Consider the following 230,686-nt stretch of genomic DNA (forward strand, 5'->3'; position numbering starts at 1 on the left):
CTACCAACCCAGCGGCTCGACGGTCGACCTGCCCAAGGACACCCGGGGATCGCTGAAGAAGCAGACGAGCGACGCCGACTACTGCGTCAAGGGTCGATTCAAGCCGAGCGGCACGAATGTCGTTCTCTGCAACAAGCCGCACGACTTCCGGTCGGTCGGCGTCGTGAAGTTCGGCGATCCCTCGGACTCCTACCCCGGGCGTAAGAAGGTCCAAGGCGGTATGCGCAAGCCGTGCCTGCGTCAGTCGCGCAAGTTCCTCGGCAAGAACCGCTACACCGGCTGGACGTTCCCGACAGCGCAGACCTGGAAGGGCGGCGACCGCTTCGGCGAGTGCTACGCGAAGACGAAGAAGTAGTCTTCGCGAACCTTTGCGACGCGTCTCGCATCGGATCGGTGGGAACACACCGACCACCGAACGAGGATCCCATGCGAGCATCTGCCTTCGCTGCCACCGCCGCACTCGCTCTGACCGCATTGACCGCCTGCACCAATGCTGTCGGCGGCGGGGCCGACGATTTCGACTGCGCGGAGTCGCCGACAGTCTCCGTCGACGACAACGGCTCGGGCCCCAAGTCCGAGCTTCGGTTCACGCCCAAGGAGGGCGACAAGCTCGCACTCGACATGGACATGGACATGAGCATGTCCGTACGAGCCGATGGTTCCAGCGTGCCGACCGGCGATATCCCGACAATCACAATGGGGATGACCACGAAGATCGAGCGAGTCACCGACGACGAGATCGAAACGTCGTTCGAGTACGACAAGGTGGACGCGGGCGGCGACCCGACCGTTGAGTCGACGTTACAGACACTGGTCGGAACCTCTGGCTCGATCACCACCGACCTCAACGGCGTCTACCGCGACGCGAGCATCGATCCCGCGCCGGGCCTGGATCCGACGATGGAGACGACCCTGGAGCAACTCGAACAGCAGCTGGCCAATATGACGGTGCCGCTGCCCGACGAGCCCGTCGGCGAAGGCGCCGACTGGGAGGTCGAGACACCGATCGAGCTCAACGGTCTCCGTACCTGCAACACGTACAAGTACACCCTCGACGAGCTCGACGGCTCGGAGTACACCCTCGACGTCGAGATCAACCAGCAGATGGCACCCGGCCCCATCGAGCAGAACGGCGTGGAGGCCGAGCTCGTCGACGGGTCGTCGGCCGGCGGAGGCACGATGAGCGGCAGCCTCGAACTTCCGCTCGCAGTCTCCGGATCGACGAACGTCGACTCGAGTACCAAGATGGAGGTCGAGCAGGGCGACGACTCGCAGGAGGTCGAGTCCGACGTCGGCGTCGACGTCACGATCAACGAGCGCGGCTAGCCCGCCTCCGAAGGTCAGAAGCCCAGACGCTTCAGCTGCTTGGGATCACGCTGCCAGTCCTTCGCGACCTTGACGTGCAGGTCGAGGTAGACCGGCGTACCCAGCAGTCGCTCGATCTGAACGCGTGCGGTCTTACCGATCTCACGGAGTCGGCCGCCCTTGGCGCCGATCACGATGCCCTTCTGGCTCTGGCGCTCGACGAAAACGTTCGCGTGGATGTCGATCAGCGGCCGGTCATCGGGTCGGTCGGGCCGCAGCCCCATCTCCTCGACGACGACCGCAAGGGAGTGCGGAAGCTCATCGCGTACGCCCTCCAGCGCCGACTCGCGTATCAGCTCCGCGACCAGCATCTCCTCGGGCTCATCGGTCAGATCGCCGGCCGGGTAGAGCTGCGGGCCTTCGGGCAGCGACTGCACCAACAGGTCGGCGAGGACATCGAGCTGTTCACCCGACTGGGCAGAGACGGGTACGATCTCGGCCCAGTCGATACCGGTTTCGGTGCCGAGCCGGGAGACCTCGGAGAGGTGCTCGATCAAGCGGTCACGCGAGACAAGATCGGTTTTCGTCGCCACCGCGATCACCGGCTTGCGACGCAGCTTGGCGACCTCGCGTACGAGGAACCTGTCGCCCGGCCCGATGCGCTCGTCGGCAGGCAGACAAACCGCCACGACGTCGACCTCGGCCCACGTCGTACGCACCAGGTCGTTGAGGCGCTCGCCGAGGAGCGTACGCGGCCGGTGGAGCCCGGGAGTGTCGACGAGCACGATCTGCGCGTCGTCTCGGTGCACGAGCCCGCGTACGACGTGGCGGGTCGTCTGCGGCCGTGACGACGTGATCGCGATCTTGTCGCCGACGAGTGCATTGGTCAGTGTCGACTTGCCGACGTTGGGTCGGCCGACGAAGCAGGCGAATCCGGAGCGGAAGGCGGCGCTCACGTATGCACCACCGCGGTCGCCGTACCGCGTGCATCGGCGACGATCACGGCGACGCCGGTGCCCGCCAGATCACGCACGGCCGCGAGGTCCGGATCGGCGACCTCGTCGTCGGTCGAGACGGCTGCCGCCTCGAGGCCCTTCGCACCCGACGACACGGCCATGGCTACGGCGAGCTGCACCGCCGACAGCCGCAGGCTCGCGAGCTCGACCGGTGCAGCGGCATACGTACGACCGTCGAGGTCGCGGACGGCGGCGCCCTGCGCGGCGCCGGTGCGCAGCCGGGTCGCCTTGGCCAAGGTCACGATCTTGGCGTCCTCGGGATCGGAGAGCTCGATCGACATGCGCACAGCGTATCGGCGCGGCATTGTCAGACACGACCTACGCCGTCTCTCGCTGACCGTGATCGACGTCGGAGCGTTCGGTGTCATCGATGCGGCTCACGACGATCGAGCCGATCCGGTTGCGCCGGCCCGACGGCGACTCGGCCTCGAAGCGCATGCCGTCGACCTCGATCTGGCTGCCGGGGATCGGGACCTTGCCGAGGTGTTTGGCCAGTAGACCACCGACGGAGTCGACGTCGTTGTCCTCGATCGGGATACCGAACAGCTCCACGACGTCGTCGACCTCGAACCGCGTGCTGATCCGTACGGACCCGTTGGACAGCCGCTCGACCAGGTCGGGCTCGCGGTCGTACTCGTCGGTGATCTCTCCGACGATCTCCTCGAGGATGTCTTCGATCGTCACCATGCCGGCAGTGCCGCCGAACTCGTCGATCACGATGGCGACGTGCGTGCGCTGCGCCTGCATCTCGCGCAGCAGATCATCGGCGGGTTTGGAGTCGGGTACGTACATGCAGCCGCGTGCGACCGACTCGACCCGCTCGGTCGTCTCGGCGTCGTGGTTGTCGAACACCCGTTTGGTGATGTCTTTGAGGTACGCCATGCCGACGATGTCGTCGAGACTCTCGCCGACGACGGGGATCCGCGAGTAGCCGCTGCGTAGCGCAAGTGACATCGCCTTGCGCAGCGTCTTGTGGCGCTCGATGAACACCACGTCGGTACGCGGCACCATCACCTCGCGTACGACGGTGTCGCCCAGCTCGAAGACCGAGTGGATCATGCGCCGCTCACCGGACTCGATCAGCCGGCTGGCCTCCGCGAGGTCGACGAACTCGCGCAGCTCGGCCTCGGACGAGAACGGACCCTCGCGGTAGCCCTTGCCCGGTGTGAGTGCGTTGCCGACCGCGATGAGAACCCGCGAGGCGGGCCCCAGCACGCGCGTCATCAGCATCACCGGTCCAGAGACCGCAAGCGCGACGCGTTCGGAGTGCTGTTGGCCGAGCGTACGCGGACCGACGCCGATGGCGACGTAGGAGACGACCACCATCAGGACGACGGCGATCAGCACTCGCTGCCAGGTCGAGTCGAACGCGTCGGCGATGACGAGCGCGACGAGGACGACCGAGGCCGTCTCCGCGGCGACCCGCAGCAACAGCGTGGTGTTGATGTAGCGCGACGGATCGGATGCAATGCGCAGCAGCCGCTGAGCGCCACCACGGCCCTCTTCTGCCAGCTCCTCGGCGCGTGCCTTCGACAGCGACGACAATGCGGCTTCGGCACTTGCAAGGAGCCCGGCCAGTACGACGAGGATCGCCGCGGCGACGATGAGCCAGACGTCGAGCGACATCAGCCCTCGCCGCCCGTCGGGAGCTTTCGCCAGCGTTGGAGGAGCTCGTCCTGCAACCCGAACATCACGCGGTGCTCATCGGGCTCGGCATGGTCGTATCCGAGCAGGTGCAAGATGCCGTGCACGGTGAGCAGCTCGACTTCTTGCAGCGTGGTGTTGCCGTTCTGCGGCGCCTGCGCGGCGGCATAGGACACGCACAACGCGATATCGCCGAGGTAGCCCTCGTCGGCCGGCTCGTCGTCGCTGCCGGGAGTGAGCTCGTCGAGCGGGAACGACAGTACGTCGGTCGGCCCCTCATGGCCCATCCACTGCTCGTTCATCGCCGCGATCGTGTCGCTGTCGACGAGCCGGATCGACATCTCGGTTGCCGGATGCAGTCGCATCTCGCTCATCACGAACCTCGACAGCCGTACCAGGTGCGCTACTTCGACACCTGTGCCGGCCTCATCGAGAACGTCGACGTTCACCGCTGGTGCCCCCTTGGCGCCCTTCCTCGAACCGGTCGTACGCGGCGACGATGCGCCCGACGAGCTTATGGCGTACGACGTCGTGGCTGGTCAGCTCGGTGAACGCCACGTCGTCGACCTCGTCGAGGATGTTGCGTACGACGCGCAGCCCGCTGTGCTGACCCGTAGGCAGGTCGACCTGGGTCACGTCGCCGGTGACGACCATCTTGGAGCCGAACCCGAGCCGGGTCAGGAACATCTTCATCTGCTCCTGCGAGGTGTTCTGTGCCTCGTCGAGGATGATGAAGGCGTCGTTGAGCGTACGACCTCGCATGTACGCGAGCGGCGCGACCTCGATCGTGCCCGCGGCGAGCAGCTTGGGGATCGTCTCCGGATCGAGCATGTCGTGCAGTGCGTCGTACAGCGGGCGGAGGTACGGGTCGATCTTCTCGCTGAGCGTGCCCGGCAGGAAGCCCAGCCGCTCACCCGCCTCGACCGCCGGCCGGGTCAAGATGATGCGGGTGATCTCCTTGGCCTGCAACGCGCGTACGGCCTTGGCCATCGCGAGATAGGTCTTGCCCGTGCCCGCCGGACCGATGCCGAACACCACCGTGTGGTTGTCGATCGCGTCGACGTAGCGCTTCTGGTTCAGCGTCTTCGGGCGGATGGTGCGGCCGCGGTTGGACAAGATGTTGAGGCTCAGCACCTCCGCCGGTCGCTCGCGGGTCTCGGTGCGCAGCATCGAGACCGACCGCTCGACGATCTCGGCGGTCAGGCCCTGACCGGTGCGGATCATCGTGACCAACTCGTCCAGCAGCCGCTCGATGAGGGCCGTCTCCGCGGCCGAGCCACGGACGGTCAGCGTGTCACCGCGTGCATGGATGTCGGCGTCGAACTCGCGCTCGATGATGCGCAGGAACTCATCGCCCGGGCCCAGCAGCGACACCATGTCGATGCTCGATGGGATCGTGATCGTGTACTGCGGTTGGTCTGACGTGGTCATCGGCGCCCCCTCGTGGGGGCTGCTCTCCTCGTGTTGGGTGACATGTGGTGTCGACCGTAGGCCGACACCCTGACATCGTACGGTCCGCACGGTTCGAGAGCGAGCGAGATTGCCGGTTCCGCGTCATAACGATGCGTCTCGCCCGTCTCACTGTCGAGACGGACCGGACGAAGGGGCACAGATGTCGGAGATCGTGGGCTATGAGAGGCCCGTGACCAGCGACGACGCAGCGTTGTGGAAGGCCGCGACGACGATCGCGCGCACCCGCGCAGGGTCGCGCCTGGACCACCAGCGCTCGGCGTACCACGACCTCGTGCACTCGATCGCCTCGCTGGAGGAGTATCTCGCCCGAACCTCCGTCTCGCGGCTCGACGAACCGGCCGTTGCCAACCTCGTGCTCGCGCTGTGCGGGGTCTCGGAGGCGCTCGGGGAGCTACACCTGTACGACCGTGCCGTCGCGTGGACGGACCGGATGGAGGCGGTCGTCGAGCAGCACCGCTGCATGCCGGCCACGATCGCACCGGCGACCCGGCGGGCCGACGCACTGTGGGAGCTCGCGTGCTCGGAGCGGGTACGCGGTGGTCGAGACGCCGCTCAGCCGTGGTTCGAACAGGCCCGTGCGGCGTACGTCGTGGCGGCCGCCAAGGCGAGCGAGACCCCGCCGAACGCCCACCTCACGCGCGAGCTCGCGGCGATCGCCTGCGCTTGCGAGGTCATGAACGGGCGCTGGCACCCCGATACGCGCAACGTGCTCGAGGATGCCCTGGAACTCCAGCGGCGCGCGCCGCGCGGGTACGGGCGGCACCTGCGACTCGCCGCATCGATGCTCGCGTACGAAGAAGGTCGCGAGGCGGACGCCGCGGCGACGATCGCGCGGGCGGCCGACCGGGTCGACTGGGACGGGCTCGGCTCCACCGACCTGGTGATCCTGATGGAGCACGCGGCGATGAGCGCGCCGACGATGCTCGAGAGCGAATCTCCGACGCGTACCCTCGTTCGCCGTCTGGTCGACGACTGGCACCGCCGGGCGAGCGCCGATCGCGATGCGTACGACGAGCAGCTCGCGGACGAACGCGCTCGGGTGCGTGCGCGCGTACCCGAGCCGGACATCGACCCGCTCACCGGCGTCGGCAACCGCCGAGCCGTCGACGCGGGATTCGCGCTGCTGCTCTCGCGGGCGCGTACGGGAGTCGGCGGGTTCAGCGTCGCGTACGTCGACATCGACGACTTCACGATCATCAACGGACAGCACGGTCATCGCGAGGGTGACGCGGTGTTGCGCCGGATCGCGGCCGCGCTGCGGTCGGCATTCGGTCGCGAGGCGGTCGTCGCGCGGTTCGGCGGCGACGAGTTCGTCGTACTCGTACCCGACCAGACGCCCGCGCAAGTCGAGAGCACGCTGGCGCCGCTGACCCGAACGAGGGCGGCTGGTACCGACTTCGAGATCACCCTCACGATCGGCGTCGCTCGCGCGAGCTCGACCTCGACGGTCACCGACGTACTCGCGGCCGCCGATCTCGCGATGATCGACGGCAAACGCGCCGGCAAGGCGCAGATCGTCGTCGTCGACGGCTGAGCCGCACCGGAGTTCGGCGCGTATTGCACCATCGCGCCGTGCGTCGATGGTGCAATTCGCGCCGAACTTCCCCTCGCGGGCAGCCGCTACTCGAACCGCGCCGGATCGCCGGCCCCGCGGCGTACGACCTCCGGGTAGCCCTGCGACAGATCGACCACCGTCGTCGGCTCGACACCGCAGTCGCCGGAGTCGAGCACTGCGTCGACCTCGTGGTCGAGGCGCTCCTTGATCTCCCACCCCTGCGTCATCGGCTCGTCCTCGTCGGGCAGCAGCAGCGTGCTGGACAACAACGGCTCCCCCAACGCCTCCAGCAGTGCGCGTACGACCGTGTGGTCGGGAATGCGTACGCCGACCGTCTTCTTCTTCGGATGCAGCAACCGGCGCGGCACCTCATGTGTGGCCGGGAGGATGAACGTGTACTGGCCGGGCGTCGCCGAGCGCACTGCCCGGAAGATCGAGTTGTCGACGTGTACGTACTGCCCGAGCTGCGAGAAGTCGCGGCACACCAACGTGAAATGGTGCTTGTCGTCGAGTCGGCGGATCCGCCGGATGCGGTCCAGGCCGTCCTTGTTGCCCGGCTGGCAGCCGAGCGCGAAGCACGAGTCGGTCGGGTACGCGATCAGGCCGCCGCTGCGCACCAGATCGGTCGCCTGCCCGATCGCGCGGGGCTGAGGATTCTCCGGGTGTACGTCGAAGTATCGCGCCATGGCCCGACCTTAGTCGTGATCCCGCGTTGCGGTACGACGAACTCGCCGCGTCCGGCGCCTACCGTGCGCCGAAGGCGTCGCGAAGCCGACCGAAAACACCTTTGTGTGGTGGAGTCACAGTGCCGCGCGGCTTCTCCTCGTCGCGTACCTGCGCGAGCTTCTCGAGCAGCTCGCGCTGCTCGGTGTCGAGTTTGGTCGGCGTCTCCACGACGACCTGGACGATCAGGTCACCGCGCCCGCTGCGCCGCAGCCGAGGCACGCCGCGACCACGTACGACGACCTGCTCGCCGGACTGCGTACCCGACTCGATGTCGAGCGGCACCGTCTTGTCGACGTCTGCCGCGCCCGTCTCCGCCTCGAGAGTCGGCAGGTCGACGTGGGTGCCCAGCGCGGCTGCGGTCATCGGAACCGTCACGTCACACAGCAGGTCGTCACCGTCGCGGGTGAACAACCCATGCTGCGCCACATCGATCTCGACATAGAGGTCGCCGGCGGGCCCACCGCCGGGTCCGACCTCACCCTCGCCGGAAAGCTGGACCCGCGTACCCGTGTCGACGCCGGCCGGGATCTTCACGTTGATCGTGCGGCGCGAGCGTACGCGCCCGTCACCCGCGCACTCGGGGCATGGATTCGGGATGACGCTGCCGTAGCCCTGGCAGGTCGGGCACGGTCGTGCGGTACGAATATCGCCCAGGAACGAGCGTTGTACGTGCTGCACCTCGCCGCGGCCGTGACAGGTCGTGCAGGTCACCGGCTCCGAACCTTCGGCGGCACCACTGCCCTCACAGGTCGTGCACACGACGGCCGTATCGACCTTGAGCTCCTTGCTGACGCCGAACGCCGCCTCCGCCAGCTCGACGTCCAGCCGCAGCAAGGCGTCCTGGCCACGGCGCATCCGCGCCCGCGGACCGCGCTGCGCGCCGCCCTGCTGCCCGAAGAAGGCGTCCATGATGTCGCTGAACGAGAAGCCCTGCCCGAAGCCGCCGCCGGCCCCCGAGAGCGGATCGCCGCCCCGGTCGTACATCGCCCGCTTCTCGGGGTCGGAGAGGATCTCGTTGGCCGCAGTGACGAGCTTGAACTGCTCCTGCGTCTCCGGATCGGGATTGACGTCGGGATGCAGCTCACGCGCCTTACGGCGGTAGGCGCGCTTGATCTCCTCGGGCGATGCGTCGCGTGATACGCCGAGGATCTCGTAGTAGTCGGGATTCATGCCTGCCTGTCAGAGGATCGTGGTGGGAGGTACATGTCAGGTCTCGTTCAGAGTTCGACCGACATAGCGGGCGACCGCGCGTACGGACGCGATCGTCGCGGGGTAGTCCATGCGGGTGGGCCCCATGATGCCGAGATTCGCCAGCGGCTCGTCGTCACTGCCGTAACCGGTGGCCACCACGGAGGTCGTGGTGAGCTCCTCGTACGGAACCTCCGAGCCGATCCGTACGGTCAGCATGCTCGGTGAGGTCGCCTCGCCCAGCAACTTCAACAGTACGACGTGCTCCTCGAGCGCCTCGAGCACCGGGCGGATCGACGAGTCGAAGTCGGCGCCGAACTGCGCGAGGTTGGAGGTGCCGCCGACCGCGACCCGCTCATCGGCGCGCTCGTCGGAGAACGCCTCGGTGAGCGCGGTGACGACGAGGGTCACCATGCCGCGCTGGTCGGGGGCGAACTGCTCGACGATCTCGAGCAGCCGCTTCGAGGCCTCCGGCAGCCGTTGGCCGATCGTGGCGGACGCGACCCTCGTACGCAAGGTGGCGAGCAGGTCGTCGTCGAGCTCGGTCTCGAGCTCGACGATCCGCTGGTCGACGCGCCCGCTGCTGGTGATCAACACCAACAGAAGCCGCTGGTGCTCTACCTCGACGATCTCGACGTGGCGGACCGACGAGCGGGTCAGCGAGGGGTACTGGACGATCGCGATCTGATGCGTCAGCTGGGCGAGGATGCGTACGCTGCGCTGCACGACGTCGTCGACGTCGACGGCGCCGTCGAGGAACGTCTCGATCGCGCGCCGCTCGGGCGTCGAGAGGCTCCGGACGGCCGCGAGCCGGTCGACGAACAGGCGGTAGCCCTTGTCGGTGGGGATCCGACCGGCGCTGGTATGCGGCTGCGCGATGAAGCCGTCCTCCTCCAGCGCGGCCATGTCGTTACGAACGGTCGCCGGGGACACACCGAGTCCGTGCCGTTCGACGAGGGATCGCGACCCGACCGGCTCCTGGGTGGAGACGTAGTCCTCGACGATGGCACGTAGCACCGAGAGCTTGCGCTCGTCGAGCATTCGTACTCCTCTCGTCGGGTTTCGGGTGCCGTGACCCGGGTTGGCACTCACTACCGCCGAGTGCCAGTCTACTGATTGTGCCTATCACTCTCACGTCGCACGGCTGGACCCAGCTCGGGCCGCATTCGTACGCCCGCCGTTACGAGCCCTACGACATCACGATCGGGCTCGTCATGGGCTCCGACAACCTGCTGGTCGTCGACACCCGCGCGAGCGTATCGGAGGGCGAACAGCTGCTGTCGGACATCCGTACGCTCACCGACAAGCCGATCGCCGGTGTCGTCAACACCCATTCGCATTTCGACCACGTACAGGGCAACGACGCCTTCGCGGACTCGCCGGTGATCGCGCACGAGTCGTTGGACGGGTCCGACATCACGCTGTCGTCGGCATGGTCGATCGATCTCGGTGACTGCCTCGTCGAGGTGGTGCACCCGGGTCCTGCGCACACCGGCGGCGACACCGTGGTCAAGATCGTGCCCGACCGCGTGGCGTACGTCGGCGACCTAGTCGAAGAGTCGGGTCCGCCGGTGTACGGCGACGACTCGTACCCGCTCGAATGGGGCAACGCGCTCGACTTCGTCGTCGGCCTCTGCGAGCCGGAGGCGACGATCGTGCCCGGACACGGCGATGCCGTCGACCGCGACTTCGTGCAGGAGCAGCGCCAGACCATCGTCGACGTCGCGAACCAGATCCGCGCCGCCGCAGCCGCCGGCCAGTCCGTCGACGACGCGCTGGCGCAGGAGTGGCCGCTCAGTGCGGAGTCGGTCACACAGGCACTACGGCGTGGCTTCGAGCAGTTGGGGGTCGCGACGCCCTAGGGTCGTTCGTCGTGACGTACGACAGGTATGGCTCCGATGTGTTGTCCGGTGACTGGCGTGCGCCGAAGGGCGGCCGCGCGCAGCCTGCGGAGGCCTCGCTCGACCTGGTCGTAGAGGAGGTCACCACCGACTTCTGCGGTGCGATCGTGCGTGTCGACCGCGACCTCGACACGGTCGAGCTCGAAGACCGCAAGGGCAAACGGCGGACGTTCCCGCTCGGGCCCGGGTTCCTACTCGAGGGCAGGCCGGTGATCCTGCACGCACCCGTACGCAAGGGGCCCGGGCGTGCCACCCACACTGCCTCCGGTTCGGTCGCCGTGCACGGGGCGAAGGCACGCGTCGCGCGCGCCAGTCGGATCTACGTCGAAGGCCGCCACGACGCCGAGCTGGTCGAGAAGGTCTGGGGCGACGACCTGCGTATCGAGGGCATCGCCGTCGAGTACCTAGAGGGCGTCGACGAGCTCGGCGAACATCTGCGCGCATTCGGGCCGGCACCCGGGCGTACGGTCGGCGTGCTCGTCGACCACCTCGTGCCCGGGTCGAAGGAGAGCCGCATCGCGGCCAATGTCGCCAAGAGTCCGCTCGGCAAGCATGTGCTGATCGTCGGGCACCCGTACGTCGACATCTGGCAGGCGGTCAAACCGCAACGCGTCGGCCTCGAGCGCTGGCCGACGGTGCCGCGCAACGTGCCGTGGAAGCACGGCATCTGCCAGGCGCTCGGCTGGCCGCACCGTACGCAGGCCGACGTCGCGCACGCGTGGAAACGCATCCTCGGCCGCGTCGAGTCGTACGCCGACCTCGAGCCGGCGCTGCTCGGCCGGGTCGAGGAGCTGATCGACTTCGTCACCGGCGACCGCTGACACGCGAGAAGTCTCACGCTGACAAGCGAGTTCTGCACCACCGAGCCGCGACTTCTGCACCACAAAAGTCGCGGCTCGGTGGTGCAGAACTCACGTGTCAGCGTCAGTCGGCGTTGGTGGGGTCGAGTACGCGGCGCAGGAACGCCCTCGTACGCTCCTGCTGCGGATCGCCGATCACCTGCGCTGGCGGGCCTTCCTCCACGATGACGCCGCCGTCCATGAACACGACGCGATCTGCCACCTCGCGGGCGAACGCCATCTCGTGGGTGACGACGATCATCGTCATGCCTTCCTCAGCGAGGCGGCGCATGACCGACAGCACCTCGCCGACCAGCTCCGGGTCGAGCGCGGACGTCGGCTCGTCGAACAGCATCAGCTGCGGCTCCATCGACAGAGCCCGCGCGATCGCCACCCGCTGCTGCTGACCACCCGACAGCTGCGACGGGTACTGATCGACCTTCTCGCTCAGACCGACCCGCTCCAGGTTCTCGCGCGCGATCCGCTCCGCTTCCTCGGACTTACGTCGCAGCACCGTCTCCTGGGCGATGGTGCAGTTCGCGAGCACTCGCTTGTGCGGAAACAGGTTGAACTGCTGGAACACCATGCCGATATGACGCCTCGCGCCGTCGATGTCGCAGTCGCGGTCGGTGATGTCAGTGCCCCGTACGAACACCGTGCCGGACTCGGGTTGCTCCAGCAGGTTGATGCAACGCAGGAAGGTCGACTTGCCCGATCCCGAAGCGCCGATCACGCAGACGACCTCGCCCCTTCGTACGGAGAAGTCGATGCCGCGCAGCACATGGTTGTCGCCGAACGACTTGTGCAGGTCAGTGACCTCGACGACGGCGTCAGTGGTCGAAACGGCGGACATTCGCACCTCCGGTACGTGCCTCGAGCCGGCGTACGAGGTACGACAGCGGGACGGTGATGATCAGGTACGCGAATCCGGCGACCACCAACGGCGTCAGGTTCAGGGTCGTGTTGGCGAGCTCGCGACCGAGCTTCGTCAGGTCGTAGTACGCGGCCGAGAACCCGACTACGTAGATCAGCGAGGAGTCCTTGACCAGCAGGATCAGCTCGTTGGTCAGCGGCGGCAGCATCGTCCGGAACGCCTGCGGCAGCACGATCTTGCGCGTCGCCTGCGCCGAGGTCATGCCGAGCGTTCGCGCGGCCTCGGTCTGCCCGCGAGGCACGGCCTCGATACCGCCGCGGATCGTCTCGGCCATGTACGCGCTGCCGACGATGCCGAGAGAGAGCCAGGCGACACCGTAGGGATCGAACGGAACGGTGAGCCCGTCGAACGCGATCGGCAGCAAGGCGAGGACCATGAAGACGACCAGGGTGGGAAGCCCGCGGAAGAACTCGACGTACGCCGCCGCGATCCAGCGGTAGGGCCCGACCGACGACAGCCGCATCAGGGCCAGCAATGTACCGCCCGCCAGCCCGAGTACGAACCCTCCGAGCGAGTACTCGATCGTCTTCAGGAGAGCGTCCCAGAGACCTTGCTGGAAGGTCGTCTTCATGTAGTCCGGGTTGAAGAAGACGTCGACGATCTTGCCCCAGTTCGCCGCGAAGGCGGCGACGAGGACGATCGCAACCAGCAGAGCGTACTGAGCGATGCGGATGCGCTGTGCCCGCTTGCGCGGGCTCAGTCTTGGTTTGGGCTCCGCGGTGGTCGTATCAGCCATCGGAGTTCGCGCCCGGCGTCGTACCGAACCACTCCTTGTAGATCTTGTCGTACTCGCCGTCCTTCTTCGCCTTGGCGAGCAGTTCGTTGAACCGATCGACCAGCTTCTCGGCGTTGGCATCGCCCTTCTCGGCCGGGAACCCGTACTGCTCGCCGGTGTCGAACTCCGCCGCCACCTTGACGTCGTCGTTCTGCTTGGCGAAATCGGTCAGCACTGTGTTGTCGTTGATCGAGGCGTCGACCTTGCCCGTCTTCACTCCGTTGAACTCCGAGATCGAGTCGTCGAAGACGATCATCTCGTAGCCGTTCGCGTCGGCCTCCCCCTCCGCGTACTCCTGACCTGTTGTGTCGGTCTGCACGCCGAGCTTCTTCCCGTCGAGATCGGCCAGGCTCTCGACCGACGAATCGGCCGGTACGAGCAGCGCTTGGGTGGCGTCGAAGTACGGATCGGAGATGAGCAGTGCATCAGCGCGCTCGTCGGTGATCGTCATGGCGCCCATGCCGATGTCGCACTTCTTCGACGCGAACACCGCGCCGGACATGATCTGCTCCCAGGCGATGTCGACGACCTCCATGTCGACGTCGAGGTCCTTCGCCAGCAGGTCGAGCATGTCGACGTCGAACCCGACCACCTCACCGCTGTCGTCGCGGAACTGGAACGGTTGGTACGGCAGGTGGGTGCAGACCGTCAGCTTGCCCTCGCTGACCAGTTCGATGCCCTTCGCGGTGCCGCCTTCGTCGTCACCACCGCAGGCGCTCAAGGTGAAAACGGCGCTCAGGGCGGCGGCCGCGGCCGCCAGTCTGCGGACTCGTCGCACGGGCGAACTCATGAGGGTCTCCTCGCAAGTAGGTTGATGCCGGGTGTCGATAGTGTCCCGCAGCGTACGCCCACAGCCACCCGACGGCATCTGCGTTTCACGGTGTGAGCCGGTGCACTACGGCATCGGCGAGCAACCGGCCGCGTCGGGTGAGGATCAAGAAGCCGTCGTCCTGTACGACGAGCCCGTCGGAGACAAGACCAGGAACCGCAGCCGCTCCCGAGCTGTCGAGTACGTCGACCGCCAGCCCGTCGCGCAGCCTCGACTCCAGCAGGACGCGTTCGATCCGTCGGGTGTCGTCGTCGAGGACCTCACGGGCATGCGCCGGCGTACGCCGACCCGCGAGGCGCTGTGCGTACGCCGCCGGATGCTTGACGTTCCACCAGCGCACTCCCCCGATGTGGCTGTGTGCTCCGGGCCCGAACCCCCACCAGTTCGCGCCGGTCCAGTACAGCTCGTTGTGGCGGCAGCGCGCGGCCGGCGTACGCGCCCAGTTCGAGAGCTCGTACCAGCTCATGCCCGCGTCCGACAGGATCTCGTCGGCGAGCACGTACTTGTCTGCCATCTCGTCATCGTCGGGAGCCGCCATCTCGCCGCGCGCGACCTGCCGTGCGAGCGCCGTGCCCTCCTCGACGATCAGGGCGTACGCACTCACGTGATCGGGCGCCAAGCCCACCGCATAGTCGAGGCTCGCCTGCCAGTCGGCGATCGACTCGCCAGGTGTGCCGTAGATCAGGTCGACGCTGAGTTGTTCGAAACCCGCATCTCGTGCTGCCGCTACGACTTCCGGTACGCGCGCGGCATCGTGCGTACGGTCGAGCGTCGCGAGTACGTGCGGCACCGCCGACTGCACCCCGAACGAGATGCGGTTGATTCCACCAGAACGCAGCCGGGCAAGGGACTTCGCGTCCACGCTGTCCGGGTTTGCCTCCGTCGTCACCTCGGCCCCGGCAGCGAGCCCGTACGTTGCGTCGATCCGTTCGAGGATGCTGGGCAGCGCGCCGTCGGGCAGCAACGTCGGTGTGCCGCCGCCGAAGAACACGGTCGACACCGGCGGCAGATCGGACCCGAGCACGCGCGCCGAGAGCGCGATCTCGCCCATCACCAGGTCGGCGTACGTCTCCCGCGACGCACCGCTGCCCAGCTCGGACGCCGTATAGGTGTTGAAGTCGCAGTAGCCACACCGGGTCGCGCAGAACGGCACGTGAACGTACACACCGAACGCCTCGTCGTGCAACGACGACAACGCTGCCTTGGGCAGAGCGCCGTCGTCGGGCACGGGGTCGCCGTCGGGAAGGGTGGATGGCACCCTTCGATTGTCTCAACCGGCTCCACTACTCGTAGAGGGCATCCAACTTGTCGCGGTGCTTGTCTTCGACGACCCGGCGCTTGAGCTTCAGGCTCGGCGTCAGCTCGTCGCGCTCGATGGACAGATCGTGATCGAGGATGACGAACTTCTTGATCGTCTCCCAGCGATTGAGCTTGGAGTTCAGCTCGTCCACGTAGCCCTGCATCATCTCGCGCATCACATCCGACTTCGCGACCTCAGCGTACGAAGCGCCCTCCATCCCGTGCTTCGCCGCCCACTCGGTGACCGCGTCGGCGTCGAGGGTGATGATCGCCGAGCAGAAGTTGCGATCGGCACCGTGCACGATCATCTGGCTCGCGAGGGGGCAGACGCCCTTGAACACACCCTCGATATGCGACGGCGCGACGTACTTGCCGCCGGAGGTCTTGAAGAGGTCCTTCTTGCGGTCGGTGATGCGCAGGTAGCCTTCGTCATCGAGCTCGCCGATGTCGCCGGTGGCGAACCAGCCGTCGTCGAGCATCGTCTGCGACGTCTCGGCCTCCAGGTTGTGGTAGCCGGCCATCACCCCCGGCCCGCGTACGAGGACCTCGCCGTCGTCGGCGATCTTGAACTCCGTGCCCGGGAAGGGTGGGCCGACCGTGCCGAACTTGTAGTTCCAGGGGCGGTTCAGGCTGCTGCCCGCCGCGGTCTCGGTCAGGCCGTAGCCCTCCAGGATGATGATGCCGACGGCGTCGAACCACTCCGCCACCTCGTACGACAGCGGCGCCGATCCGGAGATGAAGAACTTCAGTCGTCCGCCGAACCGCTCACGCACCTTCGACAGCACCAGCTTGTCGGCCACCGCATGCTGCACCTTCAGCAGCGGGGAGAGCTGCTCGCCGTTGCGACGTGCACGCGAGACCTTCAGGCCGACGCCGATCGCCCAGTGGAACAGCTTCGCCTTGATGCCGCCTTCCTCGTCGATCATGGTGACGATGCGGCCGTACGCCTTCTCGAAGATTCGCGGAGCCGCGCCCATGAACGTCGGCTTGATGATGCCGATGTTCTCGACGATCTTGTCGATGCGCCCGTCGACGACCGTTGCGAACCCGGCCTGCAACTGCGATGCGAGCAGCACCTTGCCGAAGGAGTGCGCCAGCGGCAGCCACAGGAACTGCAGATCGGTGTGGTCGAGCTGCTTCTGCGAGGTGGTGGCCGCACCTTCGTACGTCCAGGCTGAGTTGGTCAGGCGTACGCCCTTCGGCCGGCCGGTCGTGCCCGACGTGTAGATGAGGGTGGCGAGGCTGTCGGGCTCGATCGCCGCCACACGGTCGTCGACGACCGACGGATGCTCAGAGAGGTACTTCTCGCCGAGCTCTTCCAGTGCCTCGAGCGTGATCACCCAGGGGTCGTCGCCCTCATCGGGTGCGCCGTCGAACGTGACGACCTTGGCGACGTCGGGAAGGTCGGCTCGATGCTCGCGCAGCTTGGCGATCTGGCCGTCGTCCTCGGCGAACACCACGACGCTGTCGGAATCGGCGACGATGTACTGCACATCGCCCGCGATGGTAGACGGATAGACGGTGGTGGTCGCTGCGCCGGACGCGACGATCGCCAGATCGGCGACGATCCACTCGTACCTCGTCGACGATGCGATCGCGACCCGCTGCTCCGGCTCGACCCCCAAAGCGATCAGCCCTGCGGCGACCCGAGTGACCTCGGAACCGGTCTCGGCCCACGTACGGCTCTGCCAGCCATCGGCCGCATCGGGGAACCGGTACGCCTCGGCGTCGGGTGACCTGCGTACGCGGTCGAAGAAGACGGCGCCCATGCTGGGGAGTCGGTTGTCGATGCTGGCCTGGTCGACGGGGGGCTCGGCCTGACTGGTCATGGCGACGGGTCCTCACACTGTGACTGGAGTTGTGCAGGTCACCGTACTGGACGTATATAACTCGTCGGTAGGTTGTTGCTCAGCTGTTACCGACAGTCACGGGAGCTCGACGCCGAACGCCGGGCGGGTACGTACCGACCAGCTCACCGCCGGCAGCATCGCGAGTCCGAGCACGACGAAGACGCCACCGAGGATCCACCAGCCGGGTGCGCCGAGTCCGATCGGGAGCAGGGCGATCACCGAGGGACCGATCATCGCCGACAGCGAGAACCCGGTCGAGGCCATGCCCTGATACTGACCCTGCGCATGCTGCGGCGCGAGGTCCTGGCCGAGACAGAACTGCGCAGCGGTCTGCGTGATCTCGCCAAGAGCGTGCAGCGCTCCTGCAATCAGCAGCAGTGGTACGGCCTGCGCAGCAGACCCGCCCTCGGTGAGCGAGATCAGTACGCAGACGACCAAGAACACGAAGCCGGCCAACGACGCCGCCCGCGCGGCGGTACGTACGGACTCGATCCGGCGGCTCATCGCAACCTGTCCGAGCACGACGGTGACGGTGTTGACCACGAACAGCACTGAGACGATCCAGGTCGGCGCTTCGGTGAACTCGTTGACCCATACCGGCATGCCGACGTCGAGGATCGCGACCTGGACGCCGGTCGACGCGAGGATCAGTGTCACCACGACGTACGAGCGGTCTCTGAACACGTGCCCGAGGGATACGGCGGACTCCCGTGGCACCGGGGGTACGTGTGGATAGCGGCGCATCACCAGCGCGGCGATCCAACAGCTGACACCGTTGAGAGCGAGCACGATCTGGTAGGCCAGCGCCGAGTCCAGGACCAGCGCGACTCCGCCGATCGCCGCGCCGATGCTCAGGCCGATGAAGTTGATCGCGCGAAGGTACGCACGTACGCGCAGCCGTGCCGCACCGCGGACGCTCGTCGCGATCAGCGCGCTGCGTACCGCCGCCGAACCGCGATCGAACGCGGTCAGAGCCGACACCGAGACGACGAACGACCACCATTGGGTTCCGGCGAAGGGAACGCTGATCGCTGCACATCCGCCGCAGACGAGCAGAACGATCAGCAGTTCGCGGGCGCCGACCCGATCACTGAGATGACCGAGCGGGATACCCGCGATCAGACCGCACAACCCGGCGATGGTCAGGCCGAGTCCGACCTCGGTCGCGCCGAGGCCCTGGATCCGGGTGAAGTACAGCACCGCCGCGACGCCGAACATCCCGTGGCCGACGGTGTTCGCAAGGGTCGTCCACGCCATCACCGTGGCCTCGGGCAGCCGCGGATGCGACCAGCCCAGCACTCCCCCGAAAGACATCACGCAGTCTTCGTCACGTACCTCTCGGCCCGTTCTCGTGCCCGCTTGGCAACCCGAGGCTCTTCGAGCAACCGCGGAAGCAGCGATCGCTGCGTGGTCAGCGCTCGGAACATCAGCCCGATTGTAATGGGATTTGTGCGATGTTCAACTATCTCGATGGCGTCGCCCGCCTCGACAGCGCCTTCGCTGATCACCCGCAGGTACGCACCCGGGCGTCTCGATTCGGTGAAGCGGCGCACCCAACGGGGCTGGTCCACGAAGCCGGCGAAGACCGAGCACGGGATGCGTACGCCGGCCACCTCGAGGATCGTCGTACCGATCCGCCAGCGGTCGCCGATGCCTGCCTCGTTGAGGTCGATGCCGCGCGTCGTGAGGTTCTCGCCGAACCCTCCGGCAGCGATCGGACCGCCGAGCTCGCTCGCCCAGGAGTCGAGGTCCTCCCGGGCAAAGGCGTACACGGCCTGATCGGGTCCGCCGTGGTGCTCGAGATCGGCGATCTCGTCGGGTTCGAGGCCGAGCACTCCCACGCGCACTGGACCGTCGACGGGACGCTTGTCGATGGCGCTGCGTTTCAGATTGCCCCACGGGACCGGTCGCGTCGAACCGACGTTGACCGACTCGACGACCGCACTCACTTCTTACCCGACTTGTCCTTGCTCTCGCCGGTCGAGAGGGCGGCGACGAACGCCTCCTGCGGAACCTCGACGCGACCGACCATCTTCATCCGCTTCTTGCCCTCCTTCTGCTTCTCCAGCAGCTTGCGCTTACGGCTGATGTCGCCGCCATAGCACTTGGCGAGTACGTCCTTACGGATGGCGCGGATCGTCTCGCGGGCGATGACCCGCGACCCGATCGCGGCCTGGATCGGCACCTCGTACTGCTGACGCGGGATGAGGTCCTTCAGCTTGCTCGCGAGCGCGACACCGTATGCATAGGCGGCGTCTCGGTGCACGATCGCGCTGAACGCGTCGACCGGCTCTCCTTGCAGCAGAATGTCGACCTTGACCAGATCGGCCTGCTGCTCTCCGGTCGGTTCGTAGTCGAGCGAGGCGTACCCCTTCGTACGGCTCTTCAGCGCGTCGAAGAAGTCGAAGACGATCTCGGCGAGCGGGAGTACGTACCGGAGCTCGACGCGGTCCTCGGACAGGTAGTCCATGCCTTCGAGTGACCCGCGGCGGCTCTGGCACAGCTCCATGATCGGACCGATGAAGTCGCTGGGCGACAGGATCGTCGCTTTCACGATCGGTTCGTGCACTGTTTCGATCTTGCCGGTCGGGTACTCGGACGGGTTGGTGACGGTCTCCTCGGAGCCGTCTTCCATGTCAACGCGGTAGACGACGTTCGGCGTTGTCGAGATCAGGTCGAGGTCGAACTCGCGCTCCAGTCGCTCGCGCACGATCTCCATGTGCAGCAGACCGAGGAAGCCGCAGCGGAATCCGAAGCCGAGAGCTCCGGACGTCTCCGGCTCGTACTGCAGGGCCGCGTCGTTGAGCTGCAGCTTGTCGAGCGCATCGCGCAGCGTCGGGTAGTCGTCGCCGTCGATCGGGTACAACCCGGCGAAGACCATCGGCGTCGGGTGCCGGTAGCCGCCGAGGGGCGCGGTCGCGCCTTTGTTGGCAGACGTGACCGTATCGCCGACCCGAGACTGGCGTACCTCCTTGACGCCGGTGATCAGATAACCGACCTCGCCGACACCGATCTCCTTCGCCTTCGTCGGCTCGGGCGAGATCACGCCGACCTCGAGCATCTCGTGGACGGCCCCGGTCGACATCATCGCGATGCGGTCACGGTGGGTGAGCTTGCCGTCGACGACGCGCACGTACGTCACGACCCCGCGATAGGTGTCGTAGACCGAGTCGAAGATCAGCGCGCGCGGCGGTGCGTCGGCGTCGCCGGTCGGCGGCGGCGTCTGCTCGACGACCTCGTTGAGCAGCTCCTCGACACCCTCGCCGGTCTTCGCCGACACCCGGAGCACATCGGTGACGTCGCAGCCGATGATGTGCGCGAGCTCCGCAGCGTACTTCTCCGGTTGCGCGCCGGGCAGGTCGATCTTGTTCAGGACCGGGATGATGTGCAGATCGGCTTCGATCGCGAGGTAGAGGTTCGCGAGCGTCTGCGCCTCGATGCCCTGCGCCGCGTCGACCAGAAGTACTGCGCTCTCGCACGCCTCCATGCTGCGGCTCACCTCGTACGTGAAGTCGACGTGGCCGGGAGTGTCGATCAGGTTGAGCACGTACTGCTTCGCGGTGCCGTCGGCCTCGCGCTTCGCGAACGGGAGCCGCACGGCCTGGCTCTTGATGGTGATGCCACGCTCGCGCTCGATGTCCATCCGGTCGAGGTACTGCGCGCGCATCGACCGGTCGTCGACGACACCGGTGTGCTGGAGCATCCGGTCGGCGAGCGTCGACTTGCCGTGGTCGATGTGCGCGATGATGCAGAAGTTGCGGAGGATCGCGGGATCAGTCGCACCGGGTTGTGGTGCGTCGCTGGGTCTCGTGGCCATGATGAGCCATCTTCCCATGTACGCCGTGGGCTTCCGAATCCGTGGGACGACCCGAGACGACCGGCTCTGGGTGAGCGCGTACTAATCCGCTTGCCGGGCGTCGGCCCTCGGGCCAACAATCGGTGCCATGAGCACGGCGGCACACGGCGAGCAACCCGGCGGCAGACGCTTGCCGTACGCCGACGCGCCGATTCAGGTTCGCGCGTGGGTCGAACGCGAGCTGGGCTCCCCGGTCGCGATCAGCGTGGACTGCTCGGGCGGCTTCTCGCCCGGGCCCGCTGCACGGGTCATATCGCATGACGGCCGGCGGGCATTCGTCAAGGCCGTCGGGCCGGAGCTCAACGCCCTGACGCCCGGGCTGCTGCGTAGCGAGATCGCGGCACTTGCCGCGATACCGTCGCATCCGAGCGTTCCTCGAGTGCATGCGTCGTATGACGACGGCGACTGGGTGGCGCTGATGCTCGAGGACATCCCCGGGTCCCTACCGGGTCGCCCGTGGACGGTTGGTGCTCTCGAGCGAGTCGCCGACACGATCGCGGACCTGCAGGACGTACTCGATCCTTGTCCGTGGAGCGATGCGCCGACAGCGAGCCGCCGCGCGGCGCCGATGTTCGATCGGTGGCGCGACCTGGTGGACGATCCGCCGGCCGACCTCGACCCCTGGTGGAGCGCACATCTCGGCGAGCTCGCCGACCTGGCGTCGACGGCACTCGACGTCATCGACGGTGACCAGCTCGCGCATTGGGACTTGCGATCCGACAACCTTTTGCTCACCGACGACCACGTGGTGCTGGTCGACTGGGGACAGGCTCGACGTGGCGCGGCGTGGATGGACCCGTTGCTCCTGGTCGTCGACGCCGTGATCAGCGGCGCCGACGTAGATCCTGACCGGCTGCGCGTACGCCTGCCGCTGCTCCGAGATGCCGACTCCGGCGACGTCGCACGAGTCGTCTGCGCGATTGCGATGGCCTGGCGGCACACGAGCCGCTCGCCGACGGTCGGACTCGACTCGTTGCGTCCGTGGCAGCGCCGCTGGGCGGATGCGCTCACGCGTTGGCTGCGCGAGCTGCTCTGACGCTCGTACGCCGAAATTGCATTGCGGTCGGGACATCCCGGCGACAGTCTGTGCCCTATGACCCGCCCCGAGATCCGAGTTGATCGCGCCGCCGACGACGAGCGCTTCCTCGCAACGGACCAGACCGTCTGGTTCGGTGAGATCAGCCCTTCGCCGACGGATACCCAGCTCCTCGGAGTGCCCGAGAACCAGCGGTTCGCGGTGGAGGTCGATGACACCGATCCCGGCACGTATGCCGGCATCTACGGCGTGCGGCCGATGGAGCTCGCGGTACCCGCCTCGACCGGTCGGGCATCGCTCGTGCCATGCGCCGGGCTCACGTGGGTCGGCGTACATCCAGACCACCGACGCCGCGGCGTACTGACCGCGATGCTGCGCCATCACGTCGAGCAGACTCATCGCGAAGGCGTCGCCTTGTCGGCACTGCATGCGAGTGAGCCGGCGATCTACGGCCGACACGGGTACGGGCTCGCCACGCAGGAGTACGAGCTGTCGTTGGGACGCGGCACGGAGCTGCGGGCGCCGGGGCTCGAGGAGGCGGCGAAGACCATCCGTACGAGCTTCGCCACGGCATCGGACCAGGGAGTGGCCGAGCGGCTTCGCGAATGCGTGCTGCGTTCCGCGCCCTCTACGCCGGGCGTGATCATTGGCGCGCAGAGCTTCTACTCGGGGATCGTGGATAGCAGTCAGCGCCCGGAAGCGTTGCGGGACAACGAGCCGACGCGCTTCCTGTTCGCGGTTCGTGACGGTGCGGACGTCGGTGTCGCGGTGTTCCGCCGCCATCAGAAATGGGAGCAGGCACGTCCGAAGGGCAAGCTCGAGATCTTCGCTCTGGAGGGCGATCCGGCAACGCGGCTCGCGCTGCTGCGCCGCCTGCTCGACTTCGATCTGATCGCGACCGTCACCGTGCCAAGGGTGGGCGTGGACGACCCGCTGTGGTCATGGATCGGCCCGCGCGTCGCCGATGACCTCACGTTCAACGACAACCTGTGGATCCGGATCGTCGACCTCCCGGCAGCGCTCCCCCTACGCGCCTACGCCGCCGACTGCGATGTCGTGGTCGACGTCGACGACCCGGCTGCACCGTGGCAGGCGGGGCGATGGCGGATCCGCATCCGCGGCGGCGAGGCAGTCGCCGAACGCACCGATGACCCGGCAGACCTCGCTGTACCCATTGCCGTACTCGGGTCGGCGTACCTCGGCGGCGCGAACCTGATCGCCATGCGTCGAGCGGGCGTGCTCGACGAACTCCGGTCGGATGCGGTCGCGGAGCTCTCGCGCGCGTTCCGATCCGACGTCGCTCCATATCCTGCGACCGGCTTCTGACACGTACGCCCGGGATCACCCTGGTCACTCCCTGACTTCCTCGAGAAGTCCTCGCCCGAGCGAGGGCACGGGCTACCGTCGAGACATGCGGTTGATCCTGAACATCATCTGGCTCGTCTTCGGCGGGCTGTGGCTTGCGCTCGGCTACGCCGTCGCGGGAATCATCTGCTGCATTCTGATCGTGACGATCCCGTTCGGCATCGCATCGTTTCGAATCGCGAACTATGCACTCTGGCCGTTCGGGCGTACGACCGTCCCGAACCCAGGAGCCGGCGTCCCTTCGCTCATCGGCAACGTGATCTGGATCGTCTTCGCGGGCTGGTGGCTTGCCCTCGGTCACATCGTCACGGGCATCGCGCAATGCATCACCATCATCGGCATCCCGCTCGGGATCGCGAACTTCAAGTTGATCCCGGTCTCCTTGCTCCCCCTCGGATACCGCATCGTGCCGACCGATCGACCTTTCGCAGGCTCGGCTGCGTACGCGGCCTAGCCTGCCGCGCTCCCGGCTGGCCCCGCCCGCCCCGCTGGGCCGCACGTTTCGGCCCCCGTTACGCGGTATCTGGGGCCGAAACGTGCGGCCCAGCGGGCGGGTAGTTGGTCGTCGGGCGGACAGGAGACCGATTTGGGCCGCCCGACCACGCCCTGATAAAGTGAGCGGTCGCGTCTTCGAGACGCGATCCGACCCATACCTCCTACACACCGAGGCTTGCCCAGTGGCGAACATCAAGTCGCAGATCAAGCGCAACCGGCAGAACGACGCCGCGCGCGAGCGCAACAAGGCCGTTCGTTCGGCGCTGAAGACGTCGGTCCGTCGCTTCGACGAGGCCGTCGAAGCCGGCAACACCGATGACGCCAAGAAGTTCGCGCACGACGCGACCCGCCGCCTCGACAAGGCCGCGACCAAGGGCGTCATCCACAAGAACCAGGCTGCGAACCGCAAGTCGGCCATCGCCAAGAAGGCCGCGGCGCTCTAGCCGTCGGACGTACGAGTTGGGCTCCACCGAATCGGTGGGGCCCATTTCGTGTTTGTACAGGTCACCGTGTACGCGAGCGGTAGACCGAGAGCACCATGTGCTCGAGGGCGTACTCCGCATCTCCGGCGCCGCCCTTCACATCGAGGTCGGCGCGCGCAACGGCCGACAACGCGCCGGCCAGGCCGGATTGGTCCCAGGACCGTAGCTGAGCCCGTAGCGACCGCACCCGAAACGCCGGCGCTCCGATCTCGCGGGCGAGCTCGGCGTCTCGCAGGCCACGCGGGGCGGACTGGAGCTTTGCCAGTGAGCGCAACCCGGACGCGAAGGCGCTGATGATCAGGACCGGCGCGACATTGTTGCCGAGCGCCCACCGCAACTGCTCGAGTGCAACGCCGAGCTTGCCCTCGATGGCCGCATCTGCGATGTCGAAGCTCTTCACCTCGGCGCGGCCGTCGAAGTAGCGGCGCACGAGGTCGATCGTGACCCGCGATCTGCTGCCCGCGGCGGGGGCGACTGCCGAGACGAGCTGATCACAGGCGGCCGCGAGGGCTCGCAGATCGTTGCCCACAGCGGTGACCAGGAAGGACGCCGCGTCATCAGTGATCGTGCCGCCGTGCTCACGAACCTCGCCGGCGACCCAGCCACCGAGCTCCCATGGTTTGGGCGGCGCAGACGCGACCTCGTGTACGCCCCCGAGCTTACGCAGCTTGTCGAGAACGCCCTTGCCCTTGTTGCCACCGGGGTGCACGAGTACGCATGCGACATCGGGCGACGGAGCGACCGCGTACGCGAGCAGATCCTGCTGGGCGTCGTCACCGAGCTCGGGCAGCTCACGGATGACCAATGCACGGGCAGAGGAGAACAGTGACGGGCTCGTCAGCGAAGGCAACTCGCCGGCGGCAACGGATGAGGCAAGTACATCGGTCTCATCCGCATCGGGCGCCTCGGCGCGGATCGCGGCCATCAGCCGCGACACGGCACGCTCGGACAGGAACTCGGCCGATCCGGTCACCAGAGTCACGGTGCCGAACGGGGATTTCGACGCGGTCTTCGTTGCCATCGTCGTTCAGCATCGCATGCGCCACCGACACCTCACGATCGGCCTGCGCCCGTACTCATCGGGTGACGATCGTCGACCGGTGTCCGTCGACGACAACGGCTATGTCGCCGGCGACATCGGTGCGTACGACACGCATCTCGTTCTGCTCGGCGAGGTCCAGCATGGCGGGTGCCGGGTGACCGTAGTCGTTGTCGGCGCCGACGCTGATGAGCGCGAAGTCGGCGTCGACCCTCTCGAACAGCGCTGGATCCTGGCTCGCACTGCCGTGATGCGGGACCTTGAGGACGTCAACGGCCGGATCTGCCATCGCCTGCAGTACCGCCGCTTGCGCCTCGGGCTCGATGTCACCGGTGAGCAGCATGCGCACACCCTGAACCTCGGCGAGCAGCACGACACTCGTGTTGTTGACCGCGGCGCCGTCGCTTTCGGCAAGCTCGCCTTCGGCGACCTCCTTGGACGGCGCAAGAACCGTCCACGCCAGGTCGCCGACCTGCTGCTGTGTGCCGTAATCGAGCTGCACGAGTGGCACTCCCGAGGTGTCCAACAAAGCCTCGGCGCCGACACCCACAGCACCCACCCGGCGTCCATCGAGCACTCCGCCGAGTCCACCAGTGTGATCGGCGTGGGCATGGGTAAGCACGACGAGCGGGATGCGGTCGATACCGAGATCGTCGAGACACCGGTCGACGAGCCGCGGCTCGGGACCGGTGTCGACGACGACGGCCTGCCCGGACCCGACGTTCAGCACGAGCGCATCGCCCTGGCCCACATCACACATGACCATCGCCCACCCGTCCGGCGGCCACCCGACGCTGACCGGGCGCACGATCAGAACCGAGACCAGGACGACTGCGGGTACGCAGACGAGTGGTCGTGACAAGCCCCAGTAGCACCCCGCAGCGAGCAGGATCGTCACCACGGTGATCGCGATGATCGTCGGTGCGGACGAACCCCATTCGGCCGCCGCACCCGGAAATGCGGCGCTGCGGTGTCCGACCGCCACGATCCAACCGGCAAACAGACCCGTGAACCAGCCGACGAGGTGACTCGCCGGATCCGAAAAGAGCGCGACCAGCCCGCCGAGCAGCCCGAGCACCGTTGCCGGACCGACCGCCGGTGCTACCAGGAGGTTCGCGGCGACGGCGACGAACGACACCTGACCCGAGATCACCGCCACCGCGGGCGTACAGGCGAGCTGCGCGGCAAGAGGAACGGCGACGGCCTCGGCGCACCAGCGCGGCATCCAACGCGCGAGCCGGTCGCGCCATGGCGGCGCCAGTACGAGGATCCCGGCGGTCGCACAAACCGACAACACGAATCCTGCGGTACGCGCGAGCCACGGGTCGAGCAGCAGAAGGCCGACGATCGCCCAGGACAATGCTCTGATGCCTCGCCCGCTGCCCCCGGCCCCGAGTCCGGCGATGGCGACGAGACCCATCGCCGCGGCGCGTACGACGCTGGGCTCCGGACGCGCGAGGAGCACGAACCCAACGGTGCCGGCGACCGCGATCGCGATCTTCCATCTTCCGCGGACGCCGAACAGTCGCGCGATCAGCAGCAGGAAGCCGACGACGAGCGTGAGGTTCGTGCCCGAAACGGCGAGCAGATGGGTCAGCCCGCTCGCCCGGAAGTCGTCGGCGAGTTGTTCGGGCATCGCCTGGTCGTCGCCATGTACGAGCGCAGGAACGAGTGCGGCAACGTCATCGGAGCGGCGCGAGACCGACTCCGTGACGGCGGCGCGCAACTCGGCCGACGCGTCCCACCACCACGCGGGGTCGCCGACAACTGTGTAATCCGAGTTCCCATGCAACTCAGCCGCATGGTCGGACGAGTCGGACGGGCTGAGTACCCCCGACGCATCGACCGACTCCCCCAGCCGGACATCGGCCCACTCCTCGTCGGCGAAGACGACGATCGGCTCGCGAGTGTCGGCCGACACTCCCCTGCCCTCGACGTGGGTGGCGCGGGCTTCGACCACGACGAGTTCCGCGTATCCGATGTCGATCGTGCGCGGATCGCTGACGACATCGAGCCGGAGGCTGACCGCGGCGCCATCGGCAGCCAACGCGGCTACCGGGCCTGTCGACGCGGTCGTGAGTCGTAAACCGGCGACGAGACAGGTCGCCGAGAGGACGAGCAGGGTGATCGTGGCCAGTCGTAGCCCGCGCCGGGCGGTGATGACACCGGCGACACCCGCGACCACTGCGGCGAGCATCACCTCACCCGGCCGGCGACCGACCGCGACCGCCGCTCCCGCCCAGGCGATCAGTGCCGGAACCGCCATCCGATAGTCGACACCGGCCCGGTCGACGTCGCTCACACGGTCACCAGCTCACGTAGCTCCTCGAGCGTCACCTCCCCGATTCCGTCGACCTCGAGCAACTCATCGACCGAGCCGAACTGGCCGTGCTCGGTGCGCCAGTCGAGAATCGCCTGCCCGGTCACGGGCCCGACACCCGGAAGAGTGTCTAGCTGCTCGAGCGTCGCGGTGTTCAGGTTGACCGTCGTCGTGGGCGCTGTGTCCGGGGTCGTCGTACCGTCGACCGGCGGCGCGGCGCCCTCGACCGCCGGCATGCCGACGATGATCTGCTCCCCGTCGACGAGCACACGCGCCAGGTTGACTGTGCTCAGGTCGACTCGGTTGCCGACCGTGCCGCCGGCAGCCTTGATCGCATCCGCCACGCGAGAGCCCGTGCGTAACGAGACGATGCCCGGGTCGCGCACTTTGCCTGTCACGTCGACCACGACCTTGCCGCCAGCAGGCGACGCAGCGGCATCCGTTGGCGCCGCACTGGCGTCATCACCGCCGGTCGCCGGGCCGGTTGACGACTCGCCGGCCGGCGGACCGGACGTCTCGACCTGCGAAACCGGAGTGACCTCGCTGGGTCGGGACGAGACGAACCACCAGGCGCCGAGAGCGACGAACACCGCGATCACAGCCGTCACGACGACGACATGGTGGGCCGTCAGCCCCGCACCGCCGAGCCGGGACTGAACCGACGCCGGCAGCCGATCGTGCACATCGCCCAGTAGGGGGGACCGGGGAGGGGCTGACGACCCGAGATGGGGGCCGGCCTCCGGCAGGGGGCGGGGAACCCCTCCACCGTCGCCCATCTCAGGAGGCGCGTCGGGCCCGCCGTCGCCTCGGTCGTCGGCCAGCTGTGCACCGATGATCGCGAGCCGCCGCAACGCAGCTGCGTTGCGGTCGCTCGTCGTACGGTCAGGTCTTCTGCGCATCACACCCGGCAAAGTAGGCGGCCGACAGGTTGATCCGCGAGGTCACGACGGGCGATTGTGGACAACCAGGGTCATCGGCCGACCGCTGTGGATGAAATCTGGCTCGAAGCCGGTTGCAGTGCCTACTGGCAAGACCCGGGAGGATTGGAGCGCGCGATGAAGGTGGCAGTACTCGGTACCGGGATCATGGGCGCGGCCGCCGCCCGGAGTCTGCTCCGCGCCGATCTCACGGTGCATGTCTGGAACCGCTCGGTCGCGAAGGCCCAGCCGCTGGCTGTCGACGGTGCGACGGTCGCTGCAAGCGTGCGGGATGCCGTACGCGGCGCAGATGTCGTACTGGTCTGCGTCTTCGACACCGACGCTGTTCTCGACGTACTGACCGAGATGCGGGAGTCGGTCGGCGATGCCGTCGTGCTCCAGGCATCCACCATCGGCATCGAGGGCACCCGCCGTGCTGCCGAGACTGCGGCCGAACATGGGATAACGCTTGTCGACGCTCCCGTGCTCGGCACGAAGCAGCCGGCCGAACAGGGCATGCTCACGACCCTCGTATCGGGCGATCCGGCCGCGATCGAGCGCGCTACGCCGGTGCTCGATGCGATCGGAGCAAGGACGATCCGCGTGGGCGACCGGGTCGGTCGGGCCAGCGCCCTCAAACTCGTCGTCAACTCATGGGTCGGCACGCTCACTGCAGGACTGGGCCAGTCGATCGCATTCGCCGAACATCTCGATGTCGACCCGGCGTTGTTTCTCGAGGTTCTCGCCGGCGGCGCGACGGATACGCCGTACGCCCACCTCAAAGGCGCAGCGATGATCGAGCATTCATACCCGACGTCCTTCTCGGTCGACGGTGTCGTCAAGGACGTCGGCCTGATGCGCGCCGCGGCCGAAGAGGTCGGTGTCGCCGACACCATCCTCGCTGCAGTCGAGCAGGTGTTCATGACAACGGCGAGCAACGGACTCGGCAGTGACGACATGGCCGCAGTGCGCGAAGCGTTCTAGGTCTGCTGCGCCGTTGGCTTTCCCGTTTCTACCGGTACGACTACCCGGCTGCCCGATTCGGGTTCGTTGTCGGCTCGTCTGCTTCTACCGTGCTAAACCCGCCTGCCGGGCTCGGGTTCGCTGTCCGCTCTCCCACTTCCACCGGTACGACTACCCGGCTGCCCGATTCCGCTCGCTGTCGGCTCTCCCGCTTCCTTCGGCTGGGCATAGACGCGGCGATGCGGGGGCCGCAGCTACGACTTCGCGTCGCTTTCCGGCATTCCCGCTTCGGTCGGCCTTTGCGGGGTCGATTACCAAGTAGACATGGTGAAACGTCACTTTGCATGGCAGGGACACCGTGCAAAGTGACAGGTTGCCGTGCACGATGGTACGTACGTGGCCACGGTGACAGGAGTCGGCTCACTGGCGTCTCCCGTCACAACCTCGGGGCGACGACGACCGCGACCATCCCCGGGCCGACGTGTGCGCCTACGGCAGCGCCGACCTCGAGTACGCGTACCTGATCGAGGTCGAGTTCCTCCTGCAGAGCCTCGGCGACGTCGTTCGCGCGGTCTTCGGCGGCGAGATGCTGCACAGCGACATCGAAGGTGCCGCCGGTACGCCGGGCGTACGTGACGGCCAGCTCCTGCAGTCGGTTGAGGGCCCGAGCGGACGTACGGACCTTCTCCAGCGGGCCGATGCGTCCGTCATCGATGGACAACAGCGGCTTCATGGCCAGCGCAGAGCCGACGAGCGCGCCGAGGGTGCTCACCCGCCCGCCCCGGCGCAGGTACTCGAGGGTGTCGACGTAGAAGTACGACGCGGTCGCGTCGCCGCGGGTCTTGGCTGCGGCGATCGCCTTCTCGATCGGTGCATCGTCAGCGAGCAGCTCGGCGGCGGTCAGCGCGGCGAAGCCGATGCCCATGCCGACCTGACGACTGTCGACACAGTGCACGGGAACCCGCGCCGTACGTCCGGCGATCTGCGCCGACTCGAACGTACCCGAGACCTCCGAGCTGAGATGGATCGACAGAATCTGCGACACGCCGTCGTCGGCCAGCTCGGCGTACGTGCGGGAGAACACCTCGGGGGCGGGACGAGACGTGCTGACCGATCGGTGCGTCTCGAGGGCCGATGCGACGTCGCCCGGAGCGATGTCGACGCCCTCGGTCAGGCAGTCGTCGCCGACAACGACCTGAAGCGGTACGACCCGCACGTCGTAACGCTCCGCGAGGTCGGCAGGCAGTGACGACGCCGAGTCTGTGACGAGCGCGATCCGATCGGACATGACTCCTGACACTAGCGTGTGCCCACGCCTCCCAGCGACGCACGTTCGACGAGGTTCCGCGAACCTCTATGGTGGAGTCCACATGTCTGACCTCTTCACCCCGCCGGCAGCTGAGTGGAAACGCGTCTCGATCCGGCTGCGCGACGTGCACCGATTCGGCATCGTCGTGCCGTGCGTCGTCATCGCAGTCATTGCCACCGTCGTCGCACACGTACTCCTCGGCTGGTGGTGGCTGACGGCCTTGCTCGCCGTGGCCATCGTCGTCGGCGCCGTGTGGGGCTGGATCTGGGCCGCGCGCCATCAGGCCTCGTGGGGCTACGCCGAAAACGCCGAGGACCTCTACGTCACGAGCGGGATCATGTGGCGTCGGCTCGTCTCGGTTCCCTACGGTCGGATGCAGTACGTCGACGTGCAGGCGGGCCCCGTCGCCAGGCGTCTTGGCATCGCCCGGATCACCTTGCACACCGCGAGCCCGGAGACTGCGGCGACGATCCCCGGCCTACCGGCGGATGAAGCGCAGCGGCTGCGTGATCGGCTCACCGAGCTGGGCGAGGCGCATGGCGCAGGTCTCTGACTCTCAGCCGGACTCGAGTCAAAGCTCCGGAGCGCGCCGCAGCCATCCCGCCACTCCCCTGGTACGCGCCTGGCTCTGGCTGCTTGCGGCCGCGGCCTGGGGCGCGAGCTCGATGGTGCGCGGCGAGGAGTCGATAACGGTCGTCGGTGTCGTCCTCCTCGCAGCGGTCGTGCTCGGTCTGACCGCGGGGTATGTCACCTGGGCATTCACCTACTTCGTGATCGACGGCACCGAGCTGCGCATCGACAGCGGTGTCTTCGTGAAGCGGTCACGACGGATGCCGTACGAACGCATCCAGTCGATCGACATCGCGCAACCGTTCGGAGCACGAATCCTCGGGCTCGCCGAGCTACGCATCGAGATGGCCGGCGGCGAGGAGTCGCGTACGGAGCTGCGGTTCTTCCCGCTCGAAGAGGCGCGTACGCTGCGGGCGACTCTCCTCGGCCGCGCGTCCGGCGAGACCGACGAGGCGCCCGTCCCGACAGCACCCGCGCATCCCGCCGATCGGCTGATCGCCGACGTGCCCATCGGCAGGCTGATCGTCGCCGGCATCCTCACCAGCGACTTCGTCGCAGCGATCGCGATCAGCGGTGCGTTGCTCATCGCCGTGATCGCCAACGCGGCCGCGACTGCGGTGTTCGGCAGGGACGGGTTCGTCGCGACCTCCATCCCGGTCCTGCTCGCGCTCGGCGGCTGGCTGTACACACTCGTCCGCTCCCGGCTGTTCGAGCAGTGGGGCTTCCGGCTCTCGTACGCAGCGAACGGACTCCACGTCGAGCGCGGTCTGTTCAACCACATCTCGCAGACCGTTCCGCTCGACCGCGTCCAAGGTGTCGTCGTGGAGCAACCCCTGCTGTGGCGGCCGTTCGGCTGGTACCGCGTCCGCGTCGACACCGCCGGCTACACCCGGGGCGGCGACGTCGAGGGCGACGACGCCACCTCGACCCTGCTTCCGGTCGGCGATTTCGGCGTGGTCCGCACAGTGTTCGCGTCGGTGCTTCCGGGCGTCGATCCGTCTGCCGTGCCGTTGCGGGTCGCGCCCGCACGGTCCGCGTGGTTCGCCCCGATCGGCTGGAGGTTCCGGCGCATCGGGTACGACGAGCGCGCGATCGTCATGACGCGAGGCTGGATCACGCACCGCATCGATGTCGTACCCCACGCGAAGACGCAGTCGGTACGCGTGGTGCAGGGGCCCCTCCAGCGACGACTTCAACTCAGCGATCTCATCGTCGACACGACCAAGGGTCCCGTCGACGCCCACGCGCCCAGCCGCGACGCCGCGGAGGTACGCGCGATCGCGATGTCACAGCTCGACCGGGCACGGGTCGCGCGTCGCGCGTAGCGCAGACTCAGCCGCCCGACGTACCGTCCTCGGCCTCCGGGTCGATGCCGTCGACCTCGCGGGAGTCGAGCCAGCCGTCGGGCACTGTCACCTTGCGCGGGCTCCCCTGCCGCCCGCGCGGACGCCCGAGCTCGCCGACGGGGTAGGGCTCATCGGGATCGAGGTCGCCGAGGAGCTCATCGAGCGCGGCCAACGACGACACCTTGCCGAGGCTGTTGCGAAGCCGCCCGCCCGCGCCGAACCCCTTCAGATACCAAGAGACGTGCTTACGGAACTCGACACAGCCGCGCTCCTCGCCGAGGTAGCCGCTCAGCAGCTCGGCATGACGGCGCATCATCGCGCGTACCTCGCCGAGTTTCGGCAGCTCCTGAACGTGCTCTCCGGCGAAGCCGGCAGCGAGGTCGCGGAACAACCATGGCCGGCCGAGACACCCGCGGCCGACGACAACGCCCGCGCATCCCGTCTCGTCGACCATGCGCATCGCATCGGATGCCTCCCAGATGTCGCCGTTGCCGAGCACGGGGATCTCGACGTGTTCGACGAGCGACGCGATCGACTCCCAGTCGGCGGTGCCCGAGTAGTGCTGCGCCGCCGTACGCCCGTGCAGCGCGATCGCCGCGCAGCCTGACTCCTGCGCGATGCGACCGGCGTCGAGGTACGTCAGGTGGTCGTCGTCGATGCCCTTTCGGGTCTTCATCGTGACAGGCACGCCGTACGGCGCGGCCGCGCGTACGGCGGACTCGAGGATGTCGCCGAGCAGAGTCGACTTCCACGGAAGCGCGGCGCCACCGCCCTTACGGGTGACCTTGGGCACGGGGCATCCGAAGTTCAGGTCGACGTGGTCGACACCGTGGTCGCCGCACAGGATCTCGACGGCCTTGCCGATGTAGACGGGGTCGATGCCGTACAGCTGGACCGAACGCACCTTCTCGGCCTCGTCGAACACGAGCATCGACAAGCTGGTGCGGTCGCCTTCGACGATGCCGCGCGAGGTGATCATCTCGCATACGTACAGCCCCGCGCCGTGCTCGCTGCACAGCTTGCGGAACGCCGCGTTCGTGACGCCTGCCATCGGTGCGAGCACGACCGGTGTCGGGATCTCGAGGTCGCCGAGCCGTAGGCCCTTGGCGACGGTCTCCGTAGCGGTCATGGGGTCCATCGTCTCATCCGGGCCAATCGGCCTCGCGTCACCGCAGGAGCCAGCCGTTCTCGGCGGCGACACGTACGGCCTCGGCACGAGTACGTGCACCGGTCTTGCCGATGGCGCTCGACAGGTAGTTGCGTACGGTCCCCTCCGACAGATGCAGCGCACGCGCGATGTCGGCGACCGTGCCTCCGTCCTCTGCGGCGCGGAGCACGTCCGTCTCGCGCTCCGTCAGCGGCGTCGCGCCTTGGGCGAGCGAGTCGGCGGCCAGCTGCGGATCGACGACGCGGAGGCCCGAGTGCACCCGGCGTACGGCGTCGGCGAGCTGACGGGCCGGCGTGTCCTTGACCACGAACCCGCTCGCACCTGCGGCCATCGCCGCTTGCAGATACCCAGGTCGACCGAACGTCGTCACCATCAGCACTCGGCATCCCGGCACGGCTGCGAGTAGCTCTCGGGCCGCAGCGACGCCGTCGAGACCAGGCATCTCGACGTCCAGCAGCGCGACGTCCGGGTGCTCCTCACGGGCAGCCGGCACGACCTCGTCACCGCGGGATACCTCGACCACGACGCTCAGGTCGGGTTCGAGGTCAAGGAGAGCGGCCAGCGCGCCACGTACGAGCGCCTGATCGTCGGCCAGCAACAGCCGGATGGGGGTGTCGTTCATCCCGCCACCTCCACACGTACCGCGAAGCCGACACCCGACTCGGCCGGTCCCGTCGTCAGGGTCGCACCCGCAAGCCGGGTCCGCTCGCGAAGCCCGAGCAGGCCGCGGCCTTCGGATGGCATGGTGTCGACGCCGACACCGTCGTCCTCGATCGTCACCGACCGCGGTGTGAGCAGCACTCGGCAGCGGCGGGCACCACTGTGCCGGATGACGTTGGTGACCGACTCGCGAATCGTCCAAGCGAACAGCTCCCGCCAGCGGCTCGGCACCTCGTCTGCCACCGTTGGCAGATCGGCCTCGATACCGGCCGACTCCAACGCGTCCCGGGCGGCCGCGATCTCGCCGGGCAGCGAGACGCCACGGAGTCCGGCCGCGGTCGAACGTACGTCGGCCAGCGCGTCGCGAGCGAGGCGTTCGAGGTCGACCAACTCGGCTCTCGTACGCGCGGGGTCGGCGTCGAGCAGCCGCTCCGCGAGCTCGGTCTTGACCGAGATCACCGTGAGCGAATGGCCGAGGATGTCGTGTAGGTCTCGGGCGATCCGAGTGCGCTCCTCCTCCAGTGCGAGGGCGCTCAGCTCTCGCTCGGCCTCGACCAGTCGCCGCTGGCGCAGGAACGCCATCCGGAAACCCCACACGGCGCAGCCGGCGAGAACGATCGCCAGACCGGTGCCTTCCTCCGACCAACCGTCGACGAGCCGGCCGGACGCCTCGGTCACGACGAACAGCGTGAGCAGGACGGCCCAACCCTGGCGTACCGGCAGTGCGCCCATCGAAGCGGCGGTCACGAAGACCAGGCTCGTCAACGCCTCGTCGCCGCCGCCGGGGATCATCGCGACCGTGCAGACGAGCATTCCGGCGACGTACGCCCAACGGGTCACCAGCTCCGCCGCATCGGCCGGGTCGGTGCGAAAGTTCCGCCTCCCGCCGAGCGCGACGAGATAGACGACCACGAATGCGGCAAGAGCCAGCAACCCGAGCGCTTGGCGCCAGCCGTCGGCATCATTCAGCAGCCGATCAGCGAGCGGAGCCAGGTACACGAACCAGACCCCGATGGCAAGCCACCGGAATGCCGGTGGACGACGATCGAGGTCCGGCTTCAGTGCGGGTGTCACGTCAGCAGCGTATGCGCCGGTCAGACGCGGGCGGTGTCACGGCGGAACCGCCACGCGGCGCCGGCGATGAACAACGCGGTCCAGACGGCGACATTGAGCACTGCGACGACCAGCGAGCCGCCGGGGTCCAGCGGCCACCTGGCGAGCTCACCGACGCCGTAGACCGGGGTCAGCTTCGCGATCGTCGCGAACGTGTCGCCCATCTCGCTGACGGGTACGAATAGGCCACCGGCGAACGACATCAGCGCCAGCACCGGACCGAGGAGCTGCATGACGTTCTCGCTCGGCAGCAGGTAGCCCATGAACAAGCCGAACGCGGCGAACACCAGCGAGCACACCCAGGCCAGCAGCGCACACGTCAGCAGGTCGCCGAGCGGCAGGTCGGCTCCGGCGAACAGGCCGACTGCACAGACCACTGCGATCGAGACCAGTCCCATCGACATCGCGACGAGGACCTTGACGGCGATGTACGCCACCGGGTTCAGCGGAGTGAGCCGCAGTTGCCGGCTCCATCCGACGGCGCGTTCGACGGAGACCATCGCGCCGGCGCTCGTCGTGGCGATCATTGCTCCGTAGACGGCCATCGAGATCATCACCCACGCGGTGACGTTGCCCGATCCGGTCGTCTCCGTGCGGTACGAACTGTCCGTACCGAAGAGCAAGAAGAACGCGGCCGGCATGACGAGCGTGAAGATCATCGTGCGGCGGTTGCGCAACATCCGCCGCAGCTCGAGTCGAAGGAAGGTTGCCGAGAAGCCACCGAGCCGCGGTGTCCTACGTTCGATCATCGGTGTGGTCATGCGGGAACTCCAACGTGGGTTGCATCCTGAGCGTCATCGCCGGTAAGCGCGATGAACGCGTCTTCGAGGTTGCGCGAGGTGATTTCCAGATCGCGCGCTGAGGTCTGAGTGAGCAGATAACGCGCCGCGACATCTGCATCGGCCGCATGGAGCAGCACCGAGTCACCGCGTACGTCGACCGAGTCGACTCCGGGGATCGCCGCCAGCAGAGACTGGTCCGCGCCGGGCAGTGTCGCGCGCAGGGTACGTCCCGAGGCGAGGCTCTTGATCTGCGCAGGAGTGCCGTCTGCGGCGACTCGGCCATGCCGTACGAACACGATTCGATCGGCGTACGCATCCGCCTCCTCGAGGTAATGCGTTGCGAAGATCGTCGTACGTCCCCGCTGGGAGTCGGCGCGGATCGCTTCCCAGAAGTCGCGGCGACCCTCGACGTCCATGCCTGTGGTGGGCTCATCGAGGATCAGCAGGTCCGGATCGGGCAGCAGCGCGAGCGCGAACCGCAGTCGCTGCTGCTGCCCGCCGGAGCACTTGCCGACCAGACGGTCGCGGATATCGGCGATACCGGCCCGCTCGAGGACTTCACCTACCGGGCGCGCCGGCTCGAACAGCGATGCCGTCAGCTCGACGGTCTCGCCAACGGTGTACTCCTTGAGCAGCCCCCCGGTCTGCATCACCGCCGATACCGCACCCCGTGCGACCGCCTTGCGCGGCGCCATGCCGTAGACGCTGACGGCACCCACTGTCGGATCCTGGAGTCCGAGGATCAGGTCGATCGTTGTGGTCTTGCCGGCGCCGTTGGGGCCGAGCAGCGCAACGACCTCACCCGGACGAATCGTCAGGGAGAGTTGGTCGACAGCGGTCACAGACGCGTATCGCTTCGTCGCGTCATCGAGGGCGACGGCGAAGCTCGGCAAGGTACGTTCTCTGGTCATGGCTCCACCATTGCGCCGCGCGCGGTGCTGAGCCCATGCCGACGGTCATCGACCGGTCATGACATCTGTCAGATGGTCACGGAGCCCAGGTGACAGGGTTCTCCAGATCGCTGGTGCGTACCTGGACGCCGGTGAAGTTCCGCTTGGGCGGCACCGTGAAGACCAGGCAGCCCTTCACCGCGCCACCGCGGTCGAGTTTGCTGGGCAGCTCCAGCGGTTTGCACGAATCGATCGCGCCACGTACCGCCGTCGGCGGGAAGTACTCATCGCCGCTGTCTAGCCCGTACAACGGCAGTTCCGCCCGGGCAAGCACGGCTGGTCCGGCGTTGCGGATGGACGCGTCGACGTAGTACGGGACCGACCCATTGGCCACGCCGTCGAGATCGAACCCGGCAAGATCCTTCGGCTTGCCGCGTTCGATCTGGTCGACCTCGACCGTGATGACGGTCGCGGCGGCGTTGTCCGGCTCGTCGACAACTGACACGGGCGTACCGACCTCTACGGTCGATCCGCCCGAGGTCAGCGTCACGCCCTCCGGAACTTCGATGTCGGGAGTGTCCGGGCCCGGTTCGGGCTCGTCGTCGCCCCCGGAGCAGCCGGACACCGTGAGTACCGCTACCGCGGCGAGCGCCCCGATGCGCCGCCAGGGCCGGGTCAGCATCCGACGAGGCGAGTCGCGAGGTAGGAGCGGATCTGGTCGAGCGAGACCCGTTCCTGCTGCATGGTGTCGCGTTCGCGTACGGTCACCGCGTTGTCGTCGAGAGAGTCGAAGTCGACGGTGACGCAGTAGGGCGTGCCGATCTCGTCGTGGCGGCGGTAGCGTCGCCCGATCGCACCCGCGTCGTCGAAGTCGACGGCCCACAGCGTACGAAGGTCGGCCGACAGCGCCTTCGCCTTCGGCGTGAGCCGTTCGTTGCGAGACAGCGGCAGGACCGCCACCTTGACTGGCGCCAGGCGCGGATCGAGACGCAGCACGACGCGCTTGTCGACGCCGCCCTTGGCGTTCGGCGCTTCGTCCTCGGTGTACGCGTCGAGCAGGAACGCCATCATCGACCGGTTGAGTCCGGCGGCCGGCTCGATGACGTACGGCACCCAGCGCTCGCCCTTCTCCTGGTCGTAGTACGACAACTCCTGTCCGGAGAACTTCGCGTGGGTGGAGAGGTCGAAGTCGGTGCGGTTGGCGATGCCCTCGAGCTCGTCGAACTCCTTGGATCCGAAGTTGAACCGGTACTCGATGTCGACCGTGCGCTTCGCGTAGTGGGAGAGCTTCTCCTGCGGATGCTCGAAGTGCCGGATGTTGGCGGGGTCGATACCGAGGTCGGTGTACCAGTCGGTACGAAGGCGGATCCACTCCTCATGCCAGTCGGCGTCGGTGCCCGGCTCGACGAAGAACTCCATCTCCATCTGCTCGAACTCACGCGTGCGGAAGATGAAGTTGCCCGGTGTGATCTCGTTGCGGAAGCTCTTGCCGATCTGGGCGATGCCGAACGGCGGTCGTTTGCGCGCGGTCGTCATCACCTGGTTGAAGTTGATGAAGATGCCCTGCGCGGTCTCCGGCCGCAGATAGTGCAGCCCTTCCTCGGACTCGATCGGCCCGAGGTAGGTCTTGAGCATCATGTTGAACTCGCGCGGCTCGGTCCATTGGCCCTTCGTGCCGCAGTCGGGGCACGCGATCAACGTCATGTCGACGGTGTCCGGGTCGTCGATGCTCTTCTTGGCGGCGTACGCCTCCTGCAGGTGGTCCTGGCGGTGGCGCTTATGGCAGTTCATGCACTCGACCAGCGGGTCGTGGAACACATCGACGTGACCCGAGGCCTCCCACACACGCCGGGGCAGGATCACCGACGAGTCGAGCCCGACGACGTCGTCGCGGCCCTGCACCATCGCCCGCCACCACTGGCGCTTGATGTTCTCCTTCAGCTCGACACCGAGGGGCCCGTAGTCCCAGGCGGCTTTCGTGCCTCCGTAGATCTCGCCACAGGGAAAAACGAATCCGCGGCGTTTGCAGAGGCTGACAACGGTGTCGACGTTGGTGGCAGGCATGGTTGGCTCTCCATCCGGCTGGGTGTCGGCGGGCATCTGCGGATCGTCGTAACGATCCGCGCCCGATGGGCAGAGGTAAGCGTACCGCCTGGAATGCAGCGACCGGCCGCACCCGTCTGGGTCGCGGCCGGTCGCCCGGATGAGGTCAGCTGATTCGCTCGCCGGACTCCTTGGCAAACAGGTGCACGCGCTCCGGCGCGGCCTGCACGTGGAGCACCTCGCCCTTGGCGGGAGGCGTACGCGCTTCGACGCGTGCGATCAGCGTGTGCTCCTCGCCGTCGATCGTTGCGCGACCGTAGACGAACGCATCGGAGCCGAGCTCCTCGACGACATCGACCTCGAGAGGTACGCCGCTGTCGCCGACGACGAGGTCTTCCGGGCGTACGCCGAGGACCGCGCTCGAGTCGGAGACCTGCTGGAGCGTGTCACGGGCGACGTTGACGACGTGATCACCGAACCGCACGCCGTTGTCGGTCAGCGGCAGGGTGAGAAGGTTCATGCTCGGCGAGCCGATGAACCCGGCGACGAACACATTGGCGGGGTGGTCGTACATCTCTCGCGGGCTGGCGCACTGCTGGAGTACGCCGTCCTTGAGCACTGCGACCCGATCACCCATGGTCATCGCCTCGACCTGGTCGTGGGTGACGTACACGGTGGTCGTCGCGAGTCGCCGCTGCAGCTGCGCAATCTGGTTGCGGGTCTCCACCCGCAGCTTCGCGTCTAGGTTGGACAACGGCTCGTCCATCAAGAACACCTCGGGCGAGCGGACGATCGCCCGGCCCATCGCGACGCGCTGGCGCTGGCCGCCGGACAGCGCCTTCGGCTTGCGCTCGAGGTAGTCGCTGATGTCGAGGATCTTCGCCGCCTCCTCGACCCGCTGCTTGATCTCGGCCTTGTCGGTGCCGGCGATCTTGAGCGCGAAACCCATGTTCTGGGCGACGGTCATATGGGGATAGAGCGCGTAGTTCTGGAAGACCATCGCGATATCGCGGGACTTCGGCGGAAGGTTGGTGACGTCGCGGTCGCCGATGAGGACCCGACCGTCATCGACTTCCTCCAAGCCGGCCAGCATCCGCAGGGATGTGGACTTACCGCATCCGGAGGGACCGACGAGGACGAGGAACTCGCCGTCTTCGATCTCGAGGTCAAGGTGGTCGACGGCCGGGCGTTCCTGGCCGGGGAAGACGCGAGTCGCCTTCTCGAAGGTCACTGAGGACATGTTGATTTGTTTCCCTTCACCGGCAGGTACGTGCCGGACGATCCGTTGTGGAGGGTTTGCGCGACCCATTGTGCGCTACGCCACACGCACACGTAAACACGGGTCGGTTCAGAGCTGCTCGTAGGCCGTCGGCTCGGCGATCGCCTCGGACAGCAATGGGACCGCCGCGAGCTTGACGTCCGTCGCCGACAGGGCGCGACGGTACGACCCGGTGTCGTCCCACAGTGTCGTGAGCGTCCAGAGCTCCTCGTCGTCGACGTTTCGGCCGACGCCGCCCGTACGGAAGCCGCGTTGCTGCGACAGTGCATCGAGTGCGGCATGCGCGCGAGTGGCGAACGACGAGGTGTCGCTCGGCGACACGCGATACCTGGTGACGACGATCATGTGCACGAGGCTATTGCGCGCGGCCACTGGGGCCGATGACCACCTCGCACCGTGGCAGGATTGTCCGATGAGCACACCACCTTCGCGAAGCGCCGAGCTGCTCGCCCGAATGCAGGCAATGCCTCGCCTCACCATGCCGGCCGTGACGCTGGTGCTCTTCCTGGTCGGTGCGTTCGCCCCCCTCGGTTTCGCCGCACCGGCGCTCGTACTGCTGATCGCGTTCGTGGGCTGGCTCGCCTCGCTTTCGTGGCCCGTGCTCGACCGGCCGGCTCGGCTCATCCGAGTGCTCGCCATCGGCGCCCTCGTCGGACTGCTCGTCAGTCGGGTCGCACAGGCATTGACCTGACGTCGCACCTCAAGGAAATGAGTTTGACAATCATTCTCATCTAGGCAGAGAATCATCCCATGCGAATCCACTCCCCTGTGCTCATTGCCGCCGCCGGTTCCCTGCTGGCGCTCACCGCCTGCAGCAGCGAGGCCGACTCCGCGTCCGGTACGCGCATCGTCGCGGCGTCGTACCCGTTCGCGTACGTGGCCGAACAGGTGGGTGGCGATGCCGTCGACGTCGAGAACCTCACGTCCCCAGGCGTCGAGCCGCACGACCTCGAGCTCGCCCCGAAGCAGGTCGCGGCGGTCCAGGACGCCGACCTCGCGGTCTTCGAGACCGGGTTCCAGGCGGCCGTCGACGACGCGGTCGAAGAAGCCGACCTTTCCGACGACGCGAGCCTCGACGTGGCCGACGTCGTGACGTTGCGCGAGGCCGAGGAAGGCCATGACCACGAGCACGAGGAGGAGGGCCACGACCACGAACACGAAGATGAGAGCGAGCACGAAGGCGACGACCACGACCACGGCGGGCTCGATCCGCATGTGTGGCTCGATCCGACGAACATGATCGCTATCGCCGACGCGACCGCCGAGCGGCTCGTGGAGATCGATCCCGACAACGCCGACACGTTCAAGAAGAATGCGCGCGACTTCGGCAAGCGACTTCGCGCGCTGGACAAGCAGTACGAGACGGGCCTCGCGAACTGCAAGCGCAGTACGATCGTGACGAGCCACGAGGCGTTCGGCTACCTCGCCGCGCGTTACGACCTGGAGCAGGTCGGCATCGCCGGGCTCGACCCGGGCAGCGAACCATCGCCCGAGCAGCTCGCCGACATCACCGACCTCGTACGCAAGGATGGGATCACCACGATCTTCACCGAGGAGCTGGTCAGCCCTGCCGTCGCCGAGACCGTCGCCGACGAGACGGGTGCCGACGTCGCGACACTCGACCCGATCGAAGGTCTCAGCGACGACACTGCGAACGAGACGTACGTTTCCCTGATGGAGCAGAACCTCGACGCCCTGAAGGAGGCGAACGGCTGCAGATGAGCGGTGAAGCAGGCGACGCACCACTCGCATTGCACGACGTCGGCATCGTCCTCGGTGGTCGACCCATCGTCCGCCAGGTCGATCTGACAGTCGACGCCGGCGAGTTCGTGACTCTGCTCGGCAGCAACGGCTCGGGCAAGTCGACGCTCGTCCGCGCGTGTGTCGGCCTGCTACCGCTCACGACCGGCTCGATCGAGGTGTTCGGCGCCTCGATCGAGCGCTTCCGCGACTGGCGTCGCGTCGGGTACGTACCGCAGCGCTCGACCGCGACCTCCGGCGTCCCCTCGACGGTCGGCGAGGTCGTCTCGACCGGCCGGCTGTCGCGCCGCAGGTACGCGGGCTGGGCAACCGCTCGAGACCGCCGCGCCGTACGAACGGCTCTCGAGCTCGTCGACCTCGCGTCTCGGGAGAGCGACCCGGTCGCACAGCTCTCCGGCGGGCAGCAGCAGCGGGTGATGATCGCGCGGGCTCTGGCCGGGGAGCCAGAGCTGCTGGTGATGGACGAGCCGACGGCGGGTGTCGACCAGCACAGTCAGCAGATTCTCGCCGATGTGTTGTCGCGAATGCTCGCCGAGCAGACGACCGTCGTCATGGTGGCGCATGAGCTCGGGCCGTTCCGGGCGATGGTCGACCGGGCGATCGTGCTGCGTGACGGTCGCATCGCGTACGACGGCGACGTTCCGCCGGAGCACGACAGTCACGGCGAGCAACACCACATTCATTCCAGCGATCCGGTCGATCGCGGCGCCGTACCACCCGAAGGCGTGTGGCAGTGATGATCGACCTCCTCGACTACGACTTCATGCGCAGGGCGCTGACGGCTGCGCTGCTGACCGGGCTCGCGGCTCCGGCGATCGGCACCTACCTCGTTCAGCGGCGTCTCGCGCTACTCGGCGACGGTATCGGCCACATCGCGCTTACGGGTGTCGCCGTCGGACTGCTGACCAACCAGGCGCCCCTCGTCACCGCGGTCATCGTGTCGGCACTCGGTGCCCTCGCGATCGAACTGTTGCGCGCGTACGGGCGCACGAGCGGCGATGTTGCCCTTGCGTTGCTGTTCTACGGCGGCATCGCGGGCGGCGTTTTGCTGACCAACCTCGCCGGAGACTCGGCGGCGACACTGAACAGCTACTTGTTCGGTGCGATCACAACCGTCTCCGACTCCGACCTTCGGCTGGTCTGGATCCTCGCGGCGGTCGTGCTCATCGTTGCCGTCGGCCTTGCCCCGCAGCTGTTCGCGGTGTGCCAGGACGAGGAGTACGCCCGGGTCACCGGAGTGCCCGTACGTGCGTACGGCTTGCTCATCGCGATCCTCGCGGCGGTCACCGTCACGGTGTCGATGCGTACGGTCGGTCTGCTGCTCGTCTCCGCGCTGATGGTGGTCCCGGTGGCGACCGCACAACAGGTGACGCGCAGCTTCCGGGCGACGTTCGCTGTGGCGATGGTGCTCGGGGTGATCGCCTCGATCTCCGGGGTGGGCGCGAGCTTCGAGTACGACACGTCGCCAGGACCGACGATCGTCATCATCGCGCTTGCGTTCTTCATCGTGACGGCACCGATCGGCACCGCGATCCGCGCCGCCCGCCGAAGGCGTTCGCCGTTCGAGGCAGCGGCGCCACCTGGGCACCTGCCAGCGGGTGAGCATCCGCATGAGCACGGTGATGACTGCGGTCACACGGCCGTGCCTCACGGGGACCATGTCGACTACATTCATGGTGGTCACCGACATGCAGCCCATCAGGGCCACTATGACGAGCACTGAGTAGAGCAAGCAACGGAGCATCACCGCAATGTCCAAGCCGCAGATCCGCACCACCCGGCAGCGCCGGGCAGTCGCGGCCGTCCTCGATGAACTGGACGGATTCTCCAGCGCGCAACAGATCCACGATCTGCTGCGCGCTCAGGGCGAGTCGATCGGGTTGAGCACGGTCTACCGAAACCTGACCGCACTCGCCGAGGCGGAAGAGGTCGACGTACTCCGCAACGACGACGGCGAAGCGTTGTATCGCCAGTGCAGCGACGGGCACCACCACCATCTGGTCTGCCGCGAGTGCGGCCGCACCGTCGAGATCGAGGGCCCGGCCGTCGAGCGCTGGACCAACCAGAAGGCGGCCGAGAACGGGTTCGCCGACGTGCAGCACACGCTGGAGATCTTCGGCACGTGCAGCGACTGTCGGGCGAACGCCTAGCGCAGTGGCTGTCGCGGTTTGGGCTGCCGACGACTGGGCTCCGGTCGCGGCGCGGCATCGTGCTCGGGTGCGCGCCTGGACGAAGCCGCATCTCGCCCGCCGGACCAAGGGTCAGCGGCATCCGGTCGAGGACTTCCTGTTCGAGTACTACTCCCACTCCCCTACGAAGTTGGAGCGTTGGCATCCGGGTTTCGGCAACGTGCTCTGCGGTCCGGGCATCGATGAGTACGCGGACCTGGCCGACTACCGAACGTACGACTCGGGTGTCGGCCCGGATCCGGATCGGCTGCGCCGACGTCGCGAAGGGCTCGAGTGGACGCGCGACCTACTTGCGCTGACCCAAGGTCGCGACGCTCGTACGAACTGCTTCGGCCTTCATGAGTGGGCGATGGTGTACCGAACCCGCCAGGCCGAGGTACGCCACGAGTCGTACCCGCTGCGACTCGGACACCGCGGCACGGACGACGTGGTCGAGTCGCATCAGCTGCGGTGCACGCATTTCGATGCGTTCCGGTTCTTCACCGACGACGCCAGACCGCGCAACGCCGACCTCCTCACGCGGCGAGACCAGCAGGACTCCGAACAGCCGGGATGCCTGCACGCGAATATGGATCTCTACCGCGCCGCGTACAAGTTCTCGCCGTTCGTACGCTCCGAGCTGGTGGCCGACTGTTTCGAGCTGGCCCGCGATATCCGCGAGCTCGACATGCGCGCGTCGCCGTACGATCTGAGCTCGCTCGGCTACTCACCTGTCCGCATCGAAGAGGCCTCCGGCAAGGCAGAGTATGTCGCCGGCCAGCGCCGGTTCGCAGCTCGTGCAGGCGTCCTTCGCGGATACCTGCTCGATGAGCTCACCGGACTGCTCGAGGCCGTGGGTTAATCGGCTGGTACCGAACGTGCGACGCGAAACCCGAGATCGTCCGTGATGAAGGTCGGGTGGCTTCGCCGGCGGACCGATGCCCGGCAGCTCCAGTGCTCATCGAACCATCCGCCGCCGCGCAGCACGCGGTACGACCCGTAGACGTCGGGGTCGTAGAGGTCCCAGCACCATTCCCAGACGTTCCCGAGCAGGTCGTACAGGCCCCAGGCGTTGGGCTCCTTGCGTCCGACCTCGTGGACGCGCTCGTGGGAGTTCCGTCGGTACCAGGCGATGTCTTCGAGGTCGCCGTAACGGGGACCCGAGGAACCGGCCCGGCACGCGTACTCCCACTCCGCCTCGGTCGGCAACCGATACCCGTCCGCCGCGCGGTTCCAATTCGGCTCCGCTTCGCCCGGGCCGGTTTCGTACGCGGGTGTCAGCCCCTCGTGGTGCGACAGCGCATTGCAGAAGTCGATCGCATCGTGCCAAGAGATGTCGACAACGGGCAGCGGTCCGTGTACCTGAGGTCCCGTTGCCGAACCGGCAACCATCGAGTACTGACTTCTGGTGACCGGAACGGTCGCGAGCTCGAATCGCGGGAGCCGAACTGACCATCGGCGTTGAGTGCGCCGATCGGACAGAGTCACTGTTCCGGATGGGATCTCGGCCACTTCGATGACTCCGGACATGAGCCGAGCATTGCATGCGGGCATGCCGACGGGTTGTCGGTCGGGTTTGCCGTGGCGGTGGTGTTCATTTCTGTGTTCGCCACTATCAGGAGCCGTGGGCGGGCTCGGTCTGGTGCTCGGGAAGTGGCTGGTGGCCAGAGCTGCCACTACTGCGACGCAGCAGGAGGCCGGAGACGAGGGCGGCGAAGACCAGGATCGCCGCGCTGACGGCCAGCGCGGTGGTGTATCCGTGGACAACGGCCGCGTCGCCGGACGCCTGGTAGTCGGTGCTGGAGATGACCGCGACGGTGTTGAGCAGGGCGACGCCGATCGCGGCACCGAGCTGCTGGGAGGCGTTGTAGGCGGCCGAGGCGGCGCCGATCTCGTGGGTGGCGACGCCTTCGGTGGCTGTGCTCGCGGTGGCGGTGATCACCAGGCCCATCCCGAGGCCGGTCAGCACCATAGCGGGCACCAGGTAGAGCGGCAGCACGTTCGTCGAATGTGCGTCGAGGAGGGTGAGGACGCCCAGCCCCGCCGCGGCAGCGAGGAGCCCGGACACCACGAGGGTGGCTGCGGAGACGCGGCCGAGAAGCAACCCGGCGATGACCATGGATCCGACCAGCGCGGCGACGGCATGGATGAGCAGAACGAGCCCGGCATTCAGGGGCGAGTAGCCCAACTGGGCCTGCATGTAGTAGCTCATGAACAGGTAGAAGCCGAACATCGCCAGGAACATCAACGCGATCGAGACGAACGAGCCCGCGCGGGCGCGGTTCTTGAGGATCGTGAGGGGGAAGATCGGATCGGGCGCTGACCGCTCAACGAGCACGAAGGCGGTGAGCAGCAGGAGGGCGCCGCCGATCAAGGCGGACACGACGAGCACCGAGACCTCCTGGCCGTCAAGCTGGCTGATGCCGATGACGATGGCGGCAATGCCGCCCGCGCTGAGCAGCGCGCCGAAGACGTCGATTCGACCGGACTGCTTCGCGGCTGGCGTGCGTGGGATGAGGGCGGCACCGATGGCGACGAGCGCGGCGATCGGGACGTTGATGTACAGGCACCAGCGCCAGCTGGCGAAGTCGGTCAGCGCCCCACCCAACAGCAGGCCGATCGCCGACCCCGCGGCGCCGACGGCTGCGAAGACGCCGAAGGCCCGGCCCCGATCCCGGGCCTCGGTGAACGTCATCGCCAGCAGCGACAGCGCGGCAGGTGCCAGCAGCGCCGCGAACGCCCCTTGGAGGGCGCGGGCAGCAATCAGCACCCCGGCGCTCCAGGCCAGCCCTCCGATCAGCGACGGGATCGCGAAGCCGAGCAGGCCGATCACGAAGGCGCGTCGGTGCCCAATCGCGCTGCTGATGCGACCGCCGATCAGCAGCAGGCCCCCGAACGTCAGCAGATAGGCGGTGATCACCCAGTGCCTATTCGCCTCGCCGAGGCCCAGCTCGGCGTCGGCCGAGGGCAGCGCGATATTGACGATGGTGCCATCGAGGACCACCAGCAGCTGCGCCAGCGCCACCAGTGTCAGCGTCCACCAGCGCGCCGTCGATTCTTGGCGTCTATCCATGTCCAGCTCTCGTCTCCCTAACAGTGGTCATGTTTCCCTAACGACGTTAGGGTAGACTAGCAGGACACCGGGACCCGGTGACGAACCAAGGAGGGCGATCGGATGCCAGAATCCCGTGAAGGGCGCGCAGAGCCGTCGAACGTGTGGCTGCGCCCGCAGCGCGCTCGGCGCGGCGAGCCCCCGGTCACCAGCGAGCGAATCGTCGAGGTCGCGGTTGAGATCCTCGACGGCGGCGGCCTCGAGGCGCTGACGATGCGGCGCGTAGCCGAGCAGCTCGGCGTCGTCGCCCCGTCGCTGTACTGGCATGTGAAGACTAAGGACGACATCATCGACCTCGCCGTCGACCACGTCTTCGCCGAGACCGACGCACCTACAGAATCGCAGCAGGACGACTGGCGTGCATGCATCGAGAAGATCGCCCTCGCGTGGCGCGCGACCCTCGTCGAGCACCCGTGGGTCGCACCGGTGGCCGCTTCTCGCCCCAGCTTCGGACCGAGCTATCTCGACCAGTTAGAGCTTGTCATGTCGACCCTGCACCGCGCTGGCCTGGCCGGCGCTGAGCTGTCGGCCGCGATGTGGACGCTGCACAACCTGATCTTCGGTTCCGCCTCGACGGAGGCGACGTTGAGCATCAGCGACCACGATCGCAAGGCCGGGCAGGCCCTTCTGCAGGCGCACACGGACCGCTATCCGACTCTGGCCAGCCACCGCTACCTCGACGACGACGACTGGCTCGGCGACTTCACCCGGGGCCTCGCCTACTTCCTCGACGGTCTCGACCTTCGCATCCGCGCCCGGCCCGAACCCACCGCATAACCGCGGCTTTCATGTAACCCGAGTTCGGAACGCTCAACGGGCGAGCCACTGACGCTCGCGAATGATGCTCTCGGTTTCGGTCTCCGCTGGCGCTTCCTCTCGATCTGCGAGGGTCGGGAACACCGTTGAATCCACAGTCCCACCATTGCAGGCGGGCATGCCGATGGGCCCGCTGGTCACGGGCTTCGGCGCTGTCAGGTGCGTGGTGGGGTGAGGTCGCAGAGGTTGAGGCGGGTAACCGTGTAAGTGCGGCCGGGGAGGTCGTGGAGTCTGCCGTGCCGTCGGTGCTGTCGATCGGGCGGCCGCGCAGGTGGCGGTTTCGGGACAGCTGGTTCTGGTTCGGACCCCGTTTCGGCGGCCGCGTGGCGGATCCTTGCGATGAGGTCGCGGACGCGCTGTTTCGTGACCCGCGCATGGTCGTCGATGACGGCGCCGGTGGAGCGGTGGAACGTGAAGCCGCCGTGCCCGTCAGGCTTGATGATCAGCTTGTTCGGATGCACGAGGTGGTGGCAGCCGCCGCAGACCCCGATCAGATTGTCGAGATCGGTTTTGCCGCCGTCGCGGTTCCACCAGTTGACGTGGTGGAACTCGAGGAAGCTGGATCCGCAGCCGGGGTTGGCGCAGATGCCGTCTTGTCTGGCGGTGATCGCTTTACGTTGCGTGGCGGTGGCGAGGCGGCTGGTACGGCCGACGTTGAGGATGTTGGCCTGCGGGACGGGGCCACCAGTGACGCCGTGAGTGAGGACACCCGCTGTGTCGGCGCCGCAGGTGAGGTAGCCGAGGAGTTGGGAGCCGATGGGTCCGAACCCGACCAACGTGGCCGGGCGGGCACCAGGCAGACGCAGGAGGGTTTCGAGGTCGGCAAGGACGAGCAGCGAAACATCGGCACGACGACGCGGCTTCGGCGGCTCCTGCTCGGCCTGTTCCGACGCGTCCGGCTGCTCTGATGGCTGCGCCTGCTGACCCTCGTCGGGTCGTGGGGTGTTTTGGTCGTCGACCATGCGTCCGAGTCCGTCGACTCGTCGGTCCGACGGTGCACGGTCGTCACCGTCGTACTCAGGCATTGACACGGTTTTCAGCCATTGGGAGAACTTTGCTCCGGTGACGGGGTCGAGCATCCCGGACACATAAAACCCGTCACCACATTTGTCGACCCGGATGTCTCGCTTGTTCATCCCCCGCTGGTACGCCTTATCGCGTTCTTCACAGTTCACGATGTCGTTGAGCTCGTTGATCGCGACCCGCAGATCACGGGGCTCACACTTACGTGCGAGCGGGACGAGGATGTCTTGGAGGTCGGTCATGATGTCGGCGCCGACCTTGGTGACACCGACGGTGAACTCGTCGACATGCGCCGCACGAATCTGCCCGGCATCCAGAGCGGCCGCAACTTTCGGGAGGGTTTTCAACGTCTGGCCGGCTTTGGTGTGCCGCCGCGACTCACCCAACCCCATCCGCAACTCCTGACGAGCCCAACCGGCGACCGTGGACGCACCGTCGGACTTATGGGCCTCGGACTCTTTGAGCTGGGCGAACAGAGAGGCGCGTACCCCGTCGAGCAGATCCAACGCGGCTTGCAGGTCCCGCAACGACTGGCACAGCTGCTCATCAGTCGCGAGACCAATGAGTTCGGAAGCGTTCGCAGCCTGACCCGCGAGGTCGCGGAGGCGGGTGTAGGTCTGCGGTTCGAACATGAACCTATTGTATCGTAAGCGTGTTCGATAAACAAGTGAGGAGGAGCCGAATCGCCTTGTTTTAAAGAGGAATCGGCGAATCGGCAAGCGGTGAAGGTCCGAGCAAATGGGGCGGGAGGGTCGCGGGAAGGCGGCCACCGACGCGTACCCCGCGTCGTCGCCGCCAAAGAAGAGAACCGCAGCGAGCGGAAACTATGAAGGCCGGAACCGAAGTAGGCGGAACGATGAAGGAGCCAGCCGAGAAGCGCACCTACCGCGCCGGCTGACTCAACCCCAGCTGAACCGCGAACACACTGAGCAGCGACCCGACAACCCACCGCGAGACGCGCTCTGCGGTCTGACTGCGCTGCAGTAACCCAGAAACACCCGCGGCGGCCAGAACCCAGGCGGCGTTGACGGTTGCGGCGACGACGATCTGCACTGCGCCGAGCTGTGCAATCTGCAACGCAACACTGCCTCGGTCGGGGTCGACGAACTGCGGCAGCAACGCCGCGTACATCAACGCGATCTTCGGGTTCAGCAAGCAGGTCGTGAGGCCCATGAGGTAAAGGCGCCGCGAGGTATGAGCAGCGACCTCCCCGGCACGAAAGACGGTTCGCCCGCCGCGGACGATGCCGACCGCGAGATACAGCAGGTATAGCGCTCCGGCGATCTTGACGATGATGAACAGCGCGGGAACGGTCGTGAAGAGTACGGAGAGTCCGGCCGTCGTGGCGAGTACGTACATCGTGAATCCGGTGATCACGCCCGCGAGCGAGGTCATCCCGGCGGTGCGACCCTGACTGATGGACCGCGATACGAGGTACATCATGTTCGGTCCGGGCGTGATGACCATGCCGAATGCGATGATCGCGACACCCGCAACCGCGGCCCAGGTCACCATCGAACTTCCCCCTTCGTCGACCTCATGACCAGCGTACGCACGCCCGAAGGCAGATAACGAGACGTCCGAACGTTGAGATCGGTCAGTCGCTCAGCCGGTCCTCCAGCAGCCGTGCGATGTCCAGGGCACGACCGCCGTCGCTGTCGCCGCCTTCGGCGTCCCAGACCGCGGAGAGGATGCAGCCGGCGTACGCCCACGCGGTTGCGCGGTCGAGCGGAATGCCGAGGCCGTCGGCGATGCGCTCCAGCCTGCCGGGCACGAGAGCCAGCAGAGCGTCGTCGTGGCGCCACGGATCGGGGTTGTAGAGAAGTGGTGCGATCTCGTAGCCCGGGTCGCCGACCATGCCGTGCGGGTCGATCGCCAACCAGGCTTCGCGTTCTGCCCGCAGCACGTTGTCGTGGTGGAGGTCGCCGTGGAGCACCACCTGCTGGGTTGCCGACGCGCAAAGGTCGTCGAACAGCGACAGCGCACGTTCCACCATCGCGATCGGCGGCGCATCACACGGTACGTAGCGCAGATGGTCGCAGAATGACGCGCGGTGAACTGACACGTCGGGCAGCGCAACACCGACAGGTGGGGCGACATGCAGCCTCCGCAGCAGGTCGCTGATGACGTCGGTCGCTGCGTCGTCGCGTTCGGGAACCAGCTCGCGCAGCAGTACACCCGGCGAGGCTCGCTCGAGGAGCAACGCGCCGTACTCGAGGTCGCGGTCGAGCAGCCGGACGGCACCGTCGCCGGCGAAGCACCGCAACGCGGCCGCTTCCTCGTACAGGTGCTCCGAGGTGGGCACCCCCAGCTTCAGGACCGCCGCGGATCCATCGGCACGGCGTACTGGCGCGACCCAGTTGAAGCTCAGCGCGTACGGCTCGCCGACCTCCAGGCGCCACGTTCGGGCTACGGAGGCGATGACGTCCGGCAGTTCCTCCAGCCAACGTGCACCGGCAATACCCCACGCAGCTTCGACATTCGTACGTAGGCCGACCGGCACGTCGTACGCGCTCTCGGTCACGCCCTCGCCGCCGGCGCCGCGACCTGATGACGACGCAACCCGTACGTGACCGCGTCGAGCAGCGCCTCCCACGAGGCTTCGACGATGTTGTGCCCCACACCGACCGTCACCCAGGTGTCGGTGCCGTCCGCGGTCTCGATCAGCACTCGGATCACGGCATCGGTGCCGTGCCCCTGGTCGAGGATTCGTACCCGGTAGTCGGTGAGTCGGAACTGCCCGACCTGCGGGTACGCCTGCTCGATGGCCTGGCGCAGCGCGTGATCCAGCGCATTGACCGGGCCGTTGCCTTCACCAGTCACGACGATGCGTTGTCCGGCGGCACGCAGCTTCACGGTCGCCTCCGACAGGGCCTCGGCATCGGCCGGAGTGTTCGACTCGGTGATGACGCGCCACGACTCGACGGCGAAGTACGCCGGCCGGTTGCCTTCGACCTCTTCGGCGAGCAGTAGGTCGAACGACGCATCTGCCGCCTCGAAGGTGTAGCCGGTCTGCTCGAGCCTCTTGACCCGGTCGGTGATCCGGGCGAGCTGGTCGGCGTCGGACGTCAGATCGTAGCCGAGTTCCTTTCCCTTCAGCTCGATGCTCGCGCGTCCGGCCATCTCCGAGACGAGCAGCCGCATATCGTTGCCGACCAGCTCGGGATCGATGTGCTGATAGAGATCGGGGTCGACCCGGATCGCGCTCGCGTGCAGGCCGGCCTTGTGCGCGAACGACGAGACCCCGACGTACGGCTGGCGCGACGACGGCGGGATGTTCGTGACCTCGGCGATCGCATGCGCGATGCGGCTCGCCTCGCGCAGAGACGTTACGGGCAGCAAATCGTGACCGAGTTTCAGCTGCAGGTTGGCGACGACAGTGATGAGGTCAGCATTGCCCGTACGCTCGCCGTAGCCGTTGACGCACCCTTGCATATGGCTCGCGCCCGCATCGACCGCTGCCACCGAGTTGGCGACCGCGCAGCCGGTGTCGTTGTGGCAGTGGATGCCCAGGCGTGCACCGGTCTCATCGGCGACGGAGCCGACGATGTCACTCACCCACGTCGGAAGCATGCCGCCGTTCGTATCGCAGAGTACGACTACTTCGGCGCCCGCACCGGCGGCCGTACGTACGACCTCGAGCGCATAGTCGCGGTTCGACCGGTATCCGTCGAAGAAGTGCTCACAGTCGAGGAAGACGCGGCGCCCCTCGGCCCGCAGATGCTCGACCGTGTCGGCGACCATCGCGAGGTTCTCGTCGAGCGTCGTACGCAGCGCGAGCTCTACATGGCGGTCATGGCTCTTCGCCACCAAGGTCACCACCGATGCCTCGGAGTCGCGCAGGGCGGCGACCTGGGGGTCGTCGGCGGCGCGCGTACCCGGTCGACGGGTCGCGCCGAACGCCGCGAGCGTTGCGGTCTGCAGCGCCAGCTCAGTTCGTGCACGGGCGAAGAACTCGGTGTCCTTGGGGTTCGACCCCGGCCAACCGCCCTCGATGTAGCCGACCCCCAGCTCGTCGAGATGCCGCGCAATACCGAGTTTGTCGGCGACAGAGAGGTTGAGACCTTCCTGCTGTGCGCCGTCGCGCAGGGTCGTGTCGTAGACGTGGAAGCTGTCGGTGGCACTCACGGTGCGTCCTTTGCTGCTGAGGGGTTTGACCAAATAAAAAAGCCCCCCGTGGGTACGAGAGGCTGCGCGTCTGGCTCGGATTGCGAGCTAGACGCGCCTGGGAATGATCGTGGCGCTGGTGTGCACGGTCCCAGTGTGCCACGCACACAGCATCACGGGCGCACCCCGACCCGCGTTCTCAGTATCCGAAACGCCGTCGGTACGCTCGTGGCCGTGACCCACGAGCTTCCCCGCACCGCCGATGTGCGCGCGATCTACCTCGTGCTCACGCCCCGGGCCGTCGACCTGAACGAGAGCGGAGAGGTCGACGTACGCCCGTTCGCCGACGACTCCCGAGCCTTGCCTCCTCCCGATCTGCTGGTCGCGCGCGGCAGCACGCTCGACGACCTCGAGCTCCTCGCCGACCGCACCCATGTCCTCGCCGTCACCAAGGCGAGCGGCGTCGAGGACGCACACGGGATCGAATGCGCCGCACGCTCACGTGCTCTGCGGGTCGCCGCCGAGCACGACGGCCTCGTGATCGACACCGCCGTACCGCGGATCCTGCACGGCGACGCGTCGCACACTCCCGACGCACACGAATGGTTCGCGTTCTCCCATACGGATACCTCGATCCGTACGCACGGGCTGGCGCGGTTCGGCCTGCCCGAGCTCGGCAACGACCAGGCGAGCTCCGAGCTCCTGCCGATGTACGACGCAGTACTCGTTGGAGTCGCACAGCGGCTGATCGAGGAGTGGCCGGCCAACGACCCGATCGGACCCGCCACGATCACGTTGCGCGATATCGCACGTGGGTACGGCGACGCGTTCACCGAGGGAGACGATCCGACGCTGACCCGCAGCGTGAACGTCAGCCTGCGTTACGACAAGGGCCGCCAACTGCTGGAGGTCGTACTCCACGACGACCCGGCCACCGCGCTGTTCGGCTAGACGCGGCCTACGCCACGGTGTGCATCCAGCCGCGCCGATCGTCGGCGCGGCCGTACTGGATGTCCACCAGGGCCTCGCGGATCGCCATTGTCACCTTGCCCGCTTCGCCGTCTCCGCTGCGCGCCTCTGCGACGTCGTCGCCGTCGGCCCATTTGAGCGTGCCGACCGGGGTGACGACTGCTGCGGTGCCGCATGCGAACACCTCGGTGATCCGCCCGTCACGTACGCCGTCGCGCCACTCGTCGATGCCGACGCGCCGCTCGATGACCGTATGACCGAGGTCGGAGGCGAGGGTCATCACCGAGTCGCGGGTGATGCCCTCGAGAATCGATCCGGACAGCTCTGGAGTGACGATCGACCCGTCGTCGTAGACGAAGTAGAGGTTCATACCGCCGAGCTCTTCGACCCACTGGTGCTCGACGTCATCGAGGAACACCACCTGGTCGCACCCGTGCTCGGAGGCTTGGCTCTGCGGCAGCAGGCTCGCCGCATAGTTGCCTCCGCATTTGGCCGCACCGGTGCCGCCCGTGCCCGCGCGGGCGTAATCGGTCGACAGCCAGATCGACACCGGCTTGACACCCCCGGCGAAGTACGCGCCAGCCGGCGAGGCGATGACCGAGAAGGTCACATGCTTCGACGGCCGCACGCCGAGGAACACCTCGGACGCGAACATGAACGGGCGTACGTACAGGCTCGTCTCACCGCCCGACGGAACCCACGCCGCGTCGGCGCGGATCAGGGCGTCGATGGCAGAGACGAAAAGCTCTTCGGGCAGCTTCGGCAACGCCAGGCGCTCAGACGAGCGCTGCATCCGAGCGGCGTTCGAATGCGGCCGGAACGTGCGGATCGAACCGTCGGGATGCGCGTACGCCTTGAGTCCTTCGAAGATCTCCTGCGCGTAGTGCAGCACCGCCGTCGCCGGGTCGATCGACAGTGGACCGTACGCAACGACCCGTGGGTCCTGCCAGCCGCCCTCGGGAGTCCACTCCGCCAGGAACATGTGGTCGGTGAAGTACGAGCCGAAGCCTGGGTCGGCGAGGATCTCCGCGCGGCGCTCGGGTGACGTGGGCGCGGGGTTTGCATCGAGGCGGATGGACGGCGTTGTCATGTTCTGCACGTTACCAATCATTCACTGGCGAGCCGGTACGGATCGGTCGATCGGCATCGGAGGCGGGTCGCCGTCCGCCGACGACGTCGTGCATCCAGCCGTACAGGTCGGGGACACGGCCGTGCTGGATGCCGACCAGCGCGTCCCGCAATGCGCGCGTCACCTCTGCTCTCGCAGGGTCGGGCACGCTCGCGGTACACACGGAGTCTCCGTCGGCCCAGCAGAGCCGGCCGATCGGCGTCACCACCGTGGCCGTGCCGCAGCCGAAGACCTCGGTGATCGCCCCGTCACGTACGCCGTCGCGCCATTCGTCGATGCTGATCCGTCGCTCGACCACCCGGTGGCCGAGGTCGGCCGCGATGGTCTTGAGCGAGTCGCGGGTGATGCCGGCGAGGATCGACCCGGACAGCTCCGGGGTGACGATCGTGCCGTCGGCGAGCACGAAGCCGACGTTCATCGCGCCGATCTCCTCGACCCACCGTTGCTCGGCGTCGTCGACGAACACGACCTGGTCGCATCCGTGCGCCAGAGCCTGCGCCTGCGGCAACAGACTCGCGGCGTAGTTACTGCCGGACTTTGCCGCTCCGGTGCCACCCGAGCCCGCACGCGCGTGCTCCGCCGAGAGCCAGACGTCGACGGGCTTGAGTCCGCCGTCGAAGTACGGGCCAGCCGGCGAGGCGATCACCGCGAAGGTCGCGCTACGCGCCGCACGGACGCCGACGAACGCCTCCGTTGCGAACAGGAACGGCCGGATGTACAGGCTGGCCTCGTCGCCTTTCGGTACCCATTCGGAGTCCGCTCGGACCAGCCGGTCGATCGCGCCGACGAACAGCTCATCGGGTACGGCGGGCAATGCCAGCCGCGCGGCCGAGCGCCGCAGCCGGGCCGCGTTGGCGTACGGCCGGAACGTACGTATGCCGCCGTCGGGGTGTGCGTACGCCTTGAGTCCTTCGAAGATCTCCTGCGCGTAGTGCAGCACCGCGGAAGCAGGGTCGATCGACAGCGGACCGTACGGTACGACGCGCGGATCCTGCCAGCCGTCGCCGATGGTCCACTCGGCGACGAACATGTGGTCGGTGAAATGAGTACCGAAGCGCGGTTCTTCCAGAATCTCCGCGCGACGCTCCGGCGTCGCCGGAGCTGGGTTGGAGGTGGTGCTGATCGGGTGGGTGGCCGTCGCGGTCACGTGGACTCGCCTCCTGGCTGAGTGGTGAGGGGTTGAGGCCGTACGGCCTCTCGGGTCAGCCGACCCGTACGCCCTCGGCCACGCGCGCAGCGATGGCCTCGCCCACCTCCTCGGTGCGTCGCGGTGCGGATCCCCGCTCGGCGATATCGGCCTCGACCGCGCGCTCGACATCGTGCGCGGCGGCCGAATGGCCGAGGTGGTCGAGCAGCAGCGCCGTCGACAGGATCGCCGCGGTCGGGTCGGCCTTCGACTGGCCGGCGATGTCGGGAGCCGATCCGTGTACCGGCTCGAACATGCTCGGGGCCGTGCGGTCGGGGTTCACGTTTCCGCTTGCGGCCAGGCCGATGCCTCCGGTGATGGCGGCGGCGAGGTCGGTGATGATGTCGCCGAACAGGTTGTCGGTGACGATGACGTCGAAGCGGGCCGGATCGGTCGCGAGGAAGATCGTGGCGGCGTCGACATGCAGGTAGTCGACGGCGATGTCCGGGAACTCTGCCGCGACCCGGTCGACGGTGCGTTTCCAGAGGTGGCCGGCGTGCACCAGCACGTTGTTCTTGTGTACGAGCGTGAGCTTCTTGGCCGGCCGTGCGGCCGCCCGCGCGAACGCGTCGCGTACGACTCGCTCGACGCCGTGCGCGGTGTTGACACTGACCTCGGTCGCGATCTCGTGCGGCGTGCCGACGCGCAGTGCGCCGCCATTGCCGACGTACGGACCTTCGGTGCCCTCGCGGACGACGACGAAGTCGATCTCGCCCGGATCGCTCAACGGCGACGGAACTCCGGTGAACAGCTTCGACGGGCGGAGGTTGACGTAGTGGTCGAGCTCGAACCGCAGCCGCAGCAGCAACCCCCGCTCGAGTACGCCGGACGGGACGCCTGGGTCACCGACAGCGCCGAGCAGAATAGCGTCGTGGCCGCGGATCTCCTCGAGTACCGAGTCCGGAAGGGTTTCGCCGCTGGCGTGGTAACGCCGGGCGCCGAGGTCGTACTCGGTGGTCGTGAACGAAAGGTCGTACGCGGGTGCGATGGTGTCGAGCACCCGGAGCGCCTCGTGGGTCACTTCGGGGCCGATTCCGTCGCCCGGGACGACTGCGAGTGAGGTCATGTGAGGACTCTAGTCATGACTGGGGAAGCCGAACTTCGCGTCTCAGTTGTCGTCGGGGCGTTCGCCGCCGTTGTCGCGCAGATCCATCGCGTTCTGCACGGCACTCTGGCCGTCGTACTTGTCGCGCAGGTGGCTCGGGCCCCACTCGGGGTACATGTCATACATCGGTCTCTCCTGTGATCGTTGTGAATCGGGCGGAATAGGGAAAACGCTCGGCGGTTGGCTTGGAGTTCCAGCCAGGCCGTGCGACGTACCGTCCGATGGATCACATCGAAGAGGTCTGCTGCCGAGAAAGGTAACGCTGTTTGCGGGTTCATCCTCGCGGCGGGAGCTCCAGGCCAAACGCCGAACTCCGCGGCGAGGGTGGCCTATGTGGCCTCGCCGCGGCAGCTGAGAATTACTACGAACTTCCGCATGATGCGGATTACGTTAGGTCACCGTTCAGTCACGAGCCAGCGGATTCGGCCGACTTCTCAGATTCCGAGACGCAAAACTCAGTTGCTGGACTGTGCGAGACTGCCCGGGTGAGCGCGCCCCCCGACGTACCTCCATTGGTCACCCGCGCCTTGGAGCTGTCCAGGCAAGAGGGATTCATCACCGCGACCCGCCACGAGACCGGCAGACTGCTCGCCACGCTCTCCGCCTCGCGGGCAGGCACCCTCGCGGAACTGGGCACCGGTTGCGGTGTCGGGTCGGCATGGATCAGCAGCGGTACGCGTGGCGACGCTCACGTCGTGACGGCCGAGGTCGATCCGTCGCTGGCGGAGAAGGTGCAGGAGATCTTCGCCGAGGTCCCCGAGGTCGAGGTGATCGCCGGCGACTGGACGACGCTCGAGCAGTACGCGCCGTTCTCGCTGCTGTTCGTCGACGTACGCGACGTCAAGGGCAGTGTCGAGGCGGTGTGCGATCTGATGGAGCCCGGCGGTGTCGTCGTGCTCGATGACTTCACCCCGTGCGAGTCGTGGCCGCCGATCTTCGAAGGGCGGGTCGACGTGATGCGCGAGCAATGGCTCAGCGACGAGCGCTTCACGGCCGTCGAGGTGATGGTCTCCCCCGACTCATCGGTGTTGCTCGCGACCCGTCGCTGAGCCAAGACACCTCATCTCGGCAGACGCTCGACGTCAGCTCGCCTCGGGTCGCGGGGCCTCGCCGACCCGCGCGTGCCGCGAGATGAGGTCGGCGTACCACCGAGCGCTCGACTTCGGCAGCCGGCGTTGGTCGTCGTAGTCGACGTAGACGATCCCGAACCGCTTCGTGTAGCCGTACGCCCACTCGAAGTTGTCCAGCAGCGACCAGACGAAGTAGCCCCCGACGGGGGCACCCGCCTCGATGGCGTCGCCGACGGCGGCGATGTGGCGCGCGAGGTACTCCACTCGCATCGGATCATGGACCCGGCCGTCTCCGTCGACCCGGTCGTCGTACGCGGCGCCGTTCTCGGTCACCAAGAGCTCGACGGCCGGCGCCTGGCGGTGTACGCGCAGCAGCAGGTCGGTGAGCCCACGCGGGTCGATGCTCCACCCCATCACGGTGTACGGCCCGGGCTGGCGGGGGAACTCGATGTCATCGGAGGCCGGCCAGGCGGATGACTCGCCGTCACCGTGTCCGTCGGCCTCTTCGCGAGGTGCGGCACCGTCGTACGCGCGTACGACGGTCGGACTGTAGTAGTTCACGCCGACGACGTCGAGCGGTCGACAGATCATGTCGAGATCGCCGTCGCGGACGAACGACCAGTCGGTGACGCTTTGCGTCTCATCCACGACGTCGGCCGGATAACGACCGTCGAGCATCGGGTCGAGGAAGACGCGGTTCTGTAGACCGTCGACCCGTCTCGCCGCCGCCGTGTCGCTATCGGCCAGCGTCTCCGGACGAACGGACGCCAGGTTGAGGGTGACGCCGACCTTCGCGTTCGGTGCGTACGCCCGGATCGACTCGACGGCGAGGCCGTGCGCGAGGTTGAGGTGATGCACGGCTGCGAGTGCGTCCGCGGGGTCGGTGCGCCCGGGCGCATGTACTCCACTGGCATATCCGAGATACGCCGAACACCATGGCTCGTTGACGGTGATGAACGTGCCGACGCGGTCACCGAGCCGCTCCGCGACGACGGCCGCGTACTCGCCGAAACGCTCAGCCGTCTCGCGCCGGGGCCAACCGCCCGCGTCCTCGAGCCGCTGCGGCAGATCCCAGTGGTAGAGGGTCACCACGGGATCGATTCCCGCGTCGAGTAACGCGTCGGTGAGCCTCGCGTAGAAGTCGAGACCCTTCGGGTTCACCGGGCCGAGGCGGGTCTCGTCGACGTCCGGCGTGACCCGCGGCCAGGAGATGGAGAAGCGGTACGCGTCGAGGCCGAGCTCGCGCATCAGCCGTACGTCCTCGAGGTAGCGGTTGTAGTGGTCGCAGGCGATATCACCGTTGTGGTCGCGAAGCACTTGTCCGGGCGTGTGGCTGAACGTGTCCCAGATCGACGGGGAGCGACCGTCGGTGCGTACTGCACCCTCGATCTGATAGGACGCGGTCGCGGCACCCCACACAAAGCCCGTTGGGAATGCCGACTCGACTCCGGCGGTGGCGGCGGTCTCGGCTGTTTGTCGTGTCGTCATGAGCGTGCGGACGCCGCGGCGCCCCCTCCCTCGGTAGATCGGTGGATGGTCTTCTGCTGGAACGGGTACGCGGTCATCCCTTGACGGCTCCGGCCATGATGCCGCCGACGATCTGGCGGCCAAGGATCACGAACGCGATCAGCACCGGAGCGGTGCCGACGAGAGTTCCCGCCATGATCACCGCGGTGTCCGGCACGTAGCCGCTGCCCAGATTGTTGAGCGCGACCTGCACGGTGGGGTTCTCGGAGTTCAGCGTGATGATCGGCCAGAAGAAGTCGTTCCAGGCGGTCATGAACGTGAGCATCCCGAGCACCGCCATGCCCGGCCGGGCGGAGGGCAGTACGACACTCCAGAACATCCGCAACGCGGACGCCCCGTCGACACGCGCCGCCTCGATCAGCTCATCGGGCAGCGACTGCGCGATGTACTGCCGCATGAAGAAGACCCCGAACGCCGTGACCAGCGTCGGCAGGATCACCGAGGCCAGCGTGCCGATCAGGCCGTAGTCGGACATCACCATGAACAGCGGAACGACGCCGAGCGTCGGTGGGATCATCATCGTCGCGACGGTGAATGCGAACAACGCGTTGCGACCGCGGAACCGCAGCTTCGCGAACGCATAGCCGGCGGACGTACAGAACAACACGGTGCCGACGGTGATCGCGGTCGACACGACCACCGAGTTTGTGATCGCGAGTCCGATCTGCTGCTGCTCCAACGCAGTGGTGACGTTCGACCAGAGATCCGGGCCGGGCGTCAGCGGAGGCGGCGACTTCGCCATGTCCGACATCGGCCTGCTACCCGCGACGATCATGTAGTAGAAGGGGAACGCGAACGCGATCGCGGTCAGCGCGAGTAGTGCGTACCCGACGGGCCCGAGCCCGGTGCCCGATCTGTTGCGGCCGGCGATCATGCTTCCTCCCCGAGCAACGTCGTGCCACGCATGCGCCATCGGGCGATTGCGGTGTTCAGCAGTACGAGCAGCACGATCAGCAGGAACGAAACCCACGCGATCGCCGCGGCCCGGCCGAGTGCTCCGAACTGCCAGCCCTGTTGGTACATGAGCAATCCGAGCGTCTGATACTGGTGCTGGCTACCGCCCTGCGGTATGCCGCCGCCGAAGAGCAACGGCTCGCCGAAGAGCTGGGTCGCGCCGATCGTCGACACGACGATCGTGAACAGGATCGTCGGCCGTAGCCCGGGCAGCGTGATGTACCGGAACTGCTGCCACTTGCTTGCGCCGTCCAGCGCGGCGGACTCGTAGAGGTCGTACGAGATGGTCTGCATCCCGGCGAGATAGATCAACGCGTTGTAGCCGGTCCAACGCCAGATCACGATGACGGCGATCGCGATCTGGGCGGTCCAGTCGCCGTTGCGCCAGTCGATCGCGTCCATCCCGAACACCGACATCGCCCAGTTCGCGAAGCCTCCGTCAGTGGCGAAGATCTGCCCGAAGATCAAGGTCGCGGCGGCGACCGACGTGGCATACGGAAGGATCATCGAGATGCGGAAGAACATCCGCACCCGCATCCGGTAGTTGAGCAGATGCGCCAGGCCCAAGGCGAGCAACAACTGCGGGATCGTCGACAGCGCGCCGATCGTGACGGTCTTCCACGCTGCGTTGTAGAAGTCGGGGTTGGAGAAGAGCCAGCGGAAGTTCTCGAACCCGACCCACTGCATGTCAGACCCGAGGCGCGCGTCGTACAGGCTGATCCAAGCTGTGTAGATCAACGGGAAAAGCCCGAACGCCGCGAAGATCAAGAAGAACGGCGCGATGAAGGCGTACGGGGCGCCTCGCCGCTCACGCCGGGAGCGACGCTGTCGTCGCCGGTTCGGACGCGTACCTTCCGCCTGGACTCGCGTACGTCTCGGCGCTGGCGCAGTTGTCGGTGTCGTCATCGGCTCTCCGGTCGCAGTTGGTCGCCAAGAACGGATCGGTGCGGCCGGCTTGCGTCGAACCGGCCGCACCAACCCGCTCAGCCCACCTGGTTGTCGACGGTCGAGGAGGCCTGCTCCCAGGCGTCGTCCGCGCTCACGTCACCGGTCTCGACCGACAGCAGCGCTTGCACCATCGCGTTCTTGATCGCCCCGTCGAGGGGGCCGAGAATCTGCGTCGGAGCACTCTGCGCGGACTTCGAAAAGATCTTGCCGATCGGCGCATTGTTGAAGTACTCGTCCTTGACATCGACCACCTGCGCCATCGCGTCGGTGTTCGACGGAAAGTTGCCGACCTCGGAGAACACCTTCGCCTGCTGCTTGGCGTCGGTGAGCCAGGCGATCAGGTCAGCGGCTTCCTCCTTGTTGTCGGATGCTTCGGGGATCGCGAGGTACGAGCCGCCCCAGTTGCCTCCTGCACCGCCCGGAAGCGACATCACGTTCCACTTGCCCTTACCGTCGTCGCCCGCCTTGCCCTTGATGTAACCGACCATCCACGACGGGCAGGCAATGGTCGCGAACGAGCCGGTGGCGAAACCCTTGTCCCAGCTGGCATCGAGGAACTGCTCGAGCCCGGCCGTCAGACCGGACTCCCCTGCCGACGCGGCCAGGTCGAACGCGTTTCGCACGGCGTCGTTGGAGTCGTAGACGAGCTCGCCTTCATCGTCGTAGTAGATGGTGGACTCCGTCGAGATGATCGCGTTGTAAAGGCCGCCCGCGGAGTCGAGGAACGCCGAGTCAGACGGCGCGTTCTGCTGGTACTCCTCGCCGAGCGCGAGCAGGTCGTCCCACGACCCGACGCGCTTGGACAGCTCTGCGGGAGCGCTCGGCAGGCCCGCCTGCTCGTACAGGTCCGAGCGATAGCAGAGAGCCATCGGGCCGATGTCGGTACCCATGCCGATGACCTTCCCGTCATCGGTGGTCGCGGCATCGCTCTTCCATGCGGGATACAAGTCGAGGTTCTTCGCCGCGGCCGTGTCGCTCAGATCCGACCACTTGTCCGACTGGTTCTGCGTCGCCTCCGCGATACGGGCGACCTCGATGCCCTGCACGTCGGCGAGCCCGCTGCCGGAGTTGAGCTTTGTCTGCAACGCCGGCCAGTACTTGTCCTCACCTTGCGTCGACTGGTAGTCGATCTCGATATCGGGGTTCTGCTTCATGTACGCGTCGAAGAGTCCGACCTCGTCGTAGCCGAACGTGCCGAACAGGCTGATCGACACGGTCGTCTTACCGTTCTCGTCCGATTCACTGCTGCCGCCGCAGGCGGCGACGACCATGGTTCCCGCGAGTACGACGGCGATCGCGGCTGTCCGCTTCTTGCGTGCGCTGAGCATAGATCCTCCCGGCCGAGATCACGGCCTTGAATGAACGCTGTGAGAGCGCTCTCACGATGTACGGCATAGAGTGACCCAGGTCACCAGGGTCTGTCAAGAGGCGGCCGCCGGCTCACGCCGACTCACGCCCGACGACCTCGGTCTCCAGCACCAGGGACGTCACCTCGAGCCCCTCGGCGGCGTCGATCAGCAGCCGAGCCATCTGGCGCCCCATCGCATCGAGCGGCTGCCGGATGGTCGTCAGCTGCGGACTCGATGACGCCGCGACGGGCACATCGTCGAAGCCCACAACGGCAAGATCGTCGGGTACGACGCGGCCACGCTCGGCGGCGACCTGGATCGCAGCGACCGCCATCAGGTCGTTGGCGGCGAACAGTCCGTCGACATCGGGAACGTTGTCGAGGAGCTCGACCATCGCCGCACGCCCACCGGCCATGCTGAAGTCGCCGGCGACGATCCGCTCAGCGGACAGCTCGACGCCCGCGGACGCCAGACCTTGTCGAAACCCCTCCAACCGATCGGGTGTGACGGTCATGTCCTCCGGACCGGTGATCGTCGCGATGCGCGTACATCCGCGCTCGAGTAGCACTCGAGCGGCGGCCGCTCCGCCGCCCAGGTTGTCGGACGAGACGTACGGCAGCGCCGGCCGACCACGCGGTGGACGACCGGCAAGTACGACGGGTACCCCGAGCTGATGGACCCGACGGGGCAGGGTGTCGTGCGAATGCACGGAGACGAACATGACGCCGTCGACGTGTCCGCCCGCGGCGTACTGCTCGACCCGCGCCCGGTCGTCGTCGGTCGCCACGATCACGAACAACAAGGGTCGACCGCGCTCGGCCGCGGCGGCGTGGGCGCCCCGAAGCACCGGCGCGAAGAACGGGTCGGAGAAGAAGACGTCCTCGGATTCCGCTACGACGAACGCCAGGGCATCACTCTGCCTGGTGACCAGCGAGCGCGCGGCGCTGTTGGGCACGTACCCGAGGTCGTCGGCCGCCGCACGTACGGAGTCGCGAGCACGCGCGCTGACCCGGGTCGAACCGTTGAGCACGCGGCTCGCGGTCGCTCGCGATACGCCGGCTCGCGCGGCGACCGCTTCCAGGGTCACCGCGGATCGTCGGTTCTCGCTCACGCTGCCCCTTTCCAGGCGATCGAAGTGGGATCAGTATGCACGCGCCGAGTCGGCGGTTCGCCGGTCGGCGGTTCGCGTCGGATTCGCACCGCTACTTCTGACGTACTACATTCAAAAGTTGCATGACCATTGACGGAACTGCGCTCCCCTCATTACGCTCGGTGGCGACTTAGTCACGTGATCCGGGTCACATATCACGAGCAGGAGTTGCAAATGCCCCTCATGGATCCGCATCGCGGGGCGGGCATCCCCCGTCCCGCGAACCGACGTCCGTCCAGATCCGCCGTGCGAAGTGCCGCCGCCCTCACCTTCCTGATGGGACTGCTCGCCGCACTCCTCGCGCCGATCGCGGTCGCTTCGCCGCCCGCACCGACGCAGCAACCCGCCGAGCCCCCGGCGGCGCAACCTGCCAAACAGGGCAAGTTCGACGTACTCGTCTTCTCCAAGACCGCCGGCTTCAGACACGACTCGATACCGGCCGGGATCCGCCGCATCAAGCAGTTGGGCGCGGCGAACGGATTCCGGGTCGACGCGACCGAGGACGCGACGACGTTCCGGGCAAACCGGCTGCGTAAGTACGAGGCCGTGGTGTTCCTCAGCACGACCGGCGACGTACTGAACAACAAGCAGCAGCGCGCCTTCGAGCAATGGATCCGCCAAGGCGGCGGCTACGTCGGCGTCCATGCGGCCGCAGACACCGAGTACGACTGGCCGTTCTACGGCAACCTCGTCGGCACGTACTTCAAGAGCCACCCCGCCGTCCAGGAGGCCACCGTCAAGGTCGCCGACCGGGTGCACCCGTCGACGAAGCATCTGCCGGACCGATGGGTACGCACCGACGAGTGGTACGACTACAAGGCCAATCCGCGCGGTGACGTGCACGTGCTGGCCAGCCTGGACGAGTCCAGCTACGACGGCGGCACGATGGGCAGCGACCACCCGATCGCCTGGTGCCAGCGCTTCGACGGCGCCCGCTCCTGGTACACCGGCGGAGGCCACACCGCCAAGTCGTTCAACGAGCCGGCCTTCGCGAAGCACCTGCTCGGCGGCATCCGCTGGGCGGCCGGCGATGTCGCCGGCGACTGCGGCGGGACGACGGAGCAGGGATTCCAGAAGGTCACGCTGAATGACACCCCCGGCGAACCGATGGGCCTCGCAGTGCTGCCGGACGGTCGGGTGCTGCACACGGACCGCACCGGCGAGGTACGTCTGCACGACCCGGAAACCGGCCTGAACACGCTGGCCGCGAACCTCACGAAGGTCATCTACAGCCACGACGAGGAGGGCGTGCAGAGCGTCGCGATCGATCCGAACTTCAAGCGCAACCGTTGGGTGTACCTCTATCACTCGTTGCCCACCGGCGACACTCCGGTCGATGACCCGTCGACACCGGACGTCAACGAGGGCGATGCTCCGAACACCGGCACTCCCGAGGACTGGGCGAAGTTCAAGGGCGACATGCGACTGTCGCGGTACAAGTTCACCGCCAAGGGGACGCTCAACCTGGACTCCGCGCAGACGATCATCGACATTCCGGTGGACCGAGGTCAGTGCTGCCACGTAGGCGGGCACATCGACTTCGACGGGCAGGGCAACCTCTACCTGTCGACCGGTGATGACTCGAACCCGTTCGAGTCCGACGGCTACACCCCGATCGATGAACGGGAGAACCGCAACCCGGTCTTCGATGCGCAGCGATCGGCGGCGAACACGAACGACCTGCGCGGCAAGGTGCTCCGCATCCATCCGAAGCGCGGCGGCGGTTACACCGTCCCGGACGGGAACCTCTTCCCGAAGGGAGCACCACAGACGCGTCCGGAGATCTACCTGATGGGTCTGCGCAACCCGTTCCGCATCGCAGTCAACAGGGAGAACGGCGACCTGTACGTCGCCGACTACTCACCGGATGCGAACGACGCCGACCCGGATCGCGGACCCGCGGGCCACGGCAAGTGGTTCATCGCCCGTGACTCCGGCAACTACGGGTGGCCGTACTGCGCGACGGCGGAGCTCCCGTACGTCGACTACGACTTCGAGACCAAGGAGTCCGGCGAGTCGTTCGACTGCGCAAACCCGGTGAACGACTCACCGCACAACACTGGGCTGCGCGAGCTCCCGGCGGTGGAGCAACCGGACGTCTACTACACCTACGACGAGTCCGAGGAGTTCCCCGAGCTCGGCACCGGCGGCATCGGCCCCATGGCCGGTCCGGCGTACGACTTCGACAAGGGCTCGAACTCGCGGGTGAAGTGGCCGGAGTACTACGACGGCGCTCCGCTGGCATACGAGTGGACACGTGACTGGATCAGCGAGATGCGTCTTGACGATCGCGGTGATCTCTTCGACATCAACCAGATACTGAAGTCATTCACGTTCGACAACCCGATGGACATCGAGTTCGGCACTGACGGTGCGCTCTACGTTCTCGAGTACGGCGACGGCTACTTCGCGGAGAACCCCACTGCGCAGCTGTCTCGGATCGACTACGTACGCGGCGGTCGTACGCCGATCCCGAAGGTCGAGGCGACCCCGACGAACGGCGATGCACCACTGGAGGTGACCTTCTCCAGTGCGGGCACAAGTGACCCGGACGGCGATCGGTTGACCTACCAGTGGGACTTCGACGCCGACGGAACGTTCGACTCGCAGGAGAAGAACCCGACGCACACGTACCCGGACAACGGCGTCTACCAGGCAACGTTGAAGGTCACCGACCGGACCGGGCGCTCCGCGTCGAGTTCGGTGGAGATCGTGATCGGAAACGACCGGCCGGTACTGGAGTTCATCACCCCGAAGGACGGTGATCCCTTCGAGTTCGGCGACACGGTGCAGTACGAGGTGAAGGTCACCGACGACCAGGAGGTGGACTGCAGCCAGGTGAAGGTGGCCTACATCCTCGGCCACGACAACCACGGTCATCCGCAGACCGAGACCACCGGGTGTAAGGGGCAGCTGGAAGCCCCGCTCGCCGGCGGCCACGAGGGCGAGGACAACCTGCGCGGCGTGTTCCACGCGTCGTACAGCGACCAGGGTCCGGACGGTGACGGTGTCGGCTCGCTCACCGGTGACGCGGAGATCGCACTGGTGCCGACCGGAGGCAACTGACGGAGGAGTCGATCGGGTGGCGGGGCTGCGGCCTCGCCACCCGACGGCTGTTCACTCCTCGTGGAGCCGCACCGACACCAGCGGTAGGAAGAACTGCACGATCGGACCGATCGCGAGCGCGTACACGATGGTGCCGAGCCCGACCGTGCCGCCGAGCAGGAAGCCGAGCACCACGACCGTCACCTCGACCGAGGTACGAATCAGCCGGACGCTCAGTCCGGTCCTGCTCACCAGCGCGAGCCAGAGACCGTCGCGCGGCCCCGGTCCCAGATGCGTACCGATGTAGAGCGCGCCAGCGAGGCCGTTCAGCACGACACCGCCGATGAGCAAGGCGAAACGGGCCACCAACGAGTCGGGTTCGGACATCACGGCGAGCCCGAGATCGGCGGCCAGTCCGATCAGGATCACGTTCAGCACCGTGCCGAGCCCGGGCCACTGCCGCAGCGGGATCCACAACAGCAGCAGGACCGCACCGACGGCGATCACGACCTGCCCGAAGGTCATCGGGAGGTGTCGGGTCACTCCGTCGTGGAAGACGTCCCACGGGTCGAGTCCGAGCACGGACTCGACCATCATCGCCATCGACCAGCCGTAGAGCGCGAGCCCGAACACCAGCTGCGGAAGCCGGCGGGTCAGCTTGCCGGCGCGAAGCTGTTCGATCGGATTCATGACCGGCGGCCGATACGGCGCGCGGCGAGTGCGCAGGAGCGTGGGCATGATTCGATTCTGTACGTAGGTGGCCTGGAAATCGATAGCCAATTGCGAGAGAGTGGACTACATGCCAGCTGCCCAACTCTCTGCTCGTCGGCTCGTCGACCTGTTGTCGGACTATCCGTCGACCAGGCCGGCGTACCGCGCTCTCGCCAACGCGGTACGCGGCGTCCTCGTCGACGGCCGCGTCACCCATCAGACTCGGCTGCCGAGCGAGCGGGAGCTCAGTGTCGCGCTCGGCGTGAGCCGCACAACGGTCACTCGCGCGTACGGCGAGCTCGTCGATTCGGGTTGGGCGACTGCTCGCCGAGGCTCCGGTACGACGCTCGTCCTGCGCGGCCGAGACCACACCGGTGGTGAGTCGTTGATCCCTCCCGACGCCGAGGACGGCGTCATCAACCTGATGATCGCTGCGCCACCTGCACCGCCCGGCACGATGGATGCCGTCGAACGCGCGGTCGCGCTGCTGCCCGCGCGTCTGACCGGGCACGGGTATCGCATGTCCGGTGACCCGTTGTTGCGCGAGCAGATCGCAGCGCACTATGACGATCGCGGCCTCCCCACCGATCCCGAGCAGATCATCGTGACTCCTGGCGCGCTCGCCGCTACCGCGGTCGTGGTGCGGATGCTCATCGGCCGCGGCGACCGCGCGATCATGGAGACCCCGAGCTACCCGAACTCCGTAGAGACGCTTCGCGCCGGTGGTGCTCGTGTCGTCGGCCTCCCGGTCTCCGCAGCCGGGTGGGACGCCGAGGCCTTCGAAGCGACCATCCGGCAGACGGCACCGCGGTTCGCGTTGCTCATCCCCGACTTCCAGAACCCGACCGGCGCTCTCATGGACGCCGAGACCCGCGACCGGTTCGGGACCGTGTTGGCTCGCACACGCACCATCGGCGTCGCCGACGAGACGATGGCCGACCTTCCGATCGACCCGCTCACGATGCCACCTCCGTTCGCCGCTTCGAACCCCGACGTGATCACGATCGGCAGTATCAGCAAGGCGTTCTGGGGCGGCTTCCGGATCGGCTGGCTCCGCGTACCCACCTCGCTGCATGACCGCGTGGTGCAGGCTCGTACGTCGCTCGATCTCGGCTGCAGTCTCGCCGACCAGCTCATCGCGTACGAGATGTTCACCCATCGCGACACGTTGCTCGGTGAACGTCGAGAAGCGCTCCGTGAGTCCCGTGATGTGCTCGTGTCCGAGCTGCGCGATCGCCTGTCCGATTGGGAGTTCACCACACCTCGCGGTGGCATGACACTGTGGGCCCGGATGCCCGAGCCGGTGGCGAGCGCCGTCGTCCTCGCGGCCGAGAGGCACGGATTGCTGCTCGCGTCGGGCGGCCAGTTCGGCGTCGACCAGGACCTTCGGCACTACATACGGCTGCCGTTCGCCGCACCTGCCGACGTACTCCGTGAGGGAGTCGATCGCCTCGCGCGCGCCTACGCTGACGCGATCGCAGAGCCGACGCTCGTACGTGAGCGCGCCGGCTCGTTCATCGCGTAGAGGCCGCCGCAATCACGCCGGGGTCGGCCACGTCTCACCGCGCCAGGCAGCGTCCCAGAACATCCACTCGAACCTCGCGGCGCGTGCGTACGCACCGAGCATCTCATCGCGCCTGCGCTCGGTTGCCGCCGCCGCGACTTCATCGACATGCCGCTCGATGTCTCGAACGGCCTGCTCGAAAGCGGCATCGGCGTACGCGTCGATCCACGCCCGATAAGGGTGATCGGGTTCGGCCGTCTGCGCGACAACGGCCTGGCCCACCTCTTCATAGACCCGGAAGCAGGGCAGCACGCCGGCGAGACCGACTTCGATCGGCGCGTACGCCGCGAGAGTCTGCAACGTGCCGATATAGGCGGCGCAGGTCGGGCTCTGCTCCGGCGCATCGGCCGCCTGCGGGTCGATGCCGCGGGGAGTCAGGTACGCCGCGTGCAGCTCGCGCTCGGCGGTGATCCCCTGCGCAGCGGAGCCGGCGAGCATTGCCGAGGCAGCCGGGTCGGCTGTACGCGCGGCAAGGGTGGCGAGCGCGCGGGCGTACCCGGTCAGGTAATGCGAATCGTCGACGAGATAGCGCGCAAAAACCGCTTCGGGCAGTGAACCGTCGGCCAAGGCCACCAGGAACGGATGGGTCGTGATCGCGTCGTACCACGCCGAGACGGACCGCCACGCCTGTTCGGACCAGCCGACAGTCATCTGTGCTCCCTGGGCAGGAGGCCGCCTTCGAGTTCCCACAGATGGTTCACCGGACTCCGGCCCTCCCCGATCTGCCAGGATGCTGCACTCTCCAAGGCTCCGCTCACATAGCGTTTTGCTCCCTGGATCGCATCGCGCAGCGGCATCGGGTACATCAGGTAGCTGGCGATTGCACTCGAGAGCGTGCAGCCGGTGCCATGCGTGTTCGCAGTGTCTACCCAGTGCGCGGCGAACACCGCCGGGCCTTCTTCGTCGACCAGGATGTCGGTTGCGTAGTCGCCCTCGCGGTGCCCGCCCTTGACGAGGACGGCTCGGGAACCGAGGTCGCGCAGGGCCGATGCCGCCGCGATCATCGAGTCGCGGTCATCCGGCTCGGCAACGCCTGCGAGTACGCCCGCCTCCGGGAGGTTCGGTGTCACGACAGTCGCCAACGGCAACAGGTGCTCGCGAATAGCGTCGACGGTGTCCTCGGGCACGAGGCGGTCACCTGATGTCGCGACCATGACCGGATCCAGCACGACGTCGTACGGGCGGTGCCGCCTGATCGCGTCGGCCAGTCCGATGACGACGTCTGCGGTGCCGAGCATGCCGATCTTGACGGAGGCGACGTCGAGATCGGTCACCACCTGTTCGTACTGGGCGACCACGAAGTCCGCCGGGATCGTGTGAATGTCGCTCACCCCGAGCGTGTTCTGCACAGTCAGCGAGGTGATGACTGCGCCGCTATAGACCTTCAGGGCCGTTGCTGTCTTGAGGTCTGCTTGGATTCCAGCACCGCCCGACGGGTCAGAGCCGGCGACGCTCAGCATTGCGGGTCGCTTCGCCATCATCGTCCTCTCTGGTGATCGCGCGCGTCGTCGACGATCGCGCGTAGCTCGCTCGCGGCGAGCCCCGGGTCCGGCGCCGAGCAGATCGCAGACACCACGGCGATACCGTCGGCTCCGGCGGCGACCACGTCGGCGGCGTTACGTACATCGATGCCGCCGATCGCCACGAGCGGCAGGCCTGGCGGCATCGACTGCCGCAGCGCCGCAACGCCTGCGAGTCCGAGCGGAGTCGTCGTGTCTGTCTTCGTCGCGGTTGCCCAGACCGGGCTGGCGGCGAGGTAGTCGCTCGCTGAGACGTTCGCGGTGTCACCCAGTTGGTCGAAGTCGTGTATCGACCAGCCGATCACACGATCGGCGCCCAGGCGGGCGCGCACGGACACAGGTGGTTCGTCATCGGGTCCGACATGGACGCCGGCGGCGTCGGCTTCCAACGCGGCTTCGGCGTCGTCGTTGACGAGAACGGGTACACCCGTGCCCTTCAAGGCCGTACGAAGGTCGTCGTACTGCTCGGCGAGCGACTCGTGCGAAGCATGTTTGTCGCGCAACTGGACCAACGTGACGCCTCCGGCGACAGCGGCACGTACCACGTCAACCAGTGGACGGCCGGCGGTGTCGCCCGTGACGAGGTACAGGCGCGGGTCGATCTCAACCATCGACATGCTGCGCGAGACCGCCCGCGTCGAGCCGTGCTAGCTCGTCGAGAAGCCTCCACCGCAAGGATCCTGGGCCTTCCGCGGAAGCACCGGCGATCTCTCCCGCGGCCGACATCACTGCGAGTGCTCCGGTCGTCGCCTCGAACGTGTCGTCGTGCGCGGCAAGACATGCCCCGACGAGCGCACTCAATGAGCAGCCGAGTGCGGTGATCATCGGCATCCGCGGGTCGCCACCGCGGAGTACGAGCGGCTCACGTACGCCGTCGGTGACGTAGTCTTCCGGACCGGTCACCGCAACGACTGCGCCAGTACGCTTCGCGAGCGCGTCAGCGTGCCCGCGTACGTCGTCGAGCGAGGCGTCGCTGTCGACTCCCCTGCCGCCCGACGTACTCGTGGCGATGGTGAGGACCTCACTTGCATTGCCGCGGATGACGGTCGGCTCGAACTCGAGAAGGCGGTCGACCGTCTCGCGTCGGTAGGAGGTCGCACCGACCGCGACCGGATCCAGCACCCATGGCTTGCCGGTATCGCGGGCAGCCTCGGCCGCCTCGAGCATGCCGTCGACCCACCGTGGCGACGGCGTGCCGATGTTGGCGACGACGGCACCCGCGATACGCGCGAACTCCCCGGCCTCGCGTGGGTCGTGCACCATCGCCGGCGACGCACCGGCAGCGTTCAACACATTCGCGGCGAGGTCCATGGACACGTAGTTGGTGATGCACTGCACCAGCGGCGCCTGCTCGCGTACGGCCGCGTGCACGGCGATGACTGCGGGCGTGATGTGGCTCATCGTCAGCTCCCTTACGCCGGTATGACCCGGATCAGGTTCGGCGGGTGTGATCTCAGCCTTGCGGCACCCCGGAACGGCGACCCCGACTCTAACAGCCTGCTGAGCGCTGGAGCAGCAGCCGACGAAGTGAGAGCACTAGCCAAGGTCTGCGGCGAGCGCTGCTGCCGCCTTGGTGAGCACGGGCACCGCACGATCGACGAGCTCATCGGACATCCGCGGCCCCGGCCCGGACACCGATACTGCTAGCCGGGTCGACGTCGACGGAACGACGACGGCGACACAGCGGACACCTACTTCCTGCTCCCCTTCGTCGAGTGCGTACCCGCGCTCGCGACAGGTGTGTACCTGGGCGACGAACTCGGCGGGATCGGTGATCGTGTGCGGAGTGTGTTTCTCCATCCCGCTTCGATCCAGCAGCTCGCGGATCTCCTCATCGGAGGCGTCGCTCAACAGCGCCTTGCCGACGGCGGTGCAGTGCGGGGACACTCGTCGTCCGACCTCGGTGAACATCCGCATCGAATGGCTGCCAGGCGCCTGCGCGACGTACGCCACCTGGTCGCCGTCGAGCATCGCGAGGTTCGTCGTCTCGCCGACGGACTCGACGACGCGGCGCAGGTGCGGGACGGCTACGTGGTTGAGCATCGACTCGGAGCTGTCGGCGAGGAGCAGCAGCCGCGGGCCGAGGGCGTACCGCCGGGACGGCTCCTGCCGCAGGTAACCGAGATCGACCAGCGTGCGTACGAGGCGGTGGATCGTCGGAAGGGGGAACCCCGATGCCTGAGCGAGCTGAGACAGCCCCATGACGCCGCCGTTGGCGGCGACGAGCTCGAGCAACGTGAATGCCCGCGCGATCGACTGAACGCCTCCAGAGCGTCGCTGGTCGGCCATCTGCGTGGTTCCCTTCTCGGTCGTCCGTGCCATGAGGGTATGCCGTGCGGTGCGACGCCGGTGCCCTACGCCAGGACAGCGGCGCCGCAGCGCACGGCGGTCAAGGGGCGCCGGTTCAGCCCCAGCCGGGAACCACGAACACCGCCCACGTGACGATCGGCGCGATCAGGCACATCGAGAAGCCCCATGCCATCAGCTGTTTGTAGACCCGGTCGCGGTCCTCGTCACCGGCGTTCGCGACCACCAACGCTCCGCTCGTGGAGAACGGGCTCGAGTCGACGACCGAGGACGAGATCGCCAGCGCGCAGATCATCCCGATCGCGCCGACCTCACCGTCGAGCAGGAACGGAACCGCGAGCGGGATGAGCGCACCGAGAATGCCCGTGGTCGACGCGAACGCCGATACGAACGCTCCGATGAAGCAGATCAGAATCGCTGCGACCAGCGGCGTGCCGATATCGGCGACGTTGTCGCCGAGCCAGTCGATGGTGCCGATCAGCTCCATCAGCGACACGTACGTGACGATGCCGCAGATCAACAGCACGGTCGGCCATGCGATGGCGCTCACGGCGCCCTTGTTCGCCCCGGGCGAGAACACCGACAAGATCACCGCGAGCGTCACGGCCGAGAAGCCGACATCGAGCTCGAAGCCGAGCGCTCCGACGGCAAGGGCGAGCATGCCGATCACCGTCAGCGCGCGGTTGCGGTCGAGGGTGGTGACGGGTTCGGACAACCCGGCGCTCGGGATCGACGTCGTCTGGACCGAGGTGGTCGTGGCGCGACGCTGCGAGGAGGACGGGGTGCCCGAGTTCGCCGAGCCGCCGTCGTGGGTGTCGATCATGTCGCCGTCGCCCTTGTCGATCTTGCCGAGCAGCGCCCGGCCGCCGAAGAGGACGAAGGTCACGAGGCCGAGCACGATGTTGAACACCAGCGACGAGAGGAACAGAACCGTCGGGTTGCCCGGGAGGTCGGCCTTCTCGACGACACCGTTGGTGATGCTGCCGAAGATGCTCAGCGGCGAGAAGCCGCCCGCGCTCGCGCCGTTGATGACCATCAGGCCCATCAGCAGCGGGTTGATGTTGTAGCGCTTCGCGAAGCCCATCCCGATCGGCGCGATGATCGCGACAGCAGCGGGTACGACCGCGCCGAACGCCGTGATCACCGCGGTGACCGCGAACATCACCCACGGGATCAGCGCGACCCTGCCGCCGACCGCGCGTACGGACTTGTGCACGAGCCAGTCGACCGTGCCGTTCTCCTTCGCCAAGGCGAACAGGTACGTCACGCCGACGAGGATCACGAACAGGTCGCCGGGGAAACCGCCGAGGATCGTGTCGATCTTGTCATCCATCGGCCCGGAAAGTACGAAAGAGCCGACGATGAAGGCGGCGACGAGCGCAAGGGCGCCCATATGGACTGGCAGGACGGTCGCGATCAGGAAGACCGCGACGAGTACGAGAATCGATATCAGTTGGTCGGACACATTGGCCTCCACACAGACAGGTCTCAGCGGCCCCCGCGGCCTTCCACTAAGCGGAAGGAATATTCCACGCGATACAGTGCCGTGTGATCCAGATCTCGTCAAGAGGTGCTCGCTCGAGCTCGGCCGAACCTTGCTGCCAGCTCGCACCTAATCCATAATGCGATAGGTAGATTCCGCAAAGCGGATATCTGTCTACACAGCTCAACACGTAGGAGGACGCCAGATGGGTCGGCACTACCTGCAGATCCCGGGACCGAGCAACGTTCCCGAGGAGGTCCTACGGGCAACCGCCAGACCGACCATCGACCATCGCGGACCGGAGTTCCAGGCGATGGGCAAACGGATCCTGGCGAACGTCAAGGCGGTGTTCAAGACGACGAGGCCGGTGATCATCTACCCCGCCTCCGGTACGGGCGCGTGGGAGGCCGCACTGGTCAACACCCTCAGTCCCGGCGACCGAGTGCTCTACTTCGAGACCGGACACTTCGCAACGCTGTGGCAGCAGATGGCCGCCGAGCTCGGACTCGTCGTCGACCTCGTACCCGGCGACTGGCGCCACGGCGTCGACACCGAGGTGCTCGCCGAGCGCCTCGCCGCAGACACCAACCATGAGATCAAGGCCGTGTGCTGCGTGCACAACGAGACGTCGACCGGTGTCACCAGCCGCATCGGCGACGTACGTACCGCCATCGACGACACCGGCCATTCAGCGCTGTTGCTCGTCGACACGATCTCCGGCCTCGGCTCGATCGACTACCGACACGACGAGTGGGGCGTCGATGTGACGATCGCCGGCTCACAGAAGGGGCTGATGCTCCCGCCAGGGTTGGGCTTCAACGCCGTCAGTGACAAGGCGCTCGCCGCGTACGAAACGGCCGAGCTACGCAAGTCGTACTGGGACTGGAAGCCGATCCTCGACGCCAACGCCAACGGGTTCTGGCCGTCGACTCCGGCGACGAACCTGCTGTACGGCCTCGAGGTGGCGTTGCGGTTGTTCGACGAGGAGGGCATCGAGAACGTGTTCGCCCGCCATCAGCGATACTCGGCTGCCACCCGGGCAGCCGTAGCCGCATGGGGCGGCGGCCTCGAGGTGCAATGCCTCGACGACCGCGAGCACTCCGGCGCGCTCACTGCAATCCGCGTACCCGACGGGCACGACGCGGACGCGATACGCAAGCTCATCCTGGAGCGCTTCGACATGTCCCTCGGCGCCGGCCTCAGCAAGGTCGCCGGCAAGGTCTTCCGGATCGGCCACCTCGGGTGGTTCGAGGACCTCAGCCTGATCGGCACCCTCGGCGGCGTACAGATCGGTCTGTCACTTGCCGGTGTGCCCATCAAGAAGGACGGCGTCGACGCGGCCATGGAGGTCCTCGAGCAATGACGGCGCTCGAAACCCCCGTCGAGGCACCAACGGCGTTCACCGACGAGCTGCGCCGTGAGATCCGCGGCGACGTACTGCTCGACGACTACTCGCGTCATCTGTTCTCGCGCGACGCCAGCATGTACACGATGGTGCCGGTCGCCGTGGTGTGTCCGCGCGATCACGACGACGTCGCCGCGGCCGTCCGGACCGCCGCGGCGCACGGCATCGAGGTCACCCCACGCGGCGCGGGTACGAGCCTGGCCGGCCAGACCGTCGGCCGCGGTGTGGTCCTCGACTTCTCGAAGTACCTGAACGAGATCGTCAGCGTCGACCCCGACGCGCGTACGGCGCGCGTACAGGTCGGCGTCGTACAGGACGACCTGAACCGGGCCGCGGCCCCGTACGGTCTGATGTTCGGGCCCGACACCTCCACCAGCAACCGCGCCACCATCGGCGGAATGCTCGGCAACAACTCGGCCGGCAGCGGTTCGTTGCGCTACGGCATGACGATCGACCACATCCGCGCGCTCGACGCCGTGCTCGCCGACGGCAGCACGGCCGCCCTCGGCCCGGTCGACGCTGACGAAGTCGCCCGCCGCGCCAGTGTCTCGACCCTCGAAGGCAGCCTGTATCGAGAGCTGCCTCGCATCGTCGATGTCAATGCCGATGCGATCGCAGCAGGTTTTCCGCCGTTCTGGCGACGAGCGTGCGGCTACCGCCTCGATCGGCTCGCAGACGACACGACGCCGTTCGACCTCGCGAAGTTCATCGTCGGCTGCGAAGGCACGCTGGCGATCGCAACTGAGGTCGAGGTCGATCTCGTCCCCAAACCGAAACACACCATGTATGCCGTCGGGCACTTCGAGACCACCCAACAGGCGATCGAGGCGACCGCTGACGCGTTGTCGTGCGAGCCTGCCCAGGTCGAGCTGATGGACAAGACGATTCTCGATCTGTCCCGGCAGAAGATCGAGTACGCCGATCTGGGCGACCACCTGGTCGGAGACCCAGCCGCCCTGCTGTTCGTCTCGTTCAACGGTGACGACCCCGATGACGTACGCGCGCGTCTCGACCATCTGGTGCAGGTCTGGGCAGATGCGGGCCACGGCTACCACACACTCGCCCTGGTAACGCCCGCTGAGCAACAAGCCTTGCTCAAGGTACGAAAGTCCAGCCTCGGGCTGCTGATGGCCGCCAGCGAGGGCACCAACCGCCCGCTGGCGTTCGTCGAGGACACCGCGGTCCCGCCGGAGCGGCTGGCCGACTACACCGCACGCTTCGCCGCGATCCTCGATGAGCACCAGATGAAGGCAGGCTTCTACGGGCACTGCTCCGTTGGATGCCTGCACATCCGTCCGTTCGTCGACCTCGCGGACCCCGACGAGATCGTCCGGATGCGCGCCGTCGCCGCGAAGATCAAGGACCTCGTCCGTGAGTTCGGCGGAGTCAACTCCTCCGAGCACGGCGACGGCCTGGCCCGCTCGGAGTTCAACCGCGAGATCTTCGGCGAAGACCTGTACGAGGCGATGCGAGAGGTCAAGCGAGTCTTCGATCCGCAGAACATCCTCAATCCCGGCAAGATCGTCGATGCCCCCTCGATGACCGACAACCTCCGTGACGCGATGCTGCCTCCTGCGCCGTCGCTTCGTACCCGGCTCGACTTCGAGGTCGTCGGCGGCATGCGCGGCGCGGCCGACCGCTGCATGAACATCGGGGTTTGTCGCAAGAGCACGACAGGCGCCATGTGTCCTTCGTACATCGCGACTCGCGATGAGGAGCACGCGACCCGTGGGCGCGCGAATGCGTTGGTGAAGGCGTTGTCCGAGCCCGATCCGAAGGCTGCGCTCGGTGACGAGAGACTGCACGACATTCTCGACCTGTGCCTCATGTGTAAAGCGTGCAAGGCCGAATGCCCCTTGGGCGTCGACATGGCAAAGCTCAAGAGCGAGGCGCTCTCGCATCACCACGACGTTCACGGCGTGCCGCTCCGCTCTCGCGTGTTCGGTGCGATCCGGACACTGAACCGCATCGGCTCGACGCTGGCGCCCATCGCCAACGTGCCCGGCCGCATTCCCTTCGTACGAAGGCTGATGGAGCGCGTACTCGGAATCGCGAGGCAGCGACCGCTCCCACGCTTCCACTTCCGCAACCTGCGGCGTTGGTACGCGCGAGAGCCGAAGCCGCAGAGTGCGCCGCTCGGCACCGTCAACTTCCTCGCGGACTCGTTCACCACGTACACCGAGCCGCATATCGGCCAAGCGGCGATCGCTCTGCTCCGACAAGCGGGCTGGGCAGTCGACCTCCCGTCGGCGGGTTGCTGCGGGCGGTCGGCCCTGTCGAAGGGTCTTGTCGACCAGGCCGCGGCGAGCGCCCGCGATATGGCAAGACGACTCGACCAAGACACGGCGGCTGACTCTCCGATCGTGGGTTGCGAGCCGTCTTGCCTTTACACCTTGCGTGATGAGCACCTGGCGATGGCGCCGGGCGACCGTCATGTCGAGGCGGTCTCGGGTCGTGTACGCCAGCTCGAGGAGCTACTCGTCGAGGCGATCGACGCCGGTCATCTCGTGCTCGCAGACACCTCGTGGCTCTCCGGGCGGCGCATACTCTTCCACGGGCATTGCCATCAGAAGGCAGAGGTCGGCACGGCGGCGACCATGGCTCTGTTGCGTCGCATCCCCGGTGCCGAGGTCGTCGAACTCGACGCGGGCTGCTGTGGCATGGCCGGCTCGTTCGGCTACGAGTCCGAGCACTACGAGGTCTCGATGAAGGTCGGCGGCGACCGGCTCTTTCCTGCCGTTCGCGCCGAGGGACCCGACACCGTGATCGCCGCGACCGGCACGTCCTGTCGCGAGCAGATCTTCCACGGCACCGAACGCTCGGCGTGGCATCCGGTCGAGCTCGTCCACCATGCCGTCATCAACGCTGCATCCCCTCAACAGTGAGCATCCCGCACTAGAAAGGCAGGCGAGCCATGGCCAAGGTCAACGTGATCGCTGACGTTCCCGAGGACGCAAGGTCGATCCTCAGCGAGGAGGCCCTCGCGTTCCTCGCTGAGCTGCAGACGAGGTTCGGCGCGCGCCGCGATGAGCTTCTCGTCCGCCGTCGGCAGCGGCGCGACGAGGCCGCACGTACGGGCAAGCTCGACTTCCTTCCGGAGACCGAAGGCATCCGCTCCGGAGACTGGACGGTCGCCGCGCAACCGGGAGATCTGCAGGACCGCCGAGTCGAGATGACCGGGCCGACCGATCGCAAGATGTCGATCAATGCGCTCAACTCCGGCGCACAGGTATGGCTCGCCGATATGGAGGACGCGTCGACGCCGCATTGGAGCAACGTCGTCGAGAGCCAGCTCAGCCTGTACGACGGCATCCGCCGCACGCTTTCGTACACCTCACCGGAAGGCAAGGAGTACGCCCTCAAGGACCAGCACCTCGCTACGATAGTAATGCGTCCGCGCGGCTGGCACTTCGACGAGTCCAACATCACCGTCGACGACGCACCCGTGGTCGGCGCGCTCGTCGACTTCGGGCTCTACTTCTTCCACAACGCGGCCGAGCTGATCGCACGCGGCAGCGGGCCGTACTTCTACCTGCCCAAGATGGAGAGCCACCTCGAGGCGCGGCTGTGGAACGACGTGTTCACCTTCGCGGAGGAGTACTGCGGAATCCCGTACGGCACGGTGCGTGCGACGGTCCTGATCGAGACGTTCCCGGCAGCGTTCGAGATGGACGAGATCCTCTACGAACTACGCGACCATGCATCGGGGCTGAACGCCGGTCGCTGGGACTACCTGTTCTCGATCATCAAGACCTTCCGCGAGCGCCCCGAGTTCGTACTCCCCGACCGAAACGTCGTCGGCATGGCGTCGCCGTTCATGCGCGCGTACGCAGAGCTGCTCGTCAAGACGTGCCATCGGCGCGGTGCGATGGCGATCGGCGGCATGTCGGCGTTCATCCCGAGCAGACGCGACGAGGAGGTCAACAAGGTTGCGTTCGCGAAGGTACGCGAGGACAAGGAACGCGAAGCGGGCCAGGGATTCGACGGCTCGTGGGTCGCGCACCCCGACCTCGTCCCGCTGTGCCGCGAGGTGTTCGACGGCGTGCTCGGCGAGAACCCGAACCAAGTGAGCAGACAGCGAGACGACGTCTCACCCGATGCCGCCGCCCTGCTCGACGTCACGACAACCCCGGGCGATGTCACGCTGGCCGGCATCCACAACAACGTGCAGGTCTCGCTGCTCTATCTCGCGTCGTGGCTCGGCGGCGGTGGTGCGGTCGCGATCAACAACCTGATGGAGGACGCCGCGACGGCGGAGATCGCGCGTTCGCAGATCTGGCAATGGGTTCGCCACGGCACGAAGCTCGACGATGGCACGGTCGTGACCAAGGAACTCGTCGAGTCGATCGTCGACGACGAGTACGCGAAGATCCGCGATGCAGTCGGCGCCGAGGCGTTCGAGTCCGGCCACTACGCACTGGCCCGGCGGATCTTCACCGAGATCGCGCTTGCGGACGACTACGCCGACTTCCTCACGCTGCCGGCGTACCGCGCGGTCGTGGCGCACGAGGCATAAGGCAACAGTGCCCCTCTCCGATATCACCGTCGTCGAGGTCGGTTCGTTCATCGCGGCACCGTTCGCCGCGATGCAGCTGGCCGACCTCGGAGCGCGGGTGATCAAGGTCGAGCCGCCCGGCCGTGGCGACTTCGTCCGCGAGAACGCGCCGTTCGTCGCAGGTGAGAGCTCGTCGTTCCTTCGCCTCAACCGCAACAAGGAGTCGGTCGAACTCGATCTGAAGTCTCCCGAAGGGGCGGCGAGGTTCCGCCAGCTCGTCACCGGGGCAGACGTACTGATCGAGAACCTCCGTCCGGATGCGATGCGGCGCATGGGATTCGGGTACGAAGATCTCTGTGCCGACAACCCAGGCCTCATCTACGCATCGGCATCGGGGTGGGGCCAGGACGGTCCGCTCGCCGACCGACCAGGCCTCGACATCATGGCGCAAGCACGGTCGGGGCTGATGAGCGTGACGGGATTCCCGGATGCGGCCCCGGCGAAGGTCGGCGTACCGATCTGCGACCTCACCTGTGCTTTGTACGTCTCACTCGCGGTGACGGCAGCGATGCGCGAGCGCGATCGTTCCGGGCTCGGCCAACGAGTCGACGTGTCGCTGTACGAGTCGGGGGTCGCCCTTGCTGTGTGGGAAGCCGGGCGGTACTTCGGCGACGGCGGTGTGCCCGGGCCGCAGGGCTCCGCCCACCAGTCGCAGGCGCCGTATCAGGCGGTGGCCTCAGCCGACGGGTACGTCACGATCGGCGCGAACACCCCCGGGCTGTGGGCCGCGTTCTGCACCGCGTTGGCCCTCGACCACCTCGCGGACGACCCCAGATTCGCAGACAACTCGCAACGGATGGCGAACCGTGACGCACTGATCACGGAGATCGAGCGGGTGACCTCGACGATGCCGACCGACTCGATCATCGATGCGCTGGCGGCGGCCGGCGTACCTTGCGCTCCGATCCAGACGTACGACCAGGTGTTCACCGACCCCGCGCTCGAAGCGCGTGACTTCTACTGGGATGCTCCCCATCCGGTGGTCGGCGACGTACGTCAGGTCGGATCGCCGATGCGGTTTTCGCGTACACCCGTACGACGTGGCAATGCCGGGCCTCCGCTCGGTGCCGCGACCGACCGGTTGCTCGCCGAGCTCGATGAGGCTCAGAACAAGGAGTAGAGATGACCGACGAGCTCCTCGTCACCGCCGACGGACCGATTCTCCGCGTGACGTTCAACCGGCCACAGGCGCGCAACGCCATGACGCATGCGATGTACGAAGGTCTCGTCGCCGCGTGCGAGCAGGCGGACGCGGACGACTCGCTCCGGGTGATGGTGCTGCGTGGTGCGGGTGGCGAGGCGTTCGTCGCGGGCACGGACATCGCACAGTTCGCCGGCTTCGACGGCGCACAGGGAGTCGCGTACGAGAGGTCGATCGACGCGACCGTCGGTCGGCTGCTGCGGGTCGAGGTCCCGGTCGTCGCCGCGATCGACGGCCCTTGCGTCGGCGGTGGACTGGCACTGGCGGCGGCAGCCGACCTCCGTATCGCCGGGCCGGGTGCGAGGTTCGGCGTACCGATCGCTCGTACGCTCGGCAACACGCTGTCGCCCGCGACGTTGGCCTTGCTCGAACGTCAGCTCGGCCACGCACGTACGGTCGACCTGCTGATGAGCGCGCGCTTCGTCGACGCGGCGGAAGCCAAGGCCTGCGGGTTCGTACGCGAGGTCGCCGACGACGTCGGAGCCGCGACGGATGCCCTCATCGACCGGCTGGTCGCCAACGCGCCGCTCACGCTGTGGTCGGTCAAGGAAACCCTGCGCCGTCTGCACGCGGACGCCGTGGCGGTCGACGCCTCCGACGTCATCGCCACCGTGTACGGCTCCGCCGACTTCGCCGAAGGAGTCGCCGCTTTCACCGACAAGCGCAAGCCGAACTGGTCCGGCAGCTGATCCTAGGGTCAAACCCGCCGAAGTACGCCGTCCTGCCAATCCGGCACCCCTTTAATGGCACGACGACGTACCTCGGCGGGTGGGAGTACGCTGAAGACGGCCGAGCGGGTCTGGCTCGCGGCGACCGTCACATGTATCAAGCAGGGGGATCTGCCGTGGCCACACGCGAGGAGCTGAACACCGGAGACGCCGCCGTACGCCCATGGCCGGCATTGTGGGCGCTGGTGATCGGCTTCTTCATGATCCTGGTCGACCAGACCATCGTCTCGGTGGCGACGCCGGCGATCATGGACGGTCTCGACGCCGACGTGAACGAGGTCGTCTGGGTCACCAGCGCGTACCTCCTCGCATTCGCCGTGCCCGTACTCATCACCGGCCGCCTCGGCGACCGGATCGGCCCGAAGAAGGTCTACCTCACCGGTCTCACGGTGTTCACGCTCGCATCGCTGTGGTGCGGTCTGACCACCACGATCGATCAGCTCATCATCGCGCGTGTCGTGCAGGGCCTTGGCGCATCGATGATGACTCCGCAGACCATGGCCGTCATCACGCGGCTCTTCCCGGCGAACAAGCGGGGCCAAGCACTCAGCCTGTGGGGAGCGACCGCAGGAGTCGCGACCCTCGTCGGGCCGATCCTCGGCGGCGTGCTCGTCGACGGGCTCGGGTGGGAGTGGATCTTCCTGATCAACGTCCCGGTCGGCGTCGTCGCGTTCGTCCTGGCGATGCGCCTCGTACCCAACCTGCCGACGCATGTACACAGGTTCGACGTACTCGGCGTCGTGCTGAGCGCGATCGGCATGTTCCTGCTGGTGTTCGGCATCCAGGAAGGCGAGGACTACGACTGGGGCACGATCACCGGGCCCATCTCGGTGTGGTCGCTGATCATCGCCGGCCTCATCGTGATCGCGATCTTCATCGGTTGGCAGGCGGTCAACAAGCACGAGCCCCTCCTTCCGCTCAAGCTGTTCACCGATCGGAACTTCTCGCTAGCCAATGTCGCGATCACGACCGTCGGCTTCGCGATCACCTCGTTCGCGTTCCCGTTCATGCTCTACGCGCAGGCCGTACGCGGGCTCTCGCCGACCGAGTCGGCCCTCCTGCTCGTCCCGATGGCCGTCATCAGCGGCGTACTCGCGCCGTTCGTCGGCAAGCTCACCGACCGCGCGCACCCCCGGTACGTCGCGGGCATCGGTCTCGCCAGCTTCCCCGTTTCCCTTGTGTGGCTGAGCATTGAGATGAGTCCGGATGTCGCGGTCTGGCGGCTGCTGCTTCCGATCGCCCTACTCGGTGTTGCGAACGGGTTCATGTGGGCGCCCCTTGGATCGACCGCGACCCGCAACCTGCCCATGCACCAGGCGGGCGCCGGTGCGGGCGTCTACAACGCCACCCGCCAAATCGGCGCCGTACTCGGCAGCGCGAGCATCGCCGCACTGATGCAGGCCCGGCTGACCGCCCATCTGCCCGGCAGCGGTGGCGGCGGCGCAGGGGCGCCGGAGGCGGGCGTACGAGAGCTGCCGGCTTTCCTGCACGACGGGTTCAGCCAGGCGATGGCCGACTCACTCCTGCTACCTGCCGGCGTGATCGTCGTCGGCTTGATTGCGGCACTGTGCTTCGCCCGACCGAAGCAGCTGGGCTGATCGGCCACCCGGCGGACACAGCGCCGTCACCGCGCCCCTATCGAGGCATCGAGACCCTTCCATACGGATGCGAGGCGCTCGAGGTCGATGTCGACCGCGTCGGCGATTCGTACGACCGTGCCGAAGGCCGGCGACGGCAGCCGGCCGGTCTCGATCTTGCGTAGCGTTTCGGGCGAGATGCCGGCCGCAGCGGCGATGGCCGCGGGCTCACGCTCGCCGCGCGCCGCGCGCAGGAACCGGCCGAGCCTTCGACCCGCCTCGATCTGCTCGGGCGTCAGCGGATTGCGAACCATACCTCTCCTCGATCCTCGCTCGTGGTATTACTATACCGATATCGGAAAGAGGGGCACCGGATTGATCCAACTCAAGTCGCCGCGGCAGATCGAGCAGATGCGAGCGGCCGGCAGGTTCGTCGGCGAGACGCTCGCCGAGCTTCGTGACCTCGTCGAGCCCGGTGTGGACGTGATGGACCTCGAGCATCACACCCGCAAGCTCATCCGCGAGCGCGGAGCGACGTCGTGCTACTGGGACTACGCACCGCCGTTCGGCAACGGTCCGTTTCGCAATGTGATCTGCCTATCGGTCAACGACGCCGTCCTGCACGGGCTTCCCAAACCGTACCGGCTCCGCGACGGCGACCTGCTCAGCATGGACCTCGCAGTGTCGGTCGACGGATGGGTCGGTGACGCGGCCATCAGCGTGATCGCAGGTACGCCCCGCGATGAGGATCTCCGACTGATCCGGGCGAGCGAGGAGGGGCTCGACGCAGGTATCGCGAGATCGCGAGTCGGCAACCGGATCGGCGATGTATCGGCTGCCGTCGGCGAGGTCGCCGCATCGTACGGCTACACCGTCAACACCGAGTTCGGCGGCCACGGTGTCGGCCACACCATGCACGAGGCGCCCTCGGTGCCCAATGACGGACGGTCCGGGCGTGGACTGCGAATCAGACCCGGCCTGGTGTTCACGATCGAGCCGTGGTTCGCGGCCACCACCAACGAGATCACCTACGACGAGGACGGGTGGACGATCCGCTCGGCCGACGGCTCACGCACCGCGCACTCCGAGCACACGCTCGCGATCACCGAGGACGGCCCCGAGGTACTCACCCGACTGGGCTAGTGCCTCGCCGGCAGCAAGTCCGGGTCGAACAACGCGGCGACGATCGTCTGCACGTACGGCGCCTCCGAACCATCGTGGTTGCCGGTGGGATTGAGGTTGTAAACCATCACTCGTGCCAGATCACGGGTTGCGAACGCCGCGGTGGTGTATCCCTGCGTCGCTCCGCTCTTGCCCCAGAGCGTGACGCCGTTCGGCAACCGCGTACGAGTCAGGCCGACGCTGTAGCACGCCCGTCCGGCATCGGGTCCGATCCTGCAGTTGGAGTCCTCCCCCGCGTACGGCACGTCGGGCACGTCGAACAACTCCCGACGTTGGGCGGGCGACAACAGCTCGCCCTCGAACAGCGCGCGCAGCAACCGGGTCAGATCGCCGGTCGATGAGATCATCGCGCCCTCGGCCCAGGCGTACGGACTCTGCTCGGTCACGTCGACGAGACGATCGCCCACCTGTACGTACCCGTGCGCGTGCGGACCACGGATCAAGGGGTTGTTGTACGTCGGCAGGTACGTATCCCGAAGCCCGAGGGGCGAGATGATCCGAGTTCGCACCTCATGGGCGTACGAATGCCCGCTCGCTTTCTCGATGACGAGTCCGGCGATGAAGTAGTTGACCCCGTTGTAGCGCTGCGCGGCACCCGGTGCGTGCTGCATCGGTTCGTCCGTCGCGTTCGCGATCACTCGGCGCGGCGACATCCCCTCGAACCGATGCCGTACGAACCAGGCCGGGTCCTCGGCACGTTCGTCTTCATCGGAGTACGGCAACCCGCTGGTGTGGTTGAGCAGCTGGCGCACCGTGATCCTCGGGTACCGCCTCGGCAGTAGGGCGGGCAGATAGTGCTGGACCGACTGGCCGAGCTGCAGCTTGCCCTCGTCGGCGAGCTGCAACGCGACGACAGCGGTGAAGACCTTGGTGACGCTGCCGATCCGAAACCGCCCGTCGGCTCGTACGGGACGTTCGCTTCGAAGGTCGGAGACCCCCGCGGTGGTCGACCATCGGCCGGCGCTACCGGTGACCTTGACCATCGCGCCCGTCATGTCATCGGCCGGCAGCTTGGCGAGCTTGCGCACGATCGGGTCTGGATCGAGAGGCGGCGGGTCGGCAGGTTTGGCCGGTCCGTCGGACGCGAGCGCAGCCGGCGCTGCGAGCAGGCCGACCATGAGTCCGGCCGCAATCGCAGTGAGTCTGGTTGGTCGGCGCATCTGTGGTGCGCTCCCTTCGGTTCGGCGACACCATCGATCCTGATGTGCGTCGAGTTACCCCGCCATCAGGCAGATCCCGCGCAACACCCTGAGATCGCGGCACATCGGCCCCAGACGGGCGGGAACCCCTCCCACGTGCGGCCCGTCAACTACTCTGGATAGGTTGCCGGACCACTACCGGCGCAATAGACGATGACTACGACCGCACCGGACAGGGGGTAGCGCTTCACCCATGCAGACCTTCGTGTTCTGGATCTGGTCGGCGCTGACCTCGCTGTGTGAAGCGCTCGGCGCACCGCCGCGCGTCGCCGTCGGCGTGGGGTTGTTCCTGCTCGCGGGTGTCATCGCAGGTGTCGTGGCGCCGGCTACGGCCACGGTGATGACCCACACGCGAGACCGCATCATGGTGCGGCAACAGGCACGGCGCTGGACGGGCCGCAAGCCACATCGTGCCGAGTGGACACTGATCAACCGCACCCATGGAATCCACGGCTTGAGCCCACTGATGCGGGTCATCGCGTACGCCGTACCGGTCGTGGTCGGGTTCGCGTTCGCCTCGGGCAGCAACGACTCGTACGTCGATTCGTGGGCGGACGAGGGCACCGAGAAGGCGTTCTCCGACCTCGTACTCTTCGCCGACCGCTCCCACACCGATACCGGGTTCATCGTGGTCTTCGGCGGGCTCGGCATCGCCGCCGTACTCCTTGCATACCTCGCCGCTCGCATCACCACGTCCTGGCGGCTGGCCCGGCCGCGGCTTTCGTACGCTCCGACGGGCTACGCGATCGTCTGTGCGCTGGGGCTGCTCGCTTCGCTCACCGCGACGAGCCCGCTCCTCCTCGCGTATGCCGCCGCGTACCTCGGCTGGGTGGTCGTTGTCGCTCTTGTCGTCGCCGTCGGCAAGGCGCCCAAGGTGTTCGTCGCCGGACTGCTCGACACCTCGGAGCGGGAGGCGGCGCACTCCGGTGCACCCGAGGGTCCGCACACCGGCTACACCCAGCCGTCACCGAATCCGCCGTACTACCAACCGGCACCGCCGCCGGCCCCTACGGGCGGCCAACCCCCGCACGGGCCTCCCCCGGAGCCCGTCGCCGCACCCGTACCCGCCGGTGGTACGCGGGCGATGCCGACCGATCATGCGCTCGACAGCCCCGGCCGGGCAGTCGTCACCGCCTCGACGCCGATGCTGCGATGTGAACCACCCCACCCGGGCGATCCGGCGACCATCGGGGCGTACCGCGTGCATGGCCGACTCGGCTCGGGTGCGATGGGCACCGTGTTCCTCGCGACCTCCGAGCGGGCGGGGCAGGTCGCCCTGAAGGTGCTCGCGCCCGCACTCGCCGGCGACGACGACAGCAGGCGACGGTTCTTCCGAGAGATGCACGCGCTACGTCACATCGACAGTCCGCGCGTCGTCGGCGTCGTCGACAGCGGAGTCGCGGGCGACACACCGTACATCGCGATGACGGCCATCGAAGGCCCCGACCTCGGATCGCACGTGCGCGATACGAAGCCGCTCGAGACCGACGGGCTGTCCAGCCTCGCGCAGGGTCTGGCCGAGGGGCTCGCGGCCGTACACGTACATGGGTTGGTGCACAGAGACGTCAAGCCGTCCAACATCATCTGGTCGAACGACGGCCCGTGTCTCGTCGACTTCGGCCTCGCCCACCTGGGAGACCAGACCCGCGTCACGAGCACCGGGCTGGTGATCGGCAGCCCCAGCTACGTATCACCGGAGCGGCTGCGGGGTACGACCGCGACCGCGGCGTCGGACGTGTGGAACTGGGCGGCTTGCCTCGCCTTCGCGGCGTCCGGTGAGAACCTCTACCGCAGTGACGACCCGATCGCCCTCTGGCACCGGATCCTCAACCACGACTACGATCCGGCGGCGCTGGCGAGGCTCAACGAACTAGGGCCGGGAGTGTTCGCGCTGGCCGAGCAATGCCTCGCGACGGAACCGACCGACCGGCCTCGCGACGGAGCCGAGCTGCTGCGCCGCTACAACGCCGCGGCAGCCTGAACGTACAAAAAGAGTTCGCGGACTTTTCGGTGTCGCATGCGCTCGACAGCACCGAAAAGTCCGCGAACTCCGGACGACGGGTCAGCGTGCCGCGCTGCCCTGTACGTAGTCGTCGTCGGTCTTGATCCACGCCATCAGGCCGCGCAGGTCCTTGCCGACCGCCTCGATCGGGTGCTTGGCACCCTCCTCGCGGAACTTCTTGAACTCCGGCGCGCCGGCGTCCTGGTCGTCGATGAAGCGCTGCGCGAACGTACCGTCCTGGATCTCGTTGAGTACGTCCTTCATCCGCGCCTTCACCGACGCGTCGATGATGCGCGGACCCGATACGTAGTCGCCGTACTCGGCAGTGTCGGAGCACGACCAGCGCTGCTTGGCGATGCCACCCTCGTACATCAGATCGACGATCAGCTTCAGCTCATGGAGGCACTCGAAGTACGCGACCTCGGGCTGGTAACCCGCCTCGGTCAACGTCTCGAAGCCTGCCTGGATCAGCGACGAAACACCGCCGCACAGCACCGACTGCTCACCGAACAGATCCGTCTCGGTCTCCTCGGTGAACGTCGTCTTGATGGCGCCGGCGCGCGTACCGCCGATGCCCTTCGCGTACGCCATCGTCAGCGGCCACGCATTGCCGGTGGCGTCCTGCTCCACCGCGACGAGCACAGGCACGCCGCGTCCCTCGACGTACTCGCGGCGGACGAGGTGGCCTGGGCCCTTCGGGGCGACCATGCACACGTCGACGCCTGCCGGCGGCTTGATGTAGTCGTAGCGGATGTTGAAGCCGTGGCTGAAGAACAGCGCGTCTCCGTCGACCAGGTTGGGCTCGATGGCCTCCTTGTAGACGTGCCGCTGCACGTGGTCGGGCACGGCGACCACGATCAGGTCGGCCTCCTCGCACGCCTCGTACGGCGTGACGACCCGCAGGCCTTCGTCCTCGGCCTTCTGCCGGCTCTTCGAGCCCTCGGCCAGGCCGACGCGTACGTCGACACCGGAGTCGCGCAGCGACAGAGCGTGCGCGTGCCCCTGGCTGCCGTATCCCAGCACGGCGACATTGCGCTGCTGGATCACCGACAGGTCGGCGTCGTCGTCATAGAACATCTCGGGCACGTGTTTCTCCTTAGTTTGTGCGGGTTGTGTTGATACGTCAGCCGACCTGGCTGCTCGGCGGCGGACCGGGTACGGGGCGAAGTGCGCGGTCGCTGATCGAGCGGCTGCCGCGCCCGATGCCGACGAGACCGGACTGCACGAGCTCGCGGATTCCGAACGGCTCCAGGACGCGCATCATGGCGTCCAGCTTGCCGCGGTCACCGGTCGCCTCGATCGTCACGCTGTCCGGTGCGACGTCGACGACCTTCGCCCGGAACAGCTGCACCGTCTCGAGCACCTGGCTGCGCGTCGTCGGGTCTGCCTTGACCTTCACCAGGACCAGCTCGCGCTCGACCGACGATCCGGTGTCGAGCTCGACGATCTTGAGTACGTTGACCAGCTTGTTCAGCTGTTTGGTGACCTGCTCGAGGGGCAGCTGCTCGACGTTGACGACGATCGTCATCCGCGAGACACCCTTGATCTCGGTCGGTCCGACCGCGAGCGAGTCGATGTTGAAGCCGCGGCGCATGAACAGGCTCGAGACCCGCGCCAGCGCACCCGGCGTGTCCTCGACCAAAACCGAAAGCGTGTGCTTACTCACTGCTCGTCCTCCTCGCAGCGCTGAATGGTTCGAGTCGTCCTCACAGTCCTCACAGCTCGTCCTCCTCGAACGTCGGCGCCATATCGCGCGCGATCTGTATCTCGTCGTTGCTGGTGCCAGCGGGCACCATCGGCCAGACCATCGCATCGCGATGCACGACGAAGTCGATCACGACCGGGAGATCCTTGATCGACATCGCCTTCTCGATCGTGGCGTCGAGGTCCTCGGGGCGCTCGCAGCGCAGACCGACGCAGCCGTACGCCTCGGCGAGCGTCACGAAATCGGGGATCCGCCGCGGACCTGCGGACGTGTGCAGGTCGGTGTTGGAGTAGCGCTCGTCGTAGAACAGCGTCTGCCACTGTCGCACCATGCCGAGCGAGGAGTTGTTGATCACCGCGACCTTGACCGGGATGCCCTCGATCGCGCAGGTCGCGAGCTCCTGGTTGGTCATCTGGAAACAGCCGTCGCCGTCGATCGCCCAGACGACGTCGTCGGGCCGGGCGACCTGCGCGCCCATCGCCGCCGGCACGCAGAAGCCCATCGTGCCGAGTCCGCCGGAGTTGATCCACGCGGTCGGGCGTTCGTACGAGACGAACTGCGCCGCCCACATCTGGTGCTGGCCGACGCCCGCGACGTACGTCGCGTCGGGTCCGGCGATCTCGCCGATGCGCTTGATGACCTGTTGCGGAGCAAGAGAGTCGCCTTCGGGTTCGTCGTACCCGAGTGGGTACCGCTCGGCGATCCCGCGCATCATCGTCATCCAGGCTGTGTAGTCGCCCTGGTTGCCCGCGTCGTGCTCGGACTGCAGCGCGACGACGAGGTCGGCGATCGCCTCGCGGCAGTCGCCGACGATGGGTACGTCGGCAACGCGGTTCTTGGAGATCTCCGCCGGATCGATGTCGGCGTGGATCACCTTCGCGTCAGGGGCGAACGAGTCGAGCCGGCCGGTCACCCGGTCGTCGAACCGCGCGCCGAGCGAGACGATCAGGTCGCTACGCTGCAGGGCCGCGACCGCGGCGACCCCACCATGCATACCGGGCATGCCGAGGTGTAGTTCGTGTGAGTCCGGGAACGCGCCGCGAGCCATCAGCGTCGTGACGACGGGGATGCCGGTCATCTCCGCGAGTACGCGGAGCTCCTTACTCGCGCGCGCCCTGACAACACCGCCGCCGACGTAGAGCACCGGGCGCCTGGCCTCGTTGATCAGCCGCGCGGCCTCGCGGATCTGCTTGCCGTGCGGCCGTGGGTTCGGCCGGTATCCCGGCATGGAGATCTCGCCCGGCCACTCGAACGTCGTCTGTTGCTGCATCGCGTCTTTGGCGATGTCGACGAGCACCGGGCCGGGACGGCCGGTCGAGGCGATGTGGAACGCCTCGGCGATGACCTTCGGGATCTCCGCCGGATCGGTGACGAGGTAGCTGTGCTTGGTGATCGGCATCGAGATGCCGCGGATGTCGGCCTCCTGGAACGCATCCGTGCCGATCGCACCGCTGGCCACCTGACCAGTGACGGCGACCAGTGGAACGGAGTCCATGTTGGCGTCGGCAAGCGGCGTCACGAGGTTGGTGGCTCCCGGACCCGAGGTCGCCATGCAGACGCCAACCTTGCCGGTCGCCACCGCATAGCCCTGTGCCGCGTGACCGGCGCCCTGCTCGTGGCGTACGAGGATGTGGCGGATCTGCGACGAGTCGAGCATCGGGTCGTACGCGGGCAGGATCGCGCCGCCCGGGATACCGAATACGGTGTCGACGCCCGCATGCTCCAACGCACGGATGAGGCTCTGTGCCCCGGTCATCTGCTCGCCCATGGCGTCCTTCCTGGTGTGCTGGTCATCCCGGCGTCTGTTCGTCTCGGCGAGTGACTCGACTGCCGCCCCGCGGGTACGAGGCGCCTCTGCGAAGCAGATCCCGACCGCAGTGTCCCAATAAAAAATCCCCTCGGCCGGGAGGCATTCGAGGGGGACGCGGGACCTGCAGTCAGGTCATCGCGTCAATCGCGTACGAGAAGAATGAAACGCACGAGACAAGATTCCACCCAGCGCAAGGCTTCGGTCAAGCCGCGAGATGGTTCGTCTCATCTTTCGAGATGGCTGTCTCGGCATTCAGCCAGTGAGTCACTCGGCAGTCCAGGCGAGCAGGTCATCGACCGGACGCGTATTGATGATCCGGTCGATCGTCACGCCGGCGCGCTCGGCGCGCTCGCATCCGTACCCCTGCCAGTCGAGCTGACCCGGCGCATGGGAGTCGGTGTCGATGGAGAACTCGCAGCCCATCTCGACGGCGAGGCGAAGTAGCCGCATCGGCGGATCGCGCCGCTCGGGCCGGCTGTTGATCTCGACCGCTGTTCCGTTATCGCGGCAGGCGGCGAAAACCGCCTCCGCGTCGAACGTCGACTCCGGCCGGGTGCCGCGGGCGCCCTCGACCAGGCGACCGGTGCAATGCCCGAGGATGTCGACGTGCGGGTTGGCGACCGCAGTGGTCATGCGTTTGGTCATGACACCTGGGTCGGCGCGGAGCTTGGAATGCACACTCGCCACCACGACGTCGAGGCGACCCAGCAGATCGTCGCGCTGGTCGAGCGAACCGTCGTCGAGGATGTCGACCTCGATCCCGGTGAGGATCCGAAACGGCGCCAACCGCTCATTGAGCTCGGCGAGTACGTCGAGCTGGCGCTCGAGCCGCTCGGCAGAGAGCCCGTTCGCAACCGTGAGCCGCGGCGAGTGATCGGTGAGCGCCGCGTACTCGTGTCCGAGTGACGCCGCGCGGCGCATCATCTCCTCGATCGGGCTGCCGCCGTCGGACCAGTCCGAATGCAGGTGCAGGTCTCCGCGCAACGCCTGCCGGATCTCGGCGCCGCCGCCGATGGGTTTTGCCTCGGCCTTCAGGTCGACCAGCTTCGTCGGCTCCTCACCGGCGACCGCCTGCGAGATCGCCTTCGCCGTGGACGGGCCGATACCCGAGAGCCTGGTCCACGACCGCGCCTTCGCATGCTGTTCACGCTCGGCCGCGGTCAGCCCCTCGACGATGTCGGCCGCCTTCCGGTACGCCTGCACCCGCCTCGTCTCGGCGCGTGAGCGCTCCATCCAGAACGCGATCTCCCGCAGCGCATCGACCGGATCCATGCGGGTCAGCGTACGGGCTGGAGGTCGCCGGCCGGTTTTGTATCCCTGCGTGAGAGATACGAACCTATTGGAGCTGTGTCGCAGGGATACAAAACGCCGACGACCGAAATCAACCGCAGATCGCGCCGTGCGCAGCCGACTTGACCAGCTTCGCGTACTTCGCGAGTACGCCGCGGTCGTACTGGGCGGGTAGCGGCTGCCATCCCTCTCGCCTGGCATCCAGCTCGTCCTTGTCGACGACGACGTCGAGTGTCTTGTTCGCTACGTCGAGGCGGATCCGGTCGCCGTCACGGACGAACGCGATCGGGCCGCCGTCGACCGCCTCGGGCGCGACGTGGCCGACGCAGAGACCGGTGGTGCCTCCGGAGAAGCGTCCGTCGGTGAGCAGGAGTACGTCCTTGCCGAGCCCGGCGCCCTTGATCGCACCGGTGATCGCGAGCATCTCGCGCATGCCCGGCCCGCCCTTCGGACCTTCGTACCGGATGACGACGGCGTCTCCGGCCTGTACTGTTCCGTCCGCGAGCGCCTCCATCGCATGCTGCTCACGCTCGAACACCCTGGCCGTGCCCTCGAACACATCGTTGTCGAAGCCTGCGCTCTTCACGACCGCGCCCTCGGGTGCGAGCGACCCGTGCAGGATGGTGAGTCCGCCGGTCTTGTGGATCGGGTTGGAGAGCTCGCGGATGATGTCTCCGTCGACGTTGGACGGTACGTCCGCGAGGTTCTCGGCCATCGTCTTGCCGGTGACGGTCAGGCAGTCGCCGTGCATGAGTCCGGCGTCGAGAAGGGTCTTCATCACGACCGGGATGCCGCCGACCTTGTCGACATCGTTCATCACGTACTTGCCGAACGGTTTGAGGTCGCCGAGGTGCGGCACGGTGTCGCCGACGCGGCTGAAGTCGTCGAGAGTCAGGTCGACATCGGCCTCGCGCGCGATGGCCAGCAGATGGAGCACGGCGTTCGTGGAGCCGCCGAGTGCCATGACGACCGCGATCGCGTTCTCGAACGCCTCCTTCGTCATGATCTGACGGGCAGTGATGCCCTTCTCGAGCATCCCTACGACGGCTCGACCGGAGCTGTGCGCGAAGCCGTCGCGGCGCCGGTCGACCGCCGGCGGCGCGGCCGACCCGGGTAGCGACATGCCCAGGGCCTCGGCAACCGACGCCATCGTGTTGGCGGTGTACATGCCGCCGCACGCACCCTCGCCCGGGCAGATCGCACGCTCGATCTCGTCGACCTTCTCGCGGCTGATGAGTCCGCGCATACAAGCGCCGACGGCCTCGAACGCATCGATGATCGTGACGTCCTGGCCGTCCACCTGACCGGGCATGATCGAGCCGGCGTACAGGAAGACGCTCGCGAGGTCGAGACGCGCGGCAGCCATCAGCATGCCCGGCAGGCTTTTGTCGCATCCGGCGAGCAGCACCGACCCGTCGAGTCGCTCGGCCATCATCACGGTCTCGACCGAGTCCGCGATCACCTCACGCGACACCAGCGAGAAGTGCATCCCCTCGTGTCCCATGGAGATTCCGTCGGAGACGGAGATGGTGCCGAACTCGAGCGGGTAGCCGCGCGCCTCGTGTACGCCGGCCTTCACTGCGTCGGCCAACCGGTCGAGCGACAGGTTGCACGGCGTGATCTCGTTCCAGCTGGACGCTACGCCGATCTGCGGCTTGGCGAAGTCGTCGTCGTCCATGCCGACGGCACGGAGCATGCCGCGAGCGGCCGCCTTCTCGAGTCCATCGGTGACGTCACGGCTGCGGGGTTTGATGTCGGGGGCCATGGAGCAGAGCGTACGACCGGAGCGTACGTGCTGTGCAGTCGCGGTCGCACGATTCGAGACGCGCGGAGTCTCGCTCGCGCCTCAGCGACGCTTGACCAGACCCGCCACCGACACCGCGGCCATGGCGATACCGCCGGCCAATGTCAGCCAGAGTCCGATGCCGATCGAGGCTTCGACACCCGACGGAGCGCCCGCGACCGAGTCGGAGATATCGGCCATGTCGACGATCGCCACAATCACGACCAGCGCAGCGATGACGAGCCCGATGATGGCGGCCGTCAGCGCCAACCGACCGACCCCTCGTACAACACCGAAGGCGATCGCCGCAAGAGCGAGCACAACCGTGATGACGCCATCGCGAGTCTCGTCGTCGCCGGCCATGTCGGTGCCGGTCACACCATTGATGTCGATACTGCGACCGCCGAACTCCACCGTGCCCCAAGTCAGGAACGCCGCGATGCCGACAATGACACCGGTCGCCGCGATGAGCCAGCCGATGAGCCGAGCGTTGGAGTCGGGCGCCGGTGCCGGCGGCCGTTGCTGATAGCCGGGGTACGGCTGGGCCGGGCCGGGCTGCTGGCCGTAGGCGGACTGCCCGCCGTACGCGGGCTGCTGACCGTAACCGGGTGGCTGCTGGCCATACCCGGGCTGAGGGTGCGCATATCCCGGCGGCGGGTTGTGACCCTGCGGTGGCTGTCCCGGTGCACCGGGATAGGGAGGCTGACCTTGCTGAGGTGGTGGCCCCGGATACCGCGGGCCGCCTTGGCCGTCGGGCCACGGCGGTTGCTGTTCACTCACGTACGTTCCTCATCCTCACGGAGACTGCCTCCGCACGCTATCGCGACCTCGTGTCAGACCGCGTCGGAACGGGTCAATAGACCGCGGCGCGTACGGACAGAACGTCGGGCAGGTGCTCGGCCGCAGCGAACCAGGTGTCACCGTCGTCGTTGCTCGCGTACACCGAACCGTCGCGACTCCCGAAGTACACCCCCGCGGGACTTCCGGTGTCGACACACATCGCGTCGCGCATCACGGCCGAATAGAACTCATCGGGTAATCCGCGGCCGAGCTCCTCCCACGTGTCGCCCGCGTCGTGCGAGCGCCACACCCGGGCGTGCCCGTGCGGCGGGAACCGCTCTTCGGGGCTGACGACCGGGAAGACGTAGATCGTGTCGGGTTCGCGGGGATGCACCACGACCGGGAACCCGAAGTCGCTGGAGAGCCCGTCGGCGATCGAGTTCCATTGCTCGCCGCCGTCGTCGGATCGGTAGACGCCACCGTGGTTCTGGGCGTACAGACGATCCGGCACCGAAGAGTGCCGTGCCACCTTGTGCACGCACTGGCCATACTCGGGCTGCTGGTCCTCGGGATAGAAGTCCGCGACGATGCCCTTGTTGGCCGGCGCCCAGGATCCGCCGCCGTCGGCTGTGCGATAGACGCCGCCGGTCGACATCGCGACGGTCACCTGCGCAGGGTCGGTCGGATGCGGAAGCACCGTGTGGATCGCCTGGCCTCCACCGCCCGGATGCCACGTCGGCCGATGCGGGTGGTCCCACAGGCCGCGTACGAGCTCGAAGCTCTTGCCTCCGTCGACCGAGCGGAAGAGCGCCGAGGGCTCCGTGCCGGCGTACGTCGTGCCGGGCTGGTCGGCCGGCCCGGGCGTGAGCTGCCAGACACGCTCGAGCGCCGAGCCGGTGTCTTCGGGGAAGGCGACCGCGCTCGCCTCCTGACCCTGCCATGTCTTGCCGAGGTCGTCGGAGTAGAGCACTTGCGGCCCCCAGTGCCAGCTCATCGAGCCGACGAGCAGCCGCGGAGGATCCGTACGCGTGTCGATCGCACAGGACGCGACCTCGGACATCAGGAAGTGCGGGTCGTCCCACGTCCAGTTCGTACGCGCGGCGTCGGAACGTCCGAGCCACAGCCCCTTGCGGGTGCCGACGAGCATGATCGCGCCGTCGGCGGCCATCACTGTCCTACCAATGATCGTTGATTCATTCCGAACTCATTTCCCTCGGAGTCGGCGAACCGTGCCCACCAGCCGCCCCACGCCGCCTCGGCGGGCTCCTCGATGACAGTGCCGCCCGCAGCCTTGATGTCGCTGGCGGTTTGGACGATGTCGTCGGTGTTGAAGACACACGGGCCGAACGCGCCTGTGCCGTCGACGTTGTGAAACAGGACGACGCGGGTGAACGCCCCGGGCGGGCGTACCTCGATCCAGCGCGGGCCGTCCTCGTCGTCGGGACCACCCATCGGCTGGTCGCTGAGCAGCTCGAAGCCGAGCACCTCGGTGTAGAAGCGCTTTGCGCGCTCCTGATCGGCCACGTTGACCGTCACGAAGTCGACTGCGGTGATCACCTGCGTGCTCTCCTCGAGTTCTCGGCGCGCTTATTCCTAATAGGAATAGTACGCTACGGCCCGTGAGTCAAGACCTGTCGACGACCTCGTACGCGCTGCTCGGTCTACTCGCCTTCGACGCCCGGACCTCCGAGCACGGACTGACCGGCTACGAGCTGAAGCAGCGCGCCGACTTCACGCTGCGCTTCTACTGGACCTCGCCCGCGATGAGCCAGATCTACTCCGAGCTCTCCCGACTGGCCCGCTCCGGGCTCGTCGAGGCGATGTCCGCGCGACAAGGCAGGCGTACGACCCGCCGCTACCGCATCACCGACGCCGGCACCGAGGCGCTCACGGGATGGCTCGCCACCAGCGAACCGGAGTTCCCGGTCCTGAAACATCCGGTCGCACTGCGACTGCTGATGGGCCAGCTGATGGGTCGCGACGCCCTCGTACGAATGCTCGACGCGTACGAGAAGGCGCTCGCCGACCGTCAGGCGGAGCTCGAGGCGGTGCGCCGGATGCTGGCCGATCGCGATGACGTCCGCTACCCCGCACTCGTCGCCGACTGGGGCCTGGCGCACTACGAGTCCGAACGCGAGATCACCGAACGTACTCGTCGCGCGATCGCCGATGAGTAGCTCGTAGGTTCGCCCGCGGCGAGGAGTGGGCGGAGGTGGCGCCTCAGCGCGAGATCACGTACGGCTCGAACACGACGTACGAGACCAGCGCTGCCCACGCGAGGCTGACCAGGCTGCCGATGATGAACCGCTCGGCGGCGCCCGTGCCGGCGTGGCTGCGTAGCTCGGGATAGCGTCCGAGACCCTTGACCGCGAGCACGACCGCGATGCCTTCGGGCCAGCGTGCGGCGAGGGTGAGGAAGACCGAGAAGCGTTCGAGCGCGCCGATCCAGGCACCTCCGCGCAACAGCTCGCCGGCCGCCCGCATCGACGATGACTCCTCGCCTGGTTTCGAAGTCCCGTCGATCTGCGCGAACACGGCGGCCACGACCACGGCGCCTCCGGCAACGGCGAGAATCGCACCGAAGAGGACGAAGACCGGCCGCTGGTCGCCGGTGAGCGGATCCTCGAACAAGGTGGCAACCGCGGCGACACCTGCCAACGCGGCAACGGCGAGCGCCGCCAACGTACGCAGACCCGATGTGCGTACGAACGACCACGCAACGACGGCGCAGACACCCGCGGCGACAGTGAGTACGTAGGCCGTCATTCATCCACTCCGTGTTCGAGCACCCAGGCCGCGAGCCGTCGAGCCCTGGCCTCCTCGGACCACCCTGCCACTCGCAACCGACGACTCATCGCCTGCGGCGTTATGCCGATACGCTCGGCGGCGTCGAGCTGGCGTTCGGCAGCGGCCATCGCGTCGACCGCCTCCCAGCCCGCGTCGCTGCGACGCATGAGCAGCCCGGCGAGCAGCACCAGCGCGGTCTCGGCCCGCTCGGCGCCGGCCTCGTCGTTGCCGACGACGGCGACCCCCGCCGGCTCCTGTTTCGCTCGCTCGACGGCTGAGCGCGCATTGACGAACGCGACGCCGCGGCCCGCGCGTACGTTGTCCGGAAGCGGCGATTCAGCGCCGCCGACGCCGACCCCGATCCACCAGTCGCCGCGTCGTACGAGATCGACGGTGACCGAGACAACGGTGGTCGCATCGGATGCAAGACCCTGGACCTCGTCGCCTGCCGTGCGGTCGAAGGCGAGCGTGAGCGTGTCGCCGTACGCCGAGTTGAGGGCGTCGAGTACGTCGGGCACGGCATCCGCGCTGCTGCGGCTGCCGCGTTGATCCGCGGTGATCACGTACATGGAGTCAATCATCATTGATTGATCATTCGAAATCAATATTCAAACATTGATTGATTGTGATGCCGTTCGCCGCAACGCTCTCGCATTGACTGCCCACTATCAACCCACAGGCATTGATCGACGCAGTGGGACCATGGAGTCATGCTGCCGACGCCCACCGACTGCCGCCTACGACTCGGCAGGTCACTGCTCTCCCGCGTTGCCGGGCCCGACGCACTCGAGCGGCGTGCGCGCATCGGGAGCTCGGACGACGACCGCTGGTTCGCTCCCGGCAGCCCGATCACCGTCGTACATGCCGATTCGTCGATGTTCGTCGGCGGCCTGCGGGCGCTGCTTCTGCAGTCGCTGCATCCGCTCGCGATGGCCGGAGTCGCCGACCATTCGGGTTTCCGCGGCGACCCGTGGGGCCGGCTGCAACGAACCTCGGCGTTCCTCGGCATCACGACCTTCGGGAGCGCCGCCGAGGCGCGTCGAGCGGTCGCGAGAGTACGCGGCGTGCACCGCCGCATACGCGGAGAGACACCCGACGGCCGCCCGTACGAAGCAAGCGATCCGGAGCTACTGCGCTGGGTGCACATCGCGGAGGCCGACAGCTTCCTGACTGCGCATGACCGATACGGATTGCGCCGGTTGAGCGATGCGGAGCGCGACACCTACGTCGCGCAGACCGCCGTCGTCGCCCGCGCATTGGGAGCCGACGACGTGCCCGAGACCGTTGCCGAGCTACGCAGTGCGCTCGCCGACTTCCGTCCGGAGTTGGCGAGCACACCGGCCGCCAGACGCACCGCACGCTTCCTACTCGTCCACCCGCCCGTACCGATTGCCCTGCGCGCGCCGTACACGATGCTGTCGGCCGCGGCCGTCGGGCTGCTGCCGTGGTGGGCGCGGCTCCCACTGCGGCTGCCGTACCTGCCGCTGACCGAGGCGACCGTCGTACGGGCAGGTGGCGTCGCCGTCACCAAAGGTGTGCGCTGGGCGATGTCGCCGATCAACGCACGACATTGAGCAGCGACTCACCCGCGGCGAACCTCCGCAGCTGATCACGCAGCAAGGCATGCATCCGCGGGACCATCGCCGTCGTTCCGCCCGCGACATGAGGGGTGATGAGTACGCCGGGCGCATCCCAGAGCGGGTCTCCCGCGGGCAGCGGCTCCGGAGACGTCACGTCGAGCGCCGCGTACAACCTGCCCTTCGACGTCTCGGCCAGCAGCGCCTCGTTGTCGACCACACCACCGCGTGCGACGTTGACCAGCGTCGCGCCGTCCTTCATCGCGGCGAGGAAGTTCGCGTCGACCAGGTGGCGGGTCTCGTCGGTGAGCGGCACGAGGAGTACGACCACATCGGCCGTCGGCAGCAACTCCGGCAGCTCCTCGATGGTGCGTACGCCGTCGCGGGCGCGGCGGGCGACCTTCACCACCTCGCACTCGAACGGTTCGAGCCGGCGACCGAGCGCCTCGCCGATACTGCCGTAGCCGACGATCAGGACCCGGCTGTCCGCGAGCGCCGGTCCGCTCGTGTCGTGTCGCCAGTCATGCGCAGGCTGAGCGCGCACGTACTCCGGGATGCCCCGAATGGAAGCGAGCATCAACGCCATCGCCATCTCGGCGGTCGCCGCATCGTGCACTCCTCGCGCGTTGCAGAGAGTGACCTCGTCGACAACATGCCGAGCGACGTGCTCCGTGCCCGCGGTGAGCGTCTGCACCACCCGAAGGGACGTCATCTGACGCAGCACCGACGGGAGGTCGACGTTCGTGTCGTACGCCGGTACGTACAATTCGACCCGCTCGATGTCGGACGGCGGTTCACCCCCGACATAGACATCGTACGAAAGACCTTCGGGTGCCTCGCCCAGGTCGCCATGCGGGAACGGCAGCCAGACCAGCGACATCGCTCTCCTCATCGTCGAATCGGGACCTAGTGCCCGCCGTCGGCGCTCCCTGAGACAATTAGTTACATGACCGCACAAACCGTAGCCGCTTCGACGGCCGTTCCGCGCGTGCGCTTCTACGATGTGCACAGCGCCGACGGCACCCGGCTGCGGGCGTGGAGCAACGACGCCGAGGGGCCGACCGTACTGCTCTGCAACGGCCTCGGCACCAATCCGTACGTCTGGCCGGCGTTGCTCTCCCCCGACTGCGGCGTCAACGTCATCTCGTGGAACCACCGAGGAGTCGGCGGCTCCGATCGGCCGGACGACCCCGATCACGTCTCGATCGAGGACTTCGTCGAGGACGCCGTCGCCGTCCTCGACGACGCAGGCGTCGACTCCTGCGTCGTCGTGGGCTGGTCGTTCGGCGTCAACGTCGCCTTCGAGCTGGCCACCCTGCATCCCGAGCGAGTGACGGGCCTGCTCGCGGTCGCCGGCGTACCCGGCGACACGTTCAGCACCATGCTCGGGCCACTGCATCTGCCCGCTCCGGTGGCGCGTCGGCTAACGGTCGGGTCGGCATGGGCGATGCTCGCAACCGGCAAGGCGCTGTCGATGGTCACCAAGCGGGTGCCGTGGAACCCCGTCACCACGAAACTGTTGCGGCACAGCGGTTTCATGCTGCCGTCGGCGTCCGATGCCGTCGTACGCGAGGCGGTACGCGAGTTTCTGACCACCGACATCGACTGGTACATGCGACTGGCCGTGCACGCGGCACGTCACCCACGGGTGTCGCTGTCAGCCATCGACGTTCCGACGACGTTCGTCTCAGGGCACTGGGACGTACTCGCCGGGGCTCGGGCGATGGACACGGCGGCCGAGCGAATGGCCGATGCGCACCTCGTCGAGCTGCGCGGATCGCACTTCCTGCCGATGGAGTACCCGGACGAAATCCATACCGAGTTGCTGAACCTGCTGTCTCGGATCAACGCTCAGTCGACGTCGATCGAGTAGTACTTCGTGCGATGAGTCGGCCGGTAGCCGACCGACTCGTACAGCGCGACGGCACCACTCGGGTTCTCTGCATCGGCATCCAGCGTCGCGTACGAGTGACCGGCCTCGGCGAACGCCTCAGCCGAGAGCGCGAGCAGGTATCGAGCGAGACCGCATCCGCGCCAGGCGCGGCGGACGCCGATCACGTCTGTGTAGCCGTCGGTGAAACCCTGCGGCGCCCAGTCGTGCTCGTACTCGCAGTTGACGACGTACGCGACGATCGGCTCGTCCGGGTCATTCGCGTCGACGATCACGAAGCTCTGAGCCGGGCGGAACGCCTCCTCCTCGAGAAGTCCGGTGCGCCAGGCCTCCTCGTCGTACGTAGCGGATCCCCAGTGATCTCGGAATGCGTCGTTGTGCGCGAGCCGTAACCGTTCCGCGTACCTGTCGTCGAACCGTTCGACGCGTAGGCCGTCGATCGGCAGATCGCCGACGTGCGGTACGTCTGTGAGTCGACGGCGCAGTTGGAGGAACCACCGCGTGACCTCGAAACCAGCCGCCTCGAACAGCCGCGCTCGATTGGTGACCTGCTCCTCGACGAAACCTCCGATCCGCGCAGGCAGTCGCGCGGCGTGCGCATCGACCGCGCGCAGGTCGGCGATGTTCGCAACCGCGCGCTTACGCTGCCACGCCAGCAGCTCTCGACCGATTCCGCGCCCGCGCCAGTCCGGGTCGACGCCGCCCGTCAGCGCAACCGCGACGGTATCGATCGCGCCGAGCCGGAACATGTTCCGGCCGACCGCGCGAAACTCGCCGTCGACATCCACAGCCACCCTTGAGTCGGCCTCCAGGTCCACCCACGACTGGCGGGTCAGGACTTCCAGATCGGAGCGTCGCGTACGCTCCTCGGCGCGATCGTGGACCTCCATCTTCTCGACCAGCGCGATCCATCGGTCGAGGTCGGCCACAGACAAGGCGCGCCAGGTGAGGCCGTTACGGTCTGGGCTCGTGGTGACCGACTGGGTAGTGCTCATAGCGAGAAGGTAGATGACCGACCTCGACAGAGCGACCGGATTTCGCCGCTCAGACGATCGGTGTGGTCTGTGCCAGTGCGATCCTCCACTGCGCACCATCACGCTTGACGACGTACGTGAACGCGCCCCGCTCGGGAACCTCGGCGGCCTCGTCCTGCCGCCCGTCATGCACAGACTTGATGCTGCTGACGATGGCAACGTCGCCAGTGACCGGGCGTACGTCGATGACCTCGACGGTCGTGGTGACGTCGCGGAGCGGCGATGCGACCGCCTTCGCCATCGCGGACTCGAACTCGTCGCGGCCGAACAGCCTGCGTCCCGCGATGTTGACGATGACGGCGTCCTCGACGTGTAGCGCCGGCAACACGCCGGCATCGTTCTGTGCGTCGTGAGCCTGCTGGACGACGGCACGGATCGCCCGCTCGTCGTCCTCGGTGATCGGAGAGGTCTCTGTCGTAGTCATGCGACGAGCCTAGAACCTAAACATTGCTTCATATCAAGGCCGTCGGACCTGCGGTTCAAGTTCGCCTCACGAACTAGATGATCTTTCAAATGCTATTCTGGAGAGGTGGGAGAACCTGCAGAGAATCAGTTGAACATCGTGACCGGGTTGGTACGTGCCACCTTTCTGGTCGACGCCGTCTATTCGGAATCTGCCCGAGAGCACGGCCTCACCCAACAGCAGGGTCAGCTGCTCTGCGTGCTGATGCCACAGCCGTACGGCATGCGCGAGCTCGGCACCATGCTCGGCCTGGCCAAGTCCAGCCTGACCGGCCTGGTGGACCGCACCGTGCGCAACGGACTGGTCCGACGTGAGCCGGACCCACGTGACACCCGGGCAGTGCGCGTCGCCCTCACCCCACAGGGCCGCACACTTGCGGATCGGTTCTACCCCGAGACGTGTCGGCGGATCGAGACCCTCACGACGGGCCTGAACAACACCGAGTGCGACACCCTCGCCCGGCTGCTCGGCCGCGTGGTTGCCGCCAACGACGTACCCCCGGTGTTCGCCAACCTCGACGAGCCGGAGTCCTAGTTGCCCAAATATCCCTTGTAGTTCGTGCTACGAACTACTATCGTTCGTGCTGCGAACTAGCAGCACCTATGAAGGGCCCATCATGTCTGACCGTATTGCCGTCACCGGAGCCACCGGAGCGCTCGGTGGCCTCGTCATCGACCACCTACTCACGCGTGTACCGGCCGATCGAATCGTCGCCATCGCCCGCAACCCGGACAAGACGACCACCCTCCAGGAGAGGTCCGTCCCCGTACGCATCGCAGACCACGAGGACCATGCGGCCGTCGAAGCGGCGCTCGAGGGCGTAGACGTACTGCTGCTGGTCTCCGGCAACGAGTTCGTCAAGCGGATGACCCAGCACGAGAACGTCATCCGGGCTGCGCAACGAGCAGGTGTGTCTCGGCTCGTCTACACCAGCGCGCCGCACGCCGACACCAGCACCCAGTTCATCACCGCAGAGCACCGGGCAACCGAGAAGCTGATCCGTGAATCCGGGCTCACCTACACGATGCTGCGGATCAACTCCTGGCATGAGAACTACCAGGGTCTGCTGTCCAGCGCTCCCGACACGGGCGAGATCCTCGGCAGCGTGCATGAAGGGAGGGTGGCCAGCGCCGCCAAGACCGACTACGCCGAGGCGGCCGCTGTCGTACTGACGACCGACGGCCACGACAACGCGACGTACGAACTGACCGGCGACGTCGCCTGGTCGTACCCGGAGCTCGCGGCGGCCGTTTCCGATGCCGTCGGTGTGCCGGTGTCCTACCGCGACGTGTCGTCGCAGGAGCATGCCGCCGCGCTACAAGCCCAAGGCGTCGACGATGACTTTGCGTCGTTCCTCGTACAGCTGGATGCCGACACCGCGTCGGGAGTCTCGGCGGAGGCGACCGACCAGCTGCGCCGGCTCATCGGCCGACCGTCGACCCCGCTCGTCGCGGGCTTGCGCGCCCTGGTCTGAAAGGAGATCACCATGGTTTCCGACGGTGTCGTCTTCGGCTTCGGTGCGCCGAACGGTTTCGACGATCCGGCAGCGCTGCTGAACGCGACCGAACAAGCCGATCGTGACGGACTCGACCTGTTCTCGATTCCCGATCATCCCTACCTCGGCTCGCGCCTGGACGCGTACGCCGCGATCGGGTTCGTGCTCGGCCGCACGAGCCGGATCGCAGCGTACGCGAACGTCACGAACCTGCCGACCCGCCCGGCGCCGATCCTTGCGCGGACCGCGGCTTCCCTTTCCGCGTTGTCCGGCGGCCGTTTCGTGCTCGGTATGGGTGCGGGCGGCGATTGGGGCCGGATCTCGGACCTCGGGGTGCGCCGGCTGTCGCCGAGAGACGCCGTGACCGCCTTCGAGGAGGCGGTCGTGCTCATCCGACAACTGTCCGGCGGTGGCCCGCCGGTCGACTACGACGGCGACCACTACGGTGTGAGCCGGATCGATCCCTCGCCGACGCCCGCGCCAACGGTCTGGACAGGTTCGGTGGGCCCGAGGTCGCTGGCCGCAACGGGAAGGGTCGCGGACGGGTGGATCCCCGGCCACGCGGCGGACTGGCTCAGCGAGCGCTACCGGGAGTCGCGTCCGTACATCGACGACGCGGCGATGGCGGTCGGCCGTGACCCGCGCGAGATCCGGACGGTCTTCAACCTCCCGGGACAGATCACCGACCGCCCGCTGCCCTCTACGCGAGAACGCGACGGTCGCTGGATCGGCGGTTCGACACGCCAATGGGTCGAAGAGCTCACCGAGGCAGTGCTGCGCCATGGCGCATCGGGGTTCACGCTGTTCTCCGACCTCCGCGGTGGCACCGCGTCGGAGCTCACCTTGCGCCGTTGGGCGACCGAAGTCGCGCCGGCCGTACGCGAGGCAGTCGCGAAGAAGGCCGGCGCCGACCCCGTCAGGTGAGCTTCTCGAGGATCAGCTCGCGTACGCGACCGGCGTCGGCCTGCCCGCGCATCTCCTTCATCACCGCACCGATGAGCGCCCCCGCGGCCGCATGCTTACCGCCGCGGATCTTGTCGGCGACGTCGGCGTTGGCCTTGATCGCGCGGTCGACCGCCTCGCCGAGCGCACCCTCGTCGGAGACCACCTCGAGGCCGCGGGCACTGACCACCTGCTCGGGTGAGCCCTCCCCCGCGAGTACCCCGTCGAAGACCTGGCGCGCGAGCTTGTCGTTGATCCGCCCGGCGTCGACGAGCCCCTGGATCTCCGCGACCTGTGTAGGCGTGATCGCCAGCTCAGCAAGGTCGACCTCCTGCTCGTTCGCTCGGCGAGCGAGCTCCGAGAGCCACCACTTACGCGCTGCCTGCGGCGCGGCTCCGGCGGCGATCGTCTCGGCGACCGCGTCGAGCGCACCTGCGCCGACGACGTCACGCATCTCGAGATCGGAGAAGTCCCAGTCCTGCTGCAGACGCGCACGACGCTCCGCCGGCGGCTCGGGCAGCTCCGCTCGCAGCTCCTCGACCCATTCGCGCGACGGCGCGACGGGTACGAGGTCGGGCTCCGGGAAGTAGCGGTAGTCCTCCGCATCGGACTTCTCGCGGCCCGACGTGGTGATGCCCGTGTCTTCATGCCAGTGCCGCGTCTCTTGGAGCACCGAGTCACCCGCGTCGAGTTCGCCCGCCTGCCGGCCGACCTCGTAACGCACGGCGCGCTCGACCGAACGCAGCGAGTTGACGTTCTTCGTCTCGGTGCGCGTACCGAGCGGTGCATCGGCGCCAGATCGCAATGACAGGTTGACATCGCAGCGCAGCGAGCCCTGCTCCATCCGTACGTCGGAGACACCGAGCCCGAGCAGCAGCTCGCGCAGGTGCGCGACGTACGCGCGTGCGACCTCCGGTGCCTTGTCACCCGCACCTTCGATCGGCCTCGTCACGATCTCGATCAGCGGGATGCCGGCGCGGTTGTAGTCGACCAACGAGTGGTCGGCGCCGTGGATGCGGCCGGTGGCGCCGCCGACGTGCAGCGACTTACCGGTGTCTTCCTCCATGTGGGCGCGCTCAATGTCGATTCGGTACGTCTGGCCGTCGACAACGACCTCGGTCCAGCCGTCGAAGCAGATCGGCTCGTCGTACTGCGAGGTCTGGAAGTTCTTCGGCATATCCGGGTAGAAGTAGTTCTTGCGCGCGAAGCGGCACCACTCGGCGATCTCGCAGTTGAGCGCGAGACCGATCCGGATGGCCGACTCGACCGCCGTACCGTTGACCACCGGCAGCGCGCCGGGCAGTCCGAGGCACACCGGGCACACTTGGGTGTTGGGCTCGGCGCCGAACGTCGTCGCGCACCCGCAGAACATCTTGGTCATCGTGCCGAGCTCGACATGCACCTCGAGCCCGAGCACCGGGTCGAAGCGGGTCATGGCGTCGTCGAACGACACCATCGTCGCCGCGGTCATGCGCGTACCTCCAGCTTCGGAGCCCCTGCAAGCAGTTGGCTCCCCCATTTGTCTTCGAGCATCGACTCGATCGCGGCGCCGACGTTGTAGAGCCGGTCGTCGGCCGTCGCGGGTGCGAGGACCTGCACGCCGGCGGGCAGGCCGTCCTCGTCGGCGAGGCCGCTCGGCACGGAGATGCCCGGTACGCCGGCGAGGTTCGCAGGGATGGTCGCGACGTCGTTCAGGTACATCGCCATCGGGTCGTCGAGCTTCTCGCCGAGCTTGAACGCCGTCGTCGGCGCCGTCGGCGAGATGAGCGCGTGCACCTGCTCGAACGCCGCAGCGAAGTCGCGGCTGATCAGCGTGCGTACCTTCTGCGCCGAGCCGTAGTACGCGTCGTAGTAGCCGCTCGACAGCGCGTACGTGCCGATGATGATGCGGCGCTTGACCTCATCGCCGAACCCGGCATCGCGGCTCGCTGCCATGACCTGCTCGGCACTCGGCGAGTCGACCCCGTCGGGCGTGACCCGCAGGCCGTAGCGCATAGCGTCGAACTTCGCGAGGTTGCTGCTCGCCTCGCTCGGCTGGATCAGGTAGTACGCGGCAAGTGCGTACTCGAAATGCGGGCACGAGACCTCGACGATCTCCGCACCCGCCTTGGTCAGCAGCTCGACGACGTCGTCGAAGCGGGCGCGTACGCCGGACTGATAGCCCTCGCCGCCGAGCTCCTTGACCACGCCGATGCGTAACCCGGAGACGTCACCGCGACGTGCGGCCGCGACGAGATCGGGTACGGGCTGATCGATGCTGGTCGAGTCCATCGGGTCGTGGCCGCCGATCACCTCGTGCAGCAGGGCCGCGTCGAGTACCGATCGGGTGACCGGTCCGGCCTGGTCGAAGCTGCTCGCGAGCGCGACGAGCCCGTAACGAGAGACGCCGCCGTAGGTCGGCTTGACGCCGACGGTGCCCGTGACGGCTCCGGGTTGGCGGATCGAACCTCCCGTGTCGGTGCCCACCGCGAGCGGCACCTCGTACGCAGCGACGGCCGCCGCGGAACCCCCTCCCGAGCCGCCCGGAATGCGATCGGTGTCCCATGGGTTGCGGGTCGGCCCGTACGCGGAGTGCTCGGTGGACGAGCCCATCGCGAACTCGTCCATGTTCGTCTTACCGACGATCGGCATGCCCGCCGCGCGGATGCGCTCGACGACGGTCGCGTCGTACGGCGGCACCCACCCCTCGAGGATCCTCGACCCGCACGTGGTGGGCAGCCCTTTGGTGGCGAGAACGTCTTTGACGGCGATCGGTACGCCGGCGAGTGGTCCGAGCTTCTCACCGGAGGCGCGCCGAGCGTCGATATCGCGTGCCGTCGCGAGGGCACCCTCACGGTCGACATGCAGGAACGCGTTGATCTCGCCGTCGACGGCCGCAATGCGGTCGAGGCTCGCCGTGGTGGCGTCTTCGGAGGTGATGTCGCCCGCTGCGATCTTCTCGGCGAGTTCCGCTGCACCGAGGTCGAGTGCGCTCACTGCTCCTCCCCAAGGATCCGCGGCACGGAGAACCGCTGCTGCTCGACCTGCGGCGCCATCGCCAGCGCCTCCTCCGGGCTGAGGCCCGGGCGTACCTCGTCGGGGCGAAAGACGTTGGTCAGCGGAACCGCATGCGACATCGGCGGGATGTCGTCGGTGGCGACCTCGGACACTGCGGCAACCGAGTCGAGGATGACCGACAGCTCCGGTGCCATCTTGTCGAGCTCCTCGTCGGACAGGTCGATGCGCGCGAGGCTCGCCAGGTGTGCGACGTCGGCGCGGGTGATGCCCGCGGCGTCTGGCTCGCTCATAGGGGCAGGAGTTCCCTTCGTCGGTGCGTGGGGATTACCGGCCCATCCTAGTGCTCCGCTCGACTACGCTGACCGGCATGTCACGTCCGGCTCGCGTAGACGACATCGAGACCATCGCGCTCGCACTGCCGCGAACTGCGAAGGTCTCGGGTTGGGGCGGTCGACCCGCGTACCAGGTGAGCCGGAAGTGGTTTGTCGGGTTCCGCTCGCCACGCCCGGACGCGCTCGACGAGGACGGCGAACGACTGACCGATGTCATCCTGATCCGGGTTCCGGACGAGTCGGAGAAACTCGCTCTTGTGCAGGACGACGGGCCGTTCTTCACCACCTCGCACTTCGACGGCTACAACGCCGTTCTCGTACGTGAATCGCAGCTGGACGAGATCTCACGCGTCGAACTGGCTGAGATTCTCACCGACGCCTGGCGCACCTGTGCACCGAAGACAGTCGTACGCGCGTACGACGAAGCGCGATCGGCGGACGAGTGACGCACCCCGAACCGCACCCGCACACGGACGATTGAGGACGAACCCCATGCAGCGCGAGGCAGTGGAACGCTGGGTCGAGATGTACGAGCGGCTCTGGCGTACACCCGGCACCGATCTACTGACCGAGTTGTTCACAGCCGACGCCAGCTACCGTCCGTCACCGTGGGCGCGACCCGTCGCCAGCCTGAGCGAGATCGAACGGTTCTGGGAATCCGAGCGAGACAACGCCGATGAGCAATTCGCCATGTCGAGCGAGGTTGTGGCGGTCGACGATCGCACCGCAGTCGTACGCGTCGCGGTGGACTACGCCTCAGCAGAAGCCGGACAGTGGCGCGACCTATGGGTGATGGAGTTTGCTCCGGATGGCCGTTGTCACTCGTTCGAGGAATGGCCGTTCGCCCCGGATCAGCTCGACGGTCACTAACCGCTGCGGGACTCGAGGTCCCTGTCGGCTGCGGGGGGGGTCCGGGGTCATCGGGTTAGTTGTGGTTCGAGTCGTTCGAGGTAGTTCTTGATCAGTGTCTTCGCATCGTGCGCAGAGAGCTGTCCTGCCATCAGCAGCGTCCCAACTCCGTGCGCCAGTCCGATCACTTCCAGTCCCAGGTTGCGTGCGGCTGTTGCGCTGAGGTTGTCGGACTGCAGGACGCCGGCGAGATGGTCAGCGAGGCCGCTCAGGTGCTTTTGGTAGGCATTTCCTGCCGTGTCGGAGTGGGTGATCGCCAGCGCTTCCAGGGAGACCCCAACGCGGTGGAAACCTCGGCTCGCCTGATCGGTTGGTAGTGCCTCGTCGAAGAACGCCCTGATGACCTCGACCGGTGATTCGCGTTCCGGGTGCCCGATGCGGGCCTGCCATCTTTCGACGCTCTTGGCGGCGAGACGATCGAGTGTGGCGCCGAGCAGCTCGTCCTTGGTGCTGCCGTAGTACTGAACGAGCCGGAGGGACACGCCGGCTTCGGCGGCCACGGCTCTCATGGTGACGGCGTTGATCCCGCCGCGCGTGAGGAGGCGTTCGACCGCTTCCATGATCTCGGCCTTGCGCCCCGACGCCATCATCAAGACCTCCCTCAGCCCCACCGATGATACATTCGTATCAGTTGATACGAATGTATCAAGGAGGGGTATGTCATCGACACTGCAACGGCTCGGGCTGTGGACGTCGTGTCTCGCTCAACTGATCGTGGTGTTGGACGTCTCGGTGGTCAACGTCGCTCTGCCTTCTATCCAGGCCGACCTCGGGCTCGGAAGGGTTACGGCGTCGTGGGTGGCGATGGCCTACAGCCTCGGCTTCGCCGGATTACTCCTGGTCGGCGCAAGGCTGGCCGACGTCGTGGGCACTGCGAGACTGCTCGTCTGGAGCGTGGCGGCATTCACTGTGGCGAGCGTCATCGGGGGTCTCGCCACGGAAGGTTGGGTGCTGATCGCCGCTCGCGCCGCGCAGGGCATCTCTGCTGCTGCGGCGTCTCCGGCGACGTTCACATTGCTGACGACCACCCATGCTGAAGGTCCGGATCGAACCAGAGCCATCGCCGTCTGGACCGCGGTGAGCCTGGCCGGGGGTGGGCTGGGCAACATCGCCAGCGGGGTACTCACCGACTTGATCTCGTGGCGAGCCACCTTGTTGATCAATCTGCCCATCGGAGTCGGCGTCGCCATCGCAGCACTCGTTCTCTACCGACGGACCACCGATCAGCGTGACTCCGGACGCATCGACACCATCGGGGCGGTGCTGGCCACCGCCGCATTCACGTGCGCCGCCTACGGACTGTCTGCCGCAGGCGAACGAGCCGCGGGTGACCTGCCACTCGTGGCGGGTTCGGCGGCGGCCACGCTGTTGGTCCTGTTGATCCTGCAGCAGCGCCGCGCGCCCCACAAGCTCGTTCCCGGCGACCTCACACGAGATCGGCTGATCGTCCTCGGCAACATTGCGACGGCTTTGACAGGCGCATGTTTCCAAGTCGGCCTGTGGTACTTCCTGACCTTCCGGATGCAGACTGGGTTTGGATATTCGCCGATCCAGGCCGGGTTGGCCTTCCTCCCACTCACCGCCAGCATGTTGGTCGTGAACCTCTGGTTCACGCCGCGCCTCATGAAGAGATGCGCACCCCGTTTGCTCATCGTGGCGGGCGCGGTGATCGCCGTTTCTGGACTGATCTGGCTCGCCTCGGTCGACCGCGCCCCCTTCGCCGTCGCCGTCCTGGTGCCCACCGTCGGGATCGGAATTGGCGGTGGACTGATGAACACGCCGCTGGCCACGCTCGTCACCACAGGTGTCCGCCCCAAGCATGCCGGTGCAGCCTCTGGCCTGATGAACACCGCGAAGCAGTTCGGCGGTGCGGTCGGCCTGGCAGGCGCGACGACCGCCGCTTCCAGCGTCGGCAGCGACCGAGCAGCCTTCGTGCTCATGGCTGTTGCGCTTCTCGCTGTCATCGCCACAACGGCCGCGATCCCGGCCCACCGCAGTGGGTCACAGCGCGCCGTGACAACAGGGAGAGCCTCATGACCCACGCCACCGCGGCACCAGCCCAGGTGATCGACAAGGTCGAGTCCTGGCGGCGCGATCAGCTGTGACGAACGCGTGACCATCCGGTGCTGTGCAGCGGGCAACGTCGGTACTGATGGTCGGCGGCTGCCGCGCGGCCGCCGATCGCGACCCGGGAGGCCCAACGGAGCCGGCGACGGAAGAGCGCAACGAGGATGAGCCCGATCACCGTGGCGGACGCCCAGTTGGGTTGCGGGGCGATTCCGTCGACGTGGGGGTACCCGCCGTCTTCAAGACCTGCGGCGCGTTCGAAGTGGTTGAGGGAGTCCGGGAAGAACGCGTCGTCGACTGCGTAGAGCACCGGCATCGCCAACGGACCACCCGCGAGCGTGAGCGTCGCCCACTGGTCGACGTGGCGGGACTCATGGCGTGCCAGCGCTGCCCAAGGTCCCGGCTTATCGGGTGACTCTGCGATGAGGACGACGCCGCCGACCGCTACACCCGAGTCAGCAGCCGCCGACGGCAGGAATGCGATGGTCGTTGACTGGTTCGCACACAGGTCGCCCCCGCGGTCGTTCACGTACTGCCGAGCGAGACCGGAGACCGGCGCCGTGACGACCTGCCGGCTCTTGGACCAAACTGGCCCACCGGCTGTCTCGGTCGACGGGAGATCGTGGGACTCCCCGGTGACGACTGCGGACGGCCCCGGCTTACACGTCGGCAGGTCCGGGCCGTTCGCGTACTGGTTCACCGACAGTCCGGCCCCGGCCAGCACCAGCCCGGCGACCAGGAAGGTCGCCCCGTACGTGAGGTAGCGACGCCGTCGACAGCAGTCGCACGAGAACGCAGGACGTCGTCGGCCCCGGCGCTTCTTCCACGCCAGCACGACCAGTCCGAGCACTCCGAACGCAAGGAACGCCGCGACCGCGACGAGGACGCGCACCGCGCGGCGAGGACGGCTCGCGCCGCCGCTGCGCAGGTGGTGCGCATCGGACGGCTCGCGCGTCCGCTCTGGCTGCAGGGTGAGCACCGCGTGTTCCTCCTCCCTCGGACAGTCGCCTATTGGAGGAGGAACACGTCATGCACATCGAGCTCCGCCTTGAAACGACCTCTCAGCGGTTCTCTCGTTATTAAACCGTAATCTTCCCGGAACAAAAACGTGATCCCAATGACAGCGCCCCACAACACGAGATCGGGCCGCGAACACAATGAACGCAACGGTGACGCGCGTCACCCTGGGTCGCACGATCGGGCGTAGCAGTCGTCAACGTTCGAGCCCAGGAGGCACCTTCATGACGGTTTCACCGATACCCCGATCGCGTGTACGCGGACTCGTACGCCGGCGATCCTGGCGCGCTGCAGCCCTCGCCGCGGCCGCCGCCTGCGTAGTCGCCGGACCGGGCGCGATGGCCGACAACGGCGGAGACCACCCGGCGCCGAGAGCAGACCAGAGCGAGCTCCCGGTCGCGACGTGTCCGTCGTCGCTGCCTGCCGACGCGACGTGCTACGCGGGACGCCAGGAGTCCGGCGCCTACTACTGGATCGCCGTGCCTGCGGACTGGTCCGGAGACCTGGTCATGCACGCACACGGCGGCCCCGGACTCGGCGAGGCCGACCCCGAACGAAGTGTCGACGATCTCGACCGCTGGTCGGTCATGGTCGACGAGGGGTACGCCTGGGCAGGTTCGTCATATCGACGCGGCGGATACGGCGCGCAGATGGCCGCGGCCGATACCGAACAGCTGCGCCGGTTGTTCGTCAGCGCGTTCGGGGAGCCCGAGACGACCCTGCTCCACGGCCAGTCCTGGGGAGGCAATGTCGCGGCAAAGCTCGTGGAGATGTCCGAGCAGGAATCGTCGATGCCCTATGACGGTGCCTTGCTGACCAGCGGAGTGCTCGGCGGCGGGAGTCGCGGCTACGACTACCGGCTCGACCTTCGGGCCGTCTACCAGTACTACTGCGGCAACCATCCCCGGCCGAACGAGCCGCAGTACGCACTGTGGCGTGGGCTTCCCGCCGACTCGACGATGACGAGCGAGGACCTGGAGCAGCGAGTCCAGGAATGCACGGGTTACCAGTCACCTGCGAGCGAGCGCACTCCCGAACAGCGCAAGGCCATGTCGAACATCCTGTCGGTGATTCGCATCCCGGAGGAGACTCTGTACTCGCATTTGAAGTTCGCGACGTTCACGTTCCGCGACATCGTGCACGAACGGCTCGACGACGAGAACCCGTTCGGCAACCTCGGTGTCCGATACAGCGGATCCGATGACGACCGTGCCCTCAACCGCGGTGTCGCCCGATACCGGGCCGACAGGTCCGCTCGACGTGACCTGTCGTTCGACAGCGACCTGACCGGACAGGTGTCGATCCCGATCCTCACCCTGCATGCGATCGACGACCCGACCGCGTTCGTCGAGCACGAGTCGGCGTACCGCTCCACGCTCGAAGGCGCGGGTACGTCGAAGCACCTCGTGCAGACCTTCACCACCGAGGACCAGCACAGCACCTTGAGCGCGTCGGAGTACGCCGCTGCGATCGGATCGCTGCGCGATTGGGTCGATGAAGGCAAGCGGCCGTCGCCGTCATCGGTCGCCACGGCCTGTGCCGACGAGGACACCACGTACGGCGAAGGGTGCTTCATCGACCGGGACTACCGACCCGCCCCGTACTTCGACCGAGTGCGCCCCCGGCCGGGAAACACAAAATGGCCGGCGATGACCTGGCGGCAGTACCTGCGTTGGGACCGCGCGGGCGACATCGGAATCGACTACTGACGCAACGACCTCAGCCGGGCCGGAGGGCGTACTCGATGACCGGGCGTCCGGTGGCGGCGTAGCGCGGGCGGCGTACGACCATGCCGATGTCGTGGAGGTACTCGAGGTAGCGCCGGGCAGTCACCCTCGATGACGACATGCGGTCCGCGACCTCCGCCGCGCTGAGGGCGGTATCCGTCTGCAGCAGGCGGGTCACCGCATCCAGGGACTCGGCGCTCAGGCCCTTCGGCAGAGTTCCGGTCGTCGATCGTGGCCGCGCCAGCAGTCGGTCGACCGACTGCTGGCTGGTCACGACGTCGTCGCCCTCGATCGCCTGCCGGTGCGTCGCCCACGACTCGAGCCGCTCGCGCAACGCGGTGAAGAGGAACGGCTTCAACAGGTACTGAGAGATGCCCAGCGACGCCGCCTGGCGTACGACGGCCAGCTCCCGGGCCGAGGTGACCGCGATGACGTCGGTGGTGTCGCCGGCCGCACGCATCGCACGGACGATGTCGAGGCCGTGGCGGTCGGGCAGGTTCATGTCCAGCAGCACAACGTCGATACCGCCGCCGGACAGCACCCGCAGCGCCTCCTGCCCCGAGTACGCCGTGCCGGCGAGCTCGAAACCGTCGACTCGCCCGACGTACTCGCCGTGCGCCGCGGCCGTGGTGGGCTCGTCCTCAACGACCAGTACGCGTCGCATCGGTCGCCTCCTCCTGCGAGTTCGTACGCGGCGCTGCGAAGGGGAGGTCGACAGAGAACATCGCCCCTTCTTCGTCTCGCACCTCGATGGTTCCCTGTAGCCGCTGGACCGTCTGCTGGACCAGAGCGAGACCCAGCCCGCGAGCCATGCCAGCCGAGCTGGACTTGGTCGACCAGCCCCTGGTGAACATCACCGATGGGTCCGTCGGCGGACCGTCGCCGGAGTCGACCACGACGATGTGCAGCTGACCGTCCGCAACATGGAGACCGATCTCGACCCTCGCCGGCCGATCCGTCCCGGTGGTGCGGTTCAGCGTCGCGTCGAATGCGTTGTCGACCAGGTTGCCGACGATCGTGACGAGATCGCGCGGCTCGAACGCACCCTCGGGGAGCTCACCCTCGGTCTCGACAGCGAGGTCGACACCGAGCTCGGCCGCTTCGGATGCCTTGCCGAGCAATAGTGCCGCGAGGGCGGGTTCTCTGATCGAGGAGACGAGATCGTCGGTCAGCCGCTGCGTGACGTGCAGTCCGTCGACGGCGAAGGCCTTGGCCCGCTCCTCGTGCCCGAGCTCGATCAGCGAGACCACGGTGTGCATTCGGTTCTGGGCCTCATGCTGCTGACTGCGAAGCGCATCGGCGAGGCTGCGTGCGCGGTCGAGCTCGCCGGTCAGAGCTTCCAGTTCGGTGCGGTCACGCAACGTCGCGACCGTACCGAGACGCCGACCCTCCCATTCGGTCGTGGTCTGGTTGAGTACGAGGATCCGCGACTTGGAGACATGCAATTCGTCGGCTCGGTTCTCACCCGATGCAAGCGCAGTGGCCAAGTCGTCGGGAAGCCCGACTTCGTCGACCCGGCGACCGATGTCGTCGGATCCGAGGTCGAGCAGTCGGGCGGCCTCGTCGTTGATCAGATGGACCCGCCCGTCGACGTCGACCACGACCAGCCCCTCGCGTACCGAATGGAGCACGGCATCGTGATGGTCGTACATGGCCTGCAGCTCCGATGCGCCAAGACCGTGCGTCTGACGCCGCAACCGACCCGTGATCAGCCAGGTCGCGGCGGCACCGGCCAGCAGGACCAGCGCCGCGAAGCCCACCATCCACGGCACTCGCGTCGCCAGCACCTCACCAACTTGGTCCTTCGTGATGCCAACCGACACCAGGGCGACGACCTCGCCGTCGGAGCGTACGGGCACCACCGCGCGTACCGACGGACCGAGGGTGCCGGTGTAGGTCTCGACGACGGTGCCTCCGGCAGCGGCGGGCGCGATCGTGCCGATGAACGTCTCGCCGATCCGTTGCGGGTTCGGGTGGCTGTAGCGAGTGCCGGACGGGCTCATGACCACGATGAAGTCGGTGTCGGTGCGCACCCGGATCCGCTCCGCCAGCGGCTGAAGCGTCTTACTCGGATCCGGATCGTCAAGCGCCTCGACGACGGTCGGCATCTCCGCGATCGTCGACGCGACTCTGACGCTCACCTCCGCTGCTCGATCCTCACTCGTATCGACCACCTGGACGTACGCGCCCGCGAGCCCCGCGGCCAACAGCAGCACCACAACAGCCAGCTGCAACGCCATCAGCTGCGTGGCCAAGCTCCACTGACGGGGATGTCCTGGATGCTTCACGATCGGGGCCTCGACTTGCTGCGTACGTAATGAACACAAGGGTGACCCTGCACATCATGCCCGCCACAGTGGTGCCCGTCACACCGCAGCCCAGGAGCTACGGCCCCGTTGCAGAAGGCAGGTACACCTTGATCGCCCTCCATGCGACCATCGCAATCCTCGCGGTGGTCATCCTCATCATCGCTCTGCGCGTCGATCCAGTGATCTCGCTGGTGATCGGCTCGCTCTACCTCGGTCTGGCCTCTGGGCTGGGTTTCGAGACGACTCTGAGCACGATCGTGGACGGCTTCGGCAGCATCATGGCCGAGGTCGGACTGCTGATCGGTTTCGGAGTCCTGATCGGGTCGCTGTTGTTCTCGATGGAGGCGTTGCAACGGCTCGTCCGGGTGCTGCTGAACACGCTAGGTGCCAAACGGCTTCCGTACGCCCTCAGCGCGGCCCTGAGCACGATCTTCCCGTCGATCTACGTCGACGTGCAGTTGGTGCTCGCAGCACCGCTCGCCCGCTCGGCCGCACCGCAGCTCGGGCGCAACGGTCTCGGTCTGATGGGCGGCGCGCTGACCACCGGCATCCTGGTCGGCTACGTCTTCGTCGTGCCGGGGCTGGGCACCGTGTCGATCGCCGGCCTGCTGGACGTACCGCTCGGCACCATGCTGATCTACGGCCTGCTCGTCGGCCCGCTCACCGCCGTGCTCACGACCTTCCTCTACAGCAGGCTGCTCAAGCTCGGATCCTGGAACCCCGAGAAGGACGAGGATGCGTCCGAGTCGCTGCTCGAGGAGGAGGCCCTCGCCGCCGAGACGGCGGGCCGGACGACCGGCACTGCGAGCAGCGGTAGTGGCGGCGCAGGTGCCGACGATGCGGCCGACGACCGCAAGCTGCCCTCGTTGTTCGTGTCGTTGCTGCCGGTTCTGGTGCCGCTCCTGCTGATCGCGTTCGGCGCGATCGCCGACACGGCCGGTTTCTCCAACGAGCTGATCGCGTTCCTCGGCGATCCGGTGTTCGCTTTGTTCATCGGCCTCGTCGGTGCGGTGATCCTCGCTCGGCTCAGCATCGGCGTAGAGCGGGCCGAACAGGCGTTGAGCAAGGGCTTCGACACCACCGGTCAGATCCTGCTCGTCACCGGCGTCGGCGGCTCGCTCGGCGCCGTGATCGCCGCAACCGACCTCGACCAGATGCTCGGCGACCTGTTCTCGGCAGAGTCGGGCGCTCCCGTGATCGTCAGCATCCTGTTGGCGTGGCTCATCGCAGCCGTTCTCCACCTTGCCATCGGTTCGATCTCGGTCGCCGCGATCACCGCAGCCGGCATCATCGGCCCGATCGTCGGCCAGCTCGACGTACCGGCCGCGGTCATCGGACTGGCCATCGGCGCCGGAGCGCTGTTCGCACTGCACGTCAACAGCAACTTCTTCTGGATGTTCCAGACGTTGCTCGGCGTGTCCACCCGCGGCACGTTGAAGGCGCTCACCTTCGTGACGTCGATGGCCTCGGTGGTCTCGCTACCGATAATTCTGGTGATCGCCCTCGTCGTCTGACGAATAGTCAGGCCCGATAAGTCGTCAGTCGTCGGTGCTCGGCGGGCCGTTCTCGAGCAGGTCGGTGAATCCGGCCTCGTCGAGAATGGTCACGCCGAGCGCTTCGGCCTTATCGGCCTTCGAGCCCGGCGCCTCCCCCACGACGACGAAGTCGGTCTTCTTCGACACCGATCCGGAGGCCTTGCCGCCGCGGGCGAGGATCGCCTCCTTGGTCTGGTCGCGGGAGTAGTTCTCGAACGAACCGGTGACCACGATGGTCAGGCCCTCCAGCGTGCGCGGTGTCGACTCATCGCGCTCGTCGGCCATACGTACGCCCGCCTCGCGCCAGCGATCGACGATGCGGCGGTGCCAGTCGACCTGGAACCACTCCCGCACCGCGACCGCGATCGTGGGACCGACACCGTCGACGGCCGCGAGCGTCTCCTCGTCGGCATCCTCGATCGACTGCAGATCGCCGAAATGGCCGGCGAGCGCACGTGCAGCCGTCGGACCGACGTGGCGGATCGACAGCGCAACGATCACGCGCCACAGCGGTTGGCTCTTCACCGACGCGAGGTTGTCGAGCAACCGGCGACCGTTCTGGCTCAGGACCTTCTCGCCCGCACCGGCCTCGCGTTCGGCCTTCTTAGCCGCCCGAGTGAACATCGGAACCTTCAACAGGTCGCCCTCGCCGAGATCGAAGAGCCCGCTCTCGTCGTCGAGTACGCCCGCATCGAGCAATGCCGTGGCGGCCTCCCAGCCCATCACCTCGATGTCGAAGGCGCCGCGCCCGGCCGCGTGGAACAGCCGCTCCCGCAGCTGCGCCGGGCAGGTACGCGTGTTGGGACAGCGGATGTCGGCGTCGCCCTCCTTCGACGGGGCGAGGGTGGTGCCGCACGCGGGGCATTGTGTCGGCATCTCGAACGCGCGCTCCGAGCCGTCGCGCAGGTCGACCACCGGACCCACGATCTCGGGAATGACGTCGCCCGCCTTGCGGAGCACGACGGTGTCACCGATGAGCACACCCTTGCGCTCGACCTCGGACGCGTTGTGCAGCGTAGCGAACTCGACGGTGGAGCCCGCGACTCGAACCGGCTGCATCCGGCCGTACGGCGTCACCCGACCGGTACGCCCGACGTTGACCTCGATGTCGAGCAGCTTGGTGTTGACCTCCTCGGGCGGGTACTTGAACGCGATCGCCCACCGCGGTGCACGCGAGGTCGAGCCGAGCCTGCGCTGCAGCGACACCTGGTCGACCTTGGTCACGATGCCGTCGATCTCGTGGTCGACCTCGTGTCGATGCTCGCCGTAGTAGTCGATGAACTCCTGCACTGCGTCGAGGTCGGGCAGCACCTTGGCGTGCTCGCTGGTCGGCAAGCCCCACGCCTTCAACGCGTCGTACGACTCCGACTGGCGCTGCGGGGTGAAGCCCTCGCGTGCGCCGGTGCCGTGGCACACCATCCGTAGCGGGCGCTGTGCGGTGACCGACGGGTCCTTCTGCCGCAGCGAACCGGCGGCGGCGTTACGCGGGTTGGAGAACGGCGGCCTACCGGATGCGCTCCAGGCCTCGTTGAACTCCTCGAACTCTTTTGTCGGGAAGTAGATCTCGCCGCGTACCTCGACCAGGTCTGGCACGGGGTGATCCTTGCTTGCGCGCAGCCGATGCGGGATGACCTCGATCGTGGCGACATTCGCGGTGACATCCTCACCGACTCGGCCGTCGCCACGCGTCGCTGCGCGGACGAGACGCCCACGCTCGTAGGTGAGGTTGACCGCGAGCCCGTCGACCTTCAGCTCGCAGAGAAACTCCGAGCCCATGCCCACCTCGCGCTCGACCCGGGCCAGCCACGCTTCGAGCTCCTCATGGCTGAAGCAGTTGTCGAGACTCATCATCGGCTCGCGATGCTCGACGGCGGAGAACGCCTCGGATGCGAAGCCGCCGACGGTCTGCGTCGGCGAGTCGGGCGTACGCAGCTCCGGTAGCCGCTCCTCGAGCTCTTCCAGCTCTCGCATGCTCGTGTCGTACTCGGCATCCGACAGCGTGGGGCTGTCTTGCACGTAGTAGCGCTCGCGGGCGTCCTCGATCTGCTCGCGGAGCTCGCGATGGCGCCGCTTGAGATCGGCGGTCTCGTCGGTGGCGGGGGTCGGCGTCGTCTCGTCGGTCATCGTTCTCATACGGTATAGCGCCGCGCCGACATCGCGTGCGTATGCTCGTTCGGTGCGTATCTCCTCGCTCCAGGTCTTCCCGGTCAAGTCGATGGCAGGGCTGGCCGTGACCACCGCTGAGGTCCGGCCCGAAGGCCTGCGCGACGACCGGCGCTGGATGGTGGTCGACGCGTCCGGAGAGAACATCACCGCCCGGGAGCGGCACGCGATGCTGCACGTACACCCCGAGCCCGACGGCGCCGGCGGGCTCACCCTGACCTACCGCGACGGCTCGCTCGCTCCGATCCGCGTACGCCGCCCCGACCACGCTCCAGACGTACCCGTCGGGCTGTCTCGGCTGAGTACCGCGACCTCGACGAGCGCCGACGCCGATGCGTGGGTGTCGAAGGTCGTCGGCGAGCCCGCCCGGCTGGTCTGGCTCGACGACCCGACGCGTCGTTCGGTCGGCGAGAACCACGGCGGCAAAGCAGGCGATGTGCTGAGCTTGGCCGACGCGGGGCCGGTCCATCTGACGACCGAGTCGTCCCTCGAACGCCTCAACGACTGGATGGCCGAGTCCGGGGGCGAGCCGATCCCGATCGGCCGGTTCCGGTCCAACCTGGTCGTCGAGGGCGACGTCGAGCCGTTCGCCGAGGACAACTGGCAGCGCGTACGAGTCGGCGGCGTCAGCTTCCGCTTCGGCGAGTACTGCGACCGCTGCGTACTACCGACGATCGACACCGAAACGCTCGAGACCTCGAAGGAACCAACGCGTACGCTCGCGCGGCACCGTCGCTGGGACGGCAAGGTCTGGTTCGGCGTACGGCTGATCCCGGAGACCCTCGGCACGATCTCGGTCGGCGACGACGTGACTCCGATGTAGAAACCTCGGCACCGCCGTTCGATGTACCCATGACAGACGATCGACCAACCAGATCCGAGGAGAGCGCCTTGCGCACCCTGATCACCACCGCATTCATGTCCCTCGACGGCGTCGTCGAGGCTCCGGGCGGCGAGTCCGGCCACCGCAGCAGCGGATGGACCTTCAAAGACATCGAGTTCGTCCCCGAGGCGTACGCGATCAAAGGAACCGAACAGGACGAAGCCGGCGCCCTGATGTTGGGCCGCATCAGCTACCAGGCGTTCTCACCTGTGTGGCCCTCGATGGACGAGTTCGCCGGCTACAAGGTCATGCCGAAGTACGTCGTCTCGACGACGCTTGCCGACGACGACCTGGTCGCCGACTGGGGCGAGACCACGATCCTGCGCTCGCTCGACGACGTCGCCGCGCTGAAGCAGACCGACGGCGACCCGATCATCGTCCATGGCAGCGCGCACCTGAACCGAAGCCTGTCCGATGCCGGCCTGATCGACCGCTACCACCTGCTGGTCTTCCCGGTCCTGCTCGGTGCCGGCAAGCGGCTGTTCAGCGACGCTGACAAGGACAAGCAGCCGCTGCGCCTGGTCGAGAGCGAGTCGTACACGAATGGCATCCAGAAGTTCGTGTACGACGTCGCTCGCTGAGTCTCGTTCGCCCGCGTTGCTGCGAAGCCGACGCCGACGGCATAGGTTCGGGGGCATGAGGCGCTTACTGACCGTCATTCTCATGGGCGTGGTCGTCGCCGGGTGTGCGTCCGAGACGGAGCCGTCCGGTGGCGCCGAACCCGGCCCGCCGACAGCTCCGAACGCCTCCAAGGCGCCGACGGCCACGAACACCGCGGCCAACACACCCGCGCCGGCCCCGAAGCCGCGGTGCAAGGTCGGCCCGAAGCACACCGCCGACGGCACGAGGCGGTTCTGGACCAAGGACAAGCGGTGCTTCCGCAGTCCGTGGTTCGCCAAGGCGCATCGGGTGATGATCTACTTCGGCTGCACGAAGGCGCCGTACTACCCGCACGACCCGTCCTGTCCGGGACGCCAGGGAGTCCACCACGGTGTCGACGTGGACATGCCGGCCGGCACGGTGATCCGCTCCAACGTCCGCGGCCGCATCGTCAAGGGCACCGTCGGCAGTGCGTACGGCTCGGAGGCGTTCATCGTGCGCACCCGTAAGCGCGACTTCCTGATCGGTCACGTACGCCGCGCGCTGCTGCGTGACGGTGCGCGCGTACGAAAGGGTCAGCGCATCGCCCGCTCGGGGCAGCGCGGCGCACCCGACGGGCCGCACCTGCACTTCGAGGTACGCCCACGCGGCGGGGCATACACCGATGCGATCCCGCCGAAGCGCTACATCAAGCTCCGGGTGAAGCGCTGACGCCTTCGTTACAGGTGATCGCGAGGAAACTCCAGCTCCCACGTACGGGCGAACACTTCCTCGTCGCCTGCATACGTCGTGAGCCGTGATTTGACGTAGAACTTCTCGGCGTCACAAGTCAGTTCGGCGTGTGCGTCGACTCGGGTCTTCCACTCACCGCGGGTGATGTCGATCCGCCGCTCCGAAACCGTGCGTGCGGTCGTCGGATCCTCGTCGTGGATGCTGAACGTGTCGCGTTCCCAAGCCCAGTGCGAGAGGTCGCCGTACTCCGCGGGCAGTTGATGGCCGCCCGAGTGGTCGTAGACGACCTCGACCCGACCGGTCGCGAGATCGCGGGTCACGGTGCCGAGCTCGTCACCGTGCAGCGATCGGTGACCATACGCTGCCTGCTCGGGCGGCTGTGTCGGGAACTCCGTCTCACCGGTGTCTGCATGGATCGGCAGCACGACGACGGATGCCTCGGTGACCACGCCGAGCGTCACCGGCCGCGGAGACGGCCACACCATCGGCCACATCGTCGGCGCGACGGCGATCCGCAGCCGATGGCCCGGAGGAATGCGGTAGCCGATGGCATGCAACGGGAACCGAACCGTCAGCGGTCGACCGGTCTCGACCGGCTCCGGATGCTCATGTGAGTTGCGATGCGCGAGGTTCAGCACGCCCCGCGTCACCAGCGTCCCCGTGCCGTCCGGAGCGACATCCACGACCCGCACCGCGACCATGGCCTGCTCTTGGTCGGAGGTGAGAGTCAGCTGTGCTTCCGGCGTACCGACGATGTCGAGCGGTTCGGCGAGCGGCTCACCGTCGAAGCACAGCGCGTACCCGTCGTCGACACGTTGATCGACGGCTTGCTCGTAGCTGAGTGCATACGCGGCCGACCGGCCGCCGGCGATGCCGTGAGACTGGACGGACGAAATCGGCAGGGTCGCTCCCGAGGTCACCTCGTCTCCCCCGATCACCGCACTCCGGTCGCCACCGAGGACGACCTGAGTGGCCTTCACGTGCTCGGACGGCCAGGTCTGGTCGGCGAGCCACGTACCCGGGCGCTCGTCGTACGACCCGCGCGGTGGCACGGCGTCCTGCCGGTAGCTGAACAGCATCGGCTCGTCCTCGATGCCGTTGGGTTCGTCCTTGAGCCAGCGATCCCACCAGCGCAACGCTTCTTGTAAGAAGCCGATGCGCGGGCCCGGAGTGGCGAAATGCGGCCAGAGGTGCGCCCAAGGGCCGATGATTCCGCGACGCGGAACCTCCAGCGACTCGAGCATCCGCAAGATCGCGTCACGGTACGCGTCGGCCCACCCTCCGACGAGCATCACCGGGCACTCGATCGCGGACGGATCCTCGCAGACCGAGCCGTGCTGCCAGTACTCGTCACGTCGCTGATGTTGCATCCATGGTTCGATCAGCGGTGGGGTCGCGTCGAGTCGCTGCTTCCAGGCGTCCAGCCAGTCGCCGCCCCACACCTCGGGGTCCTGCGGGCGCGCGTCGTACGCGAGCATCGTCGTCGCCCAGGAGAGCTGCTGATCCGCGAGTAGCTGGCCGCCGAAGTAGTGCACGTCATCGGCATATCGGTCGTCGGTCGAGCAGATCGTCACCACCGCCGACAGCGCCGGTGGTTGTTCGGCCGCGATCTGCAGGCCGTTGAAGCCGCCCCAGGAGATGCCGATGATGCCGACCTTGCCGGTGCACCAGCTCTGTTGGGAGATCCAGTCGATGACGGCACATCCGTCGTCCAACTCCTGCTGGTTGTACTCGTCCTCCAGTACGCCCTCGGAGTCACCGCTGCCCCGCAGGTCGACGCGTACGACCGCGTATCCGTGGCCGGCGAAGTACGGCGCGTTGCGCGCGTCGCGGAGATTGGTCCCGTCGTTCTTGCGATACGGGATGAACTCGAGGATCCCCGGCACGGCGTTCTCGTCGGCATCGACGGGCAGCCAGATCCGCGCCGCCAGGCGTACGCCGTCGGGCATCGTGATCCAGGTGTGCCGGATCTCGCGGACCTCACGCGGGAAGCTGTCCCACGGCCGGTCGATGAGGTCGGCAACGGCGGGAACGCTCATATGGCTGACTCCTCCAGGACTTTCTCGGACAGATGGCACGCCGCGCGACGGTCGCCGCTCAGCTGGTCGAGGGTCGGTGCTTCCGTTCGGCAACGGTCGTACGCGAGCGGGCACCGCGGATGGAAGCGGCACCCCGACGGGGGCGTACGGGCGCTGGGTACTTCCCCGCTCAGCAGGTTCTCGTCGCGCCGGCTCCCGGGCACAGGCTCTGGCACCGCTTCGATCAGGGCGCGCGTATACGGATGGACGGGATTGCTGAGCACCTCGTACACCGGACCCTGCTCGACGATCGAGCCGAGGTACATGACCGCGATCGTGTCGGCCGCGAACGCGACGGTGTTGAGGTTGTGCGTCACGATGATCGAGCCGATCTCGAACTCGGCCGAGAGGTCCTTGACCAGGTTCAGGATGTCGCCCGCCGCAGAGACATCCAGTCCGGAGGTCGGTTCATCGGCGACGAGCAGCCGAGGCCGAAGAGCGAGCGCACGAGCGATACCGACGCGGCGCGCCTGGCCGCCGGACAGCTCATGCGGATACTTATCGGCCTGCTCGGGGTTGAGACCCACCATCCGGAGCAACTCGGAGACGCCCCACTGGTCGGACTCAGGCACGCGGTGGATGCGGTAGGGCTCGGTCAGCAGCGAGCGTACGCGTAGCCGAGGGCTCAGGCTGCCTTGCGGATCCTGGTGCACGAGCTGTGCTGAGCGACGAAGCTTCGCCCGCGACGAACGGTTGAGCCGCCGCACGTCGATGCCCGCCACCTCGATGTCGCCGCTCGTGGCAGGCGTGAGTCCGAGGAGGGTGCGGGCAAGGGTCGTCTTGCCCGAGCCGGATTCGCCCACCAGCGCCAGCCGTTCGCCGGGGCCGAGCGCGAGCGAGACGTCGTTGACGGCCTGCACGGCCGGACGCCGGTCGAACAGCGACCGACCGCCGAAGTGCGTCGTGACGCCGCGGGCAGAAACCAAGGCTGCCTCACTCATGTGCACTCCTCTGCGGCTGTTGGTGGTACGCCGACTCGGCGTCGGGTATCAGGCAACGGACCGTGTGCGATCCGACCGTGATGAGCGGCGGATCGCCCTGGCAACACGCATCTCGCGCCTGCGCACACCGAGGCGCGTACACACAGCCCGGGAGTGACTCGGTCAGGGAGGGCGGGCTACCCGGAATCGTCGCGAGACGCTCGCGCTGCCGACGCCACGACGGCACCGCGTCCAGCAACGCGCGCGTGTACGGATGGGCGGGCTCATTGAACAACGATGCAGCCGGGGCGTTCTCGACGATCCTCCCGCCGTACATGATCGAAACCCGGTCACACAGTTGCGCGACCGAGCCGAGATCGTGCGACACGTACAGGATCGACGTACCGTGCTCGTCGCGGAGCCATCGCAACAGACGCAGAATCTGCGCTTCGGTCGTGACGTCGAGTGCCGAGGTCGGTTCGTCGGCGATCAGCAGTTGCGGCTTGAGCAACAGGGCCAGAGCGATCATGGTCCGCTGCCGTTGCCCGCCGGACAGCTCGTGGGGATGCGCTCGCATCGCCGCCGCCGGGTCGGGGATACCGACCTCTCCGAGCATGTCCTCGGCCAACCTGCGGTGATCGCGCTTCGATCCCGCCTTGTCATGCGCGGCCTGCGCGATCACGAGTTGATGACCGATCGTGAACGCCGGGTTCAGGCTGGTGAACGGATCCTGGAAGATCATCGCGACGCCGGGGCCGCGAAGCCTGCGCAGCTCCTCGCCTTCGAGCGCCGACACGTCACTACCGCATACGGCGATGGTTCCGGAGCTCACCGATCCACCGGGAGGCAGCAGTCCGATGATCGAGGATGCGAGAGTCGACTTGCCCGACCCCGACTCCCCCACGACGCCGAGAATCTCTCCCGGCTCGACTTGCAGGCTCACGTCACGGACGGCGGTGTACGCCTTGCCCGATACGCGGTACGAGACATGGAGACCGTCGATCTCCAGCACTGGTTCGCTCATCGGCGCCCCTCCCCGTCGGAGTCGGTGCGTACGTCGAGGACATCGCGGATCCGCTCGCCGAGGAACGTGAAGCCGAGCGTGACGACCGCGAGCATCAGGCACGTCCAGACAACCGGCCATGCCGACAGGAACACCCGGTCGAAGCCCTCCTTCAGGATCACTCCCCAATCCGGCGTCGGCGGCTGCACGCCGAGGCCGAGAAAGGCGAGGCCGGACTCAGTCGCGATCGCGCTCGGCAGGCTCATCGCAGTGAGCACCAGTAAAGGCGCCACGACGTTGGGTAGTACGTGCACGAGCAGGATGCGTAGTCGCCCGGCCCCGAGCCCGCGCTCTGCGTCGATGTACGGGTTCTGTCTCGCGGTGAGTACGGACGACCGCGTGACTCGCGCGAACCCGGGCACCATTGCCGCACCGATGATCGCGATCATGCCGGGTGTCGACGAGCCGAGCAGGGCGAGAACGGTGAGCGCCAGGATGACGGCGGGCACTGACTGGATCGCGTCGACGACGATGACCACAACGGTGTCCACGACACCGCCGAGGTAGCCGGCAAGGAGGCCGAGCACAACGCCGACACCGAGACCGATCAGAACGGCGAGCATCGAGATCTTCAGCGCAATCCTCGTCCCGGCGATGATGCGGGAGAGCAGATCACGGCCGAGGTGGTCGGTGCCGAGCCAGTAGTCCGAGGACGGCCCTTCGAGTCTGCGGGGTACGTCGATCGCGGTCGGATCATGTGGCGTGATCCACGGCGACAGCATGGCGACTGCTACGACGGCGATGACTACGACGATGCCGAACGTACCGGCCCCGCTGCGAGAGACTCGCCGGACGAGATCACGGCTCGATCGCCACGCTCTCACGACGGGTCCGACCTCCGCGGTAGCGCTTCGTTCCGGTTGAGAAGTGTCGACGCTCATGCCGAGACCGCCTCCTTGGTCCTCGGATCGATGGCGCGGTTCGCCAAGTCAGCAAGGAGGTTCGCGACGACGAACAGCACGGCGATCACGACAACACCGCCGCGAACGACGGCGAAGTTCCGATCGGAGATGGCGTTGTAGAGCAACGTGCCCAAGCCGTTGCGGGTGAAGATCACCTCGATGAAGATCGCGCTGCCCATCAGCTCACCCAGGGCGACCCCGAGCATCGCGACGACCGGGACCACCGCGTTGCGAAGCGCCAACTGGTACAGCACTCTCCGCTTCGGAATGCCGTACGCATGGGCAGCACGTACGTAGTTGGTCGACAGCACCTCCAGCATCGACGTGCGGACGATCCTGGCGAGGTATCCCGCCCAGATCAGGGCGAGCGACGACGCCGGCAGGATGAGATGTGCCACGTAGTCCAGCGGATGGGCCAGGTCGCCGGTGCCGATGGCCGGGAACCACGCCAACCAGACGGCGAAGACCAAGAGCAGCAGTAGTCCGACGACGTACGACGGGATCGAGATGATGCCGACCGATGCTGTGCCGACCGTCCGGTCGAGCCAGCTGCCGGGACGGTTCGCTGCGATCGTGCCGACCACGATCGCAGCGACAACAGCCAACACGAGTGCCGTCGCCGCGAGGATCAACGTGTGCGGGAGCGCCTGCCCGATCAACGAGATCACGGGCTCGCGGGTCAAGAAGTCGCGGCCGAGGTCGCCCTGCACGATCCCGGAGATGAAGTGCCAGACCTGCGCTGGAATCGACGAGTCGAGGTCCATTTCTTGGCGCGCCTGCTCGGACATCTCCGGCGAGGCGTTCGGCCCGACCATCAACTGCACGGGGTCGCCGGGTAGGACGTGCACGAGTGCCGCGATCCCGATGAGCAACAGGAGGATCACGACGCACGCCGAGAGGATGCGCTTCAGCACGTACGCAAACATCAGCTCACCCTCCTGAAGTTCCACGGAAGCATCCGGCCGTCTGCGCGGATACTTGGTTCGATGTCCGCGTTGCCCGCGTACCAAACGGTCGGCCAGGTGACCCAGACCGTGTTGCAGGCGTCATCCCAGCGCTGCTGCATTCGTACGTAGAGCTCGTCGCGTGCGCGAGTCTCGACGGTCTCGGTTGCCTGTTGGTTGAGCGCGTCGAACTCCTTGTCGTCGTAGCCCTGGAAGTTCCACTTGCCGAGCTGGTCGCGGGTGAACCACACCATCGACCAGAAGGGGTCCGGCAACGACGAGAAGCCGGTGTAGAAGATCTCGCGCGCAGCCTGCGTCTTGCCGCCAAGCGTGAAGAAGGTGCCGGAGTCCTGAAGCTCTATCTGTGCGTCGATGCCTATGTCGCGCAGATTGGCCTGCACGACCTGCAGCACGACGTCGCCGGCTTGCTGGTCAGTAGCCGTCGTCAACGTGAACTCGGTGCCGGTTGCGCCCGCCTCCTCCAGCAAGGAACGCGCTCGTTCGGGATCCGGCTTGCGAACGGGTGCATCCTTCCAATGGCCGAATCCCATGTTCGGCGGGATGATCGCCGTCGCCCGTTCGTACGCGTCGTCGAAGGCGGCCGCAATGATCGAGTCGACGTCGATCGCAGCCCGGATCGCTTCGCGGACGCGTTTGTCCTTGAGCTTCTCGTGCGCCTGGTTCATCCCGATGAACGAGTAGTCGACCGACGGGTTGTGCTCGACGGCGAACCCTCCGTCGTCGCGCAGGCGCGGCGCGTCGATCGGTGCGACGAGACCGTAGTCGATCTCACCGGTGGTGAGGCCGATGGCAGCGGAGTTGTCGTTCTCGACCCCGCGGATCTCGATCTCATCCCAGATAACCGGATCGGCGTACGCCTCGTTCGACCCGGCGTAGTCCTTGAAGCGGCGGAGAAGCGCGTACTGCCGCGGCTTCCACTCGATGAACTCGTACGGTCCGGTGCCGATCGGATGGGTCGCGTACGTCTCGCCGCGTTCGGTTGTCGCCCGCTCGGAAAGGATGTAGCCACGATCGAGCGGGAGCGTCGTCTTGAACAAGGGAGCGAACGTCTGCTTCATCCGGATCTCGCCGGTGTGGCGTCCGGTGACGCGTACTTCGTCGAGCTCACCCCAGTCACCCTCGTACGGCGACTTCAGCTTGTGCCCGTTGACGCCCGCTGTGCGCTCGAACGAGAACTTCACATCGGCGGCGGTCAGCTCCCCGTAGCCGCCGTGGAACTGGACGCCCGCCCGGAGCCGGAACCGGATCAGCGTGCCGTCGTCGTTGACCTCGAACTCCTCCGCGAGGGTATCGACCTGCTTCGTCGTGCCGGGTTCGTAACCGACGAGCCCCTCGTAGACACACGCCATGACCTCGTAGTCGGAGCGTCCGGCAGCGAACGCCGGGTCGAGCACCTCCATCTCGAGCGTCTGCCTGATCACCAACCGGCGACCGAGGCCGTCGGAAGACGGTTCGACACTGCAACCGGCGGCGAGGGGGCTGAGGGCGAGACCGGCGGCGGCGCTGCCCTTGAGGAAGGTTCGCCGGTCGATACCGGCGGTGCGGGTCAAGAGGCGACTCACGCCATCTGCCTGCTTTCAGCTCGACGGCCCCCGAGGACGTGGCCGACCGTATCGCAAAACGTCTAGCATTTATGACCCGGTCCCGACCGCCGCCTTCGGCGCCCGGCGGGAGAGTCGAGCGCCATTCGAGTCACATCGTGAGTCCGGCGGCGATCTGTCGAGCGGTTCGCAGGGCTCGCGCCGACCACGCCGGGCTCGCTCCGGCAAGACCACAGACCGGCGTGACAGTCAGTCGATCGGCATGAGCCGCGGGATCGAAACCCATCGCCGCCATGAAATCCTCGGTCCGGCGTACGCCGTCGGAATCGATGTACGGCGTCGCGGGATCGGTCGCCGGAACGACGCCGGGCCACAACTCGACGCCGGAGTCGAATGCCTCCGCCCACGGATCGAGACTCGAAGCGTCGATCTGCGCCAGGTCGAAGCCGACGGCGTCGAATCCGGCACCCACGAGCAGACCGACCGGAACGTCCCTTGCGCACACGTGCACACCGGGGACCGCACCCGCAGCGCGCACGGCGTCGGTCACCCAGCGCAACGCCTGATCGGCCGCGGGGGCGTCAACCGTGCGATGGCGGTGGAATCCGCTCGCGGTCGCGACGGCACCGGCCAATACCGCAGGCAGTGACGGCTCGTCGACCTGCACCACGACATCGACGCCGGGCACCCGTCGGCGTACGTCGGCGACGTGTGCGGCGATGCCTTCGGCAAGAGACTGAGCGAGTTCACGGCGCGCGCCGTGGTCGCCGAGCACCTTGTCACCGCGTGGCCGCTCGATCGATGCCGCCAACGTCCACGGTCCGGTCACCTGCAGTTTGAGCCGACCCGCATAGCCCTGTGTGTGCTCCTCGAGCGCGTCGAGATCCTCACCGAGTAGCGAGATCGCGCGTCGGTGGTCGATCCCCGCGGAATCGGTCAGCCGCCAGCCGGCCGGTTGGAGGTCGACGCCGAGGCCGACCAACAACGCGGTCGTACGACCGACCATGCCCGCGACGGCGCCGCGTCCGGGGAGCTCTGGGAGGAATGCGAACTCCGGACACTCGCCCACCGCGACCCGAACCGACTCGTGAATGTCGTTGCCGGGCATCGAACCGACACCCGTCGACCGTGCGGCGTGCTCGCGATCCGTTGGCATACGCCGATTGTGTCGGACCACGAGCCGGCGGCTACACCGCGGTCATCTCCCACATGCGCTCGCTCGGCAACGGCTCGGCCGCGCGTTTGCCAACGGGCAGCGGGTCACTGGTGACCCGGAGTCCCATGAATCGTTGACGCATCGCATCTGCATACCGGCTCGCAACGGCCGGCTCTGCCGCGTAGTCGGCGAGCACATGATTGCCGAACCACACTCTGATCCACTGCTGCCCCGTATCGGTCGACTGACCGTTCATCGTTGATGCCTTCCTGCCTCGCCATCGAGGCGGTCCACTCCGACGTGTCTGACGTCACGTACAGAAGTAACAACTAGACAACAACGATTTGGTTACGCTCCGTGGTCAGATTATGTGATTGGGAACCTCATGGCTTGAGTGGATAGAACGCCGATCGCGTGCAGATGCCGGAGTCACCGACGTACGCCCGACCCTTCGTCGGGCCGGCCCACGATGCCGCGACACCTTGAGCGAAGCAGAGTCCCTTGAACGCCTCGACGATCTTCAGCTTCTTGTTCAAGAAGACGAGCCCGGTGTCCTCGTCTTGCGCGTTCGAGAGTGTCGTCACCACATGGCCCTTGGCGGTCACGGCGATGTCGCCTCCGTAGTCGGTCGACAGTCGACGGGTCTTCGTCACTCGCCGGCGCCGCAGGTCGACCTTCGCAACTTCGGCTGTCGTACCGCCGGACAGATATGCGTACCGGCTGTCACGCGCCACGGCGAGGTTGTTCGCATCGTCGATTCCCGTCGGGAATGCCTTGCCGAGCCGCTTCGGCTTCCCGGGCTTCTTCAGCGAGTACGTCACGACCCGATCGTGGATCTCGTCGATGCCGACCAACCGCTTACCGTTCGAGGTCACTTCGATCCGACCGAGTCCGAACCGCTTGATCGTACGAATCCGTTTGGGCACGCCGTTCTTGGCGACCTTGAAGACCCAGAGGCGATCGGGCGGCCAGGTGATGTTGAACCCCGTTGCGTACAAGTACTTGCCGTTCGGGGTGAGCGCGACATCCCAGAAGTCGTTGTTGCCGATAGTGACTCGTCGCTGGATCTTCGGCTTCGGCGATTTGAGTGAGACGACTTGCAGCACGTCGTCGTGCGTCACGTACGCGTGCCGACGGCGAACTTCGAGGTCGGAGTCGATGTCTCCCTTGACCGAGGCGTTCTTGCCGACGATGCGGGCAGGCGACTTGGCGATGTTGAGCTGGACCAGTCGGGAGACGCTGCTATAGGTCTGCAACGCGACTGCTCGTCGCCCGTCGGCGGTCAACGCGATTCGCTTGACCCCTGCGTCGCCGGGCGGCAACGCGGTCGCCTTCATCGGCGTCCAGCGCTGGGCTTCGGCAGTCGACCGAAGCTCTCCTGGCGGCTCACTGCTCGGCGCAGCGCCGGCCAGCGTTGTCGGGAATACGAGCGCGAGCACCGCGATACCCGCGGCCCCGAGGTGTCGTCCGTTCATGAGCGGAACCTACCGACAATCGAATGGATGCGTCGGCACTTCGCGAGAAATTCGTCTCGCCGCCGAGCAATCGGATGGCCGGGTACTACTAGGGTGTCGTCGAGGCGATGGTCGCACTGCCGACGACGCGCGTACCGGCATAGACGACGGCCGCCTGGCCGGGGGCGACTCCACTCGCCGGCTCATGCAGCTCGATGTCGACGCGGTCGCCGAGAACCGTCGCGGTGGCGGGGTACTCATCGCCGTGTGCACGCAGCTGCACTGTGCAGTCGAGCGGCTCGCGAGGCGTGTTGCCGCACCACAGCGGCCGAATGCCCTCGATGCGGGTGACGGCGAGGGCATCGCGTGGGCCGACGGTCACAGTGCCGGACACCGGCTCGATGTCGAGTACGAAGCGGGGCTTGCCGTCGGCAGCGGGCGTGCCCAGGCGCAGACCGCGGCGCTGCCCGATCGTGAAGGCGTACGCGCCGTCGTGCTCGCGCAGGACGGAACCCGACTCGTCGACGATCTGGCCAGGCTTGTCGCCGATCTTCTCGTGCAACCAGCCCGGAGTATCGCCGTCGGCGATGAAGCAGATGTCGTGGCTGTCCGGTTTGTTGGCGACGGACAGGCCACGCCGATCGGCTTCCTCGCGGACGACGTCCTTGGTTGTTCTGCCGAGTGGAAACAGCGAATGCGCCAACTGCTGCTGGGTGAGTACGCCCAGCACGTACGACTGGTCTTTCGCGTTGTCGCTCGCTCGGTGCATCTCGATCACGCCGTCGTCCCCGGTGACCAGATGCGCGTAGTGTCCCGTGGCAACGGCGTCGAACCCGAGCGCGAGCGCCCGGTCGAGGACGGCCGCGAACTTGATCTTCTCGTTGCAGCGCAGACAAGGGTTGGGCGTACGACCCGCGAGGTACTCGGCCTTGAAGTCCTCAACGACCTCCTCATGGAACTGATCGCTCATATCCCATACATAGAAGGGAATCCCGATGACGTCTGCGGCCCGGCGGGCGTCGTTGGAGTCTTCGATCGAGCAGCAACCCCGTGCGCCCGAGCGGTACGACTGCGGGTTGCGCGACAGCGCCAGATGTACGCCCGTCACGTCATGGCCGGCTTCGACGGCCCTGGCCGCCGCTACGGCCGAGTCGACGCCACCGGACATTGCGGCGAGTACTCGCATCGTCAGGCGCTCCTCTTCACAGTGTCGGACGCCGCGGTCGCCCGCTCGTACACGCCCGGGAGAGCCGCGAGCAGAGCGTCGACGTCGGCCTCGGTCGAGTCGTGTCCGAGGCTGAATCGCAGCGAGCCTCGCGCTTCGCCGTCGTCGTGGCCCATCGCGAGGAGCACGTGACTCGCTTGCGGTACGCCCGCCGAGCATGCCGAGCCGGTCGAGCATTCGATGCCCTGCGCGTCGAGCAACATCAGCAACGAGTCGCCCTCGCACCCCGGGAAGGTCAGATGTGCGATGTTGGCGAGTCGATGTGTCGACCCGGCCTGTTCATCGCCGTTCACCCGGACATCCGGAACGATCCGGCGTACGCCGGTGATGAGGCGTTCCCGCAGTGACTCCAGGTGCGCGGCATGGTTGGCACGCCGCTCCACGGCTGCCTGGACAGCGGCAGCGAACCCCGCGATGCCCGCGACGTCGAACGTGCCGGAGCGAACGTCTCGCTCCTGGCCGCCACCATGCAGCAGCGGCACCGGATTGATCTCTCGGCGTACGACCAGAGCGCCGACTCCGACCGGACCGCCGATCTTGTGACCGGTGATCGTCATCGCGTCGAGGCCGGCGTCTGCGAACGACACCGGCACCACCGACAACGCCTGCACGGAGTCGCTGTGCAAAGGGATGCCGTACTCGCCGAGCACGGCGGCGATGTCGGCGATCGGCTGGATCGTGCCGATCTCGTTGTTTGCCCACATACAGCTGACCAGGGCGACCCGATCTGGGTCGCGTTCGACACTCGCTCGCAGGTCGTCGATGCGCACCCGTCCCGCACCGTCGACGGGCAGGAGGTCGACCTCGGCGCCATCACGCTCAGCGAGCCAAGCAAGCGGGTCGAGAACGGCGTGGTGTTCGATCGCGGTCGAGATCGCCCGGTTACGTCGCGGATCGGCCCCCCGCCGCGACCAGAAGATGCCCTTCGTCGCGAGGTTGTCGGCCTCGGTGCCGCCGGAGGTGAACACGATCTCGCTCGGGCGTGCGCCGATGTTTGCGGCAATACTCTCGCGGCTCTCCTCGACCGTACGCCGAGCCGCGCGACCACCCGCGTGGAGCGACGACGCGTTACCGGCCCGACCGAGCTGCTCGGTCATGGCCGCAATCGACTCCGCGACCATCGGCGTGGTCGCCGCATGGTCGAGGTAGACGCACTGGTCGGAGGTAGGCATAACGTCTTCCAGGGTAATCGGCCGCGCTGAGCGTCATTCGGGCGGAGTCAGCGCGACCTTCAGGCGTCCTGGCGCGGGAGTCGCGTACAGCCGGTACGCTCTGGCCGCCTCCGAGATCGACATTGTGTGGGTGATGTACGCGTCCCTGAGCACGTCGTACTTCAACACGTGATCCTGCGCCTCGGAAAGGAACCGCTGCCAGTCCTGCGTCGCACCGGCCCACATCGTCAGGTTCTTGCGGAAGAACGCCCGCATCGGGAACACGTAGTTGTCTTCGGGCAGACCGAAGACAAGCACCTCACCACCGAACGTCACCGCCTCGACGGCATCGCTGACGATCTCCTGGCGGTGCCCGATTGCGTCGATAACCAAGTCGGGGCGGGGCAACGAGTCGTCGAGTGAGGTCGCCCAGGCCCGTACCTCCGAGGTCACGACCTCATCGATGCCGAACGCCGCCGCGACCTCGGCGCGGTCGACGCGGTCGACGCCGGTCACATGTGCTGCGCCATTCGCCTTCGCGACCTGGGCGAACAGCATGCCGAGTGGTCCGAGTCCGAGGACAGCGACGCGCTGACCGGCGACGTCGCGCATGCTCGAGTAAGCGCTCAGCACTGTCGAAACCGGCTGCACAACCGTCGCCTGTGTATCGGTGAGCCGATCGTCGACCCGGTGCACGAAGTGGTCGGGGTTGATGACGTACTCGGCAAGACCACGCGACTGCGCCACGATTCCAACGACGCGGTCGCCCGGTACGAATCGCTCGGACCGACTGGCCTCGACGAGTCCGACGAACTCGTGCAGTGGTACGCCGGGCAGGCCTGTGTACGGGTTGTCGGGGTCGACATGGCCCATGAACTTGGGTATGTCGCTGCCGCAGATGGACCCGGCGAGAAAACGCATCAGCACCTGGTCCGGGCCGACCTCTTCGGCGTTCGGCGCCGCAACGTCGAGAGAGTCGAACACCGCTGGCGCGGGCTGTCTGAGCTGCCACATTCGTCCATCGTCTCCGTTCGTCATGACCTGAGCAGGTCAGCGTCGATGTCGGCGATCCGATGAACACCGCATAGGGCCATGGCCATCGCGAGCTCACGGCGTACCAGCTCGAGTACCGCGTGCACACCGTCGGCACCGGCCACCGTCAACCCCCACAGCACCGGACGACCGACGAGCACCGCGTCAGCGCCGAGCGCGAGCGCCTTCAGCACATCCGTGCCACGTCGTACGCCGCCGTCCAATAGTACGGGGACCAAGCCTTGCACCGCGGCGACAACTCCGGGTAACGCCCGGATGGTCGAGAGGCCGGAGTCGAGGTTTCGCCCACCGTGGTTCGAGACGATCACTGCGGCCGCACCGGCGTCGACCGCGACGACTGCGTCGTCCCCTCGCAGCACACCCTTGACGACGACGGGCACCGGTGACCGTCCCACAAGCCACCTGAGCGCTTCTGCGTCGAAATCCGCGTCGAGCCCAGTTCGATAGATCCCACCGCCGGTCTCGGCCCGCAATTCGAGCCCGTCCAACATCGGGAACTCGAGCCCGTCGGGCAAAGTCAACCCGTCCCATGACTGTGCCTCGCGCGCACCGACGACAGGTGTGTCCACGGTGACGACCAGCGCGTCCGCCCGACCCGAGACTCGGTCGGCAAGCGCTTCGAGGTACATGCGTGACGGCGGCGCGTTCACCTGCATCCACACGCCGTCGCCGTTCGTGTCCGAGACCAGCTCGAGCGGCGTGTTCGCGTACGCGCTGAGGACCATCCCCACACCGGCCGTCGCGGCACCGTGCGCCGTGGCGACCTCGGCGTCGACGTGGAAGAGACCGTGAGATCCGGTGGGCGCGACCATGACCGGGCTACGGAACCTCCGTCCGAGGAGCTCGACCTCGGTCGACACCTCGGTCACATCCCGCAGGACGTGCGGCGCGAGCACGATGTCGTCGAAGTCACGACGGTTCGCGCGTACCGTCAGCTGGTCCGCGGCGCCGCTCTCGAGGTAGCCGACCGTGAGCGGATGAAGTAGCTCATGTGCCCGCGTACGAAGGGCATCCATCGTCGGAGCAACAGACAGGTCTGCCGGCCCTGCTCTCGCTCTCGGCGGTACGCCAGCCACCGCTCAGCCTCGTACCGGCTCTAGACCCGACCGCTCGAGCACATCGGCGATCGTGGCCAGCGCAGTGGGGTCATCGACCGGGAGTTTCGGTCGACGCGGGTATCCGCCGGGCTGCCCGAGCAGGTTCATCGCCGCCTTGAGCGTCGGCTGCATCCCGCCGAACGCCCAGTTGTAGCCATCGACCCGGTCGCCGAGCAGCTCTGCCATCAGCTGCTCGAATCGGTCCGCGATCTCACCTGCTTCGTCGTACTCACCTGCCCACACGTGCTCGAAGAACGCGGGCATCTGCCGACCGAGCAGGAGCCCGCTGCCGAAGTGACCGTCACCGCCGTAGCCCGACCGGAGCAGTGCGATACCTAGGCGACTGAGCAGGTGGCCGAACACGATGAGCCGGTCTCCTACCCGCTCGATCGTGCCGAGCAGTGTCTCCACTCCGGGGGCGCTCTGTTTGATCGCGACGACGTTCGGCAGGTCAGCGAGTCGTTCGATCTGATCGAGCGAGATCGGATGTCCGTTGTCCTGTGGGAAGTTGTACAACCACGCTGGCATATCCGACGCGCCGAACACCTCCTGGTAGTACGCCATGAGCTCGTCCGGCGTCGGTCGCGCCATCGGCGGCGGCGACGCCATCACGGCCGCGGCCCCGATCGACGCCGCGTGGCGGGCGAGCTCGGCAGCATCGGAAGCGCGTGTACTCGTCACGCCGATCACGACAGGTACTCGCTGCCCGGCCTCCTTCACCGCGACCTCGGCGATCCGGCGCCGTTCGGAATCGTTCTGGCTGAACCACTCGCCGGTGCTGCCGTTGATCAGGATGCCGTGTACGCCCTCGTCCACCGCGTACCCGACGACATCGGCAACGCCACCCTCGTCGACGGCACCGTCTGCGGTAAACGGGGTCACCGGGGCAGTCCAGTAGCCCTTCCAGTCGACGTCGTTCCTGTCCACGCGTTACTTCCCTTCGATCATGAAATGGTTCGCCGCGGCCTCGCCGCTCAGCGGTCCGACCAGCGCAATGCGTCGGCGAAGACCCACTGCACAAGCCGATCGGTGACGTAACCGCAGATGCCGAGTGTCGCCATCGCCGCGATGACGTACGCGAACTGGAACTGGTTGTACGAGTCGATCAGCACGTAGCCGACACCCGACTTGGCACCGAGAATCTCGGCGACCACGACGGTCGTCCAAGCGATGCCGGAGGCCACCCGCAGGCCGGTCACGATGCTCGGCGATGCCGCCGGGAGCACGATCTTGCGTACGACCTGTGTCCGGGTCGCACCGAGCATCGCCCCGGCGCGAAGCAGGCCGGTGTCAACCCGGCCGACCCCTGCGTAGGTGTTCACGTAGACCGGGAAGAAGGATGCCAAGGCGGTGAGGAAGATCGCGGGCTTGTCGCCGACACCGAGCACGATGATCGCCAACGGGATCCAGCCTGTCACCGAGATCGGCCGGATCGCGTTGATCATCGGATCGACCATCTTGCGGCCCGTGCTGCTCACGCCTGCCAGCACTCCGAACCCGATCGCGAGCAGCGACCCGATGACGTAACCCGCAAGGATTCGCCCCACCGACGCACCGACATGGACGAGCCAGGTCCCGGAGTAGACCTCGGACGGTACGAAGCCGTCGACCGGCCACTCCCAGCCGAAGATCCAGTCGACAAGTGCGGCAACCGACTCCGTCATCGACGGGAACAACCCGTTGGCGATGAGCTCCTGTCGGCCCGCGATCTCCCACACGATCGCGATGGTCACAGGGAGAGCCAGGCCGAGCCCCACACTCTTCGCCGCCTCTACCCAGCCGCGCTGCGCCGGTGCTGCAGTACGTGCGGCGCGCCGAGTGCGTGGGGGAGCTGATGTCGTCGTGTCTGTCATGGCCGGGCCTCAGTCGTTCTTCCCGAGCCGGCTCGCCGGCTCACCGGTGATGTCCTCGAGCAGCGAGTAGTCGATGTGCTCCGCGAGCTGCTCGCTGGTATCCGAGTCGATGATGTTCATCTGGGACAGCACGGTCGGCACCTTCATGATCTCGCTCATCGGCATATCGGGCTCCGGCTTGATGTACTCGCGTTCGAGCGCCTCGGCGATCCGGGCGCCCTTGCTGCCCGCCTCACGCTCGTACTGCGCGGCCCACTCGTGCGGATCCTTGCTCAGGTCTGCCAGCCTGGCCCGGTACGCCTCGAGAACGGTCTCGGCCTCCTCGCGGTTGTCCTCCAGGAACGAGTCATTGGCGAGGATGCCGCTCGCAACCGTGAACGAGCCGTCGTACAAGTGGCTCTGGATGTCGTCGACCGTCGTCGCGTGCCCACCGTCGATCGCCTCTCCCGACAGTGGCGGGAACGTGACGATCGCGTCGACATCGCCACGATCGAGGGCGAGGTTGAGATCCGGGAACGCCTGCATGTTCACGTACGTGGTGTCGGAGTCGATGTCGAGCCCCTGCGACTTCATGGCGGTCGCCATGTTCACGTACTGCGTCGAGCCACGAACGGATGCGATGCGCTTACCGCGCAGGTCTTGCCACGTGTCGATCCCGCTGCCTTTTCGGGCGAGGAACACCGATCCGTTGCTGCTGATGCCGGAGACGAAGCTGACCGGCGGGTCGCTCGTCGTGAGGAGCGCCGCGAGGTTGTTGTAGCCGACCGGCGCCATGTCGATCGAGCCCTGCGTCAGGGCGGTCAGCTCGTCGTTGGAGCTCTTGAACGGCACCAGCTCCACCGATGTGCCGTCGGGCAGCTCGGTGTCGAGTGTCGCCCAAGGTGTCCATGATGCGGCGGGAACCCAGCCGATCCGAATGCTGTCGGCCGCGGCTGCGCCGTCCTTCGTGTCGTACACGCGACCGGCGACGACGATGGCCGCCATGACCGCCAAGGCGACGACGAGGCGTTTGATCCAGCTGTGCGACATCAGCGGCCCCCGGCTGTGGTGGCAAGGCCTTCGAGCTCATCCGCCCGGTGAGACTCGCCGCGCAACTGCTCGAAGAGAGTGTGACGCAGCTCGACGTACGTGGGATCGGTGATCAGCTCGTGGCTACGCGGCCGCGGCAGGTTGACCGGGATCGTCTCGCGGATCCTGCCGGGTCGCGCGGTCATCACGACGACGCGGTCGCTGAGGATGAGGGCCTCGTCGATGTCGTGGGTGACGAACAGGACCGTCTTGCGGTCGCGCTCCCACAGTTCGAGTAGCAGCTCCTGCATGGTGATGCGGGTCTGCGCGTCGAGTGCGCCGAACGGCTCATCCATCAGCAGGATCGGCGGATCGTTGATCAGTACGCGCGCCAGCCCTACCCGCTGCCGCATACCGCCGGACAGCTCGTTCGGGAGATGGTCGCCGAACGCTTCAAGCCCGACCCGCTCGAGGTACTCGTCGATGCGCTCGGCGATCTCTGCCTTCGCGGCGCTGCCGCGCACTGACGGCCCGAAACCAACGTTGTCACGGACGGTCATCCACGGAAAGATCGTGGCGTCCTGGAACACCACGCCACGCTCGGGTCCCGGACCATCGATCGGCTTGTCGTCGACGTGCACCGATCCGCCGGTCGGTTCGGTGAACCCCGCGATCAGATTCAGTGCGGTCGACTTGCCGCAGCCGCTGGGACCGAGCAGGCAGACGAACTCCTGTTCCTTGACCTCGAGCGTCAGGTCCTGCAGCGCACGTACGCGCTCACTGGGCTCACCCGGTTTCGGGAACTCGACCTCGACTTTGTCGAGCGTGATCGTGTGCATCCAGGCCTCCGGCTGTCGTCGCATCAACGCCGCGACGAGAGTACGAGCCAGGGACAATTGCCGTCCAATGCATGTTCACGTACGTTTGATACCCGTTATGGCATCAGACTTCACGTTCCATCAGCTGCGGTCGTTCGTCGCGGTCGCCGAAGAGCTGAGCTTTCGACGAGCCGCCGAACGGCTGCACATCAGCCAGCCTCCGCTCTCCAGGCAGATCCGTTCGCTGGAGTCGGCATTGGGCGTACCGCTGTTCGACCGCGGCCGACGCAATGTCACGCTGACGCCGGCCGGCAAGTTGTTCCTCACAGAGGCCAGCGGCCTGGTAGAGGCGGCCGCGCGTGCACGGCGCCTCGTCCGCGACGCACACGATGGCCGCGTCGGCTCGATGCGGGTGGGTTACATCGAGCCGTCAGCGTTCGACCTGCTGCCGCACGTACTTGCGCGGTTCCGCCAGGCACTGCCCGGAGTCGACCTCGAGCTGCATGAAATGCATTCGTTCGAGGCTGTACGCCAGCTCGAACAACACAAGGTCGACGTCGCCTACCTGCGGCCGCCCGTCGAGACGAACGGAGTACAGCTGACGATGCTTCACCCGGATCGGCTGATCGCCGTGCTTCCCGAGAACCATCCACTCGACGCCGACACGATCGATCTCGGCGCACTGCGCGACAGTGACTTCGTCACGTACGCCTCGGCGCTTGGTTCGGGCATCACCGGTGCGACCCTGCAGGCCTGCGCGGCCGCGGGCTTCTCGCCTCGCGTGGTTCGCTACGCGACGAGCACTCCGATGTTGATGAGTCTCGTGGCCGGCGGTGCGGGGGTGGCCTTGGTCGCCTACCAGTTCGCGTCGATTCCCTACATCGGCGTGAGGTTCGCGCACCTGCGCGACGAGCGGGCGGAGAGCTACGTCGCATTCGCGGCGCGTACGAACGAAGCACTGGCGTCGGTGCACTCCCTTCGTACGATCTCCCGCGCGGTGTCGACGGAGTTGTTCGCCGGACCGACGATCAGTGAAAGTCGCGGGACTTGACCTTCGCGGCGATGGGCAAGTGCTCCAGCCGGTCGGCGAGCAGATTGGTGGTGCCCTCGTTGCGTTCGAGGGTTCCGCGTACGACCAGCGCGCTCGACTCCCTGCCCACCCGGCGATAGCGGGTCCACAGACCCTGCGTGCAGATGACGTTGAGCATGCCGGTCTCGTCCTCGAGGTTGAGGAACGTCACTCCCCCTGCCGTCGCGGGTCGCTGCCGGTGCGTCACCACTCCGCCGACCCGGATCCGCGAACCTGCCTCGACCGAGCCCAGCTCACCGATCGGCAGCACTCCGCGGTCTGCGAGGTCGGTGCGTACGTGCTCGATCGGATGGTCCGTCGGCGAGATGCCGGTCGCCCAGAGGTCGGCCATCGTCTGCTCGGGTGCGGTGATGCCCGGCAGCATCGGCGGCTCGCTCGCCAAGGCGGTGCCGGCCAACGTACGTGGGCTCTCCTGGGCGGCGAGCCCCGCATGCCACAGTGCCTGGCGCCGGGTCAGCCCGAAACAGTCGAATGCCCCTGCGGTCGCGAGCGACTCCAACTGCTTCGCCGTCAGCTCGACCCTGCGGGCGAGGTCGAACATATCCGCAAACGGACCGCCGGCATCGCGCGCTGCGACGATGCGCTCGGCGACCTCCGTACCGATCGACTTCACCTCGGTGAGTCCGAGGCGTACGGCAAACGCGCCGTCACGTCGATGCTCGGCGGCAACAGACAGCGCATCAGGCGCGGTATCCGGATCGAACGGACCGACCTCCGGTTGCTCGGTCTCCAAGCAGGTAATGGATCCGCCCGGTTTCGACGCTGCCTCGTCGTACGCCTCGAGGTCGGCGTCGACGCCCGACAGTTCGATGTCAGGGCGGCGTACTTCGACACCGTGTCGACGTGCATCGGCGACAAGGGTCTGCGGCGAGTAGAAGCCCATCGGCTGCGAACGCAACAACGCTGCGAGGAATGCACCCGGGTAGTGCAGTCGCAGCCAGGTACTCGCGTACACCAGCAACGCGAAGCTGATCGAATGGCTCTCGGCGAAGCCGAAGTTCGCGAACGCCTCGATCTTCTCGTAGATCTCGTCGGCCTCGTCGCCGGTGATGCCGTGCTCGGCCATGCCGTCGTAGAGCTTCGTACGCAGCTTCTCGATCTTCTCGATGCCGCGCTTGGAGCCCATCGCCCGCCGCAGCAGATCGGCGTCGTCACCGGAGCATCCGCCGACGGTCATCGCCATCTGCATCAGCTGCTCCTGGAACAACGGCACGCCGAGGGTACGACTCAGAACCGGTTCCAGCTTCGGATGCAGGTACGTCACCGGGTCGGTGCCCATGCGCCTGCGAATGTACGGATGCACCGCGCCGCCCTGGATCGGCCCGGGACGAATCAGCGCGATCTCGATGACCAGGTCGTAAAAGCATCGCGGACGGAGTCTCGGCAAGGTACCGATCTGGGCACGGCTCTCGACCTGGAAGACGCCGACCGAGTCCGCCCGGCACAGCACGTCATAGACACCGGGCTCCTCCTTCGGGATGCCGGCGAGCGTCCAGCGTTCGCCGAGGTGTTCGCCGACAATGTCGATCGCATGCTGGATCGCACCGAGCATGCCGAGCCCGAGCAGGTCGAACTTCACCAACCCCATCCAGGCGCAGTCGTCCTTGTCCCATTGCAGAACCGTGCGGTCGTCCATCCGCGCACGCTCGATCGGCACCACCTCCGAGACCGGGCGGTCGGTGAGCACCATGCCGCCCGAATGAATGCCCAGATGCCTTGGTGCCTTGAGGAGTTGCTCGGAGAGCTCTACGACCGGAGTGGGAATGTCATGGTCGTCGCTGGAGACAATGGAGCCCCAGGCATCGATCTGTTTCGACCAAGCATCCTGCTGACCGGTGCTGTGGCCGAGCGCCTTCGCCATATCGCGTACGGCCGACTTCGGTCGGTAGCTGATGACGTTGGCGACCTGTGCGGCGTTGCGTCTGCCGTACTTCGCGTAGACGTACTGGATCACCTCCTCGCGCCGATCGGAGTCGAAGTCGACATCGATGTCTGGCTCCTCCTCACGCGTCGCCGAGAGGAATCGCTCGAACGGCAGATTGAACCGGATCGAGTCGACCGCGGTGATGCCAAGTGCGTAACACACGGCGGAGTTGGCAGCCGATCCCCTTCCCTGGCAGAGGATTCCGCGTTCGCGGGCGTACGCAACGATGTCGTGCACGATCAGGAAGTAGCCGGGAAAGTCGAGGTCTTCGATGACCGCGAGCTCGCGTTCGAGCCGGTCGCGTACGCCGGAGTCGGCGTCGGGATAGACCCGCTCAGCACCGCGACGAACAAGCTCGCGCAGCCATTCCATCGGAGTGTGGCCGGCTGGCACGTCTTGCCGGGGTAGTCTCGGCCGAGCAGCACGCAGCGAAAACGCATGCTCGTCGGCGACCTCGACCGTACGCTCGACCACTCCCGGATATCGCGCGAACCTCATCGCCATCTCCGCCCCCGAACGCAGCGAGGCACCTCCCGCAGCAGGGAGCCAGCCGTCCATCTCATCGAGGCTCCGCCGCGCGCGTACGGATGCGATCGCAGCACCGAGCCGATGCTCTGCGGGTGTCGCGTAGTGGGCGTTGTTGGTGGCGACCATGGCAAGGCCAGTACGCGCGGACAACTCGGCCAGAGCGGCGTTGTGGTCACTGTCGAGCGGAAGCCCGTGGTCGTACAGCTCGATCAGCACCCGCTCCGTGCCGAACAGCTCGATCAGACGCCACAGCTCGTCTTCTGCTGCGCCGATGCCCCTGGCAACGAGGGCCGAACGCACCGCACCCTTACGGCAGCCGGTGAGCACCGTCCAATGACCGTCGGCCCGAGCGGCCAGCCGTTCGAGGTCGTACGCAGGTCTGCCCTTCTCGTCGCCGGCGAGCTGCGCCTCGGTGATCGCGCTCGCGAGCCGGTGGTAGCCCTCCTCACCGCGGGCGAGCACGAGTAGATGCCGGCCTTCGGGGTCGGCGATGCCGTTCTGCGGTTTGCTCAGCCCGAGCGACAGCTCCGCGCCGAAGATCGTACGAAGGCCGTAGTCCTCTGCGACCTCGGCCATCCGGACGATGCCGTACAACCCGTCATGGTCGGTCATCGCGAGTGCATGCAGCCCCAGGCGTACCGCCTCCTCTGCCAGCGCTTCGGGTGAGCTCACACCGTCGAGGAAGCTGAAGTTCGAGTGGCAGTGCAGCTCTGCGTACGGGACGACTTCCTCGGTCGGCGGCTCGGGGCGTTCGACCGGCGCGTACGGCGCGCGTTTACGCGACCAGGCGGGGCTGTCGCCGCCATCACCGTCAACATCGCGACGGTCGGGGCGTCGCCTGCCCGAGAGTCGTCGCTCGAGCTCCGACCACGGGATAGGCGGGTTGTCGTATCCCATCACCCAAGCATCGAACATGTGTTCGACGAAATCAAGCAGGGTAGTGACGTACTCCGGTTGGTGGGATGGACGAGGAGCGATCTGCCCTCAGTTTCACTGTATAGCAGATCCGGACGCCTCATGAGGCATCGGATCTTGGGTCATACTCGCCTCTCGCAGCACAAATCAACCAGCGATGAGGGAAGTACGTGGGGCAGACAATCGGCATCGATCGGATAGACCGCCGGCACCTTACGAAGGTCGGCGGGAAGGCCGCCAACCTCGGCGAGTTGTCCCGGCTCGCGGGCGTACGCGTGCCGGCCGGCTTCTGCGTGACGACCGATGCGTACCGGCAGGTCGTGGCGACACACGCATCCTTCGACGAGCTGCTGGTACGACTGTCGCGGGCCGAGCCGGACGACCACGCAGCGATTCGTACGCTCAGCGCCGAGGCCCGCAGCGTCGTCGAGTCGATCGAGCTGCCAAACGACCTGGTTGCCGAGATCAGCGAGGAACTGGCCAGACTCGGCGAGAATGCCGCGTACGCGGTGCGGTCCAGCGCGACGGCCGAGGACCTACCCACAGCCTCGTTCGCCGGCCAGCAGGACTCGTACCTGAATGTCACCGGGCTCCATGACGTCCTGCGACATGTCAGGCGATGCTGGGCTTCGTTGTTCACCGAGCGTGCGGTGACCTACCGGCTGCACAACGGGTTCGACCATCTCCGAGTACAGATGGCCGTGATCGTGCAGCGACTGGTGTCGGCCGACGCCGCCGGGGTCCTGTTCACGGCCGACCCCGTGACGTCGAATCGCAAGATCACCACCGTTGAGGCCGTCCGGGGACTCGGCGAGGCTCTGGTGTCCGGCCTCGCAACCGGTGACGTGTACGCGGTGCACGACGACCAGGTCATCGACAGCACCATCACCGAGACCCGACCGATGTTGACGCAAGCACAGGTCGTAGACCTGGCGCGGCTCGGCCGGCTGATCGAAACGCATTTCGGGCGGCCGCAAGACATCGAATGGTGTCTCGACGCCGACGGGTTCCAGATCGTCCAGAGCCGGCCGATCACTACGCTGTTCCCCGTACCTGAGACCGACGACGGCGAGAACCATGTCTACGTATCGGTCGGCCACCAACAGATGATGACCGACGCGATGAAGCCGCTGGGACTCTCGGTCTGGCAGCTGACGACACCGCGACCGATGCACGAAGCGGGCGGGCGACTGTTCGTCGATGTCGCACCGGTGCTGGCGACACCCGCGGGACGCCAGCAGCTCGTCGGTACGCTCGGCAGGTCCGATCCACTGATCCGCGATGCCCTGCAGACCATTCTGGATCGCGACGGCTACCTTCCGACGCTTCCCGACCAGACAGCCACAGCCATACCGGCGCGTACGGCGACGACTGCCATCGAGAACGACCCGGCCATCGTCACCGACCTGGTCGAGCGCGGCCGCAAGTCCGTTGCTGCGTTGGATCATGCGCTTCAGACGGCTTCCGGTCCCGCCGTGTTCGATGTCATCCGGACCGACACCGATGAGCTGACGCGCACCATCACCGATCCGCGATCCATCCGGGTGATCATGGCGTCGATGGACGCCGCCTGGTGGCTGAACGACCATCTCGAGGAGTGGCTCGGCGAGAAGAACGTGGCCGACACGCTTGCGCAGTCCGCCCCGCACAATGTGACGTCGCAGATGGGGCTCGCCCTACTCGACGTCGCCGACGCGATCCGCCCACACCCCGACGTCGTTGCGTACCTGCAGCGTCTCGTGGACGAGGGACGAGAAGACGAGGACGTCCTGGAGGGCTTGGCCGCGGTGCCCGGCGGTCAGGAGTCACGCGCCGCCCTCTCGGGATACCTCGACGAGTACGGCATGCGTTGCGCCGGGGAGATCGACATCACCAGACCGCGGTGGAGCGAACGACCGTCAACGCTTCTGCCCACGATCCTCGGCCACGTCAGGAACTTCGAGCCGGGCGAGAGCAGTCGGCGCTTCGAAGCCGGGCTTCGGGAGTCGGAACGCATGGAGGCCGACGTGCTCTCCCGGCTGCGCGAGCTCACCGACGGCGCAGCCAAGGCCGAGGAAACCAAGCGAATGATCGATCGGCTACGTACGTTCGCCGGCTATCGGGAGTACCCGAAGTACGACATCATCAGCCGCTACTACCTCTACAAACAGGCGTTGCTTCGTGAGGCGGACGGTCTCGTCGACGCGGGAGCCCTTCGTACGAAGGAGGATTGCTTCTACCTCCGATTCGAAGAGCTCCGCGATGCGGTGCGTACACAAGTCGTTGACAACGATCTCATCGACGCACGGCGCGAGGCGTTTGCATCGTACGAAGCGCTCATCCCGCCAAGAGTGCTCACCTCCGATGGCGAGGTCGTCACCGGCGAGTACCGTCGCGACGATGTGCCGCCCGGAGCGTTGGTCGGGCTGCCGGTCTCTGCCGGCGTGATCGAGGGGCGGGCCCGAGTCGTTACGGACATGACGCGCGCCGACCTGGAGCCGGGCGACATCCTGGTCACGGCGTTCACCGACCCGAGCTGGACTCCCCTCTTCGTCACCGTCGCGGGTTTGGTCACCGAGGTCGGCGGGCTGATGACCCACGGCGCGGTGATCGCCCGGGAGTACGGCCTGCCGGCCGTCGTCGGCGTGGAGCGGGCAACCAGGGCGATCCGGGACGGTCAGCGCATTCGCGTACACGGGACACACGGTCACGTCGAGCTCCTCGACTGATGCCGGCTGCCCTAAGGAGTCAGCCCGAATCCGGAACGCCATCGTCCGCATTCGTGACTACGGTGCCGCCATGACCGACACCAAACCACCATGGGAACCCCCGATCGCCGGTACGGAAACCGAGCATCTCCTCGGGGCACTCGACCGGATGCGTTGGACCTTTCGCTGGAAGGCCGACGGACTGGACACGACCGGACTCCGAGCTCGGATCGGTGCCTCCTCGCTGACCCTCGGCGGACTACTCAAGCACTTGGCTCTCATCGAGGACCACTATTTCGGCGAGAGGCTCCTCGGCGAGCCGATGGGCTCTCAGTGGAGCGAGTCCGATTGGGATGGCGATCCCGACTGGGAGTTCCGCTCCGCCGCCGATGACGCCCCCGCCTATCTGTATGCCCTGTGGGACGACGCCACCGCTCGTTCACGTACGCGCATCAAAGCGTCGCTGGCCGACGGCGGACTCGACCAGCCCGTCGAGCTCGGGTGGCCGACCGGCGAGCGCCCGAGCGTACGCCGGCTCCTCTGCGATCTGATCGAGGAGTACGGGCGACACACCGGTCACGCCGACCTGTTGCGGGAGGCCATCGACGGGCGGGTCGGTGAGGATCCGCCCGCCGATTGGCGTCCGTGACCGGCTGCTCTAAGGAGTTCGGTGCGGATTGCACCACCGGCGGTACGCCGAGTGGTGCAATCCGCACCGAACTTCCAATGACGGGCTAGCGCTTCTTCGACTGTTTGCAGGCGTTACCCAGGTTCGCCGTCTTCCCGCGGTCGACGATCACATCGCGAGTCGACACCACCTTGCCCGACTTGGTGTTCTTGCAGGTGAGCGTCCAGGCCTCCTTCAGCCCGGTGTAATCGGCCGGGTCCGGGCCGCGGAAGCTGACCTTGCCGGTCCAGTCGCTCGCCTCGTCACCGCCGGCGTAGTTGTTGACCACGACGGTGTACTCGCCGGGCACCGGATCGATCAGGTTCGCCTTCTCCGGGTTGTCAAGCGACGCCGCACTGCCGACCTCCTGACCGTCTGGCCCGAGTACGAAGACATCCCAGTCGACGTCGGGATCGTCACCGCCCCAGCCGACCTCGACGGTCGCAACGGCGTTGTCGTAACCGTCCTCGGGGCCTTCGATGGTGAACGTCGCCACGTCATCCTCGCCCTCCGCGGGAATGCCGTCGGGGTTGGTCAGCGTGATCGGATCCTGCGGCGGACCCTCCGGGTCACGACCCCAGCGGCCGGCGATCAGCGGCCTGGTCGACGGGTTGACCGACCAGTCGAACTTTCCGCCGTTCGAGCGGTACTTGCTCACGAGCGTGTCTTGGTAGTACCGCGGCGGACCGGTCGACCCGTCGCGACGGATCACCGGCGACGTCGCCGACACGAACTGCTTGCGGATCTTCAGTACGCGGTTCTTCGGCGCCGTACCCTTCAGCGTCGAGTGCATCGACTCGTCGAGCGTCGCCAGCGACGCCTGGTAGTACGCCTCCTGGTTGCCGCCGAGACCGGCTCCCGCTGCGGGTTCGAGTCCGAGGTACTCCCCGACGACAGCGTCGCTGAACTCCGGATGGAACCCGTCGGGCCCGATCTCGAAGGTGAACCCGAAGCCGCCGGTGTTCCAGTAGCTCCAGTCCTCGACCGAACCCGAGGTGTCGTACAGCTGGAACGACGCCTGGTTGGTGTAGGCGTTGTGCGAGGCGAACTCCGCGCCGAGTGCTTTGTACTGCGGTTCATCCGGCGCCCAGCCGGTGTCGAGCAGCGACGGCGGCCGGAGTACGAGGTTGCTGAAGGTGTGGTTGCTGATCATCGTCGTCACCTGGCGCTTCGACATCAGGTCACGGATGTTTCGCGTCTCGGGCTCACCGCCGGGGTCATCGCCGCGGAACGTGTCGTTGGACCATTCCGCTGAGGCGCCCGGCCCGCCCCAGAACCCTGGGTAGTTGCGGTTCAGATCGGTTCCCCGCAACCGGCCGGCCTGGTTGTCATCGCATGGACCCGTCGCGTACTGCCCCGGAGTCGTCTCGGAGATGCTGCAGTTGGTGCGCTTCATCTCGTAGTCGAACGTGCTGAAGTCGCCGAGGGGCTCGGCATTACGGGAGATCTTGAACCCGTCGACGTTGACGATGGGGATGATGATCGTCCGGGTGCCTCGCACGATCTTGCGTGCGCGGTCGTCGCTGCGGTAGTTCTGCAACAGGTCGTACGCGTACTCGATGGCGTGCTCGCTGCTCGGCCACTCGCGGGCGTGGTGGGCACCCATCAGCAAGAAGACCGGTTTGCCGTCCTTGACGTTCTTCGCGTTCGTGGTGATCTCGATGCCGCGTACGCGGCGGTCCTCGACCGTCGTGTGGCGAAGCGTCAACGGCTTTGTCAGCTTGGGAAATCTGCGATGGAGCGTACGCAGGTCGCGGTTGTAGTCGCGCAGCTTTCGGTACGAAGTGCGACCACTCGGCAGCGGTGATTCCTGTACGCGCGATGCATAACGAGCATCGGCACGAGCATTCTGCTTCGCCTGCTTCTCCAGGTCGGCGACCTCGACCTGCCAGTGGAAGCCGGCGGCCCGCAGCACCTTCGCGTCGCGTTCGCCGTGCAGGATCACCCCGATGCCCTTGCGGTTGGCGTGCTCGGTGACGTCGAGCGGCAGGGACATGACCTTGTCGCGTAGCGCACGGGTCGGCGCGGCGACCATGACATAGCTGGTCTTGGACGACTTCGCGTAACGGGCGACGCGCTCGTCGGAGTCGTTGTCGTCGGCATCGGCGCTCACCAGTGCGCTGGCGCCGAGCGCGGCGGTGAGCAGTGCGATGATCGAGGCGGCGGAGATCGTCCGGCCCCTCGCTCTTCGTACCAGACTGGGTTTCATCTGTTCTCCTCGTGGCAGCCCCGAGCAGCAGTGTGATCTGTGCAACATATGGCGGTACGTACGGCACGGCAACAGGTAACGGCGTGTCTGTGGCCGAGACGTCGCGTACTCATACGTACCGTGATCACTCGTCACTCAACGTACTTGGATTCGGCCAGCGTCCTGCACTAGTCGTAACGCGCCTCGACCCACCAACTGCCTTCTTCGCAGGCGAGTAGCCAGGCACTTCCGTCGACCCCGACCACCTGCAACCGGGCGAGCCGCCTGGCGGAGCGTTCATCCCACCAGCGCTCGTCGACCGGCCACGGCCCCGCCCATGCCTGGACGGGGAGCAACGAGTCACCAGCCGCGGCGAATCTGGTCGGCTCGCCGGTGAGTATCCCGCGACCCGATACACCGATCACCTTACCGTCGACCCCCACTACTGTCGCCGGAAGCGGGCGGGGATATACCGTCGCCGGCGCGGGCGGCGGCACACTGCCCGGCCACGGCAGCGAACCGTCGCGTTCGGCGACGAGCCGGTCGCCCCACGGCACCAGGGTTTGGCGCTCTCGTGGCCCGCGTCCGCCGCCGACGACGGCGGACACCACGCCGCCGTGGCCGAGCATGCTCTGCACCCGCGACACCGCACGATGGATCCGCTCATCCGGGCCGCTCCCCCACAACCCGTCGGCGTGATCGGCCAACGATGCAACGGCGTCGGGTACGAACCGGACGCGCACGACCGGGGACGTCAGCTCGCTGCCCAGCGGCACACCGGCGCCGACACCGCCCTGCAACTGCCAGCGCACTCGGTCGACGAGGTCGGGCGCGTCGAACCAGCGTGGATGCATCCACTGCCGCTCCGAGACCTCGCCGGACTCGCCGTACACCTCGACCCAGACCGTGGTGCAGACCAGTCCGTGTCGCGCCAGCCCGGCGACGAACTGCTCGGCCGTCGTACGGACGCTGAACGCGACCGGGTCGATCCGCTCGAGCGGAGTCTCGAACGTCACCGCGCATTCGAGCTCGGGTGGCGGGCGACGCAACGCCACTGGTTGCGAATCCTCTCCGCGCGCAAGCCGGTGCGCGAGTACGCCGAGCCGTCCGAAACGAGTGCCGACATCCTTCTCCGGGAGAACGGCGAGGTCGCCGAGCGTACGTAGCCCGAGCCGGCGGAGCAGCCCGACGAGCTCCGGCTCGCCGAGGACGTCGATCGGCAGCTCGCACAAGAAGGCGGCCGACCCGCCGGGCGCGACGACGTAGCTGTCCTGCTGCCCGGCTCGCCGAGCGGCCTGCTCGGCGGTGAACGCGCCATCGGCGACACCGATCCGACAATCGTCGATGCCCAACCCGACAAGGCGTTCGGCGATCACCGCAGCTGCATGCGGCTCACCGCCGTAGTAGCTGCTCACTCCGCGCGCGGCGAGCGCACAGGTGCCGGGGCGGACGATGTGCACCCCCGGGCTGATCGCTTCGATGGCGCTGGCGGCCGGCTCGAAGGAACGGATATCGGTCGCCTCGTCGTAGTGCTGCACGACCAGTTCGGGACACCGCGACTGCGCATCGCGCTGACGCAAGCCCCGACGTACGCCCGACGAACGCGCCGCCGCCGAGCACGCGTACACCTGGCCGCCACGCAGCAGCGCCACCGGAGCGTCGACCGGGAGCCTGCTCGCGCGCATCGCCGCGCGTACGGGCCAGTCCGGACACCACACGATCATCGACCGAGACATGACCCTGCACTCCCCATCAGCTCGCCACCTGCTCGCCGTCGCCGAAAGCAGGCCCCACCCCCGTGAGGGCCTGCCCTTCGGCGGCGGGCTCGACCCCACCGGACAACCACAGCTGGGTCGTACGCGGACGGCCGGATCGCGGTGTGATCTCGACCGTCGCCTGCCGACCGGACAGATGGCCCCTGCCCGCGGACAGACCCACCCAACTGCTGTCGACGATGGACAGCCGCGCCTCGCAACGCGGCCACTGCCCGAGAGCGACCAAGGTGGACCCGTGCTGACGTAACCGCCCCGCCAGCCGGGAGGCATCGCCTGCGGGCACCTGGTCGGGTGCCCGCAGCACGACGACTGGGAGCACGTCGACCAAGGCCGCGGTCACGGCGATCCAGTGCTCGGCGGGCTCGGGCACCAGAACGGTCCGCTCCAACGCGACACCTGCCGCAGCAGCCGCCTCCGCACCGAACTCCGGCACCCCGACGACGCCGCACCACGACCCTGCCCCCGACGCGCCCGCCATCAGCGACATCGCGAGAGCCGTCGACTCGTCGACCGCGTACGTGGCACCGGCCCGCAGCCCACGCGGGAACAACGGCTCGAGCGCCGGCAGTACGGGATGGGTCTCGACAGTACGAGTGTCTTCGATCTGACGTACGCGGGCCTGCAGCGCACGTACCTGATCGAGGCGTTCCTCGAGGTCGGCGGTGGAGGTCGGCATCACTCAATGATCGAACACTTGTTCGATCATTGCAAGTCGGTCGATGGGATCCCCGCGTCCTCCTCCGAAGCGGCTCCGGTGACCCATCACGGCGGTATCTTTTCGACGGTGGCCGGTGCCAGGCACCGTGCCCGTGAACAGGGGGAGCAAGTCCGTGAAGCCGCCATATGACCCGTACGAGGCCAAGCCCTCGACAATCCGTACGTACGCCGACTCGATCGTGACCCAGGCGACGTCGGCAGGCAGCGTGGATTCCAAGGCGCTCGGGAAGAAGGCGGAGGCCGCCGAGAACATCACCGGCGAGCTCACCGACAAGCTCGACGAGCCGTTCGACACGGTCGGCAAGGACGCGAAGAAGATCTCACTGACCTCCGCGTTCGTCGCCGGGAGCCTGTACAAGTGGGCGAGCGCGATCGATACCTTCAACACCGGTGTAGACGGGCTGAACACCCGGTGGAACAACCGCCCCTCCGGCCCATCCGGCGGCATCTCCCCGGCCGAGCTGGAGACGCAGTTGATCGAGGAGCTCAACAAGGACTGGGGCAAGCTCGACACCACTCTCGACGGGGAGGCCGCGGACCTCAAGGTCGAGCTCGACCAGGGCCCGGACGAGAAGACCGTGCTCGCCTACTTCGCCAACGGAGTGCTGCCGGAGTCGGCACTCCCGCTGCTCACCGGGCTCGGCATCGATCCGAAGAAGGTGCAGAGCGCTCTCACCGACCTCCGCAAGTTCCTCAAGGACAGCAAAGACGGCAAGATGTCCAAGGAGCGCATGGATGCGTGGTTCAACCTGCTGAAGACCATCAAGGACCTCGACCCGAAGGCGGCGACGGTCATCCTCGGTGCGCTCGACGACCAGGAGCTGAAGGATCTCGGCGAGTACGTCGGCGGCGTCGACGAGTCGCATATGAACTCTGCAACCGACCTGTACAGCTTCCTGCTCGCCGGCGCGACCAAAGAGCAGGTCGACCGGATGAAGAAGCAGTGGGACCTCAACCCCGGAGACCGCGGCGACTGGCAGGATCCGAGGTACTCCAACCCGCTGTTCGGCTCCACCAACGGCGAGACCAAGATCGGCGCCAACCAGGGCCCGGTCAACGACTGCTGGCTGCTCGCGAAGCTCAACGCCATCGTCGGCTCCGACCCGAGCTGGCCCCAGCAGCACGTACGCGACAACGGCAACGGCACCGTATCGGTGAAGTTCTACGACGACGGCAATCCGTACTGGGTCACCGTGACCAAAGAGGTCGCACTCGACGGCGACGGCAACTATCAGACGGCGTACCCGGACGGCTCGAACTCGCAGATGTGGGCGGTCTACTACGAGAAGGCGATGGCCGTCGACGACCACGGCGCCGACGGGATCCTCGGCGGCGACGGGTACGACGGGCTCACCGCCGGCTTCTCCGACTCCGCCGATGAGTACATGACCGGTAAGGAGTCCGACAACGTCAAGTTCACCGGGCTCAACCCGTTCGCCGATCCGTACTCGGATGTGAAGGAAGCGATCGCCGACGGCAAGGGCGTTGTCGCCTCCAACTGGAGCAACAGCCCGCTGCCGTGGAACGGCGGCGACGACGACCTCAAGCAGTACCACGTGTACTACGTCAAGGAGATCGAATCCGACGGCGACGTGGTGCTCGGCAACCCATGGGGCAAGGACGACGTCACCCTGTCGCCCGATGAGTTCAACGACTACATGGAAGACGTGTCGATCGTCAACCAGTAGGCGGAGCGCGGTCTTGAGCCCCGCCCGACTCGGGCTACCTGTCCTCCGCGGTCAGAACGGCTGGCGGGCATGCCTGTGCCCCGCCACGGTGGTGCTCAGGTGGCGGGGGCTAGGCGGCGCTGGGTTTTCGCTTCTCTTGGACGGTGGTGTCTGTTCGGCCGGGGAGTTTGGTGGTGGTGCCGGCGGTGACGAGGTACGAACGGCCGGCTGGTGAGAGCCATAACCAGATGCCGGGTGCTGGTGTTGTGACGGTCCAGGCGGTGAACGTCTTCGCCCGATGATGGAACCGACACAACCTGTGGCCATTTCTGGAATCCGTGGGACCGCCGTCGGCGTAGTTGCGGATGTGGTCGTAGTCGCCGAGCTTCGCCGGCCGGGTGCAGTACGGGAACGTGCACGTCAGCGCATTCATCAACGCGGTCTGCTCCCGCAACCGCGGCGGTGCGACATACCCGGTCGTTGAGATCGTCGTTTCGAGATCGATGACAGGTTTGACGACGATCCGGGAGGATTTGCCGAGGATCTGTTCGGCTTCGGTGCGGGTGATGGCGCCGACGTCGTCGAGTGACCAGGTGCCCCAGCACCGGTCATAGTGAAGGTAGAGCACGGTCTCGCGCAACCCACGACCCCGGCGATGACGCCTGCGCGACGGCTTCGTCTCGGGTTCAGGCTCGGGCTCGGACTCAGGCTCGGGCTGCGATTCTGGTTCGGCGGGTACATCCGCTTCGGTGTCGTCGGTGTCGCCGTCGGTTTTGTCGGCGACCAGGGTGTAGAGGTCGTCGAGGCTGTCGGGTTCGTGGACCATCCCCATTGCCACCGACCGGAGGATGTGGTCGGGACGGGTGTCGCCGAGGAACCGCATCGACTCCACCAACTGATCAAGACGCTGGTCGAGTCGTTGGCCGTCGTCGACAGACAGGGTGCCCGCAATGTGGGCGACGCCGTCTTCGAACCAGATCGTGACACCCCGCCGCCTGCGTGCCTCACGTCGCTTCTTCTCGGCACCGTCGGGGTCGTCGACGAACCGGATCTGATCCAACACCAACTGCAGCCGCGGCATCGTGATCCGCCCAATCAGCGGGGTCCCGTCGACATTCGCCGCCGACAGCCGCCGGTCGGCATCGGAGGCTTGGGCGATGGTGAACTCCCGCGTCGCACGCGCGACTTTACGGATCCGCCACCCATCCACCCTTCCCTCGTGCAGACACGCGTACAGGCGCGGCAACCGGTACGCCAAATCCAGTGCATCTGCGATCAGCGAACGGGCGCCATTCGCAGACAGGCCGAGGACGGGTCCGACTTCAGCGACCGCATACTCCGACACCGCCGGTGTCCCCGATCCGCCATAGCGGGTCCACTCATTCACCCCACCCGCCTGCGCGAGGGGCTCGGACGCGATCTGCCGCAGATACGACAGGACCGCATCAAACTGCGCGGCCTCCGTACGAGCGAGCTGAGCACGAGCGGCCGCAGCAACATCGAGACCGTCAGTGGTCTCGACATCGTCGATCAGGTTCGCCGTCCTCATAACCATCATCATGCCACCCGCCACTGACAAGACCGGGTGCCAGAAGGCCTTATCCACAAGGGAAAACGAAGTATTTTGAGAATCTTTTCGAAGGGTCACGTGGAACGGTGCGGCCAGCCCAAAGGACCGCAAGATCGGGTCAGCCGACAAGCAAGGCCAGCCAACCGGAACGGGATCCTCGTCGCCGCCATGCGGTCTGTACCGACGCGCACGGGAACGATGAAGGTGCCAGCCGACGCAGACCGTAAAGCCAACGCAGACCGTGAAGCCGACACAGATCGCGAAGCCGAAGCAGCTCGCAAAGCGACGATCCGTCAGAGAAATACATTTGCACCCGCGCCGGGCGTCGTCTACTGTCGTCGGCGACATGAAGAACTGACACCGCACTGACCCGCGTCTGAGGCACGTACGCCCGGCGGGTCTTCGCATCTCCAGCGAAAGCCTGGTGTCGTATGTCTACTCTCAAACCCCTGATCGCCCGCGACGTATCCGTCTCGTACGGCGAGCGTGTCGTTCTCGACGGCGTCGATCTCATCGCCTCACCCGGTCAGCGCATCGGCCTGGTCGGCGAGAACGGTGCCGGTAAGTCGACGCTGCTGCGCGTCCTCGCGGGAGAGCTGCGTTCGACGGGCGGTTCGGTCAGCGCGCCGGACGACCTCGCGTACCTGCCTCAGGAACCGCCGTTCAATGCATCCGAGACCGTCGGCGAGCTGATGACTGCGGCGCTCGCACCGTTGCACGACGCGGTCGCCGCGGTCGAAGAGCTCGGTGTACGAATGGGCGACGATCCGGCGGCCGCGGAGCGGTTCTCGGAGGCGCTCGAATGGGCCGAGCTGCACGATGCATGGGACGCGGATCGTCGAGCGGAGCTCGCCGCACAGCGCCTCGGCGTGGCCGATATCGGCTACGACCGGCGCATCGGCTCATTGTCGGGCGGTCAGCGTACGCGCCTCGCGATGACTGCGGTCATCACCAGACGTCCCGCCTGTGTGCTCCTCGACGAGCCGACGAACCATCTCGACGATGCGGCGATGGAGTTGCTCGAGCAGTTCGTCACCGGCCTGCCTGGGGTCGTCGTCGCCGCGAGCCACGATCGTACGTTCCTCGACCTCGCCTGCACCGACATCGTCGACCTCGACCCGTCGGCGTTCGGCACCGACGGGCGCGGTGGCAACCGCTTCGGCGGAGGCTTCACCGAGTACCTCGACGCCAAGGAACAGTCGCGGCGCCGATGGGAGCAGACGTACGTCGATCAGCAGGCCGAGCTCGACGAGCTGCGCAACGCGACGAAGGCGGGTATGTCGTCGATCGCGCCCGGCAGAGGGCCGACCGACAACGACAAGTTCATTCACAAGTTCAAGGGAGCCAACGTCGAGCGAACGCTTGCACGGCGTCTGCGCAGCGCCGAGCAGCGGTTGGAGCGCGCCGAACGCGAGCAGGTACGAAAGCCTCCGCGCCGACTGCAGTTCCGCGGCGAGCTCACGGGCGCACCCACCGGTGCAGCGGTGTGCGTACGTATCCGCGACCTCGACGTCGCCGGGCGCGTACGTGTCGACACGCTGGATATCGCGACCGGCGAGCAGCTGCTCATCACGGGCGGCAACGGCTCGGGCAAGTCGACGCTGCTGTCGACCATCGCCGGTCTGTTATCGCCGACACAGGGCACGGTCGATGTGACGGCACGGCGCGTGGGACTACTCGTCCAGGATGTGCACTTCGAGCAACCGCATCGCTCGGCGGCCGCGACCTACGCGGCGGCGCTGGAGCAGCATCCGGACGCGCCGTCGTTGACCAGTCTTAGACTCGTGACGCCTCGCGACGTACCCAAGCCCGTCGGTGACCTGAGCGTCGGACAGCGTCGGCGGCTCGCGCTGGCGATCCTCATCGCGCGCTCGCCGGACCTGCTGCTGCTCGACGAGCCGACGAACCACATCTCGCTGTCACTGGCGACCGAGCTCGAGGAGGCACTCGAAGGGACGACCGGGACCGTCGTGGTCGCGAGCCACGATCGCTGGCTGCGAAAGCGCTGGGGCGGCCCGACGTACGCCCTGTGAGGTCAGGTCGCCGAGATGGCCCCGGTGCCGACAAGCAGAAGTACGAAGATGCCGAGCACTACCCGGTAGATGATGAAGATGCTGTAGTCGTGCTTGGCGATGAAGCGCAGCAGCCAGGCGACTGCAGCGTACGCGACGACGAAGCTCACGACCGTGGCGGTGATCGTGGGTACCCAGCCGACGCCGTTGGAGATGTTGTCGAACTCGGTGATGGTCTGCAGCACGGCGGCGGCGCCGAGCGCGGGGATCGACAGGAAGAACGACAGCCGGGTGACGGTGACGCGATCGATGCCGCGCAGCAGACCGGCCGACATGGTGGCGCCGGATCGAGAGACACCCGGGATCAGCGCGAGGCACTGCGTGACGCCGATGATCAGGGTGTCCTTCCAGGTGACGTCGTCCTCATGCCGGTGCAGGGTGGCGTGCCGGTCGGCGTACCACATGACGGCGCTCCAGGCGAGCAGCATCGACCCGACGAACCACAGGCTGCGCAAGGTCGTCTCGATCTGGTCCTTGAACGCCAGGCCGATGATGCCGATCGGGATCGACCCGAGCACGACCGCCCAACCGAAACGGTAGTCGCGTTCGACTCGCGCGGTCGGCGAGAAGAGACCTCGGAGCCAGGCGACTCCGATCCGCCAGATGTCCTTGCGCAGGAAGATCAGGGTCGCGAACACCGCGCCGACCTGGATGATCGCGGTGAATGCCGTGACGTCCGGGTCGTCGATCTGGTAGCCGAGCAGCTTCTCGAGGATCGTCAGGTGACCGGTGCTCGAGATCGGGAGGAACTCGGTCACTCCCTCGACGGCACCCAACACAATGGCGTGCCACAACGGCATATCGACAGCCTGCACGTACGCTCCTCAGACGGTGAGATCTACACGGACCCGACCGACCATTGTGCTGGAGAGTCGTTCAGGGGTCGTCAGCCGGTGGGATGAACCGTCGACACCTTACGTGGTCTGCGGTCTGACGCCGTCACCTCGTCGCGACGTTACGTTTCTCGGGGTCCAGCTTGCACAGCACATCGGCCGCGATCCCGTCGAGCTGGCGTACCTGTTCGGGTGTCAGCGCATCGAACACGACCCGGCGTACGTGCTCTACATGACTCGGGGCAGACTCGACGATCTTCGCGTAGCCGGCCTCGGTCATGCGCGCCATCGTCACGCGGCGGTCGCCGCTCGAAGGCTCGCGTACGACCCATCCGTTGCGTTCCAGCCGGGCGACCACATGCGATAGACGCGACAACGAGGCGTTCGTGTACGAAGCGAGCGTGCTCATCGGAAGGGTTCGCCCCTCCGACTCCGACAGCATAGCCAGCACCAGGTAGCCGAAATGGGTCAGCCCGGCATCACGCTGCAACTGGTTGTCAAGTGATGACGGGAGCAGCAAGGTGACGGCGACGAGGCGAATCCACGCGCCGTGCTCATCGGCATCAAGCCATCTTGGTTCGTCCACGGCCACAGTGTAGCCGTTGATTGACCCTTCAACCAAACCTACGACTCGGGTCCGCACGCTTCGCTCGACGAGCGCTGCGTACGGACCCGGACGTGGAAAGGAGCGATCAGCCCTTGCGCTTGTTGACCTCTTCGGTGGCCTGCGGGAGGACCGTCTTCAGGTCACCGACGACGCCGAAGTCGACGAGCTCGAAGATCGGCGCCTCCTCGTCCTTGTTGACCGCGACGATCGTCTTCGACGTCTGCATACCGGCGCGGTGCTGGATCGCACCGGAGATGCCGTTGGCGACGTACAGCTGCGGCGAGACCGTCTTACCGGTCTGGCCGACCTGGAACGCATGCGGCATCCAGCCGGAGTCGACCGCGGCACGCGACGCACCGACCGCGGCACCAAGGCTGTCGGCGAACGCCTCGACCTGCGAGAAGTCACCCGACGTGCCGCGACCACCCGAGACCACGATCGCGGCCTCGGTCAGCTCGGGACGACCCGACTTCTCCCGCGGCTTCGACTCGGTGATCTTCGCGGTCTTCGCACCATCGGAGATCGACGGCGAAACCGCCTCCACGGCACCCGCACCGGAGGCCTGCTCGGGCGCAACGGAGTTCGGCTTGACCGCAACGATCGGCGTACCCTTCGTCACCGTCGCCTGCACGGTGAAGTTGCCCGCGAACGCCGACTGCGTCGTCGCGACGCCGCCATCGGCGGCCTGTACGTCGACCGCATCGGTGATCAGACCGGAGTCGGTACGCACCGCGACGCGACCGCCGATCTCCTTGCCCTCGGCCGTCGACGGCAGCAACACCGCGGCCGGCAACTTCTCGCTCACCAGCGCCGACAGAGCCTCAGCCTTCGGCGCGACGAGATACTCACTCAGCGCCGCATCGTCGAGCACGTAGATCTTCTCCGCGCCGAACGACTCCAACGTCTCCTTCGCGGCGTCTGCATTACTGCCGACGAACACAGCCGACGGCTCGCCGAGACGACGCGCCAGCGTGAGCAGCTCGGTGGTGGGCTTGGTGACTGCACCGTCGACGTGGTCGACGTAGACCAGAACTTCACTCATTGTCAGCAGCTCCTTCTCACACGAACTTCTTCGACGCGAGGAACTCGACCAGCTTGGTGCCGCCGTCGCCCTCATCGGTCACGATCTCACCGGCAGTACGCGGCGGCCGCGGCTCGAACGACGTCACCTTCGTGTACGCCGCACCCGCACCGACCTGATCCGCATCGACGCCGAGATCCGAAAGACCCCAGGACTCGACCGGCTTCTTCTTCGCCGCCATGATGCCCTTGAACGACGGGTACCGCGGCTCGTTGATCTGGTCGGTGACGCTCAGCACCAGATTGCCCGACGCCTCGATCGTCTCCGACGCGGCGTCACCGTCACGGCGGATCGTGACCTTGTCACCATCGACGCTGACCTCGCTCGCCTGCGTCACCGCAGGCACACCAAGACGCTCCGCGAGCATCTGCGGCACAACACCCATCGTGCCGTCGGTCGAGGCCATACCGCACAGCACCAGATCGTGATCGATCTTCTTGATCGCCTCGGCCAGCACCAACGACGTCGCCAGCGCATCAGACCCGGCGATCGCGTCGTCCTCGACATGGACCGCCTTGTGGGCGCCCATCTGCAACGCCTTACGTACCGCATCGGCCGCATCCGACGGCCCGACCGTCAACACGGTCACCTCACCATCGGAAGCCTCCACGATCTTCAACGCCTCTTCGACCGCGTACTCGTCCAGCTCCGACAACAACCCGTCGACGCCGACCCGATCAACCGTGTTATCGGACGAATCGAACGTTCGGTCAGCCGTCGCATCCGGCACATACTTCACACAGACGACAATGTTCATGGCCCTACGGCCCCTCCTGTGCGTGTCACCGGCCAGGTCGTACGAAACAGCGGCGGCCGGCGTTGATGACTTGTGGGATCGAAGGTCAGCCTGCCACTCGCCCGTATTCAACGATGCAGCGGCCCTCGATGTCCCCTGGCGATCGCCACGTTAACGCGCCAGTAGCCACCACCGCGACGGTGCGACGGCATGGCATCCGTCACAACGGGCGCCCGGTGACCCGGCTGCACTCCCTGTCCGCGGACATTTCTTGCGCGACAATGTCGAAATCGGCGAGGCGGCGACGTCCCAGAGTCACGAGCCGACGAAAACGTGTTCGTCGACATCGACCAAGGAGCAGAGTGCCATGGAACCGAACGACATCCGCGCGATCCTCGATCTCCCCACGAGCCGCGAGCTCTTGGACCGCGACGTACTGCGAATGGCGTACGTCACCAAGAGCGGCAGCCCACGCAACATTCCGATCAGCTTCACCTGGAACGGCACCGAGATCGTCGTCTGCACCACCAGGAACGCACCGAAACTGCGCTCCCTTCGACACAACCCCGAAGTCGCGCTCACGATCGACACCGAGGTGCACCCGCCGAAGATCCTGCTCATCCGGGGTCGAGTCGAACTGGACGACGTCGACGGCATCCCCGAGGAGTACCTCCAGACCAACGGCACTTACCAGATGACGTCCGAGCAGCGGATCGAATGGGAGAAGGAGATTCGTTCGCTGTACGACGGCATGGTCCGGATCGTCGTGACTCCCACATGGGTGAAGCTGATCGACTTCGAGAACACGCTTCCCACTGCGGTCGAGGAGCTGGCCCGGGAGCGGGCCGAGCGGGACGGGGGTTGAGGGGGCTGCTTCGCTGCCTCCGTTCATCGTTTCCCGCCGCTGCGGTTCCGTCCTTCATCGTTTCCCCGCCGCTGCGGTTCTCTTCTTTGGCGGCGACGACGCCGGGTACGCAGTCGGTGGCCGCCTCCCCGCGACCCTCCCCGCTACCTCGGTTGCCGCCTTCACCGTTTCCACGGTTCGCCGGTTCCCCTTTAAAACAAGGCGATTCGACACTCACAGCTCTTGTTAGTCAAACACATATTCGATACAATAGGTCTCATGTTCGAGCCGCAGACCTACACCCGCCTCCGCGACCTTGCGGGTCAGGCTGCGAACGTCTCCGACCAGATCGGCTTGGCCACCGACGAACAGCTGTGCCAGTCGTTGCGTGACCTGCAAGCCGCGTTGGATTTGCTCGACGGGGTACGCGCCTCCCTGTTCGCGCAGTTGAAGGAGACTGAAGCCCACAAGTCCGACGGCGCCTCCACGGTCGCCGGGTGGGCTCGTCAGGAGCTGCGGATGGGGCTCGGTGAATCGCGGCGGCACACCAAAGCCGGCCAAACCCTGAAGACGCTCCCGAAAGTTGCGGCCGCTCTGGACGCCGGGCAGATCCGGGGCGCGCATGTCGACGAGTTCACCGTCGGTGTCACCAAGGTCGGCGCCGACATCATGACCGACCTGCAAGACGTCCTCCTCCCGATCGCCAAAACATGTGAGCCCCGTGATCTGCGGGTCGCGATCAACGAACTCAACGACATCGTGAACTGTGAAGAACGCGATAAGGCGTACCAGCGGGGCATGAACAAACGAGACATCCGGGTCGACAAATGCGGTGACGGGTACTACGTGTCCGGGATGCTCGACCCCGTCACCGGAGCAAAATTCAGCCAATGGGCCAAAACCGTCTCCGCACCCGAATACGACGGCGACGACCGCGCACCATCGGACCGCCGCGTCGACGGACTCGGACGAATGCTCGACGACCAAAACACCCCACCCCCGCCCGAACAGCAGCCCTCAGACGAACAACCCGAGCAGGAGCCGTCGAAGCCGCGCCGTCGTGCCGATGTCTCCCTGCTCGTCCTGGCCGACCTCGAAACCCTCCTGCGTCTGCCCGGAGCACGTCCGGCCACGTTGGTCGGGTTCGGACCCATCGGCCCCCAGCTCCTCGGCTACCTCACCTGCGGCGCCGACACGTCAGGCATCCTCACCCACGGCACAACGAACGGCCCGACACCGCAGGCCAACGTCCTCAACGTCGGCCGCACCAGCCGCCTCGCCACAACAGCGCAACGCAAAGCGATCACCGCCCGCCAAGACGGCATCTGCGCCAACCCCGGCTGCGGCTCCACCTTCCTGGAGTTCCACCACGTCAACTGGTGGAACCGCGACGGCGGGCGTACGGACGTGTCCAATTTGGTCGGAATCTGCGGCGGCTGCCACCACCTCGTCCACCAAAACAAACTCGTCATCCGGCACGACGGGCACGGCGGGTTCACGTTCCACCGCTCCACCGGCGCGATCATCGACGACCATGCGCGGGTCACGAAACAACGCGTCCGCGACCTCATCGCCAAAATTCGTCACACCGCCGAAACCGGCGATGAGCCCGAACCATCGGTACCGAAACCACGGATCGACGCCGGCTGGCTCACGCCACTCACACCAGACCAACGCTCACCCGGCGAACTCCACCTCTACGAGTACGTCTCCCAGCACGGCTAGCCTTTGCGGCTCGGCCGCTCCAAGTACGTATCGTCCGGTTTGGCGAACCCGAACTTCGCGTACATGCCGTGCGCGTCATCGGTGTGCAGCGTCCAACGCATATCTGCGCCCGGCCCCGCGTCGATCATCACCCGGACCAGCTCCTTGCCAAGGCCGTTGCCCCTCGCCTCGGGCAGTACGTACACATCGGCGAGGTAGGCGAATGAGACACCGTCGGAGATCGCCCTGGCATAACCGACCATCGCACCCGATGCGGTTGAAAAGGCGCCGACGATCCGCCACGCGTTGTCCAGCTGGGTCTCGACGTCGCCGCGAGTACGCCATCGCGCCCAGTACACCGAGGTCGAAAGGAACTCCCAGAGAGCGTCACGATCGACACGCGACCGATCGTCGTCGAGCGTGAATCCGCGATAGGTGACGATCATCGACCCATCATCGCCGAGGACGGATACGATCCGCACGTGCATTCCGAGGCGATGGGCATCACCGGCGAGCGGACTGTGCCCGGCGTCGGTCACGAGAACTACTGGTACCGCCGCCACGAGGTCGTGTACGAGTCGTTGACCGGCGCCGTCAAAGATCGCGACGTACTGGAAGCCGGCTGCGGCGAGGGCTACGGCGCGTCGCTGCTTGCGCGAAACGCGCGCTCGATGTGTGCACTCGACTACGACGCCTACACGACCGACCACGTGCGCCGTACGTACCCGGATCTGCAGGTCGTACGCGCAAACCTCGTCGCGCTGCCGTTCGCGGCCGGCTCGTTCGACACCGTGGTGAGCCTGCAGACAGTCGAGCATCTGTGGGATCAGGACACGTTCGTCGCCGAATGCAAACGGGTGCTGCGTCCTGGCGGGTCGATGGTCATCAGTACGCCGAACACACTCACGTTCCCGCCCGGCAATCCGTACCATCCGCATGAGCTCACGCCCGCGGAGCTGTGCGAGCTGGTGTCGCGCCACGCGACCGTCACTTCGCTGGCCGGGCTACACCACGCGTCAGCGCTGCAGGCTTGGGAGGGCGAGCACGGGTCGATCGTCGACGCCCAGCTCGCATCCGACCACGCCGACTGGCCGGACGCCGTACGCACTCGGGTCGAAGCGGTGACCTGCGACGACTTCGTGCTCGGCGCGGCGAGCGACGACTGCCTCGATCTCGTCATCGCCGCAACGCGCTGACCTCAGAGCTCGTACGCTCCGGCAACCAGCTCATACGAACGCCGCCGCTCGGCAGGATCATGCACCTGCGTGGTGATGATCAGCTCGTCGGCGTCGGCCTCCTTGCGCCGACGCTCGAGATCGTCGCGTACCTCCTCGGCGGTGCCGACGCTGATGAACCGTCTCCGGCCGGCGGCCAAAGCCCGCTCCTGATCGGTCCACGGATGCGCTGCCGCCTCCTCGGGCGTCGGAAGCGGACCGGGCTGGTTCTGCATCAGCCGCACCATCGACAGGTCATTGGCCAGGGCCAGCTCCTCGGCACGCTCATGGGTGTCAGCGGCGATCGCCGCGACGCCGAGCATCACCCGCGGCTCGCTCAGTCGCTCCGACGGCTGGAACCGCTCGCGATAACCGGCGACCGCCTCGGCCGGATCGGCGCTGCCGAAATGGCCCGCGAAAGCGAACGCGGTACCGAACGCCGCGGCCGCCTGCCCGCCGTACAGGCTCGACCCGAGGATCCAGACCGGCGGAAGCGGCACATCCTCGGGAATCGCCTTGATCGGCGCGAACGGGTGATCGGCCGGGAACCCGTCGACGTACGCGAGCAGCTCGCGATACTGATCGGGGAAGTCGTCGACCGTCAACGCCTCGCGGCTGCGGCGGAGCGCGATAGCCGTGAGCTGGTCGGTGCCCGGTGCGCGACCGAGCCCGAGGTCGATACGCCCCGGATGCAGCGCCTCGAGTACGCGGAACGTCTCCGCGACCTGCAGCGGCGCGTGGTTGGGCAGCATGATCCCGCCGGCTCCGACCCGGATGCGAGACGTCGCGGCGGCGACCGACGCGATCATCACCGACGGCGCGGAACTCGCGACGCTGCCGATGTTGTGATGCTCGGCGAGCCAGTACCGCGCGTAGCCGAGCTCCTCGGCGTGGCGGGCCAGGTCGATCGTGTCGTGCAGTGCGGCGGCTCCCCCGCGACCGCTACCGATCGGCGACAGGTCGAGTACGGAAAGCGAGACATTGGATTCAGGCACGTTCACTGCAACGCATTCGACCGAGGGTCTATTTCTGCGGCGGCTGCGGCTGGGGTGTACGCCCCTCCCGCTTCGCCGCGTCGATCTCGGCGAGGTACGCACGAGTCTCCTCGGCTTGGGCGTACGCGACCCGGCGGTCCTTGATCACCTTGCCCGGAACGCCGCCGACGATCGCGTAGTCGGGGTACGTACCGCGGGCGACCGTATGCGCCGCGAGCACGCTGCCCTCGCCGACGACCGTGCCGCGGAGCACGCTGACCTTCGTACCCAGCCAGGATCCCGGCCCGATGCGTACCGGCGCCTTGACGATGCCCTGGTCCTTGATCGGTACGTCGAGCCGATCGGTCACATGGTCGAAGTCGCAGATGTAGACCCAGTCGGCGATGAGCGTCGCCGCACCGATCTCGATGTCGAGGTAGCAGTTGACGACGTTGTCGGTGCCCAGCACGACCTTCTCGCCGAGGCGGAGCGTGCCCTCGTGTGCCCGTAGCTTGTTGCCGTCGCCGATATGGGCCCAAGCCCCGATGACCAACCGGCCGTACCCGCGGCGTACCTCGATGTCCACGCGCTTGCCGAGGAAGACGAAACCCTCGGTGACGACGTCGGGATGCCGCAACTTGAGAAGGAGGAACCGCCAATAGCGCGCCAGGTAGTACGGCGTCCACGCTCGATGGCGGATCACCCACCGCAACATTCGGACCGGACTCACCGCGGTTTCAGTGCCGAGACCGAGACGTTGTAGTAGAGACCGTCGGGTACGACTCGGTCGAGTGCCCGGTCGACCGCAGACAACCGCAGCCACGAGCGGTAGACGAAGCTCGACCAGCGCGGGCCGAGACGCCCTTGCGCGACGGCGTACTCCAGCGTCCGCGCAGGCCATCCCCACCAGGCGGCGGTGAGCTCCTCGGTCACGGTCTCGACACCCACTCCGCCGGCCCGCAGCACGGTACGCGCGAGCTCGTCGGGCTTGAACGTGTGCAGATCGACGACCCACTCCAGTGCCGCCGCCCGCGAAGACTCGTCGAGCTCCTCCTGCGGCCGGGCCCACTTCGCGCGCAGCCACGGCAGCTTGGTGAGGTTGGTCGCCGCGATCCAGGTCGCGTGGGACAGCCGGCGGGCCACGACGTCGCCGTAACGTGTCGGCTCACCGCAGATGACCACCCGTCCGCCCGGGCGAAGGACCCGGAACATCTCCCGGAACGCCTGCTCGACGTCCGGGATGTGGTGGATCACGGCGTGCCCGATGACCACGTCGAATGTGTCGTCGTCGTACGGAAGCGCCTCGGCGTCCGCGGCCTGGCCGTCGATCGCGAAGCCGAGCTCTGCGGCGTTGTGCTTGGCCGCTTCGACCATGCCCGGCGAGATGTCGGTGACGTGGACCTCGTCGACGACTCCGGCCAGCCGCAGGTTGAGGCTGAAGAAGCCCGTGCCGCAGCCGATCTCGAGGCTCTTGCCGTACGGCCACCCGTGCTCGCCCGCCACGGCAGCGAACCGGCCGCGCGCGTACTCGATGCAACGTTCATCGAACGAGATCGACCACTTGTCGTCGTACGTCTGTGCTTCCCAGTCGTGATAGAGCACCTGGGCGAGCTTCGTGTCGTCCATCGCGGCCTCGACCTCGGCGGCGCTGGCGTGCGGATGGGGTGCGGTTCGGCTGTCCACGGCCAGCCAGCCTATGCCACAACGCACGGTGACGGGTCGGACCGGGCAAGATGGCACCCATGCCCGCACCGAAGCTGACGCCCGGAACGCCGTACGAGCTCGGCGTGCGGTTCGAGCCCGACGGCGCCAATGTGGCGGTGTGGGCGCCCCATGCGACGCACGTCCGGCTGTGTGTCCTGACGCCGACCCCCTGGACCGCCGAGCTTCCCCTGTGCACGCGCGGCGTCTGGCACGGCAAGGTCTCGGGCCTGCGGCACGGCAGCGCGTACGCCTTCGAGGTGGAGGCGGCCGACGGATCCGCGACCCGCGTCCTCGATCCGTACGCACGCGCAGTCGACACCGTCGGCGACGAGCTGCACGGGGTCGCGGTCGACGACATCTTCGACTGGCGCGGCGACTCCAACCCGAGGGTGCCCTGGGACCGCACAGTGCTGTACGAAGCGCACGTACGCGGGTTGACGAAGCTGCACCCGGAGGTGCCCGTACGCCTGCAGGGTACGTACGCCGGCGTCGCACACCCGGCCGTGCTGGACCACCTCGAACGACTCGGGGTGACCACGGTCGAGCTGATGCCGGTGCACGAGTTCATCACCGAGCCGCTCCAACGCAACAGCGGACGTGTGAACTACTGGGGCTACAACCCCGTTGCGTTCTCGGCGCCGCACGGCGCGTACTCCGCGAGTGGGACGCGCGGCGAGCAGGTACGCGAGTTCAAGGAGATGGTGCGGGCCCTGCACTCACGCGGTATCGAGGTGATCCTCGACGTCGTCTACAACCACACCGGCGAGGGCGGCGAGCAGGGCCCGCTGATCGGGCTCCGTGCACTCGATGACGACGCGTACTACCGACACGACGACGGCGGGTACGTAGACCTCACCGGATGCGGAAACACCTTGCGGGCAAGCCATCCCGTGAGCGAGCGCCTCATTGTCGACTCACTGCGCTACTGGGCGATCGAGTGCCATGTTGACGGCTTCCGCTTCGATCTCGCGTCCGCACTCGCTCGAAGTGACGACCACGCGGTCGACGTCGAGTCGAGCATCATCGCCACCGTCACCCGCGACCCGGTCCTCGCATCGCTGAAGTTGATCGCCGAACCGTGGGATGCCGGCAACGACGGATACCTGCTCGGCGGTTTCCCCGACGGCTGGGCCGAGTGGAACGACCGCTATCGCGACGGCGTACGCGACTTCTGGCGAGGTGCACCGGGCGGGGCGAGGGCGCTCGCCGCCCGGCTGTCCGGATCGGCCGAGGACTACAGCGCGCGCGGGCCACTCGCGTCGGTGAACCTGATCACCGCCCACGACGGCTTCACCCTGCGCGATCTCGTCTCGTACGACCACCGACACAACGACGCCAACGACGAGTGGGGGTTGGACGGCCACGAGGACAACCGGTCCTGGAACTGCGGCGTCGAGGGTGAGACCGACGACCCGGAGGTGCTCGCGGTGCGGCATCGGCAGGCGGCGAACCTACTCACGACGCTGCTGCTCTCCGCGGGGGTGCCGATGCTGTCGTCGGGCGACGAGTGGGGTCGTACGCAGGGCGGCAACAACAACGCGTACTGCCAAGACAACGAGATCAGCTGGCTGCCGTGGCGCGCTGACTCGGGCTGGGAACATCTGGCCCCGCTCATCGCCCGTCTCGTACGTCTGCGGGCCGATCACCTGGCGTACCGGGGCAATGCGCATAAGCACGGCCGCGACACGATGGGCACCGGACGCAAGGACCTCGGCTGGCTGCATCCCGCTGGCCGGGAGATGACCGAGGCCGACTGGTTCGACGACGGATTGCGCAGTCTCGGCATGTTCGTGGACGGTGGGCCGGACCATCCGGCGCTACTGGTGCTGATGCATGCGGGCGGCGAACCGATCGAGTGGACGCTGCCCGATGCGTGGTGGGGCGGCGGCTACGAGGTTGCCGTCGACAACGGGTTGCACTCGCTCGGACAGCTGTTCACTGCCGGAGACCGAATCACCCTCTGCGCGCATGACACAGCCGTGCTCACCTCGATTTCCCCGCAAACCGACCGCTAGATGCCCCGTGCGGCAAGGAAGTTCGCGATCATCGCGTGGCCGTGCCGGGTGAGGATCGACTCCGGATGCAGCTGCACCCCCTCGACGGGGTGCGTGCGATGACGTACGCCCATCAGCACGTCGGATGCCGTGTGCGCGGTCGCGCGGAGCTCGTCGGGCAGGCTCGCCTCGTCGACGACAAGCGAGTGGTAGCGGCCGGAAGCGAGCGGACCGTCGATGCTTGCGAACACGCCGCCACCGTCGTGCCGCACCAACGACGACTTACCGTGTACGACGCTTGGTGCGCGACGTACGACGGCGCCGTACGCCTCGCCGATGCACTGGTGGCCGAGGCAGACTCCGAGGATCGGCACCGTCGATCCGAGCCTGCGTACGACGTCGGTGCTGATGCCGGCGTCGCCGGGCGTACCCGGCCCCGGTGAGATCACCACCCGGTCGTACGCGCCGGCGCGTACCCACGATTCGACCTCGTCGACGGTTGCCGCGTCGTTGCGGATGACGGTCGTACGCGCACCGAGCTCTTGGCAGTACTGGTCGAGGTTGTAGACGAACGAGTCGTAGTTGTCGATCAGCAACACCCGGCGACCCGGCGGGCGTTGGGGTTCCAGAACGGGCGCGGGCGCACTCAGCCTGCGCGCGATCCACTCGGTCACGTGCCCGAGGCGCCAAGTGCCGACACCTCCGCATCGTTCGACGGGCACGGCGCCTCGTACGGCATTGGTCACGAACACTTCGCGAGCGGTACGCAGGTCGTCGAGGTCGATCCGACGTTCGTACGCCGGAACACCTGCGCGGGCAAGGAGATCGAGCACCCGCCGGCGAGTGACCCCGGGGAGAATGCGCCCGTCCGCCAGCGGCGTGTGCACCGCGTGATCGTCTACGACGAACAGCGAGCCCCGACCGGTCTCGAGTACCGAACCGTCGGTGTCGACGAGCAACGCGTCGCGCGTCGCGGTCCAGGCTCCGCGCTCGGGCTCGACCTCGTCGAGCACACGGCGGTCACCCCACTTGTGGCCGCCGAGGCCGCCCGGTACGACGACCGGCACCAGCTCCCATGGCTTCGGTGGCTCGGTGATCGGAGTGGCCGCGATCGACTCACCTTGTTGTGACGGGACCACGGAAACCCGCAATCGGTGGGGTCCGGTGAGCGCGGCGGCCGACGACTCGACTCGCGCGACCAGACCCGCCGGAGCGACCACCCCGTAAACGTCGTTGAGAGAGGACGCCAACCGCGCGAGATGGGCGTCGAGATGAGCCGCTCGCCCGTGCTCGACGTACATCGTCTCGAAGACGCCCGCGTCCGGGTTCGGCCGCGACCGGGCCGACGCGCCGAAAGACGTGGAGACGACCGGAGTGCCCTCCTCTGCTTCGCGTACGCCCATCGCCTCGACCGCGGCGCGTACGTCGTCGTCGACTCGAGCGCCGATTGCGTCGAGCAACGGTGTCGCCTTGACCAGGCACTCGCGCAGCTCGTCGTCCGGCCGGGAGTCCGCGACGATCCCGCCGCCGACCCCGAGCCACACCGTGTCACCGGAGAACTCGAAGGTGCGGATCGCGACATTGAGCTCGAGACCTGCCGCGCCGACGTAGCCGAGCGCCCCGGTGTAGACCTCGCGGCCCGTCGTCTCGAGCTCGTCGATGAGCTCCATCGCCCGCACCTTTGGTGCGCCGGTGACCGAGCCCGGCGGGAACGTTGCTCGCAGCAGGTCGCCGTCATCCGCGTCAGCACGCAGACGACCGACCACATCCGAGACCAGATGCCACACGCCGGTGTGCCGCTCCGCCCGCGGCTCGTCGGGTACCTGCACCGAGCCCGCCTCGCAGACGCGCCCGAGGTCGTTGCGCATCAGATCGACGATCATGATGTTCTCGGCGCGGTTCTTCCAGGAAGCCTGGAGCGTCCGCACATCGGAGGTGAGCGGAGCCGTGCCCTTGATCGGAGACGTACGCACCGTACGCCCGGTCCGGTGCAGGAACAGCTCCGGCGACAGGCTGGCGACCGCTCCGCCATCGGTCGCGACGTACGCGGCGAAACGCGGGGTCAGCGCGTCAACGCCGGCGCAGAACACATCGAGCGGCTCACCGTCGTACGCCGCCTGCAGTCGGGTGCACAGGTTGGCTTGGAAGATGTCGCCCGCCGTGATGTGGCGCAGCGTCTCGTCGACCGCCGCGAGGTGCTCGGCAGGCGAAGGTGTCATCGCGAACGGTTCGACGGAGTACGGCCGGCGTTGTGGTTCGCCCGAGGCGACCAGGGATCGCATCCGCTCGAGCTCGGCGTCGAGGTGTCGTTTGCGCCCAGCGGTCACCAACGCCTCGAACCACCACGTCGACGTCGCCGCATCGAGGCGCAACACATGGTCGTAGTAGCTCAGGTGGAAGTCAGGTAGCGGCGTCGGTCGTGGCGGCGTATGTGGCAGGCGTTCGATCCGGCTGCCGAGCCGATAACCCCAGTAGCCGATCCAGCCTCCGCCGAATCCGCTCTCGGTCGAACCGTCAATCGCAAGACCGAACGGATCCTCGTCGGCGGCTGCTGTGCGGACGGGCTCGAAGCCGATGATGGCACCGCCCGCGTACCAGTCGCCGATGAGCGCGCTCAGGCCGCGCTCATCGCGAAGCAGCCGAAGCATGTCGGTCGCCGAGTGCTCTGCCGCGAGTCGGCGGCGGACGAGCGTGGTGCCCCTCACGCGGGCACGCTACCGCGTGTCTGTCGCCGCCGTCTCGACTCTGACGGTACGCGCGGCGTCGAGAGCGACCCGCTCGTAGACCGAACTGTGATCGAGGTCCTCGCTCACAACGGAGACGAACACCCCGAGCCGCTGACCCGGGACCGGTACGACGATCGTCACCTGCCGCGTCGACTGACCGCCGACCTCGATCTCTCGGGCCGCGACCACCCCGCTCACGGGACCGACTCTGGCAAGCCGCACAGAGGTGTATCCGCCGCGGGTACGCATCGTCTCGTACGTACCCTGCGCGAACACGAGTGGATCATCGGACGGCATCGTCTGCGTTGCGACAGTGAGCGTCGCCGTCGACGGCTCTCCGTCGAGCTCGACGGCGCAGAACGCCGTGCCCGACACGTGGCTGTCACGGGTCATCGTCGCCAGTGCTTCGAGGAACCAGCCGACGCTCTCTCGCCGCTGCGCATCGTCGATGCCCAGAGCCTCGACCAGCTCGCTCTGCGCGGCGGCGCGGTCCTCGACGGCCGCGTCGAGCGGCACCTCGCGGAACTCGGGCGGTAGATCGAGGTCGATGCGGATCGGCTCGTGTGTCGTCGTCATGACGAGTCTCCCCCGCGGGTGATGCCGCGAATGCGATCGGCGATGGAACGCGCCGTCGAGCGACGCTCGGGCTTCGCGAACGACGCGGGCTGAAGCGTCGGGCGCTCGGACTCCGGCCAGTCGCGTCGCAGGGCCTCCTTGAGACGGTAGGACGCGGGCGCCTTCGCCGCGATCTGCCAGGCCTTCTCCGAGGTGATCGGGCCCGATCCCGCGCCGACCCCGATCAGCTGCGGCGCGACGGCAGTGACCTCGGCGACGTCGTCGACCTCGCCGGTCGTGGTCTGCATCTCGATACTGACCCCGCGGATCCACTCGTCGACGGCCTCGCGGAGACCGCCGAACCCGCGCGACAGCGCGGACGCGAGATCTTCCTCGTCGCGGTTGCCGGTGCTGACGGCTGCGATGAGGTCCTCGCATGAGCCGACGAGATCGGCCGCCTCCTGATCGTGGCGAGCGGCGAGGTCCGCGGACCTGCGGCGTACGTCTTCGCGTCGCGGCTCGGCGTCACCGATTCCGGCCAGCTGACTCATCTCTTCGACCAGCTCGGCCGTGGCATCCTGGCGGTTCGCAACGCCGGAGCGCCACGCCTGCCACGCTCCCGCGAACGCGACCACGGCCTCTTCGAGGGTGCGCAGACGCACCGATAGCCGAGACATCCCGTCGACGATCGGCTCCACCTCGGAACCCTGCCAGATCGACTCCGGCCCCACGACTTCGTCGATGCGCTGGCGCGTCTCGGTGAGTACGACGACGACGTCGCGTACGACCCCGAGCACCTGGTCGACGGCCGCCAGGTCGCCGGGAGTCGGATCGGATCCGAGGAAGCGCTCGGGAATCACGGCACATCCTCCCGGGCACGCGCATCGTCGTCGGCGGCGAAGCGGCGTACGACCTCCGCGGCGCCGGCGGCCTCAGCGGCCAGCCCGTCCAACGCGCGTTGCAGCCGCTCGAGCGCCTCGTCGTACGTGGCGGCAGCGGTGCGGGGGCCGGCGTCCTCCGGAGCAAGATCACGCAGTTTGGCGGCGGCCTGACCGAACCTCGTGTCGATCGCCGTCAAAGCCGTTGCCACACCCACAACCTCGTCATGGAGAGTTGTCATGCTCAGTCCTCTCGGTCGCGGCGCGAGATTCCGGGGCGACTCCGGGACCCCGCCTCGGTGAAGCGTTGGGAACCTCTAGTTGAAGTTTGCCTTATCGCGGGGTCACTCGTACCCGGTAGCCCGGATCGGGCCGTCGCCCGCTGGACGCATGGGCGCCCAATAGAGTTGTCGCCGATGCTTGCACGAATCCCGGTCACCGCCGTTGAGCCCGTCGTCGGGGGCGGCGCGTACCCGGCCAAGGCGGTGCCGGGCGAGTCGTTCCCGGTACGCGCGCGAGTGTTCCGGGAGGGTCGCGGGCACATCGGGGTCGCGGCTGTGCTCACCGGACCGGACGGTCTCGACCGTCCGCCGGTCGCCATGTCACACATCGGTAACGATGCCTACCAGGCGTGGGTCGAGGTGACAACCACCGGGGCATGGTCCTTCCGGATCGAGTCGTGGGCCGATCCGTACGCCACGTGGGTCGACGACGCGCAGGTGAAGATCGGGGCCGACGTCGATGTCGACCTGATGCTCGCCGAGGGCGCCGCACTCCTCGATCGAGCGCGAGGAGTCGTCTCCAAGGTCGACGTCGACACCGTCGCTGAGGCCGTCACCGCACTGCGCGACGATGCTCTGCCCGCCGGGCAACGCCTCGAAGCCGCAACGAGCGCCCCGGTGCGACGGGCCCTCGACCGTACGCCCATCCGCGATCATCACGGCGTCTCCGGCTCGTACCCGTTGTACGCCGACCGCGAGCGCGCACTGGTCGGAGCCTGGTACGAGCTGTTTCCCCGATCGGAGGGGGCCGTACGCGAACCGGACGGCACGATCCGCAGCGGCACCTTGCGGACCGCCGCCGAGCGACTCGGGGCGATCGCAGCGATGGGCTTCGACGTGGTCTACCTGCCGCCGATCCACCCGATCGGCGAGGTCAACCGCAAGGGTCCGAACAACTCGCTCGCCGCCGGGCCGGGCGATCCCGGCTCGCCTTGGGCCATCGGGTCGGTGCACGGCGGCCACGATGCGGTGCACCCCGAGCTCGGCACGCTCGAGGACTTCGACGCATTCGTGGCGCAGGCGCACGCCAACGGACTCGAGGTCGCACTCGACCTCGCGCTGCAGTGTGCGCCGGACCATCCGTGGGTCTCTGCGCATCCGGAGTGGTTCACCACTCGCGCCGACGGCTCCATCGCGTACGCCGAGAACCCGCCGAAGAAGTACCAGGACATCTACCCGCTCGACTTCGACGCGGATCCGGACGGGCTCTACGCAGAGGTCCGCCGGGTGATCGACTTCTGGATCTCGCACGGCGTCCGGATCTTTCGCGTCGACAACCCGCACACGAAGCCGTTCCCCTTCTGGGAGCGGCTGCTGTCGCAACTACGACAGGACGCACCCGACGTGGTGATGCTGTCGGAGGCGTTCACCCGGCCTGCCCTGCTGCAGTCACTGGCGATGATCGGCTTCCACCAGAGCTACACGTACTTCACCTGGCGCAACACCAAGTCCGAGCTCGAGGAGTACCTCACCGAGTTGAGCACCGAGACGGCACACGTCGTACGCCCGAACCTGTTCGTGAACACCCCCGACATCCTCACGTCGTACCTGCAGCACGGCGGGGCGGCCGCATTCAAGGTGCGTGCAACGGTTGCCGCAACCGCCTCACCGTCCTGGGGCATGTACGCGGGCTTCGAACTCTACGAGAACACACCCCTACGGCCCGGCAGCGAGGAATACCTCGACTCGGAGAAGTACCAGATCAGGGTGCGCGACTGGGACTCCCCCGCAGCTACCACCCTCGCGCCGTACGTCACCCGCCTCAACGACCTGCGCCGCCGGCACCCGGCGCTGCGGCGGCTCCGCAACCTGACCGTCCATCGCACGGATGACGAAGCGATCCTCTGTTACTCGAAGCGGACGGGCGACGACACCGTCATCGTGGTCGTCAATGTCGACCCGCACCGTGCGCGTGAGACGATCGTGCACCTGACCATGCCGGAGCTCGGGCTCGACTGGGACGCCACCTTCACGGCGTACGACGAGCTCAGCGGACGGTCCTGGTCGTGGAGCGAGCACAACTACGTACGCCTCGACCCGCACGACGCGCCCGCGCACGTCGTCGTGGTGAGCGACGGCGACCCAGGTCGCGAGGGAGACCGATGAGCAGACGTACGACCGGGATCATCACCGCCGTCGTCCTTATCCTCCTCGGCGCGGGCGCCGGGTACGGGATCAACAACGTACTCACGACTCAGGCGCCCGAGGAGGGGTTGTCCGAGGCGCAGGTGAGCGGTGTGGTGACCAAGCTGCTGACCGCTCGCAACGACGAGCTCCTCACTGCGGAGCCCGAGGACGGCGACGAAGGCGATGCGGACTCCGACGAGGAGAAGCAGCAGGAACCGTCGGTCGCCGCCGACCTCCTCGAAGGGCGTTCCTCGGGCGGCATCGCACTGTCGCAGGGGGCGATCACCGCCGAGAAGCAGACACACCGGTTGATCCGCGATCATCGCCGAGAGCTCGAGCAGGAGTCCACGATCTACACCGAGGCAGACCTCGACGTCGAGATCGACTCGCTGACCATCAACGAGGGCACGGCGATCGCGATCGTCGACGAGACCACGAGGTTCACCGGTCAGCGTGCCGGCAAGGACCTCGAGATCGAGCAGAACATCGCTCGCGTCGTCTCTCTCTCGAAGGAGGGCGGCAACTGGACGTTGCGCTCTATGCGCACGATGAGCGGCAAGGACGCCCCGGAGAACGGCCTCTGATTCGCCGACCTCAGAGGCCGTACGTACTCAGAGGCTGTGTTTGCCGTGTGCGCCGACCGGAGAACCCATCCCGATCCGGCCGGCGAGCGCACTGTGCGAGCGCCCGTAGATGAAGTAGATGGCCAGGCCGACGACCATCCAGATCAAGAACCGCAGCCAGGTCTCGGCCGTGACGTTCAGGCTCAGCCAGACGATCGCGACCGCACCGAGGAGCGGCACCACAGGCACACCCGGCACCCGGAAGCCGCGCTCGATGTCGGGCTGCGTACGCCGCAGCACCAGCACGCCGACCGAGCAGGAGAAGAACGCGAAGAAGGCACCGAGTACGAGCATCGGCTCGAGCGTGCCGATCTTCGGGAACATCGCCACGATCGTGGCCGCCAGCCCGGCGATGATCGCCGCATTGGTCGGTGTCGAGTAGCGACGGCTGACGCGGCCGAGCAGACCGGGCAGCAGACCGTCGCGGCCCATCGAGAACAGCACCCGGCTCTGCGCGATCAGCACGACCATGATGACCGTGGTGAACGCGACCAGGCCTCCGACGCTGATCACCTTCGCGGCCCAGCCGACCCCGGCCGCGGCGAACGCGTCCGAGACCGGCGCTGCCGTGCCCAGCTCGCTGTAGGGCCGCATACCGACGAGCACGGCGGCCATCGCGACGTACAGGATCGTGACGAGGACGATCGCCAGCAGCATCGCCCGCGGAACGCTTCGGCGGGGCTCTTTGGTGTCTTCGGCCGCCGTCGAGATCAGGTCGAAGCCGATGTAGCTGAACGCGATCACGGCGGTCGCGGCGAACACGCCGGCGATGCCGTACGACGTGTCGGTGCCGGTGAGAGTCGACCAGACAGTTCCGGCCTCGCCGACCGTCTGCGGGTCCGGGATGAACGGTCGGTAGTTGTCGGTGTCGATATGGGAGAACCCGACCCCGATGACCAGCAAGATGACCGCAACCTTGATCAGCACCGCGACCGACAGCACGCCGGTCGACAGTTTGGTGCCCGTCGCGACCAGGACGGTCAGCACGATCAGCACCAGCGGCGCGATCAGGTTGAGCGTGCTGTCGGCCTGCGAGTGGTCGAGCACGAACGACGGCACCTCGACATCGAACTCGCCGAGCGTCGCGACGAAGTAGGTCGACCACACGCGGGAGAGAATGCTCGCCGCGAGCACCAGCTCCAGGATCAGCGCCCAGCCGACGAGCCAGCCCCACAGCTCGCCGAACGCGACGTAGGTGAACGTGTACGAACTGCCCGCCACCGGAATGGTCGACGAGAGCTCGGCGTACGACAGCGCGGCGATGAAGCAGATGGCTGCGGCCAGCGCGAACGACAGGATCACCGCGGGACCGGCGTTGGCGGCCGCCTGAGCGCCCGACAACGAGAAGATGCCGGCCCCGATCATGACCCCGAGGCCGAGCATGACGAGTTGCGCTGTGCCGAGGATTCTGGGCAGACGATGACGCGCTTCGCTGATGCGCAGCATCGCCATTTCTACGGGCAGGCGTCGAGACGTTGCTCCTGGCGATTTGGGCATTGCTGTCCTCTCGCAGTTCTACACCGACGTCCACCCGGTTGGCGTCGGCGACCATCGAAGTGGTTCGCCAAACTCGAGGGCATCGCCTCGGCGACGCCCGATGTGCACCTTTGAGCGGCGCTACTGCCCCTGTTCACGCCGACACAGGCATAAGTACGCTGCCACAACATTGGGTCCGGGGCCAGACCTTTGCCCCTTCGATACCGTCATGAGACCCGGCGAAATCTCCGTGAAACACTACGCTCCGTGGTTCCGACACGAAGGGCGAGCGGTCTGTGGCGTAGTCGCGGGGCCCGTCCGGCCCCCGACGGCACTCGGTTCGCGGTCTGGGCACCCAACGCGACACGGGTCGAGGTCGTGGGTGACTTCAACAATTGGAGCGCGGGCGCGCACGACCTCGAGCTCGGAGCGGACGGTGTGTGGCACGGCAGAGCCGACGCCCGCGCCGGCGATCGGTATCAGTACGCCGTTCACGGCGCAGACGGCGTACGACGGCTCAAGGCGGACCCGTTCGCTCAGTGCACCGAGCAGCCACCCGCGACCTCGTCAGTCGTGTACGAGACCACGTACGAATGGCAGGACGCCGAGTGGCTGGAACGCCGTGCGGCGGCGGTTCCCCACGCCGACCCGATGAGCATCTACGAGGTGCACCTCGGCTCCTGGCGGAAGGGGCTCACGTACCCCGAGCTCGCGCAGGACCTCGTCGCGTACGTGACCGACCTCGGTTTCACCCACGTCGAGCTGATGCCGGTGATGGAGCATCCGTTCGGCGGGTCATGGGGCTATCAACTGTCCGGGTACTTCGCACCCACTGCGCGCTTCGGCACGCCCGATGAGTTCCGTGGGCTCGTCGACGCGTTCCACGACGCCGGTATCGGCGTGATCCTCGACTGGGTGCCCGCCCATTTCCCGCGGGACGAATGGGCGCTTGCACGCTTTGACGGCACTGCTTTATACGAGCACGGCGACCCCGCGCTGGGCGAACACCCCGACTGGGGCACGTACGTGTTCGACTTCGGCGACCGCGACGTGCGCGACTTCCTGATCGCCAGCGCCCTGTTCTGGCTGGAGGAGTTCCACGCCGACGGTCTGCGGGTGGATGCGGTCGCCTCGATGCTGTACCGCGACTACTCCCGACCGAACGGCACCTGGTCGCCCAACGTGCACGGCGGCAAGGAGAATCTCGAAGCGGTCGAGTTTCTGCGTGAGCTGAACACCGCCTGCTACGAACGCAACCCAGGCATCGCGATGATCGCCGAGGAGTCGACGGCGTGGCCCGGGGTGACGCGGCCCGCGCACCTCGGCGGGCTGGGGTTCGGGCTGAAGCAGAACCTCGGCTGGATGCACGACAGCCTCGCGTACCTCGGAACCGACCCCATCGCCCGCCAGCACGAACACGAGCGGATGACGTTCGCGATGATGTACGCGTACGCCGAGAACTTCGTGCTCCCGCTGTCCCATGACGAGGTCGTGCACGGCAAGGGTTCGCTGCTCTCTCGGATGCCCGGTGACTCCTGGCAGCAGCTCGCGAACCTGCGCGCGTACCTCGCCTACGTGTGGGCGCATCCGGGCAAGCAACTGGTGTTCATGGGCACCGAGCTCGCGCAGCGCGGTGAGTGGTCCGACGACGGCTCGCTGGAGTGGGAGCTGCTCGCAGAGCCCGGTCATGCCGGGGTGCAGCGTCTGGTCGGTGATCTGAACTCCGCGTACCTCGAGCATTCGGGGATGTGGCGGCTGGATCAGCAGCCCGCGGGCTTCTCGTGGATCGAGGCGAACGACGCCACCGGGAACGTCTTCTCGTTCGTACGCACCGACGGCGCCGACAGCATCGTGTGCATCGCCAACTTCGCCGGTATCCCGTACGAGACGTACCGCCTCGGCATGCCGGCGAGCGGTGTCTGGACGGAGATCATCAACACCGATGCGGTCGAGTACGGTGGGTCGGGCGTCGGCAACCTCGGCACGGTCATCGCCGAGCCGACGAGCATGCACGGACGGGTCGCGTCGGCGCAGTTGCGGCTGCCGCCGCTCGGGGTCCTGTGGCTCCACCGAGAGGTAACGCAATGAGCGGCGGGGAGAGAGCGAGGCACGAGCGGCTCGACGCCGAGGGCGGTGTTGCGTTGCGGCCTCGAGTTTCGTCCGGCGACGACCAGGTCGACGCGTACTCGGTCGAGCAGGACGGCGAGCCGGTAGGCACCGTTGAGCTTCGCCGACTCGGTGACGACCGTGGCGAGCTGACCTGGGCGACCGACCCGGCGCACCGCGGACGCGGCGTGGCGACGGCGGCGGTGCGTCGACTGATCGAGTACGCGTTCGCCGACCGCGGGCTGGCCCGAGTCGAGGCGCGGGTCGATCCGGACAACCGCGCGGCACTTCGGGTCGCCGCTCGATCGGGTCTGCGGTTGGAGGGCAGGTTGCGCGCGCACGGCGCCGCGGGTGATGAGCGGCAGGATCTGATGCTGCTGGCGCGGATCGCTCGCGACCCCGATGTACGCGAGCGCGACGGGTTCATCGGCATCCTGAACTCCAGCCTGCCGCGCAAGCGGGTCATCGCGCAGGCGTTGCTGTACGACGAGCGCGGCCGGATCCTGCTGTGCGAGCTGACGTACAAGCGTGAGTGGGATCTGCCGGGCGGTGTGGTCGAACCCGACGAGTCGCCCGCCGATGCGCTCGTCCGCGAGCTGAACGAGGAGCTCGGCATCGAGGCGGAACTGCACGGGCTGCGTACGGTGAACTGGCTGCCGGCGTGGGCCGGATGGGACGACGCGATCGTGCTGGTTTTCGATCTCGGCGTCGTCGACGCGTCGCTCACCTCGTCGATGCGTCTGCAACGTACCGAGATCAAGGGTGTGCACTGGTGCGATGCGGCGACCGTCCGCGAGCGCGCGACCGCCGTGACGATCGAGCTGCTCGACGCGTTGGACGCCGGGGCTCCGGCGTACCGCGAGCACGGTCGGTGACCGCCGGCCCGGCCGTTTACCATGTTCGCATGGTAAACGGCCGCTTTGCATGGCGGCGCCGCCATGCAAAGCGGTGCGTTGCCGTGCAAGGCGTACGGGAGCGGGGTAAGGAGCGCGAGCTCACGCCGGGTTTTACCCACAAGCGCGAGGTTCTCCACATTCGGTCGTACGCCGGCGCCAACTCGACACGGGCGGCGGCACCTTGCCTGGTATGGACCTTCTCGTCGCAACTGCTGCCGCTAACGGCGGCTACTTTCGTACGTACCAGGCGCTCGACTCCGGCTACCACCGGCGAGACCTACAGCGAGCGGTGCGTACGAAAGTCATTCATCGCATTCGGCACGGCACCTATGCCTTCGCTGAGATGTGGGATGACCTGACGCCAGAGCAGCGACACGTCGTGCTGACGAAATCGGTCGTCCGCGAGTCCAACGGTGCCGTTGCCGCCTGCTCGGTCAGTGCTTGCGCTCTCCGGGGCATGAGTCTGTGGGGTCACGACCTGTCGCAAATCCACGTCATGCGCCTGGGCGGCGGCGCGAGTAGGCGCGAGGCTGGCGTAGTGCACCATCGTGCGGCGATCGCAGAATCCGAAGTCGAGATTGTCGACGGGATCCCGTCGGTGAGTGCTGCGCGCGCGGCCTGCGAAGCCGGCTCTCGAGTCGGTCTCGAAGCCGGGATTGTCTTGTACGACTCGGGTTTGAGGCTCGGAGCAGTCACCGAGGAGTCGCTCGACCGACAAGCGGCCCTGATGGAGCGCCACCCGGGCACGCGCAAGGTGCGCTTCGGCGTACGCCTCGCCGATGGTCGCGCCGAAAGCCCGGGCGAGTCGCGCAACCGCTTCCTGTTCTACAGGTTCAACGTACCGACACCCGACCTGCAAGTGTCGGTTCATGACTCAGCTGGGTTGTTGATCGGCATCACCGACTTCGGATGGGAGCTGTACTGCCACGTCGGCGAGTTCGACGGCATGATCAAGTACCGCCGTCGCTCCAACGGCGATCGGGATCCGGAAGCGGTCGTCATCGATGAGAAGAGGCGCGAGGACAAGATCCGCGCGCAGCGACGCGGCGTGACACGTACGATCTGGGCCGACCTGAACGGCAAGCAGGCCGCGCGTACCGCGGATCGTACGAAAGCCGATCTGGAGCAGTCCAGGCAGCAGTTCACGCGCAATCGCGTCACGATCGTCTGATCGGTGGTCGATCCCGGGGCACTGTGCATGGTGAACGTCCGCCTTACACGGCACCGCCGCCATGCAAGCCGGCCGTTTACCATGCAAACATGGTAAACGGCCGGCCCCAGGAACCGCCGCCGTCAGTAGCCCTCGCCGTCGACGATGCCGCCGTACTGGCCGATCGCATGCGGTTTGCCGTCGCCGGACTCCGGTACGTACAGCAGCACCTGATGCAGGTAGCGCAGCTTGCCGCGGGCGTAGAGCTTGCCGCCGAGGAACGCGCGTTGCGGTGAACCCTTCGGCCAGTCGACGTATACGCCGTCTTTGATCCGGTAACGCTCGTTGCGGGCGAACGTCGCGAAGACGAGCGCTCCCCCGTCGGCGGTACGTACCGCGTACTTGACGCGCTTCGGCTTCCAGGTCTGCTCGTACTTGACGCCGGTGATGCCCGAGAAGTCCCGTACGGACTCGCGAACGTGCTCGATGAACGCGTCATCGGCGATGGACTTGGCAGCGGCCGAGTTCGGGTTCGCCAGAGCGTTGGCGTAATCCTCGACTACTCGCTTCGGCGGGTCGACCAACCCCGCTCCGTCGCTGGCCGAGAGCGTCTTCAATGCACCCTCGGCGTCGAAGGCGAGATCGGGCAATACCTCTTCGGAGGTCGTCTCCGGGCTCGCGACCAGTGCCCACTGCATGGCCGCACTCGGGCGTTCGTACACCTGCACGCGCGTGAGGTCGCGGTCTTCGTCCTGCACGAGCGCGACGAACCACAACGGGTATTCGCCGAACCGGGGCGAGTAGACGTCGAGCACGGTCATATCCGAGCTGCTCACGGCATCGTCGGGCGCCTTCTCCCCGAGCAGTCGATGGACCGAGATGGCGCCCGCGTCGATCTCGAGCACCGAGCCGGACTCGATCGTTCCCAGCGGCGCAGGGTTCAGCAGGTCGTACGCGGTGGCGCGTACGTCGGCGTATCGGTCGAAGATCGTCGTCGCCTCGGCCCGGGTCGCCGCGACCTTCTCCGGCTTGCCGCGATCGCTTCGAGACGGCAGATCACCGCATCCGGCGAGCCCAACCATCAACGTGGCAAGGAGGATGAGCAGCACAACTCTATGAGGGCTCATGCTTGTCTCCCGTCACATCGACGATCTCGTACTCCTCCAGCTCATCGAGCGGCACCAACGTCTCGTTGCCGTCGGGGTCGACGTAGACGTACACGTATCCGTTCGCATCGACGACGTGGGGGCCTCTGCGTCCGCGCCAGACCACGATCGCCGTGAGGATCAGCCCGAGCCCGATCGCAGCCATGCCGAGCCCGATCGCGAATCCCCCGCGAACGTAGTAGGAACCCGTGACTTTCAACCCAGACAGGTCGTTCGCGCCGACGGCAAGTACGGCGATCGAGACGGTTTCGTCGGTGAGGTCCAGGTCGAGCGCAGCGCCGCCCATGCCACTGGCCTGCTCGGTCCACCAGTCGATCGCCAGCGGCGACGCCGGCAGCCACGCCTTACCGCTCTGCTCGCTCGTCTCGATGTCCCACGGCACATCGACGGAGTCGATCCGCAGCGCGCGCGTATCGGACAGGTAGTCCTCGACGTCGACGCTGTTACCGACCCCGAGGAACACCGGTTTGCGCTCGGGGACCTGCACGTCGATCGTCACCGTCGCATCGGTCCAGGCGATCGCATCGGGCGCAGTCACGACGGCGACGCCCTTGGCGTCGATGCGATGTGCACTGGTCGACACCCGGTTGTCGGGACCGACCACGACCGCCAGAGCGGCACCGAGGACGAGGACGCACAGGCCGACGAGGGCGAGCGCGACCCCCGCGATACGCCGCATCGATGCCCCTTGTCGTATTCGGCCTTTGCGATCAGATTACGGCCGTTGTCGGCTCAGTGGGGTTCGACGCTCAGAACAGCGCGGCGGCGAGGTCGCGGCGAGCCCGGCCCACTCGCGGGTCGTCGTTGCCGACCACGGTGAACAGATCGATCAGGCGCAGGCGTACGCGCTCACGGTCGTCGCCGAACGTACGCCGGACGAGGTCGATGAGCCGGCCGAACGCGTCATCGACATGCCCGCCGCTGACATCGAGATCGGCAACGAGCAGCTGCGCGTCGATGTCGTCGGGGTTGTTCGCGGCTTCATCGCGGGCGGCGTTCAGGTCGGCGCCGGCAGTACGCTTCATCAGCTTCACGCCCGCGAGCCGCTCACCGGCCTCGGCGTCGGCCGGGTTCGCGGCCACCAGTGCCTCGTACGCCGTGATCGCGCCGTCGAGGTCGCCCGAGCCGAGTGCCTCGTCGGCCGCCGCGAAGCGCGGGTCGCTGCCGCCGTCGTCGTCATCGGCGGCGGTTTGGCGCGGCGTGGCAGTGCCGGTGATCCCATTGCTGACGGCGAGCTCGAGCAGCTTGTCGAGGTACTCCTTGGCGGTTGCCTCATCGGCCGTGCCTTGGAACAGCGGCACCGGCTGGCCTTGCACGAGTCCGAGCACGTACGGCACGCCCTTGACCTGGAGCGCCTGCGCGATCTGCGGGCTGGCGTCGACGTCGAGGCGGGCGACGACGAGCCTGCCCTGGTAGGAGTCGGCGAGCTTCGACAGCGTCTCGTTCAGCGTGACGCTCTCGGGTGCGCGCGGAGACCACAGCGACAGGACGACGACGTGACGCATCGACGCCTCGGCCACCTCGCTCTGGAACGTCTGCTCGGTTGCGTCGAACGCGTACGCGCCGGACGCGGCCGGTGCACCCGGCTCACCGCCCTGGCCGCCGCTCAGTCCGGACAGGTCGACAGCGCCGGGTCGAGAGAACGAAGTCATACCCACATTGTGGCGCGGTCGACTCTCGGCGCCACGACAGGGTCGTACCGACGGGCGGTCATCCTCACCCTCGCAACGCCGACGGGCGGCCGGTTCGTACGACGACTCGCGCGATGAACGCGGACACGACCACCAGCACCGTGAACACGCCGAACCCGAGGACCAACAGCGCGTTCGGATCGATCTCGGCCAGCACCCGCGGCGTCCCGACCTCTACTGTGCCCAGGCGGGTGCCGCGTACGGCGATCTGCGCAGCACCCGCTCCGGCCGCCGTTCCCAACAATGTCGCGATTGCGACGACGGCACCGATCTCCGAGACCGCCGCGAGCCACACCGCCCGCTCGCGTACGCCCGTGACGCGAAGCGCCGCGGCGTCCTTGCGTCGCGAGCGGACCTGCACGGCAAGGCTCACCACCACGCCGATCACGGCGAGGACGAGCGTTGCGACGGCCGCAACGGCGTACAGCCGGAGCGACAGTGCGTACGCGTCGTTGTCGTACGTGGCCCGCACCTGCGACAGCAGCATCGGATTCGAGGTGTGCACGCCCGCGTCGGCCAGCTCTGCGACAACCGAATCCGGCACGTCATCGGTGGCGAGGATCCGAGTCTTGCGCTCGGCCGATTTGGGACTGGCCCGGGTCATCGTGGTCAGATCGGCCATCACCCCGTGCGAACCCACAACGGGGAGCGCCTCGGCGGTCCGTACCCGCGCTAGCCGGTACTCCGCACTCGGACCGGTCGAGACGCTCGCTGCGCTGTCGATCCCCAGGCTCGGCGACTCGCGCCCCGCGACGGCGGGTGGCACTACGGGAGTCCCGACCGGCTGGAGCAGGACCGAGGTCTGCGCACCATGCGAGTCGATGTCCAGCGCCGTACCTTCCGGCTCCGCCTCCGACAAGGTGAGGTCGGGATCGCCGCTCTCCGCGACGGTCGGCTGCCATCGGGCAGGATCTCGGAATGCGTCCTGCGCGCGGCCGTCGACCGCGATCTCCTCGAACGCAAAGGTGCCGGCCATCTCACTGAGGGTGCCCGCGACCGCGCCGACCTGTACGCCGGTCAGATCGCACCCCTGCTCGCACGCTCGCAGGTTCGCCCTGCGAGTGACGCTGTCGCCACGTGGATAAGGGCCCAAAGAGACGCTGTGCGGCCGGCCGGCCGAATCGAGGAGTGCCAGCGTTGCGTACATCCGCTCGCCGGAGTCGATCGTCGACGTCGCACGCAGGCTGATCGTGCGGCCACGGAGCTCCGGATCGTCGACCGGTCGAAGGTCCTCGCTGACAGACGGGAGGCTGTCCGGGCCGGTCCACGAGTCGGGCCACTCGGCGACCGACTCGAGGCGCGGCGAGTCGACCAGAATCTGCAAGTCGCCGGCACGGGTGGCCAACGACGTCGCCATCAACCATTTCCCGTCGGGATCGACCCGGTGGGTGAGAGTCGCTGCGGCGACCGGGTTCAACGACGTGGAGTACGAACGGTCGGCGCCGATCTCGGCGGCAGCGGCGCTGGCCCGCCACTGGTCGGCGGTCGACCAGACGCCGACGGCGAACACGGCGACCGTCATGGCCACCGTGATCGGGAAGACGAGCAGCGCACCGTCTCGGCGCCGGGCGATCGCCCTCGCCTGAAGGAACCGCACCGTCGATCCCCGTCCCGACGTACGCCGGACCAGCCAGCGGGCCGCCCACAGCGTGAGCGCCGTCGTCAGCACCGCCGCCGCCATCCCGACGATCGCCGGCATCGACTGGGCTACCAGTCCGGGAGCCGACGACTCCCCCGCAGTGACCGCGAGAGCGACGGCCACGACGGCGGCGGCCACCACCAGCCCACGCAGGATCCGCACGCTTCGACGCACCGGCGCCGGCGCCGCGGTCGCCTCGAGCTGATCGCGCAGGGACTCGGTTGCGACCGCTCTCGTCGCAAGCACGGCGGCGCAGACCGCAACGACCAGCACGAGCACCGACATCACGCCCGCGGCGAACGACATGGAGGTGGGCGTACCCGCGCGCAGCCACGCATCGGTGAGCAGCGAGGCGCTCGGCACGGCCAGGATGACCCCGCCGATCCAGCCGGCGACGAGCAGGGCAAACGGCTCGGCAAGTGTCATGGTCCGCAACCGACGACCGGTCCAGCCCCGGACCTTCAGCAGCGCGACTTCGGGACGGCGCAGGTCGGCCGCTGCCGCTACCAGCCGAAAGAGCAGTACGACGCAGACGATGATCAGCGACAGCGATGCGGGCAGGATGGTCTGGATCGCCACGTCGGTCTCTGCGGCGATGTCGTCGCGGATCGATGCGAGCTCGACGGGCTGGGCCTTGCTGAGCGTGCCACCGGCAACCTCCTGCCGGCCGCGGTTCACCTCGTCGGCAGCGGATTCGACCAGCGCGGTCAGCTCCTCCTGGCCGAGGTCACCCGGAGCGTGCAGCGCCCGGTCGACTCGGACGACCCGGTCAGCGGCCGGCAGGGAGGCGAGCTCGTCCGGCGTGACGAGGAACGGCGACGGGCTGTACGCAATGTCCTTCGCCGAGCCGGCCTGGAACGGCGTACTGACGTAGCGCACCGGGTCGTACCAGTAGTCGGAGCCCGGATCATCGAGCACGTACGAACCCACGACCCGCAGCCGGTGGCCGACGCCGAGATCCGCCTCGGACCCGACCGCGTATCCGCCGCGGCCGACGTCGACCTCGGCGACCATCATCTCGCCCGGTGCGCGGGGACATCGCCCCTCGACGACCCGTACGTGCTGGCACAGGCCGGCGCGGGCCTCCATCCGCCAGCGGACCTCACCTAGGTTCTGCGGCAGGTCGGTGTCGTAAGTGTGCGGTCCGGTCGTCCACGCGACCTGTGGTGCGGCGTAGTAGTCGTCGTCGACCCGGTCGCCGGAGACCGAAGCCACGGCGTCGGAACGGACCTGCTCCCAGCTCGCGTCACCCGCCGGCCGGAACTCCCACGACAGGTTGCGCAGCGTGCCGGACTTCTCCTCGACCCGATCGACCCGCAGCGACGTCAACGACGACGATACGTACATCGGTCCGATCGCTCCGGCGACGACCGCGACCATGGTGAGCGCGACAATGCCGCACGAGAGCCACCATCTGTGCCGGAGTCCGCGCAGCACGACGATCGCCGCGGCACGCATCACCGATCACCCTCTCGCCGCAGTAGGGCCGGACGCGCTGCGAACCGGTCTCGCCGACGGGCCAACAGGACGCCACCAGCACTCAGGATCAGTGCCGACACAGCGATCAGCACGACCGCTCCGGGCCGCGTCGATACATCGACCGACGGTTCGAACGGGCCCGGCACAGCGAGTACGAGTGCCTTCCGCGTGCACCACCAGGTCACCAGTGCGACCAACACGCCGACCCCGATGCCCAGGACCGAGAGGACGCCCACCTCGTACCGTGTCGCAGTCGCGAGCGCACCCGACGAGACGTACGAAGACCGCAGCCCGGCGTCGTCCAACCGCGTACGCCGACGTCCGAGCGTCACCGACTGGATCGCGACCGTCGCGCTCAGAAGCGCGACCACTGCAGCGAGCACCGACCACGCCAAGGCCCCGCGGCCGACTTCTGAGTCGGCAAGGTCGTCGCTCACCTGGTCTGCGTTCGTCGCCTGTCCGGTGTCGATTCCGTGCTCGGAGAGCGCTGCGAGTACCGAGGGTGGAGTGTCCGCACGCGCAAAGACGCGCACACGTGAACCTGCCGGCTCGTCGTAGGAGTCGAGCACGACATCCGGGAGGTTTCCGAGGTAACCGTGGCTGCCGATCAACGGGAGGTACGCATCGCGCGCCACCAGCTTGCTCGGCGCGGTCGCCGGGTCGAGACCGATCGCCTGGTCCGGGATCCGGGTCGTACCTGCCGCGACGACGCGCCGGACGAGATGCGCCGACGACGGCACGACCGCGGCCGCAGCTGTCAGGCCGTGCGCCGCGAACCTGATCTCGAGCCCGGCTGCTGTGCCGCGTACCTCGACCGGTTGTCGCGGTGCAGTGCTCGCCGCGAGATCGGGACTCCAGGTAGGGCCAGCATCGGGTGTCCAGCGGTCGACGACCGGGTCCCCGTCGACGGTCAGCTTCCGTACGACGATCCGTCCGGTCAGATCGATCGGAGCACCCGCATCGGTCGCGAACTCCAGCTTCCGCAGCACGCACCCGTCGGAGCAGCCGCGCACGCGCCCGCGCAGATGGCCGCCGCGATCGGGAATCGGCATACCTGTCGACACGATCTCGCCATCGGAGCGCAACATGCTCAGGTTGAGGTACGCGCGGTCGCCGCCCGACCGATGCAGCTCACCGTCCAGGTCGGCCTGCACCTCGCCGTCGCCGATCAGCACCGGCTTCCACGTATCGTCGCGAAACGTGTGCGCGATTGCCTCCCCTGCGCCGGAGCCCGACGGCCACGACGTTCCGACTACCCGCTCCCAACGTGTCAGGTCGGCAAAGCCGTTGTACTTCTCGGCATCGATGCTCGTTGGCGCGGCCTCGATAGCCATCAGCCACCTGCCGTCCGGGTCTGCGGCGCGGGTGGCGAGGAACGTCGCCGTTGCTGTGCTCGGGGACTCGTACACGTCGACACCGCCGGTCGAGATGGCCGCCACATCGTCGCGCCACTGCGCACTCGCCTGCCGGGCGGTCATCCCGAACACCGCGAGGACGACCGCACCCGCGATGCAGGCGAATGCGACGGAAAGCGTGCTCGTACGACGCAGCCGCCTGACGGCCAGGTAGCGCCCCAGCCCGGTGGTACGCCGGAACAACGAGATTCCGAGCGCGCCGACGCCCCGGGCGAGCCAGCCGCAGACGACGACGGTGGCGAGCGCGGCGGCGAGCGGAGTCAGCGAGACCGTTACGGACGCATCGCCGTGCTCGGTGGCCGCAGCGCTCACCAGCAACCACCCGCACGCAGCAACGGCTGCGCACTCCGCGGCGGCGATCCAGACGGGGCGCCGAGACGCACGCTTCGCAAGGGGATTCGCGCTCGCGAATCCGATGCAGGCCGCAGTGGTGAGAACGCACAACACCATCGCGCCGAGCATCGCCGCGGCGATGAGCGCGAGCGTATCCACCCGGTTGCGGCCGGTCGCCTCGAGGGACCAGACGACACCTCCGGCGAGCACACAGCCCACCAGTGCGCCGACGACAGCGGCGAGCAGCGGCTCGGCGAGCTGCCATCGCCACATCCGCATCCGGGTGTAGCCGCGTACGGTCGCCAACCGGATCTCGTCCGACTTGGCACGCACCGCCCCGACGACGATCGTCGCGCTGGCAAGACTGCCGCCCACCCCGATACCGAGCAGCGTCACCAACATGACCGCGTGGGCATCGCCGGCGGCCGGGAAGGCAACTACACAAGTGGCTCCGACGACCGTGACAGCGCACGTGACGGCGAGACATAGCGCGTCGGCCGGCCGAGCACGCGCGGCGCGGAGCGTACGCCTCACGGAGCCGCCGCGGATACGATCGCGCCGTCGTCGAGGCGATACTCGCGGTCGCATTGCGCGGCGACCTCGGCGTCGTGGGTGGCGATGACGACTGCCGCACCGCGTTCGGCCTCTCGCCGCAGCTCGCCGACGACGCGATCACGGTTGTACTCGTCGAGCTCGCTTGTCGGCTCGTCGGCCAACAACAGCGCCGAATCGACGACCAGAGCACGCGCACACGCGACCCGCTGCGCTTGACCGCCGGAAAGCTCCTGGACGAGCCGCTCGCCGAGATCGGTGATGCCGACTCGCTCCAAGGCGTGTGCTGCCGCGGAGTCGGCGGCGTCGGGGAGTACGCCGCGAGCGCGCAGCGCGATCGAGACGTTCTCCGCCGCCGTCAGGATCGAGACCAGACCGTACGACTGCAAAACGAACGCCACATCGGGACGCGGGTCACCGGAACCGAGCCAGGTCGACTCACCGTCGAGCGTCGCGGTGCCCTCATCGGGTCGGAGCAGGCCACCGGCCACGTTGACAAGAGTCGTCTTGCCGGAGCCCGAAGGTCCGGTCAGCGCAACCAGCTCGCCGGCGGCGGCGTACAGCGACACCTCGGACAGGATCTGCCGCGTGCCCGCACGCACGACGACGCGTTCTGCGACCAGTTTCCCGCCGATCATGGCGATTCGTCCCGACTCAACAGCAGATCTTCGTCTTCGGGCTCGATGCGCACCATCGTGCCCTGTGGCCACTGCTCGACGAGGTGTGCCGGAAGTTGCAGAACGCCCTCGGCGCCGATGACCACGTACTCGACGCCGTCACGACCTTCGAGGCCGACCCGGCCGGACTTGATCGTGACCGTACGCGGAAATGTCGCCGAAACGGCCGAGTCATGCGTCACGACCACAACGGTCGTACCGAGCTCGGCACCGATTTCGTGGAGTAGGGCGAGTACCTGGTCGCGGTCGTCGTCGTTGAGCTGGCTCGTCGGCTCATCTGCGAGCAGCAGCCGCGGATGCACCGCGACGGTCGCGGCGAGCGCAGCACGCTGGCGTTGCCCGCCCGAGAGGGTCGCGACCGGCTGGTCGGCCTGCTCGCTCAACCGTACGCGCGCCAGTAGCTCGTCGGGGCTCGCGAGCGTACGACGCTGCGCGCGAGGCACCGCGAGCTGCGCGAACTCGACGTTCTGCCGCGTCGTCGCGTACGCGAGCAGGTTTCGGTCTGCGCCCTGCAGCATCGTGCTGACCGACGACGATCTCAGTCGGCTCAGCTCGCCTTCGCTCATCCGCGAGACCTCGCGGTCTCCGAGGCGGATCCGCCCCGCCGACGGCTGCTGGATTCCTCCGAGCAGGGCGAGCAGCGTCGACTTACCTGATCCCGACGGTCCGAGCAGTGCAACGCGTTCGCCCGCCGCGATGTGCAGGTCGACGCCTTGTAGCGCGACCACGTCGTGGCCCTGCACCGTGCGGTACAGGTGTACGACGCCCTCGCAGCTGACCGCGAGTCCTGCGCTCATGCGTACCGCTCCCCCTGGAGTCGCGCCGACGATCGACCGTTGCAACCTGCCACTATCCCGTTCGTCGGCTCAAGTGCGCATGGCCGATAGTTAGCCACTCGTGACCGGGCCGCCTGCCCGCGGTCCCTTGACAGGACAAATCGGGCGGGCCTAGCCTCGGCACATTCTGAAATCGATTACACGGTCCGCAGAGGTAGCCATGTCACCCCAGCCTGATCCGGGCGTACTGCTGTCGATGGCCGACATCGCGAAGAGCTTCGGCGGCGTACATGCGCTACGCGGTGCGAGCCTGCACGTACGCGCCGGCGAGGTGCACGCACTCCTCGGTGAGAACGGCGCCGGCAAGTCGACGCTGATGAACATCCTCTCCGGCGTGCTCCAGCCCGATGCCGGAACCATCGAGATCGGCGGCGAACAGGTCGCTTTCCATTCGCCGGCCGCCTCCCAGGCCGCCGGAGTTGCGATGATCCACCAGGAGCTCGACCTGGTGCCGCAGCTGACCGTCGCCCAGAACCTCTACCTCGGGCGCGAACCACGTACGGTCCTGCGCACGCTGGACGTCAAGGCAATCGCCCGCGGCGCACGCGGCCTGATGGACGAGGTCGGCATCGACATCGCGCCCGGGCGGCGGCTCGGCTCGTTGCGCGTCGCCGAGCAGCAGATGGTCGCGATCGCCAAGGCGTTGGCACTGGACGCCCGCATCGTCGTGATGGACGAGCCGACCTCGGCGCTGCCCGAAGCAGACGTCGACCGACTGTTCGAGCTCGTGCCCGCGCTACGCGAACGCGGCGTCGGTGTCATCTTCATCTCCCACCGGATGGAGGAGATCGCCCGGATCGCCGACCACGGCACGGTCATGCGCGACGGCCGTGACGTCGGCACCTTCGAGGTCGCCACGACCGAGCCCGGCAAGGTGATCCAGCTGATGGTCGGCCAGCCGATCGAGCAGTTGTTCCCGGACCGCACCGAACCCGCCGACGAGGTACGCATGGAGGTACGCGACCTCACGGTTCCGGCGGGCGGCACCGGTCGCACCGAGCCGCAGGGCATCGAACTCGACGTACGCAAGGGAGAGATCCTCGGTCTCGCCGGGCTACTCGGCGCCGGGCGTACAGAACTGCTCGAGGCGTTCTTCGGCTGCGGGTCACCCGGCACCACCGGCACGGTGGCCATCGACGGCACCCCCGTACGCGTCGGGTCGCCGCGGTCGGCGATCCGCGCGGGGATCGGTCTGGTGCCCGAAGACCGGCGTGTCGACGGGCTCGTCGGCGAGGAGTCGGTCGGGGCCAACATCCTGCTGACCTCGTTCGGTGATCTCGCGACTGGCGGAATCCGCCGCCGTAGCGCCGAGGGGCGCGCAGTGAGCCGCTCGATCGAGTCGCTGCACATCAAGACCACTAACCCGGCCGTACGCGTAGGAACGCTATCGGGCGGCAACCAGCAGAAGGTCATCTTCGCCCGACAGTTGCTGGGCAACCCGAAAGTCCTGCTCCTCGACGAGCCGACCCGAGGCGTCGACATCGGCGCCAAGGCCGAGATCTACCGCCTGCTCACCGGTCTGGCCGCCGACGGCGTCAGCGTCCTCGTCGCGTCGTCGGAGCTACCAGAACTACTCGGACTCTGTCACCGCATCGCAGTGCTGCGACGCGGGCGAATCGTCGACGTGCTCGACGCCGCCGACGCGACATCCGAGACCGTCCTCGCGGCCGCATCGATCGAGCCCGCCACCGTAGAAACCCAGCCGGAGGCTTCATGACCACCGATACCGTCGCGTCCGCGCCGAACCCACCGGAGCCGGAGCGTACGACCAAGCGCCGCTTCGTCATCCCGGAGCGATTCTTCACGCTGCAGAGCTATGTCGCGCTCGCGCTCGTCTTCGCTCTGTCCGTAGCGATCTCGCCGAGGCGGGACGGGGAGATCCTGTTCCTCGACACCGACAACCTGCTCGAGATCCTGCGCCAGGTGTCCGAGATCGGGATCATCGCGGTCGGCATGACGTTCGTCATCCTGATCGCCGGCATCGACTTGTCCGTTGGCGCAGTACTCGGCCTCGCGTCGACCGGAGTCGCGTCACTGTTGGTCTTCGATGGTTACGGCGTACTGCCCGCGGTACTTCTCGTACTGCTCATCGGCCTCGCGTTCGGCGCGGTGCAGGGCACGCTGACGACCTATCTCGGCATCCAGGCGTTCATCGTGACGCTCGCGGGTATGCAGGTCGCACGCGGGCTCGCTCGGATCTGGTCCGACGGCCAGGTCATCGGCATCTCGTACGGCGGCGGCAAGGGCACCGTGCCGGACGGGTTCGAGCTGCTGGACTCTCGTACGTTCAACGGCACGATCCCGATCCCAGCACTGATCTTCGTCGGCGTGGCCATCATCGCGCTCCTCGTCGTGCGCTACACCGTCTTCGCCCGCTACGTGTACGCCATCGGCGGCAACGAGCGCGCAGCTCGACTGTCCGGCATTCCCGTCGCTCGGGTGAAGATCACCGTGTTCGCCGTCGCGGGGCTGCTGTCCGCCCTGGCCGGAATCATCCACGCCGGCCAGTACAACCAGGGCGACCCGAACGCCGGAATCGCGTACGAGCTCGACGCCATCGCCGCAGTCGTCATCGGCGGCACGAGCCTGATGGGCGGTGTCGGCAGCGTCTCCGGAACACTCGCCGGCGCCCTCCTGCTCGGCATCCTGAACAACATCCTGCTCCTGAAGAACATCGACTCCGACGTGCAGCTGGTGATCAAGGGCCTGATCATCGTCGCCGCTGCCGGCATCCAGGTGTTCCGCCCCAAGCAACGCTGACTCCTCAGCGCGGTACGTAGACCCGAATTGCACCTCAGAAAGGAACACCCATGACAACTCTCCTCCCGAGGTCGCGTCGCCTCACCGCGATCGCGGCGATCGGTGCAACCGCCGCCATCGCCCTGACCGCCTGTGGCACCGAGTCCGATGCCCCGGCCGGCGACGGTCCGGCTTCGCAGGCCGAGTGTCAGGGCCCGGACGGCGACTACCTGATCGGTATGAGCCAGGCGAACAACGCCGAGCCGTACCGGGTGCAGATGAACGACGACATCCAGGCCGCAGCGTCCGAGATCGACCAGTTCGACGTCAAGATCGCCGACGCCGCGCAGGACAGCGCCACCCAGGTCTCGCAGGTGCAGAACTTCATCACGCAGAAGGTCGACCTGCTGATGATCAGCCCCAACGAGGCCGCGCCGCTGACGTCGGTCGTCGCCGATGCGTACAACCAGGGCATCCCGGTGATCGTGCTGGACCGCAAGGTCGAGGGCGATGCGTACACCCAGTTCGTCGGCGCCGACAACGCCGAGATCGGTAAGCGCGCAGGCGAGTTCGTCGCCAAGGAGCTGTTGCCCGACGGTGGCAACGTCGTCGAGATCCGCGGACTGTCCGGCTCGACACCGGCCAAGGAGCGCGAGGACGGCTTCGCCAAGGGCATCGCCGGCAACCCGGGCATCAAGATCATCGACTCGGGCGACGGCGACTGGCTGCTCGAGAAGGGCCAGGCCGAGGCACAGGCGATGTTCAAGGCACACGACGACATCGACGTCGTGTACTCCCACAACGACCCGATGGGTCAGGGTGCGGCTGCGGCAGCCGAGGACGCCGGCGTCAAGGACAAGATCGACATCATCGGTATCGACGGACTCCCCATCCCCGCCGGTGGCCTGAAGTCGGTCGAGAAGGGCGATCTGACCGCGACGTTCGTCTACCCGACCGGAGGCAAGGAAGCCGTCGAATCGGCCAAGCAGATCCTGATCGACTGCGAGGACGTCCCCAAGGACATCACCTTGGAGACCGAGCAGGTCACCAAGGAGAACGCCGCCGAGGTGTACGCCAAGAACGAGACGAAGTAGGAGATCGCAGACGACCTCAGCGGATCGAGCTCTCGCGGACGTGCAGCGTCGGCGAGAGCACGATCGTGCGCGGCACGGCGTCGTCGCCTGCGATACGCCCGGACAGTGCTCGGCCCGCCTCTCGGCCCATCTCGTACGTCGGCTGAGCGACCGTCGTGAGCTGCGGCCGGGTGAGGTCGGCCCATGGCAGATGGTCGAAGCCGACCAGCGCGATGTCTTGCGGAATCTTGACGTCGCGGTCGACGAGCGCAGACAACGCACCGACCGTCATCAGGTTGTTTGCGACGAACAAACCGTCCGGCGGCTCGTCGAGGGCGGTGAGTCGATCCGCGCCCGCGCGGCCGCCGTCCTCTTTGAAGTTCTCGCGTAGCACCAACTCGTCGTCGACGTCGATGTCTCGCGCGCGATGTGCGTCGAGGAACCCCTGTAGTCGTTGGTATGCGGTGGTCGTACGGGTCGGTCCGGTGATGCACGCGACGCGTTCGCAGCCCTGGTCGAGTAGATGAGCGGTGCCCAGCTGCGCGCCGCGGGCGTTGTCGACCATGACGGTGTCGACATCGACGCGCTCGAGGCGCCGGTCGACCGCGACAACGGGGATCCCACGGTCGATCAACGGCGACAGGTCGCTGTCAGCCTCGGACGCGGCCGCGATGATGACGCCTGCCATCTGCTCATCGAGGGCGACGTCGACGTATCGGCGTTCCTTCTCGAGGTTCTCGTCGCTGTTGCACAGAACGAGCGAGTAGCCCTGCTCATGTGCGGCGTCCTCCATGCCGCGCACCATCGCCGTGAAGAACGGGTTGCCGATATCCGGGATGATCACGCCCCAGACCGTCGTGCCCCGGCGACGGAGGTTACGCGCGACGGCGTTCGGCCTGTAATCGAGTTCCTCGACCGCCTGCCTGACGCGGTCCGTCAGGTCCGACGACACCTCGGTCTGACCGTTCAGCACTCGCGAAACGGTCGCAGCCGAAACGCCCGCACGGCGGGCAACATCGTGAATCGTCGGCACCGAAAACCTCCTGGCTACTGCCCCGATCATATGCCTCGAACCGGCGGCTTCGCCGAACAAAGTTCGAGCCCAGGTCTTGCATTGCGGCGCAGATGATGCTTGGCTCTGAAATCGATTACACCATATAGCCCGTCCGGGAGGACCCGATGGCACGCAGTGCATCGACTCTGTCCGTACGTCTGGCCGCGACTATCGCGGCACTCGGGGCGACGATCGCCATGGCCGCACCGGTCACGGCGGATGACAACCGACCAGAAATCGATGCCAGCCCAACCGTTGGCTGGCACACCTACGGCTCACTCGATCGGCTCCCGTACCTCGACCAGGGAACCAACACCCTGCAGTCGTCGAGCTACGACCGGACCGGTGGGAACGACGACGGGTTCGAGGGCACGTACTCCTGCCTGCGTGAAACCGAGGCGGGCTGTGTGATCGCCGAGGACAGCGGCGCCGGCGAGATCGACGCCATCTGGTTCACCCGCGACGGCGGCATCGTGTCGAAGACCGGCAACATCCACATCGAGCTGGACGGCGAAACCGTTCTCGACGCGCCGTTGCAGGACGTCGTCGACGGCAAGCTCGGCGAACCGTTCGCGTTCCCCCTCGTCGCGAACGGCGGGCAGAGCTCGGGCGGTGTGACCATCAAGGTCCCGATGCCGTACCGCGAGTCGATGCGGGTCACGACCACCGAGAACCCGTTGTTCCACCACGTCTCGTACCGCACGTTCGCGAGCGACGACGGCGTCGAGACCTTCGATCCCGACGAGGTGCCGACCGACGTGATCGAGACGATGCAGGCGTACGGCACGGCCGACCCGAAGCCGGCGGCCGACGGTGCCACGACCGACGACACCGAGTTCGACCTCGCGCCGGGTGCGCGCACGTCGCTCGGGTCCGTACGCGGGCCCGGCGTACTCGACGAGCTGCGCGTACGCGTGCCGCAGATCGAGGGCATTCCCGAGGACCTCTACATCACCGATGACGGCCGTGCGTTCAAGGGCGCGAGCACGTTCAAGGTCGCGATCGACCCCGAGAACGAGGGCGTACAGATCACCAAGCGCACCGACACCCTCATCGGCAACCAGCGGGCGAAGCTCATCGTCGACGGCGAAGAGGTGGGTACCTGGAAGTCCGACGAGCCCACCGGCGGCCAGTGGGAGGACCAGACCATCGAGGTCCCGGCATCGATCACGGCCGGCAAGTCCGAGCTGACCGTACGCAACGAGTTCGTCAGCAGCGACCTCGACGTCAATGAGTTCCGCTACTGGGTCGACTCGGTCAAGGGCGGTGAGGCGACGCGTACCGACACGGTCGACATCGGCCCCAGCGACGCAGGACTCGAGAGCGAGAAGGCGCACAGCTACCAGATCGAGGACCAGGTCTGGGAGGGCTACCACACCTACACGTACCCGATCGATCCTGCGCTGGAGAAGCGGCTCGCGAAGTCCGACCGGCTACTGCGCAAGCTGCGCCTGCAGGTGACCTTCGACGGCAAACGCATGGTCAACGCACCTCTTGGTGAGTTCTTCGGCTCCGGGCTCGGCGAGTCCGAGGTCACGTCGCTGATGTACGCCATGCAGACAGCCGACGACGGGTCCTACTTCTCCTGGTGGCCGATGCCGTACGCCCGCTCGGCCGAGGTCGAGCTGGTCAACCGCTCCAAGCAGACGGTCGAGGGCGCCGATGCCTCGCTCACCTCGCACCGCGATGAGGACGTACGCAAGGCCTTGACCGGCAAACGGCCGACGATGGGCTACTTCAACGCGACGAGCAAGCAGGCACATACGACGAAGGACGCCGACTGGCGATTCCTCGACGTACGCGGCAACGGCCGGTTCGTCGGCGTCAACCACACGATGACCGGGCTGATCACCGAAGGCAACATCCGCAACTACCTCGAGGGCGATGAGCGCGTCTACGTCGACGGGTCGAAGTCGCCAGCGATCTACGGGACCGGGTCCGAGGACTTCTACGAGGGCGGTTGGTACTTCAACGCGGGCGCCTTCTCCAACCCGATGAACGGCGCTCCGCTGATGAAGACGAAGTCGTTCGGCTGCGAATACCAGTGCGACTCCGCGTACCGGCTGATGCTCGCCGACGCCGTGGACTTCACCTCGTCTCTACGGTTCGGCATCGAGCACGGTCCTACGGCCAACGAGCCGGCGATCTACAGCTCGACCGCGTTCTGGTACGGCCATCGCGGTGAGCAGCGGTCCCGTGTCGTCGACACTGTCGATGTCGGCAACCGCCGTAGCGAGCGGGCGCACGACTACCGTGGCGCCGGCGCTGTCAAGCGGCTCACGTCGGTATACGAGGGCGACGACGACACCGTCGAGGTGACCGATGACATGCGGTCCACACACGAGGCCGTGTCGTTCACACTCACGGTCCCGAAGAACAACCGCGGAGTCCGTCTACGTCGTACGAGTGACCAGAAGGACGCGTACCAGAACGCCAAGGTGTTCGTGAACGGCAAGCTCGTGGGCACGTGGCTCCAGCCGCGTGGCAACAAGTCCCAACGCTGGCTCCAGGACTCCTTCGAGATCCCGACCTCGGTCTCGCGTCACCACCGCAAGTTGCGCGTCAAGGTGCAGCGAGTCAACGACTCACCGAAGTGGTCGGCGGCGAAGTACGAAGCGGTGAGCTACCAATGAGACTCCGCCGCCTTCTCGCGCTCGGTGCGGCCGGTGTCGCCGTCGTGGCCACCGTCACGGCTCCGGCACCGACGCCGGCCGCACCCGCGGCCGACAACGGCAAGCGGGCGAAGGTCGTGCAGAAGCCGTACGAGAAGGTCGAGCGCGGCGTCGGTGCGGGCGAACGTTTCCGCATCTACGACCCCTCGGCCGGCGAGTCCGAGCAGTGGTACATCAACGACCACACGTTCGTCCAAGGGCCCGACGGCACCTGGCATATGTTCGGCATCACCCATGAGGAGCCGGCGAACCCACTCGACGAGACGTACTTCGCACATGCGACGGCCGACAGCCTGACCCAAGAGCAGTGGGTCAAGCAGGACCCCGTTATGCACGCCGACGTCGACAGCGGCGAGACGCACGTATGGGCGCCGTACGTGATGGAGCACGACGGCACGTACTACATGTTCTATGCGGGCGGCACCGACGACCACGAGAACTACCGGATGCAGCTCGCGACGTCGAAGGATCTCTACCACTGGGACCGTGACCCCGATAACCCCTTGTTCACCGACGGATACGACGCACGTGACCCGATGGTGCTCCGAGTCGGCGACCGCTGGGTCATGTACTACACGGCGAACAGCCGGCCCGACGGCGGCAACCACATCGTCGCGTATCGCACGAGCACGGATCTTCGGAACTGGAGCGAGCGCGGAGTGGCGCTGAAGCATCCGGTGCAGGGCACGTTCGGCGGCCCGACGGAGTCGCCGTACGTCGTACAGGACGGCGATGACTACTACCTGACGATGTGCTGCACGGCGAACTACACGGACACCCGCGTGCTGCACAGCAAGGACCCGCTGCACTTCGAGGTCGACGACGAGGTCGGCCAGATCGGGGAGCATGCATCGGAGGTCGTACGCGACGGCGACGACCTCTATGTCAGCGGTGCGGGCTGGGGGCAAGGCGGGTTGTTCCTGCGACCGCTCGACCTGGACCAAGAGCTCGTCACGACGGGGCGGATCGTCAAGACGAAGCGGTATCGCCTCGACCTGCAGACCTCGCCGCATGCGAGTATCCGGTCGATGGACGTCAAGGCGTCCAACGGTTGGCGGCGCGTACTCGACGACGACTTCCGCAGCACGGCGCCGTACCTTGCGGTCGGCAACTTCGGGAGCACCGATCCGGCGGGTGAGCCCCGGCGCATCGTCGAGAGCGCGAACTCGCGTCGACTGGGTTTGCGCGGCGTACGCCTCGGTGACGAGCCGGCGCGGGTTGACTGGAAGTTCAGGTTCGCGCCCTCGCACTTCGACATGTCGGCCGACTGGCACATCAACGGCAAGTTGCGAGCGCCCGTGTGGGAGGTCGCCATGCCTATCGACACGGCGCTGCCGCGTGTCGGCGACGACGAGGATGTCGATCGAGACACCGGCGACGTACCCGGCTTTCCGCGGTTCGCGCTGGCGAGCTCGAAACAAGCGACGGTTGCGGCCGCGTACCTGCACGACTCGGCCTGGCGACGCGATAACCGCTACGTCGATCTGGCGGGCAAGGGCTTCGTCTGGCAGGCATTCTGGAAGGCGGGCGGCGGGCAGCTGGCACGTACGACCTATCCGGGCGGCACCTGGCGGATCGGCGCAAATGCGAAGGCGCACGACCGCACGCTCGGAGAGCGTCTGTACGAGTCGCTGAATGCGGGGCGTCGGCGATGAGCGACGATCCCCTGCTCGATGTGGCCCGACAGACCCTGCTGACCGAGGCATCCGCGATCAAGGCGACGGCCGAGGAGATCGGAGCCGACTTCCGCAAGGCGGTCGAGCTGCTGGCCGCCGCGTCGGGCCGGGTCATGGTGACCGGCCTCGGCAAGTCGGGGCACATCGGACACAAGATGGCCGCGACGTTCGCGAGCACCGGAACGCCTGCTGCGTACGTGCACGCTACGGAGGCGCTGCACGGTGATTCCGGAATGGTGCAGGAAGGCGATGTTGCGATAGCGATCTCCAACTCCGGTACGACTGCCGAGGTGGTCGACTTCGCACGGCATCTGCACGCGCGCGGAATCGCGATCGTCGGGATGACAGCAGGCGGCGCCGGCTCGCCGCTCGGCGAGCTGTCGACCGTCGTGCTCGACACCAGAGTCGAACGCGAGGCCGATCCGCTCGGGCTCGCACCGACCACGTCGACGACGGTCACGTTGAGCCTCGGCGACGCGCTCGCGGCTGCGCTGATGACCCTGAGCGCATTCAGCCATTCCGACTTCCACGCGTACCACCCGGGCGGCTCGCTCGGCGCACGGCTCGCGACTGCCCGAAATCCCACCGCCCCCGAGGAGACCGCGGAGTGACACAAGGTTCGGTATGCGTGCTCGGGTCGTTCATGATGGACCTCATCACCCGCGCGCCGAGACGTCCGGTACCCGGCGAGACCCTGATCGGTTCCGACTTCTCCCAGCACCTGGGCGGCAAGGGCCTCAACCAGGCCGTCGCCGCGGCGCGCTCCGGTGCGCAGGTACGGATGATCGGCGCCGTCGGCGACGACGAGTACGGACGGCAGTTCCTCAACCGCTTGGGTGACGAGCAGATCGACGCCGAGCAGGTGATGACGACACCGCGTGGCACGGGCGTCGGTCTCCCCCTCGTCGAGCCGAGCGGGGAGAACTCGATCGTCGTCGTACCGAGGGCGAACCTCGCCGTCACCCGCGAGGACATCCGTGCGGCGGCACCAGTGCTGGAGAGCTCCGACATCGTGCTCCTGCAGCAGGAGCTCGCACCCGACGCGGTCATCGAGGCGGCGACGATCGCACGCGCTGCCGGTGTCACGGTCGTACTCAACCCTGCACCCGTCCTGGAAGGCACCCGCGACCTGCGCGGCCTCGTCGACATTCTGGTGCCCAACGAGCAGGAGGCGCGCGCCCTCGCAGGCGAAGCCGACGGCGGACCCGAGGCCGTCGGCAAGTCACTGCTCGAAGACTGGGACCTGAACGCCGTCGTACTCACCCTCGGGCACGCCGGTGCCCTCATCGTCGACCGGCAGGGCTGTACGCCGATCGCCGCGTACACCGTCGATGCGGTCGACACCGTCGGCGCCGGCGACGTCTTCTGCGGCACTCTCGCCGCGGGCCTTGCACGCAGTGAGGAGTTCCCGGCCGCGGTTCGCTACTCGAATGTCGCGGCCGCGTTGTCGGTCACTCGCTCCGGCGGTGCAGACTCCGTACCCACGTACGCCGAGGTGCAGTCGCTGCTGTAAATCCAGGGGCTTCGCCGCTGGGTTTCTGCTTCCCTCGGTGCGGCCGCACACCTGCCCGATTCCTCGTCGCTGTCGGCCTTCTGCTTCCTTCGGTTGGGGGAGAGACGCGGCGACGCGCGGAGCCGCCACTTCGGTTCGGTTGCTTGGCGGCTCTCCCGTAACCTTAATATGGGATCAGGGTAAGGTGAGTGGCTTCCCAAGGACGATTGCCGCTCTCCACGGCGAGTGTCCCTTGGGACAGCGATCATTTGCCTTGGGGCGTACGACTGTCGGGTGCGGTTTGCCTTGGTACCAAGGCAAACCGCACCGCGACCGGAGCGCGCGACGCGAATGAGTGGACTCCTGCCACAGTGGCCCCGTACGTACCAACGAGCACGGCAAGGACTCACTTTGCACGGTGTCGCTGCCATGCAAAGCGGCACTTCACCATGTCTACTTGGTAAACCACCACCCACCGACCCCGCAAAAGCCAACCGAATCGGGTTAGCCGGCAAGCAAGCCGAGCCCCGTAGCTGCGTCTCCCGCGTCGCCGCGTCTTTTGCCCGGCCGAGGTAGCGGGGAAGCCGACAGCGAGCGGAGTCGGGCAGTCGGGTGGTCGTGCCAGCAGGCGAGGGAAAGCCGACAGCGACGAGGACCGGAGGGGCGAGTAGTCGACATCAACGACTACGCGCCGAACTCGTCGGAGCGAACCCTCAGATGCCCTTCTTCGGACCACGCAGACCGGAGCGCTGGATGACGCTCTGGATCGTGAGGTTGCGCGCGTTCGGGTCGCCGATCGCGCGGATGTCGCGTAGGCCCTGCTCCTGCGCTGCGGTCTCGAAGACGAAGTGCCCGTAACCGAGGATGCGGCCGATGAACGGCTTGTTGACCGTGATGTCGAGGATTCGCGCGATCGGCATCGTCGCGACCTTCTGGGTGAAGACTCCGCTCGCGCGGAACACGCGCATGTTCGTGATCACGAACAGGTCCATGTGCTCGCACATCATGCGATAGCCGCCGAACAGCAGGAGCCCGAACCCGACGAGCAGGAAGAACCAGCCCAGCTCGATCGGGCCGATCACGGCGATGACGAGGGCTAGTACACCGCCGAGCGAGAAGAGGATGCCGCGCACGTACGCGACCCAGTGGTGTTCGACGATGTCGATGACATGCTCGCCCTCATCGGCCAGCAGATGCTGGTGGATCTTCTGTTCGGGCAGTAACCCGAGGAGATGGCGGAGCACATCGTCTCACTAGGAGGCAAGGCGTTCGAAGAAGTTGACGACCTGGTTGAAGCCGCTGACGACCGCGTCGACGATGCCTTGAATGAAGTCCGCTGACTGGCCGGGGCGGGTGAACAGGAAGTACAGCAAGAAGCCCACGACCAGAATGATGATCGCTTTCTTGATGAGACCGTTCATAGCTCCAGTCCAGGTCGCCGTTACGTGAACACAAGTGTGCACGCTCTTTATAGCGAGGTCGATCCGCCACACCGCAAAGGCGCGCCGCGCGTATTCCGCTGCGTTCAGGGATCCCTGTGCAGTACGGCCTCGAGAAGTACGTCGGCTGCGGCGTACGGGTCGCTCTCTTGTGCGAGCACCGAGTGTGCCAGGTCATCGAGGCCGCTGCCAGCATGGACACGCGCAAGCCTGCCTCGTAATGTGGCAAGGGCGATCGCGGCAATCTCATCACGTGCGCGATGAGCCCGGCGACGCTGCAGTTCGCCCGTGTCGGCCAGCCATCGGCGGTGCTTGTCGAGCCGGTCGGCGACCTCGTCGATGCCCGTTCCGGTGCTCGCAACGGTCAGCAGGATCGGCGGCTTCCACGCGTCGGCCGGTCGCGAGCTCGGAGCAAGCATCGTACGAAGGTCGCGGCGTACCTCGGCGGCGCCGTCGCGATCGGCCTTGTTGACCACGTAGAGGTCGCCGACCTCGAGGATCCCTGCCTTCGCCGCTTGGATGCCGTCGCCCATTCCCGGTGCCAGCAACACGATCGTGGTGTCGGCGAGGCCCGCGATCTCGACCTCCGACTGACCGACACCGACGGTCTCGACGATCACGATGTCGCATCCGGCGGCATCGAGTACGCGAAGCGCCTGCGGGGTCGCCATCGACAGCCCGCCCAATTGGCCGCGGGTCGCCATCGAGCGGACGAACACACCAGGGTCGGTCGCATGGACCTGCATCCGGATCCGATCGCCGAGCAATGCGCCTCCGGAGAACGGCGACGACGGGTCGATGGCGAGTACGCCGACCCGATGACCCGCCTTGCGCAGAGCGGTGACGAGTGCCGACGTCGACGTCGACTTACCGACACCCGGGGCACCGGTGATCCCGAGGACATGCGCGCGTCCGGTGTGCGGCGCGAGCAGGGCGGTGACCTCCCGCAGCAGCGGAGATTCCTGCTCGACCAGTGAGATCAGCCTGCCGACCGCGCGCGCGTCACCGGCGCGTGCACGCTCGACCAGCTCAGCCGGATCGGGCGTACGCGCCTGCGCCATCGACGCGGCTCAGCGCTTGGGTACGCGTACGATCAGCGCGTCGCCCTGTCCGCCGCCTCCGCACAGGGCCGCGGCGCCGACTCCCCCGCCACGACGGGCCAGCTCCAGCGCGAGATGCAAAGTGATGCGCGCACCGCTCATGCCGATCGGGTGACCGAGTGCGATCGCGCCACCGTTGACGTTGACCCGATCCGTGTCTATACCGAGCTCGCGAGCGCTGGCGATGCCGACGGCGGCGAACGCCTCGTTGATCTCGATCAGGTCGAGATCCGACGGCTCGATGCCTTCCTTGACGCAGGCCTTCACGATCGCGTTGGCCGGCTGCATCTGCAAGGTGGAGTCCGGTCCGGCGACGACACCCGCGGCACCGATCTCGGCGATCCAGGACAGGCCGAGCTCCTCGGCCTTGCGCTTGCTCATCACGACGACCGCGGCAGCGCCGTCGGAGATCTGCGACGCCGACCCGGCCGTGATGGTGCCGTCCTTGGCGAACGAGGGACGCAGCTTCGCGAGGGTCTCGACGGTAGTGTCGGCGCGTACGCCCTCATCGGCCGAGACGACGACGGGGTCGCCGCGGCGGGAAGGGATCTCGACGGGCACGATCTCGTCGTCGAACACGCCGTTCTTCTGCGCCTCTGCAGCGCGCTGATGGGATCGGGCGCTGAAGTCGTCCTGTTCCTCGCGGGTCAGGTTGAGCCCGTCGGTGTTGCATTGCTCGGTGAGTCCACCCATCGCCTGGTCGGTGAGGGCATCCCAGAGGCCGTCGTACGCCATGTGGTCGACGAGCGTCGTGTCGCCGTACTTGGTGCCCTCACGCGACTTCGGCAGCAGGTGCGGCGCCTGGGTCATGGACTCCTGGCCACCGGCTACGATGATCTCGTGCTCACCCGCGCGGATGAGCTGGTCGGCCATCGCGATCGCGTTGATACCCGAGAGGCACACCTTGTTGATCGAGATCGCGGGGATGTCGAGTGGAATGCCCGCCTTGGCCGCTGCCTGCCGCGCGGGCACCTGCCCGGCGCCGGCCTGCAGGACCTGCCCCATGATCACGTACTCGACGGATTCGGGAGCGACGCCGCCTCGCTCGAGCGCGCTCTTGATGGCGACGGCGCCGAGATCGGCTGCGGACTGCGTCTTCAGACCGCCGAGTAGGCGGCCGATCGGCGTACGTGCGCCGGCGACGATGACGGACGTGGTGGACTCAGGCATCGGAACTCCTCGGATGGCGACCTTCGTCGATCGTAACGAGCGAGCGTCGCCGTGGGGCGGGGCCGTGCTCCACATCACGTTCGGCTGCGATGGCCGCGCATGCGTCGTTGCACCTATGTTGCTGTCATGGTTCCCACCGATTTGCTGCTCGCCATCGACCATGTCGGCATCGCCGTCGCGGATCTCGATGCGGCCAAGGAGTTCTACGCCTCGACCTTCGGGCTGCAGACGGTGCACGAGGAGACGAACGAGGAGCAGGGCGTACGCGAGGCGATGCTCGCCGTCGGCGACTCCGGTTCGTGCATCCAGCTACTGGCGCCGCTGCACGAGGGTTCGACGATCGCGAAGTTCCTGGACCGGCACGGCCCGGGCATCCAGCAGCTCGCGTACCGGGTGTCCGACATCGACACCGTGTCAGCGACTCTTCGCGACAAGGGCGTTCGGCTGCTGTACGAGGAGCCGAGGCGCGGCACATCGGACAGCCGGGTGAACTTCGTACATCCCAAGGACGCGGGCGGTGTGTTGGTGGAGCTGGTCGAGCCGCGTAGCGACGAAGGAGCGTAGCGGCGAGCGCGACCATCAGCACCGTGAGCTGGTCGAGCCGCGTAGCGGCGAGCGCGACCATCAGCACCGTGAGCTGGTCGAGCCGCGTAGCGACGCAGGAGCGTAGCGACTCACTGAGGGCCGGGCGTACCCACCTGCTCGGGCGCGAGCACAGCCCGCGACAACCCGGACTGCCCGCCTGCCAGACCGCGTATGACGGGAACGATCGTGAGAGCGAACGCCAGCCCGATGCCGACCGTGAGGGCGATCTCGCCGGTTGAGGAGTCGATCCCGATCAGCTCGGCCAGATTCTGGTCATCGGATCCGTCCGGCAGCGCCCAGCGCCACAACGGATAGCTCAGACCGCCGAGCGCACCCGCCCACCATGCGATCGTCAACGACCAAGCGATGATCGCCGTCGGGAAGGTCACGATCGCGTGCAGAGCGTCGAGCCACGCGCGCTTGTCTCGGATCGCATCGAGCGAACCGCGCCATCCAGCGCGAACTGCGACCCGCTCCGGCGCGGGTACGGGCATGCCGAGGGCACGCAGGCGAAGTCGTTCGACGGATGCGAAACCGCGGGCAACCAGCAGGCTGAGTGCGAGCAGCGGCAGTCCGACGACGATCGGCAAGAGACCCACCGAAACTGCGATCGCCGTCACGACCGCGGTGAACGAGCCGATGGCGATGGGCAGGCTGGGTAGCAGGTAGGTGTTGTCGCGGCGGAACTGCACAAGTCGATTCGTCATGCCGACAACTCTTGTCGCGCCGGCGGCGACCTGCGATGGATCTGAATCCCCGATCGGGGTGGGGCTAGGCCGCCACCCAGGAGAACCGGACCTGCTGGCCGGGGCGTACCTGGGCGGCACGGTCGACGTCGGCGTCGATGACGACGGCGACGACCGGGTACCCGCCTGTGACCGGGTGGTCGGCGAGAAACACGACGGGTTGCCCGCCGGGCGGCACTTGGACCGCTCCCCGCCAGGCTCCCTCGCTCGGGAGCTGTCCGGCGGACTCGTGCGCAGGCGTGATCCGGCCGCCCTCCAGGCGCATACCGATTCGGTTGGAGTCAGGCGACGCCGTCCACACGGAGTCGACGAGTACGTCGGGCTCGGCGATGTGCCCATCGCGCGGTCCGCGGACCACTCGCAACTCGACGTCGGTGCCTGGAGGCGACACGGGCGCCACGTCGACGCGGGGTTGCCCGCTCACCTCGGACCCGACGGAGAGCACGTCGCCCGGTTGCAGCGGCGCGGGGCCGAGCTCGGACATGACGTCGTAGCTGCGTGACCCGAGCACCACGGGCGCGTCGATGCCACCACGGACGGCGAAGTACGACCGCAGTCCGGTCGGCGGGATGCCCATCGTCAGCCGGGCGCCAGCACGCAGGAACTCGACCGAGTACGTCGCGACGGAAGAACCGTCGACGTGCATCGGCGCCGGCGCACCGGTCACAGCCACCCACAGGTCCGACCTCGCGATGACCTCGAGGCCACCGAGCGTCACCTCGATCGCCGCCGCTCCCCCGACGTTCCCGAGCAGCCGGTTGGCGAGGTCGTACGACCGTCGGTCGGCCGCCCCCGAGACACCGACGCCGATCTGAGCCAGACCGCGTCGGCCACGATCCTCGATGAGCGCCAAGGCACCGGGGCGTACGACCTCCAGAGCGCGGCTCATCGCAGCTCCGTGAACCGCACGACGGAGCCTGGGGCGAGCAGCGCCGGCGGGTCTCGGTCGAGGTCCCACAGCACCCGCTCGGTCGTACCGATCAGCTGCCACCCGCCGGGTGACGATCGCGGGTACACACCGCTGAACTCGCCGGCCAACCCGACGGCACCCGCAGGGACGCGCGTACGCGCCTCGTCACGTCTGCGCACGCGAAGCGCCGGGTCGCCGCCGACGAGGTACGCGAAACCCGGAGCGAACCCACCGAACGCGACCCGCCAGGTCGTTGCGGTGTGTGCACGGACGACCTCGCGCTCCGTGAGCCCTGTCAGCATTGCGACCTCGGCCAAGTCGGGGCCGTCGTACCGCACCGGAATCTCCACCTGTGGTGCAGAAGCCGAACCGTCATCCGAGCCGCTGTCGGGGTCGACGGCGAGTAGGAGCCGCTCCAGGTCGGCGACACCGACATCGGCCCGGCCGACCACCAGCACCGAGCGGGCGGCGGGCACGATGTCGTCGACCTCGGGCAGCGCCGCCGCCCTGAGCGCATCGGACCATTCGACGACCCGCGCCGTGTCGTCGAACTCGGCGAGCACCGCGCGGTCGCCGTACGGAAGCAGGGCCGGGCTCACGCGAACGGCGCGATCTCGACACCGGCCGCGGCGAGGCGCGCGCGTACCTCCGAGGCCATCGCAACCGCGCCCGGCGAGTCGCCGTGAACGCACACCGAGTCGGCCTCTATCCGTACGTGGGAGCCGTCGACCGCGCGGATCGGGTCACCTCTCACCATCGCGAGGACTCGCTCGGCGACCAGGTCCGGATCGTCGAGGACGGCACCCGGATCGCGTCTGCTGACCAGGGTCGCCTCCCGCGTATAAGCACGATCGGCGAAGGCCTCGCGTACGGTTCGCAGCCCGGCAGACTCGGCGCGCTCGAGCAGTTTCGACCCCGGCAGCCCCAGCACCGGGAGCATCGCGTCGTACGACCGCACGGCCTCGACGATCGCCCGTGCGTGCTCGTCGTGGTGGACGGCCGCGTTGTACAGCGCCCCGTGCGGTTTGACGTACGCGACGGCGGAACCTGCGACCTTCGCGAACGCCTCGAGCGCGCCGATCTGGTAGAGCACATCGTCGGTGAGCTCGGCGAAGGTCGCATCGATGAAGCGGCGACCGAACCCGGCGAGGTCGTGGTACGCGACCTGCGCCCCGATCCGTACGCCGTTGTCCGCGGCGGTTCGACACGTCGTCCGTAGCGTCGACGGGTCGCCGGCATGGAAGCCGCAGGCGACGTTGGCGCTGGTGACGATGCCGAGCATCGCCTCGTCGTCGCCGAGGTCCCAGCGCCCGTACGACTCGCCGACGTCGCTGTTCAGATCGATGGTCACCATATGCCCTAACGCTCCCATTGACATGTACGCACGGTTAACGCTAGTGGGCGGGGTGTCGATTTGGTAACGAAGAGCAGCGCACGTACCGTTGCCGGGTCGCCGTCTGAGGAGTTGTTCGTCAATGCGTGTCGCGCAGGTGCGCCCGCTGACCGGTCTTCGGTTCTTTGCGGCACTGTGGGTCGCGCTCTACCATCTGACCCGCGCCAACCGCGACGTGATGATGAACCAGTTCCCGAACTCTTGGGACATCTGGCAGCCCGTCGCGATGACCGGCGTCCGCGGTGTCGACCTGTTCTTCATCCTCTCCGGCTACGTACTCGCCCTCAACTATCTCGACCGCATCGGGGGCCGCTTCTCGTTTCGCGACAGCGGGCGATTCATCTGGGCACGGCTGGCCAGGATCTGGCCGCTCTACATCGTGGCGATCCATCTTTGCGGAGCGCTCGTACTGGTCCGCCACTTCTGGTTCGACACGGGACACACCGACCGGATGACCGGCGCTTCGTACCTCCGGCAGCTGCTGCTGATTCAGGAGTGGTCGTTGACCGGCGACCGGGTCAAGACCTGGGCCGGGCCGGGATGGTCGCTGTCGGCGGAGTGGTTCGCGTACCTGTTGTTCCCGCTGCTCGCTCTGATCGTCTTGCGCGTGGCGGTCGTAGCGCGGAGCCGGACACTCGCCGGTCTGACCATGATGGCGATCGTGCCGCTGATGATCGTCAATGTCACCCAGCAAAGCTTCGGCGGAGACGGCTGGGTCATCCGGATCGTCTGCGAGTTCGTGGCCGGCATGCTGCTGTTCGCCGTCATCCGCAAGCTCCACCTGAGCGATTTCCAGCGGCACATCGCGGGAGTCGGCACGATCGTGATTCTCGCGGCGATCCTGGCGGTCATGTACGTCGGCGACAACCTCTGGCAGCGCGGTTTCGTTGTCGTCCTGTTCGTCCCGCTGATCGCCTGCCTAGCGGTCGGCAAGGGGCCGGTCGAGGCGGTGCTGAGTACGAAGCTGCTGGTGCTCGGCGGCGGAGTCTCGTTCGCGTTCTATCTCATCCACACCAGCGTCCTCCACTTCTACCGCGACCTCGCCGAGCACTACGGGTGGGCGGCCGCTCAGCCGCTGTGGTCGTGGGTCGGTGAGGTGGCGATGCTCGCCGTCATCGTCGGCATGGCGTACCTGCTGTTCCGTTACGTGGAAGAACCCGCACGGCGCTCCATGCGCGGCATGCTCGACCTCCGACTCGGCGACACCCCCGCCTCGGAAGGCGAACGCGAGGCGGTCCCGACGCGCGTCGGCTGACCTCCGCAGCCACTGCGAGGTCCATCACACACGGGTGCACGACGAGGCTACTCGTCGGTACGCTCACGGCCACCACGCCGACCTCAGGAGCCCCTGTGCAACAGATTCTCGATGCGATCATGGCCGACGGCACGACGAGTGCGGACTTCGCCGCGCTCGACGTACCGCAGTCGTACCGCGGCGTCACGGTACGAAAAGACGAGGTCGACCTGTTCGAAGGACGCGAGTCGAAGGACAAGGACCCGCGCGAGAGTCTCCACGTGGACGAGGTCCCGGTGCCCGAGCTCGCGCCCGGTGAGGCCCTCGTCGCGGTGATGGCGAGTGCGATCAACTACAACACCGTCTGGACGAGCATCTTCGAGCCGATGCCGACCTTCGGTTTCCTCGAGCGGTACGGGCGCACGTCGCCGTTCGCGAAGCGGCACGACCAGCCGTACCACGTTGTCGGATCCGACCTCGCCGGCGTCGTCTTGCGTACCGGTCCCGGCGTACACAGCTGGCAGCCCGGCCAGGAAGTCGTCGCGCACTGCCTGTCCGTCGAGCTGGAGAGCCCCGACGGCCACAACGACACGATGATGGATCCCGAGCAGCGCATCTGGGGCTTCGAGACGAACTTCGGCGGGCTCGCCGAGCTCGCGATCGTGAAGGCCAACCAGCTGATGCCGAAGCCGGACCATCTGTCCTGGGAGGAGGCCGCGAGCCCGGGCCTGGTCAACTCCACGGCGTACCGGCAGCTCGTCTCACGCAACGGCGCCGATATGAAGCAAGGCGACACGGTTTTGATTTGGGGAGCATCGGGCGGGCTCGGCTCGTACGCGACGCAGATGGCGCTCAACGGCGGCGCCACTCCCGTGTGCGTCGTGTCGTCGCCGCAGAAGGCAGACATCGTCCGCCGGATGGGCGCCGAACTGATCATCGACCGTTCGGAGGAGGGCTACGCCTTCTGGAAGGACGAACACAATCAGGATCCCAAGGAGTGGCGCCGGCTCGGTGCGAAGATCCGCGAGCTGACCGGTGGAGACGATCCCGACATCGTGTTCGAGCACCCGGGCCGTGAGACGTTCGGAGCAAGCGTGTTCGTCGCCCGCAAGGGCGGCACGATCGTCACCTGCGCATCGACGTCGGGGTATCTGCATCAGTACGACAACCGTTACCTCTGGATGAACCTGAAGAAGATCCTCAGCTCGCACTTCGCGAACTACCGCGAGGCGTGGGAGGCCAACCGGCTGATCGACAAGGGACTCATCCACCCGACCGTCTCGAAGGTCTATCCGATGGCAGAGACCGGGCAGGCCGCGCTCGACGTCCACCGCAACGCACATCAGGGCAAGGTCGGCGTACTGTGCCTCGCCCCCGAGGAGGGCCTCGGCGTACGCGACGAGGCCAAGCGGGCCAAGCACCTCGAGGCGATCAACCGCTTCCGCGGCGTCTGAACCCAGATCCGGCAATCGGCGGACACGCCGCCTCGACCGTGCTTTCGTTGAAGGGTGCCCCGCACGGTTGAAGCCGACTATCTCGTGGTCGGCGCCGGCGCCACCGGGATGGCATTCACCGACGCGCTGGTCGACCACGCAGACGTGCGGGTTGCCGTCGTAGACCGGCGGCACGGACCCGGCGGGCATTGGCTCGACGCCTACCCGTTCGTCCGCTTGCACCAAGCGTCGGCGTTCTATGGAGTCGCGTCGACGCTGCTCGGCAGCGGTCGCGTACAGGATCACGGTCCGGAGGCGGGGCTGCAAGAGCGGGCCTCGGCCGTTGAGATCCGCGCGTACTACGACAGGGTGCTCGCCGAGCGACTGGTCGGGTCCGGGAAGGTCGAGTTCCTCGCCTGCTGTGAGTACCTCGGAGAGCGAGAGATCGTGTCGCGCATCTCGGGACGACGGCTCCGCGTATCGCCGTCCTGCCGGGTCGTCGACGCGCACTATCTCGCCCCTGGGGTACCCGCTGACACCCGGCCGCCGTTCGAGGTGCTCGACGGCGCGCACGTGATCCCGGTCAACGAGCTGGCCGCCGTACAGGAACCTCCCCGTCAATACGTGATCATCGGCTCCGGAAAGACCGCTACGGATGCCTGCATCTGGTTGCTCGCGGCCGGCGTCGACGCCAATGCGATCTGTTGGGTCCGACCGCGCGACCCGTGGATGTTCAACCGTGCCGTGGTGCAGCCGGACCCGGCCGTGTTCACCGCGATGGCGGCCGACACGATGCAGGCTGCCGCAGCGGCGTACTCGCTCGACGATCTGTTCCTACGGCTCGAAGACGCGGGCGTGATGGTCCGAATCGACCGTTCGGTGCTGCCGACCATGGCGAAGACTCCGACGCTCGCTACCTGGGAACTAGAACGGTTGCGCACCGTCGAGCAGGTGGTTCGCCTCGGCCATGTACGCCGTGTCGAGCCCGGACGAATGACGCTCGACGACGGGTCGATCGCACTCGCCCGCGACACTCTGATCGTGCACTGTGCCGCCCAAGGGCTTCGGTACGCGCCGCTCGTGCCGATCTGGGGTCCGGCCGCGATCACGCTGCAACCGATCCGGGCCGGATTCCCGTGCTTCGCCGCCGCGCTCACCGGGTACGTAGAGGCCACTCGCAGCGACGACACCGAGAAGAACCGGCTCTGCCCTCCGTCGCCGTATCCGAACACGCCCGCGAGCTGGGCCAGGATGACCGTGCTCGGCACCCGTGCGGCGATGTCGTTCGGCTCCGAACCCGACATCAAGGCATGGACGAATCGAGTCGTTCTCAACCCGGCGCGGATCTCACCGGAGCATGCCCGTTCGGCTGAGCTGGACGACGCCCTCGACCGCCTACAGAGCCACGTGACCGCAGGTCTCGCGAAACTGACCGAATTGGCACGTACGACAGCGTGATCGCGATCGGTCAGGCCTCGCGCTCGCCGACCAGACCCGGCTGGTCGACTTCGCCGTCGACCTCGTCTGCGTCCGGCGCGTCGGCGTTCACATCCGGGGCACCGAGCAGTCGACGGCTGACGAAGTCGATCGCGTAACCCAGCACCAGTGCGACGGCGATCGCGATTGCCGCGCCGACCACCGGCCGGTCGCCGGTGAGCCGGCCCGCAGCGGCGCCGACAACGGCGAGATAGCAGGCCCACAACAGACATGCCGTTGCGGCGAGCGGCAGATAACGACGTGTCGGGTAGCGGGTGGCTCCGGCGACGAGGTTGACGGCGATGCGGACAACCGGAATATTTCGCCCTGTCAGGATCAGCAGCGCACCTCGACGTTCGAGGCCCTCGCGCGCCCACGCAATCACGCGTACCACCCTGGGAGTTCGCATCCAGCCGAAGCGCTCGGTTCCGATCAACCGGCCGACGGCGTACACCGATACATCACCTGCGGCGGCGCCGAGGGCGGCGCACGGCACGATCACCCACAAGGATGGATCGCCGGTCGACGCAGAGAGTGAGCCGATCGCAACGACGATCGACTCACTGGGAACCGCCGGAAGAAAGCTGTCTCCCATGCACACCAGGACGATCACGAGACCGATCCACGGCGACCCGGAGATATCCAGGACGGCAGCATTGATCGCATCCATGGTCGAACCCCCCTTGCTCGCCCTGACGGATCGCATCCAGGACGCGCTAACCTGTCACCACCATCAATACCACCCGTTCCAAACTCAATAGTTCACACACTCATCGCGCCAGAGGTAATAAATGTCAGATCAGCAAGGGCTGTCCATCTTCGAGTCCTCGGGAAGCCAACAGGGCTCCGGCCAGGCTCCGTCGTCGACCCCGGGGGTCGGCGACGCATTCCCCGTGGTGCGCCGCGGTGGCTACGACCGCGACGCGGTCGATCAGTACCTGCAGAGGCAATCCACCGAGGTCGAGCGGGCGGCCGGTGATGCCAAGGCCGCACAGTCGGAGTCCGACTCCCTCCGCCGTGAGATCGATCGGCTGAAGAAGCAGCTCCGGGAGGTCGAGGAGCCGACGTACACCGGGCTCGGCGGCCGTGCGGCGGAGATCCTCGGCCTCGCCGAGCAGCAGGCCGACGAGGTCGTCGTCAAGGCGAACAAGTCCGCCGAGGAGGTGCGCCGGCTCGCCGAGAGCGATGCGGCTGCGCTGCGCGCCCGGGCCGCGCAGGAGGCCGAGGACGTACGCACCGTTCAGCTGAAGGAGATCGAGGAGCGCCGCGAGCGGCTCATCTCCGAGGCGCAGCAGGAGCGTTCGCTGGCGAAGTCCGAGTCCGCCGACATCCGGGCGTCGGCCGAGCGCGAGGCGAGCCAGCTGCGGTTGGCCGCCGAGCAGGAGTCGAACGATCTGCTCACGAGCACCAAGCGCGAGGCAGAGAAGATCCGTGCGGGTGCCGACCGCGAGGTCACCGAGGCACGCCGTGTACTCGCCGTCGAGAAGGAGCGCCTCGCACGCGAGGCATCCGAGGCCCACGAGGCCGCCGCCGACGAGACCCGCAAGCTCGTCAAGGAGGCCGAGGAGCGGGCCGCATCGGCCGAGAAGCGGGCCAGCGAAGCCGTTGTCGAGGCGAACCGCCTGCGTGACGAGACCGGTGAAGAAGCCGATCGTCTGATCGCCCGTGCTCGTCGCGAGGCCGACCAGATCCTGTCCAACGCGAAGGTGCAGGCCGAGAAGACCGTCACCGATGCGACGTCCGACGTCGAGCGTCAGACGGCGCAGGCGCGTACCGACCTGGATCACGTGCAGCGTCGTCGCGATGCGGTCGTCACCCAGCTCGCGCAGCTGCGCGACATCGTCGCGTCGTTCGCGGGTGCCGACTTCTCGTTGCAGACGGGCATCAACTCGCCGGAGTCGGCAACCGCCGGCGCCCCGTCGAAGGATGATGCCACGGAGCAGACGCGCGTCCAGCCGGCCGTTTCGGACGAGGACTGACTCCGTAGCACCACCGCAACACAGCCAGCTCGGAGACCGACCCGGGTACCCGCTTGGGTACCCGGGTCGGTCGTGCAGGAAGGGATAAGCGAATGGCGGACAGGATCGTGCTGCATGTCGGCACCCCGAAAACGGGTACGTCGATGGTGCAGGACATGCTCGCTCGCAACTCCGCCACGTTGCGTGACAACGATGTGCTGGTCCCCGGCGGTGCGTTCGACCACCAGTACCGCGCCGGACTCGACCTACTCGGCGAGGCCGACGAGGACAGCCAAGGCACCTGGGACAGGATGGCCGCCCATGCGCGCCGCCATCGAGGCACCGTTGTCATTTCCAACGAGATCCTCACCCGCGCCGAGCCTGAGCACATCGAACGAGCGGCGAGCACGCTCGGCGATGCCGAGTTCGACATCGTGCTCACCGTGCGCGACCTCGGCCGGCAGATCCCGTCCGGCTGGCAGGAAGCCGTCAAACATCGCGCGAAGTTGCCATTCGCGGCCTTCGTGGAATCCCTGCACGCAACCCCGCCTGCCCGCCGCGTCGCGCGTGGGTTCTGGAGCGTTCAGGACTGGCCCGCCGCCGCGGAGCGCTGGGCACGGGTGAGCGAAGGTGCCCGGGTCCATGTGGTGACCGTGCCGCCGTCGTCGGCCGACCCCGACGTCCTTCGTACGCGGGTACTCAGCGCGATGGGTATCGACGTCGAGCACGTGCCGATCCCGCCCGAGCGGATCAACACCCGGCTCGGAGCCGCGGAGGTCAAGGTGCTTCGCGGCATCAACACCCGGCTCGATCGCGAAGCCGTGCAGGCCGGCGAGTACGCAGAGTTCGTCCGCGACCGACTCGTCCGGGCGCTTGCGGACCTCGCCGACGATCCGATCCGCATCCGGCTCGCGCCGGCTGAGCACGATTGGGCGGCCGATATCTCCCGGCGTTGGATAGCCGCCGTACGCGGGCGCGGGTATGACATCGTCGGCGATCTGGATGAGCTCATGCCGACCCGCGTGGAGCCGTGGACCGACCCCGACTCCGTCGGTTCCGACACTGAGCTGGCCGCCGCCTCCAACGCGGTTGATGCTCTCCTCCTCGGTCAGATCGCCGAGCGCGACGAGAACGTCGACCGCTTCTACGAGATCGCCCGGGCGTACGCCCGCCGGCGGGCAGGTCGGTTGCGTACCGTCCGCGGTCTGCTCCGCGCGAAGGCTCGGATCAGTCGCTGAGGTGGGCGGCCGGCCCCTCGAGACGCGCTTCGGTGAGCCGGTCGAGCTGCAACGCGACCATCGCCGCGGTCGCGTCTCCCGACAGCTCTCGTAGCCGCAGCATCCGCTCGCGGAGCTCATGCCAGTCGGGTTCGCCTTCGGTGGGTGAGTCCCAGCCGCCCCAGACATGCCGCACGAACAGCTCGAAGTATGCCTTGGCGATCCGGCCGGACTCGGTGCTCAACGTACGGGTCACCTCGACCACGGCCGTCGCCGGAACCCCCTCCAGAGCCAGGCGTTCGACGATTCGGAACAGTCGCGGACTCGCCACCTCGTACACGCTTTCGCCGGCAGGCTCTATCAGCCCGACCGCAACGAGATCGGCGACAAAACCCGCCGGCACGTCATCGCCCCACGGAGCCGTGATGTCGTCCTCGGACACGACCAGCTGCTCGTCGCGATCACCGTGGCTGGTCACGACCGCCCGGGCGAACTCGACGACCGACGCCTCGTCGTCGGCTCCGGCGAGCATCTTGGCGATCACACCGAGGTTGAAGCCCTCCCCGATCAACGCGCGTACGCGTTCGACCCGGCGTACGTGCTCTGTCGTGTAGTAGCCCGTGCGACCCCGGATCTCGGGCGGCGGCAGCAATCCTTTGGAGTTCCAGGATCGCAGGGCTCGTACGGTCATCCCCGTACGCTGCGCGAGCGCCTCGATCGTGAACGAGTCAGCGGGCATGGGCAGATGGTAGCCGCGGCGGTACCACCGATCGCGCTACCGGGCCGGCGTACGGGCTGCGGAGAAGCTTGTTGCGATCGGTTACGCCCAGCTCCACTAGGTAGCGACCTGGGCGTAACCGATCGCAAAGCGCCAGCCCGCTGACGACAAATCGGCAGTCGTGTGATCCGCGCCATACGCCGTACCTGTCAGGAATCGGGGTGCCGTCCCGCTCAACTCCCAACTGGCGATTCGAACCGAACGGGAGCAACCAATGAGTAAACCTGCGAAGCATCACATCGTCATCCTCGGCGCGGGATACGCCGGGGCGTACGTGGCCGGCAACCTCGCCCGCCGCCTGTCCCCTACCGATATTGAGATCACCGTCGTCAACAGCGCGGCGGATTTCGTGCATCGCCAGCAGCTGAACCAGCTCGCGGCCGGACGGGAGATCGAGGCTCCCGACCTCGCCGATGTGTTCGCGGGGACGGGAGTTCGGCTGCGGGTGGCACGCGTCGCCGCAATCGACCCGGAGAGGCAGGTCGTTGCGGTCGCCGACGACGAAGGAGGCGGTGAGATCCGCTACGACACCCTGGTCTACGCACTCGGCAGCCAAGTCGCCGACCAGACCGTTCCCGGTGTGGCAGAGCACGCATTCAACGTAGCCGGACGACCGGCGGCGCTACGTCTGCGCGAGCACCTCTCGGACCAGGGTGCTGGCGAGTCGGTTCTGGTCGTCGGCGACGGGTTCACCGGGATCGAGACCGTCACCGAGATCGCCGAGGCCCGACCTGACCTGTCCGTGACCCTTCTCGCCCGTGGAGGGCTGGGTGACCGGCTCTCCGAGAATGCGCGTCACCACCTACGTCGGGCTTGCGACCGGCTGGGTATCAACGTTGTGGAGCACACCACGGTCGAAACCGTCGAGGCCACCGGCGTACGGTGCACCGACGGCAACGTCCTGCAGGCGGATACGACCATCTGGACGGCGGGGTTCGCGGTCAGCCCGATCGCGGCAGCTGCGGGGCTCGAGGTCACCGAACGCGGTCAGATCGTCGTCGATCGCACCATGCGGTCGGTTTCTCATCCGTCCGTGTACGCGGTCGGCGACACCGTGTTCACCCTCGGCGAGAACGGTCGACAGCTGCCCATGAACTGTGGCTCGGCCGGGTACACCGGTCGACAGGCTATCGCGGCGATCGTCGGACGCCTGACCGGCCGCGAGATCGCCAACGTCAAGTTGGTGTATCGGTACAGCGCGATCAGTCTCGGCCGTCGCGACGGCATCCTGCAGCTCATCGACGGTGAGGCACAGCCGAAGTCGAGGTACTTGGGCGGCAGGAAGGCCGTCCGGGTGAAGGCGGGGATCCAGAAGGGTGCCCTGTTGGGAACGCGGCATCCGACTCTCGGACTACCCAAACGTCGGCGCCGACTCGCTGCCGAGCCGTCGAGTACGTAAGCAACTAAGGTGATGCGCGTGGACGGCACCTCCGTCGATCGTTTCGACGTCAGCCGATTCGAGGCGAGCCGAAACCGGCTTGCTTCGCTGGCGTACCGGCTGCTCGGTTCGGCGTCCGACGCCGAGGACGCTGTGCAGGATGCGTTCCTACGCTGGCAGTCCGCCGACCGGCAGCGGATCAAGGTTCCGGAAGCGTGGTTGACGAAAGTCGTCACGCACCTCTGCCTCGACCGGCTCCGCTCGGCGCAGTTCCGCCGCGAGCACAGTGCCGGCGCATGGCTGCCTGAACCGCTTCTCGACAGCGACCCCATGCTCGGGCCGTCGGAGACCGTCGAACAGCGTGAGTCGGTCTCCCTCGCCGTGCTCACGCTGATGGAGCGACTCTCGCCGCTCGAACGCTCCGTGTACGTGTTGCGGGAGGCGTTCTCGTACAGTCACGCCGATATCGCGGAGATCCTCGACCTCACCGAGTCGGCGAGTCAACAGCATCTGCATCGTGCGCGTCATCACATCACCACGTCGCGACGACGTTCGCTCGACGTCGATCCGGCGTCGGCGCGCAGGGTCGTCGAGGAGTTCCTCACCGCCGCGTCGTCGGGCCGCACAGAACGGCTTGTGGCACTGCTCACCGACGATGCAACGGCGATCTCCGACGGAGCCGGTCTGACCACGTCACTGCTTCGGTACGAGACGCCGGAGCGGATCGCGATCGTCGCACGAGCCGGCTTCACCCCCTCCGCCGCGAAGCGACGCTTTGCCGGCGGCACCCTTGCCGCGCACTATGCGCTCGTCAACGGCTCATCGGCGATCCTCTTCGTGCTGAGCGATCGGGTCGTGGGCGCGGTGACCTTCGACCTTGCGGGTGGCCGGATCGCGACTGTACGAGGCATCGCCGCACCTGCTCGCCTGGTCCGTCTTGCCGAGCAATGGCGACAACACGAGCCCGGGCTGCCGATCATCGCCGAGTGGTGACTGCCAACGGTTCGGTCTCGCCTCGACGACGGAACAATGCACCGGCGACGACCGCACCGGCGACGAAGAACGCAGCGCACCACCAGTAGGCGACCGTGTAGCTGTGCACCGCCGCGTCTGCGGCGACCGTTGGCGCCGCCGCGTGCGAGGCGATGTAATCCGTCACGGCGGCGGCTGCGAGCGTGTTCAGCAGCGCCGTACCGACCGCGCCGCCGACCTGTTGACTCGTGTTGACGAGGGCCGAGGCGACCCCGGCGTGCTGCCCCTCAACACCGAGCGTTGCGCTCTGCATCGCGGCGGGGACGATCGTGCCCATCGCGGCGCCCATGAGCATCAGCGCCGGCAGTACGTCGGCTGCGTACGTACTCGACAGGTCGAGGTTGGTGAGATAGGCCATGGCGAACGCGCCGAGCAGCATGCCGATCGGCACCATGACCTTCGAACCGAGCCGGGGCACGAACAGGTTGGTGCCGAGCTGCGCAGCGATCACCAGCATCCCGACCATGGGCAGGAACGAGAGCCCGGTCCGGATCGGCGAGTAGTCCAGCGAGACCTGCAGGAAGTACGTGACGAAGAGGAAGACGCCGAACATGCCGATTGCGGCCATGAACACCGAGACGTAGCCGGCGGCGCGATTGCGGTCGGTGAGGACCGACAGGGGCAGTAGCGGATGCGCGGTACGCCGCTGCCAGGCCACGAACCCGATGAGCAGCACTGCAGCGACAGCGAGCGTTGCCCAGGTGAGCGGGGAACCCCAACCCTCGGATTCGGCATTGGAGAAGCCGTAGACGAGGCCGAAGAGCCCGGCTGAGACGAGTAGGGCGCCGGGCAGGTCGAGTCGCGGACGCGACGCGGCCCGCTCGTTCGCTGGTACGAAGATGAATGCGCCGACCGCGGCGACCACAGCAATCACGATGTTGATGTAGAGACTCCAGCGCCAGTCGAGCTGTTGGGTGAGGAACCCACCGAGCAGCAGGCCGACCGCGCCACCGGCGCCCGCAATGGCGCCGAACACGCCGAACGCTCGAGCGCGCTCCCTTGGGATCGTGAAGGTGGTCGTGAGCACGGCGAGCGCTGCAGGGGCGAGTAGAGCGCCGAACACGCCCTGTAGAGCGCGAGCGCCGACGAGCATCCCGAAGCTGGTGGCTGCACCGCCGAGCGCGGAGGCGGCCGCGAACCCGATGAGGCCGGTCAACAAGGTGCGTCTGCGCCCGATGAGGTCGGAGAGGCGTCCGCCGAGCAACAGCAGGCTGCCGAAGGCGAGTGCGTACGCGGTGATGACCCACTGTCGGTCTCCGTCGGAGAAGCCGAGGTCGGCTTGGGCTGACGGCAGAGCGATGTTCACGACGGTCGTGTCGAGCACGACCATGAGCTGGGCGAGCCCTACGACGACGAGGGTCAACCAGCGGCGAGACGCCGGCGCTGCGGTCGTGGGCGGTGCAAGCGAGTTCTGTGACATGCCTGGCACAATATACGAGACTCCTTAGTTTCGAAACCCTTGAGTTCCGGAACTATCGAGTAACATCGGACGCACAACGGAAAGGCAGGCCGCCGCGATGACCCAGTTCGGCACGCAGGAACCGACCACCAAACTCGGTCGTAAACGCGATCCCGGACGCGATCGCGTCATCCTCGACGCCACACTCGACGTGCTCGCCGAGTCCGGCTACGACGGAATGACGATCGACCTGGTCGCGGCGCGCGCCAAGGCGGGAAAGGCAACGCTCTACCGGCGCTGGGCGTCGAAGCGTGAGCTCGTGGCCGACGCGGTCGCGAGCGTCAAACCGCCGGCGGACCTCGACGCTCTCCCCGACACCGGCTCGTTGCGCGGCGATCTCATCGCGAGTCTGAAGGCGCCCTCGACCGAACACGCCGAGCGCAAGCTCAAGATCATGGCGGGCATCGTGTCGCTGCTGAACACCGACCCGACCCTCGCCGATGTGGTGCAGCGCGCGCTCATCGAGCCCACTGCGGCGGTCAACCGGATCCTCATCCAGCGCGCGATCGACCGCGGGGAAGTCTCGCCGGACTGCGACATCGAGACGTTGGCCGTCGTGGCGCCCGCCATGGCGGCGTACCGCACGCTTTTTCAGCGGCTACCGATCGACAGCGACTACATCGTCTCGATCATCGACGGTGTCGTCGTGCCGACCGCTACCGGCGTGACGGCGACTGGTTTGATGGATGCGTGCCCGAGTACTTCACCCTGAACCACCGTCTGCCCGGCCGTCTCGGACGCACCGGCACGATCCGTACGCCCCATGGAGACATCGAAACTCCCGCGTTCATTCCGGTCGGCACCCGGGCCACCGTCAAGTCTGTGCTACCCGAGTCGATGCGCGAGCTCGGCGCACAGGCACTACTGGCCAACGCGTACCACCTGTACCTGCAGCCGGGCGACGACCTGATCGATGAGGCCGGCGGTCTCGGCAGCTTCATGAACTGGCCCGGACCGACCTTCACCGACTCCGGCGGGTTCCAGGTGATGTCGCTCGGCGCGGGCTTCAAGAAGGTCTTGTCGATGGACAGCAGCACCGCGCGACACGATGACGTCATCGCCGAGGGCAAGGAGCGACTCGCGCACGTCGACGACGACGGTGTGACGTTCAAGTCGCACATCGACGGATCGAAACACCGGTTCACACCCGAAGAGTCCATGCGCATTCAGCACAACCTCGGCGCCGACATCATCTTCGCGTTCGACGAGTGCACGACGCTGCTGAACACCCGCGGGTACCAGGAGCGGTCGCTCGAGCGTACCCATGCCTGGGCCAAACGGTGCGTGGTCGAACACGAGCGGCTCTCCGCCGCGCGCACCCACCGGCCGCCACAGGCGCTGTTCGGCATCGTGCAGGGCGCGCAGTACGAAGACCTGCGACGTACGGCCGCACGTGACATCGCCTCGATGGACTTCGACGGCTTCGGCATCGGCGGCGCGCTCGAGAAGACCGAGCTCGGCACCATCGTCGGCTGGGTCAACGAGGAGCTACCGGAGGACAAACCGCGCCATCTGCTGGGCATCGGCGAGCCCGACGACCTGTTCACGGCGATCGAGAACGGCGCCGACACCTTCGACTGCGTGTCGGCATCCCGGGTCGCCCGGAGCGGACGCGTGCTCCACCCGGACGGCCGCTTCAGCATCGTCACGGCCCGCTGTCGCCGCGACCTCTCCCCCATCGACGAGAACTGCGACTGCTACACCTGCTGCAACTACTCCCGCGCGTACCTCCATCACTCGTTCAAGACGAACGAGATGATCTCGGCGACGCTCGCCACCATCCACAACGAGCGCTTCATCGTCCGCCTCGTCGATGACATCCGGGCGAGCATCGTCAGCGGCGCCTTCGACGACTTCCGCAGCACGTTTCTGAACCGTTACTACGACTGAGGCGCGGATCGCTGCTTGGGCCCTACAGTTGGGCATATGGAGAGTCGAGGGGTGTCCAGGCGACGAGCGTGGCTGCTTGCCGCCGTCGCGGCGGCTCTCGCCATATCCGTCGTCGTCAGCACCGGCCTGCTACGTGACGAGTCCGAGTCGGCCGGCGGCCCGGTGACGCCGATTCGCCAGGCCGATGCGGACGCACCGCATGCGCTGTGGATCGGCGACAGCTACACCGTCGGTTACGGTACGAAGGGCCCAGCGTTCGGTTACGCATGCTTGGTCTCCGACCGACGCGGGTGGACCTGCGAGCTCGACGCGCAGAGCGGCACCGGCTTCGTCAACGGCGGCGCTCCGGCGAACGACTACTCGCCGCTCGATGACCGGTTGGCCCGCACCAATAGCGCATTCGGGCCAGACCTCGTGGTGATCGACGCCGGACGGAACGACCGCGAAGTGCCGACTCCTGTGTTCAGGCGGGCAGTCACGGGCTACTTCGCCGATGTCCACGAAGCGTTCCCCGACGCACGCTTCGCCGTCGTCCTTCCGTTCCTGCTCGGTGAGACCGACGCCGAACTCGGCGCCGTCAACGGGGTGCTGCGCAACGCGGCGCGAGCGATCGACGCCACGGTCGTCGACACGACGACGCCCGAATGGACGCGGATGATCAACGGACTACCAACCGTCGATGCGATTCACCCGACGGCGGCGAGTCATGCCGTCATCGCGCGGCGGCTGGTCGGTGACTTCCGCCGCCTCCACGTGCTCACGCGTACGACGGCTCGCGCCTCTTGATCCAGCCGATCACGGCGTACGTGACCGGCAGGAAGATCACCTCGACGGCCACCTTGTACACGTACCCGGTGATCGCGTAGTTGACGAACGTTCCACCGGTGATCACGCCGAAGAATGCGATCGTGCAGAACACCAAGGTGTCGAAGAACTCACCGACTACCGTCGAGCCGAGCAGCCTGGCCCAGAGATTGCCCTCGCGGGTGCGCTTCTTGATTGCGACGAGCACGTACGCGTTCATCAGCTGCCCGACGAGGTAGCCGCACATACTGGCCAGCACGATCCGCGGCACGAACCCGAGGACCGCCTCGAAAGCCTGCTGGTTCTCCCAGTCGGATGCGGCGGGTGCATGCTGCACGACGAAGAACGAGATCGACGCGAGGATCGACACCGCGAACCCGATCACGATCGCCCGCCGGGCGGCGCGGAAGCCGTACACCTCGGCGAGCACGTCGCCGAGGATGTAGGTCAGCGGGAACAGGAATGCGCCGCCGTCGGTGATGATCTGCCATGGTCCGAGATCGAACTCGATCAGCTTCACCGCGCTGATGTTGGAGATCAACAACAGCGAGCAGAAGACCGCTACGACGATCTCGTAATGCCCCGTTCGCACTCGCGCGTGCGGGGCATCGCGGTCGATCCGGTTGTCGGTGGTCATCGGCCTCAGCTGGAGTAGTCGCGGAAGCCGCGTCCGGTCTTGCGGCCGAGGTAGCCGGCCGTCACCAGATGCTCGAGCAACGGTGCGGGCGCGAAGCCCGGCTCGCGGAACTCGAGGTACAACGTGCGCTGGATCGCCAGCGACACGTCGTTCCCGACGACGTCCAGCAACTCGAACGGCCCCATCGGCAATGCGCAGCCGAGCTTCATCGCCGTGTCGATGTCGTCGGCGGTGGCGTAGTGCGCCTCGAGCATGCGTACGGCGTCGTTGAGGTACGGGAACAGCAGCGCGTTGACGATGAATCCCGCCCGGTCGCCGCACGAGACCGCGTGCTTGCCGACGTTGGCGCACAGCGCGCGTACCGTCTCCGCCACGTCGGCGTTGGTACGCACCGTCGAAACGACCTCGACCAGCTTCATCACCGGCGCGGGGTTGAAGAAGTGCATGCCGACAACATCGCCCGGCCGCTTCGTGACCGATGCACACTCGATCACCGGCAAGGACGATGTCGTGGTGGCGAGGATCGCGCCCGGCTTGCAGATCTCGTCGAGGTTCTCGAACAGGGCCTTCTTGACGGCGAGGTCCTCGGCGATCGCCTCGACCACGATGTCGACATCGGCCATCGCCTCGATCTCGGTCGTGCCGATCAGGTGACCGAGCACGTCCGACTTCGCGTCCTCGTCGAGCTTGCCGCGCTGGATCGCCTTGTCGAGCGATCGGGTGATGCGCTCGCGTACGGCGTCGACCTTGCCCGCCGAGCGACCGACGTAGGTGACGTCATAGCCCGCCTTCGCGAACACCTCGACGATGCCCGAAGCCATCGTGCCGGTGCCGATCACGCCGACCTTTGCGACCTCGCGGCGCAGCTGCGGAGCTGAGTCGGCGGAGGGCGTCGACGAGTCGTCGACGACGACCGGCGAGTCCGGCCCTTCGTACGTGTAGAAGCCGCGGCCGCTCTTTCGGCCGAGCAGGCCAGCGGTGACCATCTGCTTGAGGACCGGTGCCGGCGCGTGCAGGCGGTCGCGGCCCTGGCGGTACATCGTCTCGAGGATCTCGTACGCCGTGTCGAGGCCGATCAGATCCAGCAGCGCGAGCGGACCCATCGGGTAGCCGCAGCCGAACCGCATCGCCGCGTCGATGTCTTCGCGGCTCGCGTACTGGCTGTCGTACATCGATGCGGCGTGGTTGAGGTAGCCGAACAGCAGCGCGTTGGCGATGAAGCCGGCCTTGTCACCTGCGACAACGGGCGCCTTGTCGAGCTGGCCCGCGAGCGCCTCGACATCCTCGATCACATCGGGCGAGGTGACGACCGTACGTACGACCTCGAGGAACTTCTGAACCGGCGCCGGGTTGAAGAAGTGCATGCCGACGACCCGACTCGGATGCTCGGTGGCGGCGGAGATCTCGGTGACCGAGAGCGACGAGGTGTTGGTCGCGAGTACGGCGTCTTCGCGGACGATCTTGTCGAGGCGGGTGATCACGTCGCGCTTGATGTCGAGGCTCTCGACGACGGCCTCGACGACCAGGTCGCATTCGGCGACGTCGTCGATGTTCGTCGTGAACGTGACCCGGTCGAACAACGCCTGCTGATCGTCGGTCGTCAGCTTCTCCCGGCGTACCGCGCGGTCGGTCGAGTGCTGGATGTGACCGCGGCCGCGCTCCAGCTGCTCATCGCTCTGCTCGACCCCGACGACGGCGAACCCGTTGCGGGCGAACACCTCGGCGATCCCGGCTCCCATCGTGCCGAGGCCGATCACGCCAACTTGCTTGAACTCCCGCGCCATCCATCGTCTCCTTGTCGAGCGGACGTTGCCGTACGAACACACTGTCGTACGTCGGGCGAAGTCTGTCATGCGCGGGGGTGGGCCACCATGAGATCGGTCACGCACGACCACCTAATAGCCTATGCGGGTGCGTCTCGTGATCGCCCGCTGTCAGGTGGACTACGCCGGTCGACTGACCGCCCATCTCCCCATGGCCAACCGCCTCATCCTGATCAAGTCCGACGGCTCCGTATCGGTCCACTCCGACGACCGCGCGTACAAACCGCTGAACTGGATGAGCCCGCCGTGCACGTTGCGCGAGTCTCAGGACGACGGAGTGACCGTTTGGACGGTCTCGGCGACCAAGACCGACGACACGCTGCGCATCCTGATCGAGGAGATCTTCCACGACTCGGAGCACGAGCTCGGCCCCGACCCGGGTCTGCAGAAGGACGGGGTGGAGAAGCATCTGCAAGAGCTGCTCGCCGAGCACCCGACGACACTCGGCGACGGCATCAGTCTGGTCCGCAGGGAGTACATGACCGCCAT

At 67.1% G+C, this 230,686-nt stretch carries 207 protein-coding genes, 1 pseudogene and 1 riboswitch (2 of these 209 cut by a window edge); of the genes and pseudogenes, 79 read left to right on the top strand and 129 right to left on the bottom strand.

The window, feature by feature from the left end:
- Positions 1–355, top strand: the end of a protein-coding gene (locus MU582_14640; GenBank protein ID UPK73665.1) for a septum formation family protein. 521 nt of this gene lie to the left of the window's left edge; the window shows 355 of its 876 coding nt (coding positions 522–876); the start codon falls outside the window, past its left edge; the stop codon is at positions 353–355.
- Positions 356–426: 71 nt separating this feature from the next.
- Positions 427–1,326, top strand: a complete 900-nt coding sequence (locus MU582_14645; GenBank protein UPK73666.1) for a DUF6263 family protein — start codon at positions 427–429, stop codon at positions 1,324–1,326.
- Between the two features lie 14 nt (positions 1,327–1,340).
- Here MU582_14645 and era read toward each other — a convergent pair whose 3' ends face one another.
- From era to MU582_14670, 5 genes are read right to left on the bottom strand one after another with little or no spacing between them, the layout of a single operon-like run.
- A complete protein-coding gene (era, locus tag MU582_14650; GenBank protein ID UPK73667.1) occupies positions 1,341–2,261 on the bottom strand; it encodes a GTPase Era in 921 nt (306 codons plus the stop codon).
- Positions 2,258–2,602, bottom strand: coding sequence for a cytidine deaminase (locus MU582_14655; protein UPK73668.1), 345 nt, complete (start codon positions 2,600–2,602; stop codon positions 2,258–2,260). Before MU582_14655 ends, era begins: the two co-directional genes overlap by 4 nt.
- Before the next feature lie 37 nt (positions 2,603–2,639).
- Positions 2,640–3,947: a hemolysin family protein gene (locus tag MU582_14660; GenBank protein UPK73669.1), complete on the bottom strand. Its 1,308-nt coding sequence runs from the start codon at positions 3,945–3,947 to the stop codon at positions 2,640–2,642.
- A complete protein-coding gene (gene ybeY / locus MU582_14665; protein ID UPK73670.1) occupies positions 3,947–4,414 on the bottom strand; it encodes an rRNA maturation RNase YbeY in 468 nt (155 codons plus the stop codon). Before ybeY ends, MU582_14660 begins: the two co-directional genes overlap by 1 nt.
- Positions 4,392–5,396, bottom strand: coding sequence for a PhoH family protein (locus tag MU582_14670; protein UPK73671.1), 1,005 nt, complete (start codon positions 5,394–5,396; stop codon positions 4,392–4,394). Before MU582_14670 ends, ybeY begins: the two co-directional genes overlap by 23 nt.
- A 181-nt stretch (positions 5,397–5,577) precedes the next feature.
- Between MU582_14670 and MU582_14675 the strand changes: the two genes are divergently transcribed.
- Positions 5,578–6,972 (top strand): GGDEF domain-containing protein, encoded by a 1,395-nt coding sequence (locus tag MU582_14675; GenBank protein ID UPK73672.1) that lies wholly within the window; start codon positions 5,578–5,580, stop codon positions 6,970–6,972.
- Positions 6,973–7,058: 86 nt separating this feature from the next.
- Here MU582_14675 and MU582_14680 read toward each other — a convergent pair whose 3' ends face one another.
- Genes MU582_14680 through hrcA form a run of 3 tightly spaced genes read right to left on the bottom strand, consistent with a single transcriptional unit; the run spans position 7,059 to position 9,948 of the window.
- Positions 7,059–7,679, bottom strand: a complete 621-nt coding sequence (locus MU582_14680; protein UPK73673.1) for an L-threonylcarbamoyladenylate synthase — start codon at positions 7,677–7,679, stop codon at positions 7,059–7,061.
- A gap of 58 nt (positions 7,680–7,737) precedes the next feature.
- On the bottom strand, positions 7,738–8,889 hold the full coding sequence (dnaJ, locus tag MU582_14685; GenBank protein UPK73674.1) for a molecular chaperone DnaJ: 1,152 nt from the start codon (positions 8,887–8,889) through the stop codon (positions 7,738–7,740).
- Between the two features lie 36 nt (positions 8,890–8,925).
- On the bottom strand, positions 8,926–9,948 hold the full coding sequence (gene hrcA, locus MU582_14690; protein UPK73675.1) for a heat-inducible transcriptional repressor HrcA: 1,023 nt from the start codon (positions 9,946–9,948) through the stop codon (positions 8,926–8,928).
- A 77-nt stretch (positions 9,949–10,025) separates the two neighbouring features.
- Here hrcA and MU582_14695 point away from each other — a divergent pair, with 77 nt between their 5' ends.
- Together MU582_14695 and MU582_14700 are read left to right on the top strand one after the other, a co-directional pair.
- Entirely contained in the window at positions 10,026–10,769 is a 744-nt protein-coding gene (locus MU582_14695; GenBank protein ID UPK73676.1) for an MBL fold metallo-hydrolase, read from the top strand.
- Between the two features lie 11 nt (positions 10,770–10,780).
- Positions 10,781–11,629 carry a DUF3097 domain-containing protein gene (locus MU582_14700; protein UPK73677.1) on the top strand — a complete coding sequence of 283 codons (849 nt, stop codon included), beginning with the start codon at positions 10,781–10,783 and terminating at the stop codon, positions 11,627–11,629.
- A 103-nt stretch (positions 11,630–11,732) separates the two neighbouring features.
- Here MU582_14700 and MU582_14705 read toward each other — a convergent pair whose 3' ends face one another.
- From MU582_14705 to lepA, 8 genes are all read right to left on the bottom strand, one after another.
- Entirely contained in the window at positions 11,733–12,500 is a 768-nt protein-coding gene (locus MU582_14705) for an amino acid ABC transporter ATP-binding protein (protein UPK73678.1), read from the bottom strand.
- The gene (locus tag MU582_14710) at positions 12,478–13,317 is read right to left on the bottom strand and encodes an amino acid ABC transporter permease (protein ID UPK73679.1); all 840 of its coding nucleotides are present in this window, start codon (positions 13,315–13,317) and stop codon (positions 12,478–12,480) included. The genes MU582_14705 and MU582_14710 overlap by 23 nt, the downstream gene beginning before the upstream one ends.
- Complete coding sequence (locus MU582_14715; GenBank protein ID UPK73680.1) at positions 13,310–14,146, bottom strand: ABC transporter substrate-binding protein; 837 nt, start codon at positions 14,144–14,146, stop codon at positions 13,310–13,312. Before MU582_14715 ends, MU582_14710 begins: the two co-directional genes overlap by 8 nt.
- Before the next feature lie 85 nt (positions 14,147–14,231).
- The gene (gene hemW, locus MU582_14720) at positions 14,232–15,443 is read right to left on the bottom strand and encodes a radical SAM family heme chaperone HemW (GenBank protein ID UPK73681.1); all 1,212 of its coding nucleotides are present in this window, start codon (positions 15,441–15,443) and stop codon (positions 14,232–14,234) included.
- 25 nt (positions 15,444–15,468) lie between these two features.
- Entirely contained in the window at positions 15,469–17,313 is a 1,845-nt protein-coding gene (locus tag MU582_14725) for a long-chain fatty acid--CoA ligase (GenBank protein UPK73682.1), read from the bottom strand.
- Between the two features lie 96 nt (positions 17,314–17,409).
- The gene (locus MU582_14730) at positions 17,410–18,648 is read right to left on the bottom strand and encodes an MFS transporter (GenBank protein ID UPK73683.1); all 1,239 of its coding nucleotides are present in this window, start codon (positions 18,646–18,648) and stop codon (positions 17,410–17,412) included.
- Positions 18,648–19,283, bottom strand: a complete 636-nt coding sequence (locus tag MU582_14735; GenBank protein UPK73684.1) for an MOSC domain-containing protein — start codon at positions 19,281–19,283, stop codon at positions 18,648–18,650. The genes MU582_14730 and MU582_14735 overlap by 1 nt, the downstream gene beginning before the upstream one ends.
- Positions 19,280–21,151, bottom strand: coding sequence for a translation elongation factor 4 (gene lepA, locus MU582_14740; protein UPK73685.1), 1,872 nt, complete (start codon positions 21,149–21,151; stop codon positions 19,280–19,282). The genes MU582_14735 and lepA overlap by 4 nt, the downstream gene beginning before the upstream one ends.
- A 127-nt stretch (positions 21,152–21,278) precedes the next feature.
- Between lepA and MU582_14745 the strand changes: the two genes are divergently transcribed.
- From MU582_14745 to rpsT, 4 genes are all read left to right on the top strand, one after another.
- Positions 21,279–22,226, top strand: a complete 948-nt coding sequence (locus MU582_14745) for an aminoglycoside phosphotransferase family protein (protein UPK73686.1) — start codon at positions 21,279–21,281, stop codon at positions 22,224–22,226.
- 57 nt (positions 22,227–22,283) lie between these two features.
- On the top strand, positions 22,284–23,552 hold the full coding sequence (locus tag MU582_14750) for a GNAT family N-acetyltransferase (protein UPK73687.1): 1,269 nt from the start codon (positions 22,284–22,286) through the stop codon (positions 23,550–23,552).
- Between the two features lie 85 nt (positions 23,553–23,637).
- Complete coding sequence (locus MU582_14755) at positions 23,638–24,045, top strand: YccF domain-containing protein (protein ID UPK73688.1); 408 nt, start codon at positions 23,638–23,640, stop codon at positions 24,043–24,045.
- A gap of 223 nt (positions 24,046–24,268) precedes the next feature.
- Complete coding sequence (gene rpsT, locus MU582_14760) at positions 24,269–24,529, top strand: 30S ribosomal protein S20 (protein ID UPK73689.1); 261 nt, start codon at positions 24,269–24,271, stop codon at positions 24,527–24,529.
- A 61-nt stretch (positions 24,530–24,590) separates the two neighbouring features.
- Here rpsT and holA read toward each other — a convergent pair whose 3' ends face one another.
- The 3 genes from holA to MU582_14775 are packed head-to-tail and all read right to left on the bottom strand — an operon-like array spanning position 24,591 to position 28,826.
- Positions 24,591–25,589, bottom strand: a complete 999-nt coding sequence (gene holA / locus MU582_14765; protein ID UPK73690.1) for a DNA polymerase III subunit delta — start codon at positions 25,587–25,589, stop codon at positions 24,591–24,593.
- A 55-nt stretch (positions 25,590–25,644) separates the two neighbouring features.
- On the bottom strand, positions 25,645–27,909 hold the full coding sequence (locus MU582_14770) for a ComEC/Rec2 family competence protein (GenBank protein UPK73691.1): 2,265 nt from the start codon (positions 27,907–27,909) through the stop codon (positions 25,645–25,647).
- A complete protein-coding gene (locus MU582_14775) occupies positions 27,906–28,826 on the bottom strand; it encodes a ComEA family DNA-binding protein (protein UPK73692.1) in 921 nt (306 codons plus the stop codon). The genes MU582_14770 and MU582_14775 overlap by 4 nt, the downstream gene beginning before the upstream one ends.
- 156 nt (positions 28,827–28,982) lie before the next feature.
- Between MU582_14775 and MU582_14780 the strand changes: the two genes are divergently transcribed.
- Positions 28,983–29,828, top strand: coding sequence for an NAD(P)-dependent oxidoreductase (locus tag MU582_14780; GenBank protein UPK73693.1), 846 nt, complete (start codon positions 28,983–28,985; stop codon positions 29,826–29,828).
- 415 nt (positions 29,829–30,243) lie between these two features.
- Here the strand turns inward: MU582_14780 and MU582_14785 are convergent, their stop codons facing one another.
- Entirely contained in the window at positions 30,244–31,095 is an 852-nt protein-coding gene (locus MU582_14785) for a DegV family protein (protein ID UPK73694.1), read from the bottom strand.
- A gap of 82 nt (positions 31,096–31,177) precedes the next feature.
- On the opposite strand from MU582_14785, the gene MU582_14790 reads away from it, so the two are divergent.
- The gene (locus MU582_14790) at positions 31,178–31,669 is read left to right on the top strand and encodes a PH domain-containing protein (protein ID UPK73695.1); all 492 of its coding nucleotides are present in this window, start codon (positions 31,178–31,180) and stop codon (positions 31,667–31,669) included.
- On the top strand, positions 31,653–33,011 hold the full coding sequence (locus tag MU582_14795; GenBank protein ID UPK73696.1) for a PH domain-containing protein: 1,359 nt from the start codon (positions 31,653–31,655) through the stop codon (positions 33,009–33,011). Before MU582_14790 ends, MU582_14795 begins: the two co-directional genes overlap by 17 nt.
- Before the next feature lie 7 nt (positions 33,012–33,018).
- On the opposite strand, the gene dusB is transcribed toward MU582_14795, so the two are convergent.
- The 9 genes from dusB to MU582_14840 form a co-directional block, all read right to left on the bottom strand.
- Positions 33,019–34,170 carry a tRNA dihydrouridine synthase DusB gene (dusB, locus tag MU582_14800; GenBank protein ID UPK73697.1) on the bottom strand — a complete coding sequence of 384 codons (1,152 nt, stop codon included), beginning with the start codon at positions 34,168–34,170 and terminating at the stop codon, positions 33,019–33,021.
- Between the two features lie 28 nt (positions 34,171–34,198).
- On the bottom strand, positions 34,199–34,822 hold the full coding sequence (locus MU582_14805; GenBank protein UPK73698.1) for a response regulator transcription factor: 624 nt from the start codon (positions 34,820–34,822) through the stop codon (positions 34,199–34,201).
- Positions 34,819–35,934, bottom strand: coding sequence for a sensor histidine kinase (locus MU582_14810; GenBank protein UPK73699.1), 1,116 nt, complete (start codon positions 35,932–35,934; stop codon positions 34,819–34,821). The genes MU582_14805 and MU582_14810 overlap by 4 nt, the downstream gene beginning before the upstream one ends.
- A gap of 20 nt (positions 35,935–35,954) precedes the next feature.
- Complete coding sequence (locus tag MU582_14815) at positions 35,955–36,734, bottom strand: ABC transporter permease (protein ID UPK73700.1); 780 nt, start codon at positions 36,732–36,734, stop codon at positions 35,955–35,957.
- A complete protein-coding gene (locus tag MU582_14820) occupies positions 36,731–37,666 on the bottom strand; it encodes an ABC transporter ATP-binding protein (GenBank protein ID UPK73701.1) in 936 nt (311 codons plus the stop codon). Before MU582_14820 ends, MU582_14815 begins: the two co-directional genes overlap by 4 nt.
- Before the next feature lie 76 nt (positions 37,667–37,742).
- Positions 37,743–38,327: a hypothetical protein gene (locus MU582_14825; GenBank protein ID UPK73702.1), complete on the bottom strand. Its 585-nt coding sequence runs from the start codon at positions 38,325–38,327 to the stop codon at positions 37,743–37,745.
- A complete protein-coding gene (locus MU582_14830; GenBank protein UPK73703.1) occupies positions 38,321–39,709 on the bottom strand; it encodes a glycine--tRNA ligase in 1,389 nt (462 codons plus the stop codon). The genes MU582_14825 and MU582_14830 overlap by 7 nt, the downstream gene beginning before the upstream one ends.
- A 145-nt stretch (positions 39,710–39,854) precedes the next feature.
- Entirely contained in the window at positions 39,855–40,928 is a 1,074-nt protein-coding gene (ugpC, locus tag MU582_14835; GenBank protein ID UPK73704.1) for a sn-glycerol-3-phosphate ABC transporter ATP-binding protein UgpC, read from the bottom strand.
- 108 nt (positions 40,929–41,036) lie between these two features.
- Positions 41,037–41,312 (bottom strand): antibiotic biosynthesis monooxygenase, encoded by a 276-nt coding sequence (locus MU582_14840; protein UPK73705.1) that lies wholly within the window; start codon positions 41,310–41,312, stop codon positions 41,037–41,039.
- 67 nt (positions 41,313–41,379) lie between these two features.
- Between MU582_14840 and MU582_14845 the strand changes: the two genes are divergently transcribed.
- The 6 genes from MU582_14845 to MU582_14870 are packed head-to-tail and all read left to right on the top strand — an operon-like array spanning position 41,380 to position 45,758.
- Positions 41,380–41,658, top strand: coding sequence for a hypothetical protein (locus MU582_14845; GenBank protein UPK73706.1), 279 nt, complete (start codon positions 41,380–41,382; stop codon positions 41,656–41,658).
- Positions 41,659–41,717: 59 nt separating this feature from the next.
- A complete protein-coding gene (locus MU582_14850) occupies positions 41,718–42,689 on the top strand; it encodes a metal ABC transporter substrate-binding protein (protein ID UPK73707.1) in 972 nt (323 codons plus the stop codon).
- A complete protein-coding gene (locus tag MU582_14855) occupies positions 42,686–43,465 on the top strand; it encodes an ABC transporter ATP-binding protein (GenBank protein ID UPK73708.1) in 780 nt (259 codons plus the stop codon). The genes MU582_14850 and MU582_14855 overlap by 4 nt, the downstream gene beginning before the upstream one ends.
- The gene (locus MU582_14860) at positions 43,465–44,451 is read left to right on the top strand and encodes a metal ABC transporter permease (protein UPK77177.1); all 987 of its coding nucleotides are present in this window, start codon (positions 43,465–43,467) and stop codon (positions 44,449–44,451) included. The genes MU582_14855 and MU582_14860 overlap by 1 nt, the downstream gene beginning before the upstream one ends.
- Before the next feature lie 28 nt (positions 44,452–44,479).
- On the top strand, positions 44,480–44,878 hold the full coding sequence (locus MU582_14865) for a transcriptional repressor (protein ID UPK73709.1): 399 nt from the start codon (positions 44,480–44,482) through the stop codon (positions 44,876–44,878).
- A gap of 4 nt (positions 44,879–44,882) precedes the next feature.
- Entirely contained in the window at positions 44,883–45,758 is an 876-nt protein-coding gene (locus MU582_14870) for a 3-methyladenine DNA glycosylase (GenBank protein ID UPK73710.1), read from the top strand.
- On the opposite strand, the gene MU582_14875 is transcribed toward MU582_14870, so the two are convergent.
- Positions 45,755–46,426 (bottom strand): formylglycine-generating enzyme family protein, encoded by a 672-nt coding sequence (locus MU582_14875; GenBank protein UPK73711.1) that lies wholly within the window; start codon positions 46,424–46,426, stop codon positions 45,755–45,757. The two genes, MU582_14870 and MU582_14875, sit on opposite strands and share 4 nt — an antisense overlap.
- Positions 46,427–46,511: 85 nt before the next feature.
- Entirely contained in the window at positions 46,512–47,921 is a 1,410-nt protein-coding gene (locus MU582_14880) for an MFS transporter (GenBank protein ID UPK73712.1), read from the bottom strand.
- Positions 47,922–48,071: 150 nt separating this feature from the next.
- On the opposite strand from MU582_14880, the gene MU582_14885 reads away from it, so the two are divergent.
- Positions 48,072–48,785: a TetR/AcrR family transcriptional regulator C-terminal domain-containing protein gene (locus MU582_14885; GenBank protein UPK73713.1), complete on the top strand. Its 714-nt coding sequence runs from the start codon at positions 48,072–48,074 to the stop codon at positions 48,783–48,785.
- A 194-nt stretch (positions 48,786–48,979) separates the two neighbouring features.
- Here MU582_14885 and MU582_14890 read toward each other — a convergent pair whose 3' ends face one another.
- The 4 genes from MU582_14890 to cimA form a co-directional block, all read right to left on the bottom strand.
- Positions 48,980–50,479 carry an HNH endonuclease gene (locus MU582_14890; protein UPK73714.1) on the bottom strand — a complete coding sequence of 500 codons (1,500 nt, stop codon included), beginning with the start codon at positions 50,477–50,479 and terminating at the stop codon, positions 48,980–48,982.
- Positions 50,480–50,729: 250 nt separating this feature from the next.
- Positions 50,730–51,362, bottom strand: a complete 633-nt coding sequence (locus MU582_14895; GenBank protein UPK73715.1) for a LysE family translocator — start codon at positions 51,360–51,362, stop codon at positions 50,730–50,732.
- A gap of 82 nt (positions 51,363–51,444) precedes the next feature.
- Entirely contained in the window at positions 51,445–52,371 is a 927-nt protein-coding gene (locus MU582_14900; GenBank protein UPK73716.1) for an aminoglycoside phosphotransferase family protein, read from the bottom strand.
- Positions 52,368–53,975: a citramalate synthase gene (cimA, locus tag MU582_14905; protein UPK73717.1), complete on the bottom strand. Its 1,608-nt coding sequence runs from the start codon at positions 53,973–53,975 to the stop codon at positions 52,368–52,370. Before cimA ends, MU582_14900 begins: the two co-directional genes overlap by 4 nt.
- 213 nt (positions 53,976–54,188) lie before the next feature.
- Here cimA and MU582_14910 point away from each other — a divergent pair, with 213 nt between their 5' ends.
- Positions 54,189–54,905 carry a hypothetical protein gene (locus tag MU582_14910; protein ID UPK73718.1) on the top strand — a complete coding sequence of 239 codons (717 nt, stop codon included), beginning with the start codon at positions 54,189–54,191 and terminating at the stop codon, positions 54,903–54,905.
- Between the two features lie 7 nt (positions 54,906–54,912).
- Here the strand turns inward: MU582_14910 and MU582_14915 are convergent, their stop codons facing one another.
- The 3 genes from MU582_14915 to MU582_14925 are packed head-to-tail and all read right to left on the bottom strand — an operon-like array spanning position 54,913 to position 58,304.
- Complete coding sequence (locus MU582_14915; GenBank protein UPK73719.1) at positions 54,913–56,013, bottom strand: branched-chain amino acid aminotransferase; 1,101 nt, start codon at positions 56,011–56,013, stop codon at positions 54,913–54,915.
- A 10-nt stretch (positions 56,014–56,023) separates the two neighbouring features.
- Complete coding sequence (locus MU582_14920; protein ID UPK73720.1) at positions 56,024–57,199, bottom strand: branched-chain amino acid aminotransferase; 1,176 nt, start codon at positions 57,197–57,199, stop codon at positions 56,024–56,026.
- 55 nt (positions 57,200–57,254) lie between these two features.
- Positions 57,255–58,304, bottom strand: coding sequence for a 3-isopropylmalate dehydrogenase (locus tag MU582_14925; protein ID UPK73721.1), 1,050 nt, complete (start codon positions 58,302–58,304; stop codon positions 57,255–57,257).
- A 524-nt stretch (positions 58,305–58,828) separates the two neighbouring features.
- On the opposite strand from MU582_14925, the gene MU582_14930 reads away from it, so the two are divergent.
- Positions 58,829–59,392 carry a class I SAM-dependent methyltransferase gene (locus tag MU582_14930; protein UPK73722.1) on the top strand — a complete coding sequence of 188 codons (564 nt, stop codon included), beginning with the start codon at positions 58,829–58,831 and terminating at the stop codon, positions 59,390–59,392.
- A gap of 33 nt (positions 59,393–59,425) precedes the next feature.
- Here MU582_14930 and MU582_14935 read toward each other — a convergent pair whose 3' ends face one another.
- The 5 genes from MU582_14935 to MU582_14955 all read right to left on the bottom strand — a co-directional run bounded on the left by MU582_14935 (position 59,426) and on the right by MU582_14955 (position 65,302).
- Positions 59,426–60,901 (bottom strand): GH1 family beta-glucosidase, encoded by a 1,476-nt coding sequence (locus MU582_14935; GenBank protein UPK73723.1) that lies wholly within the window; start codon positions 60,899–60,901, stop codon positions 59,426–59,428.
- A 73-nt stretch (positions 60,902–60,974) separates the two neighbouring features.
- A complete protein-coding gene (locus tag MU582_14940; protein ID UPK73724.1) occupies positions 60,975–61,814 on the bottom strand; it encodes a carbohydrate ABC transporter permease in 840 nt (279 codons plus the stop codon).
- On the bottom strand, positions 61,811–62,800 hold the full coding sequence (locus MU582_14945; protein ID UPK73725.1) for a sugar ABC transporter permease: 990 nt from the start codon (positions 62,798–62,800) through the stop codon (positions 61,811–61,813). Before MU582_14945 ends, MU582_14940 begins: the two co-directional genes overlap by 4 nt.
- Positions 62,801–62,877: 77 nt before the next feature.
- Positions 62,878–64,170 (bottom strand): extracellular solute-binding protein, encoded by a 1,293-nt coding sequence (locus tag MU582_14950; protein UPK73726.1) that lies wholly within the window; start codon positions 64,168–64,170, stop codon positions 62,878–62,880.
- A gap of 112 nt (positions 64,171–64,282) precedes the next feature.
- Positions 64,283–65,302 carry a LacI family transcriptional regulator gene (locus MU582_14955; GenBank protein ID UPK73727.1) on the bottom strand — a complete coding sequence of 340 codons (1,020 nt, stop codon included), beginning with the start codon at positions 65,300–65,302 and terminating at the stop codon, positions 64,283–64,285.
- A 213-nt stretch (positions 65,303–65,515) separates the two neighbouring features.
- Here MU582_14955 and MU582_14960 point away from each other — a divergent pair, with 213 nt between their 5' ends.
- On the top strand, positions 65,516–68,407 hold the full coding sequence (locus tag MU582_14960; GenBank protein UPK73728.1) for a ThuA domain-containing protein: 2,892 nt from the start codon (positions 65,516–65,518) through the stop codon (positions 68,405–68,407).
- Positions 68,408–68,458: 51 nt separating this feature from the next.
- Here MU582_14960 and MU582_14965 read toward each other — a convergent pair whose 3' ends face one another.
- Positions 68,459–69,124: a hypothetical protein gene (locus MU582_14965; protein UPK73729.1), complete on the bottom strand. Its 666-nt coding sequence runs from the start codon at positions 69,122–69,124 to the stop codon at positions 68,459–68,461.
- A gap of 61 nt (positions 69,125–69,185) precedes the next feature.
- On the opposite strand from MU582_14965, the gene MU582_14970 reads away from it, so the two are divergent.
- On the top strand, positions 69,186–70,622 hold the full coding sequence (locus tag MU582_14970) for a PLP-dependent aminotransferase family protein (GenBank protein ID UPK73730.1): 1,437 nt from the start codon (positions 69,186–69,188) through the stop codon (positions 70,620–70,622).
- Positions 70,623–70,634: 12 nt separating this feature from the next.
- Here the strand turns inward: MU582_14970 and MU582_14975 are convergent, their stop codons facing one another.
- The 6 genes from MU582_14975 to MU582_15000 all read right to left on the bottom strand — a co-directional run bounded on the left by MU582_14975 (position 70,635) and on the right by MU582_15000 (position 75,953).
- Positions 70,635–71,312 (bottom strand): TenA family protein, encoded by a 678-nt coding sequence (locus tag MU582_14975; GenBank protein ID UPK73731.1) that lies wholly within the window; start codon positions 71,310–71,312, stop codon positions 70,635–70,637.
- The gene (thiD, locus tag MU582_14980) at positions 71,309–72,139 is read right to left on the bottom strand and encodes a bifunctional hydroxymethylpyrimidine kinase/phosphomethylpyrimidine kinase (GenBank protein ID UPK73732.1); all 831 of its coding nucleotides are present in this window, start codon (positions 72,137–72,139) and stop codon (positions 71,309–71,311) included. The genes MU582_14975 and thiD overlap by 4 nt, the downstream gene beginning before the upstream one ends.
- Positions 72,139–72,792 carry a thiamine phosphate synthase gene (thiE, locus tag MU582_14985; GenBank protein ID UPK73733.1) on the bottom strand — a complete coding sequence of 218 codons (654 nt, stop codon included), beginning with the start codon at positions 72,790–72,792 and terminating at the stop codon, positions 72,139–72,141. Before thiE ends, thiD begins: the two co-directional genes overlap by 1 nt.
- Positions 72,785–73,582 carry a hydroxyethylthiazole kinase gene (gene thiM, locus MU582_14990; GenBank protein UPK73734.1) on the bottom strand — a complete coding sequence of 266 codons (798 nt, stop codon included), beginning with the start codon at positions 73,580–73,582 and terminating at the stop codon, positions 72,785–72,787. The genes thiE and thiM overlap by 8 nt, the downstream gene beginning before the upstream one ends.
- Positions 73,571–73,663: riboswitch (TPP riboswitch) on the bottom strand. (Overlaps the previous gene by 12 nt.)
- 54 nt (positions 73,664–73,717) lie before the next feature.
- The gene (locus MU582_14995; GenBank protein ID UPK73735.1) at positions 73,718–74,503 is read right to left on the bottom strand and encodes an IclR family transcriptional regulator; all 786 of its coding nucleotides are present in this window, start codon (positions 74,501–74,503) and stop codon (positions 73,718–73,720) included.
- Positions 74,504–74,585: 82 nt separating this feature from the next.
- Positions 74,586–75,953, bottom strand: coding sequence for a hypothetical protein (locus tag MU582_15000; protein ID UPK73736.1), 1,368 nt, complete (start codon positions 75,951–75,953; stop codon positions 74,586–74,588).
- 223 nt (positions 75,954–76,176) lie between these two features.
- On the opposite strand from MU582_15000, the gene MU582_15005 reads away from it, so the two are divergent.
- The 6 genes from MU582_15005 to MU582_15030 all read left to right on the top strand — a co-directional run bounded on the left by MU582_15005 (position 76,177) and on the right by MU582_15030 (position 85,458).
- Positions 76,177–77,334 (top strand): aminotransferase class V-fold PLP-dependent enzyme, encoded by a 1,158-nt coding sequence (locus tag MU582_15005; protein UPK73737.1) that lies wholly within the window; start codon positions 76,177–76,179, stop codon positions 77,332–77,334.
- The gene (locus MU582_15010) at positions 77,331–80,261 is read left to right on the top strand and encodes an FAD-binding protein (GenBank protein UPK73738.1); all 2,931 of its coding nucleotides are present in this window, start codon (positions 77,331–77,333) and stop codon (positions 80,259–80,261) included. The genes MU582_15005 and MU582_15010 overlap by 4 nt, the downstream gene beginning before the upstream one ends.
- A gap of 29 nt (positions 80,262–80,290) precedes the next feature.
- Complete coding sequence (aceB, locus tag MU582_15015; GenBank protein UPK73739.1) at positions 80,291–81,892, top strand: malate synthase A; 1,602 nt, start codon at positions 80,291–80,293, stop codon at positions 81,890–81,892.
- Between the two features lie 7 nt (positions 81,893–81,899).
- Positions 81,900–83,051 (top strand): CoA transferase, encoded by a 1,152-nt coding sequence (locus tag MU582_15020; GenBank protein ID UPK73740.1) that lies wholly within the window; start codon positions 81,900–81,902, stop codon positions 83,049–83,051.
- Positions 83,052–83,053: 2 nt separating this feature from the next.
- The gene (locus MU582_15025) at positions 83,054–83,821 is read left to right on the top strand and encodes an enoyl-CoA hydratase (protein UPK73741.1); all 768 of its coding nucleotides are present in this window, start codon (positions 83,054–83,056) and stop codon (positions 83,819–83,821) included.
- Between the two features lie 239 nt (positions 83,822–84,060).
- Positions 84,061–85,458, top strand: a complete 1,398-nt coding sequence (locus MU582_15030; protein UPK77178.1) for a DHA2 family efflux MFS transporter permease subunit — start codon at positions 84,061–84,063, stop codon at positions 85,456–85,458.
- 26 nt (positions 85,459–85,484) lie between these two features.
- Here MU582_15030 and MU582_15035 read toward each other — a convergent pair whose 3' ends face one another.
- A complete protein-coding gene (locus MU582_15035; protein UPK73742.1) occupies positions 85,485–85,751 on the bottom strand; it encodes a helix-turn-helix domain-containing protein in 267 nt (88 codons plus the stop codon).
- Between the two features lie 61 nt (positions 85,752–85,812).
- Between MU582_15035 and map the strand changes: the two genes are divergently transcribed.
- A complete protein-coding gene (gene map, locus MU582_15040; GenBank protein UPK73743.1) occupies positions 85,813–86,580 on the top strand; it encodes a type I methionyl aminopeptidase in 768 nt (255 codons plus the stop codon).
- Here the strand turns inward: map and MU582_15045 are convergent.
- A complete protein-coding gene (locus MU582_15045) occupies positions 86,577–87,779 on the bottom strand; it encodes a beta-lactamase family protein (protein UPK73744.1) in 1,203 nt (400 codons plus the stop codon). The two genes, map and MU582_15045, sit on opposite strands and share 4 nt — an antisense overlap.
- A gap of 232 nt (positions 87,780–88,011) precedes the next feature.
- Between MU582_15045 and MU582_15050 the strand changes: the two genes are divergently transcribed.
- Positions 88,012–89,799, top strand: a complete 1,788-nt coding sequence (locus MU582_15050; protein ID UPK73745.1) for a serine/threonine protein kinase — start codon at positions 88,012–88,014, stop codon at positions 89,797–89,799.
- Between the two features lie 81 nt (positions 89,800–89,880).
- Here MU582_15050 and ilvC read toward each other — a convergent pair whose 3' ends face one another.
- From ilvC to MU582_15090, 8 genes are all read right to left on the bottom strand, one after another.
- Positions 89,881–90,897 carry a ketol-acid reductoisomerase gene (ilvC, locus tag MU582_15055; protein ID UPK77179.1) on the bottom strand — a complete coding sequence of 339 codons (1,017 nt, stop codon included), beginning with the start codon at positions 90,895–90,897 and terminating at the stop codon, positions 89,881–89,883.
- 46 nt (positions 90,898–90,943) lie between these two features.
- A complete protein-coding gene (gene ilvN / locus MU582_15060) occupies positions 90,944–91,486 on the bottom strand; it encodes an acetolactate synthase small subunit (protein UPK73746.1) in 543 nt (180 codons plus the stop codon).
- A gap of 49 nt (positions 91,487–91,535) precedes the next feature.
- Positions 91,536–93,293, bottom strand: coding sequence for an acetolactate synthase large subunit (locus MU582_15065; protein ID UPK73747.1), 1,758 nt, complete (start codon positions 93,291–93,293; stop codon positions 91,536–91,538).
- A 306-nt stretch (positions 93,294–93,599) separates the two neighbouring features.
- Positions 93,600–94,607, bottom strand: coding sequence for a PHP domain-containing protein (locus MU582_15070; protein ID UPK73748.1), 1,008 nt, complete (start codon positions 94,605–94,607; stop codon positions 93,600–93,602).
- 109 nt (positions 94,608–94,716) lie between these two features.
- Positions 94,717–96,390: a dihydroxy-acid dehydratase gene (gene ilvD, locus MU582_15075; GenBank protein UPK73749.1), complete on the bottom strand. Its 1,674-nt coding sequence runs from the start codon at positions 96,388–96,390 to the stop codon at positions 94,717–94,719.
- Positions 96,391–96,471: 81 nt separating this feature from the next.
- On the bottom strand, positions 96,472–97,188 hold the full coding sequence (locus tag MU582_15080; GenBank protein UPK73750.1) for a hypothetical protein: 717 nt from the start codon (positions 97,186–97,188) through the stop codon (positions 96,472–96,474).
- A 73-nt stretch (positions 97,189–97,261) separates the two neighbouring features.
- Positions 97,262–98,356 carry an exo-alpha-sialidase gene (locus tag MU582_15085; GenBank protein ID UPK73751.1) on the bottom strand — a complete coding sequence of 365 codons (1,095 nt, stop codon included), beginning with the start codon at positions 98,354–98,356 and terminating at the stop codon, positions 97,262–97,264.
- Positions 98,356–98,745, bottom strand: coding sequence for a VOC family protein (locus MU582_15090; protein UPK73752.1), 390 nt, complete (start codon positions 98,743–98,745; stop codon positions 98,356–98,358). Before MU582_15090 ends, MU582_15085 begins: the two co-directional genes overlap by 1 nt.
- 62 nt (positions 98,746–98,807) lie before the next feature.
- Between MU582_15090 and MU582_15095 the strand changes: the two genes are divergently transcribed.
- A complete protein-coding gene (locus MU582_15095; protein UPK73753.1) occupies positions 98,808–99,365 on the top strand; it encodes a helix-turn-helix transcriptional regulator in 558 nt (185 codons plus the stop codon).
- A gap of 43 nt (positions 99,366–99,408) precedes the next feature.
- Here the strand turns inward: MU582_15095 and MU582_15100 are convergent, their stop codons facing one another.
- Both MU582_15100 and MU582_15105 read right to left on the bottom strand, forming a co-directional pair.
- On the bottom strand, positions 99,409–99,954 hold the full coding sequence (locus tag MU582_15100; protein UPK73754.1) for a hypothetical protein: 546 nt from the start codon (positions 99,952–99,954) through the stop codon (positions 99,409–99,411).
- Positions 99,951–100,559, bottom strand: coding sequence for a hypothetical protein (locus tag MU582_15105; GenBank protein UPK73755.1), 609 nt, complete (start codon positions 100,557–100,559; stop codon positions 99,951–99,953). The genes MU582_15100 and MU582_15105 overlap by 4 nt, the downstream gene beginning before the upstream one ends.
- A gap of 126 nt (positions 100,560–100,685) precedes the next feature.
- On the opposite strand from MU582_15105, the gene MU582_15110 reads away from it, so the two are divergent.
- Positions 100,686–101,549, top strand: coding sequence for a DUF2236 domain-containing protein (locus MU582_15110; GenBank protein ID UPK73756.1), 864 nt, complete (start codon positions 100,686–100,688; stop codon positions 101,547–101,549).
- On the opposite strand, the gene MU582_15115 is transcribed toward MU582_15110, so the two are convergent.
- Positions 101,533–102,432, bottom strand: coding sequence for a 2-hydroxyacid dehydrogenase (locus MU582_15115; protein UPK73757.1), 900 nt, complete (start codon positions 102,430–102,432; stop codon positions 101,533–101,535). The two genes, MU582_15110 and MU582_15115, sit on opposite strands and share 17 nt — an antisense overlap.
- Positions 102,433–102,498: 66 nt before the next feature.
- Between MU582_15115 and MU582_15120 the strand changes: the two genes are divergently transcribed.
- Positions 102,499–103,425 (top strand): alpha/beta hydrolase, encoded by a 927-nt coding sequence (locus MU582_15120; GenBank protein ID UPK73758.1) that lies wholly within the window; start codon positions 102,499–102,501, stop codon positions 103,423–103,425.
- Here the strand turns inward: MU582_15120 and MU582_15125 are convergent.
- Positions 103,404–104,438 (bottom strand): GNAT family N-acetyltransferase, encoded by a 1,035-nt coding sequence (locus MU582_15125; GenBank protein UPK73759.1) that lies wholly within the window; start codon positions 104,436–104,438, stop codon positions 103,404–103,406. The two genes, MU582_15120 and MU582_15125, sit on opposite strands and share 22 nt — an antisense overlap.
- Before the next feature lie 49 nt (positions 104,439–104,487).
- Positions 104,488–104,901 (bottom strand): SgcJ/EcaC family oxidoreductase, encoded by a 414-nt coding sequence (locus MU582_15130; GenBank protein ID UPK73760.1) that lies wholly within the window; start codon positions 104,899–104,901, stop codon positions 104,488–104,490.
- A gap of 105 nt (positions 104,902–105,006) precedes the next feature.
- Between MU582_15130 and MU582_15135 the strand changes: the two genes are divergently transcribed.
- The 3 genes from MU582_15135 to MU582_15145 all read left to right on the top strand — a co-directional run bounded on the left by MU582_15135 (position 105,007) and on the right by MU582_15145 (position 107,359).
- The gene (locus tag MU582_15135; protein ID UPK73761.1) at positions 105,007–105,474 is read left to right on the top strand and encodes a MarR family winged helix-turn-helix transcriptional regulator; all 468 of its coding nucleotides are present in this window, start codon (positions 105,007–105,009) and stop codon (positions 105,472–105,474) included.
- An 82-nt stretch (positions 105,475–105,556) separates the two neighbouring features.
- Positions 105,557–106,414, top strand: coding sequence for an SDR family oxidoreductase (locus tag MU582_15140; protein ID UPK73762.1), 858 nt, complete (start codon positions 105,557–105,559; stop codon positions 106,412–106,414).
- Positions 106,415–106,426: 12 nt separating this feature from the next.
- Entirely contained in the window at positions 106,427–107,359 is a 933-nt protein-coding gene (locus tag MU582_15145; GenBank protein UPK73763.1) for an LLM class flavin-dependent oxidoreductase, read from the top strand.
- On the opposite strand, the gene gatB is transcribed toward MU582_15145, so the two are convergent.
- The 3 genes from gatB to gatC are packed head-to-tail and all read right to left on the bottom strand — an operon-like array spanning position 107,352 to position 110,664.
- Entirely contained in the window at positions 107,352–108,848 is a 1,497-nt protein-coding gene (gene gatB / locus MU582_15150) for an Asp-tRNA(Asn)/Glu-tRNA(Gln) amidotransferase subunit GatB (GenBank protein ID UPK73764.1), read from the bottom strand. The two genes, MU582_15145 and gatB, sit on opposite strands and share 8 nt — an antisense overlap.
- On the bottom strand, positions 108,845–110,353 hold the full coding sequence (gatA, locus tag MU582_15155) for an Asp-tRNA(Asn)/Glu-tRNA(Gln) amidotransferase subunit GatA (protein ID UPK73765.1): 1,509 nt from the start codon (positions 110,351–110,353) through the stop codon (positions 108,845–108,847). Before gatA ends, gatB begins: the two co-directional genes overlap by 4 nt.
- Positions 110,350–110,664 (bottom strand): Asp-tRNA(Asn)/Glu-tRNA(Gln) amidotransferase subunit GatC, encoded by a 315-nt coding sequence (gene gatC / locus MU582_15160; GenBank protein ID UPK73766.1) that lies wholly within the window; start codon positions 110,662–110,664, stop codon positions 110,350–110,352. The genes gatA and gatC overlap by 4 nt, the downstream gene beginning before the upstream one ends.
- 77 nt (positions 110,665–110,741) lie before the next feature.
- On the opposite strand from gatC, the gene MU582_15165 reads away from it, so the two are divergent.
- Together MU582_15165 and MU582_15170 are read left to right on the top strand one after the other, a co-directional pair.
- On the top strand, positions 110,742–111,152 hold the full coding sequence (locus MU582_15165; GenBank protein UPK73767.1) for an MmcQ/YjbR family DNA-binding protein: 411 nt from the start codon (positions 110,742–110,744) through the stop codon (positions 111,150–111,152).
- Between the two features lie 46 nt (positions 111,153–111,198).
- Entirely contained in the window at positions 111,199–111,576 is a 378-nt protein-coding gene (locus tag MU582_15170) for a hypothetical protein (protein ID UPK73768.1), read from the top strand.
- A gap of 47 nt (positions 111,577–111,623) precedes the next feature.
- On the opposite strand, the gene MU582_15175 is transcribed toward MU582_15170, so the two are convergent.
- Positions 111,624–112,205 (bottom strand): TetR family transcriptional regulator, encoded by a 582-nt coding sequence (locus MU582_15175; GenBank protein ID UPK73769.1) that lies wholly within the window; start codon positions 112,203–112,205, stop codon positions 111,624–111,626.
- Here MU582_15175 and MU582_15180 point away from each other — a divergent pair.
- Complete coding sequence (locus MU582_15180; GenBank protein UPK73770.1) at positions 112,186–113,652, top strand: MFS transporter; 1,467 nt, start codon at positions 112,186–112,188, stop codon at positions 113,650–113,652. The two genes, MU582_15175 and MU582_15180, sit on opposite strands and share 20 nt — an antisense overlap.
- A gap of 58 nt (positions 113,653–113,710) precedes the next feature.
- Here the strand turns inward: MU582_15180 and MU582_15185 are convergent, their stop codons facing one another.
- Complete coding sequence (locus MU582_15185) at positions 113,711–114,661, bottom strand: hypothetical protein (GenBank protein UPK73771.1); 951 nt, start codon at positions 114,659–114,661, stop codon at positions 113,711–113,713.
- Between the two features lie 262 nt (positions 114,662–114,923).
- Between MU582_15185 and MU582_15190 the strand changes: the two genes are divergently transcribed.
- Positions 114,924–116,408: a hypothetical protein gene (locus tag MU582_15190; protein ID UPK73772.1), complete on the top strand. Its 1,485-nt coding sequence runs from the start codon at positions 114,924–114,926 to the stop codon at positions 116,406–116,408.
- Positions 116,409–116,418: 10 nt separating this feature from the next.
- Here MU582_15190 and MU582_15195 read toward each other — a convergent pair whose 3' ends face one another.
- Together MU582_15195 and MU582_15200 are read right to left on the bottom strand one after the other, a co-directional pair.
- Positions 116,419–117,090 (bottom strand): response regulator, encoded by a 672-nt coding sequence (locus tag MU582_15195; GenBank protein ID UPK73773.1) that lies wholly within the window; start codon positions 117,088–117,090, stop codon positions 116,419–116,421.
- Positions 117,068–118,714, bottom strand: coding sequence for a sensor histidine kinase (locus tag MU582_15200; protein ID UPK73774.1), 1,647 nt, complete (start codon positions 118,712–118,714; stop codon positions 117,068–117,070). Before MU582_15200 ends, MU582_15195 begins: the two co-directional genes overlap by 23 nt.
- Positions 118,715–118,770: 56 nt before the next feature.
- Here MU582_15200 and MU582_15205 point away from each other — a divergent pair, with 56 nt between their 5' ends.
- Positions 118,771–120,249, top strand: a complete 1,479-nt coding sequence (locus MU582_15205) for a GntP family permease (protein ID UPK73775.1) — start codon at positions 118,771–118,773, stop codon at positions 120,247–120,249.
- Positions 120,250–120,273: 24 nt separating this feature from the next.
- On the opposite strand, the gene ligA is transcribed toward MU582_15205, so the two are convergent.
- Positions 120,274–122,394, bottom strand: coding sequence for an NAD-dependent DNA ligase LigA (gene ligA / locus MU582_15210; GenBank protein UPK73776.1), 2,121 nt, complete (start codon positions 122,392–122,394; stop codon positions 120,274–120,276).
- Positions 122,395–122,446: 52 nt separating this feature from the next.
- On the opposite strand from ligA, the gene MU582_15215 reads away from it, so the two are divergent.
- The 3 genes from MU582_15215 to MU582_15225 are packed head-to-tail and all read left to right on the top strand — an operon-like array spanning position 122,447 to position 124,627.
- Positions 122,447–123,256, top strand: a complete 810-nt coding sequence (locus MU582_15215; protein UPK73777.1) for an MOSC domain-containing protein — start codon at positions 122,447–122,449, stop codon at positions 123,254–123,256.
- Positions 123,257–123,285: 29 nt separating this feature from the next.
- Positions 123,286–123,897, top strand: coding sequence for a dihydrofolate reductase family protein (locus MU582_15220; GenBank protein ID UPK73778.1), 612 nt, complete (start codon positions 123,286–123,288; stop codon positions 123,895–123,897).
- 55 nt (positions 123,898–123,952) lie between these two features.
- Entirely contained in the window at positions 123,953–124,627 is a 675-nt protein-coding gene (locus tag MU582_15225; GenBank protein UPK73779.1) for a M23 family metallopeptidase, read from the top strand.
- A gap of 8 nt (positions 124,628–124,635) precedes the next feature.
- Here MU582_15225 and MU582_15230 read toward each other — a convergent pair whose 3' ends face one another.
- The 17 genes from MU582_15230 to MU582_15310 all read right to left on the bottom strand — a co-directional run bounded on the left by MU582_15230 (position 124,636) and on the right by MU582_15310 (position 142,977).
- Positions 124,636–126,687, bottom strand: a complete 2,052-nt coding sequence (locus MU582_15230) for a CocE/NonD family hydrolase (GenBank protein UPK73780.1) — start codon at positions 126,685–126,687, stop codon at positions 124,636–124,638.
- Positions 126,684–127,667, bottom strand: a complete 984-nt coding sequence (locus MU582_15235) for an ABC transporter ATP-binding protein (protein UPK73781.1) — start codon at positions 127,665–127,667, stop codon at positions 126,684–126,686. Before MU582_15235 ends, MU582_15230 begins: the two co-directional genes overlap by 4 nt.
- On the bottom strand, positions 127,660–128,670 hold the full coding sequence (locus MU582_15240) for an ABC transporter ATP-binding protein (GenBank protein ID UPK73782.1): 1,011 nt from the start codon (positions 128,668–128,670) through the stop codon (positions 127,660–127,662). Before MU582_15240 ends, MU582_15235 begins: the two co-directional genes overlap by 8 nt.
- Positions 128,667–129,590 carry an ABC transporter permease gene (locus MU582_15245; GenBank protein UPK73783.1) on the bottom strand — a complete coding sequence of 308 codons (924 nt, stop codon included), beginning with the start codon at positions 129,588–129,590 and terminating at the stop codon, positions 128,667–128,669. The genes MU582_15240 and MU582_15245 overlap by 4 nt, the downstream gene beginning before the upstream one ends.
- Positions 129,587–130,561 (bottom strand): ABC transporter permease, encoded by a 975-nt coding sequence (locus tag MU582_15250; protein ID UPK73784.1) that lies wholly within the window; start codon positions 130,559–130,561, stop codon positions 129,587–129,589. Before MU582_15250 ends, MU582_15245 begins: the two co-directional genes overlap by 4 nt.
- Positions 130,537–132,138 (bottom strand): ABC transporter substrate-binding protein, encoded by a 1,602-nt coding sequence (locus tag MU582_15255; protein ID UPK73785.1) that lies wholly within the window; start codon positions 132,136–132,138, stop codon positions 130,537–130,539. The genes MU582_15250 and MU582_15255 overlap by 25 nt, the downstream gene beginning before the upstream one ends.
- A 130-nt stretch (positions 132,139–132,268) precedes the next feature.
- Complete coding sequence (locus tag MU582_15260; protein UPK73786.1) at positions 132,269–133,273, bottom strand: methionine synthase; 1,005 nt, start codon at positions 133,271–133,273, stop codon at positions 132,269–132,271.
- 31 nt (positions 133,274–133,304) lie between these two features.
- Entirely contained in the window at positions 133,305–133,529 is a 225-nt protein-coding gene (locus MU582_15265) for a hypothetical protein (protein UPK73787.1), read from the bottom strand.
- Between the two features lie 127 nt (positions 133,530–133,656).
- Entirely contained in the window at positions 133,657–134,748 is a 1,092-nt protein-coding gene (locus MU582_15270; GenBank protein UPK73788.1) for a hypothetical protein, read from the bottom strand.
- Positions 134,749–134,836: 88 nt separating this feature from the next.
- On the bottom strand, positions 134,837–135,913 hold the full coding sequence (gene mnmA / locus MU582_15275) for a tRNA 2-thiouridine(34) synthase MnmA (GenBank protein UPK73789.1): 1,077 nt from the start codon (positions 135,911–135,913) through the stop codon (positions 134,837–134,839).
- Between the two features lie 2 nt (positions 135,914–135,915).
- On the bottom strand, positions 135,916–137,124 hold the full coding sequence (locus tag MU582_15280; GenBank protein ID UPK73790.1) for a cysteine desulfurase: 1,209 nt from the start codon (positions 137,122–137,124) through the stop codon (positions 135,916–135,918).
- 33 nt (positions 137,125–137,157) lie between these two features.
- A complete protein-coding gene (locus MU582_15285) occupies positions 137,158–138,117 on the bottom strand; it encodes a zinc-binding dehydrogenase (protein UPK73791.1) in 960 nt (319 codons plus the stop codon).
- A gap of 20 nt (positions 138,118–138,137) precedes the next feature.
- Positions 138,138–139,232, bottom strand: a complete 1,095-nt coding sequence (locus tag MU582_15290; protein UPK73792.1) for an alpha-hydroxy-acid oxidizing protein — start codon at positions 139,230–139,232, stop codon at positions 138,138–138,140.
- Between the two features lie 3 nt (positions 139,233–139,235).
- The gene (locus MU582_15295) at positions 139,236–140,180 is read right to left on the bottom strand and encodes a dihydrodipicolinate synthase family protein (protein ID UPK73793.1); all 945 of its coding nucleotides are present in this window, start codon (positions 140,178–140,180) and stop codon (positions 139,236–139,238) included.
- Positions 140,181–140,227: 47 nt separating this feature from the next.
- The gene (locus MU582_15300) at positions 140,228–141,106 is read right to left on the bottom strand and encodes an ABC transporter permease (protein ID UPK73794.1); all 879 of its coding nucleotides are present in this window, start codon (positions 141,104–141,106) and stop codon (positions 140,228–140,230) included.
- A gap of 9 nt (positions 141,107–141,115) precedes the next feature.
- Positions 141,116–142,135, bottom strand: coding sequence for an ABC transporter substrate-binding protein (locus tag MU582_15305; protein UPK73795.1), 1,020 nt, complete (start codon positions 142,133–142,135; stop codon positions 141,116–141,118).
- A complete protein-coding gene (locus MU582_15310; GenBank protein ID UPK73796.1) occupies positions 142,135–142,977 on the bottom strand; it encodes an ABC transporter ATP-binding protein in 843 nt (280 codons plus the stop codon). Before MU582_15310 ends, MU582_15305 begins: the two co-directional genes overlap by 1 nt.
- 73 nt (positions 142,978–143,050) lie before the next feature.
- Here MU582_15310 and MU582_15315 point away from each other — a divergent pair, with 73 nt between their 5' ends.
- Complete coding sequence (locus MU582_15315; protein UPK73797.1) at positions 143,051–143,983, top strand: LysR substrate-binding domain-containing protein; 933 nt, start codon at positions 143,051–143,053, stop codon at positions 143,981–143,983.
- Here MU582_15315 and MU582_15320 read toward each other — a convergent pair.
- On the bottom strand, positions 143,961–147,371 hold the full coding sequence (locus MU582_15320) for an error-prone DNA polymerase (GenBank protein UPK77180.1): 3,411 nt from the start codon (positions 147,369–147,371) through the stop codon (positions 143,961–143,963). The two genes, MU582_15315 and MU582_15320, sit on opposite strands and share 23 nt — an antisense overlap.
- Before the next feature lie 188 nt (positions 147,372–147,559).
- Here MU582_15320 and MU582_15325 point away from each other — a divergent pair, with 188 nt between their 5' ends.
- Positions 147,560–150,097 (top strand): phosphoenolpyruvate synthase, encoded by a 2,538-nt coding sequence (locus tag MU582_15325; protein UPK73798.1) that lies wholly within the window; start codon positions 147,560–147,562, stop codon positions 150,095–150,097.
- A 70-nt stretch (positions 150,098–150,167) separates the two neighbouring features.
- Complete coding sequence (locus MU582_15330) at positions 150,168–150,725, top strand: DinB family protein (protein ID UPK73799.1); 558 nt, start codon at positions 150,168–150,170, stop codon at positions 150,723–150,725.
- Between the two features lie 85 nt (positions 150,726–150,810).
- Here the strand turns inward: MU582_15330 and MU582_15335 are convergent, their stop codons facing one another.
- The 3 genes from MU582_15335 to MU582_15345 form a co-directional block, all read right to left on the bottom strand.
- Positions 150,811–152,952 carry a hypothetical protein gene (locus MU582_15335; GenBank protein UPK73800.1) on the bottom strand — a complete coding sequence of 714 codons (2,142 nt, stop codon included), beginning with the start codon at positions 152,950–152,952 and terminating at the stop codon, positions 150,811–150,813.
- Positions 152,953–153,119: 167 nt separating this feature from the next.
- A complete protein-coding gene (locus MU582_15340) occupies positions 153,120–154,667 on the bottom strand; it encodes a DNA polymerase Y family protein (protein UPK73801.1) in 1,548 nt (515 codons plus the stop codon).
- A 16-nt stretch (positions 154,668–154,683) separates the two neighbouring features.
- On the bottom strand, positions 154,684–155,382 hold the full coding sequence (locus tag MU582_15345; GenBank protein ID UPK73802.1) for a hypothetical protein: 699 nt from the start codon (positions 155,380–155,382) through the stop codon (positions 154,684–154,686).
- Positions 155,383–155,536: 154 nt separating this feature from the next.
- On the opposite strand from MU582_15345, the gene MU582_15350 reads away from it, so the two are divergent.
- Positions 155,537–157,111 carry a C2 family cysteine protease gene (locus MU582_15350; GenBank protein ID UPK73803.1) on the top strand — a complete coding sequence of 525 codons (1,575 nt, stop codon included), beginning with the start codon at positions 155,537–155,539 and terminating at the stop codon, positions 157,109–157,111.
- Between the two features lie 109 nt (positions 157,112–157,220).
- Here the strand turns inward: MU582_15350 and MU582_15355 are convergent, their stop codons facing one another.
- Entirely contained in the window at positions 157,221–158,789 is a 1,569-nt protein-coding gene (locus tag MU582_15355; GenBank protein ID UPK73804.1) for an HNH endonuclease, read from the bottom strand.
- A gap of 302 nt (positions 158,790–159,091) precedes the next feature.
- On the opposite strand from MU582_15355, the gene MU582_15360 reads away from it, so the two are divergent.
- On the top strand, positions 159,092–160,693 hold the full coding sequence (locus MU582_15360; GenBank protein ID UPK73805.1) for an ATP-binding cassette domain-containing protein: 1,602 nt from the start codon (positions 159,092–159,094) through the stop codon (positions 160,691–160,693).
- A gap of 2 nt (positions 160,694–160,695) precedes the next feature.
- On the opposite strand, the gene MU582_15365 is transcribed toward MU582_15360, so the two are convergent.
- The 4 genes from MU582_15365 to MU582_15380 all read right to left on the bottom strand — a co-directional run bounded on the left by MU582_15365 (position 160,696) and on the right by MU582_15380 (position 164,010).
- Entirely contained in the window at positions 160,696–161,532 is an 837-nt protein-coding gene (locus MU582_15365) for an undecaprenyl-diphosphate phosphatase (protein ID UPK77181.1), read from the bottom strand.
- Positions 161,533–161,671: 139 nt separating this feature from the next.
- Entirely contained in the window at positions 161,672–162,151 is a 480-nt protein-coding gene (locus MU582_15370) for a MarR family transcriptional regulator (protein UPK73806.1), read from the bottom strand.
- Positions 162,152–162,257: 106 nt separating this feature from the next.
- Positions 162,258–163,214, bottom strand: coding sequence for an electron transfer flavoprotein subunit alpha/FixB family protein (locus MU582_15375; protein UPK73807.1), 957 nt, complete (start codon positions 163,212–163,214; stop codon positions 162,258–162,260).
- A gap of 16 nt (positions 163,215–163,230) precedes the next feature.
- Entirely contained in the window at positions 163,231–164,010 is a 780-nt protein-coding gene (locus tag MU582_15380) for an electron transfer flavoprotein subunit beta/FixA family protein (GenBank protein UPK73808.1), read from the bottom strand.
- A gap of 346 nt (positions 164,011–164,356) precedes the next feature.
- Between MU582_15380 and MU582_15385 the strand changes: the two genes are divergently transcribed.
- Positions 164,357–164,854 carry a pyridoxamine 5'-phosphate oxidase family protein gene (locus MU582_15385; protein UPK73809.1) on the top strand — a complete coding sequence of 166 codons (498 nt, stop codon included), beginning with the start codon at positions 164,357–164,359 and terminating at the stop codon, positions 164,852–164,854.
- 258 nt (positions 164,855–165,112) lie between these two features.
- Positions 165,113–166,558, top strand: coding sequence for an HNH endonuclease (locus MU582_15390; GenBank protein UPK73810.1), 1,446 nt, complete (start codon positions 165,113–165,115; stop codon positions 166,556–166,558).
- Here MU582_15390 and MU582_15395 read toward each other — a convergent pair.
- On the bottom strand, positions 166,555–167,019 hold the full coding sequence (locus MU582_15395; GenBank protein ID UPK73811.1) for a GNAT family N-acetyltransferase: 465 nt from the start codon (positions 167,017–167,019) through the stop codon (positions 166,555–166,557). The two genes, MU582_15390 and MU582_15395, sit on opposite strands and share 4 nt — an antisense overlap.
- On the opposite strand from MU582_15395, the gene MU582_15400 reads away from it, so the two are divergent.
- A complete protein-coding gene (locus MU582_15400) occupies positions 167,020–167,733 on the top strand; it encodes a class I SAM-dependent methyltransferase (GenBank protein ID UPK73812.1) in 714 nt (237 codons plus the stop codon).
- A gap of 2 nt (positions 167,734–167,735) precedes the next feature.
- On the opposite strand, the gene MU582_15405 is transcribed toward MU582_15400, so the two are convergent.
- Genes MU582_15405 through MU582_15415 form a run of 3 tightly spaced genes read right to left on the bottom strand, consistent with a single transcriptional unit; the run spans position 167,736 to position 170,408 of the window.
- The gene (locus MU582_15405) at positions 167,736–168,746 is read right to left on the bottom strand and encodes an LLM class flavin-dependent oxidoreductase (GenBank protein UPK73813.1); all 1,011 of its coding nucleotides are present in this window, start codon (positions 168,744–168,746) and stop codon (positions 167,736–167,738) included.
- A gap of 28 nt (positions 168,747–168,774) precedes the next feature.
- Positions 168,775–169,428: an acyltransferase gene (locus tag MU582_15410; protein ID UPK73814.1), complete on the bottom strand. Its 654-nt coding sequence runs from the start codon at positions 169,426–169,428 to the stop codon at positions 168,775–168,777.
- Positions 169,429–169,451: 23 nt separating this feature from the next.
- Positions 169,452–170,408 carry a class I SAM-dependent methyltransferase gene (locus tag MU582_15415; protein UPK73815.1) on the bottom strand — a complete coding sequence of 319 codons (957 nt, stop codon included), beginning with the start codon at positions 170,406–170,408 and terminating at the stop codon, positions 169,452–169,454.
- A gap of 59 nt (positions 170,409–170,467) precedes the next feature.
- Here MU582_15415 and glgX point away from each other — a divergent pair, with 59 nt between their 5' ends.
- Positions 170,468–172,444 carry a glycogen debranching protein GlgX gene (gene glgX, locus MU582_15420; GenBank protein UPK73816.1) on the top strand — a complete coding sequence of 659 codons (1,977 nt, stop codon included), beginning with the start codon at positions 170,468–170,470 and terminating at the stop codon, positions 172,442–172,444.
- Here the strand turns inward: glgX and MU582_15425 are convergent.
- From MU582_15425 to MU582_15440, 4 genes are read right to left on the bottom strand one after another with little or no spacing between them, the layout of a single operon-like run.
- Positions 172,441–175,128, bottom strand: a complete 2,688-nt coding sequence (locus tag MU582_15425) for an aminodeoxychorismate synthase component I (GenBank protein ID UPK73817.1) — start codon at positions 175,126–175,128, stop codon at positions 172,441–172,443. The genes glgX and MU582_15425 overlap by 4 nt on opposite strands.
- Before the next feature lie 9 nt (positions 175,129–175,137).
- Positions 175,138–175,725 (bottom strand): hypothetical protein, encoded by a 588-nt coding sequence (locus tag MU582_15430; GenBank protein UPK73818.1) that lies wholly within the window; start codon positions 175,723–175,725, stop codon positions 175,138–175,140.
- Positions 175,722–176,564, bottom strand: a complete 843-nt coding sequence (locus MU582_15435) for a hypothetical protein (GenBank protein UPK73819.1) — start codon at positions 176,562–176,564, stop codon at positions 175,722–175,724. The genes MU582_15430 and MU582_15435 overlap by 4 nt, the downstream gene beginning before the upstream one ends.
- Positions 176,561–176,824, bottom strand: a complete 264-nt coding sequence (locus MU582_15440; GenBank protein ID UPK73820.1) for a hypothetical protein — start codon at positions 176,822–176,824, stop codon at positions 176,561–176,563. Before MU582_15440 ends, MU582_15435 begins: the two co-directional genes overlap by 4 nt.
- Before the next feature lie 174 nt (positions 176,825–176,998).
- Between MU582_15440 and MU582_15445 the strand changes: the two genes are divergently transcribed.
- Complete coding sequence (locus MU582_15445) at positions 176,999–178,969, top strand: alpha-1,4-glucan--maltose-1-phosphate maltosyltransferase (GenBank protein ID UPK73821.1); 1,971 nt, start codon at positions 176,999–177,001, stop codon at positions 178,967–178,969.
- Positions 178,966–179,574: a hypothetical protein gene (locus MU582_15450; GenBank protein UPK73822.1), complete on the top strand. Its 609-nt coding sequence runs from the start codon at positions 178,966–178,968 to the stop codon at positions 179,572–179,574. The genes MU582_15445 and MU582_15450 overlap by 4 nt, the downstream gene beginning before the upstream one ends.
- A gap of 27 nt (positions 179,575–179,601) precedes the next feature.
- Here the strand turns inward: MU582_15450 and MU582_15455 are convergent, their stop codons facing one another.
- A complete protein-coding gene (locus MU582_15455; GenBank protein ID UPK73823.1) occupies positions 179,602–181,110 on the bottom strand; it encodes an amino acid permease in 1,509 nt (502 codons plus the stop codon).
- Between the two features lie 246 nt (positions 181,111–181,356).
- On the opposite strand from MU582_15455, the gene glgB reads away from it, so the two are divergent.
- The 4 genes and pseudogenes from glgB (at position 181,357) to MU582_15475 (ending at position 185,262) form a co-directional block, all read left to right on the top strand.
- The gene (gene glgB / locus MU582_15460) at positions 181,357–183,177 is read left to right on the top strand and encodes a 1,4-alpha-glucan branching protein GlgB (protein ID UPK73824.1); all 1,821 of its coding nucleotides are present in this window, start codon (positions 181,357–181,359) and stop codon (positions 183,175–183,177) included.
- A pseudogene (locus MU582_15465) lies at positions 183,174–183,464 on the top strand (GNAT family N-acetyltransferase). Before glgB ends, MU582_15465 begins: the two are co-directional and overlap by 4 nt.
- Before the next feature lie 102 nt (positions 183,465–183,566).
- Complete coding sequence (locus MU582_15470; GenBank protein ID UPK77182.1) at positions 183,567–184,070, top strand: NUDIX hydrolase; 504 nt, start codon at positions 183,567–183,569, stop codon at positions 184,068–184,070.
- A gap of 211 nt (positions 184,071–184,281) precedes the next feature.
- Positions 184,282–185,262 carry a type IV toxin-antitoxin system AbiEi family antitoxin domain-containing protein gene (locus MU582_15475; protein UPK73825.1) on the top strand — a complete coding sequence of 327 codons (981 nt, stop codon included), beginning with the start codon at positions 184,282–184,284 and terminating at the stop codon, positions 185,260–185,262.
- 122 nt (positions 185,263–185,384) lie between these two features.
- Here the strand turns inward: MU582_15475 and MU582_15480 are convergent, their stop codons facing one another.
- The 7 genes from MU582_15480 to MU582_15510 all read right to left on the bottom strand — a co-directional run bounded on the left by MU582_15480 (position 185,385) and on the right by MU582_15510 (position 194,990).
- Positions 185,385–186,368 (bottom strand): hypothetical protein, encoded by a 984-nt coding sequence (locus MU582_15480; protein UPK73826.1) that lies wholly within the window; start codon positions 186,366–186,368, stop codon positions 185,385–185,387.
- Complete coding sequence (locus MU582_15485; protein UPK73827.1) at positions 186,355–187,086, bottom strand: hypothetical protein; 732 nt, start codon at positions 187,084–187,086, stop codon at positions 186,355–186,357. The genes MU582_15480 and MU582_15485 overlap by 14 nt, the downstream gene beginning before the upstream one ends.
- A 70-nt stretch (positions 187,087–187,156) precedes the next feature.
- Positions 187,157–188,059: a tetratricopeptide repeat protein gene (locus tag MU582_15490; protein ID UPK73828.1), complete on the bottom strand. Its 903-nt coding sequence runs from the start codon at positions 188,057–188,059 to the stop codon at positions 187,157–187,159.
- 64 nt (positions 188,060–188,123) lie between these two features.
- A complete protein-coding gene (locus MU582_15495; GenBank protein ID UPK73829.1) occupies positions 188,124–191,195 on the bottom strand; it encodes an ABC transporter permease in 3,072 nt (1,023 codons plus the stop codon).
- Entirely contained in the window at positions 191,195–193,498 is a 2,304-nt protein-coding gene (locus tag MU582_15500; GenBank protein UPK73830.1) for a hypothetical protein, read from the bottom strand. The genes MU582_15495 and MU582_15500 overlap by 1 nt, the downstream gene beginning before the upstream one ends.
- Complete coding sequence (locus tag MU582_15505) at positions 193,495–194,154, bottom strand: ABC transporter ATP-binding protein (protein UPK73831.1); 660 nt, start codon at positions 194,152–194,154, stop codon at positions 193,495–193,497. Before MU582_15505 ends, MU582_15500 begins: the two co-directional genes overlap by 4 nt.
- A complete protein-coding gene (locus MU582_15510; protein UPK73832.1) occupies positions 194,151–194,990 on the bottom strand; it encodes an ATP-binding cassette domain-containing protein in 840 nt (279 codons plus the stop codon). Before MU582_15510 ends, MU582_15505 begins: the two co-directional genes overlap by 4 nt.
- A 199-nt stretch (positions 194,991–195,189) precedes the next feature.
- Between MU582_15510 and MU582_15515 the strand changes: the two genes are divergently transcribed.
- From MU582_15515 to MU582_15525, 3 genes are read left to right on the top strand one after another with little or no spacing between them, the layout of a single operon-like run.
- Positions 195,190–196,746, top strand: a complete 1,557-nt coding sequence (locus MU582_15515) for a sugar ABC transporter ATP-binding protein (GenBank protein ID UPK73833.1) — start codon at positions 195,190–195,192, stop codon at positions 196,744–196,746.
- A complete protein-coding gene (locus tag MU582_15520) occupies positions 196,743–197,789 on the top strand; it encodes an ABC transporter permease (protein ID UPK73834.1) in 1,047 nt (348 codons plus the stop codon). The genes MU582_15515 and MU582_15520 overlap by 4 nt, the downstream gene beginning before the upstream one ends.
- 50 nt (positions 197,790–197,839) lie before the next feature.
- Entirely contained in the window at positions 197,840–198,862 is a 1,023-nt protein-coding gene (locus MU582_15525) for a substrate-binding domain-containing protein (GenBank protein UPK73835.1), read from the top strand.
- Between the two features lie 16 nt (positions 198,863–198,878).
- On the opposite strand, the gene MU582_15530 is transcribed toward MU582_15525, so the two are convergent.
- Entirely contained in the window at positions 198,879–199,874 is a 996-nt protein-coding gene (locus MU582_15530) for a LacI family transcriptional regulator (protein ID UPK73836.1), read from the bottom strand.
- Positions 199,875–200,020: 146 nt separating this feature from the next.
- On the opposite strand from MU582_15530, the gene MU582_15535 reads away from it, so the two are divergent.
- The 4 genes from MU582_15535 to MU582_15550 are packed head-to-tail and all read left to right on the top strand — an operon-like array spanning position 200,021 to position 205,756.
- Positions 200,021–202,528: a DUF2961 domain-containing protein gene (locus MU582_15535; GenBank protein UPK73837.1), complete on the top strand. Its 2,508-nt coding sequence runs from the start codon at positions 200,021–200,023 to the stop codon at positions 202,526–202,528.
- Positions 202,525–204,222: a glycoside hydrolase gene (locus MU582_15540; GenBank protein UPK73838.1), complete on the top strand. Its 1,698-nt coding sequence runs from the start codon at positions 202,525–202,527 to the stop codon at positions 204,220–204,222. The genes MU582_15535 and MU582_15540 overlap by 4 nt, the downstream gene beginning before the upstream one ends.
- Positions 204,219–204,854 (top strand): SIS domain-containing protein, encoded by a 636-nt coding sequence (locus MU582_15545; GenBank protein UPK73839.1) that lies wholly within the window; start codon positions 204,219–204,221, stop codon positions 204,852–204,854. The genes MU582_15540 and MU582_15545 overlap by 4 nt, the downstream gene beginning before the upstream one ends.
- Positions 204,851–205,756 (top strand): ribokinase, encoded by a 906-nt coding sequence (locus tag MU582_15550; GenBank protein UPK73840.1) that lies wholly within the window; start codon positions 204,851–204,853, stop codon positions 205,754–205,756. Before MU582_15545 ends, MU582_15550 begins: the two co-directional genes overlap by 4 nt.
- Positions 205,757–206,448: 692 nt before the next feature.
- Here the strand turns inward: MU582_15550 and MU582_15555 are convergent.
- The 4 genes from MU582_15555 to MU582_15570 all read right to left on the bottom strand — a co-directional run bounded on the left by MU582_15555 (position 206,449) and on the right by MU582_15570 (position 209,444).
- A complete protein-coding gene (locus MU582_15555; GenBank protein ID UPK73841.1) occupies positions 206,449–206,979 on the bottom strand; it encodes a PH domain-containing protein in 531 nt (176 codons plus the stop codon).
- Between the two features lie 9 nt (positions 206,980–206,988).
- The gene (locus MU582_15560; protein UPK73842.1) at positions 206,989–207,156 is read right to left on the bottom strand and encodes a hypothetical protein; all 168 of its coding nucleotides are present in this window, start codon (positions 207,154–207,156) and stop codon (positions 206,989–206,991) included.
- 104 nt (positions 207,157–207,260) lie between these two features.
- Complete coding sequence (meaB, locus tag MU582_15565; GenBank protein UPK73843.1) at positions 207,261–208,235, bottom strand: methylmalonyl Co-A mutase-associated GTPase MeaB; 975 nt, start codon at positions 208,233–208,235, stop codon at positions 207,261–207,263.
- A 9-nt stretch (positions 208,236–208,244) separates the two neighbouring features.
- On the bottom strand, positions 208,245–209,444 hold the full coding sequence (locus MU582_15570) for an acetyl-CoA C-acetyltransferase (protein ID UPK73844.1): 1,200 nt from the start codon (positions 209,442–209,444) through the stop codon (positions 208,245–208,247).
- Positions 209,445–209,570: 126 nt separating this feature from the next.
- Here MU582_15570 and mce point away from each other — a divergent pair, with 126 nt between their 5' ends.
- On the top strand, positions 209,571–210,008 hold the full coding sequence (mce, locus tag MU582_15575; GenBank protein ID UPK73845.1) for a methylmalonyl-CoA epimerase: 438 nt from the start codon (positions 209,571–209,573) through the stop codon (positions 210,006–210,008).
- 110 nt (positions 210,009–210,118) lie between these two features.
- On the opposite strand, the gene MU582_15580 is transcribed toward mce, so the two are convergent.
- The 4 genes from MU582_15580 to MU582_15595 form a co-directional block, all read right to left on the bottom strand.
- Complete coding sequence (locus MU582_15580; GenBank protein ID UPK73846.1) at positions 210,119–210,736, bottom strand: sensor domain-containing protein; 618 nt, start codon at positions 210,734–210,736, stop codon at positions 210,119–210,121.
- Positions 210,737–210,800: 64 nt separating this feature from the next.
- Entirely contained in the window at positions 210,801–211,664 is an 864-nt protein-coding gene (locus tag MU582_15585) for a biotin-dependent carboxyltransferase family protein (protein UPK73847.1), read from the bottom strand.
- On the bottom strand, positions 211,661–212,284 hold the full coding sequence (locus MU582_15590; GenBank protein ID UPK73848.1) for an allophanate hydrolase subunit 1: 624 nt from the start codon (positions 212,282–212,284) through the stop codon (positions 211,661–211,663). The genes MU582_15585 and MU582_15590 overlap by 4 nt, the downstream gene beginning before the upstream one ends.
- Positions 212,281–213,039 carry a LamB/YcsF family protein gene (locus MU582_15595; GenBank protein ID UPK73849.1) on the bottom strand — a complete coding sequence of 253 codons (759 nt, stop codon included), beginning with the start codon at positions 213,037–213,039 and terminating at the stop codon, positions 212,281–212,283. Before MU582_15595 ends, MU582_15590 begins: the two co-directional genes overlap by 4 nt.
- A 121-nt stretch (positions 213,040–213,160) precedes the next feature.
- Here MU582_15595 and MU582_15600 point away from each other — a divergent pair, with 121 nt between their 5' ends.
- The 3 genes from MU582_15600 to MU582_15610 all read left to right on the top strand — a co-directional run bounded on the left by MU582_15600 (position 213,161) and on the right by MU582_15610 (position 217,203).
- Entirely contained in the window at positions 213,161–214,333 is a 1,173-nt protein-coding gene (locus MU582_15600; protein UPK73850.1) for an acyltransferase, read from the top strand.
- Between the two features lie 95 nt (positions 214,334–214,428).
- Positions 214,429–215,766 (top strand): crotonyl-CoA carboxylase/reductase, encoded by a 1,338-nt coding sequence (gene ccrA, locus MU582_15605; protein UPK73851.1) that lies wholly within the window; start codon positions 214,429–214,431, stop codon positions 215,764–215,766.
- Between the two features lie 54 nt (positions 215,767–215,820).
- Positions 215,821–217,203 (top strand): NAD(P)/FAD-dependent oxidoreductase, encoded by a 1,383-nt coding sequence (locus tag MU582_15610; GenBank protein ID UPK73852.1) that lies wholly within the window; start codon positions 215,821–215,823, stop codon positions 217,201–217,203.
- Between the two features lie 10 nt (positions 217,204–217,213).
- On the opposite strand, the gene MU582_15615 is transcribed toward MU582_15610, so the two are convergent.
- Positions 217,214–217,891, bottom strand: a complete 678-nt coding sequence (locus MU582_15615) for a DedA family protein (GenBank protein UPK73853.1) — start codon at positions 217,889–217,891, stop codon at positions 217,214–217,216.
- 121 nt (positions 217,892–218,012) lie between these two features.
- Here MU582_15615 and MU582_15620 point away from each other — a divergent pair, with 121 nt between their 5' ends.
- A complete protein-coding gene (locus MU582_15620) occupies positions 218,013–219,200 on the top strand; it encodes a hypothetical protein (GenBank protein ID UPK73854.1) in 1,188 nt (395 codons plus the stop codon).
- Between the two features lie 92 nt (positions 219,201–219,292).
- Positions 219,293–220,417 (top strand): hypothetical protein, encoded by a 1,125-nt coding sequence (locus MU582_15625; protein ID UPK73855.1) that lies wholly within the window; start codon positions 219,293–219,295, stop codon positions 220,415–220,417.
- Here MU582_15625 and MU582_15630 read toward each other — a convergent pair.
- Positions 220,407–221,135, bottom strand: coding sequence for a MerR family transcriptional regulator (locus MU582_15630; GenBank protein UPK73856.1), 729 nt, complete (start codon positions 221,133–221,135; stop codon positions 220,407–220,409). The two genes, MU582_15625 and MU582_15630, sit on opposite strands and share 11 nt — an antisense overlap.
- 253 nt (positions 221,136–221,388) lie before the next feature.
- Here MU582_15630 and MU582_15635 point away from each other — a divergent pair, with 253 nt between their 5' ends.
- The gene (locus MU582_15635) at positions 221,389–222,573 is read left to right on the top strand and encodes an FAD-dependent oxidoreductase (protein ID UPK73857.1); all 1,185 of its coding nucleotides are present in this window, start codon (positions 221,389–221,391) and stop codon (positions 222,571–222,573) included.
- Between the two features lie 18 nt (positions 222,574–222,591).
- Entirely contained in the window at positions 222,592–223,545 is a 954-nt protein-coding gene (locus MU582_15640) for a sigma-70 family RNA polymerase sigma factor (protein ID UPK73858.1), read from the top strand.
- Here MU582_15640 and MU582_15645 read toward each other — a convergent pair.
- Entirely contained in the window at positions 223,529–225,004 is a 1,476-nt protein-coding gene (locus MU582_15645) for a DHA2 family efflux MFS transporter permease subunit (GenBank protein ID UPK73859.1), read from the bottom strand. The genes MU582_15640 and MU582_15645 overlap by 17 nt on opposite strands.
- A gap of 97 nt (positions 225,005–225,101) precedes the next feature.
- Between MU582_15645 and MU582_15650 the strand changes: the two genes are divergently transcribed.
- From MU582_15650 to MU582_15660, 3 genes are read left to right on the top strand one after another with little or no spacing between them, the layout of a single operon-like run.
- Positions 225,102–225,755 carry a TetR/AcrR family transcriptional regulator gene (locus MU582_15650; protein ID UPK73860.1) on the top strand — a complete coding sequence of 218 codons (654 nt, stop codon included), beginning with the start codon at positions 225,102–225,104 and terminating at the stop codon, positions 225,753–225,755.
- Complete coding sequence (tgt, locus tag MU582_15655) at positions 225,734–226,933, top strand: tRNA guanosine(34) transglycosylase Tgt (GenBank protein UPK73861.1); 1,200 nt, start codon at positions 225,734–225,736, stop codon at positions 226,931–226,933. Before MU582_15650 ends, tgt begins: the two co-directional genes overlap by 22 nt.
- 51 nt (positions 226,934–226,984) lie before the next feature.
- Complete coding sequence (locus tag MU582_15660) at positions 226,985–227,719, top strand: SGNH/GDSL hydrolase family protein (GenBank protein ID UPK73862.1); 735 nt, start codon at positions 226,985–226,987, stop codon at positions 227,717–227,719.
- Here the strand turns inward: MU582_15660 and MU582_15665 are convergent.
- Positions 227,691–228,374, bottom strand: coding sequence for a queuosine precursor transporter (locus MU582_15665; GenBank protein UPK73863.1), 684 nt, complete (start codon positions 228,372–228,374; stop codon positions 227,691–227,693). The two genes, MU582_15660 and MU582_15665, sit on opposite strands and share 29 nt — an antisense overlap.
- Before the next feature lie 5 nt (positions 228,375–228,379).
- The gene (locus MU582_15670; GenBank protein UPK73864.1) at positions 228,380–230,158 is read right to left on the bottom strand and encodes a 3-hydroxybutyryl-CoA dehydrogenase; all 1,779 of its coding nucleotides are present in this window, start codon (positions 230,156–230,158) and stop codon (positions 228,380–228,382) included.
- A 121-nt stretch (positions 230,159–230,279) separates the two neighbouring features.
- On the opposite strand from MU582_15670, the gene nucS reads away from it, so the two are divergent.
- Positions 230,280–230,686, top strand: the 5' portion of a protein-coding gene (gene nucS, locus MU582_15675; GenBank protein ID UPK73865.1) for an endonuclease NucS. 274 nt of this gene lie beyond the right edge of the window; only the first 407 of its 681 coding nucleotides appear in the window; its start codon is at positions 230,280–230,282; the stop codon falls past the right edge of the window.

The organism is Nocardioidaceae bacterium SCSIO 66511 (assembly GCA_023100825.1).
Taxonomy (GTDB): domain Bacteria; phylum Actinomycetota; class Actinomycetes; order Propionibacteriales; family Nocardioidaceae; genus Solicola.

What these genes read in the sequence shown, in the direction of transcription:
- MU582_15650 (UPK73860.1), top strand. Translation starts at nt 225,102, where the DNA reads ATGACCCAGTTCGGCACGCAGGAACCGACCACCAAACTCGGTCGTAAA.
- MU582_15455 (UPK73823.1), bottom strand. Translation starts at nt 181,110, where the DNA reads ATGCCCAAATCGCCAGGAGCAACGTCTCGACGCCTGCCCGTAGAAATG.
- MU582_14830 (UPK73703.1), bottom strand. Translation starts at nt 39,709, where the DNA reads ATGCCTGCCACCAACGTCGACACCGTTGTCAGCCTCTGCAAACGCCGC.
- MU582_15030 (UPK77178.1), top strand. Translation starts at nt 84,061, where the DNA reads ATGATCCTGGTCGACCAGACCATCGTCTCGGTGGCGACGCCGGCGATC.
- MU582_15385 (UPK73809.1), top strand. Translation starts at nt 164,357, where the DNA reads ATGGAACCGAACGACATCCGCGCGATCCTCGATCTCCCCACGAGCCGC.
- MU582_14995 (UPK73735.1), bottom strand. Translation starts at nt 74,503, where the DNA reads ATGGCACGGACGACCGAGAAGGGAACCACGCAGATGGCCGACCAGCGA.
- MU582_15065 (UPK73747.1), bottom strand. Translation starts at nt 93,293, where the DNA reads ATGGGCGAGCAGATGACCGGGGCACAGAGCCTCATCCGTGCGTTGGAG.
- MU582_14935 (UPK73723.1), bottom strand. Translation starts at nt 60,901, where the DNA reads ATGACGACACGACAAACAGCCGAGACCGCCGCCACCGCCGGAGTCGAG.
- MU582_15010 (UPK73738.1), top strand. Translation starts at nt 77,331, where the DNA reads ATGACGGCGCTCGAAACCCCCGTCGAGGCACCAACGGCGTTCACCGAC.
- MU582_14915 (UPK73719.1), bottom strand. Translation starts at nt 56,013, where the DNA reads ATGACAACGCCGTCCATCCGCCTCGATGCAAACCCCGCGCCCACGTCA.
- MU582_15430 (UPK73818.1), bottom strand. Translation starts at nt 175,725, where the DNA reads ATGACGACGACACACGAGCCGATCCGCATCGACCTCGATCTACCGCCC.
- MU582_15670 (UPK73864.1), bottom strand. Translation starts at nt 230,158, where the DNA reads ATGGCGCGGGAGTTCAAGCAAGTTGGCGTGATCGGCCTCGGCACGATG.
- gatC (UPK73766.1), bottom strand. Translation starts at nt 110,664, where the DNA reads ATGAGCGAGCCAGACGCCGCGGGCATCACCCGCGCCGACGTCGCACAC.
- MU582_15165 (UPK73767.1), top strand. Translation starts at nt 110,742, where the DNA reads ATGTCACGTCCGGCTCGCGTAGACGACATCGAGACCATCGCGCTCGCA.
- MU582_14860 (UPK77177.1), top strand. Translation starts at nt 43,465, where the DNA reads ATGATCGACCTCCTCGACTACGACTTCATGCGCAGGGCGCTGACGGCT.
- MU582_14745 (UPK73686.1), top strand. Translation starts at nt 21,279, where the DNA reads ATGAGCACGGCGGCACACGGCGAGCAACCCGGCGGCAGACGCTTGCCG.
- MU582_15305 (UPK73795.1), bottom strand. Translation starts at nt 142,135, where the DNA reads ATGTCGCACAGCTGGATCAAACGCCTCGTCGTCGCCTTGGCGGTCATG.
- MU582_15035 (UPK73742.1), bottom strand. Translation starts at nt 85,751, where the DNA reads ATGGTTCGCAATCCGCTGACGCCCGAGCAGATCGAGGCGGGTCGAAGG.
- MU582_15505 (UPK73831.1), bottom strand. Translation starts at nt 194,154, where the DNA reads ATGATCGGCGGGAAACTGGTCGCAGAACGCGTCGTCGTGCGTGCGGGC.
- MU582_15085 (UPK73751.1), bottom strand. Translation starts at nt 98,356, where the DNA reads ATGGCCGCCGACGGCGCGATCATGCTCGTCGGCACCCGCAAGGGGCTG.
- aceB (UPK73739.1), top strand. Translation starts at nt 80,291, where the DNA reads ATGGCCAAGGTCAACGTGATCGCTGACGTTCCCGAGGACGCAAGGTCG.
- MU582_14945 (UPK73725.1), bottom strand. Translation starts at nt 62,800, where the DNA reads ATGACGACACCGACAACTGCGCCAGCGCCGAGACGTACGCGAGTCCAG.
- MU582_14825 (UPK73702.1), bottom strand. Translation starts at nt 38,327, where the DNA reads ATGCTGACCCGGCCCTGGCGGCGCATCGGGGCGCTCGCCGCGGTAGCG.
- MU582_15445 (UPK73821.1), top strand. Translation starts at nt 176,999, where the DNA reads ATGCTTGCACGAATCCCGGTCACCGCCGTTGAGCCCGTCGTCGGGGGC.
- MU582_15310 (UPK73796.1), bottom strand. Translation starts at nt 142,977, where the DNA reads ATGCGACGACAGCCGGAGGCCTGGATGCACACGATCACGCTCGACAAA.
- MU582_14710 (UPK73679.1), bottom strand. Translation starts at nt 13,317, where the DNA reads ATGGCTGATACGACCACCGCGGAGCCCAAACCAAGACTGAGCCCGCGC.
- MU582_14730 (UPK73683.1), bottom strand. Translation starts at nt 18,648, where the DNA reads ATGTCTTTCGGGGGAGTGCTGGGCTGGTCGCATCCGCGGCTGCCCGAG.
- MU582_14850 (UPK73707.1), top strand. Translation starts at nt 41,718, where the DNA reads ATGCGAATCCACTCCCCTGTGCTCATTGCCGCCGCCGGTTCCCTGCTG.
- MU582_15070 (UPK73748.1), bottom strand. Translation starts at nt 94,607, where the DNA reads ATGGATCCGGTCGATGCGCTGCGGGAGATCGCGTTCTGGATGGAGCGC.
- MU582_15485 (UPK73827.1), bottom strand. Translation starts at nt 187,086, where the DNA reads ATGCGGCGTATCGCGGGGGTCGCGCTCGCCCTCGTCGGCCTGTGCGTC.
- MU582_15620 (UPK73854.1), top strand. Translation starts at nt 218,013, where the DNA reads ATGTCAGATCAGCAAGGGCTGTCCATCTTCGAGTCCTCGGGAAGCCAA.
- MU582_15220 (UPK73778.1), top strand. Translation starts at nt 123,286, where the DNA reads ATGACAGACGATCGACCAACCAGATCCGAGGAGAGCGCCTTGCGCACC.
- MU582_15315 (UPK73797.1), top strand. Translation starts at nt 143,051, where the DNA reads ATGGCATCAGACTTCACGTTCCATCAGCTGCGGTCGTTCGTCGCGGTC.
- MU582_15125 (UPK73759.1), bottom strand. Translation starts at nt 104,438, where the DNA reads ATGAGCACTACCCAGTCGGTCACCACGAGCCCAGACCGTAACGGCCTC.
- MU582_15585 (UPK73847.1), bottom strand. Translation starts at nt 211,664, where the DNA reads ATGAGCCGCGCTCTGGAGGTCGTACGCCCCGGTGCCTTGGCGCTCATC.
- MU582_15130 (UPK73760.1), bottom strand. Translation starts at nt 104,901, where the DNA reads ATGACTACGACAGAGACCTCTCCGATCACCGAGGACGACGAGCGGGCG.
- MU582_15390 (UPK73810.1), top strand. Translation starts at nt 165,113, where the DNA reads ATGTTCGAGCCGCAGACCTACACCCGCCTCCGCGACCTTGCGGGTCAG.
- MU582_14725 (UPK73682.1), bottom strand. Translation starts at nt 17,313, where the DNA reads ATGACCAGTCAGGCCGAGCCCCCCGTCGACCAGGCCAGCATCGACAAC.
- MU582_15345 (UPK73802.1), bottom strand. Translation starts at nt 155,382, where the DNA reads ATGCCGACCTCCACCGCCGACCTCGAGGAACGCCTCGATCAGGTACGT.
- MU582_14775 (UPK73692.1), bottom strand. Translation starts at nt 28,826, where the DNA reads ATGCGCAGAAGACCTGACCGTACGACGAGCGACCGCAACGCAGCTGCG.
- MU582_15515 (UPK73833.1), top strand. Translation starts at nt 195,190, where the DNA reads ATGTCACCCCAGCCTGATCCGGGCGTACTGCTGTCGATGGCCGACATC.
- MU582_15340 (UPK73801.1), bottom strand. Translation starts at nt 154,667, where the DNA reads ATGTCTCGGTCGATGATCGTGTGGTGTCCGGACTGGCCCGTACGCGCG.
- MU582_15140 (UPK73762.1), top strand. Translation starts at nt 105,557, where the DNA reads ATGTCTGACCGTATTGCCGTCACCGGAGCCACCGGAGCGCTCGGTGGC.
- MU582_15285 (UPK73791.1), bottom strand. Translation starts at nt 138,117, where the DNA reads ATGTGGCAGCTCAGACAGCCCGCGCCAGCGGTGTTCGACTCTCTCGAC.
- MU582_15470 (UPK77182.1), top strand. Translation starts at nt 183,567, where the DNA reads ATGCTGCTGGCGCGGATCGCTCGCGACCCCGATGTACGCGAGCGCGAC.
- MU582_15175 (UPK73769.1), bottom strand. Translation starts at nt 112,205, where the DNA reads ATGATGGCGTCGGGGCGCAAGGCCGAGATCATGGAAGCGGTCGAACGC.
- dnaJ (UPK73674.1), bottom strand. Translation starts at nt 8,889, where the DNA reads ATGAATCCCGACTACTACGAGATCCTCGGCGTATCACGCGACGCATCG.
- MU582_15495 (UPK73829.1), bottom strand. Translation starts at nt 191,195, where the DNA reads ATGCGTGCCGCGGCGATCGTCGTGCTGCGCGGACTCCGGCACAGATGG.
- MU582_15050 (UPK73745.1), top strand. Translation starts at nt 88,012, where the DNA reads ATGCAGACCTTCGTGTTCTGGATCTGGTCGGCGCTGACCTCGCTGTGT.
- ilvC (UPK77179.1), bottom strand. Translation starts at nt 90,897, where the DNA reads ATGTTCTATGACGACGACGCCGACCTGTCGGTGATCCAGCAGCGCAAT.
- MU582_14785 (UPK73694.1), bottom strand. Translation starts at nt 31,095, where the DNA reads ATGTCCGATCGGATCGCGCTCGTCACAGACTCGGCGTCGTCACTGCCT.
- MU582_15105 (UPK73755.1), bottom strand. Translation starts at nt 100,559, where the DNA reads ATGATGATTGACTCCATGTACGTGATCACCGCGGATCAACGCGGCAGC.
- MU582_15320 (UPK77180.1), bottom strand. Translation starts at nt 147,371, where the DNA reads ATGGGATACGACAACCCGCCTATCCCGTGGTCGGAGCTCGAGCGACGA.
- MU582_15265 (UPK73787.1), bottom strand. Translation starts at nt 133,529, where the DNA reads ATGAACGGTCAGTCGACCGATACGGGGCAGCAGTGGATCAGAGTGTGG.
- MU582_14790 (UPK73695.1), top strand. Translation starts at nt 31,178, where the DNA reads ATGTCTGACCTCTTCACCCCGCCGGCAGCTGAGTGGAAACGCGTCTCG.
- MU582_15205 (UPK73775.1), top strand. Translation starts at nt 118,771, where the DNA reads ATGCCCGCCACAGTGGTGCCCGTCACACCGCAGCCCAGGAGCTACGGC.
- MU582_15630 (UPK73856.1), bottom strand. Translation starts at nt 221,135, where the DNA reads ATGCCCGCTGACTCGTTCACGATCGAGGCGCTCGCGCAGCGTACGGGG.
- MU582_15440 (UPK73820.1), bottom strand. Translation starts at nt 176,824, where the DNA reads ATGACAACTCTCCATGACGAGGTTGTGGGTGTGGCAACGGCTTTGACG.
- MU582_15100 (UPK73754.1), bottom strand. Translation starts at nt 99,954, where the DNA reads ATGACGGCCTACGTACTCACTGTCGCCGCGGGTGTCTGCGCCGTCGTT.
- glgX (UPK73816.1), top strand. Translation starts at nt 170,468, where the DNA reads ATGCCCGCACCGAAGCTGACGCCCGGAACGCCGTACGAGCTCGGCGTG.
- MU582_15625 (UPK73855.1), top strand. Translation starts at nt 219,293, where the DNA reads ATGGCGGACAGGATCGTGCTGCATGTCGGCACCCCGAAAACGGGTACG.
- MU582_15475 (UPK73825.1), top strand. Translation starts at nt 184,282, where the DNA reads ATGGACCTTCTCGTCGCAACTGCTGCCGCTAACGGCGGCTACTTTCGT.
- MU582_14660 (UPK73669.1), bottom strand. Translation starts at nt 3,947, where the DNA reads ATGTCGCTCGACGTCTGGCTCATCGTCGCCGCGGCGATCCTCGTCGTA.
- MU582_15025 (UPK73741.1), top strand. Translation starts at nt 83,054, where the DNA reads ATGACCGACGAGCTCCTCGTCACCGCCGACGGACCGATTCTCCGCGTG.
- MU582_14950 (UPK73726.1), bottom strand. Translation starts at nt 64,170, where the DNA reads ATGCTCAGCGCACGCAAGAAGCGGACAGCCGCGATCGCCGTCGTACTC.
- MU582_15005 (UPK73737.1), top strand. Translation starts at nt 76,177, where the DNA reads ATGGGTCGGCACTACCTGCAGATCCCGGGACCGAGCAACGTTCCCGAG.
- MU582_15665 (UPK73863.1), bottom strand. Translation starts at nt 228,374, where the DNA reads ATGACCACCGACAACCGGATCGACCGCGATGCCCCGCACGCGCGAGTG.
- MU582_15120 (UPK73758.1), top strand. Translation starts at nt 102,499, where the DNA reads ATGACCGCACAAACCGTAGCCGCTTCGACGGCCGTTCCGCGCGTGCGC.
- dusB (UPK73697.1), bottom strand. Translation starts at nt 34,170, where the DNA reads ATGGACCCCATGACCGCTACGGAGACCGTCGCCAAGGGCCTACGGCTC.
- MU582_14815 (UPK73700.1), bottom strand. Translation starts at nt 36,734, where the DNA reads ATGACCACACCGATGATCGAACGTAGGACACCGCGGCTCGGTGGCTTC.
- MU582_14750 (UPK73687.1), top strand. Translation starts at nt 22,284, where the DNA reads ATGACCCGCCCCGAGATCCGAGTTGATCGCGCCGCCGACGACGAGCGC.
- MU582_14885 (UPK73713.1), top strand. Translation starts at nt 48,072, where the DNA reads ATGCCAGAATCCCGTGAAGGGCGCGCAGAGCCGTCGAACGTGTGGCTG.
- hrcA (UPK73675.1), bottom strand. Translation starts at nt 9,948, where the DNA reads ATGCTCGACGAGCGCAAGCTCTCGGTGCTACGTGCCATCGTCGAGGAC.
- MU582_15450 (UPK73822.1), top strand. Translation starts at nt 178,966, where the DNA reads ATGAGCAGACGTACGACCGGGATCATCACCGCCGTCGTCCTTATCCTC.
- MU582_15600 (UPK73850.1), top strand. Translation starts at nt 213,161, where the DNA reads ATGCGTGTCGCGCAGGTGCGCCCGCTGACCGGTCTTCGGTTCTTTGCG.
- thiD (UPK73732.1), bottom strand. Translation starts at nt 72,139, where the DNA reads ATGGCGAAGCGACCCGCAATGCTGAGCGTCGCCGGCTCTGACCCGTCG.
- MU582_15225 (UPK73779.1), top strand. Translation starts at nt 123,953, where the DNA reads ATGAGGCGCTTACTGACCGTCATTCTCATGGGCGTGGTCGTCGCCGGG.
- MU582_14655 (UPK73668.1), bottom strand. Translation starts at nt 2,602, where the DNA reads ATGTCGATCGAGCTCTCCGATCCCGAGGACGCCAAGATCGTGACCTTG.
- MU582_15170 (UPK73768.1), top strand. Translation starts at nt 111,199, where the DNA reads ATGCAGCGCGAGGCAGTGGAACGCTGGGTCGAGATGTACGAGCGGCTC.
- MU582_15480 (UPK73826.1), bottom strand. Translation starts at nt 186,368, where the DNA reads ATGAGCCCTCATAGAGTTGTGCTGCTCATCCTCCTTGCCACGTTGATG.
- MU582_14680 (UPK73673.1), bottom strand. Translation starts at nt 7,679, where the DNA reads ATGGCGCGATACTTCGACGTACACCCGGAGAATCCTCAGCCCCGCGCG.
- MU582_15365 (UPK77181.1), bottom strand. Translation starts at nt 161,532, where the DNA reads ATGCCGTTGTGGCACGCCATTGTGTTGGGTGCCGTCGAGGGAGTGACC.
- MU582_14795 (UPK73696.1), top strand. Translation starts at nt 31,653, where the DNA reads ATGGCGCAGGTCTCTGACTCTCAGCCGGACTCGAGTCAAAGCTCCGGA.
- gatB (UPK73764.1), bottom strand. Translation starts at nt 108,848, where the DNA reads ATGACCGCGGCGACGATGGTGTCGTTCGACGACGCCATGACCCGCTTC.
- MU582_14715 (UPK73680.1), bottom strand. Translation starts at nt 14,146, where the DNA reads ATGAGTTCGCCCGTGCGACGAGTCCGCAGACTGGCGGCCGCGGCCGCC.
- MU582_15645 (UPK73859.1), bottom strand. Translation starts at nt 225,004, where the DNA reads ATGTCACAGAACTCGCTTGCACCGCCCACGACCGCAGCGCCGGCGTCT.
- MU582_14875 (UPK73711.1), bottom strand. Translation starts at nt 46,426, where the DNA reads ATGTCCGGAGTCATCGAAGTGGCCGAGATCCCATCCGGAACAGTGACT.
- MU582_15235 (UPK73781.1), bottom strand. Translation starts at nt 127,667, where the DNA reads ATGAGTGAGGCAGCCTTGGTTTCTGCCCGCGGCGTCACGACGCACTTC.
- MU582_15360 (UPK73805.1), top strand. Translation starts at nt 159,092, where the DNA reads ATGTCTACTCTCAAACCCCTGATCGCCCGCGACGTATCCGTCTCGTAC.
- MU582_14780 (UPK73693.1), top strand. Translation starts at nt 28,983, where the DNA reads ATGAAGGTGGCAGTACTCGGTACCGGGATCATGGGCGCGGCCGCCGCC.
- MU582_15570 (UPK73844.1), bottom strand. Translation starts at nt 209,444, where the DNA reads ATGCCTGAGTCCACCACGTCCGTCATCGTCGCCGGCGCACGTACGCCG.
- MU582_14895 (UPK73715.1), bottom strand. Translation starts at nt 51,362, where the DNA reads ATGGTGACCTGGGCCGCGGTTGCGGGTGTCGCGATCATCGCATTCGGC.
- ligA (UPK73776.1), bottom strand. Translation starts at nt 122,394, where the DNA reads ATGACCGACGAGACGACGCCGACCCCCGCCACCGACGAGACCGCCGAT.
- MU582_15535 (UPK73837.1), top strand. Translation starts at nt 200,021, where the DNA reads ATGGCACGCAGTGCATCGACTCTGTCCGTACGTCTGGCCGCGACTATC.
- MU582_15300 (UPK73794.1), bottom strand. Translation starts at nt 141,106, where the DNA reads ATGACAGACACGACGACATCAGCTCCCCCACGCACTCGGCGCGCCGCA.
- MU582_15375 (UPK73807.1), bottom strand. Translation starts at nt 163,214, where the DNA reads ATGAGTGAAGTTCTGGTCTACGTCGACCACGTCGACGGTGCAGTCACC.
- MU582_15240 (UPK73782.1), bottom strand. Translation starts at nt 128,670, where the DNA reads ATGAGCGAACCAGTGCTGGAGATCGACGGTCTCCATGTCTCGTACCGC.
- MU582_14890 (UPK73714.1), bottom strand. Translation starts at nt 50,479, where the DNA reads ATGTTCGAACCGCAGACCTACACCCGCCTCCGCGACCTCGCGGGTCAG.
- MU582_14975 (UPK73731.1), bottom strand. Translation starts at nt 71,312, where the DNA reads ATGACTGTCGGCTGGTCCGAACAGGCGTGGCGGTCCGTCTCGGCGTGG.
- MU582_15520 (UPK73834.1), top strand. Translation starts at nt 196,743, where the DNA reads ATGACCACCGATACCGTCGCGTCCGCGCCGAACCCACCGGAGCCGGAG.
- thiE (UPK73733.1), bottom strand. Translation starts at nt 72,792, where the DNA reads ATGGTTGAGATCGACCCGCGCCTGTACCTCGTCACGGGCGACACCGCC.
- MU582_15190 (UPK73772.1), top strand. Translation starts at nt 114,924, where the DNA reads ATGACGGTTTCACCGATACCCCGATCGCGTGTACGCGGACTCGTACGC.
- ugpC (UPK73704.1), bottom strand. Translation starts at nt 40,928, where the DNA reads ATGTCCTCAGTGACCTTCGAGAAGGCGACTCGCGTCTTCCCCGGCCAG.
- MU582_15560 (UPK73842.1), bottom strand. Translation starts at nt 207,156, where the DNA reads ATGAACGGTCTCATCAAGAAAGCGATCATCATTCTGGTCGTGGGCTTC.
- MU582_15230 (UPK73780.1), bottom strand. Translation starts at nt 126,687, where the DNA reads ATGAGCGTTCCCGCCGTTGCCGACCTCATCGACCGGCCGTGGGACAGC.
- MU582_14645 (UPK73666.1), top strand. Translation starts at nt 427, where the DNA reads ATGCGAGCATCTGCCTTCGCTGCCACCGCCGCACTCGCTCTGACCGCA.
- mce (UPK73845.1), top strand. Translation starts at nt 209,571, where the DNA reads ATGGTTCCCACCGATTTGCTGCTCGCCATCGACCATGTCGGCATCGCC.
- MU582_15490 (UPK73828.1), bottom strand. Translation starts at nt 188,059, where the DNA reads ATGACTTCGTTCTCTCGACCCGGCGCTGTCGACCTGTCCGGACTGAGC.
- MU582_15110 (UPK73756.1), top strand. Translation starts at nt 100,686, where the DNA reads ATGCTGCCGACGCCCACCGACTGCCGCCTACGACTCGGCAGGTCACTG.
- MU582_14840 (UPK73705.1), bottom strand. Translation starts at nt 41,312, where the DNA reads ATGATCGTCGTCACCAGGTATCGCGTGTCGCCGAGCGACACCTCGTCG.
- MU582_14845 (UPK73706.1), top strand. Translation starts at nt 41,380, where the DNA reads ATGAGCACACCACCTTCGCGAAGCGCCGAGCTGCTCGCCCGAATGCAG.
- meaB (UPK73843.1), bottom strand. Translation starts at nt 208,235, where the DNA reads ATGGCGCAGGCGCGTACGCCCGATCCGGCTGAGCTGGTCGAGCGTGCA.
- MU582_15615 (UPK73853.1), bottom strand. Translation starts at nt 217,891, where the DNA reads ATGGATGCGATCAATGCTGCCGTCCTGGATATCTCCGGGTCGCCGTGG.
- MU582_14960 (UPK73728.1), top strand. Translation starts at nt 65,516, where the DNA reads ATGCCCCTCATGGATCCGCATCGCGGGGCGGGCATCCCCCGTCCCGCG.
- mnmA (UPK73789.1), bottom strand. Translation starts at nt 135,913, where the DNA reads ATGCGAGTACTCGCCGCAATGTCCGGTGGCGTCGACTCGGCCGTAGCG.
- MU582_15045 (UPK73744.1), bottom strand. Translation starts at nt 87,779, where the DNA reads ATGCGCCGACCAACCAGACTCACTGCGATTGCGGCCGGACTCATGGTC.
- MU582_15380 (UPK73808.1), bottom strand. Translation starts at nt 164,010, where the DNA reads ATGAACATTGTCGTCTGTGTGAAGTATGTGCCGGATGCGACGGCTGAC.
- MU582_15335 (UPK73800.1), bottom strand. Translation starts at nt 152,952, where the DNA reads ATGAAACCCAGTCTGGTACGAAGAGCGAGGGGCCGGACGATCTCCGCC.
- MU582_14970 (UPK73730.1), top strand. Translation starts at nt 69,186, where the DNA reads ATGCCAGCTGCCCAACTCTCTGCTCGTCGGCTCGTCGACCTGTTGTCG.
- MU582_15245 (UPK73783.1), bottom strand. Translation starts at nt 129,590, where the DNA reads ATGAGCGTCGACACTTCTCAACCGGAACGAAGCGCTACCGCGGAGGTC.
- lepA (UPK73685.1), bottom strand. Translation starts at nt 21,151, where the DNA reads ATGGCCACGAGACCCAGCGACGCACCACAACCCGGTGCGACTGATCCC.
- MU582_14925 (UPK73721.1), bottom strand. Translation starts at nt 58,304, where the DNA reads ATGACCTCACTCGCAGTCGTCCCGGGCGACGGAATCGGCCCCGAAGTG.
- MU582_14820 (UPK73701.1), bottom strand. Translation starts at nt 37,666, where the DNA reads ATGACCAGAGAACGTACCTTGCCGAGCTTCGCCGTCGCCCTCGATGAC.
- MU582_14755 (UPK73688.1), top strand. Translation starts at nt 23,638, where the DNA reads ATGCGGTTGATCCTGAACATCATCTGGCTCGTCTTCGGCGGGCTGTGG.
- MU582_15595 (UPK73849.1), bottom strand. Translation starts at nt 213,039, where the DNA reads ATGGTGACCATCGATCTGAACAGCGACGTCGGCGAGTCGTACGGGCGC.
- MU582_15540 (UPK73838.1), top strand. Translation starts at nt 202,525, where the DNA reads ATGAGACTCCGCCGCCTTCTCGCGCTCGGTGCGGCCGGTGTCGCCGTC.
- MU582_15260 (UPK73786.1), bottom strand. Translation starts at nt 133,273, where the DNA reads ATGCCAACGGATCGCGAGCACGCCGCACGGTCGACGGGTGTCGGTTCG.
- ilvD (UPK73749.1), bottom strand. Translation starts at nt 96,390, where the DNA reads ATGGCCCCCGACATCAAACCCCGCAGCCGTGACGTCACCGATGGACTC.
- MU582_15195 (UPK73773.1), bottom strand. Translation starts at nt 117,090, where the DNA reads ATGCGACGCGTACTGGTCGTTGAGGACGAGCCCACCACGGCCGCGGCG.
- MU582_15330 (UPK73799.1), top strand. Translation starts at nt 150,168, where the DNA reads ATGACCGACACCAAACCACCATGGGAACCCCCGATCGCCGGTACGGAA.
- holA (UPK73690.1), bottom strand. Translation starts at nt 25,589, where the DNA reads ATGGCAACGAAGACCGCGTCGAAATCCCCGTTCGGCACCGTGACTCTG.
- MU582_15580 (UPK73846.1), bottom strand. Translation starts at nt 210,736, where the DNA reads ATGACGAATCGACTTGTGCAGTTCCGCCGCGACAACACCTACCTGCTA.
- MU582_15280 (UPK73790.1), bottom strand. Translation starts at nt 137,124, where the DNA reads ATGCCTACCTCCGACCAGTGCGTCTACCTCGACCATGCGGCGACCACG.
- MU582_15525 (UPK73835.1), top strand. Translation starts at nt 197,840, where the DNA reads ATGACAACTCTCCTCCCGAGGTCGCGTCGCCTCACCGCGATCGCGGCG.
- MU582_15270 (UPK73788.1), bottom strand. Translation starts at nt 134,748, where the DNA reads ATGAACGGACGACACCTCGGGGCCGCGGGTATCGCGGTGCTCGCGCTC.
- MU582_14805 (UPK73698.1), bottom strand. Translation starts at nt 34,822, where the DNA reads ATGAACGACACCCCCATCCGGCTGTTGCTGGCCGACGATCAGGCGCTC.
- MU582_15510 (UPK73832.1), bottom strand. Translation starts at nt 194,990, where the DNA reads ATGAGCGCAGGACTCGCGGTCAGCTGCGAGGGCGTCGTACACCTGTAC.
- MU582_15635 (UPK73857.1), top strand. Translation starts at nt 221,389, where the DNA reads ATGAGTAAACCTGCGAAGCATCACATCGTCATCCTCGGCGCGGGATAC.
- MU582_14670 (UPK73671.1), bottom strand. Translation starts at nt 5,396, where the DNA reads ATGACCACGTCAGACCAACCGCAGTACACGATCACGATCCCATCGAGC.
- MU582_14855 (UPK73708.1), top strand. Translation starts at nt 42,686, where the DNA reads ATGAGCGGTGAAGCAGGCGACGCACCACTCGCATTGCACGACGTCGGC.
- MU582_15115 (UPK73757.1), bottom strand. Translation starts at nt 102,432, where the DNA reads ATGTCGCTGGTCTGGCTGCCGTTCCCGCATGGCGACCTGGGCGAGGCA.
- MU582_15145 (UPK73763.1), top strand. Translation starts at nt 106,427, where the DNA reads ATGGTTTCCGACGGTGTCGTCTTCGGCTTCGGTGCGCCGAACGGTTTC.
- thiM (UPK73734.1), bottom strand. Translation starts at nt 73,582, where the DNA reads ATGAGCCACATCACGCCCGCAGTCATCGCCGTGCACGCGGCCGTACGC.
- MU582_14965 (UPK73729.1), bottom strand. Translation starts at nt 69,124, where the DNA reads ATGCCCACGCTCCTGCGCACTCGCCGCGCGCCGTATCGGCCGCCGGTC.
- MU582_15545 (UPK73839.1), top strand. Translation starts at nt 204,219, where the DNA reads ATGAGCGACGATCCCCTGCTCGATGTGGCCCGACAGACCCTGCTGACC.
- MU582_14705 (UPK73678.1), bottom strand. Translation starts at nt 12,500, where the DNA reads ATGTCCGCCGTTTCGACCACTGACGCCGTCGTCGAGGTCACTGACCTG.
- MU582_14675 (UPK73672.1), top strand. Translation starts at nt 5,578, where the DNA reads ATGTCGGAGATCGTGGGCTATGAGAGGCCCGTGACCAGCGACGACGCA.
- MU582_14940 (UPK73724.1), bottom strand. Translation starts at nt 61,814, where the DNA reads ATGATCGCCGGCCGCAACAGATCGGGCACCGGGCTCGGGCCCGTCGGG.
- MU582_14865 (UPK73709.1), top strand. Translation starts at nt 44,480, where the DNA reads ATGTCCAAGCCGCAGATCCGCACCACCCGGCAGCGCCGGGCAGTCGCG.